The organism is Eubacteriaceae bacterium ES3 (genome assembly GCA_030586155.1).
In the GTDB taxonomy this organism is placed as follows: Bacteria; Bacillota; Clostridia; order Eubacteriales; family Eubacteriaceae; genus Acetobacterium.
This window is the reverse complement of record CP130741.1, coordinates 1,670,567-1,901,252: the sequence shown is the minus strand read 5'-3', so window position 1 is coordinate 1,901,252 and position 230,686 is coordinate 1,670,567. Positions and strand designations below refer to the sequence as shown.

General features: G+C 37.7%; 201 protein-coding genes, 3 tRNA genes, 2 pseudogenes and 5 riboswitches (2 of these 211 cut by a window edge). Of the genes and pseudogenes, 154 read left to right on the top strand and 52 right to left on the bottom strand.

Going from position 1 to position 230,686, the window contains the following annotated elements:
• The 6 genes from Q5O24_08630 to glf all read left to right on the top strand — a co-directional run.
• Nucleotides 1-936, top strand: partial view of a glycosyltransferase family 4 protein gene (locus tag Q5O24_08630; GenBank protein WKY46450.1) — the 3' portion only. Its footprint begins 183 nt before the window's first position; only the last 936 of its 1,119 coding nucleotides appear in the window; its start codon lies off the left edge, out of view; its stop codon occupies nucleotides 934-936.
• 15 nt (nucleotides 937-951) lie between these two features.
• A complete protein-coding gene (locus Q5O24_08625) occupies nucleotides 952-1,839 on the top strand; it encodes a glycosyltransferase (GenBank protein WKY46449.1) in 888 nt (295 codons plus the stop codon).
• 50 nt (nucleotides 1,840-1,889) lie between these two features.
• Nucleotides 1,890-3,215, top strand: a complete 1,326-nt coding sequence (locus Q5O24_08620; protein ID WKY46448.1) for an O-antigen polymerase — start codon at nucleotides 1,890-1,892, stop codon at nucleotides 3,213-3,215.
• 6 nt (nucleotides 3,216-3,221) lie between these two features.
• Entirely contained in the window at nucleotides 3,222-4,220 is a 999-nt protein-coding gene (locus tag Q5O24_08615) for a hypothetical protein (protein WKY46447.1), read from the top strand.
• A gap of 126 nt (nucleotides 4,221-4,346) precedes the next feature.
• Nucleotides 4,347-5,792 (top strand): flippase, encoded by a 1,446-nt coding sequence (locus tag Q5O24_08610; GenBank protein ID WKY46446.1) that lies wholly within the window; start codon nucleotides 4,347-4,349, stop codon nucleotides 5,790-5,792.
• A gap of 12 nt (nucleotides 5,793-5,804) precedes the next feature.
• Nucleotides 5,805-6,917, top strand: coding sequence for a UDP-galactopyranose mutase (gene glf / locus Q5O24_08605; GenBank protein WKY46445.1), 1,113 nt, complete (start codon nucleotides 5,805-5,807; stop codon nucleotides 6,915-6,917).
• Between the two features lie 409 nt (nucleotides 6,918-7,326).
• Here glf and Q5O24_08600 read toward each other — a convergent pair whose 3' ends face one another.
• The gene (locus Q5O24_08600) at nucleotides 7,327-8,073 is read right to left on the bottom strand and encodes an ATP-binding protein (GenBank protein ID WKY46444.1); all 747 of its coding nucleotides are present in this window, start codon (nucleotides 8,071-8,073) and stop codon (nucleotides 7,327-7,329) included.
• On the bottom strand, nucleotides 8,063-9,625 hold the full coding sequence (gene istA / locus Q5O24_08595) for an IS21 family transposase (protein WKY46443.1): 1,563 nt from the start codon (nucleotides 9,623-9,625) through the stop codon (nucleotides 8,063-8,065). The genes Q5O24_08600 and istA (Q5O24_08595) overlap by 11 nt, the downstream gene beginning before the upstream one ends.
• A gap of 371 nt (nucleotides 9,626-9,996) precedes the next feature.
• Between istA (Q5O24_08595) and Q5O24_08590 the strand changes: the two genes are divergently transcribed.
• Entirely contained in the window at nucleotides 9,997-10,317 is a 321-nt protein-coding gene (locus Q5O24_08590; GenBank protein ID WKY46442.1) for a hypothetical protein, read from the top strand.
• Between the two features lie 207 nt (nucleotides 10,318-10,524).
• On the opposite strand, the gene Q5O24_08585 is transcribed toward Q5O24_08590, so the two are convergent.
• Entirely contained in the window at nucleotides 10,525-11,406 is an 882-nt protein-coding gene (locus Q5O24_08585; protein WKY46441.1) for a hypothetical protein, read from the bottom strand.
• A 249-nt stretch (nucleotides 11,407-11,655) separates the two neighbouring features.
• On the opposite strand from Q5O24_08585, the pseudogene istA (Q5O24_08580) reads away from it, so the two are divergent.
• From istA (Q5O24_08580) to Q5O24_08505, 16 genes and pseudogenes are all read left to right on the top strand, one after another.
• A pseudogene (istA, locus tag Q5O24_08580) lies at nucleotides 11,656-13,178 on the top strand (IS21 family transposase).
• Nucleotides 13,171-13,932, top strand: a complete 762-nt coding sequence (gene istB / locus Q5O24_08575) for an IS21-like element helper ATPase IstB (protein WKY46440.1) — start codon at nucleotides 13,171-13,173, stop codon at nucleotides 13,930-13,932. The pseudogene istA (Q5O24_08580) and the gene istB (Q5O24_08575) overlap by 8 nt, the downstream one beginning before the upstream one ends.
• Nucleotides 13,933-14,422: 490 nt before the next feature.
• A complete protein-coding gene (locus Q5O24_08570) occupies nucleotides 14,423-17,113 on the top strand; it encodes an EAL domain-containing protein (GenBank protein WKY46439.1) in 2,691 nt (896 codons plus the stop codon).
• Nucleotides 17,110-17,322, top strand: a complete 213-nt coding sequence (locus Q5O24_08565) for a hypothetical protein (protein ID WKY46438.1) — start codon at nucleotides 17,110-17,112, stop codon at nucleotides 17,320-17,322. Before Q5O24_08570 ends, Q5O24_08565 begins: the two co-directional genes overlap by 4 nt.
• Before the next feature lie 377 nt (nucleotides 17,323-17,699).
• Nucleotides 17,700-19,196: pseudogene (glpK, locus tag Q5O24_08560) on the top strand (glycerol kinase GlpK).
• Nucleotides 19,197-19,284: 88 nt separating this feature from the next.
• The gene (locus Q5O24_08555; protein WKY46437.1) at nucleotides 19,285-19,680 is read left to right on the top strand and encodes a secondary thiamine-phosphate synthase enzyme YjbQ; all 396 of its coding nucleotides are present in this window, start codon (nucleotides 19,285-19,287) and stop codon (nucleotides 19,678-19,680) included.
• A 27-nt stretch (nucleotides 19,681-19,707) separates the two neighbouring features.
• Nucleotides 19,708-20,862: an iron-containing alcohol dehydrogenase gene (locus tag Q5O24_08550; GenBank protein ID WKY46436.1), complete on the top strand. Its 1,155-nt coding sequence runs from the start codon at nucleotides 19,708-19,710 to the stop codon at nucleotides 20,860-20,862.
• 241 nt (nucleotides 20,863-21,103) lie between these two features.
• Nucleotides 21,104-22,147 (top strand): GGDEF domain-containing protein, encoded by a 1,044-nt coding sequence (locus tag Q5O24_08545; protein WKY46435.1) that lies wholly within the window; start codon nucleotides 21,104-21,106, stop codon nucleotides 22,145-22,147.
• A gap of 25 nt (nucleotides 22,148-22,172) precedes the next feature.
• Nucleotides 22,173-22,904 (top strand): HD domain-containing protein, encoded by a 732-nt coding sequence (locus Q5O24_08540; protein ID WKY46434.1) that lies wholly within the window; start codon nucleotides 22,173-22,175, stop codon nucleotides 22,902-22,904.
• A 198-nt stretch (nucleotides 22,905-23,102) separates the two neighbouring features.
• Nucleotides 23,103-23,915, top strand: coding sequence for a transporter substrate-binding domain-containing protein (locus tag Q5O24_08535; protein WKY46433.1), 813 nt, complete (start codon nucleotides 23,103-23,105; stop codon nucleotides 23,913-23,915).
• A gap of 8 nt (nucleotides 23,916-23,923) precedes the next feature.
• Entirely contained in the window at nucleotides 23,924-24,709 is a 786-nt protein-coding gene (locus tag Q5O24_08530) for an amino acid ABC transporter permease (GenBank protein ID WKY46432.1), read from the top strand.
• Nucleotides 24,681-25,415, top strand: a complete 735-nt coding sequence (locus Q5O24_08525; GenBank protein ID WKY46431.1) for an amino acid ABC transporter ATP-binding protein — start codon at nucleotides 24,681-24,683, stop codon at nucleotides 25,413-25,415. The genes Q5O24_08530 and Q5O24_08525 overlap by 29 nt, the downstream gene beginning before the upstream one ends.
• Before the next feature lie 404 nt (nucleotides 25,416-25,819).
• On the top strand, nucleotides 25,820-26,917 hold the full coding sequence (locus Q5O24_08520; GenBank protein ID WKY46430.1) for an NAD(P)-dependent alcohol dehydrogenase: 1,098 nt from the start codon (nucleotides 25,820-25,822) through the stop codon (nucleotides 26,915-26,917).
• A gap of 258 nt (nucleotides 26,918-27,175) precedes the next feature.
• A complete protein-coding gene (locus Q5O24_08515; GenBank protein ID WKY49234.1) occupies nucleotides 27,176-27,391 on the top strand; it encodes a FeoA family protein in 216 nt (71 codons plus the stop codon).
• 104 nt (nucleotides 27,392-27,495) lie between these two features.
• The gene (locus Q5O24_08510; protein ID WKY46429.1) at nucleotides 27,496-29,487 is read left to right on the top strand and encodes a ferrous iron transporter B; all 1,992 of its coding nucleotides are present in this window, start codon (nucleotides 27,496-27,498) and stop codon (nucleotides 29,485-29,487) included.
• A gap of 42 nt (nucleotides 29,488-29,529) precedes the next feature.
• Nucleotides 29,530-29,667: a FeoB-associated Cys-rich membrane protein gene (locus tag Q5O24_08505; protein ID WKY46428.1), complete on the top strand. Its 138-nt coding sequence runs from the start codon at nucleotides 29,530-29,532 to the stop codon at nucleotides 29,665-29,667.
• Nucleotides 29,668-29,802: 135 nt separating this feature from the next.
• On the opposite strand, the gene Q5O24_08500 is transcribed toward Q5O24_08505, so the two are convergent.
• A complete protein-coding gene (locus Q5O24_08500; protein WKY46427.1) occupies nucleotides 29,803-30,873 on the bottom strand; it encodes a hypothetical protein in 1,071 nt (356 codons plus the stop codon).
• Nucleotides 30,874-31,308: 435 nt separating this feature from the next.
• On the opposite strand from Q5O24_08500, the gene Q5O24_08495 reads away from it, so the two are divergent.
• From Q5O24_08495 to Q5O24_08450, 10 genes are all read left to right on the top strand, one after another.
• A complete protein-coding gene (locus Q5O24_08495) occupies nucleotides 31,309-32,625 on the top strand; it encodes an IS1380 family transposase (GenBank protein WKY46426.1) in 1,317 nt (438 codons plus the stop codon).
• A 267-nt stretch (nucleotides 32,626-32,892) separates the two neighbouring features.
• Nucleotides 32,893-33,426, top strand: coding sequence for a flavodoxin domain-containing protein (locus Q5O24_08490; GenBank protein WKY46425.1), 534 nt, complete (start codon nucleotides 32,893-32,895; stop codon nucleotides 33,424-33,426).
• Nucleotides 33,427-33,429: 3 nt separating this feature from the next.
• Nucleotides 33,430-34,023: a hypothetical protein gene (locus tag Q5O24_08485; GenBank protein WKY46424.1), complete on the top strand. Its 594-nt coding sequence runs from the start codon at nucleotides 33,430-33,432 to the stop codon at nucleotides 34,021-34,023.
• Nucleotides 34,024-34,540: 517 nt separating this feature from the next.
• Entirely contained in the window at nucleotides 34,541-35,902 is a 1,362-nt protein-coding gene (locus Q5O24_08480) for a DUF4301 family protein (protein ID WKY46423.1), read from the top strand.
• Nucleotides 35,903-36,076: 174 nt separating this feature from the next.
• Nucleotides 36,077-37,957, top strand: a complete 1,881-nt coding sequence (locus Q5O24_08475; protein ID WKY46422.1) for a diguanylate cyclase — start codon at nucleotides 36,077-36,079, stop codon at nucleotides 37,955-37,957.
• A 41-nt stretch (nucleotides 37,958-37,998) separates the two neighbouring features.
• Nucleotides 37,999-39,888, top strand: coding sequence for a diguanylate cyclase (locus tag Q5O24_08470; GenBank protein ID WKY46421.1), 1,890 nt, complete (start codon nucleotides 37,999-38,001; stop codon nucleotides 39,886-39,888).
• Between the two features lie 92 nt (nucleotides 39,889-39,980).
• Complete coding sequence (locus tag Q5O24_08465) at nucleotides 39,981-40,601, top strand: YdcF family protein (protein WKY46420.1); 621 nt, start codon at nucleotides 39,981-39,983, stop codon at nucleotides 40,599-40,601.
• 168 nt (nucleotides 40,602-40,769) lie between these two features.
• Nucleotides 40,770-40,855: riboswitch (cyclic di-GMP riboswitch) on the top strand.
• 56 nt (nucleotides 40,856-40,911) lie between these two features.
• Nucleotides 40,912-40,997, top strand: a riboswitch (cyclic di-GMP riboswitch).
• A gap of 176 nt (nucleotides 40,998-41,173) precedes the next feature.
• Nucleotides 41,174-41,255, top strand: a riboswitch (cyclic di-GMP riboswitch).
• Nucleotides 41,256-41,328: 73 nt separating this feature from the next.
• Nucleotides 41,329-42,390 (top strand): S8 family serine peptidase, encoded by a 1,062-nt coding sequence (locus Q5O24_08460; GenBank protein ID WKY46419.1) that lies wholly within the window; start codon nucleotides 41,329-41,331, stop codon nucleotides 42,388-42,390.
• Nucleotides 42,391-42,775: 385 nt separating this feature from the next.
• Nucleotides 42,776-44,305 (top strand): helix-turn-helix transcriptional regulator, encoded by a 1,530-nt coding sequence (locus tag Q5O24_08455; GenBank protein WKY46418.1) that lies wholly within the window; start codon nucleotides 42,776-42,778, stop codon nucleotides 44,303-44,305.
• Between the two features lie 22 nt (nucleotides 44,306-44,327).
• Nucleotides 44,328-45,584: a helix-turn-helix transcriptional regulator gene (locus Q5O24_08450; protein WKY46417.1), complete on the top strand. Its 1,257-nt coding sequence runs from the start codon at nucleotides 44,328-44,330 to the stop codon at nucleotides 45,582-45,584.
• Nucleotides 45,585-45,607: 23 nt separating this feature from the next.
• Here the strand turns inward: Q5O24_08450 and Q5O24_08445 are convergent, their stop codons facing one another.
• Complete coding sequence (locus tag Q5O24_08445; protein WKY46416.1) at nucleotides 45,608-46,363, bottom strand: peptidylprolyl isomerase; 756 nt, start codon at nucleotides 46,361-46,363, stop codon at nucleotides 45,608-45,610.
• 336 nt (nucleotides 46,364-46,699) lie between these two features.
• Between Q5O24_08445 and Q5O24_08440 the strand changes: the two genes are divergently transcribed.
• The 46 genes from Q5O24_08440 (at nucleotide 46,700) to Q5O24_08215 (ending at nucleotide 96,065) form a co-directional block, all read left to right on the top strand.
• Entirely contained in the window at nucleotides 46,700-47,122 is a 423-nt protein-coding gene (locus Q5O24_08440; protein ID WKY46415.1) for a MarR family winged helix-turn-helix transcriptional regulator, read from the top strand.
• Nucleotides 47,123-47,144: 22 nt separating this feature from the next.
• The gene (gene lon, locus Q5O24_08435; protein ID WKY46414.1) at nucleotides 47,145-49,526 is read left to right on the top strand and encodes an endopeptidase La; all 2,382 of its coding nucleotides are present in this window, start codon (nucleotides 47,145-47,147) and stop codon (nucleotides 49,524-49,526) included.
• Between the two features lie 179 nt (nucleotides 49,527-49,705).
• Nucleotides 49,706-51,715 (top strand): DNA mismatch repair endonuclease MutL, encoded by a 2,010-nt coding sequence (mutL, locus tag Q5O24_08430; protein WKY46413.1) that lies wholly within the window; start codon nucleotides 49,706-49,708, stop codon nucleotides 51,713-51,715.
• Nucleotide 51,716: 1 nt separating this feature from the next.
• Nucleotides 51,717-52,676 (top strand): tRNA (adenosine(37)-N6)-dimethylallyltransferase MiaA, encoded by a 960-nt coding sequence (miaA, locus tag Q5O24_08425; GenBank protein ID WKY46412.1) that lies wholly within the window; start codon nucleotides 51,717-51,719, stop codon nucleotides 52,674-52,676.
• Between the two features lie 13 nt (nucleotides 52,677-52,689).
• Complete coding sequence (locus Q5O24_08420; GenBank protein ID WKY46411.1) at nucleotides 52,690-54,015, top strand: methionine gamma-lyase family protein; 1,326 nt, start codon at nucleotides 52,690-52,692, stop codon at nucleotides 54,013-54,015.
• Nucleotides 54,005-54,175 (top strand): DUF896 domain-containing protein, encoded by a 171-nt coding sequence (locus tag Q5O24_08415; GenBank protein WKY46410.1) that lies wholly within the window; start codon nucleotides 54,005-54,007, stop codon nucleotides 54,173-54,175. Before Q5O24_08420 ends, Q5O24_08415 begins: the two co-directional genes overlap by 11 nt.
• A gap of 13 nt (nucleotides 54,176-54,188) precedes the next feature.
• Nucleotides 54,189-55,619, top strand: coding sequence for an aminopeptidase (locus Q5O24_08410; protein ID WKY46409.1), 1,431 nt, complete (start codon nucleotides 54,189-54,191; stop codon nucleotides 55,617-55,619).
• Between the two features lie 411 nt (nucleotides 55,620-56,030).
• Complete coding sequence (rsxC, locus tag Q5O24_08405) at nucleotides 56,031-57,362, top strand: electron transport complex subunit RsxC (protein WKY46408.1); 1,332 nt, start codon at nucleotides 56,031-56,033, stop codon at nucleotides 57,360-57,362.
• 11 nt (nucleotides 57,363-57,373) lie between these two features.
• A complete protein-coding gene (locus Q5O24_08400; protein WKY46407.1) occupies nucleotides 57,374-58,330 on the top strand; it encodes an RnfABCDGE type electron transport complex subunit D in 957 nt (318 codons plus the stop codon).
• A complete protein-coding gene (locus tag Q5O24_08395; protein WKY46406.1) occupies nucleotides 58,330-58,953 on the top strand; it encodes an RnfABCDGE type electron transport complex subunit G in 624 nt (207 codons plus the stop codon). Before Q5O24_08400 ends, Q5O24_08395 begins: the two co-directional genes overlap by 1 nt.
• 10 nt (nucleotides 58,954-58,963) lie before the next feature.
• Entirely contained in the window at nucleotides 58,964-59,557 is a 594-nt protein-coding gene (locus Q5O24_08390) for an electron transport complex subunit E (protein ID WKY46405.1), read from the top strand.
• Between the two features lie 15 nt (nucleotides 59,558-59,572).
• The gene (rsxA, locus tag Q5O24_08385) at nucleotides 59,573-60,151 is read left to right on the top strand and encodes an electron transport complex subunit RsxA (GenBank protein ID WKY46404.1); all 579 of its coding nucleotides are present in this window, start codon (nucleotides 59,573-59,575) and stop codon (nucleotides 60,149-60,151) included.
• Nucleotides 60,152-60,163: 12 nt separating this feature from the next.
• Nucleotides 60,164-61,165, top strand: coding sequence for a 4Fe-4S binding protein (locus tag Q5O24_08380; protein WKY46403.1), 1,002 nt, complete (start codon nucleotides 60,164-60,166; stop codon nucleotides 61,163-61,165).
• 348 nt (nucleotides 61,166-61,513) lie between these two features.
• The gene (locus Q5O24_08375; protein ID WKY46402.1) at nucleotides 61,514-62,404 is read left to right on the top strand and encodes an RluA family pseudouridine synthase; all 891 of its coding nucleotides are present in this window, start codon (nucleotides 61,514-61,516) and stop codon (nucleotides 62,402-62,404) included.
• On the top strand, nucleotides 62,394-64,616 hold the full coding sequence (locus tag Q5O24_08370) for a transglycosylase domain-containing protein (protein WKY46401.1): 2,223 nt from the start codon (nucleotides 62,394-62,396) through the stop codon (nucleotides 64,614-64,616). Before Q5O24_08375 ends, Q5O24_08370 begins: the two co-directional genes overlap by 11 nt.
• Before the next feature lie 9 nt (nucleotides 64,617-64,625).
• Entirely contained in the window at nucleotides 64,626-64,985 is a 360-nt protein-coding gene (locus Q5O24_08365) for a cupin domain-containing protein (protein WKY46400.1), read from the top strand.
• Entirely contained in the window at nucleotides 64,975-65,610 is a 636-nt protein-coding gene (gene nth / locus Q5O24_08360; protein WKY46399.1) for an endonuclease III, read from the top strand. Before Q5O24_08365 ends, nth begins: the two co-directional genes overlap by 11 nt.
• Before the next feature lie 80 nt (nucleotides 65,611-65,690).
• Nucleotides 65,691-66,833, top strand: coding sequence for an ABC transporter substrate-binding protein (locus Q5O24_08355; protein ID WKY46398.1), 1,143 nt, complete (start codon nucleotides 65,691-65,693; stop codon nucleotides 66,831-66,833).
• A gap of 127 nt (nucleotides 66,834-66,960) precedes the next feature.
• Nucleotides 66,961-67,842, top strand: a complete 882-nt coding sequence (locus Q5O24_08350) for a branched-chain amino acid ABC transporter permease (GenBank protein WKY49233.1) — start codon at nucleotides 66,961-66,963, stop codon at nucleotides 67,840-67,842.
• A 2-nt stretch (nucleotides 67,843-67,844) separates the two neighbouring features.
• A complete protein-coding gene (locus Q5O24_08345) occupies nucleotides 67,845-68,849 on the top strand; it encodes a branched-chain amino acid ABC transporter permease (protein ID WKY46397.1) in 1,005 nt (334 codons plus the stop codon).
• Nucleotides 68,849-69,607 carry an ABC transporter ATP-binding protein gene (locus Q5O24_08340; protein WKY46396.1) on the top strand — a complete coding sequence of 253 codons (759 nt, stop codon included), beginning with the start codon at nucleotides 68,849-68,851 and terminating at the stop codon, nucleotides 69,605-69,607. Before Q5O24_08345 ends, Q5O24_08340 begins: the two co-directional genes overlap by 1 nt.
• A 9-nt stretch (nucleotides 69,608-69,616) precedes the next feature.
• Complete coding sequence (locus Q5O24_08335) at nucleotides 69,617-70,321, top strand: ABC transporter ATP-binding protein (protein ID WKY46395.1); 705 nt, start codon at nucleotides 69,617-69,619, stop codon at nucleotides 70,319-70,321.
• 255 nt (nucleotides 70,322-70,576) lie between these two features.
• Entirely contained in the window at nucleotides 70,577-71,872 is a 1,296-nt protein-coding gene (gene tig, locus Q5O24_08330) for a trigger factor (protein ID WKY46394.1), read from the top strand.
• 24 nt (nucleotides 71,873-71,896) lie between these two features.
• Complete coding sequence (clpP, locus tag Q5O24_08325) at nucleotides 71,897-72,514, top strand: ATP-dependent Clp endopeptidase proteolytic subunit ClpP (protein ID WKY46393.1); 618 nt, start codon at nucleotides 71,897-71,899, stop codon at nucleotides 72,512-72,514.
• Between the two features lie 11 nt (nucleotides 72,515-72,525).
• Complete coding sequence (gene clpX / locus Q5O24_08320; protein ID WKY46392.1) at nucleotides 72,526-73,797, top strand: ATP-dependent Clp protease ATP-binding subunit ClpX; 1,272 nt, start codon at nucleotides 72,526-72,528, stop codon at nucleotides 73,795-73,797.
• 99 nt (nucleotides 73,798-73,896) lie between these two features.
• Nucleotides 73,897-76,278 (top strand): endopeptidase La, encoded by a 2,382-nt coding sequence (gene lon, locus Q5O24_08315; protein WKY46391.1) that lies wholly within the window; start codon nucleotides 73,897-73,899, stop codon nucleotides 76,276-76,278.
• Nucleotides 76,279-76,289: 11 nt separating this feature from the next.
• A complete protein-coding gene (yihA, locus tag Q5O24_08310) occupies nucleotides 76,290-76,871 on the top strand; it encodes a ribosome biogenesis GTP-binding protein YihA/YsxC (GenBank protein WKY46390.1) in 582 nt (193 codons plus the stop codon).
• Nucleotides 76,872-76,902: 31 nt separating this feature from the next.
• A complete protein-coding gene (queG, locus tag Q5O24_08305) occupies nucleotides 76,903-77,844 on the top strand; it encodes a tRNA epoxyqueuosine(34) reductase QueG (protein ID WKY46389.1) in 942 nt (313 codons plus the stop codon).
• Nucleotides 77,845-77,878: 34 nt separating this feature from the next.
• Complete coding sequence (gene gltX, locus Q5O24_08300) at nucleotides 77,879-79,357, top strand: glutamate--tRNA ligase (GenBank protein WKY46388.1); 1,479 nt, start codon at nucleotides 77,879-77,881, stop codon at nucleotides 79,355-79,357.
• Nucleotides 79,358-79,379: 22 nt separating this feature from the next.
• Nucleotides 79,380-80,651, top strand: a complete 1,272-nt coding sequence (gene secD, locus Q5O24_08295) for a protein translocase subunit SecD (GenBank protein ID WKY46387.1) — start codon at nucleotides 79,380-79,382, stop codon at nucleotides 80,649-80,651.
• 12 nt (nucleotides 80,652-80,663) lie between these two features.
• A complete protein-coding gene (secF, locus tag Q5O24_08290) occupies nucleotides 80,664-81,566 on the top strand; it encodes a protein translocase subunit SecF (GenBank protein WKY46386.1) in 903 nt (300 codons plus the stop codon).
• Between the two features lie 72 nt (nucleotides 81,567-81,638).
• Entirely contained in the window at nucleotides 81,639-83,729 is a 2,091-nt protein-coding gene (gene recJ, locus Q5O24_08285) for a single-stranded-DNA-specific exonuclease RecJ (GenBank protein ID WKY46385.1), read from the top strand.
• A 1-nt stretch (nucleotide 83,730) separates the two neighbouring features.
• Entirely contained in the window at nucleotides 83,731-84,249 is a 519-nt protein-coding gene (locus Q5O24_08280; GenBank protein ID WKY46384.1) for an adenine phosphoribosyltransferase, read from the top strand.
• 22 nt (nucleotides 84,250-84,271) lie between these two features.
• Nucleotides 84,272-86,443: a bifunctional (p)ppGpp synthetase/guanosine-3',5'-bis(diphosphate) 3'-pyrophosphohydrolase gene (locus tag Q5O24_08275; GenBank protein ID WKY46383.1), complete on the top strand. Its 2,172-nt coding sequence runs from the start codon at nucleotides 84,272-84,274 to the stop codon at nucleotides 86,441-86,443.
• Between the two features lie 3 nt (nucleotides 86,444-86,446).
• Nucleotides 86,447-86,899 carry a D-aminoacyl-tRNA deacylase gene (gene dtd, locus Q5O24_08270; protein ID WKY46382.1) on the top strand — a complete coding sequence of 151 codons (453 nt, stop codon included), beginning with the start codon at nucleotides 86,447-86,449 and terminating at the stop codon, nucleotides 86,897-86,899.
• Nucleotides 86,900-86,907: 8 nt separating this feature from the next.
• Nucleotides 86,908-87,534, top strand: coding sequence for an MBL fold metallo-hydrolase (locus Q5O24_08265; protein ID WKY46381.1), 627 nt, complete (start codon nucleotides 86,908-86,910; stop codon nucleotides 87,532-87,534).
• A 10-nt stretch (nucleotides 87,535-87,544) separates the two neighbouring features.
• Nucleotides 87,545-88,990 carry a coproporphyrinogen dehydrogenase HemZ gene (gene hemZ / locus Q5O24_08260; protein ID WKY46380.1) on the top strand — a complete coding sequence of 482 codons (1,446 nt, stop codon included), beginning with the start codon at nucleotides 87,545-87,547 and terminating at the stop codon, nucleotides 88,988-88,990.
• A 187-nt stretch (nucleotides 88,991-89,177) separates the two neighbouring features.
• Nucleotides 89,178-90,947, top strand: a complete 1,770-nt coding sequence (gene aspS / locus Q5O24_08255; GenBank protein ID WKY46379.1) for an aspartate--tRNA ligase — start codon at nucleotides 89,178-89,180, stop codon at nucleotides 90,945-90,947.
• Nucleotides 90,947-91,417 carry a SoxR reducing system RseC family protein gene (locus Q5O24_08250; protein ID WKY46378.1) on the top strand — a complete coding sequence of 157 codons (471 nt, stop codon included), beginning with the start codon at nucleotides 90,947-90,949 and terminating at the stop codon, nucleotides 91,415-91,417. Before aspS ends, Q5O24_08250 begins: the two co-directional genes overlap by 1 nt.
• 189 nt (nucleotides 91,418-91,606) lie before the next feature.
• Nucleotides 91,607-91,683, top strand: a tRNA-Pro gene (locus Q5O24_08245).
• Between the two features lie 141 nt (nucleotides 91,684-91,824).
• Nucleotides 91,825-92,940: a hypothetical protein gene (locus tag Q5O24_08240; GenBank protein WKY46377.1), complete on the top strand. Its 1,116-nt coding sequence runs from the start codon at nucleotides 91,825-91,827 to the stop codon at nucleotides 92,938-92,940.
• Nucleotides 92,941-92,950: 10 nt separating this feature from the next.
• A complete protein-coding gene (locus Q5O24_08235) occupies nucleotides 92,951-93,607 on the top strand; it encodes a YggS family pyridoxal phosphate-dependent enzyme (GenBank protein ID WKY46376.1) in 657 nt (218 codons plus the stop codon).
• 1 nt (nucleotide 93,608) lies between these two features.
• Entirely contained in the window at nucleotides 93,609-94,106 is a 498-nt protein-coding gene (locus Q5O24_08230) for a cell division protein SepF (protein WKY46375.1), read from the top strand.
• Between the two features lie 2 nt (nucleotides 94,107-94,108).
• Nucleotides 94,109-94,378 (top strand): YggT family protein, encoded by a 270-nt coding sequence (locus Q5O24_08225; protein WKY46374.1) that lies wholly within the window; start codon nucleotides 94,109-94,111, stop codon nucleotides 94,376-94,378.
• A gap of 20 nt (nucleotides 94,379-94,398) precedes the next feature.
• Nucleotides 94,399-95,136: a YlmH/Sll1252 family protein gene (locus Q5O24_08220; GenBank protein WKY46373.1), complete on the top strand. Its 738-nt coding sequence runs from the start codon at nucleotides 94,399-94,401 to the stop codon at nucleotides 95,134-95,136.
• A gap of 14 nt (nucleotides 95,137-95,150) precedes the next feature.
• Complete coding sequence (locus Q5O24_08215; GenBank protein ID WKY46372.1) at nucleotides 95,151-96,065, top strand: RluA family pseudouridine synthase; 915 nt, start codon at nucleotides 95,151-95,153, stop codon at nucleotides 96,063-96,065.
• Here the strand turns inward: Q5O24_08215 and Q5O24_08210 are convergent, their stop codons facing one another.
• Nucleotides 96,066-97,835: an NFACT RNA binding domain-containing protein gene (locus Q5O24_08210; GenBank protein WKY46371.1), complete on the bottom strand. Its 1,770-nt coding sequence runs from the start codon at nucleotides 97,833-97,835 to the stop codon at nucleotides 96,066-96,068.
• 245 nt (nucleotides 97,836-98,080) lie between these two features.
• Here Q5O24_08210 and Q5O24_08205 point away from each other — a divergent pair, with 245 nt between their 5' ends.
• The 13 genes from Q5O24_08205 (at nucleotide 98,081) to Q5O24_08145 (ending at nucleotide 111,117) form a co-directional block, all read left to right on the top strand.
• Nucleotides 98,081-98,959, top strand: a complete 879-nt coding sequence (locus Q5O24_08205; protein WKY46370.1) for a YicC/YloC family endoribonuclease — start codon at nucleotides 98,081-98,083, stop codon at nucleotides 98,957-98,959.
• Between the two features lie 59 nt (nucleotides 98,960-99,018).
• Complete coding sequence (gene gmk, locus Q5O24_08200; GenBank protein ID WKY49232.1) at nucleotides 99,019-99,645, top strand: guanylate kinase; 627 nt, start codon at nucleotides 99,019-99,021, stop codon at nucleotides 99,643-99,645.
• 1 nt (nucleotide 99,646) lies between these two features.
• Nucleotides 99,647-99,898 carry a DNA-directed RNA polymerase subunit omega gene (rpoZ, locus tag Q5O24_08195; GenBank protein ID WKY46369.1) on the top strand — a complete coding sequence of 84 codons (252 nt, stop codon included), beginning with the start codon at nucleotides 99,647-99,649 and terminating at the stop codon, nucleotides 99,896-99,898.
• Nucleotides 99,899-99,921: 23 nt separating this feature from the next.
• On the top strand, nucleotides 99,922-102,267 hold the full coding sequence (priA, locus tag Q5O24_08190) for a primosomal protein N' (protein WKY46368.1): 2,346 nt from the start codon (nucleotides 99,922-99,924) through the stop codon (nucleotides 102,265-102,267).
• 11 nt (nucleotides 102,268-102,278) lie between these two features.
• Nucleotides 102,279-102,746: a peptide deformylase gene (def, locus tag Q5O24_08185; protein WKY46367.1), complete on the top strand. Its 468-nt coding sequence runs from the start codon at nucleotides 102,279-102,281 to the stop codon at nucleotides 102,744-102,746.
• Complete coding sequence (fmt, locus tag Q5O24_08180; protein WKY46366.1) at nucleotides 102,733-103,674, top strand: methionyl-tRNA formyltransferase; 942 nt, start codon at nucleotides 102,733-102,735, stop codon at nucleotides 103,672-103,674. Before def ends, fmt begins: the two co-directional genes overlap by 14 nt.
• Nucleotides 103,675-103,786: 112 nt before the next feature.
• Nucleotides 103,787-104,485 carry a zinc metallopeptidase gene (locus tag Q5O24_08175; GenBank protein ID WKY46365.1) on the top strand — a complete coding sequence of 233 codons (699 nt, stop codon included), beginning with the start codon at nucleotides 103,787-103,789 and terminating at the stop codon, nucleotides 104,483-104,485.
• On the top strand, nucleotides 104,485-105,810 hold the full coding sequence (gene rsmB / locus Q5O24_08170; GenBank protein ID WKY49231.1) for a 16S rRNA (cytosine(967)-C(5))-methyltransferase RsmB: 1,326 nt from the start codon (nucleotides 104,485-104,487) through the stop codon (nucleotides 105,808-105,810). Before Q5O24_08175 ends, rsmB begins: the two co-directional genes overlap by 1 nt.
• Nucleotides 105,811-105,923: 113 nt before the next feature.
• Nucleotides 105,924-106,955 carry a 23S rRNA (adenine(2503)-C(2))-methyltransferase RlmN gene (gene rlmN, locus Q5O24_08165; protein ID WKY46364.1) on the top strand — a complete coding sequence of 344 codons (1,032 nt, stop codon included), beginning with the start codon at nucleotides 105,924-105,926 and terminating at the stop codon, nucleotides 106,953-106,955.
• Nucleotides 106,952-107,698 (top strand): Stp1/IreP family PP2C-type Ser/Thr phosphatase, encoded by a 747-nt coding sequence (locus tag Q5O24_08160; GenBank protein ID WKY46363.1) that lies wholly within the window; start codon nucleotides 106,952-106,954, stop codon nucleotides 107,696-107,698. The genes rlmN and Q5O24_08160 overlap by 4 nt, the downstream gene beginning before the upstream one ends.
• Complete coding sequence (gene pknB, locus Q5O24_08155; GenBank protein ID WKY46362.1) at nucleotides 107,688-109,586, top strand: Stk1 family PASTA domain-containing Ser/Thr kinase; 1,899 nt, start codon at nucleotides 107,688-107,690, stop codon at nucleotides 109,584-109,586. Before Q5O24_08160 ends, pknB begins: the two co-directional genes overlap by 11 nt.
• Nucleotides 109,587-109,591: 5 nt before the next feature.
• Complete coding sequence (gene rsgA / locus Q5O24_08150) at nucleotides 109,592-110,482, top strand: ribosome small subunit-dependent GTPase A (GenBank protein ID WKY46361.1); 891 nt, start codon at nucleotides 109,592-109,594, stop codon at nucleotides 110,480-110,482.
• Nucleotides 110,479-111,117, top strand: coding sequence for a thiamine diphosphokinase (locus tag Q5O24_08145; protein WKY46360.1), 639 nt, complete (start codon nucleotides 110,479-110,481; stop codon nucleotides 111,115-111,117). The genes rsgA and Q5O24_08145 overlap by 4 nt, the downstream gene beginning before the upstream one ends.
• A 33-nt stretch (nucleotides 111,118-111,150) precedes the next feature.
• Here Q5O24_08145 and rpmB read toward each other — a convergent pair whose 3' ends face one another.
• Nucleotides 111,151-111,339, bottom strand: a complete 189-nt coding sequence (gene rpmB, locus Q5O24_08140; GenBank protein ID WKY46359.1) for a 50S ribosomal protein L28 — start codon at nucleotides 111,337-111,339, stop codon at nucleotides 111,151-111,153.
• A gap of 138 nt (nucleotides 111,340-111,477) precedes the next feature.
• Here rpmB and Q5O24_08135 point away from each other — a divergent pair, with 138 nt between their 5' ends.
• The 13 genes from Q5O24_08135 to Q5O24_08075 all read left to right on the top strand — a co-directional run bounded on the left by Q5O24_08135 (nucleotide 111,478) and on the right by Q5O24_08075 (nucleotide 127,437).
• On the top strand, nucleotides 111,478-111,822 hold the full coding sequence (locus Q5O24_08135) for an Asp23/Gls24 family envelope stress response protein (protein WKY46358.1): 345 nt from the start codon (nucleotides 111,478-111,480) through the stop codon (nucleotides 111,820-111,822).
• A gap of 13 nt (nucleotides 111,823-111,835) precedes the next feature.
• The gene (locus Q5O24_08130) at nucleotides 111,836-113,467 is read left to right on the top strand and encodes a DAK2 domain-containing protein (GenBank protein WKY46357.1); all 1,632 of its coding nucleotides are present in this window, start codon (nucleotides 111,836-111,838) and stop codon (nucleotides 113,465-113,467) included.
• 11 nt (nucleotides 113,468-113,478) lie between these two features.
• On the top strand, nucleotides 113,479-115,518 hold the full coding sequence (gene recG, locus Q5O24_08125) for an ATP-dependent DNA helicase RecG (GenBank protein ID WKY46356.1): 2,040 nt from the start codon (nucleotides 113,479-113,481) through the stop codon (nucleotides 115,516-115,518).
• A gap of 9 nt (nucleotides 115,519-115,527) precedes the next feature.
• Nucleotides 115,528-116,097 carry a 16S rRNA (guanine(966)-N(2))-methyltransferase RsmD gene (rsmD, locus tag Q5O24_08120; GenBank protein ID WKY46355.1) on the top strand — a complete coding sequence of 190 codons (570 nt, stop codon included), beginning with the start codon at nucleotides 115,528-115,530 and terminating at the stop codon, nucleotides 116,095-116,097.
• Nucleotides 116,087-116,581, top strand: a complete 495-nt coding sequence (coaD, locus tag Q5O24_08115) for a pantetheine-phosphate adenylyltransferase (protein WKY46354.1) — start codon at nucleotides 116,087-116,089, stop codon at nucleotides 116,579-116,581. The genes rsmD and coaD overlap by 11 nt, the downstream gene beginning before the upstream one ends.
• A 2-nt stretch (nucleotides 116,582-116,583) precedes the next feature.
• On the top strand, nucleotides 116,584-117,027 hold the full coding sequence (locus Q5O24_08110; protein ID WKY46353.1) for a hypothetical protein: 444 nt from the start codon (nucleotides 116,584-116,586) through the stop codon (nucleotides 117,025-117,027).
• 56 nt (nucleotides 117,028-117,083) lie between these two features.
• Nucleotides 117,084-117,923, top strand: coding sequence for a S1-like domain-containing RNA-binding protein (locus Q5O24_08105; protein ID WKY46352.1), 840 nt, complete (start codon nucleotides 117,084-117,086; stop codon nucleotides 117,921-117,923).
• Nucleotides 117,913-119,076, top strand: a complete 1,164-nt coding sequence (locus tag Q5O24_08100) for a DUF362 domain-containing protein (GenBank protein WKY46351.1) — start codon at nucleotides 117,913-117,915, stop codon at nucleotides 119,074-119,076. Before Q5O24_08105 ends, Q5O24_08100 begins: the two co-directional genes overlap by 11 nt.
• A 220-nt stretch (nucleotides 119,077-119,296) precedes the next feature.
• Nucleotides 119,297-120,919, top strand: a complete 1,623-nt coding sequence (gene ilvB / locus Q5O24_08095) for a biosynthetic-type acetolactate synthase large subunit (protein WKY46350.1) — start codon at nucleotides 119,297-119,299, stop codon at nucleotides 120,917-120,919.
• Between the two features lie 9 nt (nucleotides 120,920-120,928).
• Entirely contained in the window at nucleotides 120,929-121,426 is a 498-nt protein-coding gene (gene ilvN, locus Q5O24_08090) for an acetolactate synthase small subunit (protein ID WKY46349.1), read from the top strand.
• 237 nt (nucleotides 121,427-121,663) lie between these two features.
• Nucleotides 121,664-122,197, top strand: a complete 534-nt coding sequence (gene nuoE / locus Q5O24_08085; GenBank protein ID WKY46348.1) for an NADH-quinone oxidoreductase subunit NuoE — start codon at nucleotides 121,664-121,666, stop codon at nucleotides 122,195-122,197.
• On the top strand, nucleotides 122,197-123,948 hold the full coding sequence (locus tag Q5O24_08080) for an NADH-quinone oxidoreductase subunit NuoF (protein ID WKY46347.1): 1,752 nt from the start codon (nucleotides 122,197-122,199) through the stop codon (nucleotides 123,946-123,948). The genes nuoE and Q5O24_08080 overlap by 1 nt, the downstream gene beginning before the upstream one ends.
• Nucleotides 123,949-123,957: 9 nt before the next feature.
• Nucleotides 123,958-127,437, top strand: coding sequence for an FAD-dependent oxidoreductase (locus tag Q5O24_08075; protein ID WKY46346.1), 3,480 nt, complete (start codon nucleotides 123,958-123,960; stop codon nucleotides 127,435-127,437).
• A 97-nt stretch (nucleotides 127,438-127,534) separates the two neighbouring features.
• On the opposite strand, the gene Q5O24_08070 is transcribed toward Q5O24_08075, so the two are convergent.
• On the bottom strand, nucleotides 127,535-128,443 hold the full coding sequence (locus tag Q5O24_08070) for an exopolyphosphatase (protein ID WKY46345.1): 909 nt from the start codon (nucleotides 128,441-128,443) through the stop codon (nucleotides 127,535-127,537).
• 325 nt (nucleotides 128,444-128,768) lie between these two features.
• On the opposite strand from Q5O24_08070, the gene Q5O24_08065 reads away from it, so the two are divergent.
• A complete protein-coding gene (locus tag Q5O24_08065; GenBank protein WKY46344.1) occupies nucleotides 128,769-129,635 on the top strand; it encodes a response regulator in 867 nt (288 codons plus the stop codon).
• On the top strand, nucleotides 129,626-130,084 hold the full coding sequence (locus Q5O24_08060) for a chemotaxis protein CheX (GenBank protein WKY46343.1): 459 nt from the start codon (nucleotides 129,626-129,628) through the stop codon (nucleotides 130,082-130,084). Before Q5O24_08065 ends, Q5O24_08060 begins: the two co-directional genes overlap by 10 nt.
• A 42-nt stretch (nucleotides 130,085-130,126) precedes the next feature.
• On the opposite strand, the gene Q5O24_08055 is transcribed toward Q5O24_08060, so the two are convergent.
• Both Q5O24_08055 and Q5O24_08050 read right to left on the bottom strand, forming a co-directional pair.
• On the bottom strand, nucleotides 130,127-130,879 hold the full coding sequence (locus tag Q5O24_08055) for an NYN domain-containing protein (protein WKY46342.1): 753 nt from the start codon (nucleotides 130,877-130,879) through the stop codon (nucleotides 130,127-130,129).
• A gap of 241 nt (nucleotides 130,880-131,120) precedes the next feature.
• On the bottom strand, nucleotides 131,121-132,413 hold the full coding sequence (locus tag Q5O24_08050) for a hypothetical protein (protein WKY46341.1): 1,293 nt from the start codon (nucleotides 132,411-132,413) through the stop codon (nucleotides 131,121-131,123).
• Between the two features lie 474 nt (nucleotides 132,414-132,887).
• On the opposite strand from Q5O24_08050, the gene Q5O24_08045 reads away from it, so the two are divergent.
• Nucleotides 132,888-133,892, top strand: a complete 1,005-nt coding sequence (locus Q5O24_08045; GenBank protein WKY46340.1) for a DUF4349 domain-containing protein — start codon at nucleotides 132,888-132,890, stop codon at nucleotides 133,890-133,892.
• A gap of 117 nt (nucleotides 133,893-134,009) precedes the next feature.
• On the opposite strand, the gene Q5O24_08040 is transcribed toward Q5O24_08045, so the two are convergent.
• From Q5O24_08040 to hcp, 5 genes are all read right to left on the bottom strand, one after another.
• Nucleotides 134,010-134,411 (bottom strand): VOC family protein, encoded by a 402-nt coding sequence (locus Q5O24_08040; GenBank protein ID WKY46339.1) that lies wholly within the window; start codon nucleotides 134,409-134,411, stop codon nucleotides 134,010-134,012.
• Between the two features lie 739 nt (nucleotides 134,412-135,150).
• Nucleotides 135,151-136,116 carry a sulfite reductase subunit C gene (gene asrC, locus Q5O24_08035; protein WKY49230.1) on the bottom strand — a complete coding sequence of 322 codons (966 nt, stop codon included), beginning with the start codon at nucleotides 136,114-136,116 and terminating at the stop codon, nucleotides 135,151-135,153.
• Nucleotides 136,117-136,128: 12 nt separating this feature from the next.
• On the bottom strand, nucleotides 136,129-136,920 hold the full coding sequence (asrB, locus tag Q5O24_08030; GenBank protein ID WKY46338.1) for an anaerobic sulfite reductase subunit AsrB: 792 nt from the start codon (nucleotides 136,918-136,920) through the stop codon (nucleotides 136,129-136,131).
• Nucleotides 136,913-137,923 carry an anaerobic sulfite reductase subunit AsrA gene (gene asrA, locus Q5O24_08025; GenBank protein ID WKY46337.1) on the bottom strand — a complete coding sequence of 337 codons (1,011 nt, stop codon included), beginning with the start codon at nucleotides 137,921-137,923 and terminating at the stop codon, nucleotides 136,913-136,915. Before asrA ends, asrB begins: the two co-directional genes overlap by 8 nt.
• 108 nt (nucleotides 137,924-138,031) lie before the next feature.
• On the bottom strand, nucleotides 138,032-139,588 hold the full coding sequence (gene hcp / locus Q5O24_08020; protein ID WKY46336.1) for a hydroxylamine reductase: 1,557 nt from the start codon (nucleotides 139,586-139,588) through the stop codon (nucleotides 138,032-138,034).
• 303 nt (nucleotides 139,589-139,891) lie between these two features.
• Here hcp and Q5O24_08015 point away from each other — a divergent pair, with 303 nt between their 5' ends.
• The gene (locus Q5O24_08015) at nucleotides 139,892-140,377 is read left to right on the top strand and encodes a permease (protein ID WKY46335.1); all 486 of its coding nucleotides are present in this window, start codon (nucleotides 139,892-139,894) and stop codon (nucleotides 140,375-140,377) included.
• Nucleotides 140,374-141,096: a permease gene (locus tag Q5O24_08010; protein ID WKY46334.1), complete on the top strand. Its 723-nt coding sequence runs from the start codon at nucleotides 140,374-140,376 to the stop codon at nucleotides 141,094-141,096. The genes Q5O24_08015 and Q5O24_08010 overlap by 4 nt, the downstream gene beginning before the upstream one ends.
• Before the next feature lie 2 nt (nucleotides 141,097-141,098).
• Here the strand turns inward: Q5O24_08010 and Q5O24_08005 are convergent, their stop codons facing one another.
• Nucleotides 141,099-141,764 carry a Crp/Fnr family transcriptional regulator gene (locus Q5O24_08005; protein WKY46333.1) on the bottom strand — a complete coding sequence of 222 codons (666 nt, stop codon included), beginning with the start codon at nucleotides 141,762-141,764 and terminating at the stop codon, nucleotides 141,099-141,101.
• Nucleotides 141,765-141,902: 138 nt separating this feature from the next.
• Between Q5O24_08005 and Q5O24_08000 the strand changes: the two genes are divergently transcribed.
• A complete protein-coding gene (locus Q5O24_08000) occupies nucleotides 141,903-142,226 on the top strand; it encodes a cupin domain-containing protein (GenBank protein ID WKY46332.1) in 324 nt (107 codons plus the stop codon).
• Between the two features lie 326 nt (nucleotides 142,227-142,552).
• Here Q5O24_08000 and Q5O24_07995 read toward each other — a convergent pair.
• The 9 genes from Q5O24_07995 to Q5O24_07955 all read right to left on the bottom strand — a co-directional run bounded on the left by Q5O24_07995 (nucleotide 142,553) and on the right by Q5O24_07955 (nucleotide 151,592).
• A tRNA-Arg gene (locus Q5O24_07995) sits at nucleotides 142,553-142,629 on the bottom strand.
• Between the two features lie 83 nt (nucleotides 142,630-142,712).
• Nucleotides 142,713-143,864: a nickel pincer cofactor biosynthesis protein LarC gene (gene larC, locus Q5O24_07990; GenBank protein ID WKY46331.1), complete on the bottom strand. Its 1,152-nt coding sequence runs from the start codon at nucleotides 143,862-143,864 to the stop codon at nucleotides 142,713-142,715.
• A 29-nt stretch (nucleotides 143,865-143,893) separates the two neighbouring features.
• Entirely contained in the window at nucleotides 143,894-144,643 is a 750-nt protein-coding gene (larB, locus tag Q5O24_07985; protein ID WKY46330.1) for a nickel pincer cofactor biosynthesis protein LarB, read from the bottom strand.
• 19 nt (nucleotides 144,644-144,662) lie between these two features.
• Nucleotides 144,663-146,513, bottom strand: a complete 1,851-nt coding sequence (locus tag Q5O24_07980; GenBank protein WKY46329.1) for an AMP-binding protein — start codon at nucleotides 146,511-146,513, stop codon at nucleotides 144,663-144,665.
• Nucleotides 146,514-146,530: 17 nt separating this feature from the next.
• Nucleotides 146,531-147,274 carry an SDR family NAD(P)-dependent oxidoreductase gene (locus Q5O24_07975; protein WKY46328.1) on the bottom strand — a complete coding sequence of 248 codons (744 nt, stop codon included), beginning with the start codon at nucleotides 147,272-147,274 and terminating at the stop codon, nucleotides 146,531-146,533.
• A gap of 1 nt (nucleotide 147,275) precedes the next feature.
• Nucleotides 147,276-147,512 carry a lipoyl domain-containing protein gene (locus tag Q5O24_07970; GenBank protein ID WKY46327.1) on the bottom strand — a complete coding sequence of 79 codons (237 nt, stop codon included), beginning with the start codon at nucleotides 147,510-147,512 and terminating at the stop codon, nucleotides 147,276-147,278.
• Between the two features lie 10 nt (nucleotides 147,513-147,522).
• A complete protein-coding gene (gene lipB / locus Q5O24_07965) occupies nucleotides 147,523-148,218 on the bottom strand; it encodes a lipoyl(octanoyl) transferase LipB (protein WKY46326.1) in 696 nt (231 codons plus the stop codon).
• Nucleotides 148,215-150,182: a sigma 54-interacting transcriptional regulator gene (locus tag Q5O24_07960; GenBank protein ID WKY46325.1), complete on the bottom strand. Its 1,968-nt coding sequence runs from the start codon at nucleotides 150,180-150,182 to the stop codon at nucleotides 148,215-148,217. The genes lipB and Q5O24_07960 overlap by 4 nt, the downstream gene beginning before the upstream one ends.
• 108 nt (nucleotides 150,183-150,290) lie before the next feature.
• Nucleotides 150,291-151,592: a DUF362 domain-containing protein gene (locus Q5O24_07955; GenBank protein ID WKY46324.1), complete on the bottom strand. Its 1,302-nt coding sequence runs from the start codon at nucleotides 151,590-151,592 to the stop codon at nucleotides 150,291-150,293.
• Between the two features lie 294 nt (nucleotides 151,593-151,886).
• Here Q5O24_07955 and Q5O24_07950 point away from each other — a divergent pair, with 294 nt between their 5' ends.
• The 11 genes from Q5O24_07950 (at nucleotide 151,887) to Q5O24_07900 (ending at nucleotide 164,166) form a co-directional block, all read left to right on the top strand.
• Nucleotides 151,887-153,542: a flavodoxin family protein gene (locus Q5O24_07950; GenBank protein WKY46323.1), complete on the top strand. Its 1,656-nt coding sequence runs from the start codon at nucleotides 151,887-151,889 to the stop codon at nucleotides 153,540-153,542.
• 61 nt (nucleotides 153,543-153,603) lie between these two features.
• Entirely contained in the window at nucleotides 153,604-153,945 is a 342-nt protein-coding gene (locus Q5O24_07945) for a phasin family protein (protein ID WKY46322.1), read from the top strand.
• 14 nt (nucleotides 153,946-153,959) lie between these two features.
• Nucleotides 153,960-155,576: an AarF/UbiB family protein gene (locus Q5O24_07940; GenBank protein WKY46321.1), complete on the top strand. Its 1,617-nt coding sequence runs from the start codon at nucleotides 153,960-153,962 to the stop codon at nucleotides 155,574-155,576.
• A gap of 156 nt (nucleotides 155,577-155,732) precedes the next feature.
• A complete protein-coding gene (locus Q5O24_07935; GenBank protein WKY46320.1) occupies nucleotides 155,733-156,137 on the top strand; it encodes a GntR family transcriptional regulator in 405 nt (134 codons plus the stop codon).
• Entirely contained in the window at nucleotides 156,103-156,801 is a 699-nt protein-coding gene (locus tag Q5O24_07930; GenBank protein WKY46319.1) for an ABC transporter ATP-binding protein, read from the top strand. The genes Q5O24_07935 and Q5O24_07930 overlap by 35 nt, the downstream gene beginning before the upstream one ends.
• Nucleotides 156,795-157,619, top strand: coding sequence for an ABC transporter permease (locus tag Q5O24_07925; GenBank protein ID WKY46318.1), 825 nt, complete (start codon nucleotides 156,795-156,797; stop codon nucleotides 157,617-157,619). Before Q5O24_07930 ends, Q5O24_07925 begins: the two co-directional genes overlap by 7 nt.
• Nucleotides 157,620-157,677: 58 nt before the next feature.
• The gene (locus Q5O24_07920) at nucleotides 157,678-158,583 is read left to right on the top strand and encodes an ROK family glucokinase (protein WKY46317.1); all 906 of its coding nucleotides are present in this window, start codon (nucleotides 157,678-157,680) and stop codon (nucleotides 158,581-158,583) included.
• Nucleotides 158,584-158,650: 67 nt separating this feature from the next.
• A complete protein-coding gene (locus tag Q5O24_07915; protein WKY46316.1) occupies nucleotides 158,651-158,809 on the top strand; it encodes a rubredoxin in 159 nt (52 codons plus the stop codon).
• A gap of 167 nt (nucleotides 158,810-158,976) precedes the next feature.
• A complete protein-coding gene (locus Q5O24_07910; protein ID WKY46315.1) occupies nucleotides 158,977-160,527 on the top strand; it encodes an exopolyphosphatase in 1,551 nt (516 codons plus the stop codon).
• Nucleotides 160,524-162,611: an RNA degradosome polyphosphate kinase gene (locus tag Q5O24_07905; protein ID WKY46314.1), complete on the top strand. Its 2,088-nt coding sequence runs from the start codon at nucleotides 160,524-160,526 to the stop codon at nucleotides 162,609-162,611. The genes Q5O24_07910 and Q5O24_07905 overlap by 4 nt, the downstream gene beginning before the upstream one ends.
• A gap of 19 nt (nucleotides 162,612-162,630) precedes the next feature.
• Complete coding sequence (locus tag Q5O24_07900) at nucleotides 162,631-164,166, top strand: Ppx/GppA phosphatase family protein (GenBank protein ID WKY46313.1); 1,536 nt, start codon at nucleotides 162,631-162,633, stop codon at nucleotides 164,164-164,166.
• 100 nt (nucleotides 164,167-164,266) lie between these two features.
• Here Q5O24_07900 and Q5O24_07895 read toward each other — a convergent pair whose 3' ends face one another.
• The 7 genes from Q5O24_07895 to hslO form a co-directional block, all read right to left on the bottom strand.
• The gene (locus Q5O24_07895) at nucleotides 164,267-164,977 is read right to left on the bottom strand and encodes an ABC transporter ATP-binding protein (GenBank protein WKY46312.1); all 711 of its coding nucleotides are present in this window, start codon (nucleotides 164,975-164,977) and stop codon (nucleotides 164,267-164,269) included.
• Nucleotides 164,970-165,758 carry an ABC transporter ATP-binding protein gene (locus Q5O24_07890; GenBank protein ID WKY46311.1) on the bottom strand — a complete coding sequence of 263 codons (789 nt, stop codon included), beginning with the start codon at nucleotides 165,756-165,758 and terminating at the stop codon, nucleotides 164,970-164,972. The genes Q5O24_07895 and Q5O24_07890 overlap by 8 nt, the downstream gene beginning before the upstream one ends.
• Nucleotides 165,755-166,858, bottom strand: coding sequence for a branched-chain amino acid ABC transporter permease (locus Q5O24_07885; GenBank protein WKY46310.1), 1,104 nt, complete (start codon nucleotides 166,856-166,858; stop codon nucleotides 165,755-165,757). The genes Q5O24_07890 and Q5O24_07885 overlap by 4 nt, the downstream gene beginning before the upstream one ends.
• An 8-nt stretch (nucleotides 166,859-166,866) precedes the next feature.
• On the bottom strand, nucleotides 166,867-167,760 hold the full coding sequence (locus Q5O24_07880) for a branched-chain amino acid ABC transporter permease (protein ID WKY49229.1): 894 nt from the start codon (nucleotides 167,758-167,760) through the stop codon (nucleotides 166,867-166,869).
• A gap of 105 nt (nucleotides 167,761-167,865) precedes the next feature.
• Entirely contained in the window at nucleotides 167,866-169,032 is a 1,167-nt protein-coding gene (locus tag Q5O24_07875) for an ABC transporter substrate-binding protein (GenBank protein ID WKY46309.1), read from the bottom strand.
• Nucleotides 169,033-169,163: 131 nt separating this feature from the next.
• Nucleotides 169,164-170,693: a 4-alpha-glucanotransferase gene (malQ, locus tag Q5O24_07870; GenBank protein ID WKY46308.1), complete on the bottom strand. Its 1,530-nt coding sequence runs from the start codon at nucleotides 170,691-170,693 to the stop codon at nucleotides 169,164-169,166.
• 10 nt (nucleotides 170,694-170,703) lie between these two features.
• Complete coding sequence (gene hslO / locus Q5O24_07865) at nucleotides 170,704-171,582, bottom strand: Hsp33 family molecular chaperone HslO (GenBank protein ID WKY46307.1); 879 nt, start codon at nucleotides 171,580-171,582, stop codon at nucleotides 170,704-170,706.
• A 254-nt stretch (nucleotides 171,583-171,836) separates the two neighbouring features.
• Between hslO and Q5O24_07860 the strand changes: the two genes are divergently transcribed.
• Entirely contained in the window at nucleotides 171,837-173,012 is a 1,176-nt protein-coding gene (locus Q5O24_07860; GenBank protein ID WKY46306.1) for an IS110 family transposase, read from the top strand.
• A 181-nt stretch (nucleotides 173,013-173,193) separates the two neighbouring features.
• Here Q5O24_07860 and rlmH read toward each other — a convergent pair whose 3' ends face one another.
• Complete coding sequence (gene rlmH / locus Q5O24_07855) at nucleotides 173,194-173,673, bottom strand: 23S rRNA (pseudouridine(1915)-N(3))-methyltransferase RlmH (protein WKY46305.1); 480 nt, start codon at nucleotides 173,671-173,673, stop codon at nucleotides 173,194-173,196.
• Nucleotides 173,674-173,836: 163 nt separating this feature from the next.
• Here rlmH and Q5O24_07850 point away from each other — a divergent pair.
• The 4 genes from Q5O24_07850 to Q5O24_07835 all read left to right on the top strand — a co-directional run bounded on the left by Q5O24_07850 (nucleotide 173,837) and on the right by Q5O24_07835 (nucleotide 178,882).
• Nucleotides 173,837-173,913: transfer RNA gene (locus Q5O24_07850), tRNA-Pro, on the top strand.
• 318 nt (nucleotides 173,914-174,231) lie between these two features.
• Entirely contained in the window at nucleotides 174,232-176,538 is a 2,307-nt protein-coding gene (gshAB, locus tag Q5O24_07845; GenBank protein WKY46304.1) for a bifunctional glutamate--cysteine ligase GshA/glutathione synthetase GshB, read from the top strand.
• Between the two features lie 231 nt (nucleotides 176,539-176,769).
• Nucleotides 176,770-178,569 carry an aldehyde ferredoxin oxidoreductase family protein gene (locus tag Q5O24_07840; protein WKY46303.1) on the top strand — a complete coding sequence of 600 codons (1,800 nt, stop codon included), beginning with the start codon at nucleotides 176,770-176,772 and terminating at the stop codon, nucleotides 178,567-178,569.
• Nucleotides 178,570-178,645: 76 nt separating this feature from the next.
• Entirely contained in the window at nucleotides 178,646-178,882 is a 237-nt protein-coding gene (locus tag Q5O24_07835; protein WKY46302.1) for a MoaD/ThiS family protein, read from the top strand.
• A gap of 190 nt (nucleotides 178,883-179,072) precedes the next feature.
• Nucleotides 179,073-179,188: riboswitch (molybdenum cofactor riboswitch) on the bottom strand.
• Between the two features lie 176 nt (nucleotides 179,189-179,364).
• Here the strand turns inward: Q5O24_07835 and hisIE are convergent.
• The 9 genes from hisIE to Q5O24_07790 are packed head-to-tail and all read right to left on the bottom strand — an operon-like array spanning nucleotide 179,365 to nucleotide 186,886.
• Nucleotides 179,365-179,988: a bifunctional phosphoribosyl-AMP cyclohydrolase/phosphoribosyl-ATP diphosphatase HisIE gene (gene hisIE, locus Q5O24_07830; protein ID WKY46301.1), complete on the bottom strand. Its 624-nt coding sequence runs from the start codon at nucleotides 179,986-179,988 to the stop codon at nucleotides 179,365-179,367.
• Nucleotides 179,989-179,990: 2 nt separating this feature from the next.
• Nucleotides 179,991-180,749, bottom strand: coding sequence for an imidazole glycerol phosphate synthase subunit HisF (hisF, locus tag Q5O24_07825; protein ID WKY46300.1), 759 nt, complete (start codon nucleotides 180,747-180,749; stop codon nucleotides 179,991-179,993).
• Entirely contained in the window at nucleotides 180,739-181,464 is a 726-nt protein-coding gene (gene hisA / locus Q5O24_07820; GenBank protein WKY46299.1) for a 1-(5-phosphoribosyl)-5-[(5-phosphoribosylamino)methylideneamino]imidazole-4-carboxamide isomerase, read from the bottom strand. The genes hisF and hisA overlap by 11 nt, the downstream gene beginning before the upstream one ends.
• Nucleotides 181,461-182,069: an imidazole glycerol phosphate synthase subunit HisH gene (gene hisH / locus Q5O24_07815; protein WKY46298.1), complete on the bottom strand. Its 609-nt coding sequence runs from the start codon at nucleotides 182,067-182,069 to the stop codon at nucleotides 181,461-181,463. The genes hisA and hisH overlap by 4 nt, the downstream gene beginning before the upstream one ends.
• A gap of 11 nt (nucleotides 182,070-182,080) precedes the next feature.
• Nucleotides 182,081-182,668 (bottom strand): imidazoleglycerol-phosphate dehydratase HisB, encoded by a 588-nt coding sequence (hisB, locus tag Q5O24_07810; protein ID WKY49228.1) that lies wholly within the window; start codon nucleotides 182,666-182,668, stop codon nucleotides 182,081-182,083.
• Complete coding sequence (gene hisC, locus Q5O24_07805; GenBank protein ID WKY46297.1) at nucleotides 182,658-183,722, bottom strand: histidinol-phosphate transaminase; 1,065 nt, start codon at nucleotides 183,720-183,722, stop codon at nucleotides 182,658-182,660. Before hisC ends, hisB begins: the two co-directional genes overlap by 11 nt.
• The gene (gene hisD, locus Q5O24_07800; GenBank protein WKY46296.1) at nucleotides 183,722-185,002 is read right to left on the bottom strand and encodes a histidinol dehydrogenase; all 1,281 of its coding nucleotides are present in this window, start codon (nucleotides 185,000-185,002) and stop codon (nucleotides 183,722-183,724) included. The genes hisC and hisD overlap by 1 nt, the downstream gene beginning before the upstream one ends.
• Before the next feature lie 11 nt (nucleotides 185,003-185,013).
• Complete coding sequence (hisG, locus tag Q5O24_07795; GenBank protein ID WKY46295.1) at nucleotides 185,014-185,646, bottom strand: ATP phosphoribosyltransferase; 633 nt, start codon at nucleotides 185,644-185,646, stop codon at nucleotides 185,014-185,016.
• 4 nt (nucleotides 185,647-185,650) lie between these two features.
• On the bottom strand, nucleotides 185,651-186,886 hold the full coding sequence (locus Q5O24_07790) for an ATP phosphoribosyltransferase regulatory subunit (protein ID WKY46294.1): 1,236 nt from the start codon (nucleotides 186,884-186,886) through the stop codon (nucleotides 185,651-185,653).
• A gap of 236 nt (nucleotides 186,887-187,122) precedes the next feature.
• Here Q5O24_07790 and Q5O24_07785 point away from each other — a divergent pair, with 236 nt between their 5' ends.
• From Q5O24_07785 to Q5O24_07765, 5 genes are all read left to right on the top strand, one after another.
• Nucleotides 187,123-188,907 (top strand): PAS domain S-box protein, encoded by a 1,785-nt coding sequence (locus Q5O24_07785; GenBank protein ID WKY46293.1) that lies wholly within the window; start codon nucleotides 187,123-187,125, stop codon nucleotides 188,905-188,907.
• Nucleotides 188,908-188,929: 22 nt separating this feature from the next.
• Entirely contained in the window at nucleotides 188,930-189,637 is a 708-nt protein-coding gene (locus Q5O24_07780; GenBank protein WKY46292.1) for an HAD hydrolase-like protein, read from the top strand.
• A gap of 158 nt (nucleotides 189,638-189,795) precedes the next feature.
• Nucleotides 189,796-190,665 carry a 16S rRNA (adenine(1518)-N(6)/adenine(1519)-N(6))-dimethyltransferase RsmA gene (gene rsmA, locus Q5O24_07775; GenBank protein ID WKY46291.1) on the top strand — a complete coding sequence of 290 codons (870 nt, stop codon included), beginning with the start codon at nucleotides 189,796-189,798 and terminating at the stop codon, nucleotides 190,663-190,665.
• Nucleotides 190,666-190,667: 2 nt separating this feature from the next.
• The gene (locus tag Q5O24_07770; protein ID WKY46290.1) at nucleotides 190,668-191,567 is read left to right on the top strand and encodes an ABC transporter ATP-binding protein; all 900 of its coding nucleotides are present in this window, start codon (nucleotides 190,668-190,670) and stop codon (nucleotides 191,565-191,567) included.
• The gene (locus Q5O24_07765) at nucleotides 191,567-192,367 is read left to right on the top strand and encodes a hypothetical protein (protein ID WKY46289.1); all 801 of its coding nucleotides are present in this window, start codon (nucleotides 191,567-191,569) and stop codon (nucleotides 192,365-192,367) included. The genes Q5O24_07770 and Q5O24_07765 overlap by 1 nt, the downstream gene beginning before the upstream one ends.
• Before the next feature lies 1 nt (nucleotide 192,368).
• Here Q5O24_07765 and Q5O24_07760 read toward each other — a convergent pair whose 3' ends face one another.
• On the bottom strand, nucleotides 192,369-193,262 hold the full coding sequence (locus tag Q5O24_07760; GenBank protein WKY46288.1) for a fumarylacetoacetate hydrolase family protein: 894 nt from the start codon (nucleotides 193,260-193,262) through the stop codon (nucleotides 192,369-192,371).
• Between the two features lie 275 nt (nucleotides 193,263-193,537).
• Between Q5O24_07760 and pyrB the strand changes: the two genes are divergently transcribed.
• The 8 genes from pyrB to Q5O24_07720 all read left to right on the top strand — a co-directional run bounded on the left by pyrB (nucleotide 193,538) and on the right by Q5O24_07720 (nucleotide 199,726).
• The gene (pyrB, locus tag Q5O24_07755) at nucleotides 193,538-194,467 is read left to right on the top strand and encodes an aspartate carbamoyltransferase (GenBank protein ID WKY46287.1); all 930 of its coding nucleotides are present in this window, start codon (nucleotides 193,538-193,540) and stop codon (nucleotides 194,465-194,467) included.
• Nucleotides 194,460-194,894, top strand: coding sequence for an aspartate carbamoyltransferase regulatory subunit (locus Q5O24_07750; GenBank protein WKY46286.1), 435 nt, complete (start codon nucleotides 194,460-194,462; stop codon nucleotides 194,892-194,894). The genes pyrB and Q5O24_07750 overlap by 8 nt, the downstream gene beginning before the upstream one ends.
• Nucleotides 194,895-194,985: 91 nt before the next feature.
• On the top strand, nucleotides 194,986-196,092 hold the full coding sequence (locus Q5O24_07745; GenBank protein WKY46285.1) for a dihydroorotase: 1,107 nt from the start codon (nucleotides 194,986-194,988) through the stop codon (nucleotides 196,090-196,092).
• A complete protein-coding gene (pyrF, locus tag Q5O24_07740) occupies nucleotides 196,070-196,921 on the top strand; it encodes an orotidine-5'-phosphate decarboxylase (GenBank protein WKY46284.1) in 852 nt (283 codons plus the stop codon). Before Q5O24_07745 ends, pyrF begins: the two co-directional genes overlap by 23 nt.
• The gene (locus Q5O24_07735; protein ID WKY46283.1) at nucleotides 196,912-197,616 is read left to right on the top strand and encodes a dihydroorotate dehydrogenase electron transfer subunit; all 705 of its coding nucleotides are present in this window, start codon (nucleotides 196,912-196,914) and stop codon (nucleotides 197,614-197,616) included. The genes pyrF and Q5O24_07735 overlap by 10 nt, the downstream gene beginning before the upstream one ends.
• Nucleotides 197,609-198,514 (top strand): dihydroorotate dehydrogenase, encoded by a 906-nt coding sequence (locus tag Q5O24_07730; GenBank protein WKY46282.1) that lies wholly within the window; start codon nucleotides 197,609-197,611, stop codon nucleotides 198,512-198,514. Before Q5O24_07735 ends, Q5O24_07730 begins: the two co-directional genes overlap by 8 nt.
• Before the next feature lie 30 nt (nucleotides 198,515-198,544).
• Nucleotides 198,545-199,120 carry an orotate phosphoribosyltransferase gene (gene pyrE / locus Q5O24_07725; protein WKY46281.1) on the top strand — a complete coding sequence of 192 codons (576 nt, stop codon included), beginning with the start codon at nucleotides 198,545-198,547 and terminating at the stop codon, nucleotides 199,118-199,120.
• An 87-nt stretch (nucleotides 199,121-199,207) separates the two neighbouring features.
• Nucleotides 199,208-199,726, top strand: coding sequence for a type 1 glutamine amidotransferase domain-containing protein (locus tag Q5O24_07720; protein ID WKY46280.1), 519 nt, complete (start codon nucleotides 199,208-199,210; stop codon nucleotides 199,724-199,726).
• 39 nt (nucleotides 199,727-199,765) lie between these two features.
• On the opposite strand, the gene aguB is transcribed toward Q5O24_07720, so the two are convergent.
• From aguB to Q5O24_07700, 4 genes are all read right to left on the bottom strand, one after another.
• Nucleotides 199,766-200,635, bottom strand: a complete 870-nt coding sequence (gene aguB, locus Q5O24_07715; GenBank protein WKY46279.1) for an N-carbamoylputrescine amidase — start codon at nucleotides 200,633-200,635, stop codon at nucleotides 199,766-199,768.
• A gap of 12 nt (nucleotides 200,636-200,647) precedes the next feature.
• Nucleotides 200,648-201,670: an agmatine deiminase family protein gene (locus Q5O24_07710; protein ID WKY46278.1), complete on the bottom strand. Its 1,023-nt coding sequence runs from the start codon at nucleotides 201,668-201,670 to the stop codon at nucleotides 200,648-200,650.
• Nucleotides 201,671-201,752: 82 nt separating this feature from the next.
• Nucleotides 201,753-204,167 (bottom strand): diguanylate cyclase, encoded by a 2,415-nt coding sequence (locus Q5O24_07705; protein WKY46277.1) that lies wholly within the window; start codon nucleotides 204,165-204,167, stop codon nucleotides 201,753-201,755.
• 140 nt (nucleotides 204,168-204,307) lie between these two features.
• Nucleotides 204,308-205,873 carry a DUF2284 domain-containing protein gene (locus Q5O24_07700; GenBank protein WKY49185.1) on the bottom strand — a complete coding sequence of 522 codons (1,566 nt, stop codon included), beginning with the start codon at nucleotides 205,871-205,873 and terminating at the stop codon, nucleotides 204,308-204,310.
• Between the two features lie 91 nt (nucleotides 205,874-205,964).
• A riboswitch (cobalamin riboswitch) is annotated at nucleotides 205,965-206,136 on the top strand.
• 150 nt (nucleotides 206,137-206,286) lie between these two features.
• Here Q5O24_07700 and Q5O24_07695 point away from each other — a divergent pair.
• From Q5O24_07695 to Q5O24_07650, 10 genes are all read left to right on the top strand, one after another.
• Nucleotides 206,287-207,771: an ATP-binding cassette domain-containing protein gene (locus tag Q5O24_07695; GenBank protein ID WKY49184.1), complete on the top strand. Its 1,485-nt coding sequence runs from the start codon at nucleotides 206,287-206,289 to the stop codon at nucleotides 207,769-207,771.
• A gap of 2 nt (nucleotides 207,772-207,773) precedes the next feature.
• Complete coding sequence (locus Q5O24_07690; protein ID WKY49183.1) at nucleotides 207,774-208,460, top strand: energy-coupling factor transporter transmembrane component T; 687 nt, start codon at nucleotides 207,774-207,776, stop codon at nucleotides 208,458-208,460.
• Nucleotides 208,461-208,644: 184 nt separating this feature from the next.
• A complete protein-coding gene (locus Q5O24_07685; protein ID WKY49182.1) occupies nucleotides 208,645-209,202 on the top strand; it encodes a hypothetical protein in 558 nt (185 codons plus the stop codon).
• 101 nt (nucleotides 209,203-209,303) lie between these two features.
• The gene (locus Q5O24_07680) at nucleotides 209,304-210,665 is read left to right on the top strand and encodes a UbiD family decarboxylase (protein ID WKY49181.1); all 1,362 of its coding nucleotides are present in this window, start codon (nucleotides 209,304-209,306) and stop codon (nucleotides 210,663-210,665) included.
• A gap of 25 nt (nucleotides 210,666-210,690) precedes the next feature.
• Nucleotides 210,691-212,769 carry a hydantoinase/oxoprolinase family protein gene (locus Q5O24_07675; GenBank protein ID WKY49180.1) on the top strand — a complete coding sequence of 693 codons (2,079 nt, stop codon included), beginning with the start codon at nucleotides 210,691-210,693 and terminating at the stop codon, nucleotides 212,767-212,769.
• The gene (locus Q5O24_07670) at nucleotides 212,753-214,483 is read left to right on the top strand and encodes a hydantoinase B/oxoprolinase family protein (protein ID WKY49179.1); all 1,731 of its coding nucleotides are present in this window, start codon (nucleotides 212,753-212,755) and stop codon (nucleotides 214,481-214,483) included. Before Q5O24_07675 ends, Q5O24_07670 begins: the two co-directional genes overlap by 17 nt.
• The gene (locus Q5O24_07665) at nucleotides 214,480-215,040 is read left to right on the top strand and encodes a UbiX family flavin prenyltransferase (GenBank protein ID WKY49178.1); all 561 of its coding nucleotides are present in this window, start codon (nucleotides 214,480-214,482) and stop codon (nucleotides 215,038-215,040) included. Before Q5O24_07670 ends, Q5O24_07665 begins: the two co-directional genes overlap by 4 nt.
• Entirely contained in the window at nucleotides 215,037-215,393 is a 357-nt protein-coding gene (locus Q5O24_07660) for a hypothetical protein (GenBank protein ID WKY49177.1), read from the top strand. Before Q5O24_07665 ends, Q5O24_07660 begins: the two co-directional genes overlap by 4 nt.
• A 180-nt stretch (nucleotides 215,394-215,573) precedes the next feature.
• Nucleotides 215,574-217,529: a YhgE/Pip domain-containing protein gene (locus Q5O24_07655; GenBank protein ID WKY49176.1), complete on the top strand. Its 1,956-nt coding sequence runs from the start codon at nucleotides 215,574-215,576 to the stop codon at nucleotides 217,527-217,529.
• An 86-nt stretch (nucleotides 217,530-217,615) separates the two neighbouring features.
• Entirely contained in the window at nucleotides 217,616-218,209 is a 594-nt protein-coding gene (locus Q5O24_07650; GenBank protein WKY49175.1) for a TetR/AcrR family transcriptional regulator C-terminal domain-containing protein, read from the top strand.
• Nucleotides 218,210-218,352: 143 nt separating this feature from the next.
• Here Q5O24_07650 and Q5O24_07645 read toward each other — a convergent pair whose 3' ends face one another.
• Nucleotides 218,353-219,312, bottom strand: a complete 960-nt coding sequence (locus tag Q5O24_07645; GenBank protein ID WKY49174.1) for a GIY-YIG nuclease family protein — start codon at nucleotides 219,310-219,312, stop codon at nucleotides 218,353-218,355.
• Nucleotides 219,313-219,546: 234 nt separating this feature from the next.
• Here Q5O24_07645 and Q5O24_07640 point away from each other — a divergent pair, with 234 nt between their 5' ends.
• Genes Q5O24_07640 through Q5O24_07630 form a run of 3 tightly spaced genes read left to right on the top strand, consistent with a single transcriptional unit; the run spans nucleotide 219,547 to nucleotide 222,762 of the window.
• Nucleotides 219,547-220,242: a helix-turn-helix domain-containing protein gene (locus Q5O24_07640; protein WKY49173.1), complete on the top strand. Its 696-nt coding sequence runs from the start codon at nucleotides 219,547-219,549 to the stop codon at nucleotides 220,240-220,242.
• Nucleotide 220,243: 1 nt separating this feature from the next.
• Nucleotides 220,244-221,497 (top strand): diaminopimelate decarboxylase, encoded by a 1,254-nt coding sequence (locus Q5O24_07635; GenBank protein ID WKY49172.1) that lies wholly within the window; start codon nucleotides 220,244-220,246, stop codon nucleotides 221,495-221,497.
• Nucleotides 221,498-221,526: 29 nt separating this feature from the next.
• Complete coding sequence (locus tag Q5O24_07630; GenBank protein WKY49171.1) at nucleotides 221,527-222,762, top strand: LL-diaminopimelate aminotransferase; 1,236 nt, start codon at nucleotides 221,527-221,529, stop codon at nucleotides 222,760-222,762.
• A 72-nt stretch (nucleotides 222,763-222,834) separates the two neighbouring features.
• Here the strand turns inward: Q5O24_07630 and Q5O24_07625 are convergent, their stop codons facing one another.
• The 4 genes from Q5O24_07625 to Q5O24_07610 form a co-directional block, all read right to left on the bottom strand.
• Nucleotides 222,835-223,080, bottom strand: coding sequence for a hypothetical protein (locus tag Q5O24_07625; GenBank protein WKY49170.1), 246 nt, complete (start codon nucleotides 223,078-223,080; stop codon nucleotides 222,835-222,837).
• A 145-nt stretch (nucleotides 223,081-223,225) separates the two neighbouring features.
• Complete coding sequence (istB, locus tag Q5O24_07620) at nucleotides 223,226-223,987, bottom strand: IS21-like element helper ATPase IstB (protein ID WKY49169.1); 762 nt, start codon at nucleotides 223,985-223,987, stop codon at nucleotides 223,226-223,228.
• Nucleotides 223,980-225,503, bottom strand: a complete 1,524-nt coding sequence (gene istA / locus Q5O24_07615) for an IS21 family transposase (GenBank protein ID WKY49168.1) — start codon at nucleotides 225,501-225,503, stop codon at nucleotides 223,980-223,982. Before istA (Q5O24_07615) ends, istB (Q5O24_07620) begins: the two co-directional genes overlap by 8 nt.
• A gap of 484 nt (nucleotides 225,504-225,987) precedes the next feature.
• Nucleotides 225,988-227,163 carry an IS110 family transposase gene (locus Q5O24_07610; GenBank protein WKY49167.1) on the bottom strand — a complete coding sequence of 392 codons (1,176 nt, stop codon included), beginning with the start codon at nucleotides 227,161-227,163 and terminating at the stop codon, nucleotides 225,988-225,990.
• 256 nt (nucleotides 227,164-227,419) lie between these two features.
• On the opposite strand from Q5O24_07610, the gene Q5O24_07605 reads away from it, so the two are divergent.
• On the top strand, nucleotides 227,420-230,686 hold the 5' portion of the coding sequence (locus tag Q5O24_07605) for a PEP/pyruvate-binding domain-containing protein (protein ID WKY49166.1). The gene runs 813 nt beyond the window's last position; the window shows 3,267 of its 4,080 coding nt (coding positions 1-3,267); the start codon lies at nucleotides 227,420-227,422; its stop codon lies off the right edge, out of view.

Below are 230,686 nucleotides of genomic sequence, written 5' to 3'. Positions count from 1 at the left end.
GCTGTTCTCCGTAGAAATAATTTCTCTATTAAGGGTGGGGGGCGGTATTTTAAAGAGTTTATTAATTCATACAAATATCTTAAAAAGTTTATAAAGACTTATAAAATTGATATTGTTGACACAAATACGGGTGTAGTACTGCCTGGCGCAATTGTTGCAAAGCATAGCAAAATAAAAAGTGTTTGGCATATTAGAGAGATTATCAAGAATGACATGGAAAACAAGGTTATTTCAATGATAATGAATCGATATGCGAATCTTATCGTAGCTAATAGTAAATCTACAGGCATAGCACTTAAAGTAAATCAGAAATGTGTAAGAGTAGTTTATAATGCTGTTGAAGAGAAGAAAAACACAATCCAACAGCCACATGATTATTTGGTTGTTGGAATGGCGGGACGTATTAACCGTTGGAAAGGGCAGAAACTGCTTGTTGATGCAGCTGAAATTGTACATGAAAAAATGCCAGATGTGATTTTTAAGATTGCAGGGGAGGCTTACTCTGGTGAGGAGTATTTAAAAGTTGATCTACACAAATATATTGAAGAAAAAGAACTAACAGATACTGTGATTCTTCTAGGTCAAGTTAATGATATGTCAAGCTTTTATGGTTCATTAGATCTGTTTGTATTACCTTCTACACAGCCTGAACCGTTTGGTCTCGTTGTAATTGAGGCAATGGAATTTGGTTTGCCTGTAATTGCAACTAATCATGGTGGTCCAGTAGAAATCATCGATGAAGGTGTTGATGGTTATCTAGTAGATTACGAAAGTCCCAATCAGATGGCAACTCGTATAATTGATTTGATGTTAGATGAAAGAAAAAGGAAACAAATGGGAGTAAAAGGTCAAGAAAAGAAACGTAATAATTTCTCTGCTGAAGCTATGGTGAAGAATATAGAAAGTGTTTTTAACGAAGCAATTTCGATAAGATGACTAGGAGGTTAGACTATGAAATTAGCTTATGTTATCCTGCATTATTTAGCGGGTAAAGATACAATTGAATGTGCTAAATCTATCCTTAGTGCAACAATAGAATCAGAACATGAAACTATAATAATAATTGTTGATAATGGGAGTACAAATGAATCTTATTTCGAAATTCAAAAAGCTTTCACGTGTAATAAACAAGTCATACTATTGCACAGCGATGAAAATATCGGATTTGCGAGGGGGAATAATATTGGATTTTGCTATGCTAAACGTACTTACCAAGCGGATTTTATAGTTCAATTAAATAATGATACAATTGTGAGACAAAAGGACTTTAATGAGGTAATAATTAGAAAGTTTGATGAAAAACAGTATTCTGTATTAGGCCCTGATATAATGACTGCAGATGGTTTTCATCAAAATCCAGGTAGTAAACAAACATGGAACTATAAAGAATTAATGTTATATGTAATTAAAAAACGTGTAAGAATTGCTTTAAGTTATATACACATGGATTTTCTTTTGTCTAAGGCGATAGAGTCTGTAAAAGAAATATACCATGTCGAATCATGTACTGGTGATGTTTTAAATACTATTTTGCATGGTGCGTGCTTTGTTTTTTCACCTCTGTTTATTAGTCAATTTGATGGTTTATATGAAGAAACCTTTCTTTATTGGGAAGAGGATATTTTAAAGCTACAAGCGGATTTTTATGGCTTTGTAATGTTATATAGCAGCGAACTTTATATATATCATAAAGAAGATATTGCAACGAATATGGTAAAAGGCTCGACGGATATAAAAACACGAAGAAAGTATAAACGACTAATAGAGTCAGCAAAAGTTTATAGGAATTTAAAAAGAAATTTGATGTTGAAGAAAAAATTAAACAATGAAGTTGATTAGATATTGCAGAACATAGTAAGAGTTAAAAAAGAAAAAACAAGGGGAAATGAATGTACTCATTTATAACGATTTTAGTTTGTACGATAACAGTAACATATTTATTATTTGGGACTAAACATTTCTATCATCCTTTGCTTATATTTAATGTATGTTGGGCTTTTATCTTATTCTTGGAATCGTTTCATTTCTACGAACTTTATAAGTCTTCAGAAAGTATATATTGGTATATTCTTTGTGGTGTTTTGGCAATAAATATTGGTTTTTTTGTTTGGGATTATAGAAGAAAACGCAATAAGACGATATTTAAAATAGGTAGGCAGTACCTTAATACAGCTACATATTCAATTAATATACCTAGGTATAAAATGCTATATGTACTAGCTATTTTATGTATTATATATTATTTGGGTTCAGTAATATTGACTTTTTACTATTTGTATTCTGGGATAAGCTTAGCTGAAATACGTAGTATAGTGCAGGATAGTACAAGCGCGTATAATCTATTTAATCAAAATAAATTTCTAAATGCAATATCTATACTTTTTCTTGTGCCTGGAGCTGCAGTTGTTCAAGTAGTAGGGGCTATGGATTTTTGGTTTGGTAAACGCGAAAAGAAACTTTTTTTTCTAGCTGTAATACTGGCAGTAATGAGTTCGATTGGCGAGGGTGGAAGAACATCACTTGTAAACATGTGTATATATATGCTGTTAGGGTATTACCTCTCTGGTGTAAGTTTAAAAAATAAAGCCCAAATATCTGTAGCGAAAATGAAAAAAAGAAAACGTCTAATTCTTGGGGCAGTAACTATAGGTGTAATATTTCTTATATGGTTTTCGGTTTCAAGAGCTGGACAAACATTATATAAGGAGCTCTATTTGTATTTTTCGATGCAACCTTATATGTTTGATATTTGGGCAAAAAGAGCTGATTTAGAAGGGATTTTTGGATACGGTGAAACATCTTTAAATGGTTTTAGTTTTGCTGTTTTATATATATTCAAAAATTTGTTTGGCATTGATTTTCCAACACATTGGCAAAGTGTATATGATTTGATACGTGCAACTGATAGCGAATGGCAGATTATAACTGCAACGTTTTCAAAGGCAAACGCTTATGTTGGTATATTTTGGTTTTTTTATGTAGATGGAAGGTTGTTTGGGATTCTTATAGGAATGTTTCTTTATGGTGTTTATTTGGCACATTCATATAATGATGCAATAAAATATACAAATGTGAAGACTGCTGCTATATATAGTTTTATATTTCAAGGTCTAGTATGGTCGTTTATACGTTTTCCATTTTCAAATATATATTATGCAATTGCATTTTTAATGTTGATATTTTTAGCATTTAAGTCTGTAAAACGAGAGGTGTAGTGTTAAATGTTTAATAAAAAATATGATTCAGTGTACGTAGTTTGTCCGGCTAGTTCAAAAACTGGCGGTTTGGAGCTTTTACATCAATTAACTTTTATGTTAAATCAGCTTGGGTTAAATGCAAAGATTGCTTATACAAATATTAAGGATGATCACCCTACTAATCCTGACTATGAAAGATATGTAAGTGACTACGTTGAGTTCATAGAATTATTGGATAGAAAAAAAATATTGGTTGTTATATCCGAGCATCAGATTGAGCTAATGGACAAGCTTAAAAATGCTGAAGTTGCTATATGGTGGTTAAGTGTAGATAATTATCAGAAAGTTTATGAACCTAAGAAAGCATATTCACTCTTAGGTTGGAGAGGGGTTGCATGGTATATTAAGAATGGTCGTTGGAAATACCGTGTTTCTAAAATAAATAAAAAAATCAAATACAATTTTGCGCAAAGTCATTATGCAATTGATTTTTTACAAAAAAACGGTTTTTCAAATATTGAATATCTTTCCGATTATATCAATTCCGACTATTTGCAAATAGCGTTGGACAAATCAAAAGAAAGAAATAATGTGGTATTGTATAACCCTAAAAAGGGAAAGAAATACTCAGATTACTTAATGGGGCTTGATCGTAGTATTATTTGGGTTCCATTGATTAATTTAACCAATCATCAAGTCAGAGATTTATTGTTAACCAGTAAAGTATATATAGATTTTGGAAATCACCCAGGTAAGGATAGATTCCCCAGAGAAGCTGCAATGTGCGGTTGTTGCGTTATAACAGGTGAAAGAGGTGCAGCAAAGTTTTATAAAGATGTCCCTATCCCTGAAAAATATAAACTTCAAGATAAAAAACAAAATGGCATGAAAATTATTAATTGTATAAAAGATTGTTTTGATAAATATGAATATAATTTTGACGATTTTGATTATTATAGAAAAATGATTGCTTCAGAACAAGAATGTTTCATTGCTGATGTTGAAAAGATATTTCTGAGGTAAAGATGTAAGAAGTGTTTATAGTAGTTTTGACGGGTATGTTTGAGTTAATGTCTGATATTTGAATGATACTTTGAAAGTGAGCCACGTACTCCTATGAAAAATGAAATATTAGAAAGAATATAGTGTATGGATATAGAAAAATCATTGGCGAAAAATTCAATATATAATGTTGCATATAGAATGTTAAATGTGCTTTTTCCTTTAATAACAGCAACCTATATTTCACGTGTATTATTTGCCCAGGGTGTTGGCCAGGTTTCATATGCACAGAATATTGTATCCTATTTTACTACAATAGCGGCACTTGGTATTCCGAATTATGGTACTAGAGAGATTGCAAAATTAAAAGGCAAAAAAGAACTAACAAATTCACTATTCACAGAGTTATTTACAATAAATTTTATCTCAACAGCTTTATGCACAACTGCTTACTATTTAATGATAATGTCAATTGAATATTTTCAAAGAAATATCAATCTTTATATGATTATAGGAATGGCTATTATATTTAATTTTATTAATGTTGAATGGCTGTATCAAGGGGTTGAAGAATATGGTTATATAGCGAAGCGTAGTTTCGCAGTAAAAATTCTTACTTTAGTCTCTATTTTAGTATTTGTTAGAACTGAAAATGATATTTCGACTTACGCTGCTATTTATTGCATTGGAATAGGTGGGAATAATCTTTTTAATATTATTAACTTGAGAAAGTATGGAGTAAAAGTAACTGTACGGGAGGTACACCTAAAAAAGCACTTAAAACCAGTTCTAATTTTGTTGGCTTCGGCAATTGCAGTTGAACTTTATACAATGGTTGATACAACAATGATTGGTATTTTGTGTTCAGATGAAAATGTAGGCTATTACACAAATGCAATGAAATTAATAAAGATTTTAATTAGCGTTATTACTGCGATAGGTGGTGTATTACTTCCTAGATTAAGCTATTATAATATACAAGGGAATATTGATGGATGCTCAAAAATCGTCAATAAGGTTTTGTCAATATTGATATATTTTTTTGTCCCTTCAGAAATTGGTATATTATTAGTAGCTGGTCAAATCATGCCGTTGCTTTTTGGTAGTTCATTTGAACCAGGTGTTACTACACTTAGAATAGCTAGCTTACTCATATGCACATTAGGTTTTAGTAATTTGTTTGGAACACAAATTTTACTAACATTTGGTGCAGAGAAAAAATTGTTATTTTGTACGATTTTTGGGGCTATTGTTAATGTTATACTAAATGCTTTTTTAATTCAAAAGTTTGCACAAAATGGTGCGGCACTTGCTTCTGTTGTTAGTGAGTCGATTGTTACACTATTGGCAATTTTGTTTTCTTCTAGATATATTTCAATTGATTTAGATAAAAAGTTTCTATTATCAATTGCGTTCTCAACAGTAGGTATGGCGATAGTAGTCGGTAGTATTCAAATTACACAATTAAGTGATATTCTAAAATTATTTATATCGGTAGTATTAGGGGGATCGATATATTTTCTTCTAAGTATATTAACCAAGAATGCAGTTGTATTTGAATTGTTGAAATTAATCAAAAAAAAAATTAGATAAGGAAAAATGTTTATGTATGACTATTTAATTGTAGGTTCAGGCCTTTATGGTGCAATTTTTGCACACGAAGCAAAAGCTGTGGGTAAATCAGTTTTGGTTATAGACAAAAGACCAAACATTGCAGGTAATGTTTATACTGAAGAAATTGAAGGGATAAATGTGCACAAGTATGGGGCTCATATTTTTCACACAAACAATAAAATAGTTTGGAATTACATTACGCAGTTTGCGGAATTTAATCGGTTTACCAATTCACCGGTAGCAAATTATAAAGGTGAACTTTATTCGATGCCCTTTAATATGTACACGTTCAATAAAATGTGGGGCGTTGTGTCACCAGAGGAAGCAGAAACTAAAATAAATGAACAGCGTGCAGAGATTAGTGGAGAACCGAAGAATCTGGAAGAACAGGCAATTTCTTTAGTTGGTCGTGACATTTTCGAAAAACTGATAAAAGGATATACCGAAAAGCAATGGGGGCGGGATTGTAAAGAACTTCCGCCGTTTATTATTAAGCGGCTACCGGTTCGATTAACTTTTGATAATAACTACTTTAACGCACTTTATCAGGGTATACCAATGGGTGGTTATACCAAAATGGTTGAAAATCTGCTGGAAGGAATTGAGGTAAAGCTTAATACAGATTATTTGAAAAATAAGACTGAGTTAGAGCACATTGCCCAAAAAGTAGTTTATACTGGGCCAATTGATGGGTATTTCAACTATTCTTTAGGAAATCTTGAATATCGTTCTGTGTGTTTTGAAAACGAACTTTTGGATATACCAAATTTTCAAGGCAATGCTGCTGTAAATTATACCGATAGAGAAACACCTTGGACACGAATTATTGAACATAAATGGTTTGAGTTTGGTAAAGATTCGAAAGGAAATGATCTTCTAAAAACGGTAATTAGTAGAGAATACAGTTCAGAGTGGAAGCCTGGTGATGAGCCATATTATCCGGTAAATGACGAGAAAAACAGTAAGTTGTATGAAGCGTACAAAAAAATGGCAGAAGCAGAGCAAAATGTGATCTTTGGCGGTCGACTTGGTGAATATAAATATTATGATATGGATCAAGTGATTGCAGCTGTATTAGATTTATGTAAAAGGGAATTAATGTAACTAGTGCCTCGTCTCTAGGCGACGGTGCCAGGCCTAACTTAACTTGTAAGATATAGTTAGGGTAAAGGTTAAAAACCACACCCGAATGATCTTTCAAAATTCGTGAACACAAAGGGACGGTTCTTTTGTGTTAAAATGAGGATAAACTTAGGGTGACGTTGCTGTTGATTGTCAAGTAAAATTGACCCACTTTTTCATTTAAACCTGACCCACCTCAGTTTAATAACTGGTGGGTCAAATTTATATAAAAATCATGTTTTTTACACTGAAAATTGACCCGCCCTTTAATGAGTGTATATTATGAAGCGACAGAGCCAACCAATCTCCTGTGATAGAGCCAGGTAATCTTTTATCGAGAGCCAGTGCTCCGAAAGAGGGAGCCACTAGAGATAGCTCCCTGGTAGTTGAATTATTTAATGGTTCGTTTTCGCCAGCGCATTGAAACATCGCCATCAATAATCATTGAATAAGCAGATGGAACAATGCGGTCAAGAATTGAATCAGCCAGCGCACCACCACCTAAACGTTCATGCCAGCCTTCGGCAGTTAGCTGTGAACAGATAATAATGGATGCCTGATCACAACGACATTCCACAAGTTCCAGAAGATCCCGCTGCTCAGTATCTGTAGTTGGGACAAGCAGAAACTCATCCAGAATCATCAGAGAACATTTTTTATACTGATTGAGAAGATGATGATACTTCCCCTGAATACGGGCAGCTTCAAAGGCGCTAAAGAGATCCGGCAAACGAATATACCGGGTCTTGTAACCGGACTGACAGGCGTTTACCCCGAGGGCATTGGAAATATAGGTTTTTCCGCAACCGGTGGCTCCGACAAGAATGACGTTCAGCCCCTGACGGATGTATTCATTAGTGGCCAGACTTTCCAGCAATTCACGGTTTAAATGGCGATCCGGCAGATATTCGATATTACCAAGAAATGCTGCTGAGTTGTTGAATTTCGCCTCCTTGATAAGCCGTTTAATATTGTTATTATGTCGGGAATCAAACTCCGCATCAACCATCAGAGCCAGTCTTTCCTGAAAAGACATTGAAAGATAGGCCATTTCATCTTCAAGCTGGTCCTGGTAAATTTGCGCAAAAACCGGCAAACGCATATGTTTCAGCTTTCTTAGCGTATCGTTATTCATCATGGTCACCTCCATAATAAGCTGAGCCACGAACATAAGCATATTTGTTGATCGTTTCAGAAGATGATGGTTCAGATTTGGTTTGATTTTTAACGCTGGCTGAATCCTGCCCTGCTTCCAGAATCAGTCTAATATTCTTGTACCGTGGATTGGGAATATGTTCAAGTGCGACGCTGCAGGCATTTTCCAGACGAATGTTTGTATAATGATCAGCCAGTTTTAACAGAGACAGACACCCCTTGTAAGCCTGTTCTTCAACACGATAAGAAGCAAACAACTTTTGGACCACTTCTCTGGTTGACGGACCAATACCTTCGGCCCATTTTAAAAAACGGTCTGAATCCCATTCACTGTAAAGCTGGTGGTTGATCGGCATATGATCCACATTAGTTGAATACTGGCCTCGTCGTCCGTATAGCCGCTTGTGACTGCAAAGACGGGTTCCTTTGTAGAAAACTTCAATGATATTTTTGGTATAACGTAGATCCACTTTCTTTCGGACATATTCATACGGCGTCGAATAATACTGATGGTCAATTGAAACGTGGTAGTTCATCTGCACCGTTGCTGTTTTCCATTGGGCAAACTCATAGGGGAATCTGGGAAGCGACTGCATAAAGGGTAGTTCTTCTTCCTCGAAGACAGAGTAGCGGGAACCCTCCTTTTTTTGAAAATCAGAATGATTGAATTCTTCCAGTTCTTTATCAATCGCCTGATTCATCTCCTCCAGTTTGAAAAACTGACGGTTACGGAGTCTTCCAATTACATGACTGGTCAGCAGACCAACTGAGCCCTCCACAGCAGCTTTGTCTTTTGGCGATAAGATTCGAGCTGGCAGCAGAGCCGTATGATAATGATCCGCCAGTTCCTGATAAGCCCGGTTGATGACTGGATCTTCATGCTTTTTATGGCTCAGCACTCCAACTTTCAGATTGTCGGGGATGAGCAGCCGTGTTGACGCTCCAAAGTAGTCATACATACTGATGTGGGCATTAATCCAGTCTTCTTCCTTCATCGTCAGACAGGCTCTTGCAAAACAGTACATACTAAACGGCAGCGTTGCAACAAAGAGATATACCTTGCAGCTTGCACCCGTAACCTGATCATATAGCGGCATGGTCGAGCCTGCCCAGTCAACCATGATTTTGTCGCCTGGCTTATGGTGAATGTGCATCGTTAGACGGTTCTGACTGACATGATCCTGATATAGCTTGCAGAATTGAGAATACATATAAGGCGGCTTGCCTGTCTGCCGACAGGTATCAACGTATTCTTCCCACAGCAGTTTTAAGGTCACCCCATTTCTCAGCAATTCTTTGTGGATGTAATCATAGTCAGGAGGTACCATCACTGGAATTTTTTCTTCTTCCGGAAACAGATGGCTGTGTAACTTTGATTCATCAATTGCCTGGAACTCCGGATCATCAATTGGATGAGCTTCCCATGCTTTGACCACCTTGGATACCGTGTTTCGGGATACTTTTAAAGTATCCGCAATTCTTCGCTGGCTGAATCCTTTAAGGCGGAGCTGCAAAATTTGTTTTTCTTTGGACATAATTATGTCCTCCTTCCGTAAGTATAACGGTTATCCCGCATCTTCATTTTAATACTTACAAAAGTGGCTCTCTATAGCGGATTTGATTTTTTAAACAGGTGGCTCTCAGCTTCGGATTGCATGGTTTTGGGTATCGGATTGAGTGGCTCTACATCGGCAGAATACTCAATGAGTGATGAGCCGATAGCCGTCATTTTTTAATGAAGTCTGATCAATGATCATTGTCTTTGATGATACCTCCAGAGTAAAACACAAAGGGACGGTTCTTTTGTGTTCAAATGAGGACAAACTTTTTATGGTGACGGTGCCAGGCCAAACTTAACTTATTACTTAACTAATTTATGAATGAAATAAAATAATGGAGGTCTTAAATGAATGCATTAGAAAGCAAATTCCATGAAGAAATGAGCAGCATATATTTTACTGCGAAGAAAGAACTGAAATATAATGCTTCAAGATTTATACAAATTGTGTCAAGAGAAGGCGGATTAAAAGCGGCAAAACAACTAATCTCAAAAAGTGGAGGTACTTATGGATTTGAAGTTTTGTGGGTGAATAATCGACTTGACTTATCTGTAGAGGCATTAGTTTTAAAGCCTGAATACCATGAACTCTTTACAGATGAAGAAAGAGAAATTTGTAAAAATCGCTTAAAAGATTTTGGTTATGAACTTCAAATGCCCAGTGCCTGACACTAAAGAGGCTAATACCAAAAAAACAATTATCCTTATTAATACGCCTGAAATAAAAAAATCGGAGTAGAAAAACTACTCCGATTAAAGTTTAACATTGGGGGACACCTTTTCCAACTTTCAGCGATAATCTTTATTTTTGAATCATTTAGTGCTTTTATTAACAATTTTTCTAAAGAAAGATTTTCGTGTACCTAATGAATCAGATTAGGGAACAATATTAACTGTATCAATTCCTTCAAAAACAGAACCATCATAAAATGCACCGGAAATGGTTAAGCTGCTTGTGAATTCATTTAGATCACCGTTTAAGACAAGGTCAGGAATACTGACTTTAAATACGCCATCTAAATAACCGTCGGCATTTATGTCGTCAAGTGAAAATTGGAGTTTGTTGCCTTTTTCACTTATTCCGGTACTGCCAATTAGAATCGTTTCAGGAGCAATTTGGGAGACATCAAAATCTTCTGAACCAAGAATAGTAAGTGGCAGAACACCTTTTGAACCAATATTAATATCGGACGATACATTAAAGTCTACTGCTATTGTAGTGTCGGGAATCGTATAGGTGAAATCATCCATCGCGAATACATTATAAGAAGTTGGTGAAATCAGGCAATAAATAACAACTTTATCGACCGGCTCACCAAAATCTGCAGCCAGATATCTTGGAGTCCTGAAATTCGTCATATCAAATATCAGGTTTCCTGAGCTTGCCACCACTGCACCATCACGCCATCCTTCAAAATGGATAATACCCGTATTGGCAATACCGCTAAACCATGCTCCTTCAAAGGTGACATCCGTTCCTAGAGATGAAAAGTCAATACTGGTTGAGGATTGAGACGGAGAATAGAAATAGCCTGAATACGGAGCCGAATACGGACGCATATTTTCTCCAAAGTCTGGATAGACGGTCCATCCTGGTTCCCATATTAGTCCAGCATAGTCAGCGGGAACTGGATCGAGCCCAGTTAAATCATCAAAATTCACTACGACCTGAGTATCGGCAGCAAAGGTCGGACCTGCAAAGCTGAATGCCAGGATCAAGACAAGTACAAGCATTAATAAGATTTTTTTCTTTTTCAAATGAAACCACTCCTTTTAAAAAAAATCTAAAAATGTAGTCCCCTTTGTGTTAAATACGCTCATACGATTTATGTATTTTTGTAAAACTTGTTTAGTGTAAGCTATAAATACAGAAAGTTGCAAAAGCAAAATCCAGAGTATTGCAAGCTGCAAAATCCAGAATAATGCAAAAATCCATTGCGGGCAAAACTCAAATCAAATATCCTTGTATCTGACCAAAGAACAAGGAGGAAATGGAGAATGCTCACAATGGATCAAATACATGATATCAGATTTCGGTTTTATGAGAAAGGGGAAAATATTTCACAAATCGCTGAAGCACTGCACATGGACTGGCGGACTGTCCGCAAATATATTGATCAGACGGATTTCAACGAACCGGCACCCAGGCCGGCAGTTGAAAAAAATTCTGTCCCAAGTTAGAACCTTATAAAGCGATCATCGATGAATGGCTGCTCAATGACAAATCTGCTCCCAGAAAACAGCGTCATACCGCCAAACGGGTGTTTGAACGTCTGCAGAAAGAAACACCCGGTTTTGACTGTTCCTATCGGACCGTTGCCAGTTATTATGCAGAAAAACACAAAGAAATTTTTAAACAGAACCCAAAAGCATTTCTGCCACTGGTACATCAACCAGGCGAAGCGCAGGTCGATTTTGGCACTGCTGAATTTTATGAAAATGGCCGCAAGCTGACCGGAAAATACCTGGAGGTCTCTTTTCCGTACAGCAACAAAGGTTATCTTCAGCTGTTCTACGGCGAAAACATGGAATGCCTGCTGGAAGGACTTGATGCCATCTTTCGGCATATCGGGTGTGTTCCGGCTGAACTCTGGTTTGACAACACAAAAGTTATTGTTACGGACATTATCCGTGGCGGTGGGCGTAAACTCACCGAAAAATTCGAGCGTTTCCGGGAACATTACGGTTTCAAGGCAGTCTTCATGAATCCAAACGAAGGCCATGAAAAAGGCAATGTTGAGAACAAGGTCGGCTATCAGCGCCGTAACTTTCTGGTGCCGGTTCCGCACTTTCTGTCACTGCCGGATTATAATCGTGGTTTGTTTAATCAATGCGAGGAGGATGCACAGCGGGATCATTACCGGTACGATGAGACGATTGAATCGCGTTTTCAGGCTGATCTGAAGGCATCGCGCGAATTGCCGTCTGTTCCTTTTAATCTTAATGGGCATAAGACCCTGAAAGCCGACAAATGGGCAAAGGTTTATCTGAATAAAGGCAGGCATGCCTATTCAGTGGCCCCTAAATATGCCCAGTGTTCGGTTCATCTGGTACTGACGTCAGCTGCTGTTATCATTCAGGATGAAAACTTTAGAGAAATCGTCCGCCATCGACGATTATACGGTGACAGCAAACAGGAACAGATGGACTGGCTGCCCTATCTGAAGCAGTTATCTCAGCGACCACGAGCGGTCAAATATTCGGGAATTTATGAAATGATGCCCGAAACCATGCGGTCTTTTTTGGCCTCCTGCTCAGACAGTGAAACCGCTCAGGTCATCAGACTGCTTTCAGAACTGACCAATCGATCCGGTTTTGAGAGCGCTCTGAATACAGTCGATCATGCCATTGCCTGTCAGGTAAAGGATGCTGACAGTCTTGCAAGTCTCTACCGGAGGCTGTATGCCGATGTTCCTGAACTTCCGGCCATGAATCTGCAGCCCGGAATTCCTCAAATGCAGCCGCTGATGCCGAATCTGGATGCTTATGACCGGCTACTTAATCAGAAGGAGGTTAGCCCCCATGCTTGACAATGAAATCTCTGAATGCTGCCGGAAACTGCGTCTCAGCCGGAACCTGGCCGAATTGGCTCAGACTGCCGAAGGTGACAGTCATCAGGAATATCTGTACCGGATTCTCAGCGAGGAACTCCAGTATCGGGAGATCTCCCGGACTGAAAAGCTGGTCAACAGTGCCGGATTCTACAGCCGTCAGACTTTTGAAGGCTACCGCTTTGACGAAATCATGCTGCCTGCGGATCTGACCCCTGAAAGCCTGAAATCACTTGCTTTTATTAATGACCACAAAAATATCATCATGTACGGCGGTACCGGAACCGGTAAAACCATGTTGTCAACCGCCCTTGGTGTGGCAGCCTGCCTTCAGGGTATACCAGTTAAATTTTTTCGAACAGCGGCACTGGTCAATAAGCTTTCTGAAGCAAAAGCAGCCGGAACATTGACTGCTTTTCTTAAAAAACTGAATAAAGCTGAGTTGCTTATTCTCGATGAATATGGCTATGTGCCGCTGGATCGGACGGGCTCCCAGCTGCTGTTTGAGATTATCTCCGACTGTTATCAGAACAGAAGTATTATTCTTAATACCAATCTGGAATTTTCCCGATGGGTCAATGTCCTTTATGATGAACAGATGACGGCTGCCATGCTGGATCGGTTGCTGCATCACTGTCATCTGATTTTATTCCCGGGTCCCAGTAACCGGATGCGAGAATCCAGCATTAATGACTTATATCGATCGATTTCGGAGAATCAGCCGAAAAACTGACAAACATTGCCTGCAATGCGGTAATTTCTGCTGAAATTGCTTTGTATTTCAGTTTGCAAAACTATGGATTTTCCAGAATGCAACATTCTGTATTTTTCACTTGCAACTTTCTGCAAAAAGAACTTGCAAAAAACATAAAACTATATTTCGCCTCCCGGTAATAGTTAAAAAATACAAACTAGAAAAATTGACAAAGCAGCATTGAAGTAGTTTAGATTATCTAATATATATTTCTAATACCCTGTTTTTATTATGATAAACCTGAACTAAAAAATTATTAAAATAATTTTTCGGTACCTGGTGCTTTGCGCCCAGTAGCTGACACCAACATATATGGATATCATCAATGGTAAAAGACTTCTTGGTGCGCCAGATAAAATCTGTGAGTTTAAGAATGCTTTGCAAATTTTAATTATGATTGAGGATTACATTCTTCTTTGATATACTTATCGTAAATCATCAAAAATTTTGATTTGCTGGGGAAGCTGATATGGGATTTAAACTTAAACTTTGTATTTTCATGATTATTATTGTAAGCAGCTCAATCATATTAATGGGTGTCGTCAATACTTATAAATCTTCTGAGCTCACCAGAAACATTCTTGAGCAATCTGCCATTGATATATCCACATCAGAAAGCAGAACGATCAGTGGCCTGATCGATATGGAATTGAAGCTTCCAGAATACCTTACCAAAGATACAAACGTGATATCGCTTCTGGACAACCCTGATTCTGATGATCTTGAAGCGAATGTCGTTGCCTTATTTCAGGATTATTTTGATGAACGTGATAATCTGGATGGCATTTTTATTGCAGATGCAAATGGGATTATCCTGACAGGTCTCAATCCGCTGACCAAAGGCCTGGATTTGTCTTATCGCAGTTATGACCAGAAAGTTATGACAGAAAAGGTCAGTGTGATTAGTGAAACCCTGGTTTCGCAAAAAGATAACCGGATGATCGTTGTTGTTGCCCACCCGGTTTTCTCTCAATCCGACCAACAGATAAAAGGATTTATTGGGACTGTCATTTATGCTGACAGTCTTGCAAAATATCTATATGATATTTCCTTAACAGGGATTGAGACAAGTTTTGTCTATCTTGTTGATGAAAATGGAAATTATATATATTCTCCTGATGAAGATCATATCGGTCAGACTGTCGAAATACCTGAAATTCAGACATTGCTGTCAAATGAAACAGAAAAATCCTCTGCTACGATATGCGAATACGAGACAACGGACGGGAAAATGATTGCTGCCTGCAGTATCATTCCCGAAACGAACTGGTTACTGGTTGTCTCCGGGAATATGGATGAGCTGCAAGAGCCAATAAGAAAAACGAATTTCTTTATCGTAGGTGTCGGGATTATCATCGCTATCATTGCTGCACTTGTTATCTTATATGCGACACAGTATCTGACACAACCTGTCATTAAAGATCTGGAAGAAAAGAACACTAGTTTAGAACGTTTGAATGAAGAGCTTTTTGAAAGTAAGAGTTCTTTACATAAAAAGAATAAACTTTTTGAAATTATCATGGAAGCCAGCAATGATGGTATATGGTATATGGAACTATCCGAAGGAAAACCGGATTATACAAACGCCATGTCACACATGAAAAGTAAGAATTTAAAGACAATAACTGAAACTGAGTGGCATGAATATGTTCATCCGGATGATCGTATTCATACAATGGAAACCTTCGATTTGTTTATAAAAGGTTCTTTTGACCTGTACGAGGGAACATACCGATTACTCTCCGCAGATAATACTTACCAATGGATTCGCTCAAAAGGTAAAGCTTTTTATGACGAATCCGGGAAACGTTATATCCTGGCAGGCGTTCATACCGATATTGATAAATTAAAAAAACAGGAAGAACAATTAAATTTTCTTGCTCACCATGATACACTCACCCAACTGCCTAATCGAAGCCTTTTAATGGACAGACTATCCATGGCTATTGAGGAAGCGGCGCAGAATATGAGCCATATAGCCATTCTGTTTATAGATATAGATAATTTTAAACATATAAATGACAGTATGGGGCATGCAACAGGTGATCTGCTTTTAAAACAGACTGCAGATGTCATCAGAAAATGCATCAGGGCGACTGATATTGCTGCACGGTTCGGCGGTGATGAATTTGTTGTGATTTTTCAGAATATAAAAAACATTCACACTATTCACGTCCTTACAGAAAAATTAAAAAATGTGTTTCTGCTTCCATTTCACATAGATGACGCGGACATATTTATTAATATCAGCATTGGTGTCACTGTTTATCCTATGGATGGTTTATCTGCTGAAGAACTGCTTACCAATGCCGATATGGCCATGTACAAAGCAAAGCAAAATGGTAAAAATAGAATTGATTTTTTCAACAGTTCGATGAAAGAAGATATTATCCATCGCGTGGAACTGGAGCGGAGAATGCCCCTTGCCTTAACTAACAGTGAGTTTGTACTTTATTATCAGCCACAATTTAGAATCGCTAATGACGAAGTCCGTGGTTTTGAAGCACTGCTGCGCTGGAATGACCCTGTCAATGGCAAGGTTTCACCAAATGAGTTTATCCCGATTGCTGAAGATAACGGCTTTATCATCCCATTAGGACAATATGTATTAAGGGAGGCCTGTCGAACCATGAAGCGCTGGAAAGATACATTTGCTTTTACCGGTGTGATGTCTGTCAATGTTTCTTATATACAGCTTCGTATGAATGACTTTTCCGATTTTATTCATCGAACGGTTAAAGAATTTGAACTGCAGCCTGAAGACATTGAGCTGGAAATTACAGAAAGTGTGCTGATTGATTCATTTGATTTGGTCATTTCAAAACTCAATGATTTTAGAAATGCAGGCTTTAAAATTGCGTTGGATGATTTTGGGACCGGTTATTCATCGCTGTCTTATTTAAAGAGCCTGCCTTTGGATACCTTAAAAATTGATAAGTCTTTTATTCAGGAGATTACGGTCGATTCCAAAAGCGCAGATATTATCGAGTCCATTATCCAGTTAATACATAAACTGGATATAGAAACAATAGCCGAAGGTGTTGAAACCAAAGAACAGTATCAGTATCTGAAAAACGCAAACTGCAACCATGTTCAGGGATACATAAAAAGCAGGCCAATACCAGCCGATCAAATTGATACGCTGATATTTGGTTCTTGAATGAGCTTGGGACATTTCGTCCGTCATATTTTAAGCATGCCCAAGTATCCGGTCAGATCGGCAACTCAAGTGATCCCAGAGAACTATACCTGGCATGCGCCAACATGTCATTTGGTTACGGTGTTTTATGGTGCATCAATGATGGGGAAAATGATCTGATCAAGGATTTTATTCATGCCCTGGAAATTGTGTGTGAATTGAAAGAATAAACAGCAAATGGAGCCGCTAGATCATTTAACACAAAGGGACCAAAATAATTGTGAAACGATTTTTTCTAATATAACGGTTTTAAACGCCCGTTATCTTCTCCGGGTGACTGTCACTAACATATATATTAATCTTTATGACGAAACGCATGGCTCCTTAATCCACCAGGGGCTTTTTGTTGTTCGAAAGATTCAAGTCGCGGATGATTATTTTGGGGAATAACACTGAATATTCCACTAGCTCTCTTATATTTTCCACCCCCAATATGATATAATGAAAACAAGCATATAGGATGAGTTGAATAATTCAGCAATATGTAAACGATAACATTTGTTCGAGCCCCCGATACTCAAATCGAATAAAAAGTGGAGGAAAAAAAATGGCAAAGTACGTATTAGCAATGGATCAGGGAACAACGAGCTCGCGTTCAATCATCTTTGATAAGAATGGTACCCCAGTTGAATCCCTCAACAGAGAATTCGAACAGATCTATCCCAATCCCGGTTGGGTCGAACACAGGCCCTTGGACATTTGGAATACCCAAATCGAAACTGCTAAAGCAATCCTCAGAAGCGCCAGAATTGAGCCTTCAGATATTGTTGCCGTTGGGATAACAAACTAGCGTGAAACAACGATTATCTGGGATAAAGAGACGGGTGAACCGATTATGAATGCAATTGTCTGGCAATGTCGGCGGACAGCGAGTATTTGTGACGACATGAATGCCCGCGGATGGGGTCCAAAGGTTAGAGAAAAAACTGGAGTCGTTTGTGACGCCTATTTTTCCGGGACTAAAATCAAATGGATGCTCGATAACATCCCCGGGGCACGCGAACGGGCCGAAAAAGGCGACCTGCTTTTTGGTACCGTTGATACCTGGCTAATTTGGAAACTTTCCGGCGGAAGAGTGCATGCCACCGACTATTCAAATGCGTCACGAACGATGATATTTAATATTCATACCCTTGATTGGGATGATGAACTCCTTGAAGAGCTTAATATTCCCAGAATTATGCTACCGGCAGTCCATCCCTCCAGTTACGACTATGGCATGACCGATCCCAAAATATTTGGTGCCGAGGTCCCGATTGCCGGATGTATTGGCGATCAGCAGGCAGCACTGTTTGGCCAGACCTGTTTTGAGGAAGGTTCTTCAAAAGCCACATATGGCACCGGGGCATTCTTGATGATGACCACTGGTGAAAAAAGCGTTGAATCCAAAAATGGCCTGTTAACCACGATTGCCTGGGGGATCAACGGCAAGGTTACATATTGTCTGGAAGGGAATACCTTTGTTGCCGGAGCAACGGTTCAATGGCTGCGAGATGAACTGAAAATGATAGATAGTGCCGCTGAAACCGAAGAACTTTGTCTGAGCGTCCCTGACACCAATGGGGTTTATCTGGTGCCTGCTTTCGTCGGCCTGGCCGCTCCTTATTGGGACCCTTACGCCAGAGCCTCGATTCAGGGGATTACCCGTGGAGTCAACCGGGCTCATATCGTTCGCGCCGCCATTGAATCCATCTGTTATCAGATCAAAGAAATCCTTGATGCCATGGTTGCGGATTGCGGCATCGATCTGAAAGAAATGAAGTGCGACGGTGGTGCCATTAAAAATAATTTCTTACTGCAATTCCAGTCAGATATGCTAAATGTCCCGGTTGTCCGTCCTGTTGTCAACGAACTGACTGCTTTGGGAACAGCTTATCTCGCCGGCCTTGCCGTAGGTTATTGGAGCAGCATGGATGAGTTGTTGGATAAATGGGCCCTGGATCGCAAGTTTACGCCAGATATGTCTGAAGAAGTCCGCGCTGAAAACTTCAAGGGCTGGAAAAAAGCGGTTGAACGTTCATTGAATTGGGTTGATCACGAATAAGCATTCGTCGGATAAACGTAAAAAATGAGCAGAAAATATTTTGTTTTCTGCTCATTTTTTTAAATCACAGTAAATGGAGGTCAATAAAATGGAAATACTGAAGGTTACATCAGGTGGCAGAACTGATATGGTTGAGATAACGCAACAGGTTAAAGACTATGTTAGAAACAGCGGAATCATCTCAGGTATAGTGGTCTTATTTGTTCCTCACACAACGGCCGGAATCACGCTGACCGAATATGCCGATCCCAATGTCATGAAAGACATACTAAATTCCATCAATAAGCTTGTGCCGTTTGAAGATAATTATACCCATGAAGAAGGAAATGCTGCCGCTCACATTAAAGCCAGTCTCTTTAATTTTTCAAGCGAATTTATTATCGATGAGGGCGAATTGGTTATTGGAGGCTATCAGGGGATCTTTTTCTGCGAATTTGATGGTCCCAGGGAGCGAAAAGTTTTTGCGAAAATCATTGAAGGTTAAGGAATTAAGAAATAGATAGGAGTTATCATGAAATTTGAATTTATGACCGCCAATCGGATTATTTTTGAGGTCGGTGCCATCAAAAAAATCGGACACCTGACCAGCAGTTTCGGGAATAAAGCCCTGCTTGCTAGTGGCATGTCGGAAGATGAAACGTCAAAAATAGTCGGCTATTTAAATGAAGCCGGTATAACCACAATCGTCGTCGGGGTTCAGGGAGAGCCTTCTGTTGAAGGTTTAAAAGAAGCCCTTGCTTTGGCCAGAACAGAAGCGTGTAATGTCGTCATTGGTTTTGGTGGCGGATCCACCATGGATACCGCCAAGGTAATCGCCGCCATGCTTAACAATGATGGCGAGATCATTGACTACCTGGAAGTGATTGGTGGAGGTCAGCAATTAACCCAGCCATCTCTGCCCTGCATTGCCATCCCAACCACTTCAGGAACTGGGGCAGAGGTCACCAAAAATGCGGTTATAAGCTCAAAAAAACATAAGGTTAAAGTCAGTTTGCGCAGTCCCTATATGCTGCCGGAACTGGTAATCCTCGATCCGGCCTTGACCATCAGCGTTCCGCAAGCCGTGACAGCCAGCACTGGTCTTGACGCCTTAACCCAGGTTTTGGAACCCTTTGTCTCAAATCAGGCTAACCCAATCACTGATGCCTTCTGTCGCGAAGGTTTGGCGCGGGCGGCTAAATCCCTCAGACAAGCCTTTGATGATGGCACAGATCTTGAAGCTCGGGAAGACATGGCGATCACCAGTCTTTTCGGGGGATTGGCCCTGGCCAATGCAAAATTAGGGGTAGTTCACGGTTTTGCAGGCGTAATTGGGGGAATGTTTCCGATTCCACACGGGGTGGTCTGCGCTGCCTTGCTGCCATATGCCATTGAAATCAATGTCAAAGCTCTGCTCCGGGATGATTCAGGGAGTGTCTCCGTTAAAAGATTTGATGAAGTCGCTCAAATTTTAACTGGCAATCAGCAGTCAACCGCTGAAGACTGCGTTTTATGGATTCAAAACCTGTGTCAACACTTAAAGATTCCACGATTGTCGGCATTTTCTATTAAAGAAGACGACTTTAACGAGATTATCGAGAAATCTATGGTCGCCAGTAGTATGAAAGGTAATCCCATTAAATTAAACTATGAGGAGTTGGAAGAGATTCTTAAACGCGCCCTGTAATGGCCGTCAAAAAGAACACGGGCTCCCTATGCCTAAGTGTCTGACACAACCATATATAAGGCGGCCTGGGACCGCAGCAAAAGCATTATTTGGCCAGGGCTTTTTTTGGCTCCGGCCTTTTGCTTAAGAAAAAGCCATTCAAAACCTGGCACTTTTTACCCTTGACAAAATATCCAAAAGAAACTAGACTATTGTTAGAAATAGCTAACTATAGTCTAGTTTCTTTTAGGAGAAAGCTGAAATGAGAAGAACTAATCATCTGTTTATGGAAATTTATCTGGGATTTTTCCTCTGTATTTTTGAGTTCACATTTTTTTATGTCTATTACATTACGGGCACTGTGTCGACGGGAACCGCCTTCGTTTTGGTTCTTTACTTTATCTATCTGGTGGAACAGATTATTTTGTATGCCAGAAGGCAAAGTGGGGCCCAGCAAAAAATGGGATCAGGCTATCTGGGTTATTTCATTGATCTGTTTTTTATTTTTTATTGTGCTTATACCATAGATCTGTTTTACTATTTTCTGCTGCCGGTTCTGTGTCTGAATATCCTGATTTTCTGCCTGGGAGATCAGCCGGTCAGAGTGAAAAGCTATAGCCTGATTCTGGCAACATTTTACCTCCTGCTTTCACTCCTGCTTAAGCATCACTTACTAACAGCGATTGTTCAGACGGTCCTGCTGGTGGGCGTGGCTTTCTTTGTCGATGAGATCAGGCAGACAGTTCAGGAAGTTTACACACAGAATGAACGCATTATGGCGGAAATTGAACAGAAGAACCAGCTACTTGAACATCGGGCCAAAACGGATTTTTTGACAGACTTATCCAATCATCAGTCCTTTTATCAGGAACTGGATGGGATGGCATCTAAGATTGCGCCGATTATTCTGATTCTCTTTGACATTGATGATTTCAAGAAAATCAACGATGTCTACGGCCATCTCTGCGGTGATTATGTGATTCGTGAGGTAGCGCAGATCATCAGACAGCAGGTGCGTTCAACTGATATTGCAGCCCGGTATGGCGGTGAGGAATTTGCCATTCTGCTGCCGGAAACCGAAGAAAACACGGGACGAAAGATTGCCGATCGGATCCGCGAAGAAATTGAAAGCCATCCTTTTGTTTTTGAAGCTTATAATTTTCAGGTAACGGTTTCGGCCGGTATCTGCAGTTCATCGGTAACCTTGAAAAAATCAGAACAGGTGCTTCTGGTGGATCAGGCGGACTCACTGCTGTATGAGTCCAAACGCCAGGGGAAAAACCGGGTCACCGGGGCATGTTTGTAGAAATATTTAGGAGAAGATGTGAAGTATGTATAGAAAATGCTGTGAAATCTCACTGTTGTTTAATCGGATAGAAGGCTCACAAGAAGCTGTGTTTCCCGACTGTTTTCGGGAGACTATCGAAAGAATTGTGCTTGAACTATTGTTCGAACCCTTTTCCAACCTGATCAATTATCAGAAATTTTCAATGAATATCAATTGTCTGGCCGGGCATTCGCTTAGAACGGCATTGATTGCCGGCGGGATCGGGCAAAATTTGCAGCTGGATCTGCAGGACCGGATCGAACTGGGGATTGGCGCCATCCTTCACGATATCGGAAAAATCAGGATCGACGGGAAGATCCTCAATAAGCCGTCTAAATTATCGGATGAAGAATATGAAAAGGTTAAAGCCCACCCGCAAATCGGCTGTCAACTGCTGAAAAATCAGACATGGATTCCCGCAAACAGTCTAAACATGATCAGAAACCATCATGAACGGTTAGACGGCAGCGGTTATCCGGACCATAAAAGGGCTGCAGATCTCCTTCTCTTTGATCGGATTATCGCCGTTTCTGATGTCTTTGATGCCATGACCTGCAGACGCAATTATCGCCAGGCTTTTTCTCTGGAAGAGGCTTATCAGGTGCTGATGAGTGAAGTTTCCGAACATTTCGACGGAAGGATTGTCGAAACTCTAGGGGACATGATGGTTAATGAAGGCGTTCGGATTGATCCTGTAAGGAAAACCTATGTCCTGGCTAATGGGAAAGGGGCATAAAAACTCTGAGTGATTAGGTCGTTTGATTGTATCGCCCAGGTACCTGACACCAACATCTAAACATATATATACCTCGCGCCTGTCACCACATATCCGACTTCCCAAATCTTATCGACAAGTCAAATTATTTGGGCTAAAATAGGAGTAGCAATTAAATTATAATGTGCTTTATTAAGTGTTATGACAAGGAGTGAATTGATGAAGAAATTAGTGTTAATGTTAATGGTAGTGTCCATGGCTGGATTGCTGCTGATGGGATGCAGCAGTAATCAGGAGGAGACTGCCAGCCAGGATGAACCGCTGATTGTAGGAATGGAACTGGCTTATCCACCGTTTGAAACCAAGGATGATGCCGGCAATCCCAGCGGTGTCAGTGTTGATTTGGCCTATGCACTGGGTGAGTATCTGGGTCGGCCGGTAGAGATTGAAAATATCAACTGGGATGGGCTGATTCCATCACTTCAGACCGGCAAGGTGGATGTGGTGATTTCCTCGATGACAATCACCGATGAACGTGAAGAAGTTGTGGATTTTTCGGTACCCTACGCCCATTCCTATCTGGGATTGCTGGTTAATAGCAATGCCGATGTCAATCAGGTGGAGGATCTGAATCAGGCGGGTAAGGTTGTGGCTGTTAAAAAAGGCACCACCGGAAATATCTATGCCAGCAATAATTTAACCAATGCCACGATTAATGCTCTTTCCTCTGAAAATGCCTGCGTCACTGAGGTAATCCAGGGTAAGTCAGATGCCTTTATTTATGATCAGCTAACCATTTACCGACAAAACCAGGCCAATTTAGATACCACCAAAGCGCTTCTGATTCCTTTTCAGGACAGTGAAAGCTGGGGTATGGCCGTGAATGAGGGGAATGAAGAGCTATTAACCGAGATTGACGCTTTTATTGAAAGCTTCAAAGACCAGGGGGGCTTTAACGAATTGACCGAAAAATACCTGAAGGAAGAAAAAGAAACCTTTGATGCGCTTGGCTTCCCCTGGTTTTTTGACTAAGCGGATCGATGAAAGAGACACGCAGTAAAGGACCATCGCGGGCCAATAAGGTGATCAGTGCTATTTTTGTGGCCGTTATTTTAATTGGCCTGCTCTGGTTTTCGGTGACTTCCATTGGGCTCAAACTGGATTTTACAACCCTTTACCAATACCGGCAGCGTTTCTGGGACGGCTTTATGATGACGGTGATGATATCGCTGGCCAGTTTACTGGTCAGCCTTGTCATTGGTGCGCTGACGGCCCTTGGTCAAAATGCCAGGTTTTTGGTCATCAGTTATTTTTGCCGGGCCTATGTTCAGATTATCCGGGGAACACCGCTGCTGGTTCAGATTTATTTCTTCTATTATATAATTGGAACAGCCTGGGGGGTAGATAATCGCTATGTGGCTGGGGTCCTGATTTTATCTATTTTCGAAGGTGCCTATATTTCGGAAATCATCCGCGGGGGGTTGGCCAGTATTGACCGCCAGCAATACGAGGTGGCCAGATCGATCGGACTGACGCCAATTAAAACTCTGCAGCTGGTGACCCTGCCAATTTTATTAGCACGGATTCTGCCGGCTCTGGCAGGGCAGTTTGCCTCGATTATCAAAGATTCTTCACTGCTGTCGGTGATTGCGGTGATTGAACTGACCCAGACTGTCCAGGAAATTTCGGCGGATAATTTTAGAATGTTTGAAAATTATCTTTTTGTGGGCGTCTTATACTTTATTCTGACCTTTAGTGTTTCGATGCTATCAGGCTTTTTGGAAAGGCGGTTTAACCATGAATATCGAGTTAATCAATATTTGTAAAACCTTTCAGGATGAGCTGGTCTTAGATGATGTCTGCGGTTGTTTTGAAATTAATTCCATCGCAGTGATTGGTCCGTCAGGCGGTGGCAAGTCGACCTTACTCAGGATTATCGGTGGACTGTTGGCCCCTGATTCCGGCAGTTTGAAAATTGATGGTGAGACCGTCATCTTCAGTAAAAAATATCTCCAGACCTATCATCGGAATACCGGCTTTGTTTTTCAGTCGAAAGGGCTTTTTGAGCATCTCACCGCCATGGAGAATATGCTTTTGCCATTGCGACATACCTTTGGCATGGGAAAAAGCCAGGCCCTTGATATCAGCAATCGGCTTTTTGAGCGTTTTGGCCTGATCGATGAAAAAGACAAGTATCCCTTTCAGCTTTCCGGTGGTCAGCAACAGCGCATTGCCATTGCCAGAGCGGTGGCAGTAAAGCCCCGGCTGTTATTGCTGGATGAACCAACCTCAGCGCTGGACCCCGAATATACCGCCGAAGTGCTCCATATGTTGGGGGAGCTTCAAAATGATGGGATAAAAACCATTATTGTCACGCATGAAATGGGTTTTGCCAAGAACGCCTGTCAAAAGGTGGTTTTTTTGAGTAACAACAAAATCATTGAAAGCGGAGACAGCGCTCAGATCTTTAAGTCGCCGCAAAGTAGGGAGCTGCGGCAGTTTTTAAATAAAATCCTTGAATGGAAGGTTTAAAGTCTCTGACACCAATGAAAGGAAATTGTTTGAAATGCAGTTAAATCGCCAATCAATGAAGCACCAGGCGCCTGATACCTACATACAAACATATTGCCTCACTCTCATTGCCAGGCTACCTGGCATGAATTTTAAGTGGAACTAAATCTTATCATAATATGTTGTTGTGTTACGAAAAAATGATGCTATAATAGTCATAACGTTAAAATAAGGCGAGATACTAAAATATTCAGAGTAATAAATACTGCATCATCCCAGAATCAGGGGTTTAATTAGGCACACTTAATGGTTTGTAGACATGATTTAACCGATTGATTATGGGATGGTCTTGTTAGCTCTGAACAAAATTAGTTAATTTGTCAGACTGCATTTAGTTTCAAAAATATTAGACGAGGTGATTCTTGATGAAAACGATTGCGGCTGTTACCCACGAAAAGGGACAATTGTCACTTGAAGAAGTAGAGCTGGCCAACCCAAAGGTTTCCGAGGTACTGGTGAGAAATATCGCCTGTGGCGTCTGCCATACCGATGCAGCAGGTTTGCAGCAGTTTATACCGGTTTCGCTGCCCATCATTCTTGGACACGAAGGCGTTGGCATTGTAGAAAAAGTTGGCGAAGGGGTGGAGACGCTAAAACCCGGCGATCGCGTTATTTTATCTTATCCGTCCTGCGGAACCTGTTCTTACTGCATATCGGGCCATCCCTATGCCTGTGATCATTTAAATGAGCTTTTCTTTTCCGGGACTTTTAAAGATGGCACCAAACGTTTCTCGCAGAATGGTCAGGAAATCTCCTCCTTCTTTGGACAGGGAGCATTTTCCCAATATGTTGTTGTTGATGCCCGCAATGCCGTAAAAGTTGATATCGATTCTGATGATGAGCTGGCAAAACTCTGTTCTTTGGGTTGCGGTGTCCAGACTGGTGTAGGGGCCGTTCTATACGGATTAAAACCGGAAGCCGGTTCTTCATTAGTCGTCTTTGGCTGCGGCGGGGTAGGTATGAGCGCCATCATGGGGGCCGCGATTGTGGGATGCTCGACCATTATTGCCGTTGATGTAAATGATGAACGCCTGGAGCTTTCCAAAGAATTTGGTGCGACCCATACTTTAAATTCCAAAAGTGTAAACGTTGTCGAGGAAATCAAAAAAATCACCAATGGCGGTGCCAACTACAGTGTTGAATCATCGGGCATTTCTTCTGTTACCCTGACAGCTCTTGAATGCCTGGCGCGGCTGGGAAAAGCCTGCGTAGTCAGTGTTACCGGACCGGAAACCATTGATCTGCCCATCGAAATGGGATTGATGAATCCTTCTGTTACCCTGATGGGACTGACCGAGGGTGGTTCAAACCCACAGGTGCTGATTCCCAAACTGGTGGAATTCTATAAAGAAGGCAAGCTGCCGGTTGATAAACTGATTAAGTTTTATAAACTGGTGGAACTCGAAACCGCCTTTGCCGATTCTCACAGCGGTGTGACCATTAAGCCAATCATAAAATTTTAAAGTCTGAAACACGAGGCCCTTGCTGGTGCAGGGGTTTTTTTCGTGAGAAAAATATGCAGGTAGAAAAAAAGGGTTTTAAGTTTAAAAAATGTTTGACAAGTCTAAGACAATCGTGTTATAGTTAGCTTACACTAATTCTTTGGGTGTGAAAGTAATCTTTTAAAGCAGTAAATTAGGAGGTATGCGATGGTTCCAACAGTAAATGAATTCCTGCAATTCTTTTCTTTCAAACGAGATCGGGCCTGTGAAGTGAAAGTTATTTCCAATCTTTCCGAGGGGGAGGCCAATGTGCCTTATCGGATTAAAGAGATCAGAACTGAGGATCAGGAGATGATAGAATTTCTTTTTAGCCTGGGCTGCTACCAGGATGAGGAGGTTACCATCATATCAAGGCTGGCTGGAAACATTGTCATCTCGGTTAAGGATGCCAGGTACAGCATCAATACAGAGCTGGCCAAAGTGATTATTATTTAGGTTTATCAATTTGCTTGAGCCTTTTCTCAGGCGAATTTTTTTAAGAACAGAGTTAAACAAGGCTTACAAAGTAACGATAAAATTTGAGGAGAGCGGAGGAAGTTATGAAAGTAGCGTTAACGGGAAATCCGAACAGTGGCAAAACGACACTGTTTAATGCCATTACCGGAAAGATTGAAAAGGTGGGAAACTGGGCCGGGGTTACAGTTGATAAAAAAGAAGGGGCAATTAAGCCGGTCTACAACAAGACCGGCGAGCCTATCACGGCGGTTGACCTGCCGGGCGCCTATTCCATGTCACCTTACACGTCAGAGGAAAGTATCACCAGTGCCTTTGTCAAAGGTGAAAATCCCGATGTTATCATCAACATCGTTGATGCCACTAATCTGAGCCGAAGTTTGTTTTTCACGACTCAATTGCTGGAGCTGGGGATTCCTGTTGTGGTTGCCCTTAATAAGACAGACCTGAGCCGCCGGAAAAAGAATCTGATCGATGTTGGAAAGCTTTCAACGGCTCTCGGCTGCCAGGTCGTCGAAACTGTCTCCACCTCCGGTCAAGGTCTGGAAGAACTGATTAATGGGGTTAACAATGCAGTCGGCAAAGGCCAGACAGCTCCCTTTGATGGTGGCAGCCAGGAGTTGACCTCCAAAACGGCAGTTGAAGCAGCGGATGTTAAGCGTTATGACTTTGTAAAGGGGCTGGTTGCCAAAGTTGAAAAAAGAGAAATTGCCTCCAACGCCCAAACCAGGCAGGACGCGGCTGATCGTATTTTGGCCCATAAGTGGCTGGGTATTCCAATTTTTGCCCTGGTCATGTGGGGAGTTTTTGCGATTTCCCAAACCTATGTCGGTCCCTTCTTTGCTGATCTGCTGGTTGGCTGGCTGGAAGGCTTCCAGGGGGCTGTTGCGGCTTCAATGGACGGGGTATCGCCGTTTCTGAGTGCCCTTTTAGTGGATGGAATCATTGGCGGCTTTATTGCCATCGTTGGCTTCCTGCCGCTGATTATGGTCCTTTTCTTTCTCCTGGCTCTGCTGGAGGACAGCGGATATATGGCCCGTGTCGCAGTGGTGATGGATCGTTTTTTCCTGAAAGTGGGGCTTTCCGGTAAATCGATTATTCCGATGATTATTGGAACAGGCTGTGCAATTCCTGGGGTTATGGCCACCAGAACCATCAAGAATGAACGGCAAAGACGAACGACCGCCATGCTGACGCCCTTTATGCCCTGTGGTGCCAAACTTCCTGTAATTGCATTGTTTGCTGGCGTCTTCTTTAATGATGCCGGTTGGGTTGGGACCCTGATGTACTTTGCAGCTATTGCGATTATTGTTTTAAGTGCTTTGCTGGTTCAGCGAATCTCTGGAGAAAAAGATGCCAAGTCTTTCTTCATTATGGAACTTCCGGAATACCGTCTGCCCAGCATCAAGCGGGCAACGATTTCTATGTTATCACGGGCCAAGGGCTTTATCATCAAAGCCGGAACCATTATTGTGCTGTGTAACATGGCAGTCCAGATTATGCAGTCCTTCAACTGGTCGCTGCAGCTGATTGAAGAAGGGGCAGAATCCACCAGTATTCTGGCCGGGATTGCATCACCTTTTGCCCTTCTCTTTATTCCGTTGGGATTTGGTGTCTGGCAGCTGGCAGCAGCGGCCATTACCGGTTTTATTGCCAAGGAAAACATCGTTGGTACCCTGGCTGTTGTTTATGGGATTTCCAACTTCATTGATACCGAGGAACTGGCGTTGGTTTCCGGTGCTTCCAGTGTTGCCGAGATTATGGGCCTGACTTCAGTAACCGCCCTTGCTTACCTGATGTTTAACCTGTTTACACCGCCGTGTTTTGCTGCCATTGGCGCAATGAACTCCGAAATGGAAAACGCCAAGTGGCTCTGGGGTGGGATTGGCCTGCAGTTTGGTGTGGGCTATACGGTGGCCTTCCTGGTTAACCAGGTCGGTACCCTGATTACCCAGGGCAGACTGGCAGAAGGTTTCTTACCAGGACTGCTGATTGTAGCAGCGATTGCAGTGGCTGTTGGTTACCTGGTTAAAAAAGGCAATCAAAAAGCTGAACACCGCTTGTTGGCTGCAAAATAATGTCTGATTTGTCAGAGAAAGTTTAAAGAAAGGGGTGGTGAGATGGCGAATCTGATCGTCGGCTTAATCATCATCGGCGTTACTTCTGCCTCTATTTGGAAGTACCGAAGCGAGAAGAAAAAAGGCGCCAAGTGCGTGGGTTGCCCGCATAGCAGTGGCAGTAATTGCTCCTGTAAGTAGTTAATTTTCTCAACTGCTTAAACGGGAATTTCGAGTGACTCCTAATTGAATCAGGGACGATGGTCCTGTGTAAAACGAAAATCCCCCAAACAGGTTGGCATGCAATCTGTTTGGGGGATTTGTATTTATGTTGATTTAGAGCGGTTTAATATACTGAGGAAAATCAAAGTAGGCATAATCAGCCAGCTTGATCAATGAAGTGTCATCCGGATTACACACTATTGGATATATATATCGCTGTATTTTTTCAATCCCGTCTGTTTGTTCTTTAATGATCTGGCAGGCGATCTGAACTGCCTTATTATATAGTTGTGAGGACTGAAAAGTGCCTAATTCCACCAGTTTCTTTTCGTATTCAGAATGATTATAGTAACTCTGGTGGATCAGTTTGTTATTGACTCTCATTTTTGGTAAAAGATAAATTGAATGGGTTAGATAGCTATATTTTAATCGGTCTAATGATTTTTTTTCTTTTGTATTGGTAGAAAAAATTCTGAATGTCAGCGATAAATTTTCATGGGGGTACCATCCGTAAAAATGCGGCCAGCTGATCAGATTTATATGTCGTGATAAGGATAATTTTAAACTATTCAATTTCCTTCGCGTTTGACGATCGATTTTAAAGTTTTCCTGATTCTTTTTCTGATCAAAAAAATTAATATACTGACTCTTGATGTAGGGATCAGTCATAATTTTTTCGAGCAGATCGATAAATAAATTTCTGTTTAAAGTCAGATTGTTCTCCTGAAAATATAAGCAAATGACGGTTACCCACAATAAAGTGTCCTCGCGTTTAAGGGTATTTGCACAGTGGGTGACAAAGGCATAATAATTATCGATTTCCTTCGCATCCCCTGGATTGATAATTTTCTCGGATAATTCCTCATAAAATTTCCACTGGTAATCAGATGTAAGGATTTTTGTTATAAATAAATGGGATATGCCACTATAAATAAGAAATAACAGTGAAAATCCACCCATGTAAGTAACGGCATTAAGGACAGACTGGGAGATCTCAAAATAAAGTGTAAAGACGCTATCGATGATAAACGAAAAAATGGTCAGGCAGATTAAAAAAATCCAGGCAGGAAATATTACCGAACTGAAATTACGCATGTAAAAGTTCATTAATTTGACTTTTGTGAGGATTAATATTTCCCCGTAGCTTTTTTGTATTTGATAGTTTAACAGGCGCTTTAGATTCATTAGGGCCTCCTTGTATAATTGCGACAATTTTATCAAATTAAACAATTTTATACAAGCGTTTATGTAGATTTATTTTGTATAATTCATTTTTAAAGCTGTAATATTTCATTTTTTAAATATAATTAATATTTTGATGAAAATGATAAGATATGGTAACCATTTCAGCTTTATTTTTTCTCGTCTGATTGTAATTTAAAAGCAGTTGAGTTTCTAAAATATTAAATCAACAAGGGTAAAAGTGCTATAATAAACTTAAATAAGCCTGAATTATTCATCCAGATACAATTAACGGCACATTGTGCCGCATAGATACAGTGTTTTTGATTATTTTTGCTTTTCACTAAATAAGTGAAGCTAAGACAATAGAAAAAGAGCTCCAACTTTGTTAAAATTTAAGTGACCAAACCAAAACCAAACAAAGGAGAAACTCTTCATATGTCTAGTTTAGATGCACTTCAGTTAGAAAGCAATAAAAAAATCAAAATAAATTTCGATGGCGGTGATTTATCCTCTGATTCCGGACTGATTCTGATCAAAGAATTTGCTCATAAATTCAGTTTCCATAAACATGTCAGCAACTTCAAAACTGATGAGAAGACCAGTCGTCAGCATAAGGATGATCAAAACCTGTGCCAAATGGTATATCAGATCATTGCTGGTTACTTTGAAGATGACGATGCTGATGAATTGACAAATGAACCTGTCTTTACAAACATTCTGGGTAAAAAAGCACTGGCTTCTCAACCGACTCTGTCAAGATTCTGGAACCGGATGGATGATAAAACGCTGCCAAAATTTGATGCCATCATTAAAGCAATGCGGACATCTGCTTATAAAATAAAACGTCCAAAACAGGTATTGCTGGATTTGGACTCCACCCTATTGAATACCTATGGAAAACAGGAAGGTGAAGGTTTCAACTATCATTACAGGGTACATGGTTATCATCCATTACTTTGTTACGACGGATTAACCGGTGATCTGCTGAAAGCAGATCTCCGTGATGGAACGGACTACAGTTCCACTGGGGTTGTTGATTTTATGCAACCTCTACTTGATGAATATTTCACGGAGTATCCCGACATAGAGCTGTATTTACGTGGTGACAGCGGGTTTGCAACGCCTGATTTGTACAAGCAATGCGAAACCAATGGTGTGTCTTATGCGATCCGTTTAAAAGCGAACAGTGTTTTAAATGACAAAGCGAAACATCTTGATCATGAAATATTTGAAGCGATGAAAGAAGATATGTCCCAGTATATTGTCCGCTATGATGAGTTTTATTACAAAGCAGGCAAGTGGGAGTACCCGCGCAGGGTAGTTGTTAAAGTGGAGAAACCTTGCAATCAGTTCACCATTCAGCATTCCTTCATTGTAACCAATATGGACTTGAAACCTGAAGAAATCCTAAGATACTATCGTAACCGAGGCACTATGGAGAATTTCATCAAAGAAAGCAAGTCCGGATTTGGCTTCGCTTCTACCGGAAGTAAATCCAAAGTAGTCAATGCCAACCGACTGCAACTGCATGTGTTGGCTTATAATCTGTTTAATTGTTTCAGACGATTGGTTCTGCCGAAGAGCATGAAAAAGATGCAGATCGATACCATTCGTTTAAAGCTGCTAAAAATTGCTTCGAAAATCGTAAAAGCAGCAAGCTATATTTATTTCAAGCTATGTAGCAGTTGTCCCTACAAAGATGAATTTTATAAAACTTTAGAAAATATCAGACAACTTCCGCAGCTGGAATAACAGTAACTGATGATCTTTGGCAACTTAAAATCTTGAAAATAACATCTACGGGATTCGTCTACCCTTTTTGGGTTGAAATTCAACCGTCTGTGTATTTAATCCTTGAAAAAGATGTTGTTTCTCGATTTTAAGATTGCTCATTGCTGGATGAATAATTCAGGATAAGTAAAATAAAAGTCACCACTGGACCGATAATTTTGCCATTTTATTATGTTAAGAGAGTTGTTCAGAGCAGAAAGGATTCGTTTTTGCGATAAAGGAGTAATGATGAAAACACTTGTTATTTACAAATCTGATAGCGGCCATACCAAAGAATATGCCCAGGCGCTTGCAAATCATATGGATTGTCAGGCTATAGCCTTTAATCAAGTCTCAAAGGTTGAGTTGACTAAATACGACCAGCTGGTCTTTGGCGGTTGGGTAAGGGCGTCAGCAATTGTCGGCCTCAGTAAGTTCATCAAGCTGATTCCCGGGGGGAGCAATCAAAGGCTTGCAGTCTTTGCCGTTGGAGCCAATGGCGCATCGGAAGAAAATACCCGAAAACTGATGGAGAAGAATAGTTCGATTAGCGAATTAGGATGTCCGTTATTCTATTTACAAGGTGGTTTTGATCCGGAAAAACTTAAATTCCCATTGCGCATCATGCTGGAAAAAGTGGCCAAGTCGCTTAAGAAAAAACAGGACGCCGAGCCGGAGTCCTTATCAGCAGAGGACAGGGAATTTCTTGAGTTTTTTCAGTCGAAACACAATGACGTTGACAGTCGGAATTTAGCGGAGATTGAAGCCTTTTTAAAAGCGTAATAAATGAACGGAGCAGCAATGGCAGTTAAACAAACAATGCAAATTGAATATCAGGCGATTTTTCAAAAAGCCTATCAGCTAATGGATGAAGCGATGATTGATGGTAACTGCGGCGAATTATGCGGCTACCATTGCTGTCGCCGGATTGACGCCAATGGCAATCGGCTAGGTATGTATCTGTTACCGCTGGAATACGAATATATGCAAAGGGAGGTCGCCAACGATTATGAAGTACATAGTCATCGAAATTACGAACTCCCCCCAAAAATAAAGAAAGCCTACTATATATATTGTCATTTGCCAAAAGGCTGCCTGCGCGATTATCGACCCATCCAATGCCGGACCTACCCCTTTGAACCCCATCTGGAAAATGGGGACTTTTCGCTGGTGATTGAAAAAGACCAGATTCACGACTGTGTTCTGATTGAAAAAACGTCTAAGTGGCGCCAGGCCTTTATCGATGGTGTTTATACTGGCTGGCTGGAACTGATTAAGATTCCCATCATTAAGTATTATGTCGATTATTCCTCCAAAGAGCGCTTGGCAGCAGGGAATATATTGATGCGCTATTCTTCAAAGGGTTTTGAAGAATTTTAAGAGGTCTGAGGTTATCTTTGATTTAAACGCTTATTTTTCTACAAAAGGAGTGGATGTTGAACCATGAGCCCCGTGACCTTTGGGTTTGATCAGGATTCTGATAGCTTCCAGACAATTACCCTTTAATCACGGTCTTTTTTCCATCCCTTATTTCGATTGTTTCTTGGATTATTTTCCCCAATAATTTTGACAAATATAAACTGTATTTATATTTATCAATAAGATGTGACAGTTAGTGTGGCAAACATTTTCTTCTTGGTGACTATAAGCATTCCAAAAGAAGATAAAGTTCTTTTATTGTGATTAAAGTTAGAAGCTTTCGTACTCTCTCTATATATAAAGGTTTTATTTTATTAATTTTTGTTGGTATAAGTCCTAGATTGGCATATCAAATAATTGTGTTTTAAATATTCTTTCAATATTATTAAATAAACCCCTACCACTAATGCTATAATAGTACCTATATACATCAATATAAAAAGTTTATTTATTTTCGGATCACCAGAGGGAGGATTTAATGGAAACGATGATTGAGAAGTTTATTAAAGGCACTCAATATGTAAATATTTGGGCAGCGGTATCCACTAAAGAACTGACAACTGCTAATCAGATCAGTGATGATTATCTTAGTCAGGAATGTATCAAGTTTATTCCCGCCAGCGGAGCGGCTACCCGAATGTTTAAAGACTTATACCAATACCTGGAGGATCAGCAGGAGACCGAATTTATAAAAAAGTTTTTTGATAATATAGAAGAACTTGCCTTTTTTGATGACCTGAAAAAAGTTCTAAACGGACAAGAATGGGACACCGCAGAAGGTAAAAGCCAGCTAATTAGACTGCTCCTGACTGATGGTCTCAATTACGGCAATTTACCCAAAGCCCTCTTAAAGGTCCATACTTACGGGGACAGGTCGGTCACCCCGATTGATGAACATATCTACGAATGTGAGCAGTACGCTGGCAAAGACAGGGCCAGACTGCATTTTACCATTTCGGCGGAACATGAATTATTATTCGACCAGTATGTTGAAAAAGCTTTAGCAGGGAAGGACAAGTTCGAGATTACCCATTCCTTTCAGAAAAAATCTACAGATACCCTGGCCGTTGATATGGATAATCAGCCTTTTCTCGACGAAAATGGGGAAATCCTATACCGGGCCGGCGGCCACGGTGCCTTAATTGAAAACCTTAATGACTTGGACGGAGATATAATCTTCATTAAGAATATTGATAACGTCTGTCATCGGGACCGTGTTAAGACAACCATCGATTCCAAGAAAAAGCTGGCCTCCATTGGTTATCAGGTTAAGCAGCAGATAGATGGATATATTGAACAGCTGAATTCTGACTCGGCTGATTTAGAACTGGTATCAGACTTTATTGAAAACACCCTACATATCAAAAGCAAGAAAGCAGTCACCAAAGATACAGCGCTTGGCTTTTTAAACCGGCCACTGCGGGTTTGCGGAGTGGTGAAAAATCAGGGCGAGCCAGGGGGCGGACCTTTTGTGGTGGACAACGGCGATTATCTGGATCTGCAGATTTGTGAAATGTCAGAAATTGATTTAAACGATAAAGAGAAAAAAGACCTGGTCAGTCAGTCGCAGTTTTTCAATCCGGTAGATCTGGTTTGTTTTATAAAAGATTATCAAGGGCAAAAGTTTAATTTACTGGATTTCACTAATCCTGACCGCTACTTTATCAGTGAGAAGACCTACAGGGGTCGAAAGCTTAAAGCCCTGGAACATCCGGGTTTGTGGAACGGTGCCATGGATAACTGGAATACCTTATTTGTAGAGGTTCCGCTGTCTACCTTTAATCCAGTCAAAACGGTTAATGATTTATTGCGTGAGGGGCATAAGCCAATCAAGGGCTAAAATATTTGGGGACGATTTTTTGTTTAAACAAAGAGTCGTCCCCTTTAATTATTGCTGTCACACTTTTTGTCACACGTTGTAGTCAAAAAAGTTATTTGATATAATGACAGTATCTGTATGTATTTATATTGTTACGATAAAAATGATTTACATTTACTGTAAAAGGGGGATTTAATGAATAAGATAAAAAAGATAATTATCGTCTTAGTTCTGTTGATGCCTCTTCTAAGCGGATGCGTGAAGCAAGTTACACAAAGTAAAGCCGATGACGGGCATGTGGACTTAAGTGGTCTGGATCTGGAAAATGAGATCATAACACTTTCTGGGGAATGGGAATTCTACTGGAATCAGTTGCTTCTTCCGGAAAGCATTAATGAGGGAGAACTAAATGGCTATATTAAGCTTCCATCTTCATGGACTCAGTTTGAGATCGATGGTCAGACGATTCCAGGTCAGGGATATGGAACTTACCGTTTAACATTTAATTCTTCACAGAATGGTATTTATGGAATTAAACTACCAAAGATTAAAACTGCTTATGAGCTTTATATTAACAATAAGCTGGTGGCTTCAGCAGGGGTTGTAGGAACAAGTAAAGACGCGATGACGGCCCAGTATCTTTCACAGATTGCCTATTTTAATGCCCGGGAAGGTGAAAATGAACTGGTGATGCTGGTTTCAAATTACTATATGGCCAGCGGCGGACTGGTGGGCGATATCGAATTGGGCAGTGCGGCGAACATCCAGCTGATGCGGGAAAGAAGCCTTAATTACTCGCTGTTTCTATTTGGAGCCCTGTCTATTATTGGAATTTATCATCTGGCGATGTTTCTTTTTAGAAAAAAGGATCATGCTTCTTTATTCTTTGGCCTGTTTTGTATCCTGGTCGCCCTGAGAACGATGATGATAGGCGATTCCTATTATTACACCCTGTTTCAGAATGCTGATTTTACTTTAATGCGGAAGATTCAATCGATTCTATTTTACTTGATGCCGCCAATGCTCGTGCTGTTTTTCAAGGCAATTCTGCCGGATTTCTTCCACAAAAAAATAGCCGATTTATCACTTTTCGTAAGTCTTTTTTATGTCTTTGCCGTAATACTGATGCCGGCCTCTGTGTTTTCTGTTTTCAGCATGATTTATCTGCCCTGGTGCCTTTTTCTGATTTTATATATGGTGGTACAGTTTGTCAGGATTATTCTACGGCATGAAAAAGAAAGTCTAGTGATTGTTTTGGGGGGCATTCCTCTATTAATCGCCGTTTTAATGGATATCATACCTCAGACTGGAATTGTCAATGATCAGTGGCCGCTTTATCTGCAGATGCTTTTTAAAAATAATAACTATTTATCGACCGGGCAACTGATTTTTGTAATGGTCTATTCCTTGCATCTGGCTAAAAAGTACGCCGATAGCCTGGCATTTACAACTGCAACTAATCTGGAGCTGGATGATATAGTGGCTTTAAAAACGGATGCCCTAACGGTTTCCAACCAACAGATTGAGCAACAGAAAACCGCCCTTGAAAAAGCTAATGCCGAGCTGAAAAAAATCTCTTATCACGATCCCCTAACCGGTTTGTGGAATCGCCGGAAATATGACGAAGTCTTAGCTATTGAATGGAAGCGCTGCTTGCGCTACAAACATTCAATTGCAGTGATTTTTATTGATATTGATTACTTCAAGAATTTTAATGATACCTATGGACATCTGGCTGGCGATAAATGCCTGATCATTATTGCCGATATCCTCAATTCTTCCTTGTCCCGCGCAACTGATATGGCTGTGCGTTATGGTGGTGAAGAATTTGTGATATTGCAGCCGGAAACTGACCAGTCTGAAGCCATGAAGACCGCGCATATGCTGCTTGAAAAAATCGAAAATCAGGGAATTCCCCATTGCGATTCCCAGGTTAAAGACTGCGTAACCGTCAGTGTTGGGGTATCGGCTATGGTACCATCCATAAAAACAACACCGGAAATACTGGTGATGGAAGCGGATGAAGCCCTTTATCGGGCTAAAAACAATGGCCGAAATCAGGTGCAGGTCTATTGATTTCAAACGAAAAATTATTAGTGTCCAGAAAGGGGTAGTTAATGAAAAATAACAAAAAAACTTTACTTGTTCTGCTTTTGCTGACTCCCCTTTTAACCGGCTGTGTAAATAGAATCACCCCAACCAGTGCAAGTCAGGGCCGTTTGGATTTAACTGAAGTTGATCTTAATCAGCAACTCGTCAGTCTTTCCGGTGAATGGGAATTCTACTGGAACCAGCTCTTGTATCCATTTATGATCGACCAGGGTGAATTAAGTGCTATTGTTGATGTACCTTCCACCTGGAACAGATATGCCATTGACGGTGAAAAGTTGCCGGGCCAGGGGTATGCAACTTATCGCCTGACCTTTACATCAGATAAAACCGACATCCTGGGAATAAAGATACCGAAAGTGCAAACCGCTTACGAGATGTATATAAACGGGAAACTCATTGCCTCCGCTGGCTTAATTGGTCGGGACGAGGAGGATATGGTTGCCCAGTATCTGCCGCAAATTGCCTTTTTTAATGCGCGGGAAGGTGAAAATGAAATTATTTTGCTGGTTTCCAATTACTATATGCCAAACGGTGGTATGTTGAGCGAAATTGAAATGGGGAGCGCAGCAGGTATTCAGGCCTTGCGGGAAAGCAAATTAAATACTTCGCTGGCAATTTTTGGTGCCCTGGTTATTATGGGCTTTTATCATCTGGCCCTGTTTTTTTTCCGGAAAAAGGATTATTCATCGCTTTACTTTGGATTATTCTGTATGCTGGTTGCAGCCCGTACTTTAATGGCTGGCGAGGGATATTATTACACGCTTTTTCAAAACGGTGATTTTACCTACTTCAGGAAGATCCAAACCATGCTTTTCTATTTGAGTCCACCCATGATTATCCTGTTCTTTGGAGCGATTTTACCTGACTATTTTCATGCTAAAATGGTTGATCTCTCTTTGTATGTAGGTCTTATTTATGCATTAATTGTAATGTTTATACCACTTGGCTTCTTCCATGCCTTCAATACAAGCTATCAGATATGGTGCCTTTTTCTGATCGGCTACATGCTGACCCGATTTGTCAATATCTGGCGACACCGGGTTAAGGGGACTTTTCTGATCAGCCTGGGTGGCCTAATCCTGATTCTTACCATCTTCATCGATATTATTTCGCAAAGCTTTTTTATCAATAATCAATGTCCACCTCTGTTGCAGATGATTTTTAGAAATGATGACTACAGTTCGACAGGTCAATTAATTTTTGTGATTGCTTATTCATTTCATATGGCGAAAACATTTTCGGATTCGCTGGAGTTTAAAACCCAGATGAATGCTCACCTGGATGAAATCGTAACCCAGAGAACACAAGCCTTATCGGAGTCAAATCAGAAGGTTGAACAACAGAAACTGGAGCTTCAAAAAGCCAACGAAGAGCTGCAAAAACTATCCCTTCGGGATCCCCTGACGGGACTATGGAACCGCCGTAAATACGATGAGGTGATCGATATGGAGTGGAAACGCTGTTTGCGCTACAGTCATCCCATTTCCCTGATTTTTATTGACATCGATTATTTTAAATTTTTCAATGACACATATGGTCATCTGGCCGGCGACGACTGTCTTGCCCAAATTGCCAGTATCCTAAAAGCATCTTTGTCCCGGGCAACCGATATGGCAGTCAGATTTGGCGGTGAGGAATTTGTGATTCTTTTGCCGGAAGCAAATGAAATCGAGGCACTTAAAACCTCACAGATGTTGCGGCAAAAAATTGAGGAAAGCGGTATCCCCCACAGTGAGTCCCTTGTGAAAGATTGTGTCACGGTCAGTATTGGCGTTTCTTCGATAATTCCAACTGTTAAAGTCGGACCGGAAAAATTGGTTGAGCAGGCTGATACCGCCCTTTATCGGGCCAAAAATAATGGCCGAAACCAGGTCCAGGTTTTTAGCGGTCAGTAATGTTTTCCGGGGGACTATAAAATGTCTGCTTTGTTATATCTATGAATTTTTATTTAGATAAAATTCTGAAATAGAGTTATTGGAAGGAAGAGATGAAAAAAATCTTGAAAAATATTTTGATTGTCGCCAATGTTCTCCAGCTGATTCTGTTTTTCAGTTTGATTGGGCTGGCAGCCTATATCTTTTTTCACCCTGATGAGGTGGTTGACCAGCTGGCCCATTTTTTAGTCAAGGAAGATCCCATTCAGAATGCCGATGTGATTGTGGTGATCGGCGGGGCAGAGAATACTCTGCGGCTGGAATACGGGGTAGAACTATTAAAGGCTGGTTATGCACCAAGGATTGTTTTTTCTGGGGTGGGTAATGATAAATATGCCAGGCAGCTGCTTGCTGAAAATGGTTTTACTGAAGACCAGTATATTTTTGAACAAACAGCTACGACCACCTTTGAAAATGCCTATAACCTAGAGGCTTATGTGACTGATAAAGCGATTGAGTCGATGATTCTTGTTTCGTCTCCAGTTCAGTCCAGACGGGCACGGTTTATGTTTAAAAAGATTTTCCCGGAGGTCAATGTGATGGGGACTTTTTCTCCGGATTCGATCTATGAACCGGACCTGGTTTTTGAAGAAAAAGAGATCCGTCAGCAGATGTCTGCAGAGGCGACAAAATCTGTATATTATTACATGAAATATGCATTTTATAAGTCATAAAAAGCACTTGACAAGTTGATGGCGATGCCTTATATATAAAATATATTAAAATAAGGTTGTCACATGGAAAAAAAACAATTAAATTACATAAATTTGCCTACAAACTGTTGACAGGAAAATGAAATTGTTGTAGAATAAGGGCAAATAAATATTTGCTAACGCAAAACTGAATATTAAGGGCAAACTCACTGAAAAGTGAGGACGCAAAACTATAGGGTCTAAATAATTTTATTATAAGACAGCCAGTTGCAAAAAGGTTTAAAAGTAAACTCAGAGCAACGGTGACGTTGCTCTTTTTATTTTCACAAAATTAAATATTTGGCAAACTCATCGAAAGGTGAGGACGCAAAGCTATAGGGTCTAAATAATTTTATTATAAGACAGCCAGTTGCAAGGTTTTTAAAGAACTTAAGAGCAACGGCAACGTTGCTCTTTTTATTTTGAAAATATTGGTAAAATATAAAAAAAGTAAAAAGAATAAATATGGTGACAAAGTTACAGTAAACAGCATAAGCATAGGATATTATGATGGTGTAACAAGGCACTTACAAAAATTTAAATAACTATAAAAATTGAATATTTGGCAAACTCATCGAAAGGTGAGGGCGCAAAGCTATAGGGCCTAAGTAATTTATATGGCAGCCAGTTGCAAAGTATATCTTTCCTGAAAGATTAAAAAGAGCAAACTGGCAGAGCAAAGCTCTTTTATCCGGAAGGGGAGATAAAAATGAAAACTAAAATCAATGCAATCATCAATAACAGTAAAAAGAATATTAAAAAAGTGGTTACATCCTCAATCGCAGCAGTTTTGCTGATGAGTTCAGCTTCAACCGGTATTGCCTTTGCAGCCGAAAACGGAAGCACACCAAACGATCCATACTTGGGAAATGCCTGGCAGTTGGAAGAAATTGGCATCAACAATACCTGGAATGCAGTTGATACAGATAATGAAATAGTTGTTGCAGTTTTAGATACTGGCCTGGATTTAAGTGCAGAAGATTTAGCCGGACGCATTACTGATGGTTATGACTACATCAAGAATACTTCAGACATGACAGACACTGACGGACACGGCACAATGGTTGCAAGTGCAATCGCCGCTTTAGCAGATAACGGAATCGGAATTGCCGGCGCAGCAGGAACAGCAAATGTAAAAATCGCTCCTTACCGGGTTGGTGAAGCATCTTTAGATAACGATGCAGTTTATGAAGCAATCATGGATGCAGCAAATCGTGAAGAAGTTCGCATCATTAATTTAAGCTTCGGCTCAAATGTTTATAATGAACGTCAGGCACAGGCAATTGCCTTCGCAATTGAACAGGGCAAAATCATTATCGCCGGTGCTGGAAATCACGGTGAAGAAGTTGATGGCGTTGACCCTTACTACTACCCAGCTTCTTACCCCGGCGTTATCTCAGTTGGTTCAGTTGGAAAAGATGGCGAAATCGCAGCTTTCTCACAGACAAATGATGCAGTTGATGTTTATGTACCAGGCGAAAGCTTGACTTTATTATCAATCAATAACCGATATGTATGGGAAAGCGGAACATCATTCTCAACCGGTATCGTTTCTGGAATCGCAGCCAGCTTATTGGCTCAGAATCCTTCCCTGACTGCTGAAGATGTAGAATCAATCTTAAAAGACACAGCTAAAGACTTCACCGATTCTGAATTGGCATTTGGTGCTGGAGAAATTCAGGCCGCTCAGGCTTTGGAAGTTGTTAAAAATCGAATGACCTTTACATATGTAGCCTCACAGGCTAGCTTGGAAGCAGGTCAGTCCTTATAAGACATAAGAAGAAAAAGCGCTCCTGACAAGATAAAAGCAAGTATGAAAAGTCTTTAAGCGGTTCTGATATTATCTATCAGAATCGTTTTTATATTTAAAATTTGAGTGGAAAAAGTTCTAATAAGAAACTGAATGTTGCAAAAAAACGTTTATGTTTAAAAATAGAACATTTTTTTATAAAAATTTATGAATAATTCAGGAGATTTTGGGCAGTAAAAGTTACAAATCGTCGATTTTGTAATCTAAATTTGTTGCTTTAAGATTGAAATTAACTTAAATATTTGGTAAAATATCTCATATCTAATAGTGAATATGTATCAACAAAAAAGCACATTTGTTAAACATTTATTACTTTTGTTTTTCAGTTTCAGAGGAGGTGAGAAATTTGCTGCAGACACGGATAGAAGAATTGATTAATGAATACGGCGAGAGTGTCCAATCAATTGCTGAAATGGGACACTTGGATCGCACGACGATTCAAAAGATAAAATCTGGAAAGCGTCTGCCAACCCGTGAATTTCTCTGTCGATTCAGTCAGGTTTTGCAGCTGTCTAAGCCCGATGAAGACGAGCTGTTGGACCTGCTGGAAATGGAAAAGTGTGGAATGCAGATCTATCAGAACAGGCAAACGATTAAAGAACTGATCGAACTGATTTCTGAACTGACTGAATATGAGATCCCGATTAAAAAAAATATCGACACCAAATCCATCGATATTAACGATGTACAGATTTTAGAAGAGAACAAAAGCGTTTACGGTTTGGAGAATATCATTGCCCTCATGCATCAGGTCATTGATCGCGAAGTTTATTTCAGAGAAGAGCCAAGGATTAAGCTGGTATCCTCCAGCGATCAGAATTTCCTGTATCATTATTTATTCCATGAAATGATGGGAAACAGAAAACGATTAATAATACAGGATATAGTCTGTTTTACTGAAGAAGAAAATAGTCAGGGAGATCAGGCATTGAGTACGCTCAAATTTCTGCTTGGTATTTCTCTGCTTGAAAATGTGACATATGATGCAAATTATATGATGATTCAGGACCAGAATATTAAAAGCAATCAATCAGGTGTGGTCTTTTTTATACTGACAACGACAGAGGTGATGGTCATATCACCGGACTTTAAACTGGGGGTCAGGTATCGGACTCAGGACAAACTGGATTATTACAATTCTCGATTTAATGCTTTGTTTTCGCAAACTAAACAATTAATCATCGATAATAATAATCCACTGCAGATATACAGCGCTTTTGATCTGGAGTATGAACCTCGTGTAATTCTTGAGCCCATTCCCTGTTTCGCCCACTATTTTACGGACCTATTTATAGAAGATAAAGTACGTAAGGATTTTCCTTTTTACCAGGCACTATTACCGTTTGCAAAAAGCTTTTATTCAAATCTCAGGAAAAGTGGGAAGGCAATGAAGAATGTTTTTTCCTTTAAGTATCTTGAAATATTTATGGAAAATGGGGAGCTTTATCTGCCTGAATCAGTGTCTGAGACAGTTGATCCTCCGGAAAGGCTGGCCTTTTTAAAGCTGGTGCGTGATGACCTGGCAAGCGGGAAGAGAAAGTTTAATGTTGTCAATGAGACGTTGTTTTTTATCAATAATGCTGCTGAATATTCAGATGAAGTGAATTCTCTGCAGATAACATTTCATTATCGCATAAAGCAGAAACAAGTGTTTAAATCGATAAACATAAGGAAGGCATCAATCAGAGCAGCCTTTAAAGATTTTTTCAGCTATTTATCGGTTAGTGAATGGGTTAACAGTGAAAGAATTACATTAGAAAAGCTGAATGTCCTGATTGATAAATATGAAAAACGTCCGGAATTTCAAATGATTCATGACAGATATTTTCTCGGTGGTGAATTTAAAGTCGAGAATGTCAATTCGGCTACGAGCTGATTTAAATTGAAAGCAGGTCCAGATGAAAAATACCTTATCGAAATGTTTTAAAGAACTACTGGATGATAATGGCCAGACCATCTACGGATTGGCAGAAATATTAGAAATTGAACGAACACAGCTGCAAAAGTTTTTTTCTGGTTCCAGAAATTTATCCCGAGAAAATTTTAAAATTCTGGTGGACTATTTCAAACCGGACCAGGAAAAACTTTATGAGCTTCTTACCTTGTTTGAAATAGAGAGTCAGGGCCTTTATCGCTATAATGAACACTACAAATTTATGGACCTTTTGCAAACACTTAGCAGCTTTCAGGACAGCAAAAAAGACTTTTTAAAAAGCACGCGACTGCCCTTAAATTATGAAATAGAAAAACTTCCACTTCAGTTTGTTGAGGGCAATACACAGGTCATTTCAGTAATTGAAAATCTTTTGTTTAAGGAAATGCAACGTGAACAGGAGGCCCATGTGATCCTGTCGCTGAGAGAAAACTATGATCTTTTAAACGAGTTGCTGCTGCGGATGGACTATATGGACTTAACCGGGGGAGTCGTCCAAAATTTAATTCCGATAGTCAATAATAAAAAGTTGGAGAATAATCTTGAGGCGTTAGAGACAGCTTTTATGTTAGGTTGTCTTAAAAATATCAAATTTGAACCATATTATTATTATACGGCATCTAAAAAAGGAACAGATTTGAGTATTTTAATGCCAAACTATTTTATTACATCTTCGAATCTGCTCTTAATCGATGACGATTTAAAGTCGGCAGTTATTGTTGACCGCCCGGAAGTCATTGATTACTATAAAAATAAGGCAACTTCAATTATTCGCCAGTCCCAATCGCTTATTAACAGGGTAGAAACCCAGTGTCCGATCAATGCCAGAGCCTGCTTTATTCATGAAGATGAAAATAAAAAGCGAGAATATATGATCGCCCAGAAGGCAATCGATTTTCTTAAAGAAAAAGATCCTGAAAATAAGATGGCTAGAAGAAGTCTTTATGAACAGATATTGCCTGACGGTGAAAATGAACCTTCTGTTTTTTTACTGCGCGATCAATTTATCAGTGGTAAAAATTCGATTGTTTTTAAGTATAATGAAGAATCAATGGACTTTGAAATCATTTTTGAATGTCATCATGCAAAAAAAATAGCTGGTATCAGGATTAATGAATTCGGGATTAACAAGGCTTTCAATGAGTTTGTCAGGCACCTGCCCGAATCTGTTTACATTTATTCTCGAGAAGAAATTGAAAAATGGTTTAAAAAAGCCCCGTGATAATTATCACGGGGCTTTGGCATTTAAAAAGCAGATTTCATATCGACTTTATATTTTCCTTTTAATTCTTCAACTTTTCCGATAAAAGATCGGTTTTGTTTTTCGCGCAGCAGGAAATTGCGGGCATTTTCCTTAACAGCTTCAAAGGGGATGGTTTCAGAAATTTTTCGGTCCACAACCTTGATGATATGGAAACCAAATTGCGTCTGTACTGGTACTTCAGTCATTTCGTCAACTTCCAGAGCAAAAGCCGCAGTTTCGAATTCCGGTACCATTTTACCTTTTGAGAAGTAGCCTAAATCACCGCCCTGATCTTTTGAGGGGCAAACAGAGAATTCTTTGGCAGCATCTTCAAAAGTTTTGCCATCTTTAATTTCATCAATAATCTGTGCCGCCTGTTCTTCTGTTGGCACCAGTACATGAAGAGCGCGAATGCTGTCAGGTGCAATAAACTGATCTGGGTTTTCATCGTAGAATTTCTGTACTTCTTCATCAGGGACAGATATATTCATCATGAACTGGGCAATCATATGAGTTTTTAAAAGTTTTTCCTCAGCATCTTTAACCATAGCTTTAAATTCTTCGGTTTCATCTGCTTTGGCTGCTTTTCCTTCCAGATAGAATAGCTCCTGAGCCACTAATTCTTCCAGTAACTGACGTCGGCCTTCGCGGGTTTGAAACTGTTGTGCCTGCTCCTGGGGTAATTGTTTAATCAGGTTCTCGAGGTCTGTTGAATAAATTTCTTTACCTTCAACAGTAGCTAAAGGGGTTTTTTCCATTATATTCTCCTTAATATTCAAAATAATTTTGTTACTCTTAAAATCATAGCTTGCGAGCGGGTTTTTGTCAACACCAAAGACGATGGCCTAAGTTTTTATTCTATATATAGATAGGTGAGCCTAAGCTTTGAAAATTGCACTGTCTGGCAAAAATTGCAGTTTTTTTTTATAGGTAATGCGTTAGGAAAAGAGAAAGGGGTAGAAATAATATAGAATGATTATTAATAAAACCTTAAAAAATTTCACGAAATTTGAACAAACTTGACATTTACATAGTATTTCACTATAATTAAATCAATAGTTAGGTAAATGCTAACTAAATTAAAGGGTGAGATCATGATATGTAAGAAAAATGATTTGTATGAAGTTTATCAGCGACTACATGAACTGGAAGCAGAATTTCTCGATACAGAAAAGTCATTTTGTCAGGCGCAGGAGTTGACATCCAATCAGATTAAATATTTAAAGATCATTGATGCGAGATATCGGGTCACTTTCAGTCAACTGGCTGAGGAGACCAATAATTCCAAACCAACGATTACCGAAACGATTAGTCGATTCATCTCCCAGGGCTGCGTGTATCGTGAACGATCTGCAGAAGATCGCAGAGTTTTTTATATCTACCTCACACCAAAGGGCAAGTCCATAGCCCGAGCACAAGAAAAAACAAAATTGCGATTAATTGAACGTATTCAGGAAAATCTGACCGAAGATGAGATGAAGCAGTTTATTATCCTGCTTAACAAGGTTCTCAGTTAGGTCTTTAAGAGGAGGAAGAAAAATGAATACTTTTGAAGTAAAAAACGCACCACTTATTCCGATCACGGAAACAGTCATTTACCCGGGGATTTCTAATCGAATCTTTGTAAATGATGAAATTGGCAATAATATAAAAGAATTGATTATAAAAAACAACACCCTGGCAATCGGGTTGTCAACCACTGACTATAAAGGTCTGGTACAACTAACTGCTGATTCCTTTTATCGAATTGGTGTATTAATGAAATTTGACAATATTCAGAAATCAGATAATGGATACATTATCGATATTACCACAATTAACCGAGTTAAAACTCTGGATTTCAAATTTGAAGAAAAACAGATTACCGCTTCCTACGTTGAACAACCGGATATACTGGATGTTAACGAGGATGAAGAGCAGGAAATGATCATCTATATTAAAGGACTGATGAAAGAGCTGGGCCATAATTTTAAGGGCGCAGAATATTTCCTGAATATCATTGATGGCTTAGGCTCACTTGAAGAAATCATGGGATACACCGTTCCAATGATGGGAATTTCTTTGAAGAATAAACAGGATTTATTAGAAATTGACTCTTTAAAAGAAAGAACCTTAAGTTTCATTGATTATATCATTAGAGAGAAAGATTCCGTTCACCTGCAGCTGGAAATCAGCCGTAAATATTCGCAGCGACGAGATAAAACCTACCGTGAAGCAATGCTTCGTGAACAGCTGAAGAACATCAAAGCTGAACTGGGTGAAATGGATGCAGAACTTGAAGAAGAAATTGATTACCGTAAAAGGGTTGACGAAGCAGATTTTCCGGAAGAAATCAGAAAAGTTGCTTTAAAAGAAGTCCGTAAACTGGAAAATTCGCCACCAAACGGTGGTGAAAGCAATGTCATTATGAATTATCTGGATTTGCTGTTAGAACTTCCGTGGACCAGTGAGCATAAAGAAATTGACATTGACAATGCCAGAAAAGTATTAAATGAACATCACTATGGAATTGACGATGTTAAAAAACGAATCATCGAGCATCTGGCCGTGATGAAATTAAAAGAAGACAAACAGGGTTCAATCCTCTTGCTTGTGGGACCTCCGGGAACCGGGAAAACCAGCCTGGGTAAGAGTATTGCCGAAGCATTGGATCGTAAATATGTCAGAGCAAGTCTTGGCGGTGTTCGAGATGAAGCAGAAATTCGTGGTCATCGAAAAACTTATCTGGGTGCAATGCCAGGACGAATCATTAAAGGCATCAATAATGCTGAATCTAAAAATCCTGTCTTTATCCTGGATGAAATTGACAAAATGGGAATGTCACATCAAGGCGACCCGGGAGCTGCTTTACTGGAAGTTTTGGATCCCGAACAGAACTCAACTTTCTCAGATCATTATCTGGAAGTTCCCTACGACTTGTCAGAAGTATTCTTTATTGCGACAGCCAATGATTTAAGCACTATTCCTGGTCCGCTTTTAGACCGTGCAGAAGTCATCCAGTTGTCAAGCTACACTAATGGAGAAAAACGTCATATTGCAAGTGAGCATTTAATTCCTAAAGTATTGAAGGACCATGGTTTAACCGATGAAATGTTACAGTTTGATCCGGAAGCTATTGAGCTGATCATTGAAAATTATACCGCCGAAGCCGGCGTTCGAGGACTGACTAAACAGCTGGCAAAAATTGCCCGAGTCGTATCAGAAAAGATTGTTTCAAAAACTGTGGAACTGCCATTTGTGGTATCTGATAAAAACTTGGGTGATCTCTTAGGTAATAAAACCAGACGCCATGAAAAAGCCGGCGAAAATAATAAACCGGGTGTGGTTACTGGAATGGCTTGGACCGCAGTAGGTGGAGAGATTCTCTTTACGGAAGCCAGCTTAATGCCAGGTAACGGCAAATTGACCTTAACCGGACAGCTTGGTGACGTGATGAAAGAAAGTGCCACCATTGCCATGAGTTTAATTAGAGGACGCCTGGGTGATCTGGCTGATGGATTTGATTTCTTTAAAAATGATACCCACATCCATGTCCCATCAGGTTCGACTCCTAAAGACGGCCCATCTGCCGGTGTGACCTTAACGACCGCTCTGGCCTCACTGATTATTGGCAAGCCGGTGGACTCAAAACTGGCAATGACCGGAGAAATTACGCTTAGTGGTCAGGTATTACCAGTTGGAGGCATTAAAGAAAAAGTTATTGCAGCACATCGCAGCGGTATTAAAAAAGTACTGCTTCCTAAAGAAAATGAAAAAGATGTAGCTGATATTCCAGAAGAAGTTCGTAATGAGCTGGAAATTGTATACTGTGGCTCAATTGAAGAAGTTTTAAAACAGGCACTTGGCATAGAATTGCCGGAACCGAAACTGATTTTCAACCGTCCCGAAGACGAAACAAAAGCGACGCTAAACATTAACTAAACTTATAGATGAACTAACTGTAGTTGCTAAAACACGTATTACTCCTCCGAAATGAAGCCGGTTTTCCGGCTTCATTTTTTTATAGAAGCGATTAATAAATATTAGATGTAACTGAAAGGGCTTAAAAATGTTAGAGAAATCTCTGACTTCGTGTTATAATTTAGGACATGAGTATAAAAATGTTAAGTGCGGAGACCATTAACAAAATAGCAGCCGGGGAAGTAATTGTTCGTCCGGTTTCGGTTGTCAAGGAACTGGTTGAAAACTCAATTGATGCCGGGGCAAAAAAGATTGCTGTCACGCTGGAAGCTGGGGGAAAACAGTCCATAACAGTTAGAGATGATGGCTGCGGGATTGCTTATAAAGAAGTTCCGCTGGCCTTTAAACGCCATGCAACCAGCAAACTGTCACGGCTTGAAGACCTTGAAGTCTTAACATCACTGGGCTTTCGCGGTGAGGCGCTTTCTAGTGTTTCGGCCGTTTCCAAGGTGACCATTACAAGCAAAAGCCTTGATGAAGAGATGGGCAGTATCAGTGAGTTTGAAGAAGGACGGCTTATTGATCAGCGGGTTTGCGCTTATTCAGGTGGGACAGAAATCCGGATCGGCGACTTATTTTATAATACACCAGCCCGTAGAAAACATCTGGCCAGAGACCAGAAGGAAGAACTGCTGATTAAAGATTTACTGAACAAACTGGCCCTTTCACATCCTCAGATCGATTTTTCATTAATTTCCAGAGGTAAAACCATTATGGACACCACTGGTGCCGGCAGTCTATTGCAGGTAATCAGTTTACTGTACGGTGAAAACCTGTCACAAAATCTGATTGAGCTTGAATACGAAAATCAGCCTATGCTTTTAAAAGGCTTTATCGGTAATCTGCAAACGACTCGGGCAAGCCGGGAAGATCAGATCTTTTTTATCAATCAGCGTTTTATTAAAAGTCGGGCCCTGGCCGATGCCTTTGAGGAGGCTTATTCCGGTTATCTGATGAAAAACACCCATCCTTTGGGGATTATTTTTCTCGATTTGCCTAGTCGGATGCTGGATGTCAATATTCATCCGGCTAAAACTGAAATCAAAATCCTAAATCAGAGCTTGATTCAAATTCTATTTAGGCAGGGAATCAGAGAACACTTAAAAAAGGCAAATCTGGTGGTCGATATTGCTGAAGTTGTGAAAGCGGAACAAGAAGAAAAGCCGGATTTTCAGCCCCAGGTGATTCAGGATTCTTTTATTAAAAAGAAAGAAAAGCTGGCAGATGAAGATATCAGTCAAAGCGCTACAGATAAAAGATCGACTCAACCGACTTCATCAGCGAGCCTGACAATCCCGGGTGAAGAAACGCAGAACAGCCTTTACGCAAAGGCCTTAAAAGATAAGCATATAATAGAAGATAGTATAATAGCCAAAAAAGATCTTGTTCTACCGGAAATCAAAATCGAAGATAAAGCGATTCCTCAAGCTGGCTGTTCAAATCAGATAATGGAAGAAAGAATTAATTATCAGAAGTCAGGGCAGGTCCAGGATTCTAGTGACTTTATCGGCCAAAAGCCGGTGTCCAAGAATCGTTTGCCACGGCCTGACTTTTTAAAAATGAAATTAATCGGGCAGTTATTTGATATCTATATTTTACTGCAGTCACAGGATCAGGTCTATTTAATCGATCAGCATGCCGCGCATGAAGCCTTTCTGACGCAGGAGTTTGAGTCTATTTTTGCCGGAGACCATGCAATTCCGTCTCAGCAGCTGCTGTCACCCCTGACGTTAAAATTTCGGCCCAAAGATAAAAAAGCGGTTGTAGAGAACCTGGGACTTTTTAAACAGATGGGGTTTGAAACAGAAATATTTGGCGAAGCCTGTCTTTTAGTGCGCAGTGTCCCGATCATTTTAGGCGAAACGTTGGAACTGTCATTCCTAGAAGATTTTATAGCAGAATACAGCGGTACAGGCTTTGCTGCCTGGGAGGATAAAAACCCCCTTGCAGAGCCGATTAAAAACCGACTGATTACTATGGCCTGCAAGGCTGCAATTAAGGGCGGCCAGGCTTTATCGGAATCGGAAATAAAAGTCCTGCTGGAGCGGTTGATGGAGCTTGATAATCCTTTTACCTGTCCTCATGGCCGGCCGATTATCTTACGACTTAAAGAATACGAACTGATGAAACTCTTTAAACGGGTGGTGTAAAATGAAAAACAAACCGGACGTGATTGTGATTCTGGGACCAACAGCCAGTGGTAAAACTGGATTAGGTGTGGAAGTCGCGAAAAAAATCGGTGGGGAGATCATTTCTGCTGATTCCATGCAGATTTACAAATTTATGAATATCGGGACCGCCAAGGTGACAGAAGAAGAGATGGAGGGGATTCCCCATCATCTGATTGATTTTGTCATGCCTAACGAAGATTTCAGTGTTGCAGACTACAAGGACCTGGCAACGCAAAAGATATGGGAGATTGTTGAGCGGAATAAAATTCCGATGGTGGTTGGCGGAACCGGCCTTTATATCAATAGCCTGACCTTACCCTGGAATTTTGAAAAAAAAGCCGGAGATGAAGAGGTCCGCTGGCGGCTGACCGCTGAAGCTGAAGTTTTAGGCCGCGATTATCTTTATGAACGTCTCCAGGAAATTGATCCGGTCAGTGCCGAAAAAATCCATCCCAATAATATCAATCGGGTCATCCGGGCCCTGGAAATTTTTGAGGTAACGGGAAAGCCGAAATCACATTTAGACGAACAGAATAAAAATCAGGACTTGCCTTTTAATTACCACCTGATTGGTATTGACTGGCCACGAGAAATCCTCTATGACCGGATTAATTCCCGGGTCGATCAGATGATTGAAAATGGCCTTTTAGAAGAAGGTGAAATGTTACTGGAACGTGAATATGATTGGAATCTGGGAGCCATGAAAGCCATTGGCTACAAAGAGTTACGGCCCTATTATGAAAATCAGGCATTGCTTCAAGAAGTGGTGGAAATACTAAAGCGGGATACCAGACATTTTGCCAAACGCCAGATGACCTGGTTTAGAAAAGATGGTCGGATTAACTGGCTCAAGATGGATTTATCAAAAACCGTCGACCAACTGGTGACAGAATGCCTCGATATCATACATCGTGCAGGAATTAAAGAAAAAGGAATATAAGGAAAGAGCAAATTTGAAAGAAGACACAATCAATACGTTTTTAAAGAATCAGTTTCATATAGATGAAACAGTTTATCAGTATGTCGAAAAAATTGAGAAGCAGGTAGCAGGTAAAAACAAGGCTATCGATGAGTTGGGTGAACTGCATCAGTATCGTGTAATTGCTGCCATGCAAAAACATAAGCTTAGTGAACGGCATTTTGCCGTAGCGACAGGTTATGGCTATGATGATCTAGGACGAGAAGCGGTAGAAAGTATTTTTGCTGATGTTTTTGGCGCCGAGGATGCTTTGGTCAGGCCTCATATTTCATCGGGAACCCATGCCATCAGTTTAGGTCTGTATGGGGTGTTAAGACCGGGTGATGAACTCTTGGCCATTTCCGGACTTCCATACGATACCATCCAAACGGTAATCGGGCTTAATGACAAATCCCAGGGGCATGGAACCCTAAAAGAATTTGGGATTCAATATAATCAGATTGAATTGAAGGAATCAGGAGCGTTTGATGAAGCTGCTATTCTGGCAGCCATTAATGATCGGACAAAAATGATCTATATTCAGCGCTCAACCGGTTACGGCTGGCGCAAGGCTATTAGCCTTGATGAAATGGAAGCAGTGATCAGAAAAATCAGAGCTGTCAAAAAAGATCTGATAATTTTTGTTGATAATTGTTATGGCGAATTTTTGGATAGCAAAGAGCCGGTCGCAGTCGGTGCTGACCTGATGGCAGGCTCGCTGATAAAGAATCCCGGAGGCGGATTGGCTCCGACGGGCGGTTATCTGGCCGGACGAAAAGATCTGATTCACCTGGCGGCCTGTCGTCTGGCAGCTCCGGGAGTGGCCCGGGAAACTGGGGCGACGCTGGGGATTAACCGAACGATATTGCAGGGACTTTTCCTGGCTCCAACGGTTGTCGCTCAGGCATTAAAATCAGCGGTTTTAGTGGCGGCGGCCTACAGGACTCTGGGTTATCCGGTTTGTCCGGAAGTTGATTCCTATCGCAGTGATATCATACAGAGTGTTAAACTAGGTAGTCCTGAGGCAGTGAAAATTTTCTGTCGGGCCATCCAGGAAGCGGCACCGGTGGATAGTTTTTTAACACCTGAACCCTGGGATATGCCAGGCTATGCTGATCCGGTGATTATGGCAGCCGGTGCTTTTATACAAGGTTCCTCTATCGAACTATCTGCTGATGCACCGATGAGAGCACCCTATATTGTTTATTTCCAGGGGGGATTAACCTATGCCCACGGCAAAATGGGCCTGATGCTGAGTCTTTCCCGTCTACAGCAAGAAAAGTTAATAAAGATAGAAAAAGAGGTACAAAATGATAACTAAAGAAAATATTGATAGAATTAATGAACTGGCACGAAAGAAAAAATCTGTCGGTTTAACCGAAGATGAATTGGATGAACAGATGACGCTGCGGGCGGCCTATCTTGAAGCGGTCAGAAAAAATGTAAAAGAGCAGCTGAGTCAGGTAGAAATAGTCGATTGACAGGGAGGTAAAGATGAGTCAGAAAGAAAAATCAGAAGGAACATTGCTAAAAGAAAAACTGGAAAAGAACTGGGATTCTGCCTGGAAGGATTTTACCGAAGACAAAGAACTGAAAACCTTTGGAGATGATTACCTGGAGTTTCTGACGATCGGGAAGACAGAACGTCAGTGGGTTAAAATGAGCATTGCCCTGGCTGAGAAAAAAGGATATCGTCCGCTCGAAAAAGCGATTAAAAAGGGTAAGCTGGAAGCTGGCGATAAGGTCTATGCGGTTCATAAAAATAAGACTGTCATCCTCTTTAATATCGGGAAAAAACCGATTGCTGAAGGGATGGCAATTATCGGGGCTCACATCGATGCGCCAAGACTGGATTTAAAACCTTCTCCTTTATATGAATCAGATGATTTGGGCTTATTCAAAACCCATTATTACGGTGGCATTAAAAAATACCATTGGGTTACGATCCCTTTGGCACTTCACGGTACAGTTATGAAAAAGGACGGCGGCTCAGTTGATATTTCAATTGGCGAGCACGCGGCTGATCCGGTATTTTGTATCACCGACCTGCTGCCCCACCTGTCACAAGAGCAAAATGGCAAAAAACTCAGTGAGGCGATTACCGGTGAAGGTCTGAATCTTTTAATCGGCAGCCGGCCATACCCGGAAAAGGATTTAAAAGAAGGCGTAAAAGCCAATCTGTTAAAGATTTTAAACGATAAATACGGGATTATTGAGGAAGATTTTGCTACTGCCGAGCTGGAAGTTGTACCGGCAGGAGCAGCCAGAAACGTTGGCTTCGACGAAAGTCTAATCGGCGGTTACGGGCAGGATGATCGCGTTTGCGCTTATACAGCGCTTAGAGCGATTCTGGATCAGGAAGATAAGTCTAAGCGTACCCAATGTGTGATCCTGGCCGATAAAGAAGAAATCGGCAGTGTCGGAAATACCGGAATGCATTCGCGATTTTTTGAAAATTCAGTGGCAGAAATAATTGATCTGCTGGGTGAGAAAAAACCCGAACTGACTTTAAGACGATGCCTGATGTCGTCAGAAATGCTGTCTGCTGATGTAACAGCGGGATTTGATCCTAATTATAGCGGCACCCATGATAAACTCAACGCCCCTTATATTGGCAAAGGAATCGTATTATCAAAATACGGCGGCGCCCGCGGGAAATCCGGTTCGAATGATGCCCATGCTGAATTTGTGAGTAAAATGAGAAAGCTGATGGATGATGCCGGCGTTGTCTGGCAAATGGGTGAGCTGGGACGTATCGATCTCGGCGGCGGCGGAACTATCGCTTATATTTTAGCCGAATATGGAATGGATGTTCTGGATTGTGGTCCGGCTCTTTTAAGCATGCACGCCCCATTTGAGATATCGTCGAAAATCGACGTTTTTATGACTTACAAAGGCTATCGCGAATTTTTGAAAAACAGTTAATTTAATCAGGTTTGGTTAAAGTTTAAAAAAATACTGCCCTCTGGTTTATCGGTGACGAACTGGAGGGCAGTTTTTTACTTAAAAAAAATGACGCAAAGTGTTAGCATCTAATAACATTGATGATTATCCAAGCGATTTTCACGTCTATAATTTGCATATTTAATATAAAACAAATAATTTACGAGAATTTAAAGTTTTTTAGGACAAAATAATCCATGTTACACAAAAAAATGTATCCGAATGTTATAGCCCAAAACACACAGGGTAGAATTTTAAACAATTTTTTTAATAGATATAGAAAAGTTGATGAGAATATGATATGATACAACTCATATATACAAGTATATCTCTAGACTAATATTGGGAAAATTCTTGTATGGAAAAATAATTTTGAGGGGTGTTTGACGTAAGATGGATGTAAAACATGGAACCTTTAATGGAGGAATCCACCCGCCTTATGGGAAAGAGAGCACTGCTGGTGTTCCCCTGGGCTTTGGCGATGCGCCAAAAGTGGTGACGATTCCCATGTCCTTGCACATTGGTGCACCGTGTACACCAGTAGTGAAAAAGGGCGATCAAGTTTATCTTGGCCAAAAAATCGGGGAACCAAATGGTTTTGTTTCTGCGCCGATTCATGCCAGTGTTTCCGGTAAAGTCATTGCTGTAGAGGAAAAACCTCATCCAAATGGGGATTTGGTAAAAGCAGTTGTGATCGAGTCCGATGGACTGGATACAGTCGATCCGGAAATCAAACCGTATGGATCTTTGGCAGACATGGAACCAGATGCGATCAAGAAAATGATTCTTGAAGCCGGTATTGTTGGTCTTGGGGGAGCAACCTTTCCAACACATGTAAAGCTTGCCATACCACCAGATAAACATGTGGATTGTATTGTTTTGAATGGCGCGGAATGTGAACCCTATTTGACAGCGGATCATCACCTGATGTTATCTAAACCTGAAAAGGTTGTCATGGGTTTGAAAATTGCCATGAAGGCGGTGGGTGTAACTAAGGGCTACATTGGTGTTGAAGATAACAAAAATGACGCAATTGAAGCGCTGGTTAAAGCAGCTTCCTCGGAATCGGGTATTGAAGTCTATTCATTACATACCAAATATCCGCAAGGGGCAGAAAAACAGTTGATCACCGCTGTAACAGGGCGTGAAGTGCCGTCAGGCGGGCTACCAGCAGATGCAGGCGTTGTCGTATTAAACGTCGGTACAGCAGCGCAAATTGCAGAAACTATGGAAACCGGTTTACCTCTATTTAAAAGAAATCTGACCTGTACCGGTGATGCCATTAAAAATCCTCAAACGCTTGAAGTTCGTGTTGGTGTTGAACTTCAGTCTGTGATTGACCAGTGTGGCGGCTTTGTTTCAGATCCGGGTAAAGTGATTATGGGTGGTCCGATGATGGGTGTATCTCAGTTCCAGACCAATGTTCCAGTAATCAAAGGAACCTCCGGTATTTTATGTCTGACCAAAGAAAGTACAAAAATTCCTGAGCCTTCAAACTGTATACATTGTGGAAAATGCATGACTGTTTGTCCAATTCATTTGCAGCCATTATATCTGGCGGAATACTCGCAGAGAAACAATTGGGATAAATGTGAGCAGAACAATGTCATGGATTGTATCGAATGTGGTAGCTGTTCATATATTTGTCCGGCAAAAAGAACACTGATTTCATCTATTCGAGTTGCGAAACGTGAAATTATTGCTCAGAGAAGAAAAGGAAATTAGGAGGAGAATTGATGAACGAATTAAAATTTACAGTGTCCTCATCTCCACATATTCGGGCTAATCATTCAACCGCCAGTATTATGCAGAATGTCATTATTGCGCTCTTGCCGGCGCTTGCTGTGGCCGGTTATGTGTTTGGTGTCTGGGCCTTGGCATTAGTGGCTATTTGCGTGATTTCCTGTGTTATAACAGAAGCTATTATTCAAAAATTATTAAAAAAACCTGTTACAATCAATGACTGGAGTGCCGTTGTTACCGGTGTTCTTCTGGCTTTCAATTTACCAATTGGTGCGCCATGGTGGATTGCTGTTATTGGATCTGTTTTTGCTATCGCTATTGTTAAACAATGTTTTGGCGGTCTGGGACAGAACTTTATGAACCCGGCTCTTGCAGCTCGAGCATTTTTATTGGCATCCTGGCCAACCCGAATGACTTCAACAGCCTATATTCCAGTATCTGATACAGTGACTACGGCAACACCATTAGCACTTTTAAAATCTGGAGAGCTGGCCTCTATGCCAACTACACTGGACTTATTTACAGGATTAAACGGAGTTTACGGCTGTATCGGTGAAATTTCTGCGTTAGCTCTACTTTTAGGTGGTGTTTACCTGATTATTCGCGGTATTATCAGCTGGCGAATTCCTGTTGTTTATATTGCTACGGTAGCTATATTAGCCGTGTTTTTTGGTGACAATCCACTAGTTCATATCTCGGCAGGCGGTTTGATGTTAGGTGCTTTCTTTATGGCAACTGACTATGCATCTTCTCCTGTCACTGCTAAAGGCCAGATTATTTACGCAATTGGCTGTGGTCTGATTACCATGATTATCAGAAAAATTGGTGGTTATCCTGAAGGGGTTTCATACTCTATTCTGTTAATGAATCTGGCTGCACCTTTAATTGAACGATTTACAAAAGATAGGGTCTATGGCGTTACTAAAACCAAGAAGGAGGCCAAAGCATAATGGAAAATACTGAAGCTAAAGTAAAAATCGATTGGGGCGTGGTTTTCAAGCTTGGAATGATTCTTTTCATTATCTCAGCTGTTGCTGCCTGCTTTTTGGCCCTGACTAATTACATGACCGAAGGCACTATTGCTGAAATGAACGAGCAAGCTAATATTGAAGCCCGTCAGGAAGTTTTGCCTGAAGCAACATCGTTTGAAGCTGTGGATGCTGAAGAACTGGCAGCTTTTGGTTCGGCAGCTGGTATTGAAAAAGCGGAAGAACTGGTTGAAGCTTTTGTTGGAATGAATGGTTCGGAGGTTGTCGGTTATACTTATAAAACGGCACCAGGAAGTGGTTTTAGTGGTACGGTTGAAGTTCTGACTGGGATTAGTGCTGACGGTACACTTTCAGGTATTACGATTTTAAGTCATAATGAGACTCCGGGTTTGGGTGCTCTCGCAACAACAGAAGGATTTAGAGATCAGTACAAAGGTTTATCTGCAACTGAAGAAGTAGCCGTTTCCAAAACAGGCGTAAGTGGAAATGAAATTCAGGCAATCACTGGTGCAACAATAACATCCAGAGCGGTTACTGATGGTGTGAATATTTCCATTGCAACTTACCAGGAAATGACGAAATAGGAGGAAAACAATGAATTTTGGAAAGAATTTAACAAGAGGAATTATCAAAGAAAATCCTGTTTTTGTCCTTTTACTTGGTATGTGTCCTACACTTGCGGTCACTACGTCAGCAATGAATGGAATGGGAATGGGACTGGCAACAATGGTTGTTTTAATTTGTTCAAATGTGGTTATATCGGCAATGCGTAAGATCATTCCGGACAGTATCCGTATTCCGGCTTTTATTGTAATCATTGCTTCATTCGTAACGATTGTTGGAATGCTTTTAAAAGCCTATTTACCGGCACTGGATGCTTCACTCGGGTTGTTTATTCCCCTGATTGTTGTTAACTGTGTTATTTTAGGACGTGCTGAAGCATTTGCTTTTTCTAACGGCATTGCTGATTCATTTGCCGATGGCTTAGGTATGGGTCTGGGATTCACATTATCTTTAACTATATTGGGGTCCGTACGTGAAATTTTGGGCGCTGGCAGTATTTTTGGTATGTCGCTGTTTGGTGCATCTTACGAACCGGTTTTACTGATGATTCTTCCTCCAGGCGCTTTTTTAACACTGGGGTTATTGATTGGATTAATTAATTTCCTTTCAAAAAAGAAAGCATAAGGGGGATAAAACAGAATGAATTTAGTTTTTATCGTTATCGGTGCAATTTTTATTAATAACGTTATTTTTTCCCGATTTTTGGGAATCTGTCCGTTTTTGGGTGTTTCCAAACAGGTTGAAACAGCAGCTGGTATGGGTGCGGCGGTTACCTTTGTTTTGGCGATGGCTTCTGCTATTACCTATGTGGTTCAATATGCGATTCTCGACCCCTTAAATCTTGGCTATTTGCAGACAATCGCCTTTATTCTGGTTATTGCAACACTGGTTCAGCTGGTGGAAATGGTTATTAAAAAAGCCAGTCCTTCACTGTATCAGGCATTAGGGGTTTATCTTCCTCTGATTACCACTAACTGTGCGGTTTTAGGGATTGCGCTTTTAAATATTCAATATGAGTATAATTTTATTGAAACTGTATTCCATGGGATTGGTGCAGCGCTTGGTTTTACCTTGGCAATTGTTCTGTTTGCCGGTGTTCGTGAACGACTTGAAACATCAGCTGTTCCGAAATCACTGGAAGGATTTCCAATTGCTCTGATTACCGCCGGTTTAATGTCGATTGCTTTTCTGGGCTTTTCCGGAATGCAACTGGGTTAAGGGAGGTATTAAATGTTAAATGCGATTTTAGTTCCAGTCGGTGTGATTGGTGTTTTTGGACTTGTATTTGGAGTCGGTTTGGCGATTGCTTCAAAAGTGTTTGAAGTGTATGTAGACCCCAGAGTACCAGAAGTCAGGGCGGCTTTACCAGGTGCTAACTGTGGTGGTTGCGGACTACCTGGTTGTGACGCCTTAGCTACCAATATTGTTGAAGGTAAAGCTGGTATTAATGACTGTCCTGTTGGCGGTCCGGACTGTGCCGCAGCTATTGCTGCCATCATGGGAATGGAAGCTGGTTCTTCTGTCAAACAAGTTGCGACAGTGATTTGCCAGGGTTCATGTGAAAATGCTCCTAACCGTGCGGAATACTATGGCGAGATGGATTGTCGTGAAGCGATGGTTGCTTCCGGCGGAAATAAAGGCTGTCGTTATGGCTGTATGGGCTATGGCACCTGTAAAAGTGTCTGTCCCTTCGATGCAATTGTAATGGGCGAAGATGGTCTGCCAGCGGTTGATCCGGAAAAATGTACCTCATGCGGTAAGTGTATCGATGCTTGTCCTAAGAGTATTATGAAACTGGTTCCTGCTGCACAGGAAGTGAGAATCGAGTGTAATAATCACGATCGTGGTAAAAATGCAAGATTGGTTTGTAAAACAGCCTGTATCGGATGTGGTGCTTGTGTCAAAGCTTGTCGCTTTGATGCTGTTAAAGTAGAAAACAACTGCGCCATTATCGATTACGACAAGTGTCGTCAATGTTACGAATGTGTCGATAAGTGCCCAATGAACTGTATTTCAGGTGACCTGGAATATGGTAAAACTACGGCTTATATTATTGACGAAAACTGTATCGGTTGTGGCTTGTGTGCTAAAAACTGTCCAGTCGATGCAATCACTGGAGAGATTAAGAAGCCACCATATGTAATTGATCACGATATGTGTATTGGCTGCGGTATCTGTTTCGACAAGTGTCGTAAAAACGCAATTGAAATGAGACCAAATAAAGTTAAGTAGTTAAAAGTATTTTCTTTATTAATAGTCATAAAAACCTTATAAATTCAGCTATTGAATTTATAAGGTTTTTTCTTGTATTGGGCTTGAAAAAATTAAAATTTAATGTTTTTTTTAGGAAATCTGTATAAAATAACGTCTAAATCTGTTAAAATAAATTAAGTAAAAAAGTCTGCTCTAAATCGCTTTTCATCACAGCTGTGATGAATTCTTTTTTCTATTGATATTATGAAGCGTGAAGAGTCGGATTGGAAATTTTTACACTTATAAAAAAATTTACACTTAAGTACAGACAGGGGAGGCAGCATTATCGCAATAAAGTACAAATATACGGTTTCAAAATCCCATGAGATGATTTTAAAGGACGAACTGATCAATCGCTATGATTATTCCAGTCGACTGATTCGAGAAATTAAGAGAAATGGTCAGATGCAGGTTAACGGTGAAAACTGCTGGGTCAATCGACAATTAAAAAAAGGCGACCAGATCGAGATTACCATGCCGGAAGAAAAGCTGGACGGTATTCCAACAGCTTCTGAATTTGCTATTGTATATGAAGATGAAGAAATTCTTATCATTAATAAATCATCATATTGTATTACCCATCCCACGGGAAACCATCAGGATAATACCCTGGCAAACTACATCAGTTATCATTGGCAGGAAAATGATGTTCAGGCTAAAGTCCGTTTTATCAATCGCCTGGACCGTGATACAACAGGCTTAATTGCAGTGGCAAAAAATAAGTATGTGCATCATTATGTTCAAAAGCAAATGAGTGACAGAAGAACACTGAAGCGCTACCTGGCTTTTGTCTATGGAAAACCTCAAAAGAAACAGGGGGTGATCAGAGCGCCGATTGATTTGTTAAATGAAGATTCATTTATTCGGGTGGTTTCTGAAACCGGTCAGGAGGCCGAAACCCATTATCGGCTGGTAGCAGAATGTGAAAATGCCTGTTTAATGGAATTGGAATTAAAAACCGGTCGTACCCATCAGATTAGAGTGCATATGCATCATTTGGGAATACCAATCATTGGTGACCCCCTGTACTCGACAGAAGCATCAAAAGATTATAGTGATAAGCTTGGGATGTCCCATCAGGCCCTGCATGCTTCAGAATTAAAGATTAAACTCCCCTTGCGAGGAGATTTTCATTTTAAGGCAGAGATGCATCAGAATATGTTAGAATTACAGCGAAAGCTATTGAATAAGGATGAAGAGGTAAGGAATGAGCGTTAAGGAAAAAAAAGGAATTAAAAGAAAAAAGAAGAAAAGACATATTCTGGTCACCATATTGCTTGTCTTATTGGTACTGGCATTAGTCGGTGGCGGTTTCATGTATTCAATTTACGCAGCGAACCGGATGGATATTTCGGGATACGAATATACTGCAAAAGATAAGACTTATGTTTATAGTGCTGACAATGCAGTAATAGCGGAACTGTATATTAAAAACAGAACCAATGTTACCATTGATCAGATTCCGATTCAATTGCAGCAGGCGCTGGTCGCTGTCGAGGATTCGCGATTCTATTCCCATTCGGGAATTGACCCAATTGGGATAGTGCGTGCCTTTTTCTCGAATGTAGCCAGCAGTGGGATTAGTTCAGGAGCTAGTACTATCACTCAGCAGCTGGCAAGAACCCTGTTTTTACCAGACATAGCTTCCGAGCAGACATTTCAGGATTCGCTGATGAGAAAGTTAAAAGAGATTTCTATTGCCCTCCAATTGGAAGAGATGTATACAAAAGACCAGATTCTGGAGATGTTCTTTAACGAAACATATTTCGGATCGAGTGCCTATGGAATAGAAGAAGCAGCCAGAACATATTTTAATAAGAGTGTTTCGGAAGTTGATCTGGCAGAAGCAGCTATGCTGGCTGGCCTACCCCAGGCACCAAGTGCTTATGCACCTAACTCTGATTTTGAGGCTGCCAAAGCGCGACAGCTTCAGGTACTCGAACGGATGGTGGATCAGGGATATATTAGTCAGGAAGAGGCCGATGCGGCATACGCCGAGGAACTGGTCATCAGGGACCCGGAGACGATTAACAATGACGACCAGATTGTGGATGGCTATGAAGCTTTTGTAAATATGGCCCTGCAGGAATATGCAGAAAATCAGGCCCCATCTGTTATGCAGCAACGTGGTATTTCAGAAGATGATGCAATTTCATACATTCGTGAAACCATTGCCAGCGGCGGATATAATATCCACACAACAATTAATACCAATATGCAGGGGGATGCGATAAATTCACTGCAGGTTGGACTTGAAGATTACGGTTTAACAGATGATGAAACCGGAGCGGTGGTAACCATCGACCTTGATGGTGCAGTAAAGGCTTATTATGGCGGGAATACCCAGATTGATATGGCCAATACCCCCAGGCAGCCGGGATCAAATATCAAACCTTTATATTATGCAGCTGGTATCGATAAAGGGCTGATTGGCCCCAATACCTTAATCGCCGATACCAAAACGACTTTTTACGGTTCCTATACACCGAATAACTATGACCACGGTTATCACGGAAATGTGACAGTTCGGCAGGCGCTGATAAATTCTTACAATATTCCAGCGGTAAAAGTATTTGATAAAGTGGGTATAGATTCAGCAATTACTTTTATGGAGCAAATGGGAATATCAACTTTCGTTGATACAGATTATAACCTGGCAACCGCACTTGGAGGGATGACCTACGGAATTAAACCCTACGAAATGGCGGCAGCATTTAACTGTTTAAATAATGGTGGTGTTTACAATGAACCATATTTTACCTCGTCTATAGAGACCGTTGCCGGCGAGGTAATCTATTCTAAGGATACAGCTGGCCTGGTTACCCGAAAAGTTATGTCTGATACTACGGCAACAACGATGATGGATATCCTGGAAGATGTTGTTAATTACGGGACTGGATCAGCGGCAGCACAGATTTACACAACTGCCGGTAAGACTGGTACAACCCATGATAACAAGGATTTATGGTTTACCGGAGTGACGGGGAACCTTTCAACAACGATTTGGCTTGGCAGCCCGGCCAACACGGTATTATCAGGTGGAAGTTATATCGCAGCCGGGATCTATGGTAATTATATGGGTATGGTTATTGATCAGGACTTATTAACCACAACAGAAATGACCAGAACTTCTAACGAAGGTTCAGTCACAAATGTAACTTCAATCGGCAGTGGTGTGACGGTGACTGAAGATAAAGAAGAAGAAAAGACTGAAGAAACCCCGACTGATGAGAATACCGACACCGAAACTCCGACCGACACCGAAGAAGATGTGGATGTAACCCCTGTAGAACCGGAAGTTCCAACGGAGCCGGAAACGCCGGTGGAACCGGAAGAACCAGTGGAACCGGAAGAACCAACCGATACAGGTGATGCAACAACCGACACGGATACGCCGATAACAGAACCGGAAACACCTGTTTCAGAATAAGAGGATATTATGATTTTCAAAAAAGAGATGTTAAAGAAGGAAGTCAGAAGCAATATGCGGGGCGGCAGTGGTGAGGTCGCACTGACTCATCTTGCTGATGAAATGATACTGGGGAAGAACTGCAGATTGTTTTCAAAGACTTTGTTAAAGCCAGGTGATTCAATTGGAGACCATCCCCATCATGGCGAGAAAGAAATTTATGTTTTTCTAAAAGGTCAGGGTCTCGTGACTGATGATGACAAAGAAGTCGCTGTTTTTCCGGGTGATGTGATGGTAACACCGGACGGACATAGCCATAGTGTTTTAAACACTGGCGACGAGGATCTTGAGTTTATCGCCTTAATTCTTAAGGACAGCATTGACAACTAAAAGATTAAACGCAGTGATAGCCACATTGGAAAGTCTCTACGGGGATGCCGGATGTGGCTTGAACTTTACTAGCCCCTTTGAGTTGCTGGTAGCTACCATCCTGTCAGCACAATGTACAGATGTTCGGGTCAACATTGTCACGGAAGAACTCTATAAAAAATATAATACTCCCGAAAAAATACTTTCACTGGGAGAAGCAGAACTGCAAAAGAAAATTCGCACCTGTGGTCTGGCCAATACCAAAGCAAAAAATATTATTTTAACCTGTCAGAAACTACTTGAAGAGTTTGGCGGGGATGTGCCGCAGTCGATGAATGAATTAACTTCCCTTCCCGGTGTTGGTCGTAAAACGGCTAATGTTGTTATGAGCAATGCTTTCGGAATACCGGCAATCGCGGTTGATACCCATGTTTTTAGAGTAGCCAGGAGAATTGGTCTGGCTCAAGGGGAGAGTGTCTTAGCCGTTGAAAAGGAACTCAGAGCATTACTGCCCCAGGAAGTCTGGTCAAACGCCCATCATTGGCTGATCTGGCATGGCAGAATATGCTGTACAGCTAGAAAACCCAAATGTTCTGCTTGTGAATTAAACGAATTTTGCAGCTACGAGCAGAAAGAAATGATCTGAAGTCAGCTTAATTATTTCTTGTGTTTTTCTTAATAATAGTTTATGATTAACGATAGATATTTTATTAGGAGGAAAAAGGAATGAAAAAAAGAATTATCAGTATGCTTCTTGCTGCAATGTTGATCCTATCGGTATCAGTATTTGCAGGATGCTCTTCATCTACCTCAAGTGATGAAGTGATTAAAATTGGTTTCATCGGACCAATGTCCGGAGATGCTGCCATTTATGGAACATCTGCGTCAGAAGGTGCTCAACTGGCGATTAATGAAATTAATGAAGCGGGTGGAATTGATGGAAAAACTGTTGAACTGGTAGCTTATGATTCAAAAGCTGACCAAACAGAAGCGATCAATGCTTACAACCGTTTAAGAGATCAGGATGAAGTGGTTGCCGTTATCGGTGGAACACTTAGTGGCGAAACTCTGGCCATGAAAGATTTAATGGTTGCAGATAATATGCCAGTTTTATCACCAACTGCTACAGCTGTTGATGTTACTGTTGATGCTCCAAATATCTTTAGAGCTTGTTTCCTTGATGATTATCAGGGTAAAGCCGCAGCTAACTTCGCTTCTAATGATTTGGGTGCAACTACTGCAGCATTAATGGTAGGAACAGGAAACCCTTACTCAGAAGGCGTTAGCGCAGCTTTTGAAGAAGTCTTTACTGCTAATGGCGGTACAATTGTTGGGTCTGAATCTTATGGTACTACTGACAAAGATTTCAGTGCTCAGTTAACTAAGATTAAAGAGCTGAATCCAGAAATTGTATTTGTTCCTGATTATGTTCAGACTGTTGGTCCAATCCTTCAGAAAGCTTCAGAAATGGGTATTACTGCTACATTCATGGGAGCTGACGGATGGGATGGTATCCAGGAAGAATATGCTGACGCAGCACAGGATAACTTCTTTACCAATCACTACGCAGCTGATTCACCATCTGAACTGGTACAAAGCTTTATTACCGCATATCAGGATGAGTATGGTTCAGTACCAAATTCATTTGCTGCTTTAGGATATGATGCTGTCTATGTTATGACTCAGGCAATCAGCGCTGCTGGTTCAACTGAAGCAGATGCAATCATCACAGCATTGTCAGAAACTGAAAATGAAGGTGTAACAGGAACTCTTAAATTTGATGAAAACGGAGATCCATTAGACAAGGAAGTTACTATTATTCGCGTTGATCAGGGCGAACTGAAGTTTGAGACTCAGGTTGTCAATTAATTAGAATAAAATATTTCTTGGCATGATATCGGATATAGAAGAGGTCACTCTTCTATATCCATTTTATTGTTTTACAGAGCATAGCAAGTTATCTATCGTCTGCTCTAAATACAAATAAGGGGGAGTTATTGTGAGTTTATTTCTGCAACAGCTGATTAATGGGCTAAATGTAGGAAGTATTTATGCGCTGATTGCAATTGGCTATACGATGGTTTACGGGATTATCAAGCTGATTAATTTCGCTCACGGTGAAATTATGATGTTTGGTGCGTATTTTGCTTTTATTGCAGCAACCAGTTACAATATGCCCGTCTGGGCGATTTTTTTGACATCGATGGTTATTATGGCGGTTCTGGGTGTAGCGATTGAGTTTATTGCTTATCGACCACTGCGAAATGCGCCGCGTTTATCGGCCTTAATTACAGCAATTGGTGTAAGTATATTTTTACAAAATTTAGCACTTCTGATTTTCAAAGCTGATCCTAAAGTAATGCCTAAGCTATTTCCAGAAAAAATATTTTATCTGGGAACTATTGAGATCAGTTCAACAACTTTGATAACAGTCGGGTTGTCAATTGTATTTATGATTTTACTGGATTTATATATCCGCAAAACCAAACAGGGTCGTGCCATGCGTGCCGTCTCCGAAGACAAGGATGCTGCGATTCTTATGGGGATTAATGTTAATCGGACAATCTCTTTGACATTCGCCTTGGGTTCAGCTTTAGGTGCTCTTGGTGGTGTTTTGTACAGTGTTGCCTACATTCAGGTTTTTCCGACAATGGGTGTCATGCCTGGTCTAAAAGCATTTATTGCTGCGGTACTGGGCGGTATCGGAATTGTTCCGGGAGCAATGCTTGGAGGCTTTATTATCGGAATGGTCGAAACAATGACAAAAGCCTATATTTCCACAACTTGGGCTGATGCGATAGTATTTGCGATTCTCATCATCGTTCTGCTTTTCAAACCAACCGGAATTCTTGGCAAGAATACAAGAGAGAAGGTGTGAGAATGGATTCAAAAAAGAAAAAATCATATATTATTAATACTGGCGCCATTGCGCTTCTATATCTTGTGTTTTTTATTTTAATTCAGACGAAGACAATCAACAATTACTATATCGGGATTATGATCATGACTTGTATCATGATTATTATGGCCTTAAGTTTGAATATTGTCGCTGGATTTTTAGGACAAATGGCGCTGGGACATGCTGGTTTTATGGCAATTGGAGCCTATTCGTCGGCAATGGTAACAAAGTCAATCGTAGATGCGGGTGTAGAACTGCCAGGTATTCTACTTCTTTGCCTGGCGATGGCAGTCGGCGGTATCGTCGCCGGAATTTTTGGGGTTCTTATTGGAACACCGACACTGCGATTACGGGGTGACTACCTGGGAATCGTAACCATCGGTTTTGCCGAAATTATTAGAATCTTCTTTATCAATTTCGGACCAACTGGCGGTGCAGCGGGCTATAAGGGTATCAGTAAACTTGTTAATTTTAACAATGTGTTTTTTATCACCGTAATAGTGGCGATACTGATTTTCACATTTGCCCGTTCAAAGCACGGGCGAGCGATCATTTCAATTCGTGAAGATGAGATTGCCTCGGAGTCAGCCGGTGTACCGACAACTATTTACAAAGTCCTCGGCTTTACAATGGCAGCCTTTTTTGCTGGTGTGGGCGGAGCCTTATACGCTCATTATCAGGCATTTCTGGAGCCAAGTAAATTTGCCTTTATGTTTTCTATAGAAATGTTTGTTATCGTTGTTCTTGGTGGCTTGGGTAGTCTCACCGGCTCGATACTGTCGGCAATAGTACTAACTGTTTTGCCGGAAATGTTACGTGAGTTTTCAGAATACAGACTTCTGATTTATTCTCTTCTATTGATTATCATGATGATATTCAGACCTCAGGGTATGCTGGGAAGAGCAGAGTTTTCATTAACAGATTTTATTGATAAAATGACAATGAAAAAGAGCAGAAAATCGACAACGGACGGAGGTGACCAGTAATGCCGGTTATGGAGGCCAAAGATATAACCATGCAATTTGGTGGTCTTACTGCAGTTGATAAATTTAATTTAAAGCTTGAAGCGCATGAGCTGGTAGGCTTGATTGGACCAAACGGAGCTGGAAAAACGACAATTTTTAATATGCTGACGGGAGTTTATGTCCCGACAATGGGTACAATTAACATCGAAGGTCAGAGTATTATTGGAAAAAGTACTAATGAAATTGTCAAAATGGGTGCCAGTCGAACTTTTCAGAATATCAGATTATTCAAAGACTTAACTGCAATCGAAAATGTAAAAATTGCATATCATAATTTTATCGATTATAATTTGATACAAGGAATGTTTAGAACAAAGAAATTCTGGACGGAAGAAAAAAAAGCTCATGAAGAATGCTACAAACTACTTGAGATTTTTGATATGGGAGAATACGCTGATACACTTGCGAAAAATTTGCCTTACGGTCAGCAGCGAAAACTGGAAATTGCCAGAGCACTGGCAACAGATCCCAAAGTGTTAATGCTTGATGAACCGGCAGCCGGTATGAATCCAAATGAAACAGCTGAATTAATGAAGACTATTCATTTTATCCGGGACAAATTTGACATCACCGTACTGCTGATTGAACATGACATGAAACTGGTCATGGGAATTTGCGAACGGATCGTGGTCGTTGATTATGGCAAGACCATAGCCGAAGGAACTCCTGATGAAATTAAATCGAATCCAGATGTTATTCGAGCTTATCTGGGCGATTAGGAGGCGGGAATGCTTAAAGTAAAAGATTTAAACGTACATTATGGAAAGATTCACGCCATCAAAGGTATTAATTTTGAAGTCAATGAGGGCGAAATTGTTACTCTGATTGGTGCGAATGGAGCAGGAAAAACAACGATTCTTCAAACTGTCTCAGGTATTTTAAAACCGAGTGAGGGGATGATTACATTTGAAGGCGAAAATATCAATAAAGTTCCTTCATATCAGATCCCTGTTCTAGGAATTGCGCATGTTCCTGAAGGACGAAGAATTTTTGCTGAAATGACAGTATATGAAAATCTTCTGATGGGTGCCTATATCAGAAAAGATAAGGCAGCTATTCAGCAGGATATGGAAAAAATATTCAATAATTTCCCAAGACTAAAGGAACGTATCAAACAGATTGCCGGTACCTTAAGTGGTGGAGAACAACAGATGTTAGCCATGGGGAGAGCCTTAATGACCAGACCCAAGCTGATCTTACTGGATGAACCTTCGATGGGATTGGCGCCATTATTGGTCGACGAAATTTTTGATATGATTCAAACAATCAACAGTGAGGGCACGACGGTTCTTCTGGTTGAACAGAATGCTAACAAAGCTTTGCACATTGCTAACCGTGCATATGTCCTGGAAACTGGTGTCATAAAACTAGAAGGCAACGCCAGAGATCTGATGGCAAATCCGGAGGTTCAGGAAGCCTATCTGGGTGGTTAAGTCAAAAGTTTATTATTCAGAATAATATAGTGGAGCTCTGGCTTGTGTCAGGGCTTCCGTATTGAGAATGATTGGTAAATAATATTTAAAGTTCTTTAAATTTATCCAGAATATTTGTCGGATAGGTTTGAATATGTTAAAATGAATAAAGTTTTTAAAATCCTTGAATTTTCATGATTGATATGGAATATTTCCTATGATATACTGTTAAAATTCAATGAAAATAATATTTTTGTTAAGGACACGGAGGAAAGAATGAGTTCAACATTAGAAAGTATTGAAAAAAGCACAGCAACGATAAAAATCGAAATTAGTCCTGAGGAATATTCACAGGCGGTCAAAAAAGCCTATGATAAAAATAAAAAACGGTTTTCAGTACCAGGATTCAGAAAAGGTAAAGTACCTAAACAGGTTATTGAGTCCCATTATGGAAAAGGTATTTTTATGGAAGATGCCATTGATATTGTGTTTCCATCAGCTTACACAAAGGCGCTGGAAGAAATTGATATCAATCCTGTTACACGACCTGATCTGGAACAGATCGAAAAAATCAGTGAAGAAGAAGGCGCAACTTTTATTGTAAAAGTCGGTGTTAAACCAGAAATTGTTCTTGGTGATTATAAAGGCGCTGAAATTGATTCACTTGAACCAGTAATTTCTGAAGAAAAAATAGCAGCAGAATTAGAAAAAATGCAGGATCAGAACAGCCGATTAGTCACCCTTGAAGAAGGTGAAGTGAAAGACGGTTCAGTAGCAACAATTGACTATGAAGGATTCCTTGGAGATGAACCATTTGTCGGCGGAAAAGATTCTGATTATGATTTAAAAATCGGAAGCCAGACATTTATTCCCGGTTTTGAAGAGCAACTGATTGGTGGAAAAATCGGTGAGTCTCTTGATGTAAATGTTACTTTCCCGGAAGAATATCACGCAGAAAACCTTAAAGGTAAGGATGTTGTGTTTAAAGTTCAAATTAAGGGTATCAAAGAAAAAGAACTTCCTGTTCTTGATGATGAATTTGCTAAAGATGTTAGTGAATTCGACACTCTGGAGGAGTTAAAAGAAGATTTAACTAAAAAATTATTCGAAACTGAAAAAGAACAGCTAAAAGGTAAAGCACAATCAGATGTTGTGGAATTTGCCCTGGCGAGTGCAGAATTTGATGTTCCTGACCTAATGATCGAAGAAGAAGTAGATCAGAATATGCAAACATTTGAAAATCAGATGAGCCAGCAGGGTCTGACATTGGATGATTATTTCAAATACACCAATACAAGTCGTGTTGATTTCCGAAACAACTTAAAAGGCGATGCTGAAAAGAATATTAGAGTTGAACTTGTTCTGGCAACGATTGGTGAAGTTGAAAATGTTGAAGTAACTGAAGAAGAAGTCGATGCCGAAATTAAAGTCTTTGCAGAAGCTTATGGTAAAGATTTTGAAGAATATAAAGGCTCGCTGCAGGATCGTATGATTGAATACATCGAGGCAAATGTCAGAAGAAGAAAAACTATTGATATGCTTTTAGATGCTGCTGTTCAAAAAGCTGAGTAGTTTAAGAAAGTAGAGATGTTGCATATGTTAAGGAGTATAACAGATCAACCGCAAATAACCGGAAATCTCGTTCCAATGGTAATTGAACAGACCGGACGGGGAGAACGATCCTTTGATCTGTTTTCTCGTCTCTTAAAAGAACGAATTATATTTTTAAATGGCGAAGTCAACGATGCGATGGCATCATTAATCGTTGGTCAGCTAATTTTCCTGGAATCAGAAAATGCTGAAAAAGACATTCAGGTCTATATTAACAGTCCTGGGGGCTCAATAACAGCTGGAATGGCAATTTATGATACCATGAATTATATTAAATGTGATGTTTCAACAATTTGTATTGGGATGGCGGCATCAATGGGTGCGTTCTTACTAGCTGCGGGGGAAAAGGGAAAGCGTTTTTCTTTACCAAACAGTGAAGTAATGATTCATCAGCCTTTAGGTGGTGCCCAGGGACAAAGTACTGATGTGGAAATTCACGCTCGTCGTCTGATTCAGACACGAGAAAAACTAAATACAATTCTAAGCGAAAGAACCGGACAGCCAATTGAGACTATTGCTAAAGATACAGACCGCGATAATTTCATGACTGCAGAAGAAGCAAAAGCTTACGGTTTAATTGATGAGATTATTGTAAAAAGATAGGAGGCTTGAAGATGACTAATAAAGATGATGGATTTGACTCAGCAAGATGTTCTTTTTGCGGAAAAAGCCAGTCTCAAGTTAAGCGAATGGTAGCTGGTCCTGGTGTTTATATTTGCAATGAATGTATCGAACTATGTCAGGAAATTATTGACGTCGAGAGTATTGCTGCAGATATTTCCATGGAATCTGTACCCAAGCCAAGAGAAATTAAAGATAAATTGAGTGAATATGTTATTTCACAGAACAAAGCTAAGCGTGCGCTTTCAGTTGCAGTTTATAATCACTATAAACGAATATCTTCAATTGTTGAAAATGATCCCGAGGTGGAACTGCAAAAGAGTAATATTTTACTGATTGGACCGACTGGTTCTGGTAAAACACTGCTGGCTCAAACACTTGCCAGAGTACTCAATGTGCCTTTTGCGATTGCTGATGCCACATCATTAACTGAAGCGGGTTATGTCGGTGAAGATGTTGAAAACATTCTTTTAAAACTTTTGCAGGCTGCAAATTTTGACGTTGAACGCGCTGAAACCGGGATTATATACATCGACGAAATAGACAAAATTGCCCGTAAAGGGGATAACCCGTCTATTACCCGAGATGTTAGCGGAGAAGGAGTACAGCAGGCGCTTTTAAAAATACTCGAAGGAACGGTTGCTAATGTTCCGCCCCAGGGTGGACGTAAACATCCTCATCAAGATTTTATTCAAATCAATACTAACAATATTCTATTTATCTGCGGTGGTGCATTTGATGGAATGGATAAAGTTATTGAGAAAAGAATTGATAAAAGTTCGATGGGATTTGGCGCCGATATCAGAAATAGTGCTCAAAAACTTGAAGATGAGGATTATAAAGATGTACAACCTCAAGATCTGCTAAAATATGGATTAATACCTGAGTTCATCGGAAGAATACCTGTAATTGCTTCACTTGAACACCTCGATGAGGCTGCATTAATTGAGATCCTGACTGAACCGAAGAATGCATTGGTTAAACAATACATTAAAATGTTTAAAATAGAAGGTGTAGATCTTGAATTTCAGCAGGACGCTCTGGTAGCGATTGCCCAAAAGGCACTCGACAACAAAACAGGTGCCCGCGGTCTGAGAGGTATTATCGAGACAATTATGCTTGATATTATGTTTGACGTGCCATCTAATGAAAATATCGAAAGAGTCATTATCACTAAAGAAGTGGTTGACAATAAAGTTGAGCCAATTCTTATTCTTAGTAATAATACTGGGCTTGAAAAGGAAAAAAACGACGAAGTATCATAATTATAAGTTTGGCTGTTCGTGAGGCTGTTGAGAAATTCTTTCAAGGTGCGCGTACAGCCTTTTCCTGTCGATTGGCATGAACATGAAAGGGGAATGACTATGGAAGAAAGTTTAGATAATAATACTATTTCAGAAGATATTTCAGGTCAGGCTAACCTGTCCGATTCAGATCTGTTATTAATGGAAAAAGAAGTGTTACCGCTGATCCCACTGCGTGGTATGAGTGTATTTCCCGGTATGGTTATCCATTTTGATGTGGGACGCCCAAAATCGGTAAAGGCCCTGGAAGTTGCTATGGAGCGGAATCAGATGGCTTTTCTGGTAACCCAAAAAGAAATGAAAAAAGAAGAAATTACAATCGACGATTTTTTCCGCATCGGATGTAAAGTCAAAGTCAAGCAGTTGCTAAAAATGCCGGATGGTTTAGTTCGAGTTCTAGTTGAAGTTCGTGAGCGTCGGGAAATTATTGATTTTGAAAGTATTGATCCCTACTTTATGGTCAAAACTGAGATGATCAACTCCGTTTATCGCGATTCAAAGGAAAACAGAACACTTATCCGAATGATTCGTGAGACCTTCTCGAATTATATGAACATTACCAGAAAAGTGGCTGCTGATTTGATTACATCAGTTGAATCGATTGAGAATCCGGACCAGTTAATTGACACTATTGGGGCAAATTTATTTCTTGAGCTGCAGGAAAGTCAGAAACTGATTCAAGAAACGGATATTAATAAACGTCTGCGTCTGACTTACGAAATTTTAGTTGAAGAGCTGGAACTGATTAAAATAGAAAACAATATTGATGAAAAAGTTCGCAATGAAATGTATAAGCATCAGCGGGAATATTATTTACGTGAGCAGATCAAAATAATCCAGAATGAGCTGGGTGAAGGTGATGTGCAGACAGATGTTGAAAAATACAGACAACGACTTAGTGAACTCGATGTCGAAGATGAAGTCAGAGATAAAGTGACCAATGAGATTAATCGTCTGAACAAGGTCCCCCAGGGTTCCTCAGAAGCTGGTCTGATCCAAACTTATGTCGAATGGATTCTGGATCTGCCTTGGAATACCATGACCGAGGAAACGATTGATGTATCGATTGCCAGAAAGATTTTAGATGAAGATCATTATTCACTAAAAAATGTAAAAGAGCGTATTCTTGAATATATTTCTGTTTTACAGCTTTCTAGCGGATTGAAATCTCCGATTATCTGTTTGGTAGGACCGCCAGGTGTTGGAAAAACTTCGATTGCAAAATCGATCGCCAGAGCCCTTAATCGGAAGTATGTCCGCATGTCATTGGGTGGAGTTCGCGATGAAGCTGAAATTCGTGGTCATCGCCGAACCTATATTGGGGCAATACCTGGCCGGATTATCTATAATCTGAAAAAAGTTGGCAGTAGAAATCCACTATTTTTACTGGATGAAGTCGACAAACTGGGACAGGATTTTAATGGGGATCCGGCATCAGCTTTGCTTGAAGTCTTAGATCCAGAGCAAAATAATTCATTTACAGATCATTATCTGGAACTACCCTTTGATTTGTCTCAGGTTTTATTCCTGACAACTGCCAATTCATTAAACACTATTCCACGGCCACTACTCGATCGTATGGAAATAATCGATGTTAATGGTTATGTTGAAAGTGAAAAACTGGAAATTGCCAAAAGATATCTGATTCCTAAGCAGTTTGAGATTCATGGATTAAAAAAATCTACCTGTCGTATCAGTGAGAGTGTTATTAAGAATATTATTGAGTATTACACCCGTGAGTCTGGCGTTCGTGAGTTGGATCGAAAAATTGCTCAGCTTTGCCGGGTAGCAGCTAAAGATATCGTTGAAAATGATAAAAAATCTGTTAGTATTACTCAAAAGAATTTAAGTAAATTTTTGGGCAAACATCGATTCAGTTTTGATTTGGCTGAGGATACAAAAGAGGTTGGTTTGGTCAACGGTCTGGCCTGGACACCAGTTGGCGGTGATACTTTACAAATTGAAGTCATTGTCGTAGATGGAACTGGAAAAATCGAGATTACTGGTCAGCTGGGTGATGTTATGAAAGAGTCTGTTAAGGCAGGCATCAGTTTCATTAGATCCCAAGTTGAAGTTCTGGGTATTGCCAATGATTTTTATACAAAGAAAGATATACATATTCATGTGCCAGAGGGTGCAGTGCCCAAAGACGGTCCTTCGGCGGGTATTACAATAGCGACTGCACTAATATCTGCTTTAACTAATAAAGGTGTTCCTCAAAATTTGGCTATGACCGGTGAAATTACTTTGAGAGGCCGTGTTTTACCAATTGGCGGACTACGGGAAAAACTGACCGCAGCGCATCGGGCAGGAATTAAAGATATCATTCTCCCAAAAGAAAATGAAAAAGATCTTGAAGATGTGCCAGAAGTCGTCCTAGAAGCTTTAAACATTAATATGGTTTCAAAGATGAATGAAGTAATCAAGATTGTTTTTAAGTAAATGGAGAAAATATGAATGTTTCAAAAGCTGAGATAGTAATCAGTGCTGTATCAAAAGCTCAGTATCCTACTGAAATCTTACCGGAGGTTGTTCTTCTGGGGCGATCTAACGTCGGTAAATCGTCCTTTATCAATACTTTAATTAGGCGTAAGGCTTTGGCTCGAACCAGCTCACAACCGGGAAAGACCCAAACCATGAATTTCTACCGGATCAATGAGCAGTTTTATTTTGTAGATATGCCGGGTTATGGATATGCTAAGGTTTCAAAAAAGGAGCGGGAGAAGTGGGGCCTGATGATTGAGGAATATCTTAGAGAACGGAAAAATATTGTTCAGGTATTCCAGCTGATTGATTCTCGGCATAAACCATCCGAAGATGATCAGCTGATGTATGATTGGTTATGCTATTATGGCATTAATCCTGTAGTTATTGCTACTAAAGCAGATAAGCTATCTAAGAATGATGCAAAGAAATCAACAGCTCAAATTCGCAAAGCTTTATCAGCAGAACAGAATCAGAAGATTATTTTATTCTCGGCAGAATCGTTACTTGGTAAAGAAGAAGCATGGAAATGCATTGAAGGCAAGATTTAAAGGGCTATATGCCCTTTTTATTTGGAGAAAAATGTTAAACGAAATGGAAGTCAGAAAAGCTGCTGCTAAAGCTGGAATTGATCTGATTGGATTTTTTTCAGTGGAGCCATTGTATGAATGTCTGGAAATCATGCAAGACCGATATCGTAAAAACTATTTAACTGGATTTGAGGGGGATCTTCCGGAAAAACGGATTAAATTCAGTGAATATTATGAACAGGCTAAAATGGGAATCGCTTTTGGAGTCAACTATTTTCAGGGGTTTGAAGAACCACCGGACATCAATGAGCGTTGTCAACTGGCATCAGTTGCCTGGGGGCAGGATTATCATAACGTTCTACAAAAAAAAGCAGAAGCGCTTATGGCAGACTTAAATTCAAATCAATATGTTGGTAATAAAATAGATTACAAAATATTTATTGATAATAGCGGCCTGATCGATCGTGGGTCGGCATACCGGGCAGGTCTTGGCTTCTTTGGAAAAAATAATTGCCTGATTAACGAGAAAATGGGCTCCTTTTTTTTCATTGGCCAAATCCTGCTCAATCAGCAAATCCCCTTCAAAAAAAGTATTGCTGTTAAAAGTGGTTGCGGTGATTGTCGAAATTGTATTGATGCTTGTCCAACAGGTGCCTTGGGTGAGAACTTCCATTTTGATCCCCGTAAATGCATTTCTTATTTGACTCAAAAAAAAGAAATCATGGAATCAGAAGAAAAATATTTTACCCAATATATTTACGGTTGTGACAGATGCCAGATCACTTGTCCATATAATCAGGAACTGGATAAAACGGGTGACCCTTCTTTTATTACAGGTGTTGAAGATAAGTACCCCTTTCCCGAAGAAGTTATAAAAATGACGAATCGTGAATTCAAAAATTATTTTAAAAAAACCTCAGCTGGTTGGCGGGGAAAAAAAAATCTCATAAGAAACACAAAACTGATTATGAAAAACAGATCAAAAGTGATATAATACTAAAGTTAGAAATCAATATGTGGAGGAATCAATGGTTAGAGATCGTTTTGCGCCAAGTCCGACTGGAAATGTTCACGTTGGCAGTTTAAGAACGGCGTTGTATAATTATATCTATGCAAAAAAAATGAATGGAAAATTTTTGCTGCGTCTGGAAGATACAGACAGGACCAGGCTTGAAGAAGGTGCGACAGAAAATCTGTTAAATGCTTTAATGGTAACAGCAATCAATCCTGATGAAGGTCTGGTGCTAAAAGATAGTAAACCGGATCAAGTGGGCGAACTGGGACCTTATATTCAATCTGAGCGTTTAGATATTTATAGAAAGTATATTACGCAATTATTGGAAAAAGGAGTTGCCTACTATTGTTTTTGTTCTAAAGAGCGGCTGGATCAAGTGCGTGAAGAACAAAAGGAAAAGGGTGAAACTCCCCGATATGACGGACATTGTCGTACTTTATCGATAGATGAAGTCGATCAAAGGATAAAAAATGGAGAGTCTTATACCATCCGGCTAAAACTCCCTGAAAATCATATCATTGCTTTTGATGACCAGGTCCGGGGACATATTGAGATTAATACGGATGACCTTGATGATCAGGTGCTGATAAAAGCCGATGGTTTCCCAACCTATCATTTTGCCGTGGTAGTAGACGACCATTTAATGGAAATAACACATGTAATTAGAGGCGAGGAATGGCTGCCTTCTACACCAAAACACATCTATTTATATGAATGTTTTGAATGGGAAAAGCCGATTTTTGTTCATCTGCCTAACATTCTGAATAACGACAGAAAGAAACTCAGCAAACGTCAAGGCGATGTATCGGTAGAAGATTTTCTCAAGAAAGGCTACCTGCCGGAAGCTTTAATTAATTTTCTGGCTCTATTGGGATGGAGTCCTGACAGCGATCAGGAAATCTTTTCTTTGCCAGAACTGATTGAAGCCTTTGATTTTTCCAGAATCAATAAATCCGGAGCTGTTTTTGACAGAGCAAAATTAAACTGGATGAACGCCCAATACATCAGACTTTTACCAACAGAACAATTTATACAGAAGATGCTGCCATTTTTACTGGAAGCAGGAATGCTGACCGCTGATGAAGTGTCTCAAAAAGAAGCGTGGTTAGAAAAGGTCGCTGACCTACTAAAGGAACGAATCGAATATTTTGCCCAGGTACCCGATGAATTATCTCAGATACTTTCTGATGATATTCAAATTACTGATGAAGAAGCCTTGGGACTAATAGCTGAAGAATCGACAAAACGTCTATTTAATGCATTGGTGACAAAAGTTAATGAATCGGAAAACCTTGATTCTGAACGTGCAAAAGCTATAATAAAAGAAATTCAGAAAGAAGAAAAAATTAAAGGAAAAATGCTCTATATGCCGACTCGAATTATGATTACCGGGGAAATGCATGGACCAGATTTAACCCTGATCATGGATGTTTTAGGCAAAGAAGCAGTGCTGGCGAGACTTGAAGCCGTGAAGTCACTGATTGAAAATTGAGGAGCTTTGAGGAGGCATAAAAATGAGTAAAAGAACTAAAAAATCAAGTAAATCAAAGAGCTCAATACTTTTAATTGCTGTTATCATCTTAATCGGCTTGAGTTCATATGTTTTATTCAATGGCTTTAATGTTGGCATTTACAATATTGGTAATATTGGTTCTAAAATTAATTATGGTTTGGATTTAACTGGTGGAGTTAATGTTGTTTTGGAAGCAAGCTCTACTGATGATGATCCGGTTTCTGTCGAAGATATGGAATCGGCAATATTGACTATCAGTCAGCGTATTGATTCAATTGGTGTAACTGAGCCGACCATTACTAAACAGGGCGATGACCGAATTCGTGTTTCAATTCCTTCAGTCAGTGATCAGGAAGAGGCATTGGCACTAATAGGGGCTACAGCTCAGTTGGAATTTCTGGCACCGGACGGTTCTGTCATTTTAACCGGCGAAGATGTCATTGATTCTAAAGCTGTTATGCAGACGAATAGTGCTGGCGTAGAACAACCGGTTGTAACCCTAGAATTTAGTGATAATGGGACAGACTTATTTGCGGAAGCGACACAAACCTATATTGGCCAGACGATTACCATTAAACTTGACGACGAGGTCATTTCAGCACCTACAGTAAATGCAGCAATCACCTCGGGTGAAGCGGTAATTGAAGGAATGGAAAGCCTTGATGAAGCTGGAAATTTGGCGGCTCTGATTCGCGGTGGTGCTTTACCAGTTGAGTTAACACCTGTAGAGATCAGGACAATTGGACCAACACTAGGTCAGGATTCTCTGCAAAAAAGTATTTATGCTGGTGCGATTGGGATTGCTCTGGTATTAATCTTTATGCTGATTTTCTATCGTGGCTTGGGTATTATTGCTGATTTGGCCTTAATAATTTATATTCTGCTGTTTTTAACAGTTATGGTGGTCCTGAATGTAACGATCACATTACCGGGTATTGCAGGGCTGATATTATCGATTGGGATGGCGGTGGATGCCAATGTAATTATCTTTGAACGTATCAAAGAAGAATCAAGATTGGGAAAATCCCTTTTAACAGCCATTGATTCAGGATTTTCGCGAGCCTTTACCACTATTCTTGATTCAAACATCACCACTTTGATTGCCGGATTTGTTTTATTCTTTTTAGGCAGCGGCAGTGTACAGGGATTCTCGGTTACTTTAATTATCGGGATTTTACTGAGTATGTTTACAGCAGTGGTGATTACCAGACATCTGATTACCCTGATGGTTCGAACCGAACTGTTTAAAAATCAGAAATTTTATGGTATTTAGGAGGAAGAATAAATGAAAAAAATGCAAATCGTTGAAAAAAGTAAAATATGGTTTATTCTTTCAGCTATATTGATTGTCATCAGTTTGGGATCATTGATGATTCAAGGACTAAATTTTGGGATCGATTTTATCGGCGGTACGATTATTACCATTGATTTAAAGACGCCCTTTGAAACCAGTGATGTTCGAACCATTGTTGATGAATATGACGCGGATGCCGATATAACCAATGCAGGTGACGAAGGAACACAAGTCATCATCTCAACAAAAAAAGATTTATCAACAGAAGAGAGAACAGGCTTGTTTAGTGCATTTCAGGAACAATATAGCCTGGAAAGCACCGATCTTTTATCGATTGATACGGTAAGTCCTTCAATTGGAGCAGAAGTGACCTATAATGCCATTATTGCCTCTCTGGTGGCCGTTGTTCTAATGCTTGCCTATATAACATTCCGCTTCGAGTTTTTATTCGGTTTAACTGCGATTGTAGCCCTGGTTCATGATTTAATTATTGTTCTGGGTGTTTATTCGCTCTTTCAGATTCAGGTCAACTCACCATTTATTGCAGCTATCCTGACTATTTTAGGATACTCAATCAATGATACGATTGTTGTCTTTGACAGAATCCGCGAGAATAGAAATCGCTTCGGTAAATTTGAATATGAAATTCTGGTGGATACCAGTGTTTCTCAAACAATTCAGCGAAGTATCAATACTTCATTAACAACTTTATTAGCGATTGGTTCGATCTATGTATTAGGCGTTCAGTCGATTAGAGATTTTGCACTACCGTTAATCGTCGGAATTGTCAGTGGAACATACTCTTCAATCTTTATAGCCAGTACCCTCTGGTGCAAAATAAAGGAAAAACAATCCGATAAGGTTAAAACTAAAAAAAATATGGCAAATAGTTAAATTTAAGCAAAGACAGCCTCAATTAAGTTTCTTAATTGAGGCTGTCTTTAAAGATATAAAAGGGGGGCGTTGATGATTGCTACGAAATGGCATAATAGAAAAAAAAATAGTGACATTAACATAACTGAACGGAGAATAGAGTATTCAGAGCAGTTAGGCATTGATCCGATTATAGCCGATATCCTAATCGGTAGAGGTATAACTTCTCTTTCTGAGTGCGAACAGTATCTTTACCCGAAAATAAGCGATAGTAATGATCCTTTTTTACTGCCTGATATGCAATTAGCGGTGGACCGGATTCTAACTGCTAAAAATAAACAGGAGAAAATAATTCTATATGGCGATTATGATGTTGACGGCACAGTTGGCGTTTCCATCCTTTATATGTTTTTACGCAAGATATCCTGTAATGTAGAATATTATATTCCCAATCGTCTGAAAACCGGATATGGCTTACACATGGATCCGCTTAATGATCTGATTGAAGATGGAATGAATTTATTGGTGACTGTCGATAATGGGATATCTTCGATTCGAGAAATTGAATTTTTAAATCAATCCGCTGTCGATGTTATTATAACAGACCATCACGAATGTCATGGCGAACTACCTGGGGCATTGGCGATTATAAATCCTAAAAGACCTGACTCATTGTATCCTTTTAAGGGGTTGTGCGGAGCCGGCGTTTCATTTAAACTGATTCAGGCTTTAGTAAGTGCCTTGAATATTGATGTTGATTTACAGGAGTATATTGAATGTGTTTCTGTGGCAACAGTTTCTGATTTAGTTCCTTTAAAAGATGAAAATAGATTATTAGTCAAAGAAGGGCTTAAATTCTTAAATCAGGATCCGAAAAATATGGGACTTCGCAAGCTGATTGAAATCAGTGAATTGGAGGAGATCAAGGCCTGGCATTATGGATTTATTTTAGGACCCAAGATCAATGCTGCTGGCAGACTAGGAGAAGCACATAAAATCGTCAGTCTTCTGACGACTAATGACTCTGAAAAAGCATATTCTTTAGCGGCTTTTTTAAGTGATGAGAATAGAAAGAGACAGGAACTGGAAAAAGAAATTCTTGAAAAGGCAATGACCCAGATTGAAGAAAAAAAACTATATGAACGGGATCTGATTCTTGTTTACGGTGAGGGTTGGCACTCAGGCGTGATTGGAATTGTAGCCAGTCGTATTCAGGAAAAATATTATCGTCCAGTTATAGTGATTGGAATAGAAAATGATTTGGGTAAAGGTTCGTGCCGAAGTGTTGAGGGGTTTGATATTTTTAAGGCTTTGAGTGCTTGTGGTGATATCTATAAGAGTTTCGGTGGTCATGAACAGGCAGCGGGTCTAAGTATTAAGAAAGAGAATATTGCTCAACTTGAAAAACGTTTGGAAGATTACACAATACAGGTTGGCCTTAAAAATCTTTTAGTTGCTCCTGTATATTTTGATATCAGGATGAATAGTGATGCATTTAATATAGAATGGTATGGACAGCTGGATAAAATTGAACCTACAGGTATTGGAAATCCGGGCATCAATTTTTTAATTGATGGTTCAAATATCAAGAAATTTGGAAGAATGGGCAAGGAAAAGGACCACCTGTGGATTGATTTTAACGGAATCAGAGCTGTAGGGTTTTGGATGGCAGAATTTTATGAGTTGCTTTTAGGGGTAACAGATTATAAAGAAATTAATCTAATTGTTAAGCCATCAATTAACGAATTCAACGGAATTAAAAGCCTCCAGCTGCAGATTAAAGATATTAAAAGAAATCCCCTTGAAAATCATGAGCAAGCGAAAATCATTTTATCCAATATCATTAACCAGAAAGTTTTAAATAGATGGCAGATTACAACTTTAATAAATGGCATAGATCCGGAAGAAGTAGCCATTACTTTACCGGAATTACGTGCTATTTACAAGTATCTGAAGCAGTTTAATAATAAAGAACTGGATTTCTCATTTTTTGAAAATTGCGTTTATTCGCCATTTAAGATATTAAGTTCAATCGAAATTCTCAGGGAAAATGATTTGCTTACGATTAAAAGCCAAAATGAATTTGATATCCTGACTTTTATTCCGACAAATGAAAAAAAGGATATTCAAAATTCGAATCTAATGATAAAATTAAAAAAAATAAAAAATGAAGAGGGAGAATAAAATGGAATTGAAGAATTATATTGACATCTATGAGGGTTTTCCCAAAGATGGAATAAGCTTTAAGGATATTAATAGTTTAATTGTCGATCCCCAAGCTTACAAAATGGCAATTGATGAAATGACAAAAGTTGCCAGAGCACTGGACGCAACGCTGATTGCTATACCAGAATCAAGAGGTTACATATTTGGTGCGCCAATTGCCTATCAGTTAGGAGCAGGTCTTGTCCCTGTCAGAAAGCCCGGTAAACTTCCAGGAGAAGTTATAGCAGAAGAATATGACTTGGAATATGGGTCAAATATTGTGGAAATTCAAAAAAAACTGATTAAGCCAGGTGATCGCGTTGTTTTAGTTGATGATCTCTTAGCAACTGGTGGAACCATGAAGGCGGCGGTTCAACTGATTGAAAAAATGGGCGGTCAAATTGCCGGTTTGATTACTCTTATCGAATTAACTGAACTCGGCGGACGTGAACTATTAAAGGATTATTTTATTCATTCTCTTGTAACCTATAAGTATTAATTTCAAAGAAAGCAGATACAATATGGAAAATGATGCAGTTAAAGGAAAAATTGACAATGTAATAAACCTGGTAAAGGCTCATAATAAGGATGCAGATACTGATATGATTATGCGTGCCTACGAGTTGGCGCGGAGTGCGCATAAAGATCAGAAAAGACTTTCCGGGGAAGATTATGTAATCCATCCAGTTTCAGTTGCCTATATTCTAGCAGAAATGGATATGGATACTGAAACGATTGTAGCTGCTATTCTGCATGATGTCATCGAGGATACCGAATATTCCTATGATTATATTAAGGAAAACTTTAGTGAGTCGGTTGCCAATCTGGTTGAAGGCGTTACAAAAATAGGTCGGATTGGTTTTCAGTCAAAAGAAGAAAGTCAGGCTGAGAATTTAAGGAAAATGATTTTGGCTATGTCAAAAGACATTAGGGTAATTCTCATTAAGCTGGTGGACCGTCTTCATAATATGCGCACACTGGAGTACATGAGGGAGTCTAAACAGATTGAAAAAGCAAAGGAAACCCTGGATATTTATGCTCCTTTGGCCAATCGTCTTGGTATTTCCACAATAAAATGGGAACTCGAGGATCTGGCGCTAAAATATATTGACCCTACAGGTTATTATGATCTGGTTAATAAGATCAAGATGAAAAAAAATGCCAGAGAAGCCTATATTAATGATGTCATTGATATTCTAAAAAGAGAAATCAGTCAGGTTGGAACAAATGCTGAGATTTATGGTCGCTCCAAGCATTTTTACAGTATTTATCGAAAAATGAAATCCCAGAACAAATCTTTTGATGAGATATACGATCTGATTGCTGTTCGGGTAATCGTCGATTCCCTCAAGGACTGTTACGGGGTTCTGGGCGTTGTTCATTCTCAATGGACGCCGATTCCTGGACGATTTAAAGATTATATAGCCATGCCTAAGCCTAATCTCTACCAGTCTATTCATACGACTGTAATGGGTCCAAAGGGTGAACCTTTCGAGATACAGATCCGAACCAAAGAAATGCATGAGACAGCAGAATATGGGATCGCGGCCCATTGGAAATACAAGGAAGGAAATGCGGATTCAAAGGATAAGCGACAGGAAGTTCAAATGTCCTGGCTAAGACAGATGCTGGAACTGCAGCGGGAATCTGAAGATGCGGGAGAGCTTTTAGAGACCATAAAAGTTGACCTTCTAAATGAAGAAGTTTATGTGTTTTCTCCAAAAGGTACGGTCATTCCTTTGCCAGCTGGTTCATGTCCCCTTGATTTTGCCTATCGGATTCATAGCGATATTGGTAACAACTGTGTGGGTGCTCGCGTCAACAATAAGATTGTACCCCTTAATAGTACACTTAAAAGCGGTGATATTGTAGAGGTGATGACCTCCAAGAATTCCAATGGTCCAAGCCGGGATTGGCTTACTTTTGTTAAAAGTGCCCATGCCAGAAATAAGATTAAGCAGTATTTTAAAAAGGAAGAAAAAGATGAGAATATCCAGAAGGGAAAGCTGATTCTGGAAAAAGAAATTAAAAGAGAAGGTCTGCAGCAGACCGGACTTTTAAATCTTAATAATCTCGAAATACTGGCTGAAAACTGCAATTATAAAAATGTCAGTGATTTTTATGCGGCAATCGGATATAATGGCATCAAAATTGGGACAGTTTTTCAAAAGATGAAAATGCTTTTTCCAAAGGAATTTCCGGAAGAAGTGGAAGAACTGGTCATTAAAAAACCCCAAAAGGACGGGAAATCTTCGGGGAGTACAGTTATAGTGGCGGGCTATAATGAAATTGATGTTCATTTTGCCAAATGCTGTAATCCGGTACCGGGTGATAACATTGTCGGATATATTACAAAAGGTAGAGGAATCTCTGTTCACCGAGCAGACTGTTCAAATGTCTTAAATCTATCTGATCCGAATCGAATTGTGGAAGTGGAGTGGAATAAATACAGTTCCGGTTCATTTACGGCAGAAATTCATATTAAGGCTCTTGAAGCCCAGGGAACAGTTATAAAAATATCGAAAGTCTTTCTCGAAATGAACATACCGGTCACCGCTTTAAATGCTAAAAACGAAAAAAATGGCTATGATTTCTTCTCAGCTACCTGTGAGGTTAAGAGCCGAAGAGAACTTAATCTATTAATAAAAAATTTATATAAAATTAAGGAGGTTAACCAGATTTATCGGGTTTAAACTATGAGAGCGATAGTACAGCGTGTAAAGTCATCCAGTGTTACAATTGATAATAAATTGGTAGCTTCAATTAGTTGTGGACTAAATGTTTTGCTGGGGATCAAAGGAGACGATACTGAAAAAGATATGAATTATATTATTGGCAAAATCTTAAATCTGCGGATTTTTGATGATGCTGAAGGAAAAATGAATGAATCGGTCCAGGATGTTATGGGAGAAATTCTAATTGTTTCACAGTTTACTTTATATGGTGATTGTCGCAAAGGCCGGAGGCCCAGTTATATCCGCAGTGGACCTGTTGAGCAGGCTGAAGAGAAATATCATACTTTTGTCAGGAAATTTAAAGATCAAACAAATCTCAATGTTGAAACTGGCGTTTTTCAAGCCGATATGGAAGTCAGTATCGTCAATGATGGACCAGTAACCATTCTATTGGATAGTGAAAAGGTGTTTTAGGAGGAAAAATGGAAATAGAAAAATTAAGCCTTGGAAGTATGGGAACAAATTGTTATCTAATCTGGGATGACAATAAAAATGGTATCATTATCGATCCGGGGTTTATGGATAACCGTGTTGAAGAAATTATAAAAGATAAAGATTTAAAAATTAAATATATTGTATTAACTCATGGTCATTTCGACCATCTTGGCGGTGTTGAACACCTGCGAAAATTGACCCAGGCTCAGGTGTTGATCCATGCTGAAGACAGTGATTGTCTAACAAATCCCCAGAGAAATCTTTCCTATCTTGCGGGCATGAATCTTGAGTGTGGCAAGGCTGATGGATATTTAGTTGAAAGTGAAAATCTGAAAGTAGGGGATCTGGATTTTCGGATAATTCATACACCTGGTCACTCAAAAGGCGGTGTCAGCCTACTTATCAATAAGTACCTTTTTTCCGGAGATACATTGTTTAACACTTCGATAGGTCGGACAGATTTTATGGATGGAAATCTGGATGAACTGCTGACAAATATTCGCGAAAAACTGCTTATTCTACCCGATGACACAATTGTTTATCCAGGTCACGGAGAGAATACCACCATTGGGTATGAAAAATTGCATAATCCCTTTTTACAGGGCCGTTATTAGGAGATACTCGATGAGCATTCTCCTTTTTAATTTAGAAAACCCTGATCTGGAATATTATTTTCATGAAATGGTTCAGGCATTTGAACCGGGCATTAAAAATGTCTGGGAAGGGGACTGGGATGGAAAGCTTACTCAAAGTATTAAGGGGCTTGAAATTGAATACCAGCTTGAGTGGAAAGAAAAACAAAATTTTGCAAAAAAATATTCTGTTTCAAGTCAGCAGGATCTTGAGGACAAAGGTATCTACAAGGGATATCTATATGATTTTTTAAGTGAATATTATCAAAAGGAACTGATGTGGGGAAGTTTGACAGGAATTAAACCCGTAAAAATTGTTCAAAAGCTTCAAAGACAGGGATTGACAGAAACTTTGATAAAGAAAAAGCTGATGGATTATTATCGAGTCAGCGATGACCGTACCCAGCTTCTTTTAGAACTGGCGAAAAAACAGCGCGAAATTATTGAAGAAGGTAAGAAGAAAATCAGTATTTACATTGGTATTCCACTTTGTCCGTCAAAATGTTCCTACTGTTCGTTTGTCTCAACAATTGTTGATCGGAAACGGCAAAATCTGAATCAATACTTTGCTAATTTACTGATAGAAATTGAAGAAATTGGGAAGCTGATAAAAGAAAAAAACATTACAGTGGATTCTATCTATATAGGCGGTGGGACGCCAACAGTTTTAACGGCTAATCAACTAGATGAACTTTTCTTAATGCTTGATAAAACTTTTGCATTAAATCAGTTAAGAGAGTTTACACTTGAGGCAGGGAGAACGGATACTCTATCAGATGAAAAATTAATGATTGCAAAAAAATTTGGTGTTGATCGAATCTGTTTAAATCCCCAATCGATGAATCAGAAAACCTTGGATACAGTAAAACGTCCCTGTTCTGCTACGGACATTAGTCATTTTGCTGAAATGGTCAGGTTTTTAAAGTTTGAAAATTTAAATATGGATCTGATAATTGGTTTAGGCGAAGAAAAATCTGACGATTTTTTAAACAGCCTAAATCAAGTATTAGACTTTCAACCCGAGAATATTACAATTCACAACCTTTCAGTAAAAAAAGGATCAAAAATAAAAAATGATTTTGGAATTAAAGTGAATGAAGGTTACGGTGAGAGCTTTTACCAGCAAGTGAGAAAAATCCTTCTAAGTCATGGTTATAACCCATACTATTTGTACCGGCTTAAATATACTTGTGGCAATAGCGAAAATGTTGGCTATTCATTAAAAAATAAAGAAGGTATTTATAATATTATGATGATGTCAGAAACGCAGACAGTTATAGGTATTGGTGCTGGAGCAACAGGTAATATTTATGATGAGGAACGTGATGAGATCAAAAAAATATTTACCGTCAAAGATGTAAAAACTTATAACGACCGTTTTTACGATATTCTAGATAAAAAGAAGACAATAATTAAGGAACTGCTAAAAGTTAAGTAGGAAAAACTAAAAACTTAAAGAGATTTTGTTATAAATACTTTGATAATATTGAGAGATATTAGCTTGCATAAGATGATTTATAACGTTGTTTTGGCTAAAATTAAAACCGAATAAGGTTTTTTCTTGACATAATAAGTTCTTGATTATTATAATATATAGGTTAAGAATGATAATAGGTGGAGGTAGAATGAATACATATTATAGAAATTTTCTTTGTGGAGAATTAAATGCGACAAACGTTTCTGAGACAGTCAGAATTTGTGGATGGGCTGACAACAGGAGAAATCTTGGTGGTGTCTTATTTATTGATCTAAGAGATAGGTCTGGAAAAGTTCAGCTAGTCGTTAATGAAGAGAATAAGGAAGTCTTTGAAATAGCCGAACGAGTTCGAAATGAGTTTGTCCTTTCAGTTACAGGAAAAGTAAACCATCGAGATGCACAAAATGTAAATAAAAGTTTAAAAACGGGTGAGATTGAAATTGAGATCACTGAAATAAAAATACTTGATACTGCGGCAACACCACCAATTTACATTGAAGACAATGATCAAAGTAATGAGGCAGTTAGACTTAAATACCGTTATCTTGATTTACGAAAACCAAAATTTCAAAAGATTCTGATGACACGGCACAAAACCGCCAGTATTGTAAGAAATTATTTGGACGAAAAAGGATTTTTAGAAGTGGAAACACCTATACTTGCCCGTCCGACACCTGAAGGCGCCAGAGATTTTTTGGTTCCATCGCGTGTACAGAAAGGTAACTTCTTTGGTCTGCCCCAGTCTCCGCAATTGTACAAACAGATACTGATGATTTCTGGTGTAGATCGTTATTACCAGATTGCAAAATGTTTTAGAGATGAAGATTTAAGACAGGATCGTCAGCCGGAATTTACTCAAATTGATATGGAAATGTCTTTTGTTGATAAAGATGATATTATTGCCATCAGTGAAGAAATGATTGCTCGCGTGATGAAAGAAATCAAGGGTGTTGATATTTCATTACCGATGCCAAGAATGACATATCAGGAAGCCATGGATCAGTATGGTTCTGATAAACCGGACACTCGTTTTGATCTAAAACTGATTGATTTATCAGACTGTGTTAAAGATTCTGAGTTCAAAGTTTTTTCGGGAGCAATCAAAAAAGGTGGCAGCGTAAGAGCAATCAATGCAAAAGATGCCCAGGACAAACTGAGTAAAAAGACTATAAAAAATCTGGAAAAATATGCTCAGATCTATAAAGCAAAAGGATTGGCATGGATTGATGTTTCTGAAGGTGAAATGAAGTCGCCTATTCTTAAGTTTATTTCGGAAGAAGAAAAAGAAGCTATCTTTGAAAAAACAAATGCGGAACCAGGAGATTTAATTTTTATTATTGCCGATACCAACGAGATTGTATGCACGGCATTAGGGCAATTGAGACTTGAACTTTCAAGAAAGCTGGAACTTGATTTATCAGGTATGTATAATTTCTTATGGGTAACTGATTTCCCACTGCTGGAATATGACTCGGAAGCAGGTCGATATACAGCTAAGCATCACCCTTTCACTGCTCCGCTAACAGAAGATCTTGAATATCTGGAAACAGATATTGAAAAGGTTAGAGCTGATGCTTATGATATGGTTATAAACGGTGTTGAACTTGGAGGCGGAAGTCTTCGTATTCATAATCAGGATATTCAGGAACGAGTCTTTAAAGCATTAGGATTTAGTTTAGAATCAGCCTGGGAACAATTTGGGTTTTTACTTGAAGCATTAAAATACGGAACTCCACCTCATGGTGGACTGGCTTTTGGTTTAGATCGTCTGATTATGTTATTAACAGATCACGATAACATTCGTGACGTCATTGCTTTTCCAAAGACGCAAAATCACAGCTGTCTTATGATGAATGCACCAGCTGAAGCTAGCCTGGATCAACTTATTGATTTGGGGATCAGCTTGGATGAAATTTAATGAAAGAGATTGGAGTCATCAAAAAACAGCAGGGGAGTAGTGCTGTTGTTAGTATTAAACGACATGCTGCCTGTGGAGATTGTGGTGCTTGTCAAATTGGTAAAGATAAAGCCAGTGTTGAAACGGTCGCAAAAAATCCGATTCATGCAGCCGTTGGTGAAACAGTAGAAGTGGAAATGGAATTTGTCAGTGTTTTTCGAGCGGCGATGATCTGTTATGGGATTCCTCTTATCTTTTTTCTGCTCGGAAGCTTGCTTTCATATGTGCTTGTAGCTCAGCTGAATTTAGAGCTTGACATGGTACTGACACCATTTTTCACCGGGTTAATTTTTCTGATTATTGCATATTTGGGAATTCGTACTTTTGACAAAAAAGGACATTTTTCAAGCCGGTATACACCAGTGATTACTGGAACTACTGCGCCAATTGAAGAATCCTGTACTCCAGCTCAGCACAAGATGGGGCATTGATGTTTTGGGTGCATTAATTAAAATATAGATAAAATTTTAATTAATGCACCTCAATTTAAAATAATTAAAAAGCTGATTTTTTGCTTAACTGACAGTTGAGTTTTATTAGCCTTAAAGTTTAGCAGGTTCTTAACTAATGTAAAAAAGACTTGATTATTTTTTCAAATATTATTATAATATAAACACTGTCTGGGTGTGGCGCAGCTTGGTAGCGCGCTTGACTGGGGGTCAAGAGGCCGGAGGTTCAAGTCCTCTCACTCAGACCATTATTTTAAAGGTGATAAAATGAAACTATTTAAGAAAAGAAATTCGAAACGAGTCAAGTCTTTGCGTAATCTGATAATTGGCCTCGTTTTTTTTTTATTGTAGGGATTCTTGCCGTTTCAAGTTATTTAAGCAACATGAGTATGCTGCTTGACAAAGAACGTTATACGGAATCAGTTGAAACTGATTTGTATTTTTTCAAAAGCGTAGGTTATCGTGACATTGATAATTTTCAAACAAGTGATCTGACGCTGGGTGAGGGTGAAAAAGCTAATGGATATAAAAGCTTAACAAGTAGTCCTAAGGTGGTTAACATTGAATATGTTAATGAACAGATCAGTGTGATTGATCAATTAATAGAAGACGCCTACTATAACAATTGGAGCCGGGTAGTCGGAGAAATTGTTACTAATTATCAGGGAATGAACAGTATTACCAGTCAAATTGAAGAAGCTGAACGCGAAAAACAGGCATTTCTGGTTGAAAGTGTTCAATATATGGGTTATACCCTGGAAGAACTTCAGGCAGCTCGCCAGACATTTGTTGATTTATCTGGAGGAATCGCACGAGATATTACTTTAAATAATCTTCATATGCATTCCAGTGGATATATATTTACAGAAATTAAACCAGTTGAAAAAGTATTAAATCAGGAAATGCTCCCTTATGTGACCATAAATCTTCTAGATACTATTGGAAAAATTGATCAGGAATCCACCACCCAATTGAAAGTAGTTAATAACGATCATCTTTTTATTGCTTTTACTGTCGACAAGGATGTTGGAATCATGGGTGAAGAAGAAATGATGGAACTCAAAGAGGAGATGGTGGGTACAACTGACAAAGGCATTAATCAGGAATATTATGATTTTTTGGTCCGTCGGATTGATCAGCTGCTCTATTATCCTGAAATTCGCTTTAAATATGATGATAAAGAGTATTCCAGTTATTTGATAGACGAAGTTGAGGATAGTGACAAAAAGATTGTTATTCTGATGCTTAAGGATTATGTCAATGTCTTTTCTCAAATGGTAATGACTGAGGCAGAAGTTTATCTGCAGGATTATGATGCTTTTGTGATACCCGAAACTGCAGTTTATACAGATAATGATGAAAATTATGTACAAACAGTTTCGAAAGGATACTTTAATGATCCATTGCCAGTTGAAATTGAAAAAACAGTTGACGGTGATGTTGTGTTGAAAACTTCAGCAAATCCGTATTTGAGCAGTGGAACTAGAATCCGTATATATCCTTAAGGAGGAAATGATGATTGCAACAAATATTGAGCATTTAAAACAGGAAATCCCTGAAGATGTAACCCTGGTTGCCGTGACAAAATATCATGACCTTAATGAGACGCAGGCTGTAGTTGATGCTGGGGTTATCGATCTTGGTGAGAGCCGAGTTCAGGATTTTCTAAAAAAATATGTTGAAATCGACAATGTAAGGTGGCACTTTATTGGCCATCTTCAAAAGAATAAAGTTAAACAAATTATTGGGAAAGTATATTTAATTCACTCAATTGATTCAATCGAATTACTCGAAATTGTTAATCGTGAGAGTGAAAAAGCCGGAGTTGTAACAGATGTGTTACTGCAGCTTAACTTGGCAGAAGAAGAATCAAAGTATGGTTTTGCCATTACTGAATTAAACCAGGTACTTGAAAGTGTAACAGGCTTTGATGCAATACAGGTTAGAGGTTTGATGGCTATGGGACCACATACGGAAAATAATGAAGAAATTCAAAAGATTTTTGTAGAATTAAAGCAAATTTATGATAAAATAAAAGAGCATTCGCAGGAGAAAAACATAAAGATGGAAGTTTTATCTATGGGAATGACAGATGATTATAAAATTGCAATCAAAGAAGGCTCGACTCTAGTTAGAATTGGGCGAAAAATATTTAGTAGCGAGGAGATTTAGGATGGCAGCTGAAAAATTTAAGGATAAGATTATAAAAGTTTTTGGGATGGAAGTTGATAACGAGGACGATTACGATGAAGTATACGAAGAAGATGAGTTTGAAGAAAAAACCAATGAAATAGAAGACACTAGAAGTGCTTTTGTTCCACCAAAAACCAAAAAGACTACACCTGTGCGACACAATGACTTTGCAGTTGATGACGGTCCAGAAGTTTTAGTGCTCGAACCAGAAGTTTTTAAGGATGCGCCTGGAATTTGCAATAAAATTCGTTCAAACAAAACAGTTGTTCTTAACTTAAAGAACACTGATTATGAAAATGGAAGAAAAATCTTTGATTTTCTAAGTGGAGCTTTGTTTGCATTAGATGGTTCTATCAATAAGATTGCAGATAATGTTTTTATTTTGGCGCCAAAACAGGTAGCTGTGTTAACTAATCCACAGAATGAAGAGCTTGACTTCAACTCACCAATACTTGAATGGGATGAAGATCTGGAATAGGTATGATTCAAGGTATTTTATTAAGAGCAGGGTTTTATCTATTTGAATTTGTATCCTTTCTGATAATCGTCAATGTATTGTTAAGTTGGGTGCGACCAGATCCCAACAACGTTATTGTGAAATTCATTTATGGTTTGACTGAACCTATTCTGGCACCACTCAGAAGATTTGCTATTATTGGACCAGTTGATTTGTCGCCTTTTGCAGCACTATTAATTTTACAGTTTTTAGTCTATCCTCTCTATCAGTGGCTCATTACCAGTATATTTTAAGCTGATTATAAGGAGAAGAAATGACTGATAAAAAAGAAAGTTACCGTTTATCGCGAATTGAAGAGGCTTGTGAGAATTGTTCTTATCCTGTCTATTTTGATTTTTATGATGAGCGGCTTCAAAATAAGATTGAGGACATTGTGAAGCGTTATGATGTCCGATATCTTTTTTTTGGTGGAAACCAGAATGCCCAACGACAGATGCTTTGTATTTTTCCTGATTACTGTGATGAGTGTGATCTTGAATGGCCAATTCAATCACTGGTATTTGATGTTAAAGAAAAATTAGATCACAGAAATGTTCTAGGAGCATTGATGAGTTTAGGAATTTCCAGAGATCTGATAGGTGATATAGATGTATCTGAGCATCTGGGTCAAATTATTGTCAACGAGCGAATCACTGATTTTATTGAAAAAAATCTTGTGAAAATTAGTCATCAATCAATTAATTTAAAGGTAAAAAGACTTGATGAAATACTTACTTTTGAAAGGCAATTTGTTGAGAAATCAATTGTAGTTGCTTCTGATCGGCTCGATGGGATAATTGGAAAAATATTTGGTCACTCGCGGCAAATAAGCATTGAAATGATTCGTCAAAAAAAAGTACGCTTAAATTATGAAGATGTCAGCAAAAATGATTGTCGAATTTCTGAGGGTGATATTATTTCGTTAAGAGGCAAGGGTAAGGCGCGGGTTACCAGTATGGACGAAAAGACAAAAAAGGGCAATATCAGAATGATTGTTGAAATTTATCGATAGAAATAGAGGAAATAATGCAAACAGAAAAATGGCTAATTGATGAGCAGGCTAATATACGGCTTGATATGTTCTGTGCCAGTCAATATGAAGAATACTCAAGGGAATTTTTCAAGGGTCTTATTAAAGAGGGCAAAGTATTAGTTAACGGATTAGCATCGAAGGGGAGTTATCGTTTAAAAGAAGGAGACAGTATTTCGATAGAAATTCCGGAAGCAAAACCATGGGACATCCAAGCAGAAAAAATGGATTTGGATATAGTCTTTGAAGACGATGACGTTTTAGTTGTCAATAAACCTAAAGGGATGGTGGTTCATCCTGCTCCTGGTAATTATACAGGAACTCTGGTAAACGGATTGATGGCTCATACGGGGGTCTTGTCATCAATAAATGGTGTTTTACGCCCTGGCATTGTACATCGTATTGATAAGGATACATCCGGTTTACTAATGATTGCTAAGAACAATAAAGCACATCAGAGTCTAACCAATCAATTAAAAGAACATTCTGTCATTCGAATCTATTACGCTGTTGTTGCAGGTTGCCTTGATGTGAATGAGGGTAAGATTGACATGCCAATAGGCCGGCACCCTAAAAATCGTCTCAAAATGGCAGTGGTTTCTGAGAACTCTAAAGAAGCCATTACTCATTTTAAAGTCATTAAACGCTATGAAAAACTCACTTTCGTGCAGTTTCGACTGGAGACAGGAAGAACGCATCAGATTCGAGTTCACATGGCAGAGATCGGTTATCCAATCCTTGGTGACCCTGTTTACGGGAAGGATGATTTCAATAAGAAATTCAAATTAAAAGGCCAATGTCTACATGCGCAGACATTGGGATTTGTTCATCCGAAAACGAAACAGAATATGGTGTTTACTGCTAAAGTACCGGAAGATTTTCTTAATGTTTTAAAACGCCTTAACAGCTAATTAGTCTTCATCGTAGATTCGTTCGATATTATCGATTACCTCGCTTTTCGGCGTGATATACATGGTATTCTGATTCGTGAAAGTAACCATGCCAGGTTTTGATTTAGGCGGTTTTTTGAGGTATTTATACTCAACATAGTCAACTGGGACGTTATTTGAACCTTTTGATCTGCTATACCAGGCAGCTAAGGAACCAGCTTCTAATAGCGTTTTTTCAGTAATAAATTTACCTTTGGCGACAATTAGGACGTGGGAGCCAGGAGCATCTTTTACATGCAGCCAGCAATCCTCGTCTTTGCCGAGGCGAGTTGCGATTTCGTCGTTTTGATAATTATTTTTACCCACATAGATATGAAATCCTTCGGACGATAAAAAGTGCATGGGGCGTGAAACATTTTTCTTTTTTCGATCTTCTTTTGAAACAGATTTCTTATTGAATTCTGAATTAATATATTCATGACGAATTTCTTCCAGTTCTTCAATTTCAGTTGATTGCTCAAGGCTGTTTAGTAAAGATTCAAGATAGTATATCTGTTGTTCTGTTGTTTCAATGTAGGGAATAAGATATGCAATAGCTGATTTGCTTTTGTTATAACGCTTGTAATAGGATTGAGCATTTTGTGAGGGACTCAAATTTACCTTCATGGGAATTTCAATGCTCTTTTGTTCAGGATCGTAATAATCCATGAGAGTAACTGATTTTTGTCCGCTCGTAATCTGATAGATATTAGCTGTAATGAGATCTCCCCATAATCTGTATTTTTCGCCTTTTTGAGCTTTATTTAAATCATCGTAAAGATTCTTAAGCTTCTTTTGATGTTTTTTGAGAAGTGTATCAAGTTGCTGCATAAGGCTGGCACTGCGTGATCTGAAGCGCAGAATTTTATCTCGTTGAAAATAAAAATCCTCTAGCATATTACAGACCATTGAATAATTTTTTGCGGTGAAGTCCTGTTCCAAATAATGATTATTGACTGTTGAAAAATCTTCTGGCTTGCGATGGTTGAAATAGATAACCGGGTAGCTGCCAGAACGAATTCTTTCAACTAGATCAAAGAATTCCTGACAAAGGTATTGTTTTTGTTTTTTTGTCAAGGTATTGACGATTAGCGAATCATTAAGACCAGTTCTAAAAGCAATTTCCATTGAAATAGCAGGACTTATACCTAAAAACGACTGAATAAAAAAATCTCTAATTGAAACGGTTGACTTAGCTTCCAATAAAGCCGAAAATGACTCAGGGCTTGAACTAAAAAATCCAATCCGATGATTAAGTGGAGGATAGACATATGCTCGGCCGGGCAAAATCTGGCGGAAACGACTTGAGGAAACGCCAACTTTTTTTAGTGAATCAAGAATATCAAAGTGTTCATTGAGAAGAATGATATTGCTGTTACGTCCCATTATTTCAATAATCAGAGTTCGAATAACCGGCTCATTAAATTCATTCTTTTGTTGAATTTTCATTTGTATCAGTCGATCGGTCTGATATTGTTCAAATCCCAGGATAATACCATTTAATATGTATTTTCTTAATGACATACAAAAACTTGGTGGCGCAGAAGGGTTTTCTTTAATGTTTTGCGTTATATATAAGCGTGGATTAGAGCTGTTGGCTGATAACAGCAGATGTTGCTTCTCTTTGCCATGGTTTACCAACAACCTGATTTCATCTGTTTCTGGCTGGTAAATTTTCCTAATTCGTCCATCTTTTAAGCGATCATTCAGTTCCTTTGTTAAATGATAGGTGGTAATGCCATCAAAAGCCATGGTGTTTTCCTTTCTTCGAAGAGATTCTAGATTTTTAATTCTAACATTAAACCTAACCGAAATAAAGCAATACTTGATAGAAAATAAAAAAGTCATTGAGATTTATTGACTTTTTTAAAAGAATTCGTTATAGTGAAATGATGAAGTTTTCTTTGCTAAGAGTTAGCAAATAGAGTTAAAACATTGACAGCTCTTATTTGGAAAATTTAACTGGAACGTATAAAAGATTCAGGAAGGTGTGCATAATGAAGAGTATGACAGGTTTTGGACGTAGTGATTTTCGCGATGATCAATATGATCTTTCAATCGAAATCAAGACAATAAATCATCGTTATCGTGATTTTTTTCTAAAAACCCCTAAGATCTTAAATCCCATTGAAGAAAAAATTAAAAATGATATTTCAAAAAAAGTCGCCAGAGGGAGAATTGAAGTATTCATTAAATTTAATGAGATAGATGGGAAAAATCGAAAGATTTCTTTCGATGAAGAACTGGCAAATCAATATATTTCAGTTCTCAACAATATCAAACGATTGGATTCAATGATTTCTGATGAAATAGATTTGAGCTTAGTTGCTAAATTTCCAGATGTGATTGTCATTGAAGAAAATCAGGAAGATGAAGAACAGATTTATAATATTATCGAACCGGTTTTGAATGAAGCACTTAATAAACTGGATCACAGTCGGATCATTGAAGGCGAGAATTTAAAGAAGGATATAATTTTCAGAAATGATAGAATAAGAAAATATATAGAAGAAATTGAAACTAAAAGTCCTGAAATGCTGGAAAAGTATCGTCATGATTTAAAAGAGCGGGTTGCATCATACATTGAATCCCTTGAAATTGATGAAAAACGGTTGTTGACAGAAGTTGCAATCATGGCAGATAAGCTTAATGTCGATGAAGAACTGACGCGTTTAAAAAGTCATACCGGGAGACTAGCAGTTATTCTTCAAGAGAATGAGCCGGTTGGCCGTAAACTTGACTTTCTAATTCAGGAGATAAATCGCGAGATTAATACAATTGGTTCAAAAGCAAATGATCTTTCCATTACTAATCTGGTGGTGGATGTAAAAAGCGAAATTGAAAAAATTCGTGAACAAATTCAAAATATCGAGTAGAGGTGTAGTTTTATATGAATACTTGTCCTATCAGTCCCCCAGAATTAAATGAAGAAGAAATGAAGGAGCCCTTTTTTCAAAGGGAGAAGGGGATTTTAATCGTTATTTCAGGGCCTTCCTGTGCAGGTAAAGGTAGTGTGTGCAAAATTATTTGCAGAAACAATCCGGATCTTCGCTTATCAGTTTCGGAAACAACTCGACAACCGCGTAATGGAGAAATACCTGGTAAAGACTACTTTTATATTTCAAAACAGGAGTTTGAGGATAGAATCGAAAAGGGACAATATCTGGAATACGCTTCAGTTTATGAAAACTATTATGGTACACCAAAAGATTATGTTGAAAATCTTCTGGATTCAGGGTATGATGTAATACTGGAAATAGACATTCAGGGTGCGGCTAAAGTCAGAACTGGATATAAAGAGGGCATTTATATTTTCATTGTACCGCCGTCAATGAAGGAACTGAAGCGGCGAATTGAGGAGCGAGGAACCGAAAGTAAAGAACAGATGGAAATGCGCTTAAGTTGTGCGAGTGAAGAAATTAAAAATGCCGATGATTACAGTTATATTGTTATTAATGATGATTTAGATGTTGCAGCAAATAAGGTACAGTCAGTTATTACTGCTGAAAAATGTAGAACTGAACGTTTAAAAAATAGAATTGAAGAAATATTGGGGAGATAATATGAGAGAACCTGGATTAAATTTATTAATTAGTAAAGCTGGAAATAAATATTCGCTGGTTTTAGCGACAGCTAAAAGAGCAAGAGAAATAATTGATGGCGATGAGCCTCTGGTGAAAATTACAGTAGATAATCCAATCACAATTGCAACCAATGAAATTGCTCAAGATATGGTTCATTGTGTTTTAGAGAGTGACATTGACAGTTATGTTGAATATGAGTTTCAGCAGGAAGCTGAATCGGTTATCCAATAAATAGTGCTTTGAAGGCATGAAAATTGAAAGTTGTAGAAGTTTATTTAAAACAGAACAATAAAAGCATCGACCAACCCTTTTTTTATAAACCTGCTATAGACCAGAAGGTTGAGGCTGGGATGCGTGTTTTAGTCCCATTTGGAAGAGGAAATCGTGAGCTCGAAGGCTTTGTGACGAGGCTGGTGGAGATCGATAAATTATCATATGCTGTGAAATCTTTATTGATGGTTCTCGATCGTGAACCTGTGTTAAACCAGGCGCAGATTGAACTCTGTCTGTGGATGAAATTTTATTATTGTTCATTGTTTTATGATAACCTATCTTATTTTATTTCACCAGTAAGGGTTAAAAAAGAGGCATATATTAGACTCAATTTCTCTGAAGTGCAATTTGAATATCCGGAATTAAAATTTTTAGATAAGTATTTTAAGAATCATTCGAAGGAAGTACCTGAAAGAAATATAAAAAAGGAAGACCGGGAAGTTCTTAAAAAAATGATAGAAAAACGCTTCATCAGCCGAAAAGATGTTTTCTCTGTGTCACCGGTAGTTGAAGAAAAACATTATACACTAGTAAGAGCTGATGAAAATTTTAAGGCGGGAAAAAATCAAGAAGCCATCTTAAAACTACTTAATTATAAACCTCTAACTGATTCTGAATTAAAGCAATTGATTCCAAACTATCGGACAAGTCTGAGCGGTCTGATTAGGAAAGGACTTGTGAGAGAATTATCAGATCAGGAATATAAATTATCAAAAGTCAGAAATAATGCTTTAACAATTCAGAGTGTTTTTTTAAGTGAAAATGAAAAAGAGATTTATCACAAGTATAGAGAATTGGATAGTGATGGCAGTTTCTTTAAAGGCAGTGACTCTGCATCAAAGTATCGAATTTTGTTTAAAATCATTGAAGAAAAGCTTAGGCTAAATCAGACAGTTGTTTTTCTTATGCCAGAGATAAACTTAACATTTCATAAATTTGAATTGTTTTATAAATATTTTGGTGAACTGGTTGGCTTATACAATCATAGACTTACAGTTAAAGAACAACGAAAGTTCTGGCAGGGTGTTAAAAGCGGTGAAATCAGACTGATAATTGGCGTGCAGGGGGCTTTGTTTTTACCTTTTCAGCATTTGGGTCTGATAATAGTTGATAACGAAAGTGACCCATTATATTATTCAATGGGATCTCCTAAATTCCATTTACCAGTCTTAGTTAAAAAATATGCCCTTCTACATAAATGCCAGTATCTATTCCTGGATGAAATTCCCAGTATAAATACATATTACCACATCTTACAGAAAAAGATTGGCTACTTTGAAATTGATAAAGGTGCCAATAGCAGGATAATAAAAATCATTGATATGCAAAATGAGCTAAAAGACGGTAATCTAACACCTATCGGGAGAGAATTAAACTCGGAAATACTGCGGAATTTTAGCGATAAAAAACTAACGGTGATCCTTGCTAATAGAACTGGATATTCAAAAGCTGTGCTTTGCAGGAAATGCGGTCAAATACAGAAATGCCCTAATTGTAAGGTGGCATTAACATACAATGAAGGTAATTCAGTATTGGAATGTCAATATTGCGGATACCAGGAGAAGACGCTAAATCAATGCAGATATTGTGGCAATAATGAACTTAGACATTTAGGGATAGGCCTTGAAAAGCTAAAAGACTATCTGGTTAAAAGATATCCTAAGCTGAAAATTCTTGCAGTTCAAGGTGGAATGACTTTTAAGGATATTGAAAAAGTTAATGACTTAATCAAAAATCATGAGATCGATTTACTGATTGGCACTCAGATACTTAATAAGCATTTTAATTTTACAAATGTGGGTTTAGCTGTCTGTTTTTTAATTGATCGGGACTTAAATTTAGGTTCATATGATGCTGCAGAGGGGACGTATCAGGTTTATTCACGTTTTTTTAAAAAAGCTTTAAATTTTGATAGTTTAGGTTTTATTCAAACGAATGATTCTCAAAATGACTTAATTATGTCGATCGTTGAAGATAATTATAGAACATTCTATCAAGGTGAGTTGGAATTTAGAAAGACCATGAAGTTCCCGCCTTTTTATAATCTGGCAATATTAAGAATTAGTCATGGTAATCAGGAAATAGCAAAAAATGATGCCTTGCGTTTGTATTTTATTTTAAAAGAAGGCCTTGAACAGAAGAGTGTCGAGAATTACTCAATATATAAACCAGCAACTTTAGAATATAATTCAAATGAGCGCTTCGAAGAACAAATTATGGTAAAAATAATTAATATTCAGGATTTTCAGAATATATATCATGAGATAATTGAAAGAAAAGGCTTGGATACCCTTAAATCAAAAATTTCATTACAAATAAAAAATTAAAGGAGAATTATATGGCTATTAGACAAATAAGAATTGATGATGATCCGATCCTGCGAAAAAAATCGAGAGTTATTGAAGAGATTACAGATCGAGTCCGAGAATTAAATGAGGATATGATTGAGACTATGAATGCGGCTGATGGCGTTGGATTAGCTGCACCTCAAGTGGGAATACTTAAAAGAATAGCAATTGTAGACGTCGGTGATGGTCCAGTCACCCTGATCAATCCCAAAATTATTGAACAGGATGGTGAAGAGATCGACGAGGAAGCGTGTTTAAGTTTGCCTGAACAGTCAGGTCTCGTTAAACGTCCTAAACATCTGGTTGTGGAAGCAACAGATATTGAAGGGAATCGCTTTGAAATGGAGGCAGAAGACCTGTTGGCGAGAGCAGTATGTCATGAATTGGATCACTTGGATGGTATACTGTTTATTGATCGAGTTGAAGAACCGGAATTGATTGAAGATGAAGAAATTTAAGATCATTTTTATGGGGACTACAGATTTTGGAGCTCCTGCCCTGGAACAACTGATTGAAGATGGTCATACTATTTTATCAGTGTTCTGCCAACCGGACCGACCAAATCGCCGCGGCAAAAAAATTGAATTTTTGCCTATTAAAAAGTTGGCCATAGAAAAGGAACTCAAAATACTTCAACCTGAGAAAATAAATAATCCTGATATCATTGAGATGATAAAGGATGCCAAACCTGATTTTTTAGTAGTTGCAGCATATGGGCAAAAATTACCGGAAGAAATTTTAAGTATTCCTCTATATGGAGCTTTGAATATCCATGGATCATTATTGCCCAAATATAGAGGGGCTGCACCAATTCAAAGAGCGATTATCAACGGTGATAATATAACCGGCATTACGATAATGCAAATGGCAAAAGGTCTAGATACCGGAAATATGTATATTAAGTCTGAAACTGAGATAACTGCAAAAACAACCTTTGGAGAGCTGCATAAAATTTTAGCTGAATCAGGTGCTCGATTGTTATCAGAGAATCTTGAGAAGATTGCCAATAAAACGTTAATCGCTAAGGAACAAAATGAAAATGAGGCAACCTTTGCAGAGAAAATAGATAAAGAAATGGGGCATTTAGATTGGACCATGCCGGGGGAAAGGCTAGTTTCGCTGATTAACGGATTAGATCCCCATCCTGGAGCTTATTTTTATTTGGGGGATAAAAAAGTTAAATGTTTTTTACCGGTCTTTGAGAAAACGGAACTTAGCATTCAACCTGGACATGTTGTTGAAGCTGATGTTAAAAGTGGTCTTTCAGTTGCTGTTGGAAACGGCTTGATTAGAATAAAAGAAATACAATACCCCGGTAAAAAAAGGATGGCGGTCAAGGACTTTCTTAGAGGAAATCCAATCGAAATTGGAATGCTTTTTAAATAGACTAAGAAGATTTTTAGAAAGTTAGTTTATAATAATATTATGATTTTGTTGTTTAAAGTTTTGTGTGATTGCAACAAAATCAAATGTTCTAAATGTTTTTAGGAGGTGGAAAATGTATTTCTTACCATTTGATATGACCATTTTAATTTTGATCCCAGCAGTCTTATTTACAATATTTGCTCAGCATCAGGTTAGCAGTGCATATAAAGCATATAGTAAAGTTAGGACAAAGAACGGTTTAACTGGAACAGATGCTGCTAGAAAACTACTCAATTACAACCAGTTGGGAAATATTCAAATTGAAAATATATCCGGGAATTTAACGGATCATTACGATCCCCGAAGTAAAACAATGCGATTATCACAAGGGGTGGCTTCGACTGCCAGTGTAGCTGCAGTAGGTATTGCTGCACACGAAACCGGTCATGCTATTCAGGATAAAGTTGGGTATTGGCCATTAAAATTCAGAAATTTTATTGTTCCAGTATCTGGTTTTGCTTCAAATCTTGCCTGGCCACTTTTTTTTATTGGTTTTATTTTTGGAAACTCTACTTGGGGTTATGCACTAATGGACTTCGGAATCCTTTTATTTATGTTGGCATTGCTGTTTACGATCATTACATTACCAGTAGAATTTGATGCTAGTCGACGTGCAGTGAAAGGACTAGTTGAGAATAATCTGATTGATCAGTCGGAAGAAGCTGGTGTTAAACGTGTTTTAAGAGCTGCTGCCTTAACATATGTAGCTGCTGCTTTAACGGCTCTTTTAACTCTATTGCGATTAATTATTTTACGAGGTTCTAGAGATTGATGAATATTCGAGAAAAAGCATGTAAAACACTAATGAGGATTAATAACGAAGGCGCCTATTCAAATCTTGAGGTAAAAAGCATTTTAAAAGTTGCTGACATCAAAGATGAGGATCGACGCCTTTATCTTAGTATTGTTTATGGGACGCTTCAAAACCAGATCGGGCTTGATTATCTGATCCAAAAACAGATTAACAGGCCACTTGTAAAGATTCAAAAAGAAGTGTTGACAATTTTAAGGATAGCGTATTATCAACTGTATTTTCTTGATCGCATTCCAGATTATGCAATTGTAAATGAATCTGTTTTATTGGCGCAAAAGTTAAAACCCAAAGCGAAAGGTTTTGTTAACGGTGTTCTTCGCAATCAATTGCGAAAAATTGAAAAAGAAGGCCGTGACTGGAGTTTTGTAGAAATAGAAAATCGGATCGAAAGAATTTCAACAGAGCATTCTATGCCGCTTTGGATTTGTCAAAAATATATTGAGACTTTTGCTGCAGATGCGGAGAATATTATTAAAGAGATGAGTCAGCAGCCGCCATTTACAGTGAGATGTAACAATTTAAAAATAAAACCAGAACAGCTAAAACAGTTGTTTAATAAAGAAAATATTATTGTAAAATCTGGGTGCCTGAGCCATATGGCATTCCATTTAGAACAACTAGACGCTTTTCATCACCAGATTGAAAAGACGCCTCTTTATCAACAGGGTTTATTTTCGATTCAGGATCAGGGGGCAATGCTTACGGTAGAAGCATTAGGGGCTCAAGAAAATGAAATTGTTTTGGATATGTGCGCAGCACCAGGCGGAAAAACGACCTATTTAAGCCAAATTATGAATAATACCGGAAAAATTATTGCAAGAGATATTTATCCCAACAGACTCAAACTTATAAAAGCAGAATCCCAGCGCTTGGGATGTCAAAATATCGATATGGAACAAATAGACGGTACTCAGTATGAGGGGGCTGATTTTGAGAAATTTGATCGAATTTTGTTGGATGCTCCATGTTCTGGTCTAGGTGTAATTCGACGAAAGCCAGAAATACGTTATCAAATCACAAAAGAGACAATAAAAAATCTGATAAAAATTCAGGAATCCTTGCTAAAAAACGCTGGAAGGTATCTGAAAAAGGGGGGATTTTTATTGTATGCTACCTGCACAATTAACAGGGATGAAAATGAAAATCAGATTGAGACGTTTTTAAGACAATCAAATAATTTTGAACTGGTTCCAATCGACGGTGAGAAGTATCATCATACTCATCCGCTAACAGATGGCTGTGATGGTTTTTTTATGTGTCTGTTAAAAAAGAGTCGTTTTTAATAAATCAAATTAGTTACAATAAAAATACATAGTCAAAATTGTTTTCGCTTAAAATGTTTGATATAATTATAAAATCTGTGTGAGAAGTATTATGTTCAATCAGGGGTAAATTGATGAAGAAAAAAAACATCTTTGGAATGAATGAAAAATCTCTTTGCGAAATGATGACGAGTTTAGGTCAGAAAAGTTTCAGAGGAAAACAATTGTTCAATTGGTTGTATGAGAAACGGGTTGGCAGTTTTGAAGAAATGACAAACATCTCTAATGAATTGCAAAATCAATTGTTGGAGCATTTTTCGATTGAACATGGCACAGTTATAAAAATGCAGGAGGATTCTGAAGATTTCAGTAGAAAATATTTAATACAATTTTCTGATCAAGAAATGATAGAATCTGTTTTTATGCGTTATGAGCATGGCAATTCATTATGTGTTTCTTCCCAGGTAGGCTGTCGAATGGGCTGTAAATTCTGTGCTTCAACGACTGATGGCTGCGTCAGAAATCTTGAGCCGGGAGAAATGCTGGATCAGATATTTCTGGTTGAAGAAGAACTTAACGAACGAATTTCGAATATTGTCATAATGGGCATGGGTGAACCCCTTGACAATTATGAGAATGTTGTGAAATTCATCGAAGTTGTGAATAAGGGATTCGGAATCGGTCAACGAAAGATTACCCTGTCAACCTGTGGTCTGATCCCTCAAATCGAAGCTCTGGCAGCTGAGCATCTCGCGATTAACCTGGCGATTTCGCTGCATTCTGTCTTTCAGAAGAAACGGGAACAAATTATGCCAATCGCTAAGAAATACATCCTGCCAGATCTGCTCAAAAGCTGTGATGATTATTTTAATCTGACGGGAAGACGTATTACCTATGAATACGCTCTAATTGAAGGTTTTAACGATCAGGAAAGTGATCTGGAAGAAATTATTCGCATTTTCAAAGGAAGACCGCATCATCTGAATTTAATCGGCCTAAATGAGGTGGAAGGATTGCCTTACAAAAATAGCCTCTCTGGTAAACAGTTTTTTAAGCGTCTCCAATCAAGTGGTATAAACGTGACTATGCGACGAAAATTAGGAAGTGAGATCGATGCAGCATGCGGTCAACTACGAAAAAAAAATAGGGATAAGGTGATTATATGAAATGTGCCTACGGTTCCAATGTAGGAACACAAAGAAAAGTCAATCAGGATGCCTATTTAGCGGCAACGATCAAAAATATTGATCGAGTATCCTATGTATTTGCAGTAGCAGATGGTTTAGGAGGTCATCGCAGTGGAGAAGTTGCCAGTCAAACGGCAGTGGATTTCATAAAAAATAATTTATCGCGAATCAGAAATTATTTTGATTCTGAAGAAATGATGACCTTTGTTAACGATATTAATCAGGAGTTGAAAAAAGTCAGTGATGATGAGCCAGCGCGCTTAGGTATGGCAACAACATTGACTATGTGTATTGTTGACGGAAATGAAATGTGTATCTGTCATGTTGGTGACAGCCGTACTTATCTAATTTCAGACCAGGAAATTATTCGTTTAACGAAAGATCATTCACTAGTGCAAATTTTAGTTGATGAAGGAAAGATTACTCAGGAAGAAGCGGATATTCATCCACAGAAGAATGTTATTACTAGAGCTTTGGGGACCGATACTTCCGTTAACGTTGATATTTACAGGTATCCTGTTAAGGCCGGTGTAAAATATCTTGTTTGTTCAGACGGTCTTTTTAATATGGTTTCAGATGAAGCAATTAAGGATATAGTAAATCAGAACAGTTTAGAAGATGGCGCAAAATTATTAATAGACACAGCAAATATAAATGGAGGCAAGGATAACATCACTGTGGTGTTGTTCAAACCCCTGGAAGGAGTGACAGATGCTCAGTAGAACATTGGGGAAGCGGTACGAAATCGTCGAACTGATAGGGCGAGGTGGGATGGCTTACGTTTATAAAGCCAGAGATTTAAAACTCAATCGATATGTAGCGGTTAAAGTGCTGCGCGAAGAATATACAGAGAGTGAACAATTTATAAAAAAGTTTGATCGAGAATCACAGGCAGTAGCTTGTCTTTCTCACCCCAATATCGTTGGTGTTTATGATGTTGGCGTTCAGGATAATATATATTATATTATTATGGAGTATGTTGATGGGATAACATTAAAACAATATTTACTGCGAAAGGGTAAAATTGACTATGTTGAAGCGACGCGATTCTTAGTTGATATTTCCAATGCTCTGAGGTGTGCCCATGAAAATAAAATCATTCATCGTGATATTAAACCACACAATATTTTGTTGACTAGAGATCTGGTTCCTAAAGTAGCAGATTTTGGAATAGCTAGAGCAATAACAAGTTCTACTGTAACGATGACAAATCAGACGATGGGTTCTGTTCACTATATATCTCCTGAACAAGCTAGAGGAGGCTTTGTAGATGAGCGTTCTGACTTATATTCTTTGGGAATTCTGTATTATGAATTACTTACTGGTAAACTTCCTTTTGACGAGGAAAATACTGTGACAATCGCAATAAAGCATATACAGGAAGATCTGATACCACCAAAAAAAATAGAACCCAAAATCCCAGAAAAAGTAAACCGGATCGTAATGAAATTAACAGAAAAAAAACCTGATGATCGTTATCAGAATGTTGATGAACTGTTAGATGATCTGGATCAAATTCTTGAAGGAGTTGTGTCTTCGGGAAATGACGGATATGGAAGTAATCGCAATGATACCCATGTCTATCGGGAAGGGGTGTTTCATGTAGAAAATACTGGTGATTTCTCTGTTGATGAACTAGAAGAACAGGAAAACGAAACCCGTATTCAGAAAAATAAAGCAAAATCAAAAAAACCACTTTTTATTGCTTTGGCTCTAATTGCTGTAGCCGTTATAGGATTAATCGCCTTTGCTTTTATGCGTGGTAAAACTGTTACCGTACCTGATATTACAGGAATGACTGTTTCTGAAGCAACGACAGCTTTGCAGCAAGTTGATCTAAATATCCAGGTTGAAAAAGAAGTCTATAACTCAGAAGTTGAAGCTGGGAGAATAATATCACAATCACCTGAAAGTAAGCAGGAAATTGAATCGGGAAAAACTGTTAGTGTTACAGTCAGTCAGGGTATAAAATCTGCAGAAATACCAAATGTTGTTGGAAGCAGTGAAACTGATGCGGTAAAAGCTATTGAATCAGCGGGCTTTCTAGTTGGCGAGATTAAGCGGGAATTTAATGCCAGTTACGCCGCCGATATTGTTTTTCAAATGAATCCGGCTGGCAATACTTCAGCAAACGAAGGAACAAAAGTAACGATTTATGTCAGTAAAGGTCAAGATTTGGCGACCGTTCCGGATGTGGTTGGAACAGCTGAGGCGGATGCTCGCAACAGTTTAACTAATGCAGGTTTAACGGTGGGTACAATTACCTATGAACCCAGTGATTCTTTGGCAGAAGGCCTGGTCATAGAGCAAAGTTTGACTGCGGAACAATCTGTGGATAGAAATACTATTGTAAATTTGGTCGTGAGCAGCGGACTGATTTCTACTCAGAAACTAACTATTGATTTAACCGATTATTCTTCTTTATCACCAGCTGAATCAGTTGATGTTAAAGTTATCCTTTATGCAGCAGACAAAACAGAAACTGTAGTATATGAAGGTACGAATATGTCAGATGATAGTTTCACAGTAAAAGTTGAAGGCTATGGTCGACAAGTTTATGAAGTGTTTATTGACAATGTAAGTGCAGGAACTGGATATATTGACTTTTAACCGAGATGGAGGTCAAAACAATTAAAGGAAGAATTATTAAAGGAATCGGAGGTTTTTACTATGTAAAAACCTCCGATTCACATAATGCGATAGAATGTCGGGCAAAAGGTTTATTCAGGCATCAGAAAATTACTCCGACAGTCGGTGATTGGGTAACAATCGAACTTTCTGAAGTTGAGAACAGTTGGGTAATAGATACTGTTTTGCCAAGAAGAAATTTGTTAATAAGACCACCAGTAGCCAATGTTGACATTGGTTTGATTGTATTTGCTTTAAAAAACCCTCGTCCGGATTTGCTGCTGATTGATAAACTCTTATTACAGTCAGAAATCAGCCAGGTAGAACCCATTCTTTGCTTTACTAAAACAGACCTAGTAAATCCTAAAAAACTAGAAGAAATTAGTGATATTTACAGGAAGACACCCTATCAGATCTTATTTTTAGATCAGAAAAACGAGTCCTCAATGAAACCTGTATATGAGATTATTAAAGGCAAAACCGCCTTTTTAGCCGGCCCATCGGGTGTAGGTAAATCAACGCTGGCGAATTTTTTCTTTCAAGAAACAGTGATGGAAACCGGCGGGTTAAGTGACAAGTTAAAAAGAGGTAAGCACACAACACGTCATGTGGAACTGTTAAGTTTAGATTTAGACACTTATTTGGTAGACACGCCAGGATTTTCGTCATTTAAGGTTCCGGAAGGGATCGATCCCATCGATTTGCAGGAATATTTTCCTGATTTTGTAAAAGGAGAATGTCGTTTTTCCAGCTGTGTTCATGATAAAGAACCAGATTGCTCTGTGAAAGCAGCAGTGGAAAATAACGAAATCAGTAAGAGTCGATATGAGCATTATCTATTTTTCTTAAATGAACTGAAAAAGGGGTTGTTTATGTGAAAGCGATTATATTTTCAAATGGTGACTATAGAGATAAAGGATTTTACCAAAATTACCTTAGAAATTCCGCTGGATCTTTTATTATTGGTGCTGATGGAGGTGCAAATTTTTTAATGGAGATTGGGATTTGTCCTGACTTTCTGGTGGGAGATATGGATTCAATTTCAACAGCCACATATAACTATTTCAAAGAAAAGACTATAGTCGAAAAATATCCGGCAATGAAAGATCAGACTGATACTGAAATTGCAATTCAAAAAGCAATTGAATTAAAAGCTACAGAAGTTGTGATTTTTGGAGGAATGGGTGACCGTATTGATCATAGTTTGGGAAATATTTATTTGCTTTCACGTTTATTAAAAAAGGGAATTAGGGGGCAAATAAAAAATGAAAAACAGGAAATTATTTTAATCGATGACGAGATTACGCTTTCATATCCAGTAAAAACGGTTGTTTCAATTCTCCCTATCGATGGAGCCGCCAGTTCTATCTGGATTGAGGGATTTTTATATCCCGTCGAAAATGGAGATATGACTATAACCGAGCCATATGGCATCAGTAATGTTACAAATGAGGCTAGTCAGAAGATTCGGGTAGGACAAGGAAAACTGCTGATTATAGCAAACCGGGAATAAAAAAAAGAGCCCTAAGGCTCTTCGCTTGAATGATTATGCGCGTTCGACTTTTCCGGATCTTAAACAACGTGTGCAAACATTTACTCGTTGTGGTGTTCCATCAACAACAACTTTAACTCTCTGTAAATTTGGTTTCCAAATTCGTTTATTGTGTTTATTTGAATGACTAACCGAGTTTCCGGATACAACGGTCTTTTTACATACAAAACATTCTTTAGCCATGACATTCCCTCCCTTACGCTTACCTTTTATAAAACAAGGTGTATTATATCATGAAAAAACAAAATAATGCAATAGAAATTTTGACTTCCAAGAAAATATTATGTAAAATAAGATGAATAATTGATAAGGAGCAAAACAGTGAAGATAAATACTGAATCAGGATACATAGACATTACTAAAAAAGCAATTGCTGATATTGCCGGAAATGCGGCGATGGAGTGCTATGGCTTGGTTGGAATGGCCCATAAACGTGGGAAAGACGGTTTGATCGAAATACTTGGCGGTGACCAGGCCAATAAAGGCGTTGGGATTTTTATTGAAGATGAACAGCTGATCATTGATTTATATGTGATTGTAGAACAGGCTATAAAAATTTCAGTTGTTGCAGAAAATATTATATCCAATGTTAAGTACAATGTTGAAAAACAGACATCTTTAAAAGTAAAGCGGATAAATGTAAATGTGGTAAGTGTACGTGTTTAAATCGGAGGACAGCATGAATAATCAGAAAATAGATGGTACCGTATTAAAAACTATGTTTGAGTATGGCGCCCGGAATCTCGAGCTTAATAAAAAAATAGTTGATGAATTAAATGTTTTTCCGGTACCGGATGGTGATACAGGAACGAATATGTCACTTACGTTTAGTCATTCAGTTTCAGAATTTGAAAAGATTGAAAACCTTAATATCTACAATGTATCTAAAACTGCTTCTGCTGGGGCTCTGATTGGAGCTAGAGGTAATTCCGGAGTTATCCTTTCTCAGTTGCTCAGAGGCTTTTCTGAGGGCTGTAAAGGAATTGAGGACCTTGACATTGATAAACTCTCAAATGCTCTTAAATTGGCATCTGACGTAGCATATAAAGCTGTTATGAAACCAACAGAGGGTACTATTCTAACTGTCGCCAGGGAGATGGCAGAATTTGCCCTCGAAAACAAGAATCAGTTTACTAACCTCAAGCTGTTTATGGAAGCCGTCCTTGACCATGGAAAAGAAACACTTAAGCGAACCCCGGAACTACTTCCGGTGCTTAAAGAAGCAGGTGTTGTCGATGCAGGTGGTCAGGGCCTCTTGTTTATTCTGGAAGGGGCATATAAAGCTTACAATAATGAAGAACTTGAATTGGAGTCCTTGCCGGAAAATCCTGTTAACAGTAAAAGTTCATCGCTTGATAAATTTGTCGATGATTCTCATATGAGACCAGAAGATATCACTTTTGGTTATTGTACAGAGTTTATCATTCGGGATGCACATAATGTTGATGAGCTGGCATTAAGAGAGTATCTAAATACTCTTGGTGACAGTGTGGTTGTAGTAAAAGATGATGAAATTGTAAAAGTTCATTTACACACGGATCATCCCGGTTTGGCGCTTGAACGTGGCGGTTCACTGGGAAGTCTGACGCGGATGAAAATTGATAATATGCGTGAACAGTTTGCCGGAAAGGGAACTAAATCGGATGAAAAAATGGAAAATTATGGATTCATTGCAGTTTCTCCAGGTGATGGTCTAACTGATTTATTTAGTGATCTGGGAATTAAAAGAGTTATTTCCGGCGGACAGACGATGAATCCCAGTACGCAGGATTTCCTAAATGAAATTGATCAGATGAATGCAGAGACGATTTTTCTGTTTCCCAATAACAGCAATATAATGATGGCTGCCAAACAGGCGGCAGAAATATCCGATAAAAATGTATTTGTGATAAACAGTAAAACGATTCCTCAATGTGTTTCAGCAATGATCGCATATTCGCCTGAAGAAGGGCCTGATGATAATTTTGAGGCAATGAATGAAGCGCTGGAACACGTTTTAACCGGAGAAGTGACTTTTGCCGTTCGAGATACCAAGATTAACGGTCTGAAGATTAAAAAAGACAATGTAATTGGAATTTTTGACGGGGAAATAAAAGAAGCCGGGAAGGATATTGAGGAGGTCACACAAAAACTGCTTGATGCAATGGTTTCAGAGGACGCTGAACTTATAACGGTTTATTATGGTAAGGATGTTTCGGAAGAGCAGGCTGAAAATCTTGCTGAACTGCTCGAGGAACGCTTTGAAGAATGCGATATTGAGGTTCAATATGGTGGACAACCGCTTTACTTTTATATTCTTTCTGTCGAGTAAACAGGTGTAAAATGGATTATAATCAGTCTGTTAAGACCATAAAAGGTGTTGGCGGAAAACGTGAAAAGATTCTGAATGAGAATGGCATTTATATAGTTAAAGATTTGCTCAATCTCGTTCCACTGAAATATATTAATCGAAATTTTTTTCTGACTGCAGAAGGCTTAGCTGAAAATGACAAAGGGACGATTAAAGCAGCGATTGAAAAAATTTCTGCTAACCAGTTTATGAAAAACCACCGTAGCTTTTTTACTTTAAAAGTTTTATGGGAAGAGAAGACGGTTAATATTCGCATTTTTAATCAGCCCTATTTAAGAAATTCATTTATTTTGGGTGCAACGTATTATTTTTTTGGACACTTAAAGAGGGAGAATAATCAGTATCAAATGATTAATCCTCAATTTGTTCGCGTTAATAATCCTGGTTCGTTTTTTGAGTTTGAACCCGTTTATCCAACAATAAACGGGATATCATCAAAAAATATTAGAAAAATGATGAAAGAAATATTTAGTCATGAAATCTGGATCCCGGCTGATATACCCAAATCAATACGGTCTGAGTATCAGTTATGTAATAAGGCGGAAGCGTTTAGAAAACTGCATATTCCTGAAAAAATGGAAGATGTTGAAATTGGTATTCGGCGATTTAAATTTGATGAAGCATTAAAAATTAATATGGGAATTTTGCAGTCCAGAAATCAGGATAGTGTTTCTGATGTGGAGTTGTCATATTTTAAAGGATTAGAGATTTTCGTTGAGTCTTTACCCTTTGAATTGACGCATAGCCAGAAAGTCATTATTCAGGAAATAACCGATGAAATTGTCAAAAGAACATCAGTTAATCGCCTGATTCAAGGTGATGTGGGTTCAGGTAAAACAGTCATTGCCGTTGCGATTTCATGTCTTCTGGCCCAAAATGGCTATCAGATCGCTTATATGGCGCCGACAGAAATTTTAGCACGGCAGCATTATGAGACCTTTTCAAAGTTGTTAAAAAATTTTGACATTACGATTGACATTCTAACGGGGAGTCTAAAAGATAAGCAGAAAAAAACGATCTATGAAGGTCTTAAAAATGGAGAAATCTCGATTATTATAGGGACTCATGCTCTGATCCAGAATGAGGTTGAATACTATAACTTGGGGCTTATAATAACTGATGAACAACATCGTTTTGGCGTTCGACAAAAAGGACAGCTTTTTTTGAAAGGAAAGAATCCTCACACGCTTGTTATGAGTGCAACACCGATTCCCAGAACACTTTCGCTGATATTGTATGGGGATTTAATGGTTTCAGTGGTTAGCGAGCGTCCAAAAGGTAGAAAACCTGTAAAAACCCACTGTTACAATGAAAAGAAATTGCCTGATATTTATGAATTTGTTAAAAATGAAGTTAAAAAGGGCAATCAGGCTTATATTATATGCCCATTTGTTGAATTTTCAGAAAATATGGAAAATGTTAGAGATATTGGCAGTGTTTTTGATGAATTGAAGGTTGAATTTGAGCCTGAAATAATTTGTGCATACTTGCATGGAAAAATGACAGCAGATGAAAAGAATGATACAATAACACAATTCAGTAATGGTTCGATAAATGTATTAGTCGCAACGAGCATTATTGAAGTTGGGATTGATGTAATGAATGCAAATACGATTGTTATTCTCAATGCCGAACGTTTTGGATTAGCACAGTTACACCAGTTACGTGGTCGCGTGGGCCGTGGGTCAAATCAAGCATGGTGTTTTCTGGTGACAAATATTACAAACTCAGAAACGATCGAACGGATGAGAATTATTGTTAACAATCATGAGGGCATAGATATTGCTGAAGCAGACTTAAAGCTAAGAGGTCCTGGAGATTACTTTGGTTACAAACAGCATGGCTTACCGGAGATGCGTTTCTTAGATCCACTTGGAGATCTTTCAATCATTGAAAGCACGAGAGAAATTGCAAAACAAATGATAGATTCTAATGAAAAAGAGATGATGATATGTGCAGATTCTGTGCTGCATTCATTCTATGAATCGGTAAATGAAATTGCGTTAAATTAGGAGAATTCTATGAGAATAATTGGTGGCGATAAACGTGGAACAAAACTGGTGCCTGTATCAAGCCAAGGCATTAGGCCAACCTCTGACAAAATCAGGGGAGCCATCTTTAACAGTCTGCAGTTCGAAATTCACGAGCTGGAAATATTCGTTGATTTATTTGCCGGAACAGGTGCAATGGGGATAGAAGCATTAAGCAGAGGTGTTAAAAAGGCCTACTTTTTTGACATATCCGAAAAAAGTTTGCAAATCGTTAAAAAGAATGTTGATAAAGTTGGATATAATGAACGAAGTGAGCTTGTTCATATTTCCGCAGAAGACGGGATTAACTTACTGAAAGATAGTCAGATAGAAGTTGATTTAATGTTTCTTGATCCGCCATATGTTCAAGGCGATTCGATCGACAAGCTTCTTGATTTAATAGAATCTAAAGAAATTTTGAGTAAAGGTGGAAAAATAGTGATAGAAACAGAGAAATCTGTTATAATGCCATTAGAAAAAAATACACTATTTTGTTACAAAAAAAAGACATATGGAAATACTTTAGTATATTTTTATGTTAAGGAGACAAATGAATTCTAAAATAGCCATTTATCCGGGAAGTTTTGATCCCATTACTCATGGACATCTTGATATTATTGAAAGAGCATCAAAAATATTTGATAAAGTTATTGTCTGTGTTATGTATAATAACACAAAAAAATATCTGTTCTCACTTGAAGAACGGGCAAATTTAATTCGTGAATGCGTCAATTCTCTGGAAAATGTTGAAGTTGACTGTTTTGATGGTTTGCTGGTTGAGTATGCCCGACAAAAAGATACCAATATCATTGTCAAGGGGCTTCGCGCTTTTATTGATTTTGAATATGAGTTTCAGATGGCTTTGACCAATAAGCATCTTGATAATGATATTGAAACTTTTTTTATGGTAACAAATAATAAACATTCATACATCAGTTCAAGTCTTGTGAAAGAGTTGGTGAAACTGAATGGGGATGTGGAGGGTTTTATACCTGAAAATGTGAAAAACGCAATGCAAAAAAAGTTTGAGGAAGGATGTATTTGAGCATGATACAAGAATTACTGGCGGATCTGGAAACTTTAATAGAAAGTGGGAATACGCTCCCTTTTTCTTCTAAATCTTTGATTGATCCGGAAGAAGCCATTGATTTAATTGAAGAAATTAGGGAAAGGTTGCCAGATGAACTATCTGAGGCTAAAAAAATAGTTTCTGAACGGAAACGGATTTTACTGGCTGCACAAAATGAAGCTGATCGTATTAAAAAAGAGGCAGAGAAAAGATATCGTGAATTATTGGATAATAATGCTATGACAAAATCAGCAACAGGTTACGCCAATGAAATTATGCGTAATGCCAATAATAGTGCGAGAGCATTAAAAGTTGGAACGCAAAACTATGCGGATAAACTTTTGTATAATATCCAGCTTCAATTAAGAGAAATAAATGAAGAAATTGAACAGAACCGAAAAGAAATTAAGAATATGAAATAACTGAATGGGGGTATGTATTATGGCATACCCTTTTTTATTAAGAAAAAGGTGAAAAAATGATTGAATTAGGTAAAATTCAGGACTTGACAATTAATCGGTTAACACCACACGGTGCATATTTAACAGAAGCTAATGATGACAAAGATGCTATACTGCTGCCTGGAAAAGAATTATCGGAAAATGATCAGAAAAATGATCGATTGTCAGTCTTTGTCTATCGGGATTCAAAAGATCGATTAATTGCAACTAAACAAACTCCTAAAATAACTTTAGGTGGTTTTGCACCTTTAAAAGTTGTCGATATCACTAAAGTAGGGGCCTTTCTTGATTGGGGTTTAGAAAAAGATCTTTTATTACCATATAATGAACAGATCATCAAAGTCCACAAAGGACGTGAATATCTCGTTAATTTATATATAGACAAAAGTGATCGACTTTGTGCTACGATGAAGATTTATTCGCTACTTAAAACAAATTCGCAGCATAAGCCAGGCGATTGGGTAGAAGGTTACGTTTATCAGATTAATCCGGAGATAGGTGCTTTTGTAGCTATAGAAAATCTATATCATGGTTTAATACCAATTTCTTCAATGAATGAAGATACGCGGTGTGGGGAAAAAATTAATGCTCGCGTGACAGAAATCAGAAGTGACGGTAAACTTGTTCTTAGTCCAAATCGTAAAGCATATAAAGAAATTCCAGCCGATGCAAAAAAAATTATGGATAAATTGAATGAAAAAAACGGCGTTCTTCCATATAGTGATAAAAGTGATCCAAAACTTATAAAAAAAGAGTTTAATATGAGCAAGGCTTCATTTAAAAGAGCTGTTGGACTTTTGTTAAAAACCAAAAAAGTGCGTTTATCTGAAAAAGGAATAGAGCGAAATGGAAAGTAAAAAATCAAGAGTTGTCATCATTGGTTGCGAATCATATGATCGGGATTTGGTCTATCAACGTTTAAAAACAGGGATTGATCTTCTTGGAGGGATTGAGCAATTTGTTGCTGCTGATGAGAAAGTGTTGTTAAAACCTAATTTACTCAGAGGAAAAGACCCCGATGCAGCGCTCACAACCCATCCATCTGTGTTTGAAGCAGTAATAAGAATTTTACAAGATGCCGGAATTGATGATATTTCTTTTGGTGACTCGCCAGGCGTCGGTACACCAGCAGGAGCGGCTAAGACGAGCCGTTTAATGGAAGTTGCTAATGATTTTTCTATTCCATTAGCTGACTTTAAAGATGGCGAAACAGTTGATTTTTTTTCGGGGAAGGTCACAAAAAAATTCCAAATTGCAAATGGTGTTCTGGAAACGGATGCCATTATAAACCTGCCTAAAATGAAAACACATGGTCTTACACGTATTACTGGTGCCGTAAAAAACTCATTTGGCTGTGTATATGGTCTAAACAAGGGCCTGTCACATGGTCGTTACCAGGATGCTGGCAGTTTTTCTAAAATGCTGATTGATCTGAATCGCTACTTAAGCGGGAAAATGCGATTATCAATCATGGACGGGATTTTGATGATGGAGGGGAACGGACCGGCATCAGGAAATCCCAGAATTATGGAAGTTTTAATGATTTCAGATGATCCGGTCGCCCTGGATGCTACCTTTGCCCGAATGATTGATTTGGCTCCTGATTATGTGCCAACAATAAAATATGGTCACGAAATGGGGTTGGGTTCTAAAGATACAGAGGAAATTCTTTTACTAGGTGATGAGTTTGATCTGTTTTATGATCCAGATTTTGATGTGACCAGAAAACCTGTTGATTCCGAGGAACGTTCAATATTGGCTGGATTCAGTAAATTAAATGGCTTATTGCTGCAAAAACCTGTAGTTGATAAGGATAAGTGTATAGGCTGTGGCGTTTGTATGGAGGCCTGTCCGCTTGAAAAGAAAGCAATAAAAATGGTTAAAAGATCTAGAAGAACTTATCCCCTTTATTTATACCATAATTGTATTCGTTGTTACTGTTGTCAGGAGATGTGTCCGGAGGGAGCCATATCAGTAAAAACACCTTTATTGGGAAAATTGTTAGTGTGAAGCAAGTTTATTCAAGATCGTTAATTAGTTATCAAATTCAACGGGATAAACCTGAAAAAAATTTTAAAAATAAGAAAAAATACTTTAAACATCACAATATATAGTCTAAACGTTGTAATATTTACTGTGTTTAGAAGAAAAACATTGACAGACCTTTGCGATTTTTATATGATATAAGGAAATATTTAAAAAGGGAGTGATTCCACTGTTAGCATCAAAGTTGATTTTAAAATGTTTAGAAAATGAAAATGTTGAGTATGTGTTCGGTTATCCGGGTGGTGCTTTGCTGCCGATTTATGAGGCGTTCAGATCTTCAAACCTGAAACATATTCTGGTTAGAAACGAACAGACGGCGCCCCATTATGCCAGTGGATATGCACGAGAATCTGGAAAGGTTGGAGTATGTCTGGCTACATCGGGACCGGGAGCTACTAATCTTGTTACCGGAATTGCCACTGCCTATTTAGATTCAATACCGATTGTCGCCATTACTGGGCAAGTAGATAGAAATTTAATTGGTACAGATGCGTTTCAGGAAGCAGACATTACAGGAGCCACAGCGCCTTTTACCAAGCACAGTTATCTTGTTAAAGATGCAAAAGATCTTCCTAAAATCATCAAGGAAGCCTTTCATATTGCGTCGACCGGGAGACCGGGACCAGTTTTGATTGATATTCCGAAAGATGTTCAGCTTGAAAATGTAAAAAATGGTTCAGATTATGAAGACATTAATATTTTAGGCTACAATCCAACGACACAAGGACATGCAGGGCAAATAAAACGGGCTGTCAGAAAGATTAAAAGTGCTTCCCGTCCTGTGATTTACGCTGGTGGTGGTGTACTGCTTGGAAATGCTCGTTCAGAATTAATTGAATTTGCTGAGAAATTCAGTATACCTGTTATTACTTCGTTGATGGGAATTGGTGCTTTTCCTGAAGATAATCCCTTATATTCCGGAATCGTTGGAAGTCACGGCTATGAGTATTCCAATATTGTGATGAATCAGGCAGATTTAATTATCAATATTGGCGCACGGATGTCAAATCGAGCGACTTTTAAATTGAAAGATTTTGGTGAAGAGATAGATTTTATTCATATAGATATCGATCCGGCAGAAATTGGTAAAAATATTGATACTAATGTTCCGATCGTCGGTGATGCTAAAAATATCTTGTCAGATTTGTTGGAGCAGGACATGGCCATGAATCATGATGAATGGATTGAAAAAATATCAGAAATAAAAACAGAGAACCCATTGGTTTATGATGCAGATCCACCTTGTAGTGAACTTATTAATCCTAAAATCTTATTCAAGTCCTTATCAGAAATGACCTCAGATGATACAACTTTGGTTGCTGACGTTGGATTGAATCAGATATGGTCTGCACTTTATTATCGGGTCAATAAAAATCGCAAGTATTTTACTTCAGGTGGGCTGGGAACCATGGGGTACAGCATTCCTGCTGGTGCTGGAGCAAGATTTGCTTCAATCAACCAGGACCGTCAGACTTTTATTGTTTGCGGCGATGGAAGCTTTCAGATGAGTATGGGTGAGCTTGGTGTAATCGCTGAACATCAGCTAGATGTTAATATAATCCTGATTGTTAACCACAAGCTGGGGATGGTTCGTCAGTTACAGTGCGATACTTATGGTAAAGGTCATTATAGTGGAACCGATATTGCATTTGATATTGATTTTATTACTTTGGCGAAAGCCTATAATATTAAATCGTTTGCGGCGTCAACGAATGATGAGTTCAACCAAATTATTCCGGAAGCTCTTGCCCATAAGGGACCGACCCTGATAGTATGCCAGGTACATCCGGATTTCATTAGAATTTAGGGGGAAGAAATGGAGAAAAAAACCTGTTTATCATTACTCGTAGAAAATAATTTTGGTGTGCTCAGCCGGATTTCTGGCCTGTTTGCCAGAAGAGGTTATAATATTGACAGTTTAACGGTTGGAACAACAGAAAATGCCGAAGTATCAAGAATAACTATTACTGTAACCGGTGATGAGCAAATTCTGACGCAAATTAAAAAGCAGCTTAATAAATTGATTGATGTTATCACTGTAATTGAGCTTAAACCTGAAGACTCGATTACTAGAGAACTGGTATTTATTAAGGTCAAAGCCGATGATACCAATCGTACACAGATTGTTCAAATCTGCAATATGTTCCGAGCAAATGTTGTTGATGTTGCAAGAGAAAGTCTGATTCTTGAGATTACTGGAACCCGTGATAAAATTGATGCTTTCTTTAATATGATAGAACCCTATGGCATCCTGGAATTTATTCGGTCTGGAGATACAGGACTGCAACGGGGAGCTAACGTATTATCGTATTAAAATGAGGATGTAAATTGATTTAAAATGTTATAAAAATTAAAAGACATTTGTCAGTATTTTGCTGTTTTAGCTGCTGATGAATGTCTTTTTGATTACTGTAAATAAACAAATAATCCAAAACCGAAATTAAAGGACACAAAATTTGTAATAGATTGTCTGCTTTTTACTATTAATAAAAATAATTTGGTGTATAATTAAAGGCAGAAAAGTTTAGGTATTTTGAAAGGAGTTTCTATAATGAATAACGATACGAACGAGTCTAATTGTTCCTGTTGTCAGGGGAATGAAAAAATTCAGTTTGATGCGCTGGAACCAGTTTTGAAAAAATATCAGGAGATCCCTGGAAGCCTGATTTCAATCCTTCAGAAGGCTCAGGAATTATATGGATACTTATCTGTTGAGCTGATGCGCTATATTGCATCGAAAACACAGACGGGTATTGCCAAAGTTTACGGGGTAGCAACTTTCTATACTCAATTTCGTTTTGAGCCAGTGGGGAAATACCTGATTATGCTATGCCAGGGAACGGCCTGTCATGTCAACGGATCAAAAATGATTGAAGAAACCATTTCTGAGGTTCTTAACATAAATGAAGGCGAAACAACAGAAGACGGGCTGTTTACGCTTAATAATGTTGCCTGTCTGGGATGTTGCAGTCTATCACCTGTAATGATGATCAATGACGACACTTATGGTCAGCTGACTAGCGAAAAAGTTAAAAATATTCTGAGTGAAATTAAGCAAAATAATCTTACACAGGAGGAAAAATAATGAAAATCATCATAGGAGAGGGATCCTGCGGGATTGCAGCTGGTGCTCATAAAGTTGAAGAACGATTTGATTCTCTGATTCATGAGCATGGTGTTTCAGTTGAAATTGAAAAAACGGGTTGTATCGGAACCTGTTACCTGGAACCTATTGTGGACGTAGTCGATGATCAGGGAAAAAAGCTTACCTTTGTTAATGTTTCAGAAGATGATGTAGCTGCAATCGTTGCGGATTACATTATTAATGGAAATGAATTGAGTTCATTAGCGATCAGTGATGAAGATATTGAGATGATCGATTCGCAGAAAAGAATAGTATTAAAAAATTGTGGGCGAATTAATCCGGAAAGTATCGAAGCCTATATTGCTGTTGAAGGTTATGCAGGTGCCATGAAAGCTTTGACAAACATGACGCCTGAAGAAGTTATTGAAGAAATTAAAATTTCAGGGTTAAAAGGCCGAGGCGGTGCTGGTTTTCCAACCTGGTTCAAGTGGGATGCGGCCAGAAAGTCAGAAGAAACGCCGAAGTATCTGGTCTGTAATGCCGATGAAGGAGATCCGGGAGCTTTTATGGATCGAAGTGTGCTGGAAAGTGATCCCCATGCTCTAATAGAAGGGATGATCATTGGAGGCTATGCCATTGGCGCCAATGAAGGGATTATATATGTTCGGGCTGAATACCCGTTGGCTATCAAACGGCTAAATAATGCAATCGCTCAGGCAGAAGAAAAAGAAATGTTGGGGACTAATATTTTTGGTAGCGGATTTGATTTTAAGATGCGTATTAAAGCTGGGGCTGGAGCCTTTGTATGTGGAGAAGAAACAGCTTTGATTGCTTCTTTAGAAGGTGAGAGAGGAATGCCTCGTCTTAAACCGCCTTTTCCGGCGCAAAAAGGTTTTTTTGCCAAGCCAACAAATATCAATAATGTTGAAACATTTGCCAACGTTCCCTGGATTTTTAGAAACGGTGGAGCAGAATATGACAAATTAGGAACTGAAGGCAGTAAAGGTACCAAGGTTTTTGCACTAACTGGAAAAATCAAACGTGGTGGATTGGTGGAAATTCCCATGGGGCTTAGTTTGAGAGATGTCATCTTCAAAGTTGGTGGTGGGATTAAGGAAGACAAAGAATTTAAGGCAGTTCAGATGGGTGGACCATCAGGTGGCTGTATTCCAGCAAGTCTTTTGGATACGCAAATCGATTATGCAGAAATTACAAAAACAGGTGCGATCATGGGATCTGGCGGGATGGTTGTTATGGATGAAACCACCTGTATGGTAGATATGGCTAGATTTTTCCTCGAATTCACTTGTAAAGAATCGTGTGGTAAATGCACCTATTGTCGAATTGGCACAACTCGTATGCTGGAAATTCTCGAAAGAATTACCCATGGTGGGGGCCAAGATGGCGACATCGAATTGCTTGAAGAGCTTTGCTATAAAATTAAAGAAGGCTCATTGTGTGGCCTGGGCCAGACAGCTCCTAACCCGGTTTTAACCACATTAAAATATTTCCGTAATGAATATGAAGACCACATTTACAATAAAAAGTGTACTGCTAAAAGTTGTAAGCCTTTATTGACCTATTCTGTGATTACAGATAATTGTGTTGGCTGTGGAGCATGTCGTCGAAATTGTCCAGTAGAAGCAATTTCCGGTGAGAAAAAAATGCCACATGAAGTTAATCAGGAAGTCTGTATAAAATGCGGTAAATGCTTTACAGTCTGTAAATTTGATGCTATTAATGTTGAGTAGGAGGAAGTGATGAGTAAAATCGAATTAATAATAGATGGTCAATCCGTTTCTGGTTTACCTAAGCAGACCATTCTTCAGGTAGCCAGAGAAAATGGTATCGAAATACCGACCTTATGTTATGACGATCGAATGGACATATACGGTTCATGTGGTCTTTGTGTGGTTGAAATTGAAGGCAATCCCAAAATTTTCAAGTCCTGTGCTACTGAAATTTCTGAAGGGATGGTTGTTAAAACAAATACAGACCGCGTTAACGAATCCAGAAAAACAAATCTCGAGTTATTGATGTCAAAGCATATTGGCGACTGCGTTGCGCCATGTAAGCGTGCGTGTCCAGGGACTACTGACTGTCAGGGATATGTTGGCTTGATTGCCAATGGTGAGTTTGAAGCAGCCTTAGAGCTACTCAAGGAACAGCTTCCTTTTCCGGGAGCAATTGGCCGCGTTTGTCCTCATCCGTGTGAAACAGCCTGTCGACGTGGTGAAGTCGATGAACCCATCTCAATAATGGATTTAAAACGTTTTGCCGCTGATTATGATATGGTTGATGAAATGTTTATGCCAGAAATTAAGGCTCAAACCGGGAAATCTGTAGGGATTGTTGGTGGCGGACCGGCTGGGCTTAGTGCTGCATATTATCTGATTCAGTCAGGTCATTCGGTAACAGTTTATGACAAAATGCCTAAAATGGGTGGAATGCTACGTTATGGAATACCAGAATACCGTTTGCCTAAAGGTGTCGTTGATGAGGAAACAGATCTCATTGAGAGAATGGGCGTTGTTTTTAAAAACAATGTTCAAATCGGCAAAGAGCTTGAATTTAGGGCTTTGCGCAATAGTCACGATGCCCTATATATTGCCATTGGCGCATGGGTAAGTAGTGGACTGCGTTGTGACGGAGTTGACGCAGATGGAGTAATTGGTGGAATCGACTTACTCAGAAGTGTAACAAATAATGAACCCTTTAAAATTGGAGAAAAAGTTGCTATTGTTGGTGGTGGAAATACAGCAATGGATGCCTGTCGAACTGCTGTGCGTCTGGGTGCTAAAAAAGTATATAATATTTATCGACGAACCAAGGCAGAAATGCCAGCAGAGGAAATAGAGATCATTGAGGCCGAAGAAGAAGGCGTCATATTTAAGAATTTAACTAATCCATTGGAAATAGTTAAAGATGAGAGTGGCACTGTTTCAAAAATAAGACTTCAAAAAATGGAACTGGGAGAACCGGATGCCAGCGGCAGGAGACGACCGGTTGCGATCGAAGGACAGGAAGAAGTCCTGGATGTAGATACAGTTGTACTGGCTATTGGACAGGGAATTAATCCTGAAGGCCTTGCTGACTTAGAATTGACAAAATGGAATACGATTCTGGCAGATGAGACTAGCTATACAACCAGCTTAAAAGGTGTTTTTGCCGGTGGAGATTGTATTAATGATGGGGCTTCTATTGCTATAAAAGCAATAGGTGAGGCAAAAAAAGCAGTTGCTACGATCGAAGCTTATCTTGCTGGCGAAGAGATCGAATATCATGAGCCATACTATGTGACAAAAGAAGGCCTGGATCCGGATGATCTGGAAAAAATTAAAGAACATAAACGACCAGGTATGAGTCATCTTGCTGCAATAGAAAGAAAAAATAATTTTCTTGAAATTGTCAATGGATTTACGGAAGAACAGGCGATAGAAGAAGGTAGCAGATGTCTGGAATGCGGTTGTCAGGACTTTTTTGAATGCAAGCTTTTTGATTATGCAAATCAGTACCAGGTTGAACCAGAACGTTTTAAAGGCAAAAACCTTAAAGAGGAAATTCAGGATGATCACCCCTTTGTTATTCGCGACAATAATAAATGTGTTACTTGTGGTTTATGTGTGCGAGTTTGTGAAGATATTATTGGTGTTTCAGCGCTTGGATTGGTAGACCGTGGTTTTGATACTTTGGTTGAACCGGCATTAAAACAGCCTCTTAATCAGACAGGATGCATCAGTTGCGGCCAGTGTATTGCGGTTTGTCCCACAGGCGCGTTACAGGAAGCGCCGCAAGGTATCAAACCAGTTCCATATAATACAGACAAAACTGATACTACCTGCGCTTATTGCAGTATGGGCTGCCAGATGACAGTAGAAACTATGGGTAACACAATTGTTAAAACGGTTCCTCAGGATGACCATTTAAATGATAATAAAGGAATTATGTGTGGACGTGGTCGATTTGGTACAGGTCTTTCACAGCAGGGAGAGCGAATTACGCAACCATTAATAAGAAACCTGAAGGGGGACCTGGAAGAAGTCAGTTTCTATGATGCTTTTGTGTACACTGTTAAGAAAGTTCAGGGACTTACTGCTCGCTATGGAAAAAATGCAGTGAAGATGGCTATTTCACCTAAATATACAAATGAAGAGCTAGATGGATTTATTAAATTATCAGATATTTTACAGACTGAAATGTTTAGTTTTTCAAACGTTATTCGGGGAGAAGAAGCAGTATTAGGTAGCTCCATGTTTCCGACCGATGCAGATGCTTTAAATAAAGCAGATGCCATTGCGGTATTTGGTGTTCCAGCTAATCCGGTATTACACTATCAGCTTAAGAAAGCTCAGGAGAATGGCGCCGAAATATTCGCCTTTAACCCCTACCAGACCGGTCTTGACATATTTGCTGAAGAGCTGGTGATGGAAGCTGATGATTTACGGTTTATCGCTGAAATGTTAGTTTATATCTGCAATAATACTGAGAAACAAGGCTGCGACAACCTAAAAGACACGCTTAAAGGTATCGTACCAACTGCTCAGAGCGAAGTTTTTGCAGAATTTTTAATGGATAGAAATAATATCCTATTTATCATCGGTGATGCCTATATTAATACCAGCGAAGCAGGTGCGATGATTGGTAATCTCTTTGCCCTGGTAAATAACGATTTAGGTAATCCAGCTAGTGGGATAATCCGTATTCCGACAAAAAATAATTCGAATGGTTTGAATCTGCTTGGTGTTACTAAAACATCAGATTGCCTGGCTGGAGCAAAAGGTTTGCTTAATTTTGGTGAAGATACAACTGCAATAAGTGACGATCTTGAATTTTTGATGGTTCAGGATACGCATCTGACAAAAACTGCATTAAAAGCAGATGTTGTCATTCCGGCATCAGCGTCTACGGAAAGTTCAGGAAGTTATATAAACTATAATTATCAGCTAATGAAGTGTGTACAGCCTGTTGTTTCGACATTAGAGTGGTCAAATTTTGAAATGGTGGAAGCAATGGCAGAAATTATGGGATCTTCCTTGAAATTTGCTCAGACAGAAATATCTGAGCAGATTAAAGCTCAGTTTGGTGTAGAAAATTACAATCAGACTGTTAAAAGAAATAAAAATATTACTGACGGAGTTGATTTTAAACCGTATCAGGAAGGATTGCTATTTAACAAGGCTGAAAATACAGATTATTTAATGAAAGTAATTGAAGAACGCCTAGAAAAAGAAATCAATTAAAATAGAGTAAAAAAACAGCTGAATTATATTGATGATATATAATTCAGCTGTTTAAATATTGTATTATAAAATCTTAAAACGAGTTCAGTTGAATAATTTAACCTTTTAAGACATCAACAATTTCCTGAATAATAGTATTGGCATCATCATAAGGGACCTGACACGTTCCAACCATTTTATGTCCGCCGCCACCGTGTTTCAGCATAAGTTGACCAATATCAGCAGAACAGGAACGATTTAAGATACTGTATCCACAAGCAATGGAGACGTTCTGTTTCTGTTTTCCATCTACTATCCAGAGTGAGACATTTTGTTCTGGATAAAGACTGTAGACCATGAAGCGATTTCCTGTATAAATAGGACTTACATCTCGTAAGTCAGTCACAATTACATTATCATACACTTGGGTGTGGTTCTTTACCATGTCAGAAAACTGAAGTGACTGCTCATGATACACATCGACACGTTCTTTAATATCTGGAAGGGCGAGAATTTCTTCGATTGGAAGATTTCTAAAATGATTAATCAATTCTTCCATTAACTGATAATTACTGATTCTAAAATTTCTAAATCGACCTAATCCGGTTCGTGGATCAGAAATAAAACCTAGTAAAATCCAATCAGTAGGATTCAGGATCTCATCCTTTGTAAGATTTCCAGAATCGACTTTATCTACCGCTTCAATCATTTTCTGATAATTGGGAAACTGTTGAGCACCACCATAATATTCATAAATAATATGAGCGGCAGAAGGTGCCTGTCGGCTTTTACCTTTAACTCCAAGGTGCCAGCCAACACGTTCTTTCTCAGAAGTATGGTGATCAAACCACATACCGCATCCGGGAACATAAGGAACATTGGCCAAAACATCATTTTCTGTAGGTGTAAAAAGACCATCTTGCAAATCTTTTGGATGGACAAAAATCCAACTGTCAATTATATCAACTTCTTTTAGTAGCATACCACATATTAATCCATCAAAGTCTGAACGTGTAACTAAACGCATCTAACATCCTCCTGGTATAAAGAAAATTCCTATTGAAAATTTCTACAATTACATAATAGTATACCATATTATTTAGCTTTTAACCATGAACATTGAAAAAAATCATTTGAACATGGACTAGAATTGTAGTGAGAGGAATAATTGCCGGTAGCTTAATTAAAAATAAAGTTTAGTTACAAAATATTAGTTGGAATTTTGTGTAATTTACGCTATTATGGGTAAAAAGCTTATGCACATTTAATAAAAAGCAAACAAAAATGATTACTTTAATAAGTCTATTAATTCAATATTTATTACAAAACTCAAAGCAAAAAGGCGGTGTAATATGAAAAGTGTAAAGATAATGATCGTTGATGATTCTACATTTTCAATTGGGATGCTGAAAAAAATGCTTGAAAAAGGTGGTCACGAAATTATAGGAACCGCTTTAGACAAAAAAGAGGCTATTGAAAAAGCGAAACAGTTGCAACCAGAACTAATTACAATGGATATGACCCTTCCTGATGGGAATGGAATTGACTGTTCCAGAGAAATTTTAAAAGATAACAAAGATGCAAAAATTATTGCTATAAGCGCGATGATGGATGATGAAATTGTTGAACAATCAAAAGCTGCAGGTATTCTTGGTTATTTGCAAAAACCAGTTGATCAGGAATTGCTGGATGCCGAAATTAGCCGAATTTTTGCGGGTGATGAACTGTTTACACTGATAGAAAATAATTATCAGGCTGCTTTTAGTGAGTCTATTTTCAGTTTTTTGAAACACCAGATCGGTGGCGAAATTTCAATAAATACTAATCAGGTTGATGATTCTAAAATGAGAAAGTCTATGGGTGTTTCTGTCTCAGTTGGGATAATAGGGTGTCATGATGGACGTTTTATAATTGATATGAGTGAAACAACTGCAGTTTCAATGACAAAGCAAATTATGGAAGCGGAAGAAACGTCGATTGACGATGCAATTCAGTTTTTAAGTGAACTTGCAAATATCATATCAGGAAATTCCTGCTCACTATTAAATGGTTTAAATCGTTCATTGGGGTTACGCGTTTCACCGCCAACTATTATTCGTGGTAAGGATGTAAGATTTGCAATTGGAGATATGATGAATAGTTCTTTTCAAGTTGGTACAGATTTGGGTGAATTATTTATTAATATCGGCTTTCAAAAGGGGGATGGAGTATGGATGTAAATTTATTAAATCCATTTATTGAAGCAGTTAATTCAGTGCTTCCACAATTGGGCTTTCAGAATATAGAGAAAAAAGGAATCTCTGAAAAAAACGGTAAACTGTCTTTTAATGGGGTAGTTTTAACGTTGGGAATTGTAGGCGATAAAAAGGGGAATGTGGTTTACTCAATTGACTTGGAAGGTGCTAAAAATATTGCATCTATCATGATGATGGGGATGCCTGTGGAAGAATTTGATGAAATGGCTCAAAGTGCTCTTTCTGAACTATCAAATATGCTAACCGCCAATGCTACAATAAATTTTTCCAATGAAAATATAAATGTTGATATATCTGTCCCAACCATGATGAACGGTGAAAATATTGAATTAAGCATGAATAAAGCAGAAATCCTCGAAGTTGATTTTGAAATCGACGGGATTTCTCTTTCTGTGCATCTATCTCTAGACTAATAAAAACTAAAGCTGATACGGTCTATCTTAAAGAAATTCATATTATTTTATTTTTGCAACGTAATGGGTGTTTTGACCTTTACTGGTTTTTCTTGCTTCAACAGTAAAATGGTTGAGCGATAACAGTAGAGGTCTTAGTTTTTGGTGACCATAGTTTCTGGTGTCAAAGTCTGGATAGCGATTATTTAAACGAGAGCCAATTTCTCCCAGATTTGCCCATCCATCTTCGTCTGATATTTCATTAATGATCGTTTTAATCGATTGAATTAGTTCTTTTTTACTGGCCATACCATCCTTATGGTTGCCAGTTTTTTCTGCTGAATCACTATTTCCCGGATGCTCAGACTGATTTGCAAGGACTTCAAGATATTTAAACTTTTCACAGGCAGAAATGAAAGGTTTTGGTGTCTTCTTTTCGCCCATTCCAATAACAATCATTCCTGCTTCCCTAAGCCTTGTTGCAAGACGAGTAAAATCACTATCACTTGAAACGATACAAAATCCATCGATATTACCAGAGTAGAGAATGTCCATAGCATCAATAATTAATGCCGCATCTGTCGCATTTTTACCAGTTGTATAACTGTACTGCTGAATTGGTGTGATCGAATAATTTAAAAGAACTGTTTTCCATGAGGACAGTTGCGGTTTTGTCCAGTCGCCATAGATGCGTTTGAATGTCGGCATCCCTATATTTGATATTTCATCCAAAACACATTTTATGTATTTGTCAGAAACATTATCTGCATCAATCAGGACGGCAATTTTTATGTCGTTGCTGTTATTCTCACTCATAATACTCCTCTTTGTTTCAGTCTATTCTACTTAAGTATAAACCATGATGAATACAATTACAAGATAATCGGTTTATTCGAAAATTAAAATTGAGAGCTTCGATTTCGATAAGTTATTTATTGATAAAGCTTATATAATAAAAAATTGGGGGATAAATAATAGCTTATTAAACGTGAATAGACAACAATATAAAAGGAACCCGTATTAAACAGGTTCCTTAGTTTGTGAATCGAAATCACTATTATTTCTGATAAGCACTTTTTTTAATGACGATAGCTGATCCAATTAGAATCAACAGTCCCAGACTTGCAATCAGAGCCTGCGTCGTATAATCATCAACAACGCCTGTTTTTGGATTATCAGACATTACTTTTGTTGTACAACATAAGTGTAATTCTGAGGCAGTAGTATCCACATCACCATAACAAGGATTGGTATAAATACTGTCATTACTGCTGTAAAGGGCACGAGGATTTTCTCCACCAAGTGCTACCAGATCGAAGCAGCCGTAACGTAATCCTAACCAGTCACCAGCCCATAGACAAGTAGATGTACCATTTTCAGTTTCAGATAAGATATCAGAGTATCCTCCGTTAAAAATCAAATCTGAATTTGCATACATACCTGTACTTAATCCATCAACTGAATACGTGTAGATATCGAAAAATCCACCATTAACGATAATATCATCGCTTGACCAAATACCAGTGGCATCTCCACCATCTTCAGCTGTTGCAATAATATCAAACTTACCACCATTGATGACAATTTCACCAGGAGTTAGGACATTACCGTCCATATCCATAGTTCCGGCAGCAGTTCCAGCAGTATCATCACCGTCTTCAGCGGTTGCGATGATATTGTATTCACCACCAGCAATCGTAATATCACCAGTAGCAGCAATACCACCATCTCCAAAAGCATTTAACGTTCCGCTACCACCAAGCATCAGATCGCCATCGACATCAATTGCATTTCCAGTATCTGTTGCTAAAGTATTTGTTCCTTCAAGGATAACAGACAATGGTGTACCAAAGACCATTGCAATCAATTGCTCACCAGTAAAATCTGTGAGTGTTAACTCATTGTTTGCTACATCAAAGGTATATCCATCACCAACATTATCAGCTAAAACGTTAATTTCGATACCGCCTTTGAAAAGTGCAAGATAGGCAGTAGCAGCTACTTCTACAACAGAATCATCTTCTACTTCAACTTCTTCCGCAATATCTGCAGTTTCAACCACAGCTTGCTCTTCTTCAACCGGTACCTCACTTACCGGTTCTTCAGCGATTGGTTCTTCAACTACTGCTTCTGGTTCCTGTTCAGCCGGTTCTTCTACAACAGGTTCCATTGCATAAGGGTCTTCAGCCACCGGTGTTTCAAGTACCGGTACTGGTTCAACCTCCGCCAGACTTTCGTCAATCTGAATTTCACTTTCGCCAACAACTTCACTTTCCATAGCCATTGCTGAGATTGGAATCATTGAAAAAACCATGAGCACAACCAGCAAAATAGCTGCAAATTTGGACATCTTCCTCACTTTAAATATCTCCTTTCATAAAAATTTGATTGCACGGCACTAAAATGAACCGGCATTTGAAATGAGCGTGCCATGATCTAATTTGAAAGTAGCACATATTCGGAAAATTGTCCATAGATATAAAGGGTAATATTGAGGCGTATAAAGATATTATATAGCTCAATGTTGATTTATATAATATATTGCATGAATATCAATTTGATTTTTTTTGTTTAAATGATTACTACTACGTATTTATAGTCGATTGCATGGAATTCAACAACTCTTTTTTAATCTTAAATGGTTTAATAAAATTCCTGAAGCTAGGTAATAAATTTGAAGCAATAATGGTTATCAGGATAAATATATTTTAGAAAAATATTTACTAAGAAAGGGAAGATTGTTTTATTTCTAAAAATCAGGGTAAATAGGGTTTTGTAGAATTAATTAAACTCTTTGGATTTTAAGATAACGAGGTCAAAAGCAATGGCAAATGAAGCAAGTCCAAATAATTTTTTTAAACGAATAAAATCATGGAAATACTGGAAAATATCCTTAATTGTTCTGGCTTCGATTATAGCAGTTGTATTTCTTTTGTTTAGTGTTATCTTTGGTGTTTTTTTAATGACTGGTAACAGTTCAGGTGACGTCGCTTATGAAAGTGATCTAATTTACGAGAGTAATGAAGCATATGATAGTACCGATTCTTCTGGCATGAAAGAGACAGAAAGTAGTTCTACTTCGTTTGAAGATTATACTAGCAGCGTTATCTATGCAGGAAGTATGCGTTTGTATGTTGAAAATTTTCAAGAAACTGAAGAAATGATTATTGATTATACGAATTCTATTGATGGTTTTCTTGAATCTTCACAATCTTCTTATATTGATCAGGAACAAGGGATTGAAAACAATTCAGGCTCCTTAACTATTAGGGTGCCAGCAGATAAATTTGAACAGGTTATGATCGACTTGGAAGATTTTGGAGTTGTAGCATATTCGAATACATCAAGTGTAAATATAACCCGAGAGTATCAGGATATTGAGGCCCAGATCAACAACCTGAAAGTTTTTGAGAGCAGACTACTTGAGTATTCTGGAACTGCTGAAAATCTTACGGATCTTTTAGCTATTGAAACTGAATTAAATCGAATCCGGACAGAGATGGATTCTTTGCAATCTTTGATAAACAATTGGAATACAGAAATAGCTTATTCAAGAATTACTATTAGTTTGCAGGAACAAACCTTATCAACAACAGCATTAGAATCGCCATTTTCAGGACTACTGATTAAAATCCAATCCGGTTTTATTGGTTCGATAAACCTCCTTTTAGGGATTATTTCCGCTTTAATTGTTTTGCTCTCATGGATTTTGCCTTTTGTAATTATAATCGTGTTAGTCATTTTTCTTGTCCGAATGGTGAAAAAGAAAAATTTTAAAAATAGAAAAATGAAGAATGAAACTGTTAATGAAAAGAAAAATGATGTTTGATTTCTAAATGATATATTGAAATATGTGATTAATAATCAAATAAAAGAGGCTTGCGATTTTATCGACAAGCCTCTTTAGCATTTGTTATTTCTTTTTACGAGGTAGATGCCTGGTCAATTAGGCTTCCTGATAATTAAGCTGCCATTCAACTCCGAAACGGTCTACAATAACAGCATAGGCCTTAGACCAGTCCGTTTCCATAAATGATGTTTTTATACACCCTTGATCCTGGAGTTTCGTATATAAACAATGCAGTTCATTGATATTATCGCTCATGATCACTAAGGTCAAATTTTCGTTTTTAGGTTTGAGCTCTTTTGGCGGTAATTGTCCGTATGTGACCTTTGTAGGTGTTTGATTGACTGATAAATTTTGTTGGGATTGAATAGAGGAAAAAGCTTCTAAATCCATATCTCCAAATAATTCGAGCTCAGAAAGATCCGTTCCAAAAATATCCCTATAAAAACTTACAGCTTCTTGACAATTTCTGTTAAACGATACACAGGGTTGTAAAACCATCATAACACTCCTTTAAAATTTAAAATTTCAAGTAGTAAATTGATTCTGCACTTGTTATATAGCCCGAAAAAGACTATTAAAACAGTTTTTTGCAAGATATTTATATTTTAACGAAATGTTAAGATTTTGAACACTAGTTTATCAGAATATTGGCAATTTCTAAAAGTAGTTAATTAAAAAACAAACCCTCTGGTGGGGAACCAAAGGGTTTGTTTTATCGCTGCTTTCTGACAGCTTTATAAGAAATGATTTTAAGGGGGTCATCTCCTAATGTAATAATAGCCTTGAAAGCTTAAATACAACAAAAGTAAAGTTAAAAATATTTAATAATTGATGTTGGAAACGGTTCCAAATATTTTAAAAATAAAAAAACAGCCGTAATCGACTGCCTAATCGCATTTATGGCGTGCCCTGGGTGTATCCAACTGTATGTACGACACTTAGGAATCATATAAATTGATATCGTAAAGAGTTAAAAGATTGTCGACATATTGGTTATCTAAGCTAATAAATACTTTAACCTTAAAAAATGCATCGTTTTCTATATTATGAAGAACAACCAATATCCTGGATCAGCAAATATCGATAAAATAAGATTAACAAAGTGAGGCCAATTTTGGGTGGTGAATCGATAGCCTATCCTAATTTCTTTATGATTTAGAATACGCTTGATTCTGAATTGGAAAAAGCCCCACTAAAATAATTAGAGGGCTTTTTAAAATATTAACTAATCATTTTTTTAATCGTAGTGAATACCGTTCCAATATACGGTATTTTTAATAATGGTGTGCTCATCTAGTTCAACCCCATCGAGTGCCCATTTTTTAAACTCGGCAAAACCGGTTCGATCGATTATGTAGCCGATGTGTTCTTTTCCGCCGGGTGCTTCCCGGTCAATATAATTATTTACAAAGGCATAGGTGTTTTTAATGACTTTAATAATCGTAGCTGCGCTTGCCCAGACTAGGAAATCTTCGGCAAGACGAGGGTTTCGTTTTCCCGTCCGTCCCATAATGACCAGACGATAGTAAGTTTCAAGGCTTCTGGTCCATGCTCTGGTTGGACAGTTAATGACACATTCGCCACAGCCGACGCACTTCTCAGTATTTCGGACAATCCGATAGTTCTCAACAGATAAGGCATCAACCGATTTTTTCTTGCAGGCTTTAACACAGGCCTGACAATTAACACAGCGTTCCTTTTCGTATTGAGGTTCGGTCATTCCGATAATTCCAAAATCGTGCATTCGAGTCTTAATACAATCGTTGGCGCAGCCGGTAAAGGCCACTTTAAAATGCAGGTCGTTAGGGAAAATTTCCTTCTCCATTTTTCTGGCGAATTCAGTTGTATTATAGGTAGCAAAGGGACAGACATTACTGCCAATACAAGCCGAGATATTTCTTGTTCCGGCAGCGGTATATCCCTGTCCCGGGATTTCCTGATTAATTTCCAGTTTTTCAATAATTGGCTGGAGAAGTTCGTTGACAGCAGTAATGTCTTCGTAGCGAATTCCAGGGATTTCAAAACCCTGGCGCGTGGTCAGGTGAAGTTTGCCATTACCGTAAGTCTGCGCAATATTTTGGATTAACGGCAATAAATCCGCAGTTAACATACCACCGGGAACTCTTATGCGTGAAGCGGTTTCGCCGCGTACTTTAGTCACCCGATAAGCATTTTTCTTGATTTTTTTAGTATTTAAATCCAACATAAAAGCCTCCTAATCTTTCAAATATTTTCCCTTAGTATAATTAAATACCGGTCCATCGAGGCAAATATAAGTATCATCAATTTTGCAATGACCACACTTACCAATACCACAGCACATTTTTCTTTCCTGGGAAAGCCAAAGATTTTCTTCTTTAAATCCTTTAGATAAAAGATCATTAATGGTACACTGCATCATAAAGGGTGGTCCCACCACAATCCCAACGGCCTCATTAAGATTTTTTACGGGTAATTCGGGAATGAACTGGGTGACAAGACCGCAATGACCGTCGTAGGATTCATCCGGATAATCAACAGTTAAAACAACATTAATATTTTTTTCCCAGTTCTTAAAGTCTTGTTTAAATAGGACATCTTTAGGTGATTTAAAACCGGCCAGAAGTGTAAAACTTTGGCAATCCTGAGGATTTTTGGAAAAATAATCGATGATTCCTTTAACCGGAGAAAGTCCAGTCCCACCTGCAATCAGAAGAATTTCTTTGCCTTTATAATTTTCAATATCAAAGCCGTTACCATAGGGTCCACGTAAAAAAAGCGTATCGCCAACATAATTTTCAAAAATTTCATCAGTAACACGACCGACTTTGCGGATGGTCAAATCGATAGTTTTATCGCCAATACCACTGACAGAGATTGGAGCCTCGCCAAATTTGGGAAGAGATACCTCAAAAAACTGGCCGGGTTTGACGCTGCCTTCATAGCTCATCCGAAACGTGTATTCAATTTCAGTATGTTTAATGACTTCGTTGATAGTAGAAAGAAAGGGAACATAGGGATTAGTCATGTGATTGATCCTCCTTTACTAAAGCGTTAAGTTTGTTAATGCAGTTAGAAAAAGAAATGTATTCCGGACAGACGTCGTCACAGCGGCCGCAGCCGATACACATATGTTCCCCAAAGCGGCGTTTGTAATCATTAATTTTGTGGAGTACCTTAAAACGCATCCGTTGGCTTTTGTCTTTTCTAAAAGCGTGTCCACCAGCCATGTCGGTATAGCCATCAACGTGACAGGAGGCCCAAACACGGCGACGTTCACCAGCTTTGCCGTTATCGGTGTAGAAAAGATCCTGCATGGTAAAACAGGTACAGGTTGGACAAACAAAATTGCAGCGGCCACAGGCTATGCAGCGGTTCTGGTAATCATCCCAAAGCGGGGAGTCGAAAAGCGCTGGCGAAATAACTTCGGGAATTTCAACGACTGTCTGGTTTTCAGAAACAAAATCAGGTACTACTTCTGTTTGACTTTCATTAGCTAGAACGGTGTTGAGTCTGTCCCAATGGCTGTCGACAAAAACAGTTTGATCGATAATTTTAAGATAAGCGTCATAGTCGACTGATTCTTGCGTACCCATAGAAACACAGAAGCAGTTTTCAAAAGATGTCTCACATCCCATTAAGATAAACTTGACATTATCACGCAGTCGCTGGTAAAAAGAATCCACCGGACCGTTTTTCAGGTAGATTGTATCCAGTCGCTTGAGACCGTGAAGATCACAGCTGCGTAGAAAAACAAGGGCGCTTTTTTTAGGTGGATCAGATTCCTTGATTTCATTTTCGGTAAAATAAAAGAGCGTTTCAGAGATGGGAAGTAGGATTTCTTTAAACGAATAATCCGATTTCTGAGAAAATTCTATTTCTGAAAGATCAGTAATTTCGCCGTAGCGGATGGTGTCTATATCAACAAAAGTTCCGTCACCTTTAAAGCGCTTGGGTGCGTAGATGGTATAGTCTTTTGCAAGCGAATCAAAAATAGTATTCATTATTTTAAGACTGGTTTGATAACCCATTAACAAGTCCTCCTTGATTTTTTGCATGAAGAATGAAGTCTGTTAGCCATTACCGAATGAGTAATAGCTGACAGACTTCTTTAAAAAGTTAATTAAAAAAAGTTTTAATTAGGCCAGGCATTTTGCCATGTCAGCTTCAACAGTGGTGATTGGTCCAATGTTATAATTTTCAACCAGGACATTTAAGACATTTGGTGAGACAAAGGCCGGCAGTGATGGTCCTAAAAGAATATTTTTAATGCCTAAGTGCAGGAGGGTTAAGAGGATACAGACCGCTTTTTGTTCGTACCAGGATAAGACCATGCTCAGAGGCAGATCATTAACCCCGCAGTCAAAGGCTTCGGCCAGGGCGACAGCCACCTTGATAGCCGAATAGGCGTCATTACACTGGCCCATATCCATCAGACGGGGCAGGCCACCAATGGTGCCCAGATCGAGGTCGTTGAAACGGAATTTTCCGCAGGCAAGGGTTAAAACGACCGTGTCATCCGGCGTTTTTTCAACAAACTCGGTATAGTAGTTACGTCCGGTTTTAGCGCCGTCACAGCCGCCAACCAGGAAGAAGTGTTTAATCGCACCATCCTTAACCGCATCGATAACCTTATCGGCAACCCCTAAAACGGTTCCGTGTCCAAAACCGGTCAGAACCTTTTTACCGCCGTTAATGCCCGTCATTTCGTGGTCTTCCGGATAACCGCCCAGTTCAAGGGCTTTTTCAATGACTGGGGTGAAATCTTTTTCTTTGCCAACGTGAATCATATCCGGGTATTGAACCACATCAGTGGTAAAAATACGATCGGAATAACTGTCTTTTACAGGCATAATACAGTTGGTCGTGAAAAGTACTGGTGCGGGAACATCGGCAAATTCCTTTTGCTGGTTCTGCCAGGCGGTTCCAAAGTTCCCTTTTAGCTGGCTGTATTTTTTAAGTTCCGGATAAGCATGGGCAGGAAGCATTTCACCGTGGGTATAAATATTAATGCCTTTGCCCTGGGTTTGATCCAGAAGCAGTTTTAGGTCGTGCAGATCGTGACCGGTAATGATGATAAAGGGTCCTTTTTCAATGGTTAGAGGCACTTCAGTCGGTACCGGTGTTCCGTAGGTTTCGGTATTGGCCTGATCCAGCAGAGCCATGCATTTGAGATTAATCTCGCCGGTTTTTAAAACCAGTGGCAGCAGCGTATCCATGCCCAGATCGGAGCCTACAGCGGCAAGGGCTTCATAGAAGAAGGCATCGACTTCGGGATCTCGATAACCGAGAATTTCTGCATGGTGGGCATAAGCGGCCATTCCCTTAATCCCTAAAAGAATAAGCGTTTTCAAAGAACGGATATCTTCATTGTCATCCCACAGATCCGCCATGGTGTAGTCTTTAGCAGTCGGGTCCAGATCGGCTTTCATTTGATCGACGCAGTCAACCATAATTTTAAGGCTTTCGCTCTCAAAACTGACGTTGGTAACCGTTGTGAACAAAGCTTTCTTGATGCAGGCATCAGTGGCTTGGCTGGCGCCTTTTTTCTGAACAGCTTTGGCCAGGCCAATACAGGCTCCGACTAATTTATCCTGAAGACCAGCTACAGGAGCAGTCTTTCCACAAACCCCTTTAACCTCACAGCCGGTTCCTTTGGCTGTCTGCTCACATTGAAAACAAAACATATCTTTCATTCTAGTACCTCTTTTCTCTAAATTGTAATGGTTTATTTAAGGCGAATACATAAGTTTATTTACCCGAAACGTTTTTATTAAACCGTTAATGTAAGGAAAAATAAAATCAATCGGGTTTCTGTTTATAATAATACAACTTTATTATTATTTTTGCGGTTGCATTTGCAACAAAAATAAAAAAATTAATTTTTATTTGAAAATTAGGATGGTAAGAATAGCGATTATTATAAAGTGTTACATGAGTAACACCTTTTTTTGAAACTTTCCGGTATGATTGAGAAAAAGAATCGGAAAGGAGAAGAAATGGATATCTTTACCATTGGCTTCTGGATTGTCGGACTGATCGTTTTTATATTAGCTTTTGTCCGCAAGAGAGCAGAAACAAAAGAAGCCATGAAGAAAACACGCGGGATGATGAAAAACATGCTGGGTGATATTGTGGGAATTATCTTTATGATTGGTCTGATTTTAACCCTTATTCCGCCGGATACCATTAAAAATGTATTGGGTTCTGGCAATATTCTTTTAACAACGGTGGCGGCGGCGATTGTCGGAAGCCTTACTTTAATTCCGGCATTTGTCGCTTTTCCGCTGGTGGGATCACTCGTTGATTCCGGTGCGAGTATCGTACCGGGGGTCGCTTTTTTGACAACCCTTACCATGGTTGGCGTTGTGACTTTTCCACTGGAGAAAAAAGAATTTGGAACCCGTTTTGCTCTTTTACGGAATCTGCTCAGCTTTATTGGTGCTGTTTTAATTGCGATATTGATGGGGGTGATTTTAGCATGATTTCAGTTCTAAGAAAAAACAAATTGCTTTTGATTGTGGCAGGTATTTATTTGTTCTTGCTTGTCTTTAACAGGGATATTGCTAAATTAGCGTGGGAAAACACCACTTATTATTTGATTGAAATGGCTCAGATTCTGCCGGTGATTTTTTTACTCACCGTAGCAATTGAGGTATTGGTACCAAAAGAGTGGATTGTTAAACGAATGGGAAACCAGTCCGGTATCACCGGTATGATTCTGGCTCTGGCTTTTGGCAGTCTATCGGCAGGCCCTATCTATGCGGCTTTTCCGATTGCTAAAACCCTGCATCAGAAAGGGGCCAGTGTTGGCAATGTGGTTGTCATTTTAAGTGCCTGGGCAGTCATTAAAGTGCCCATGCTGGCAAATGAGGCTAAATTTCTGGGCCCGGAATTTATGCTGGTGCGCTGGATTTTAACGGTTATCTTTATCCTTGGGATGGGTATCATGATAAAAAACGTCGGGATTAAAATTCAGGGGGAAGATAGTCCTAATGAGCAGGCAATTGCAATACAAAAGGACTATTGTATTGGTTGCACTGCTTGTGTGCGGTCAATGCCTGATGTATTTGAGATGAAAGACGGGAAAGCGACGGTTATCTGCTCAGATAAGCAGGGTGTCGAAACCCTTGTTACAAAGCGGGAAGAGCTGGTGACAACCGCCCAAAAATGTCCGTCAAAAGCGATTATCCTCAAAGAGTAAGATTAATCCTGAATTAGCTCTTTAGCAAGCAGCGTGATCGATTTTGAATCAAAATCAATGAGTCCTTCGAGTCGCATTTTCTGTAATTCCCGAGAAAGCGAGGTGCGGCTGACACCAAACATTTCCGCCAGGGCTTTTTTAGATAAGGTCAAGCGGATGGTGGTGGTGTCCTGCAGCTTAGACTGACGGGCAAGGTAAGTGATAATGCTTTGGCGGATTGTTCGACTGACCCGGTTCTTCATTTTTAGTCCAATGAGGACCGATAAATCGGAAATGATTTTGATATAAGCCATCATAAAATCGGGATAGTCTTGGCAGAGTTTAAGCAGAAGACTTTTTCCAATGCTGAGCACCTTTGTTGGTTTTCGGGAAGTGATGGTCATGGGGTAGTGTTCAGTACTCGAAAAAATAAGATTGGCACCAATAATTTGGCCTTTATGAAAATAACTGACGGTCATCAGATCGCCGGAGATGCCGATGCGTTCGATGACGATTTCACCACTTAAAATGATTTCGATCTGCTCACAGGCTTCGCCTTCAAAATGGACAACTTCATTTTTATGAAAAGATTTTAGCACAAATGAGCCGTTTGAAAGACAATTGGCGATGAGCTGGGCTGGCAGCTTGTCTAGAATAGTAGACTGATAGGGATGGGTGTTTGCTGACATGGGATTTACCTCCGATAGTGAAATTATAGCGGATAGGGGTTAAAAGAAACAACGACGATTGAGAAGGTTTGAATAAAATAGTTTAAAAAATAAAAATAAAAAATAAAAAATTTAAAAATTGAAAGTGAGGAACAAACAATGATTGAAAAAGTACATCAGTACAGTACCACCGATGACAAAAAGGTTGAAAAACTGATTATGGATGAAAATATTAATTACATTCATATGGTTTTTGGCCAAGGCGAGGGCCTGCCGGAACATTATTCCAATTCCAACGTATATATGAATGTAATCAGAGGGGATCTGACCATCAGGCTTGATGAGCAGGAGGCACATGATTATCCGAAAGGGTCACTGTTGGAAATCCCCTACAATATAAAAATGAATGTCGGCAACAGTCACCAAGAGACGCTGGAACTCGTTGTGGTTAAGGCGCCGGCACCGAAACACTATAAAGAATAATAGAAAATGATTATCAAGTTTCTAAGTATATCGATAATTTTGATCACAAAATTGTTACATTGAATTTGTTAGGATTACCGCAGCGATATTGAATTAAATGCATTTTCTTTAACAGCTGATTAGTAATAATCAGTTGTTTTTTATATTCTGTCACACGTTGATATAAATCAAATCAAAGAATAAAACTTATTCAAAATAAGCTGCTAGCTTGCAGTACTATCAATTTGTTTGACTAGAACGTATATTAATAGTTATCAGTTGGTTATAAAAAAAGAACTTCATAAGAAGTTCTTAAGTTTATTAATAATCATATAAATTGAAATAAATGGCGTGCCCTGAGGGATTCGAACCCCCGACCTTCCGGTTCGTAGCCGAACGCTCTATCCAGCTGAGCCAAGGGCACGCGACGTGACCTAAGAAACTTTCTGTCGGCCACAAAAAATATTATAACACAATTTTAACATAATGCAAATGTTTTTTTTAATTTTATTTAAGTGCGTTAACAAGGTCAATGACTTCATAAAGTGATTTACCAGAATTAATTGCAACTTTTTTTAAATCTTCATACTCAGGACTTTCACGATGAATATTTCCGTGATCTACTACTTTTAAATTAACATCCCCATAAGGTGTATTTATAGTTCTAAAAGATCTGTCCATACAGGTTCTGGTAACTGGATATTTTCTAATTCCAATCGTAGAGGTTTCCTTTAGTATCAATTCTTCCAAGGTAGATAGCTTTTTTTCCTGACACAATACTGTTAGATGAATACCCGGTCTATTTTTTTTCATGTAAATAGGAGTATAAAATGCATCCAAAGCACCTGCCTGCATTAATTTTTCTAAAACATAGCCGGCCATTTCACCGGTCATATCGTCCATATTGGTTTCAATAACCATCGTTTCCATCGTATCGGCCTTTTCTCCCTGAATGATTCGTAAGGCATTTAATATCCCGAAATCCTTTGTACCAAAGCCATATCCTGTTTTAACCGGAGCAAAAGTTGGTGTAACAGGAGAATACGTACCAAGCTCGGATATGATAGCCACACCAGTAGGTGTAGCAGATTCACCGTCTATTGCCTTAGAATAGATTTCAAAACCCGAGTCACACAATATTTCAGCAGTAGCGGGAGCTGGAACAGGAAGTAAACCATGGGCACAGCGAACCCAACCACTTCCGACATTTATTTTTGATCCGTATACAATATCTGGATTTAAATGGTGAAAACAAATTGAAGCACCAACTATATCGATAATCGAATCAAGAGCTCCAACCTCATGAAAGTGTACTCTTTCCATTGGAACATTGTGAACTTTTCCTTCAGCAATAGCTACTCTTTTAAAAATTGCCAGAGCTGTATTCTTAACAGAATCAGTAAGTGTAGAGTTTAGTATAATGCGTTCAATATCTGAATAATGACGGTGATGGTGTGTATCATTGAGAATATGAACATGACAATGGGTGCCGCTAATTCCTTTTTTCATCGTTTTTTCTGCTAAAATTTCATAACCCGAAAGATTCAACTTTGCCAATTCATCGATAAGTAATTGTGGATCAATACCTAAATCGATAAATGCCCCCAAAACCATATCACCACTAATACCCGAAAAGCAGTCAAAATATAATAATTTCATTGTCATACTCCTTTGATGTACTCATAAAACTAAAGTTTGTTGATCTTAGAAGCCATACAAGCAGCACCAAAACCATTATCAATATTAACAACTCCTATTCCACTAGCGCAGGAAGTAAGCATTCCCAGTAAAGCTGAAACACCACCAAAATTAGCACCATAGCCAATGCTAGTCGGTACGGCAATGATCGGTTTATCAGTAAGTCCTCCTACAACCGAGGCTAGAGCTCCTTCCATACCGGCAACGACAATAACAGTTTTAGCTTCATTTATTATAGAAACGTTATTAAGAAGCCGGTGAATTCCTGCAACACCTACGTCATATAGACGTTTAACCTGATTACCCATGACTGTAGCAGTGATTGCGGCTTCTTCAGCAATAGGAATATCTGAAGTACCGGCTGAAACAACCAGAATATAGGACTCTGTGGTTTTATATTCCTGCCGTTTAACAACAACCGAACGCGCTTCCTCATAGTAAATGGCATCACTGGTTACAGATTTAATCGCTTCATAAACAGAAAAATCAGCTCGTGATGCAAGAATATTTCCGCTTGAACGCTTTAACATATTCTCAACGATACCTTTAATCTGCTCAAGTGATTTGCCTGGACTGTAGATTACTTCAGGGTACCCATTTCGTAGTTCACGATGATGATCGACCTTAGCGTATTCCAGGTCTTCATAGGGAAGGATTTTCAACTGATCCAATGCCGATTCAATATCACATTGATCATTTTTCACTTCTAATAGTAGCTTTTTGAGTTGTTCAATATTCATAAGTCACTCCAATTCTACTTTATCGTCTTTTTTGACTGATAAAGTCGCTCATTTCCTGCAAAGTCAGTGAATTTCTGAAAGATTCAAATTGATATTCTGTTTGATATTTTTTTTCCAACTGTTGAATTAAATCTGAAAAATACAAAGAATCTCCACCCAAATCATTTATAAAATGACTACTTTCACTTATTTGTGAAACTGGAATTTTTAATACTTGACTCCAAATCTGTGCAAGTTCAAGGTAGGAAGGATCTAATTGACTTTCAGTTTCTGAGATCAGTGAGATCACATTATTTTTATAAAATCCTTTTTCCCAATTAACTGAGAGAGAGAGTCTATCTGTTTTTCCCGAGGCATTCTTTGGAATCTCTGAATTTAGGACACCAAAATCAATTAGTAAATGCCAAACCTTTCTGATTCGTTGTGCCGCATCGTGCAGAACTTCAGGATTATTCGTGTCTGAAAACATGACGAGACTATTTCGCGAATTGATTTTATCTTTTACCTGAACAATAACCAGTTTACTTGTTTCATGGTTATCTTTAGCTGTTCGTTCAAGATCATTGATCAAATAGTTTTCACCATTGACGATAATAATATCTTTATATCGCCCGAAAACAGTTAGCCAGCCCTGGTGAAAAAAGCCAAGGTCGCCGGTATTGAAAAAGCCGTTAGCATCAATTGAAGAAATTTTTTCTTCGTGATAATAGCCTTTCATGACATTCGTCCCCTTGATGTGGATAATTCCCAGATGTTCAGGTGGAAGATCATTTCCTTCAAGATCTCGGATTATTACTTCATTACACTCATCTAAAATACCGACAGAAACACGGCTGATAGTATCTTCATCAGGAGCGCAAAAAAACAGCTTCTGACCAATTTTCTGATAGTCATTCAGGAAATGTTCTACCCGGAAGGGTTTTCCAATTGGAGTATAACTGACGCCCATAGTCGTTTCACTTAAGCCGTAAGCAGGTTTTAAGGTGTCTTTTTTCCAACCATACCTAGCTGCTTCTTTTTCAAAATCAACTAATGAATTAGGATTTACATCTTCACCGCCACAGAAACAAATGAATACTGAAGAAAGATCAATTGAAACCTTTGGATTAATACCAGTATGCAAAAGTAATTCCAGTCCAAAGAGGGCAGAACCGGTCATAGTAGCGCTAAACTCAGAAAGTTTCTCTAGCCATATAATCGGATTCTTTATAAAAAGAAGGGGGTGCATTAAATATTGTGGAAAATCGTTAACTAAAGGTACAAGATGATAACCAACAAAAGCAAAACAATGAGAAAGTGGAAGCCAGCACAAATAGCGTTCAGTCATATTTTTGCGGACAACGATACTGCTGGCGATTCCACCCTCGTAAAGATTATTCTGAGTAAGTACAGCTCCTTTAGGATTACTAGTGGTACCAGATGTGAACTGAATCATAGCTGGATCACTTTTTAAAACTGTCTCAATTAAACCAGGTTCAGAATTAAAAAGCACTGGATACATCAAGGCACTAAAGTTTATAAGCGTACTCAGACCGTCTAAATCAGTTAGAATAGTAGGACAGTCGAGAGTATTTAAAACAGATTGTAAGGTTGAACGGGATTTTTCATCCTGGGCAATGGGAAGGATAGAAAAAACAATTCCCCCCAGCAATGAGGCCCAAGTTGCAGTGATTTGTGATCTGACACTTCTAAGCTGAAAAACAATGAGATTGCCTTTTTTTAAACCCTGAAATTGCAGGCCACCCAGCAATTTCAGGGCATCTTCAAAAAGCTCTGCGTAGGTAAGTTGCGTTTCAACTCCATCGTATTCACAAAATGTAATCGTCGTTTGGCTGTCTTTGAGCGCAATTATAGAATCATTTATAGTCATGAAGTCTCCTGATCTCTTTAAATCATAGTGTATCCGCCATCAACTGCAATGGTCTGACCAATTATAAAGTCACTGCTTGCAGAAGACAGGAAAGAAATGACCCCAAAAAGGTCTTCTTCATGCCCCAATCGACCAGCAGGAGTATTTTTAATATGTTCAGTCAGAGCATATTTAGGAAAATTTGATTTGGCCATATCTGTTTCAATCACGCCTGGAGCAATAGCATTGACCTGAATATTGAGACGTGCAGCTTCTCTTGCAAGTGCTTTGGTAAAAGCAATTACACCGCCTTTTGCAGCGGAATAATGGGTAAAACCAAGTCCACCAACTCGACCGGCAATTGAGGCCACATTAATAATTTTACCCTGTTTTTGTTTTTCCATAACTTTATAGACCTCATGAGTAGCTAAAAAGGTCCCATTTAAATCAATATCGATAACAGATTTCCAGTCATCATAGGTCATGGCTGAAAATGTTTTTACTGGAAATACACCGGCATTATTAATCAACACATCGATTTTCCCATATTTTTCCATAACAACAGATACCATATTTGCAACAGCTTCTTCAGAAGAAATATCGCATTGAACAGCAATAGAATCTGTGGGAAGAGCATCAGCAGCCGCTTGAGCAGTCTCAATATTACGACCAATAATAACGATATTAGCGCCTTCTTCGGCTAGATATTTACCAATTGAAAAACCAATACCGCGTGAAGATCCGGTGATGATGATAACTTTATTATCGTGGATTTTTTCCATGTCAGTCCTCAATCTCGCCAATAATCTGACCAACTAAAACACGATCACCTTCTTGTGACAGGAGATTTGTTAATGTTCCATCTGCGGGTGCTTCAATATAAATAGAAATTTTATCGGTCGCTGCTTCAGCAATATTATCGCCTTTTGTGACAGTTGCTCCTTTTTCTACAAGCCATTGTCTTAAATTGATTTCTTCAGCGCCTTCGGCAAATTCTGGTACAACAATCTCATATTTCATTTCAGTCTCCTTAAAAATTATATAATTTTTTTAAATTAATTTCTACTGATTCAGTTGCAAACATCATATTAAATTCTTCAATGAAAGCAATTTTAAGTGTTTCGAGTGTAGGAACATAAACACCTGCTGCTTCAAAAGAAGTAACATCCTTGTCGGTTATGCCACAGGGTATTATGGTTCTAAAGTGTTCGAGATTAGGGCAAAGATTAATTGACACACCATGAAAGGTAATTCCGTGAGATATTGCTATTCCCAGGGCTGCTATTTTCCTTTCTGAATTGCTGATAGATTCATTGATCCATACTCCGCTTTTCCCTTTAATACGAAACCCTTCTAGTTGATAACTTGATAAAACATTAATGACAACCTGCTCAAGAAGCCTGACAAATTGGTGGGCCCCATTTATGTATTTTTCAAGATGAATAATCGGTGAAACAACTAATTGTCCAGGGCCATGATAAGAGATATCTCCTCCACGACTGACCTCAGTTATTTTAATACCCATTTGTTTTAGTTCGTTCTGAGTTTTTAAAAGGTTTTCTGGGTGTGTTCCTCTACCGAGTGTAATAATTGGAAAATTTTCCTGAAATAACAGAGTATCTTCCATTTTGTTTTCTTTGACTTTTTTAAAAATAGTTTCCTGAATTGCAAATGCTTCATGATAGTCAATAAGTCCCAAATCCAAACAGTTAAGTGTATTTTTCAAGAGTTTTCCTCCAGATGATAAAATTTCATTTTTCGATATAGAGTACTCCTTGAAATGCCAAGATATTCGGCAGCTTTAGTTTTTTGCGGATGTAATTCAAGGGCTTTCTTTATAGTTTTTAATTCCAGATCCCTTAGGTCAATAGATGACTCTGAAAGATTGCTTTTAATTTCTTTTGCTGGCGAACTATGATTGGGGTCTGTAAAAAAATCTGTGATGAAGAATTCATCTATCCGGTTGTTTTCAGTAAAATTGACTGCTCTTTCAATTGCATTTTTAAATTGTCGAACATTTCCTGGCCAGTCATAGTTTTCAAGTAATGTCAAAGTTGAAGGGTGGAGGGGAACAATTTGCTTTTGATATTCGTCATTAATTTCATTCAAAATGTAATTTGCCAAAACTTGTATGTCATTTTTTCGATTGCGCAGTGGAGGAATATTAATCTGCAGGACATTCAGACGATAATACAAATCTTGTCTAAAACGCCCGTTTTGAGCTTCATAAGCCAGGTTTTTATTCGTCGCTGCAATGACTCTAACATCGATTGGAATGTCTTTAGACCCTCCAATTCTTTGGATTATTCGTTCCTGCAAAACGCGTAGCAGTACAGTTTGGACATGGAGGGGCATCTCACCGATTTCATCAAGAAAAATAGTACCACCCTTGGCTAATTCAAATTTACCGATTTTTCCGTGCTTGCTGGCACCGGTAAAAGCACCTTCTTCATAGCCAAATAAAACACTTTCGATAAGACTCTCAGGAGTACCTGCACAATTAACTGCGATAAATGGTTTATCAGATTGATGGGCATTATGGATAGCCTGTGCAAACATTTCCTTGCCAGTTCCACTTTCACCTTGCAGCAAAACTGTTGTATTACCTTTAGCTGCGATCTGTGCTAAATGAACAGAACGCATTAACTCCGAGCTGACACCAATAATATCGTTAAAAGTAAAACGCGTACCTTTTCGGCAATGTTTTTCCTTTTTTGAATGATGCAGATCTTTTAAAGTAGCAACGGCACCTGCCACCTGACCATTTTCATGAAGAATCAATTTTCGATTGACTAAACAATTAATCTTATTACTTTTGGTAATAATATGCTTTTCACTCTCCATGGGTAAGGGTTTGCCTTTGCCATCAAGAATCGTTTCACCTTCCATAATGTCAAGTATGTTCTTACCAAAAGAGTCAAAGGTTGTAGTTTTAAGTATTTTTGCACCATTAGAATTGATACCGATGATTTTTCCATTTACATCGACAGCAACAACTCCGTCAGAAATTGAATCAATGAGGGTGCTTAAATAATGATTTGTCAGCTCAATTTGACGATTGGAAGCAGCGATGCAGAGTTCTCTGCTAATTGCTTTTGTAACAGCAACGACCATGCCTAAGGTATGGGGATAAGTTAATTCCTTTGGACCAGTCATGTCCAAAACACCAATAAGTATATCATTTTCGTCAAAAATTGGCGATGCAGAGCAAGTTAAATCATGATAACACTGGTAATAATGTTCAGCACCGATGACCTGAATCGGTTGTTTTAAATCGATGGCTAACCCTGTAGCGTTTGTCCCAGCCTGGTCTTCATTCCAGATACTGCCACGAACCAAATTCTTGTTAAAGGCTTCATCAAGTATGCTTTCGTCACAAATCATTTCCAAAATGACTCCTTCTGGATCCGTCAGGGTTGTTGAAAAGCCCGATTTGTTTACAAATTCCTGTAACTCGACCATAAAAGGTGTGCTGGTCTGTAAAAGCGTTTGATTTTTTTTCAGTCTTTTTTTAAAATTCTCCTCACTGACAGAGGGTGTACGATTGAGTGTTCGGGGATTCAATCTTTTATTATGACATCTAATCCAGGAATCAAGAATAGGTTTTCGCAAGTTTGAACCAATCACTCCATTTTCAACAAAGTTCAACCAATCTTTTTCAATTTCGTCAAAGTCTGAATGAATTTTCAAAGCGTTCACGCTCCTTTTATTGTAGTGTTCATCCAGACAAAATAATCGCTAGTATTTGATACGTGCCGAATATTACGACACGTATCAAATATATATTGGGTTTTAGGATTATTTACTGGCAGCCAGTTTTTGAAGATCCCCATTAAGCTGAGCAAAGATATAAACTGGCGCACAACCTGGATAATATGTTACTGATTTTGCCATGGCAGCGCCTTCACGCACCTTATCTGCTGACGGGAAAAGTTCCCAGCAGTCGCCACAAATAAAAATATGTTTATCCTGACAGATAGAAGGATCTAAATCAGGCACACCGCCAGCGATAACAACGATTTCACCATTCTTATCAAGGAATGTTTTCATATCGATTCCGCTGATAGCGAACGAATCCAAGGCTCCACGGACATTGACAAAACAACCTGGACAAGTCTGTTGCATCACACAGGTTAACCCGGCGTACATTCCAATCGGATCACCACCTGGTCGTTTGAAATGTTTCATAACAGATTCAATAGAATTACCAACTACTTCAATTTTATCCAGATCAAGTTCGCCCTGACCTTCAGTTCCGGCACAGCGCACAGCTGGTATTTCCATAGGTTCAAAGCCCATAATTGAACAAGCAACCGAGTCGACAGCAACGGTGTCAGTTCCGGCAACAATCAAGTTCATTTCGATTGGAGTTCCCGCATGAGGTCCCTGACCTTCCATACCGATTACGGAATCTACTATGGTTAAGTCCGCTTTTCGAATGCGGTAAAGGTCAGCCATTTTTTGTCCAAGATCGATTCGATGAGCTCCCTGTTGTTGATCATTAGGATGACAGTTAGGAATAATACCATTCCAGTTTTTAAGTCCTAATGTAACCGTACCGGCTAAATGCACTTTCATTTTTGGAAGGTTAATAACAACATCTGCATCCATAAATGGTTTAAAAACAGTTGCGTGTTTAAAGAGCTTCGCACCTTCAATATCTACAGGAACAACATCATGTTCGTCGAAGTATACTACTTCATCAGCACCGCCAAGATAAGCAGCTTCTTCCATTTTTGATTCTTTAAAAGCAGGTTTTGCACGCCCAACATGCATTCCAAGGGAAGGGTTATCACCGACTAATACTTTTGCTGCTTTAGAATTTTCTTTGACATAAGAAACAACAGCTTCAATGGTTCTTGGATCTACTACTGCATGGCTTTCTGCAGGGGCTTGAAAAGCAAGATTAGGTTTAATAAGAACCGTCTGACCTTCTTTAATAATTGTGTCGAGAGAGCCAATGGATAATTCGACGGCTTGAGCAACAGCAGCTTTGATTTTCTTTACATCTTCTTCAATACGAACAAACTTTCCTCCCATAAATGAGGCATTGCCTTCCGGCTGTTCCACTTTTGCAATCGCAACTTTTGGTTTACTCATGATATTCTCCTTCTAAACATTTAATTTGTTCAAATGCTGAACATAAAAATATTTATCGCAAGAATGATGCCAAGTAATTTATTTGTTTAAAGTGGAAAAAAGGTGGTATTATGTTTATGAAATCTGTCCCATGTCTCATTTAGAGACACTATAAGTGTGTCTAAATGAGACAGATGTGAAACATATCATTTATATTCATACCCAGATTTATCCTATTAATTTATTTTTTCTATCTGTTAAATAAAATTAATGTTTGATATAATCTGGGCATAAAGACTTGGAAGGGAGAATACTATGCAAAAGGTTTTAGTTTTAAATGGAAGCCACAAGCAATATAAAAGTTACACAATGAAAGTAACTGAGGCGTTCATTTCAGGGCTGACACATAACAATGAAGAATTTGAAACGGACATTATCAATTTGCGTGAGCATAAGATCTTACCCTGTATCAGCTGTTTTCATTGTTGGACTAACACACCTGGTGAATGTGTTCAAGAAGATGATATGAAAGAGTTGCTTGAAAAATATCTGGAAGCGGATCTGATTATTTGGTCAACTCCACTTTATCATTATGGTATTTCAAGTATCATGAAAAACTTTTTAGAACGAACTTTACCACTGCTGCTGCCATTTATTGACCCTGAGGGGGGGGATGTTTATGGGCATCCTTATCGCGATCAGGAGAAAATGAAGTCAAAAAGACATATGCTTATCAGCACTTGTGGCTTACCAACGCAAAATAATAATTATGAAGGTGTTTTTGCCCAATTTGATAATCTTTTCGGTAAAGATAAATGGGAAAAAATTATCTGTGTTGAAGGTGAATTGTTTGGAGTTTCACAGCTCGATGTTCACACGGCACCTTATCTTGAGCTGGTCAGGTTAGCTGGTGAAAAATATCGTGAATTGAATACAATTCCAGATGAACTGAAAAAAGGACTTGAAAAACCATTTGTTGAAATACCTACTTATCTAAAAACTGCGAATTTAAAGTGGGGAATAGATGACACCCGTTTCAAGGAATCAGATGGTGGATTATTAGGATGGGAAGTTTTTAAGCGAATCGAAGGCGCTTTTAATCCCAGGGTTCGACCAGGCTTAAAAGCAGTTTTGGAAATTGAATTGACTGATGTGAAAGAGTGTTATCAGCTTATAATAAAGAACAACCATTGCAGCTTAGTTGTTAATGATTTACAAAAGGCAACGACAATGGTAAAAACGCAACTAACAACACTTGAACGTATAGTAGACGGAAGTTTTGATTTAGGACAGGCAATCATTGATAAGCGATTTCTAGTTAATGGAAATTTTTCAATTATTAATGCTATGATGGATGGGTTATTTGGGAATCTTGTCTTTCACGTTGAAAAAAGTAAAAAAATGATTCCAATCTCTTTTAAGAATACGCCATACTGGTTTATTCTAACCCTGATTCCCTGGCTTTTCTGTCAAATGATTGTAGATACAAATCCAATTGTAGCAGTCGTTCTTGCTTTGATGATGAGCGGTTTTTTATGCGCAATAAAAAAAGGCCAGGAACTAGTGTTCTTTGATAAAATCACGCTTCTATATTTCTCGTTGCTGGCAATAGTAACAATTCCTGAACAGTTAATGATCAATCAATCGATTATTGGAGCTTTAACTTATTTTGTGCTGATGGTAATTTTTCTGGTATCAATATTTAAAACTGTTCCTCTCACAGCTGACTACACACATTTTCTAGTTGGTAGAAATGCACTTAAAGACGTACTTTTCATTCGAACTAATCGATTGATTAGTTTTGTCTGGGCAATTGTGTGTTTGGTTCAGGGAATAGCAGCTGCATTAATGTCAAATATGTTTTTATCTAATTTTGCAACAATGATACCATTAGTTCTCTGGATTCCGGCAGTTTTATTTTCACTCTGGTTTGTGAAATGGTATCCTGCTAATCTGGCTAAAGCCAGTTAATTTCAGAAAGAAAAAATTAAAGGACTCTGCTTTATAATAAATAAAAACAAGGAGGAAGATTATGTTAACTAGTATTGGCGAAGATTTAAAAAAAATATTTTTGGCAGGTGTAGGAGCAGTTGCAGCTACGGCGGAAAAATCACAAGAACTCATTGATGAGCTAGTGGAAAAGGGCGAGTTAACGGTGGAGCAGGGCAAAGTTTTAAATGAAGAATTAAAGCATAATATCAAAGAAACAATTAAGAAAAATGTAACTGTCAAAGTGGAAAAAGATGGTGAACCCCTTTCAGCCCAGGATATTATGGATGACATAGAAAACATGAGTCCTGAAGATTTAGAGGCGATTAAAGAAAAAATTGAAACAGTAAAAATGAAAGCAGAAGAAGAAAACACAGACGAATAAAGAAAAGGTGATTGATGAGTACTGCAAACTATTCTGATCTATCAACAGAAAAATCAAATACTAATTCGAAAAGACTAAGAAAGATTATTTCTATTCTTGTCAATCATGAAATCACACAAGGGTTGACCCCAGAAAAACTTAGAGCTATTATCGAGGATCTGGGGCCAACCTTTATTAAAGTTGGCCAGATGATGTCCATGCGCAGGGATATTCTTTCTAATGACTACTGCGAAGAACTCCAGAAACTTCGTTCGCAAGTAAAACCAATGGAATATGAAGTGGTCATCGCCACCATTGAAGAAGAGTATAAGGCACTAATTGAAACCGTTTTTAGAAAAATTAATCCTGAACCTTTGGGGTCAGCTTCAATAGCTCAGGTTCACGAAGCTGAACTGCTTGATGGCTCAAAGGTAGTTGTAAAGGTTCAACGTCCTGGAATCTACAGGATGATGGAACAGGATGTTGCCCTGCTGCATCGTGCAACAAAAATATTAAACTTTGCGAGCATTAGTAATGTGGTAGATTTTAAAGTAATTGTCGACGAAATGTGGAATACAGCCCAACAGGAAATGGATTTTCTGATTGAAGCTAAAAACGCCCATGAATTTAGGGATTTACAGGAAGAAATTAAGTATATTGATTGCCCTATAGTTTATGACCAGTACACAACATCAAAGGTTTTGGTAATGGAATCAATTGAAGGAATCGAAATTGATGACCACCTGGCCTTAATTGAGGCGGGTTATGATTTAGAAGAAATTGGTCTGAAGTTAGCTGATAATTACATCAAACAGGTCATTGATGATGGCTTTTTTCACGCCGATCCTCATCCTGGAAATATTTTTATTCGAAATGGACAAATTGTATGGATCGATTTGGGGATGATGGGTCGACTCACTAAACGTGAGATGAATTTATTTAAAAGAAGTGTGAAGTCAGTTGCCTCTGGTGATGTGGAAGCCCTGGAAAATGTAATTTTATCATTAGGTATCCATAAAGGACGACAGATTAATCACTCTCGGCTGTATGAAGGAATTGACCGAATGCTGGAAGATTATGGAACTGATGACATTAGTAATATCAATATGGGTAAATTTCTTGAAGAGATTCTAAAAATTGCCGGTGAAAACCATATCGGGATGCCACGCGGTATTAGTATGCTCAGTCGTGGAATTATGACACTTGAAGGACTTATTGCTGATTTGTCACCCCAGAAAAATATTGTCAGTATCATGAGTGGACATATGGCCGGACTGACAATGGCTGAGTTTGATTTGCAACAGTTTCTAATGAGAAACGGTAAAAAAATATTAACTTCTGGTGGAAAGGCCATTAACGTTCCTGGACAGATTTCTGATCTGCTAAAATTATTCAATAAGGGTCAGGTAAAAATTAATTTGGAATTAATGGGATCTGAAGAACCACTTCACGAAATTGACCGAATGGTTAATAAGATTGTTATCTGCATAATTAGTGCTGCGCTCTTAATCGGTTCAAGTTTTATTGCCACAACAGATATGAATCCAAAATTTTTGGGAATTCCAGTGTTGGGTACTATTGGATATTTAAGTGCAATTCTATTAAGTAGCTGGTTAATGATTTCGATACTAAGGAAGTGGCGGCATCGTTAGAAGTCCGACAAATTTTTTATGTTTAAAGACGTATCCGATAAAATGGATGGGTCTTTTTTTTTTGAGAAGAATTTTTTTAAGATGTACTTGACAGAGACAATAAAAAGTATTATTGTATTAGATATGTAATACAATAATACAACTATGGAGGCAAAGATGAAATGGAACATCGATTCTGATCGTCCAATTTACAAACAATTGATTGAACAAATCGAATTTAGGATTGTGTCAGGCCTTTACAAGCCCGGAGATAAATTACTGTCTGTTCGGGAATTGGCAATGGAAGCGGGAGTAAATCCTAATACCATGCAAAAAGCATTGGCAGAGCTTGAGAGAGCTGGACTTGTATACAGCAAGCGAACAAGTGGACGATTTATTACGGAGGAAGTAGAAGTGATTGAAGAAATCAAGATATCAATGGCGAAAGAAGAAATTGAAAGATTTTTTTCTAAAATGAAGTTACTTGGCTACGCCAAAGAAGAGATTATTTCTCTGATCGATTCGGATGAAGAAAGAGGCAGACAGAATGAAGACCATACTCAAAGCAACAGAACTCTCTAAAAATTTCGGTAAAAAAGAAGCGCTTAAAAGCATCAATCTGGAAATCCCAATGGGTAAAATCGTCGGGCTACTCGGTCCAAATGGGAGCGGTAAAACAACCTTCATTAAACTGGCAACCGGGCTGCTGGTACCAAATTCAGGTGAATTAACAGTTGATGGAGAACTTCCAGGCGTTGAAACCAAGAAAAAAGTGTCCTACCTTCCAGAAAGAACCTATTTAAACAGCTGGATGAAAATCAGCGATATTTTAAATTTTTTCGAAGACTTCTATTCGGATTTCAATCGAATAAAAGCGCAAAATATGATGATGGATCTTGGAATAAATAGCAATGAGCGCTTAAAAACATTATCCAAAGGTAATAAAGAAAAAGTTCAACTGATTCTTGTTATGAGTCGAGACGCTGAACTTTATCTACTTGACGAACCAATAGGTGGAGTAGATCCTGCTGCCAGAGATTATATTCTTAATACCATTATTACAAATTACCAGGAAAATGCTTCCGTGATTATTTCTACTCATCTGATTGCCGACATTGAGAGAGTGCTTGATGAGATCATATTCATATCTAATGGTGAATTAGCCTTGTCGGCGACGGTTGATGAAATCCGTGAAGAACATCATCAATCGGTTGATGAATTATTTAGAGAGGTGTTTAAATGCTAGGTAAATTACTAAAACATGAACTTAAAGCAACAGGACGAACATTTTTGCCTATCTATGCTGCATTAATTATATTAACGATATTAAATAAGCTGGTTATAACTTTAGGTATACCAAATTTTTATGAAGAAACAACGGTTAGTAATCCGTTTTTAGAAATGATTTTTGTAATTACTATGTTTTTATATGTCTCAATCGTAGTGGCTCTAAGTGTAATGACACTGGTGGTCATTGTTCAAAGATTTTATAAAAATCTTTTTTCTGATGAAGGCTATCTGATGTTTACACTTCCTGTTAAAGTAAACGAGCATATCCTGTCAAAGTTACTTATTGCATTGTTATGGACATTCATCTCAACAATTGCTATTATCATTACAATTCTGATTCTTTCCTGGGGATCATTCAGCTGGTTAGATGTTACACAATCTTTCTCATTACTATCAACAGAGATAGAGACACAACTGCACCTAAGTATTGGATTAGTAATCTTTGAGGCAGTATTACTTGTCATTGCTGAAATAGTATCCTCCATTTTAATGATATATGTTTCAATTACAATAGGTCAATTATTCAATCAGCATCGGGTGATTGCTGCCTTTGGTGCCTATATTGTAATTTCAGTAGTTTTACAGATCATCTTTTCCCTAGTAATACTTCTAATACCAATTTTTAATCTAGATTATACATTTATGAGTCTAATTGACCCGACAGAATTAGTTCAATGGGTTTTAAATGGAACAACAGCAGTAAATATTATTCTATCAGCGATTTTTTATTTTGCTACTCAATATATTATCAAAAATAAATTAAATCTCGAATAGCTTGAGCACCTGTGATATGATTTGCTTATCAAAATGCATTTAAAATGAGGAGGCTTTTATGGGGATTGGCATTGATGTAGGAGGAACGGCTATCAAAGCAGGTGTAGTTGATGAAAGAGGATACGTAAAACACAGAATGCATATCGCGACAAATTTAGAAAGCGATTATGAACAGATTTTATCAAACCTCGAAGAGATTATTGTCCAATTATGTAAAAATAGCGCGGAATCCTCAGTTGGGATTGGTGTTCCCGGAATTGTATCGGCTAATGGAGAAATGGTTTTATCTTGCCCTAACCTCGGATGGAAAAATAAAGCACTAAAAAAGGATCTGGAAACTCGGTTGGATTTAAAAGTAAATTTAGTCAATGATGCAAACGCTGCAGCAATGGGAGAATCCTTATATGGTAGTGGCAAAGGAAAAACATCATCAATTTTGTTAACACTTGGTACTGGTATTGGCGGTGGCCTGATTATTAATAATGGGTTAATCGCTGGTAGTCATGGGGTAGGCAGTGAAATAGGACACATTATTGTAGGTGAAAATTTTTATCAATGCGGTTGTGGTAAAAACGGTTGTCTGGAAACATTTTCTTCAGCAACCGCACTGACTAAATATGTAAATATGCGTATTAAAGAAGGTGCAACTTCAGAACTTAAAGAATGTCAAGAACTTGATGCCGAAGTTATTTTTGATGCAGCTAAGAAAAATGATATCCTTGCCTGTGAGGCAACTGAAAGAATGTTTTATTATCTAGGGTTAGTCATTTCAAATTTGATTGATATTATAGATCCGGAAATTTTTATTATTGGTGGAGGACTTTCTGCTGCAGGTGACTTTCTTTTAAAAGGAATCCGTGAAGCGACTTATAAATTTTTAACTTATAAGGAATTAGTCAGGCCTGAAATAGTACTGGCATCGCTAGGAAACGATGCAGGTCTAATTGGAGCCGCCAGTTTATAAAATAGTCGTTGATTTTTTATTTAGACCAGTTATAATTAATAGTGAATATATTTTGAGGAGGTATACTATGGAAAAATTTGAATGTGATGTATGTGGATATGTGTATGATCCTGAATTAGGAGATCCAGATAACGGGATTGCACCAGGTACGGCATTTGCTGATATTCCAGACAGTTGGGAATGTCCGACTTGTGGAGTGGATAAAGACTCGTTCAGTAGTTTATAGTCCTTACTAATAAAACCTTATAAAAAAGGCATCCAATATTAATGCAGACTTATCTGTAATTAATAAGGGTGTCTTTTTTTGTTATACAAAGTTTAATGAATTTTTAACAGTTTTCATTTTAAAATGTGTTAGAATAAAAGATATGTTCTAAGAGTCGAGGTGTATGTATGATAAAACGATTTTCAGTTATTTATATTGGTTCAAACAAGTGCGAGCTAATTATAGGTCAACGGGGAAAAGGATGTATTAATATCCTGGATCGAGCCAGTTATCCCATTCGCTTTGGAAGTCAAAGCTTCTCACAGGGATTTATCGATTTTAAATTAGTTTATGCCCTCTGTCAAACGATTAACGATTATATTGGGATGTCAAAAGCTTTTGATGTAGATAGTATTAAAATTCTTGGTACAACAGCGCTCCGTGAAGCTAAAAATCAGATCTATATACTCGAACAAATTCGGATTAACACTGGCGGTTACGAGGTCGAAATTCTCGATCAGGAAGAAGAAATTCATTTAATATATCGTCATATGATTTTAAAATGTGAAAGCAGCTATAATATAATTGAGCAGAAAAATGGTGATCAGATGATAGCAGCGATCTCTAGTGGAAACTTATCAGTGGCATTATTGAAAAAGGGTGTTATCGACTATCATCAGACGGCTGAGTTGGGTTATCTGAAAATGAAACATTTTCTCCGTTCAATCGAAGAAAACACAGAACGTTTTGAAACATTGTTAAATGAGTTTATTGGGATTAATACCAGGGAAATAACTGAAAATATTGACCAACGCAATATTCAGAAATTATTTGTTTCTTCTCACGAAGTAGAAATGATAGCCAGATTGTATGGTTGTAATGATCAAAAACAATTTTACGATCTGGAGGTGGAAGGTTTTGAAGCACTTTATAATGAGTGTATTAATTTGACAATGAATCAACTGATGAGAAAATACGAATTTTTGACAGCAAATGAGGCTGAAACTTTAAATCATACATTGATCCTTTATTTAAAACTGATCAAAGAAACAGGCGTTAAAAAGCTGACATTAATTCCTATGAGTATAGGCGATGCTATCATGGATAATCATTTTCAGGTAATGAAAACGCAACGTCTTATGGAATGGATTGAAGAAGGGTCGTATCAGTCAGCAATTAAAATAGGTGAAAAATATCATATTTCGATAAAACACGCTAAACAGATCGAAATGCTAAGCTTAAAAATCTTCGATGCATTAAAAAAACACCATGAGATGGGAAGACGAGAAAGAATGCTTTTATCGATGCTTGCCTATCTTCAAGGGGTAGGCATGATGATCAATTCAAAAGACTATTGGATTCAAAGCCGTCATATCATTGAAAATACTGATATGATTGGAATAACAACTTATGAAAGACAATTAATGGGTCTTATTTGTGAATTAGTTAAATCACAGGTTGTGGAGCCTGAAATGTACATGAAAAATGTCGATACGATAGCGTTTCTAAAAGTTGCTAAACTAACCGCAATTCTAAAATTAGCTCTTGCACTCGATCAAAGCGACCAACAAAAAGTTAAAAAAATTGCTTGCCGGGTAAAGGAAGAACAGTTGCAGATTGAAGTGTCTACAGGAATAAATTTTCAATTGGAAGAATATTTTTTTAAATATAGTTCATATACGATGGAAAAAATTTATGGTATAAAGCCAGTATTAAAGATAAAGAGAGTGGAGTTATGAGTGAGAAACATTTAATCAACAGAGAAGTCAGTTGGTTGGATTTCAATTATCGAGTATTAGAAGAAGCTTACGATAAAAGCAATCTGGTAATGGACCGGTTGAAATTCCTGGCAATTACGGCTTCGAATCTTGATGAGTTTTTTATGGTTCGCGTTGCCGGGATAATGGATCAGATTAATGTAGGTTATGAAAAACGCAGTGCTGATGGATTAACACCCATCGAGCAATTAGAGATAATTAATGGCATGACACATGAATTTATGTCTCGACAGTATACTTGTTTATCTAAGTCAATTATTCCAGAATTGAATCAGCATGGCATCTATTTTAAAAATTATAAAGAGCTTTCTGAAGCTGAAAAAGAATTTGTTAAACAGTATTTTCTACAGGAATGCTATCCTGTTCTGACACCTCAGGCAATTGATAACAGCCGACCGTTTCCACTAGTTAAAAATAATCAGGTTTACATTTTAATGATGCTTCACGATAAAGAAGCAAAGAATCGTGAACAGAAAGAATTTATGGCTATTCTGGAAATTCCCAAGGTTTTAGGTCGCATCATCCACCTTCCAAAATCCGATTCTTTGCAAGAAGATCATTATATGTTTATCGAGGATATCATCATTCCCTTTGTGCATGAGTTGTTTACAGGTTATGACGTGAAACATGCCAGTGAATTCAGAATAACCAGAAATGGGGACCTCGCAATTGATGAAGATGAGGCTGAAGACCTGTTGATAGAGATTGAAAAATCAATTCAACAACGTAAATGGGGTGCTTGTATTAAACTTGAAGTGACCCGTGATACCAGTAAAAAAATGAAAAAATGGCTGATGAAAGAGCTCAAAATAAATGAAGATGAAGTCTATGAGCTTAACGGAAAACTTGATCTAACCACTTTTATGAAATTCCAGGGACGAACGGAATTTAGTGATTTGCGTGAAGAAAAGTACAGACCAGTTCTTTCAGCAGATTTTTATGAAAAAGATGACATATTTAAAGTAATTCGTGAAAAAGATCGGCTGCTTCATCATCCTTATCACTCTTTTGATACAGTTATCGATTTTGTCAGACAGGCCGCAGATGACCCAGATGTTTTAGCAATTAAACAGACTTTATATCGGGTGAGCGGAGATTCTCCAATTATCGATGCTTTGATAAATGCAGCTCAAAATGGAAAACAGGTCACAGTTTTAGTTGAATTAAAAGCTCGATTTGATGAGGAAAACAACATTATTTGGGCGAAAAAACTTGAAAAGGCCGGTTGTCATGTCATCTATGGATTAGTTGGCTTAAAAATTCACTGTAAAATGATTTTAATTGTTCGAAAAGAATCTGATGGAATAAGACGTTATGTACATCTTGGAACAGGAAACTATAACGATGTTACCGCCGCTCTATATACTGATATCGGTATGTTTACTGTTAATGAAGGGATTGCTTCTGATGTAACAACATTGTTTAACGTCCTTTCTGGTTATAGTCACTATACTTTATGGAAAAAAATTGATGTAGCCCCGAAAACAATGCGGGATGCTTTTTCTAAAAAAATTGCAAGAGAAATTGAAAATGTAAGAATGGGAGATCGTGGAAAAATTATCGCTAAAATGAATTCTCTAATCGATGGCGATATTATCGAAAAACTGTATGAAGCATCTCAGGCAGGGGTAGAAATAATTCTGATTGTAAGAGGAATGTGTTCCTTGATCCCCGGTATACCAGATTTGAGCGAGAATATAACAGTTCATAGTATTGTCGGAACATTTTTGGAACATAGTCGAATCTATTATTTTTATAATCAGGGACTGGAAGAATATTATCTCTCAAGTGCAGATTGGATGGAACGTAATTTAAATCGTCGTATTGAAACTTTATTCCCCGTTGAGGAACTGGACTTAAAATTAAAACTTGAAAAAATTCTTGATATTACACTTCGAGACACGATTAAAACCAGGATTATGCTTAAAGACGGCCATTATATAAGGGTTGATAAAAGAGGAAAAGAACTACTTTCTTGTCAGCAATATTTTTGTCAAGAAGCTGAAAAGGAATTTGCGCAGGCTAAAAATAGACCAATGAATTGAGAATACGGAGGTAATTTTAATGGAACGACGAAATATTGGAGTCATCGACATTGGATCAAATAGTGTGCATCTAGTCATTGGGGAATACTACAATAATGAGTATTTTCAGATTATAGATGATGTCAAAGTTAATGTAAGACTAAGCGAAGGACTTTCGGAAACCGGCTGTCTGCAAGAAGATAGAATGGAATATGGTCTTGAAACACTGATGATGTTTAAAAGTATGTGTGAAGCCTACTCGATTGAAAAAATAATTGCAGTCGCGACTGCTGCAGTTAGAAAAGCCGATAATGGTAAGGATTTTGTCAAAATGATAAAAGAGAAAACCGGAATTAGTGTGGAAATTATTTCCGGAGAACGTGAAGCTGCACTGGATTATTTGGGAGCCATTAATACTTTGGATATACAGGATGCGTTACTAATGGATATTGGTGGCGGTAGTATGGAATTTGTTTTAATTAGAGATCGAAAAAAAATTAAAGTAGTAAGTATGCCAGTTGGTTCTTTTGATTTAACTGATAAATTTGATTTATCAGATCAGGTTTCCAGTAAAAAATTAAAAGAAGTCGCTGCTTTTGTAGAAGATATATTGAGATCAGATTCGATTTTTGAAGAGGCAAAAGGACTACCTTTGATTGGTGTCGGTGGAACAATCAGAAATGTTGGTCGAATTCATCGAAATATTATTGACTATCCACTTGAGATCGCTCATAATTACCGGATGAGTCAAAAAGATGTCAATCGTGTGTGTACGCTTGCTTCTAGTATGAATTATGAAGAGCGTATGGATATAAAAGGGCTATCAAAGGGCCGCAGCGATATTTTTGTTGGTTCTAGCTATGCTCTGGAACTAGTGATGGATTATATTAATTCGCCAGAACTGGTAATCAGTGATGCCGGAATCCGTGACGGGATTATTTTTGAGTATTTTGGATATAATGAAAATAATTTGGTGTATGATATTTTTGAGATGTCCCTTGTTGACATCTTACTAAACTATAATGTAAATATTCCTCATGCATATCATGTCTTAAAACTGACACAAACTATTTTCGAACAATTAAAACCACTACATGGTATTGTTGATGATGTTAGTAAAATCCTAAAGGCCAGTGCTATGCTGCATGATTCAGGCATAAAAATCCAATTTTCAAATCATCACGAACATAGCTTTTACATCATTTTAAACGCAGGACTTCGAGGAATCAATCAGAAGGACTTATTATTAAGTGCCTTTATCGCACTTAATCACCGGACCAATAAAAAAATTCGTATCTCAGAAGAATATGTTGGGTTACTGCAGGGAGATGAAAAGAAATTTATTGATAAGATGAGTCTATTTCTTCAGATTGCTGAATATCTTGATCGAAGTATGGATGGTGTAGTCAAAGATCTGCACTGTGTAATTGGTGACAAGACGGTCGAACTAAATGTATTAACAACTGCACATTCAGTATTTGATGATATGATTGTGTCAGAATGCGGTAAAAAATTCAAACGCGTTTTTGATAAGGAATTAATTGTAAAAAACAAGGTAATTCTTTCTGAACGTTAGACATTAAAGGTGCCTTTTTTCAAACTGCTTTACTCTCCGAAATTAGTGCTTTTTGATTTAAAAACCGCTGTAAAAACAGATTGTTTTTACAGCGGTTTTATTAATTCTTCTGACTTTTCCCTAGATAGGCTTCCTTAATGGATTCATCAGCTAGGAGCTCTGCGCCAGTCCCTTGTCGGGTGATATTGCCAGTTTCCAGAACATAAGCATAATCGGCAATTTTCAGTGCCATATTCGCATTTTGCTCAATTAGGAGAATGGTCATCCCTTCGCTATTCAAGGTTTTAATAATATCAAAGATACCCTGCACAATTAATGGAGCCAGACCTAAAGACGGTTCGTCCATCATTAATAATTTGGGTTTACTCATCATTGCGCGTCCAACAGCCAACATCTGCTGCTCTCCACCAGAAAGCGTACCAGCAGCCTGCCAAGAACGTTCCTCCAGTCGGGGAAATAAAGAATAAATGTGCTTTATATCCTCATCCAGATTGTCTTTTCTCATATAGGCACCAATTTTTAAGTTTTCAAGAACCGTTAAATCAGGAAAAACATGACGGCCTTCCGGTACTAAAGTTATACCCTTATCGACAATTTGAGTAGTATCAAGGCCCAGTAGTTCATCACCGTTGTAAGTAATGCTTCCGGATTTGGCCTTTACAAGATTGACGATACTTCGTAGTGTTGTGCTTTTTCCAGCACCATTGGCACCAATAAGCGTAACAATTTTGCCATCAGGGACTTCCAAATCAATGCCTTTTACTGCTTCAATACCGCCATAGGCGACTTCAAGATTGTTGATTTTAAGCATCAGTATCCACCCCCAGGTAAGCTTCAATAACTTTTGGATCGTTTTGTATTTGCTCTGGTGTTCCTTTAGCAATGGTACAGCCAAAATCCAAAACGTAAATATGATCAGAGATTTGCATGACCAGGTCCATATGATGTTCGATCATAAAAATAGTCAAATCGAAGTCGGTTCTGATTTGATAAATTAAGTCTGTTAATTCATCGGTTTCCTGAGGATTCATTCCAGCTGCCGGTTCATCCAGTAGAAGAAGTTCAGGTGAGGTAGCTAAAGCTCTGGCAATTTCCAGATGCCTTTGTTGGCCATAGGGGAGAGCAGAGGATTTTTCATTTTTCAGATCAATGAGTCCCAGTTTTTCCAGTAAAAATTCACATTTTTCGATGGCTTCTTTTTCACCTTTTCTTGCTTTGGGAGTTCGAAAAATGGCAGACAGGAAATTGTAATCAATATGATGGTGAGTAGCAATGAGAACATTTTCCATGACAGATAATTCTTTAAATAATCGAATATTTTGAAAAGTCCTGGAGATTCCCAATCCAGTTATAAGATCAGGTCGTTTACCAGTAATATCAACTGCGTTCTTTTCGTTAGATGGTGAAAGTAATACAGAACCTGAAGTAGGCGTATAAACCCCGGTAATAACATTAAAAGCTGTCGTTTTACCAGCTCCGTTCGGGCCAATGAGCGCCGCAAGTTCACCTTTTTTAATTTCAATATTTAGCTCATTGACCGCAACAACGCCGCCAAATTGCATAATTACATTATCGGTTTTTAAAAGACTCACTTCTTACCACCCCCTTCAATAGAAGTCTTGCTTCGGAAACGGGATTTTATGGATTGAATTTTTTGCCTGATGAAATTCCAGGTCAATTCGTTTGTTCCCATTAAACCTTTTCTGTAGAAAAGAACAATGATCATAAGCAGAAGTGAAAACACAACCATTCTAAATCCTGGTCTGAAAATAGGAAGATCAAGACCAAAGGCCATAGGTTCATCAAGGAATCGCAGCCACTCCAGTCCAATCGTAACGATAAAACTGGAAATAATTGTTCCTGAAATACTTCCCATTCCACCTAAAACAATAATTAATAAAAAGTTATAGGTTAAAGTGAAATAAAACTGTTTTGGATCAACAGTTCCAAGAAGTGCTGCAAAAAGACCCCCACCAATACCAGTAAAAAATGCACCAACCATAAATGAGGTCATTTTTGTTTTGAAAAGTCCAATCCCCATTGCTTCTGCCGCTATTTCATCTTCGCGGATTGATTTAAAAGCTCGACCATAGGAAGAATTCACTAAGAGAATGGTTGCAATAATAATAGCCAATGCAATTCCGTAAGTCCACCATAAATTGCTGATTGTCGGAATTCCCTTAATTCCCAAAGCACCATTGGTAATAGTCTGTGTGTTGGTAAATATAATTCGAATTATTTCTGAAAAACCAAGTGTTGCAATAGCTAGATAATCCCCGCGTAATCTTAAACATGGATAACCAATAAAAAAGGCTGCTATAGCAGAGAAAATGCCACCTAAAATCAAAGCTCCGATAAAGGGAAGTTCGATATTAGCCAGAAATGGAGCCATCGGTTCTAAATAAAATACACTGGCTCGCATTTCAACAGGGACGGTAAAAATTGCCACCGTATAGGCACCAATCGCCATAAATCCAGCTTGTCCCAGCGAAAACTGGCCAGTAAAACCGTTAACCAAATTCATTCCCAAACTAACAATGGTATAAATAGCACAAAGATTGAGAATACGTCGCAGGTAAGAATCAACAAATTCATTAGCCAGCGTAATCGCAACCAACAAAACACCGAGAAATACAATAGTTTTCCAGTTTTGCTTAATAAAGGAGGTGAAAGTTGTTTTTTTTGTAGTCATATGTCCTCCTATACTTTTTCAACTTGTTTTTGTCCCAACAAACCGTTTGGTAAAAACAAGAGGATTACAATTAAAATAACAAAAGCGATGGCATCTCGATAACCTGTCAGAGCAGGGAAGAAAGCAACCATTAAGACTTCTGAAAAACCAAGAATCAGACCGCCTAAGAGGGCGCCTTTAACATTTCCTATTCCACCAATAACCGCAGCAATAAAACATTTAAGTCCTGGAACAACACCCATTAGAGGAAGTACAGATGGATATTTCATACACCATAATATTGCACCAACCGCAGCCAGTCCAGAACCGATTCCAAAAGTGGAGGAAATTACATTATTAATTTTTATTCCCATCAGCTTTGCGGTATCATAATCTTTGGCGACGGCTCGCATAGCCATACCTACTTTAGTTTTATTGATAACAAACATAAGAACTATCATTAATACAAATGCAATGATCGGAATAAGAATTGATACTGGTTGGATACTTAAGGCACCTATATAGATAGGTGTTGTCATCGCTGGAAACTCTGGAAAAGCTTGCGGTTTGCCAGAAAAAAGATATGTTGCCAGATTTTCCAGAAAAAATGAAACACCGATCGCAGAGATCAGTAAAGATGTTTTTGGAGCCTCACGCAAAGGCCGATAGGCAACTCGTTCAATTAAAATACCAAGTAGCATTGTTAGTGCAATTGTAACAATGAATGTGACATACCAGGGTAATAGAAATACAGCAATACCAAAATATGCAAAATAGGCAGCCATCATGAAGATATCTCCATGTGCAAAATTGATTAGTCTTAAAATCCCATAGACCATAGTATATCCAATGGCGATTAGGGCATATAGACTTCCTAAGGATAGCCCATTAATGAGCTGTTGTAAAAAAGTGTCTAGTGTCATTCCGACAACCATAATTTAACCTCATTATCTTTTGAATTGAATTGAGGGTATTTGAAAACAAATACCCTCATCGATAAAATTAAGCTAAAGCAATAAAATATTTTCTTATTCGACAGAAACGGAATCCAGATAAGTGAACTTTCCGTCTTTAACAATTTTGATAATAGCTTCAGTCTTTGTTGCATCTCCATTTTCATCAATGGTAATCGCTCCAGTAGCACCCTGGAAATCAACTGTTTCGGCTAAAGCATCGCGGATAGCTTGTGGATCTGCAGATCCTGCACGTTCAATTGCTTCCAGAAGCAGATTGTACGCATCATATCCTAATGCAGAAACAGCTGCAACATTTTCTCGTTCAGGATAAGCATTCTTATACTCTTGAACAAATGTTACACCTTCTTCAGTTAAAGGATTAGTGTCATCAAAGAAAGTTGACATAACTGCACCTTCAACATCAGCACCACCAACAGTGATAAATTCATTTGTTTCCCAGGTATCTCCACCGATAATTGGAACTGTGATTCCAAGAGCACGCGCCTGTTTAATAATTAAAGCTGATTCAGTATAGTTACCAGGTGCAAAAATCACGTCTGGATTGGCAGCTTTGATATTTGTTAAGATACCATTGAAATCCTGATCCCCTGTATTATAGTTACCAGTTTCAACAATGGCATTTTCATCCCCGGTCAATTCTATGAAGGAATCAGAGAAGAATTTAGCCAAACCGACAGAATAATCGTTGGAAACTTCCTGGATGATTGCCACTTTTTTAGCGTCTAGATTTTTATAAGCATAGTTAGCCATTACAACACCCTGGAAAGGATCAAGGAAACAAACCCTGAAATAGTAATCGTTTCCAAGGGTTACCTGTGGGTTAGTACAAGAAACACCTACAGCAGGAACTTCATTGCTTTTCACAACATCACCAGCTGCAATTGACAAAGAAGATCCCCATGAACCAAGAAGGGAAACAACGTTATCTTTTTCAATCAATCTCGCAGCTGCAGTTGTTGCTTCAGCTTTATCTGATTTATTATCAGCCACAACAAGTTCAACTTTTTTACCCAGGACTTCTGGTCGAAGCTGGTTTGCCAGCTCAATACCCTCAACTTCTAATTCACCACCAGCTGCATTAGCACCAGTTAATGGTTCAAAAACACCGATTTTAATTACATCACTATCTTCACTTGAAGAAGTTGTTGATCCACCACAACCTGAGAGCATTGTAATTGTCAAGGTTAGGCAGAGCAATAAAGCAAATACTTTTTTCATAAATCCTCCTTTTTCTTTTATTCCTAATTTTATCTGCAGATATTATATCAATATGCAGACTAATACGCAAGATTAAGTTATTCACAATCTAGCTATAAGCGAATATAGTGATTCAGAAGAAAATAGTAGTATTAAAGCCTAAGACGGTGATAAAGTTTATTTAAATAATAAAACCATTGATGGTCAATGTTCGATAATGCTTCTGCAGTTATTCTAAATCGCCAGTTGGTAGTCGTAGTTCCTGGTTGATTAAAGACTGTATCCTTACCAAAGCCGCACATATCCTGAATTGGTAAAATAGCAACATTAGCCGCACTTTTCCAAAGTGTTTCGATAAATGAACGACATGAACGACTTTTAAATCCTCCATTTTTCCAGGAATCTTGAGTTTCATCTTGGTACTGACAATAGGAGAGACCATATTCCCTTTGGACTTCATTGTATTCAAATAAACTACCGAGTATAGTATTATTATCGTGAGTTCCTGTGTATGCAATCATATTTTTTTCATAATTGTGGGGTAGATGAATATTGTTTTCTTGATCCAAAAAGGCAAAAGTCATTATCCGCATACCTGGAAATCCAGTTTGCGAAAGTAATGTTGTAAGGTTTTCATCCTGTACCCCTAAATCTTCTGCAATTATTCTCGAAGTATCAAATTTTTGATTATAGGTATCGAAGAAAACTTTTCCTGGCCCATCAACCCATTCACCACTAATAGCCGATTTAGAATTAGCAGGAACAGACCAATAAGCAGAAAAGCCGCGAAAATGATCGATTCTGACCAGATCATAGATTTCCAACTCTTTGTTGAGACGATTAAACCACCATGAATAATTATCGACTTTAAGCTTATCCCAATTATACAGAGGATTTCCCCATAACTGTCCGGTTTCAGAAAAGTAATCAGGAGGAACTCCGGCAACATTTAGTGGTTGATATTTTTTATCAAGTTGAAAATATTCTGGATTTGCCCAGACATCAGCGCTTTCAAAAGAAACATAAATTGGTAAATCACCAATAATTTCAATGCCTGCATTATTAGCGTAGGCTTTCAAGTCTTTCCATTGCTTGTAAAAACAAAATTGCAAAAACGAAAGAAAACTAATTTCTTCGCTAAATCTGATTTTTAAATTTTTAAGCATATTAGAGTTACGGCTTTTAACTTTGTGATCTGGCCATTGGGACCAGTCAGGATTATTGTAAAACTCAGTAAGGACTATATATAAGCAATAGTCCTCAAGCCAAAAAGATTCTTTCATAATGAAAGTGTTTAATTCTTTTTCGATTTGAGGACTAATCCTTCGATAGGCTTTTTCAAAAAGAGACTGACGGTGCTTTTGAACTGCAAGATAATTGACTTGATAAGGGTCGGCAAATTCTTTTATTTCAACAAGATCATCTACATCCAGAAGCCCCCAATCTTTAAGAATTTCAAGATCAATGAAAAGTGGGTTTCCAGCGAATGCCGACGTACTTTTATATGGCGAATAAAACTCATCTACTGGACATAATGGAAGCATCTGCCAATAAGAAAAGCCCATTTTTACTAACAAATCAAGAAACTGTCTGGCCTCGCGACCAAATGTACCAATCCCGTACTGTCCCGGAAGAGAGAATACAGGCAGCAAGACACCACTACAACGCATAGAAAGAGCCATTTTTCACCTCTTAATTTTCTATTTCCTGTAAAATTGTTTTAAGTTGGTTTGTTGTAAAAGGATAATTTGTTTCACAAAAATCACAGTGCATCTCGATCGGTTTATCCTCTAAAATCATTTTTTCAATTTCTTCAGACCCTAAAGAAATAAGTGCTTTCGTCACTTTATCAAGCGAGCAATTGCAATGATAGGCAATTTCCTGAGTTTCATTTACTTTAAAACCAAGATTAGCAAAGAGGTCAGTGAAAATCTCTTCGGGCGTTTGACCAGCCTCTAATAGTTTAGTCATAGAAGGCATTTGTGATAATGCTTTTTCCAACTCAGAAATAACGTCATCATTAGTATCTGGCATTAATTGGATAATAAAGCCACCAGCCTGTTTTACAGTTGTTTGAGAATCCATCAGTACTCCCAGTGAAACTGAGGTCGGTATTTGCTCCGATTTAGCATAATAATAGGTTAAGTCTTCAGCTATTTCACCCGTTACTAAAGGGGAATATCCGATATAGGGCTCTTTTAAACCTATATCTTTAATTACAGTCAAAGATCCATTTCCAATTGCGGAAGAAACGCTGATAGCTTCCAAAGGATCCGGTTTTAGGATCTTAACATATGGGTAACCCTTAACAAAACCTTTTGAGTCAGCAGTAACAAGCATTCCCTGAAGTTCGCCTTCACCAAGAACTTTCAATGTCAATAATTCATCTTCACTCTTCATCATTGCTCCCATTAAAGTGCCTGCAGTCAGCAATCGTCCCATTGCAACTGATACTGTAGGGGATGTTTGATGAAGAACGATGGATTTTTGAACAAGGTTTGTTGTTACGGCACCCAAAATTCGTATCTGATTTTGGGCGGCAGTACCTTTAATTAAATAATCTCTAGTCATTCATTTCCTCGTATTATATAGTAGTAGTGTTTATAGTCCCTCTCCAAGGACTGTATGCTATACTTTTTGGAGATACTGTGGATTGGTTCTCATCTCCTACCACTAGATGGTTTTCGAAAGGCTCCAACCACAGGCTCTTTGTATATTTGTTAATCAGTTAGATACCGCATGACGGTTTATTTAGAACGAGGTTACAATCGCAGGGAGTACCCGTGGGTTCCAAACAGTATTAAATTTATTCAAGGAGAACTGTTATGATTTATGCAGGAATTGATGTTGCTAAAGATAAGCATGATTGCTTTATTACTAACTCAGATGGAGAGATACTCTTTAAAGCCTTTACCATTATGAACAACCGTGATGGTTTTGATGATTTTTTTCAGAAGATTTCCTCTGTTGCAGAAGATTTAACTAAAGTAAAAGTAGGGCTGGAAGCCACAGGACATTACAGTTACAATCTTCTCGGTTATCTCGTTGATAAAGGTCTCGCCACCTATGTTATCAATCCGTTACATACCAATCTGTACAGAAAAAGTCTAAGCCTTAGACAGACGAAAACGGATAAGGTAGATGCCCGAACAATTGCTTCTATGATTATGTCTGATGTGAACTTAAAGTCCTACTCAGACACATCTTACCACAATGAAGAATTGAAGTCATTAACCCGCTATCGTTTTGATAAAGTAAAGCAACGTTCGAAACTTAAACAATCTATTTCCAGACTTGTTACAATTCTTTTCCCTGAATTGGAAAAACTTGTTCCTACTCTTCATTTAACTTCTGTTTATGCATTGCTTTCTGAATTCCCGGGTGCTAGTGCTGTTGCGTCTGCTCACCTTACGCGGCTTTCCAAACTCATTGAAACAGCCTCTAAAGGTCGATATTCCAAAGATACCGCTGTTCGTTTCAGAGAAGCCGCTAGAACTTCTATTGGCTCAAATATGCCGGCTAAATCACTGGAACTAAAACACACCATTAAGCTTATTCAGGAACTTGATTGTGAAATTGATGAAATAGAATCTGAAATCAAAATCATAATTGATGAAATAAATTCTCCCATTCTTAGCATTCCTGGAATCAGTTATCGTATGGGGGCTATGATTATTGCTGAAATCGGTGATTTTAAACGCTTTGATACTCCTGACAAAATACTTGCTTATGCTGGTCTGTCGCCATCAACTTACCAATCAGGACAACTTGATGGTGCCTATTCCCATATGGAGAAACGAGGCTCCAGATATCTTCGCTATGCATTATTTAATGCAACTAAATTTGTTTGTAACTGGGATCCAATATTTGCAGCTTATCTTGCAAAGAAACGTTCTGAAGGAAAACACTACAATGTCGCAATATCTCACGCGGCCAAAAAGCTTGTAAGAGTCATTTACCAGTTGGAAAGATCTGGGCAAACATACATTAAATCAGCTTAGATTTTTTTAATAAATATCTCTTTTTTGAGCACCTGCAAAGATGCTCTTTTTGTCATGCAGTTTTCAATGTTCAGTTAACTCATTTTCAGTTCTTAACTTATCTGAACTGCATTTCTGCAATTCATTCAAATAATGTCAATTTAGACTTGACTTTTAATAGTTAGTCTTTCAAACCTAAATGTTATTTATGATATGTTTCATTATGGATAATTTTAAAACTGCGATAAATCTGTTCAAGTAGCATTACCCGAAAAAGTTGATGCGGAAAAGTCATTTTTGAAAACGAAAGCTTCAAATCAGCTCTGTTTTTTATTGATTCCGACAAGCCTAATGAACCGCCAATTATAAAGATTATATGACTTTTTCCTTGAATTCCGAGGTTTTCGATCTTTCGTGAAAATTCCTGTGAATCTAATTGTTGACCAGAAAGATCCAGACAAATAACGTAGGCACCGTTTTTTATCTTTCCTAAAATTCGTTCACCTTCTTTATTAATTAGTTGAAGGTAATCTGCGTCACTTGCTTTTTCCGGAATTATTTCGTCTTTTAATTCAATAATTTCCAGACGACAATATGATGAAAGCCGTTTTGAATATTCATCGATAGCCTGTTTCATGAATTTTTCTTTAATTTTTCCAAGACAGATTATTTGAACATACATTAAAATCCGCCGTATACAACGATCATGCTCAAAGCAAGAGCAGCTACTAGTACCAGCGCACCAATGCGATGAGCTTTATTTTTTCTATGCATTTTTTCCTCCAAGTATTGATATTTTTATGATTATAGTTTACAATAGGTAAGTCAGAAATGCAAACATATTTCGGGGTGTGGCTCAGCTTGGTAGAGCGCTTGGTTCGGGACCATGAGGCCGGAGGTTCAAATCCTCTCACTCCGACCATTGATGTAATAAACCTGTTTCAGGTTTTTTATTTTGTCCAAAAGTCTTTTATGACAACTTAAAGGGCAGCAAAAGAAATTATTTCTTTTGCTGCCCTTTAAGTTGTCATAAACCCAGGCGAAATGTAGATATTATCGATTCGACAAATATATAATAATAAATATCTGATTCACTTTGTAATTCCAGGTACCTGAAGAAAATTTAATATCCTTTTTTTCCTGATGATTATTAGGTATTTGAAAAGATTTGTTTACACATTAAAAATCTGTGTATGGTATAATGATTCTAATTGAATAAAACGTTTAGAAAGGCACAAGCATGATCGATTTATTAAAAAAACTTCAGCCGGAAACAATTTTAAAATCAGGAATAGGTTTGGAACGCGAAAGTTTAAGAGTTACCCATGAAGGAAAACTTTCATTAACGGCACATCCGGAAATTTTTGGTGATAAACTCACTAACCCATATATTACAACTGATTTCTCAGAAAGCCAGGTCGAAATGATCACGCCAGTATTTGATTCTTGTGCGGAAGCCTGTGATTTTTTGGAAGCCTTAACAGATATTGTTCTCTATGAAATATCTAATCAGGATGAGTGGCTATGGCCTCAATCCATGCCTTGCGCAATTGATGATGAAGAAAAAATACCCATAGCTGTGTATCAAGGTATCAGTGGAGAAAAAGCGTATCAATATCGAAAAGAACTGAAAGAGAAATATGGCGGAAAACGACAATTAATATCGGGATTACATTATAATTTTTCTTTTAATGAGGAAATGCTTAAGTTTTTATGGGTAAAACTTTCACCTGATGAATCATATCAATCTTTTTTAGATCGAATTTATTTGAAAACTGTTAGGAATTATCTGAAATATCGCTGGTTAGTAATCTATCTTACTGGTGCATCACCTGCTATACATAAGTCTTATGATACAGAACAAATTTCTTCAATGTCAGATATCGGAAGTGAAGGATACAGCTTTAAAAATGGTATTTCGATGAGAAATGGCAGTACGACAGGATATAAAAATCGCATTGATTTATATCCTGATTACTCCACTCTTGATTCTTATATTAAAAGTGTGCAAAAATTCATTGGAAATGGTGAGATATCTGAAGCAAAGGAATTATATAGTCAAATTCGGCTCAAAGCCAGTGACCCCCAAAACCCTCTTGATTCACTTCAAAAGGATGGAATCAAGTATCTGGAGATCAGAACGCTTGATCTTAATCCTTTTGAAAAACGTGGCATTTCAAAAACAGATTGTGAATTTCTGAATCTCTTAATGCTTTTCTGTTTATTGGAAGGAGAAACTCTTTATCCGACCTGGCAACAGGAAGCAATGCTCAATGAAGTTAATGTTGCAGAGCATGGATTAGATGAAAGTTTAGAACTTTTAGACCATCAGAAATGGACATCCAGGCAGGGATGGTCAGAAGATATTCTAGAAAAGATGATGGAAATAAATGATTACCTTAATCTAGGAAAAGATGTTGTAATTAAAGAGATGTTAACTCGAACAAATAATATTAACAAGACTCATGCATATCAATTTAAGAAGCATTTGCGAAATGGATTTACTGAAGCACATCTTGTTCTGGCATCAAGACATTCAAAAAAAGCTATTGAAATGAATCACTCTTTAAAAGGTTTTGAAAACTGGGAACTTTCTACACAAATTTTGATTAAAGAAGCAATAACAAGAGGAATACGTGTTTTACCACTAGATATGTCAGATAACATCATTTGTCTGCAGAAAAATTCACATCAGGAGATTATAAAGCAAGCAACTAAAACTAGTGCAGACTCCTATATAACCCCACTTGTTATGGAAAATAAACTTGTCACAAAGTGGGTTCTAAAAGAAAAGGGCTTACCGGTTCCAGATGATGTAACAGTTACATCTTTAGAAGAAGCGAAAATAATTTTGTTAAAATACGTTAACAAACCACTTGTCATCAAGCCAAAGTCGACTAATTATGGGATTGGTATTTCGGTTTTTGAAAATGGCGCTAGCATTGATTCGCTTATCCATGCTGTTACTTTAGCTTTAAAACACGACTCTGTTGCGATGATAGAAAATTTTGTTAAAGGCATGGAATTTCGATTTCTGATTATTGGTGACGAAATGGTTGCTGTTTTGCATCGACGACCGTCTAATGTGTTAGGTGATGGGATAAACACGATAAAGGATTTAATCTCTATAAAAAATGAACACCCATACCGTGGTGACGGTAAAACTACTCCTCTAAAAATTATCGAACTTGATGAACTGTCATGTGCTTATCTAGAAAGACAGAATTTGGATGAAAACTATATTCCATCGCTAGGCGAAAGAATCTATTTACGAGGTAATTCGAACATCAGTACCGGTGGAGATAGTATTGATTACACAGATTTGATCTGTGAAAACTTTAAACAGGTATCCCTTCGAGCAGCAAAAGCGATGAATGCTGTTTTTTGTGGGGTTGATATGATTATTGAAGACTATAAAGACGAGAATTCGGCATTCTCGATTATTGAAATGAACTTTAATCCCATGATTTCTATGCAGGCTTTCCCATATGAGGGAAAGCAAAGGCGTCTTGGATTCAATATTTTGAAAACACTAAATTTGATTTAGTGTTGGGAGAGCGAAAAACTAACAGATTAATCTTGTTTAGTATGATTTTAATTATCTGGTTAGTATTTTATCATCATTTAGCGGTTTGGGGTTGTTGCGTGTATAATTATTGAGCATATCATGAAAAATATTTGTTTTTTTTGTACTTCTTTTATTAAATCAATTGAATTATTTAGGAAGAATGCATATAATGATATTGGTTACAAATAAATAGATTTAGGAGGAAATCAAATGTTTGGTTACATGGGAAAAATTCTGCGTGTGAATTTAACGACAGGCAGTATTACAACTGAAGATCTTGATTTTGAACTGGCTAAAAAGTATATTGGTGGACGTGGTTTAGGAACTAAACTTTATATGGATGAGGTTGATCCACAGGTTGATCCTTACGCTGCTGAAAATAAGATCGTTTTTATTAATGGTCCTTTGTCAGGAACAGCGACACCAACAGGTGGTCGCTATATGGTTGTGACAAAATCTCCATTAACTGGGACGATTGCATCATCAAACTCAGGTGGTGAATGGGGGGCATTCTTAAAATATGCCGGCTATGATGCTGTTATTGTTGAAGGAAAGGCAAGTCTACCTGTCTATATTAACATTGAAGAAGATAAGGTTGAAATTTTACCAGCATTGGATCTTTGGGGTAAATACACGATAGAAGCAAGTAATATGCTTCGTGAAAAACATCCAGACGCTAAAGTTATGACAATTGGACCTGCCGGTGAAAAGTTATCGCAGATGGCAGCAATCATGAATGAAGATGATCGTGCAGCTGGCCGTTCCGGAGTCGGTGCTGTTATGGGGTCAAAAAACCTGAAAGCTATTACAGTTTATGGAAAACAGAAACCGGTTATTGCTAATCCCGACGGTTTGAAAGCAGTGACAAAAGAATGTCGTGGTTTGATTAAAGAGAACGGTGTTACTGGTGGCGGCCTACCTACATATGGAACAGCTGTTCTGGTAAACATTATTAATGAACATGGGATTTATCCGACTAACAATTTCCAGGGAGGGTATGATCCTGGCGCGGAAGCTGTTAGTGGTGAAACCCTTACTGAAGAATATTTGATCAAAAGAAATCCTTGCCATCACTGTCCGATCGGTTGCGGACGTTTCGTTAAAAGTAAGAAACATCCAGATGGAATTGGTGGTCCTGAATACGAAACTCTTTGGGTATTTGCCGGAGACTTAGGAATTAATAACATGGAAATAGTTATTGATGCCAATTACTGGTGTAATGAACTAGGTCTTGATACAATTTCTGCCGGGGCTACATTAGCTGCTGCTATGGAATTATATCAACGCGGATATATTACCGATGAGGATCTTGATGATGATATCAAACTTGAGTTTGGTAATGAAGAATCTGTTGTTCATTGGCTTAAAAAAATGGGGAATCGAGAAGGCTTTGGCGATATGCTTGCTAGAGGATCTTACAGATTGGCAGATTATTATGGTGCACCTGAATTATCTATGTCAGTTAAAAAGCAGGATTTACCAGCTTATGATCCGCGTGGTGTGCAAGGCCAGGCTTTGCAGTATGCAACTTCAAATCGCGGCGGGTGCCATGTCCGTGGATACCTGATTTCTCCTGAAATCCTAGCTTTACCGGAAAAACTGGAGCGATTCGATTTAGCTGGCAAACCAACTTGGGTAAAAATATTCCAGGATTTAACAGCAGTCATTGATTCTTTAGGATTATGTTTGTTTACATCATTTGCGCTGGGTGCTCAGCAGTACGCAGATATGGTCAATGAAGTATTAGGAACTGAATGGTCAGCCGATGATATCTTATTAGCTGGAGATAGAATCTGGAATCTGGAAAAACTCTTTAATCTTGAGGCCGGTGTTATGCCAGAGGAAGACACTTTACCACCGCGATTCCTCGAGGAAGAAATGCCTGATGGTCCTACAAAAGGTTGGGTGGCCAAGCTTGATGAGCTGCTGCCATTATATTATAAAGAACGTGGCTGGGATGAAGACGGAATTCCAACAGAAGAAAAACTTGAACAGTTGGGATTATTATAAGAATTTTAAGGGGCGAGTTTTCGTCCCTTTTTTTCGGGTATAAATAATTCTAAATATCGATGTTGAAGGAGGAATTATGGCGATCACTGTTAAACTATTTGCTACATTCAGAGTGGGAAGAGGTAAGGTTGTGGAAATGGAATACAAACCTGGAATGACTGCTCAAAATGTTATAGATTCACTGGGAATTACTGCACCTGAGATTGCTGCACTGATCGTCGATGGAGTCGATGGAAAAGTTGAGAATATGCTTAAAGTGCCAATCAAAGAGGATGGCTACCTGGCAATCTTCCCACCTGTAGCTGGCGGTTAATTAGATAAATCTAATTTAAGGTACAAAAAAACAGAGCTGGTTGGTTAGTCCAACTCTGACCTAAAAGGGATGTCCTTTATCATTATTGTGGTTACAAATAAATAGATTCAAGGACGGGAAAAATAAAAAGACCACTCCTGGGAAGAATGGTCTTTTTAATCTGCATTTTTCTAAATGCACGAAAAATAAGGTTATTAACCTTTTGACCCTTTCCACAATGGGAGATATAATCGTTTCCGATTACACCCTAACGGTTTTACTTTCATAGCAAGCCTTAGAAAGATAAACTTCAGGTTAGTTAATTATACAATAAATGATAAAATAATGCAATAAAAAACAACGAATATTCTTCGTTGCTTTTTTATATTAGGAATGAAAAGAAAAAGGAGAGATATTTAAATCTCACCTATATAATAAAATTCTAACCTTTAGAATTACTTTGAACGGAGCTCAATGACTCCTATTTAAGAATTAATTCAGAATTATTTTTGATGACGTTTCGTTAACTCTTCAAAAATAGAATCAAGAGCGACATCCTGATTATTCATAAGAACAAGTAGATGATAAATTAAATCTGATGCCTCATAAGTCAGTTCAATAGGATCGTTATTTTTGGCAGCAATAATTGTTTCAGCAGCTTCTTCACCAATTTTTTTACATATCTTATCGACACCCTTTTCAAAAAGGTAGTTAGTATAAGAGCCTTCCTTAGGATTTTCACGACGATCTTCGAGTAATCTTACTAAATTGAATAAAATGTCCACATTTCCTTTATTGAGATCCGTGTTATTTTTTAAAGTCCTATAGAAACATGAAATACTTCCTGTGTGGCAAGCTGGTCCATCAGGGACGACTTGGAGTAAGAGTGTGTCTCCATCACAGTCATATTCAATACTAATAATATGCTGTTTATTTCCTGAAGTTTCACCTTTTATCCAAACTTCTTGACGGCTGCGACTATAGAAAGTAGCTATTCCAGAATCGACACTCATTTTAAGGGTTTCTTCATTCATCCAGGCCATCATCAGAACTTCGCGAGTGTGATAATCTTGTACAATCGCCGGTATAAGACCGGCTTCATTAAATTTAATATTGTTAAAATCCATTTTTAAACCTTTCTCATAAAAATACCTTCGGCCGAAAGAAATTTCTTCAAATCAGGGATAGGAATTTCTTTATAATGAAAAACTGAAGCTGCTAATGCCGCATCTGCTCCAGCCTTTAAGACTTCAGAAAAATCTTCCATTTTCCCAGCCCCACCTGAAGCTATAACAGGAATAGTTAAAAGGCTGGATAGTTTTTGATTGAGTTCAATATCATATCCTTTTTTTATACCGTCTGCATCAATCGAATTGATACAAATTTCACCTGCACCCAAATCCTGCCCTTGTTTAGCCCATTCTATTGCATCAATCCCAGTATTTTCACGTCCACCTTTAACATAAACATCCCAGGAACCTGTCTGATTACGTTTGGCATCAATCGATAAAACCACACACTGAGCACCAAATTTTAGTGCCGCTTCTTTTATTAACTGAGGATTTTTAACAGCAGCTGAGTTAACTGATACTTTATCAGCACCTGCCATCAGTACTTTCCTAAAATCCTCAACGCGACTTATTCCTCCACCTATAGTGAATGGAATACGGATAGCTTCAGCAACTTTTTCAACTATGTGAATAAAAATATCACGTTCTTCACTAGAAGCAGTTATGTCATAAAAAACAAGTTCATCAGCTCCTTGATCGGAATAATATTTACCAAGTTCGACCGGATCCGCTACATCCTGAATATCTTTAAATTTTTTCCCTTTAACAACCCGTCCATGATCGACATCAAGACAGGGAATAATTCGTTTAGTTAGCATTTTTTAAATCCTCTTTTAACAATTTTTCCAAATCAATCGTTTCTTCATAAAGTGCTTTGCCAATAATCGCACCATATAGATTCATTTCTTTAGCTTTTAACACATCAGAAGTCGATGAAATACCACCAGAGGCTATAATATCGATATTTAAATGATTATTTAGAACCTCAAGCATTTCAAAATTCGGTCCAGACATCATTCCATCTTTTGAGATATCAGTATAAACTAAGGTTGACAAACCGAGTCTTTCAAGGCTTGCAGCTAACTCCAGAGCTTCCAGATTACTACTTTCAACCCAACCTTCAGTACAGACTAAACCGTTTTTAGCATCAATGGAAACACATACCTTTTCATCGTAGAGTGATAAAAGAGCTTCAATAAAAGATAAGTCTTTTACTGCTTGTGTTCCAATAATGATCCGGCTTACTCCAGCGTCAATATAGTCTTTAGCAATATCCAAAGTTCTTATCCCGCCACCTAGTTCTACAGGTATATCAAGAGCATCAACAATGTTTTTGATAAGCGTTTTGTTTTTAGGTGCGCCATCAAATGCTCCATCAAGGTCTACCAGATGAAGATATTCCGCACCTTTCGACTGCCATTTAAGGGCTACTTCAATGGGGTCATTAAAGTATACTGTTTCTGCATCCTTTTGACCTTGAAGTAGTCTAACGCATTTTCCGTTTTTTAAATCAATTGCTGGAAATATGATCATTTTATCATCTCCTTTAAATTAGTCAGTAATTGTTTTCCAACTCTGGCACTTTTTTCTGGATGAAATTGCATCCCAATTACATTGTTTTTTTGTACAATGCCAGGAACTTTGACTCCATATTCAGCATAAGCGATCACATCATTAAAATCAAGTGGATCCGCATAATAAGAGTGAACAAAATAGACATAGTCGTCAGTTCCAATCTGATTAAGTAAGGGAGAATCAACGTTTTTGATTAAATTGTTCCATCCCATATGCGGTATCTTTAGTTCTGATTGGGGAAATCTAACAATTTCACCGGGAATATAGGATAATCCTGAAAACTCACCATCTTCATAACTTTTATCAAAAAGAAGCTGCATTCCGAGACAGATTCCCAACAGTAATTTTCCTTTTTTTACATTTTGATTTAAGCTTTCAACTAAATCAAATTCTTTTAGTTTTTCCATAGCATCAGAAAATGCACCTACACCTGGAAGAATAATTGCATCTGCATCATTTAAAATATTTTTATCCCGTGTAATGATGCCATCAAGTTCGACATCTTTTAGGGCAGTATAGACATTTTTTAAATTTCCTACATCATAATCTACAATAGCTATCATTATTAACTCCTTTATTCAATAATCCCTTTAGTCGAAGGTATTTCATTTGTGAATTCACCAATAGCACAAGCCTGATTTAACGTTCGACCAAAACCTTTAAAGATTCCCTCAACAATATGATGATTGTTTTTACCATACAAAGACTGTATATGAAGTGTAATTTTACTATTAGAGGTAAAAGCGACAAAAAATTCTTCCAGCATTTCAGTCTCAAAGTCACCAATGAATTCGCGTTCAAGATTAACATCGAAAACTAGATAGCTTCGGCCGCTGATGTCTATACAGATTCGACATAAAGCTTCATCCATAGGAGTAAAAGAAAAAGCATATCGGTTAATACCTTTTTTTTCACCAAGCGCTTCATAAAAGGCTTTACCTAATAAAATGCCAATATCTTCTATAACGTGATGGTTGTCAACATTATCTCCCTGAGCATTGATAGTCAGATCAAAACGCCCATGCTTAGAGAAAAGAATCAGCATGTGATCAAAAAAACCACTTCCAGTAGATATATTACTTATTCCTGTACCATCAAGATTTAATGTCAAACTTATTTGAGTTTCTGCCGTTTCTCTTTGCAAACTTATTTTACGCATTATTTTCCACAACCTTTTTAATAATTGAAAGGATTTGTTTATTTTCCTGCGGTTTTCCTATTGAAAACCGGATACTTCCAGGATGTCTGCTGGTGTCTTTAAACCACTTGATTAGTATATTGTTTTCTAAAAGTTCCTGGTATATTTTTTCAGCCAATGGTGTCTCAAAGAAAATAAAATTAGAGCCAGATGGGTATATTTTAAAGGAATTGAGTGCTTCCAACTCCGCTTTAATAAAGTCTCGTTCAGAACGAATTTCATCAAGGTGTGATAAAATTTTTCCGCGATTTTTTAAAGCGATGACAGCAATTTTTTGAGTCATGACATTAAGGTTATATGGGCCTTTAACCTTATAAAGAACATCAATAATTTCTCTGCTTCCGAGGGCATAACCGCATCGAATTCCTGCTAGTCCGAAAGCTTTTGAAAAGGTTCTTAAAATCATCAGATTAGGATAACTATCTAATAAGTCAACTGACGATTCACCGAAAAACTCAATATAGGCTTCATCAAGAATAACCAGTGATGATACCGAATCTAATACTTTAATAATCTGCTTACGTGAGAATACATATCCAGTTGGATTATTGGGATTACATAAATATATTATTTTAGCATCCATTTCATTAGCTTTTTCAATAATACCTTTAAGATCCGGGATATGTCCGTCCAAGTCAGGAACGGGAACATAATTTGCATTGGCAATCGAGGACCAGATTTCATACATACTAAAAGAAGGTGAATGTGAAACAATTACATCTCCAGGATCGATAAAGGCCTGATTAATTTGAGCAATCACTTCATCGGACCCTGACCCACATATAATCCCATCAGTAGGGACGCCTGTATATTCCGACAGTGCTTCAAGCAACTCGGGAAAACAGGCTTCCGGATAGCGATTTAAATCGGTATTGCAGATTTCATCGCAAAATTGTCGTTTCAAAATCATCGGAAAATCATAAGCGCTTTCATTTGCATTAACAATTATTTCATATTGTGGAGCATCAACTTTATATGCAACCAGCTTTTTAATATTTTCGCGTGTAAAATTTTTCATTAGTTTTCAAACCGCCTTTCAACAGCTTTAGCATGAGCATCCAGGCCTTCAGAGCGGGCAAATGCAGCGATTCTTTGCGATATTTCTTGAAGAGATTCAGCATCATAGGAAAGGATACTGGATTTCTTTAAGAAATCATAGACGCCAAGTGGAGAAGAGAATTTTGCTGTCCCTGAAGTTGGTAGTGTATGATTAGGACCAGCAAAGTAATCACCCAAGGGTTCAGGACTATAAGCCCCCATAAAAATGGCGCCGGCATTGCGTACCTTTTCCAACGTGTCCATAGGATTATTGATCATCAGTTCAAGATGTTCCGGAGCAATTTCATTTGATAATTCAAATGCTTCATCCATATCGTTAACTACAAATACAAAGCCAAATTCATCTACTGATTGCTTCGCAATTTCTTTTCTATTAAGGTCTTCGCTGATTTGTCGATATACTTCTTCTATTACTGCCCGACCTAATTTTTCTGAAGGCGTAACAAGGACAGACATAGCCATTTCATCGTGCTCAGCTTGTGATAACATGTCGGCAGCAATAAAAACCGGATTAGCATTTTCATCAGCAATAATCAACACTTCACTGGGGCCTGCTATCATATCGATATCAACTGTCCCAAATACTTCTTTTTTTGCAGTTGCAACATAAATATTACCAGGACCAACAATTTTATTTACCGGTTTTATCGTTTCCGTTCCATATGCTAGTGCAGCTACAGCCTGAGCACCGCCAATCTTGTAGATTTCTGTCACGCCAGCTATTTTAGCCGCAGCTAAAATGTTTGGATTTATTAGCCCGTTTTTATCTGGTGGTGTTACCATAGCAAGCGATTCAACACCAGCAACCAGAGCTGGAATAGCATCCATCAAAACAGTCGAGGGATAAGTAGCCTTGCCACCCGGAACATATAAACCGACTCTTTCAAGGGGAGTAATATGCTGACCAAGTGTTACACCTGCCTGAGGAGAGTAAGTCCATGTTTTTTCCAATTGTTTTTCATGAAAACTTCTGATATTTAAAGCTGCTTCTTCCATAATTTTTATTAGGTCTGGGGAAACAGAAGCATAAGCTTCTTCAATTTCTTCAGATGTGACTTTTAAACTTGTAAGTTCGCATTTATCAAGCGCTTTCGTATAATACAAGAGTGCAGCATTTCCGTCTCTTTTCACACCTTTAAGAATTTCCAGAACCGCGTTTCTGATGTCTTCTTTATCTTCGTCATCACGTTTTAAGATGGTATTAACATTTAGATTATTTTTATAATTAATGAGTTTCATAACAGTCCTTTCTAGACTTCAGTCGTTAACTGTGTTTCAAACGCTTTGATGATTGGATCGATAGATTCTCTTTTTGTTTTTAAGCTAACCTGATTAACAATCAGTCGGGAACTAATCTCACAAATTTCCTCAAGAACAGCAAGGCCATTTTCTTTTAATGTACTGCCACTTTCAACAATATCGACAATACAATCAGAGAGCCCAATAATTGGTGCAAGCTCCACAGATCCATTTAATTTAATTATATCAACTAATTGTTTTTTTGACTGAAAATAATTTTTGGCAATCACCGGATATTTTGTTCCAACTACCAGTTTTTTGCCATAAGCTAATGGACGATTCTGATAACCAGCGACACACATTCGACATTTCCCAATATTTAAATTTAGCATCTCATATACTTTTGCGGGATGTTCAAGTAGGACATCTTTTCCAACAATTCCAATATCAGCAGCGCCCTTTTCAACATAAGTTGCTACATCAGGAGATTTTACCAGAAAAAATGCAATTTCACCAGTAGTGTCTTCAAAAATCAGTTTTCGGCTTTTTTCAGAATAGTCACTGAATTTATAGCCCAGATCAATCAGTAATTCAATTGCCTTTTTAGCAACCCGTCCCTTAGCAAGCGCAAATTTAATTGCCATTTTTTTACCTTCTTTCAAGTTTTTTAAATTGTTGACCATCAAGCTCAAAAAGTTCATTGTTTTTTAGATAAAAAACCTCTATATTCTGATAAAGTGGATTTGATTTTAAAAACTCTATCTGCCCCAATACATTTTTCTGCGCAATGAAAAGCTCTGCAACTTTTCCATCATTTCTAAGTTTGCATCCCATTTTGTAAGCTTGGCTTTTTTGCTCGGGTTCATAAACAATGATAGTTCTAAGGAAGTTACTCTGTGGCAACATATTATTTTGGTCCATATAATTTAAAACTTTCATTACATCAAGAGCAAAGCCGCAGGCTGGTCTTGATATACCAAATTTTTCTGAAAGATTATTGTATCTTCCTCCACTGATAACTGGTTCACCCCAATTGTTGATATAAACCTTGAAAATAGTATCAGAATAGTAATTCATCTGATTGGTAAATCCAAGATCAAAATTGATATATTGATCAAAACCCATGGTTTGCAAATGATTATAGACTTCAGAAATTTTCAAAACTACTTCTTCCATTTTTTTGTTGATACATATTGCTTTCATGTCTTTAATAACATCACTCGGTTTTCCATAAAGTACGGGGAGCTTAGTGATAACTTCACGGAGTTCAGAGCCAATTTTCATTTCTTTCAGAAAAGCAGTAATGTCACCAATGTTTTTATTTTCAATATATTCAAAAAGTGTATTTTGTTGTTCTGGTGAAAAATCCAATTCCTCAAAAAGACAGTTTATAAAACCAACATGTCCTAAGTCAATATGAATGTCTTTTATTCCGGCAGTAAGTAAAGATAAAATTGAGAGACCAATTATTTCACCATCACATTCAGGACTATCATTTCCAAAGTATTCAATACCGATTTGATTAATTTCTTTTTTAATGCTGTCTGAAGCAGAGAAATTTCGATAAATACTCGTTTGATATGAGAACTTTATAATTTCCCTGGGATTAGGATGATTAATAGCAGCCATTCGCGTAATAGGTAACGTAGCATCAGGTTTAAGTGCTAATACCTTACCATGGTGGCTAATCATTTTAAATAAATCATCACTGGGAATGGAATCTTCATCTACATATAAGTCATAGGCTTCGAATGTTGGTATAAAAACTTGCTGATAACCATATAAATTATATAAGTCTGTCAAATCAGAAACAATTTTTGAAAAAGCAAAGCTATTTTGTGGTTGAATTGTCTCAAAGCCTTCAATAGTATAATTAAAAAGCATACTTCCTCCTTATACTTTATCACGTTAGCACGATAAAGTAATGACTATATTTTAGCATAAAAATCGAGAATGTCAAAGACTATTTCTTAATGAAGTTGTAAATATTTTTTACATCTACAAAATATTCTTTACGAAAAATTAACTCCTTAAAATTTCCTTAATCATGATGAATCGGTTATAATGTTTAAAACAGAAGGGTTCTGGATAAAAATATTATATGTACAAAGGGGACCAAAATGGGTACTTTAAGTGTAAATTCCTGGTTCATAGTTGTGACTATTGGATTATTATTAGGTAGTGCAATTGCATTTATTATAACATACTCTCGCATTTCAGCGCTTGAGAAAAAAAACAGTCAACTTAAAATTTGGGGTGACCTGATCAATCAGACTAATGAATATGTCTTGCTTACCAATGATGAAGGAATTATTTTAAAAGTTAATTCTGCATTTTTAGAGCTGCTAAGTAAGCCTATGGAGCGAGTTGTTGGTAAAAGTGTTCTTCATTTTCAGATTGACTTCGAATTTCATGAACATCGACAACAAATGTTACGAAGTTTTGCAGAAAATGGATTTTACGAGTTTTCACTCAATCTTTTCTTAAAAAATGAAGTGATGGTTCCTCTGCTGGTAAAAATCACAATTTATCGAGATCAAGATAAGACGTATTATGGAATTTCCGCTGTCAGTACAAAAACTATCTCGGAAAAAGAAGCAATTATTTGCGAAAAAAATGATGAACTTTTTGAAATTCAGCATTTGGCGAATATCGGTTATTGGGAAATGCACTACCATACAAAAAAAATCTATTGGTCAAAGGAACTCTATAGTTTGCTGGGTTATGACGAAAAAGAAGTAGAACCCAATCTGGACTTCATTCATTTTATGGCTCATCAAGATGATCAAAGCCGCGTTTGGAAAGCCTTTCTAAATGCTTTTCAGGCACAGGAAAAGGTTGATATTCACTATCGGTTAAAAAACCACCGTGGCGTGACAATGGAGATCTTTTTAAGAATACGACATTTCTTTTCAGAGACTAATGAACATATACGGACAATTGGGATGATTCAGGATATTAGTGAACAAATTGAGTTAAAAGAAGAACTTGATTTACAACAAGTTTATACTGAAGCAATACTAAGTAACAGTCATTTACTTTTTATATCTTTCACGAATCGTTTTGTAATAGTTTCTGTTAACAAATTAATTTCTGAATTAAGTGGTATAAGTGAAGAAGAACTTGTTGGAGATTCATTGATGAGTGCTTTTGGTAATTTAAGTCGAAGTCATCGAAAACAGATAAATGAGAACCTTGACTTTAAAGGTCCATTGCCATTAAAGGACAAAAACGGAAAAATTCATTATATTCAATGGGATCATTCTACAATTAATCTAAAAGATGGACAAATCCTAAATCTTCTACTTGGACTTGATGTTACCGAAACTATCGATCAGCGAAAAGCTTTGGAGGAAGCGCTTCTTAATGATAATATTACAGGATTACCAAATCGCCGAAAATTAAACGGACTGCTAACTAATTACTTTAAAAAAAATGGATGTCGAAATGATAAACCACTGACATTAATTACATTTGTTGTGTCAGGAATCGAAGAAATTGCAGATGCAGGTGGTCAATTACTGGTTGATAAAATAATGAAAGAATCCATGAAGGAATTAAATAAAAAAATTGGGAAGTATGGATTATTAGCAAAACAAACTTCAACCCAGTTTGCTTTCTTTTTCCCTGATGATAACAAGGAGAAAATCTCAGAAATTTGCCAGGCAATAAAGGTTGGTTTTAATACTCAATTTTATATTAAGCGTTATGATGTAAAATTAAGTCCTTTTGTGGGGATTGCTCAGTTTCCCACTCACACCTCTAATCCTGAAGATCTGGTGCGCTATGCCGGGATTGCAATGCATAAAGCGCAAAGAGAGAATATAAGTATATTGTATTTTTCGGATATAATGTTGGGAGATTTTGCAACTGAGGATAAAGGGGTCGCTAAACTGTTAACTTAGTTTTATTATAAAGGAGGCTTATATGCCGTATAAATGTGTTATTTTTGATTTTGACGGGACTCTAGCTGATACTGAAGAGAAAGCATTCGAAATATATAATCGTTTGGCTCGTAAATACAACTACAGTCAAGTTACAATGGAAGAATTGCAACATATCAAAAATTTGCATATTAAAGAAATTTTGGAAATTGTAGATATACCATTGCATCATTTTCCAAAAGTAATTAAAGAAGGTCAAAAAATGCTTAGACTGGAATCTTCTGAAATTCATGCTTTCAATACAGATATTCATGATTTTTTCATTGAGTTGAATAAACAGGTTGAATTTTGCGGAATTTTAACATCAAACATAAAAAAAACCGTCAATCACTTTTTGAAAAAATATTACCTGGAAGATGAAATAAAATTTGTTAAATGTTCTGCCTTAATGTCTAAAGCTGAAAAAATTCGAAAAGTTATGAGATGGTCGCGAATAAAACCGGAAGAAATGTTATATGTCGGCGACGAAACACGTGATATTGAAGCCTGTCAGAAGGTTGGCGTAGATGTTGCTGCTGTAGAATGGGGATATAATAGTCCCAGTGCTCTAAAACAATGCAATCCTACCTATATGATAGATGATTTGTGGAATTTAATAGAAATTGTCAAAAAAAAGCAGTCAAGTTACGAAACTGTTAAGTTTGCTAATCCTGGAACGAATATATTTGAGGAAAAATTATCAGAAATATAAAAATTGTAGTTAAGAATGGGTTGTGTAGCGAATAGACTTAATACTTACTTGTAAAAAAATTGTATTGATTTGATTAAAGGCTTCAATAAAAAGCTTATAAAAGGTATAATAGACAGCAATTGATTTGAAATTTAACAGTAACTATTGAAAGGAAATTAATGGAGAAATTGACATCACCAAAGGTGATTAAATCAGTCTTAAATAAATATGATCTGCATTTCAATAAACGCTATGGTCAAAATTTTTTAATTGATGATAACATTGTTAAAAAAATTGCTGACACTGGTGATATAGGACCGGATGATCTTATAATTGAAATAGGACCTGGGATTGGAACTTTAACAGCAGTATTATGCGAAAAGGCAAATAAAGTCTATAGTGTAGAGATCGATAAGAAGTTAATCCCGGTTCTTTCCGAAACGCTAAATGAATATAATAATGTTGAAATTATTCAAAACGATATCCTGAAAACCGATATCAAGTCATTAATAGAAAAAGATACTTACAACAATTTAAAAGTTGTAGCAAATTTACCCTATTATATTACAACACCAATTATTATGGGATTTCTGGAAATGGATCTAGCAATTGAAAAAATGGTGTTTCTCATACAAAAAGAAGTAGGAGAAAGGCTATGTGCAGTGCCTGGCACTAAAGCCTATGGATCTTTGAGTATTGCCGCTCAATTTTACGCGGATGTCAAAATTGAATTTTTAGTACCGGCAAATGTTTTTATGCCTAAACCAAAGGTTGATTCCATTGTTGTTTCAATGAAAAAGAAAAAATCACCTGATCTAATAGTCGATAATAAGGAAACATTTTTCAAAATAGTAAAGGCTGGTTTTATTAATCGCAGAAAGACACTGATAAACAGCTTAACGACTAATACTTCTTTTTCTAAAGAACAGGTAGTTGAAGCACTTGAACATTGTGGGATTGCTTTAAATGTCCGTGGTGAAGCTTTAACAGGTCAGGAATTTGCATTATTGTCAAATTATTTTAATATTCTGGACGGTTTGAGGAGATAGAAATGATTGAAGTACAAGATTTAACTTTGAAATATTTAAATGGTAATGGTGTATTCGACCTAAATTTTTTAGTAAAAAAAGGTGAAGTTGTTGGCTTAATCGGCCCCGAAACTGCTGGTAAAACAACAATAATCAGACTTCTTATGGGATTTCACAGAAGCAGTAGGGGGCAAGCATTAATCAATGGAATGAACACATTTTTAAAAGCCTCTGCTATCAAAAAAAATCTTGGTTACATACCTGAAGATCCCGCTTTTTTCGAAGGTATGAGAGTTAAATCATACCTTGATTTCATGAGCAGGCTCCGGCGAACAAATTCAGCTGAAGTTAAACAAAGCCGCAATGAATTATCAGAAATTTTCAATTTGGATCAATCTGCCAGGATTGACAGAATGGGAAGTGAAGACAAGCAAAAGCTATCGATTGTTGCAGCCTTTATGCATGATCCTGAAATCTATATTTTTGACGAACCATTTAAACATTTAAATCCAGCCCTTGAAAGCAAACTGGCAAATCTAATTATAGAGGAAAAGAAAAAGGGAAAAACCTTTTTCTTAACATCTCAAATGTTTTCAGAAGTTGAACGAGTTGCTGATCGGGTAGCGCTGCTGCGGTCGGGCCGTCTTCTGGAACTTGATGATGTAATTACATTAAAAGCTAAAGAGATTAAATCTTATCGGGTGAAATTTTCTAAATCGCCGAATCTTGATCAGTTTAAAAAATTTGGGTTTGGATACAAGCGTATCGATGCAAAAGATTTTGAAATCTTCGCCCCAGGAAATAGAATTGATGCTTTGATTAAAGTTTTATCCCATGAAAATGTATTGATTTTTAATTCAAATGAGCAAACCCTGGAAGAATCATTCCAGAATTTTTATTCGCGGAAAGTTGAGGAAATTTAATGAGTTTACCGCTTTTTATCAAAAATTTTAAAGATCATTTTCTTTTTTTATTACTTTTTGCATTCCTGATGAATATCTACTTAGCTGTTCTGATTTATATGTACGATCCAGCAGGAATGGGCGCCTTTAATGATATGGTTTCGTTATTGCCAAATCGATTAGTAACTCTATTTGCGTTGTCTACAATTGACAGCAGTATGACCGGATTTTTGGGAGGTCTTTTTTATGGTTTACCCATTTATGTCTTTCCAATGATTTATTGTATAGTGATGGGAAATCGTTTAGTTACGAAGTATGTATATGATGGTTCTTTTGCCTGTTTCTTATCAACTCCTAACAGTCGTATAAAAATTATTACTACGCAGGCTATTTATCTTTTACTATCGATTGGTTTGCTGTTCTTAAGTATCCATATTACAGGAATTCAATTAAGTGAGCAGATGTATTCTGGTGTGCTGAATACAGATATTTTTGCCCAAATGAATATTGGGGCATTTTTTATGACCGCGGCAATTGCGATGATTAATTTCTTTTTTGGAAGTATTTTTAGTGATACCAGGATGACGATGATTTTTTCGGCAGGATTTCCGGTTATATTTTTTATGCTGACTTTTTTAAGCGGCCTTTCAGAACGCTTTGTCTCACTAAAAAACTTTTCGATTTATAGTATTTACAATGGACCTGCCATCGGTGTGGGTCAAGCTGATATATCGGCAATGATTACTTTTTTTGCTGGTGCCATTGTTTTGTCGCTAGCACTTAGCCTGGGTGTTTTTTTCATGAAACGACTACCAATTTAGTTTATTCAATAGTGTTATGAAGAATGCCTATTGATTCAATTTCAGCTTCAATCTGATCTCCGCGCTTTAAAAATTGTGGAGGATTCATAGCAAATCCGACTCCAGCAGGTGTTCCTGTTAAAATAATGTCCCCCGGTAAAAGCGTGACACCTTGGGATAAATTATTAATAATTGTCGGAATATCAAATATCATCTGACTGGTGTTGGAAAATTGTCGGCATTCTCCATTTACCCGACTGGTAATATCAAGTTTAATAGGAAATGGAAGAGCTGACTTATGGATAATAGCTGGTCCCAGAGGACAAAATGTATCAAGACTTTTTCCTTTATACCATTGAGAATGTTTTTTTTGTAAATCTCTTGCAGTTATATCATTAGCAATTGTGTAGCCAAAAATATATTCTTCAGCAAGTGAGATTGGAATATTAGAACCTTCTTTTCCGATTATGACAGCTAGCTCAACTTCGTAATCAATTTGTTTAGTTACATTGGGATGTGATAAAACTACAGTATCTGGACCTGTTACAGTTGTTGGCAATTTAGAAAAGTAAATAGGGTTTTCAGGAAGATCGACTAAAGTGGGTATATTTTTAATTTCTCTGGCATGTTCGGCGTAGTTTTTTCCAAGACAAAATATGTTTCTCGAAGGTCTAGGAATAGGTGCTAACAACCGAATCTGACTGATTGAAATGCCAGGAACTGACGGATCATCCTTAATACTTTTTAACCTGGTTATCAATTCATCGCTAGCAATAGATATAAAATCAGACATTTTCTCTGGCATATTGATATTTAAATATTTTCCTATTGTTTTAAAGGGAATTACCTTCGAATCATCAGAATTTAAAATACCACCTTCATTAAATTGTTTAAATTGATAAGTTATAAATTTCATTTTTCTGAAACTCCTTTTTGATAATCATATCATGATTATCTTTCTTTTCCAACACATGTCTTTACAAAATAATATCTGATATTAACTGTATCTTACAATGAAAGATTGTTGACAAAACAGCAGTTTTAAATTATTATTACAATAATATTATATGCATGCTTGAGGGTGTGGCGTATGGGTATGAATTAAACATGATGAGGAAATGACCTTAAACTATGTATGCCGCTAACTAAGCGGCTAGTTTTTTGCCCGATAATGAAAATAGGAGGAAGTCCATGTTAAAAGGTAGACATTTGATTGAACCTGGGGATTTTGAAATAAATGAAATTGAATCAATTATGCAGCTGGCTGATAAAATAATTGCAAATCCAGAAAATTATTCTATGATTTGTAAAGGGAAATTATTGGCCAGCCTTTTTTATGAGCCATCTACACGTACCCGTTTCAGTTTTGAAGCGGCAATGCTTAGACTTGGTGGTCAGCTGATTGGATTTGACGATCCTAATAATTCTTCTGTTTCAAAGGGAGAAAGTCTGGGGGATACAATCAGAACAATTGAATGCTATGCAGATATTGCTGTGATTAGACATCCTCGCGAAGGAACTGCAAAACTTGTATCAAAATATGCAAATGAAATGCCAATTATTAATGCCGGTGATGGTGGCCATGAGCACCCAACTCAAACACTAACAGATATTTTAACTATCAGAAACTTCAAAGGATCTTGTAACAATCATGTAGTTGGTGTTTGTGGTGACCTTTTGTTTGGCAGAACAATCCATTCTTTAGTAAAAACTCTAAATCGATATGAAAATATTCATTTTGTCTTTATTTCACCTAAAGAACTAAAAATGCCTGAACATATTCTAAACCATTTAAATCCAGATTGTTATGAAGAAACTGATAATCTGGATGAAGTGATTGGAGAACTGGATATTTTATATATGTCTCGCGTACAGCGAGAACGGTTTGTCAATGAAGAAGAATACCTGCGCCTGAAAAATTATTATATTTTAGATAATAAAAAAATGAAAAAAGCAAAAGATGATATGATTGTCATGCATCCCTTACCAAGAGTTAATGAAATAGCCCAGGAAGTTGATGAAGATAAACGATCAGTTTATTTTAAACAGGCAAAGATGGGAATGTATGTGCGTATGGCACTGATCGCAAAACTACTTGGAATGGAGGAAGAAAATGATTAATGTATCAAAACTAAAAAAAGGTATAATTATTGATCATATTGAGGCAGGTCACGGTTTTGAGATCTTCAAAGCACTTTATTTAAATGATATTGATGATGTCGTTGTCTTACTAAAAAAAATACCCAGCAAAAAGATGGGTCAAAAAGATCTGATTAAAATTGAAACTGATATGGAAATCAATATGAATGTTTTGGGTCTTATTGATCCAAATGTAACTATCAATTTTGTCAAAGATGGTGAAATGGTCAAAAAAATCAAACTTTCTTTACCAAAAGTTGTAAAAGGAATCATGACTTGCAAAAATCCCCGTTGCATTACCCAATATGAGGAGATTAAAGATATCAGATTTTATCTGGTTAATGATGAAAAAAGACAGTATCGTTGTGAATATTGCGATGCATATACGACTTTCATTGAAACAGACTGATATCAGCTTATGAGAAAAGGAGAAATTGATGAGAACTTTAATCACAAATATTGAGATAATTGATGCTGATGGCAGCAGGCCAGGAAAAGTATTGATTGAAGATCAGCGTATTAAAAAAGTTTATAAAGAAAAGGGTATGGTAAAATCAAAATACGATTGTGAGATCGATGGTTGCGGCTATGCCTTAATGCCTGGATTTATTGATATGCATTGTCATTTGAGAGAGCCTGGTTATGAGTATAAAGAGACTCTGGAAACTGGTATGAAAGCAGCATTAAAAGGTGGGTTCACTTCTCTAGTTGCAATGGCAAACACTAAACCGATTATGGATAATGCTGAAGCTATCAAAAACAACCTGAATAAAGCTGAAACATTAAATCTCTGCCAACTGATACAGGTATCTGCACTGACAAAATCTTTTGGTGACAACGAACTTGTTGACATTGAAAATATTCGCCCTTTAACCCCAGTATTCTCAAATGATGGTGTCTCTGTTTTCTCAAAGGAGCGTATGGTTGAAGGGTTAAAAGCATCGCTGGATAACAACTTTATTTTACTTACTCATTGCCAGCCAGAAACTGAATTGGTAGCCCGTGACCTAAAGTTGCTGGAAGAATATGGCGGTCGTTTACATGTCTGTCATATTAGTAAAAAGGATACCCTCAATCTTATTCGTACAGGAAAAGAGAAAGGTCTGAATATCAGCTGTGAGGTAACGCCCCATCACCTATTTGCTTCAGGAATGGATTATAAAGTGAACCCTTCATTTAGAACTTATCCCGATCGCCGAGCTTTAATAGAAGGAATTAAAGAGGGGATTGTTGATATGTGTGGAACTGATCATGCGCCTCATTCAGCAGAAGATAAATTAAAGGGAGCTCCGGGAATTGACAACTTTGAAATTGCATTTTCCATGTACTATACAGTTTTTAAACAAAACAATATTTCGATCGAAAAACTAAGTGAAATGCTTAGCCTTGCACCTGCAAAAAGACTTGGACTAAAAGCTGGACTCATTAAAGACAATTATCCTGCTGACCTGGTTTTAGTTGATTTAAATTGGAGTGGTAAGATAGATCCTAAAGAGTTTGTTTCAAAAAGTCATAATAATCCATTCGGAAATGAAACGCTTAACGGAATAATTAAAATGACAATCGCGAAGGGGGAAATAAAATATGATAATGGATCGTTTGTATAATGAAGCTATAAAAAGAGGACCTATCTGCGTAGGCCTAGATTCCACTGTAAAATTTCTACCAAAATATTTAGTGGAACAGGACCTTACTGATGGCGAAAAGATCTTATTATTCAATAAAAACATTATTGATGCAACATCTGATCTTGCTGCCTGTTACAAGGTGCAAATCGCCTGCTATGAAGCTCTTGGCCTTGATGGACTTAAAGCATACAGTGAGACTGTAAAATATGCTAGAAACAAAGGTAACATTGTTATTGGCGATGTTAAACGAGGTGATATTTCTTCTACAGGGGAACAATACGCTAAGGGACATTTTACCGGTGATTTTGAAGTAGATATCATGACTATTAACGCCTATATGGGAGAAGACGCTGTTTCACCATATTACCCATATCTAAAAGAAAAGGGTCTTTTCGTTTTGCAGAGAACCTCTAATCCGTCTGCTGCCGACTTGCAAAATAGAGATTCTGAAGGCAAAACGATATACGAAGTAATTGGTGAAAAAATCGAAAAATGGGGGGAATCTTTTAGAGGTGAATCTGGATTTTCTTCAATCGGTGCAGTTGTGGGTTTAACGTGTCCTGAAGAATTTGAACAAATTCAAAAGCTTTCACCACATACCTATTTTCTAGTGCCTGGTTATGGTGCACAAGGTGGAACCGGTGAAGATATTGCAAAAATTCTGAAAAAATCATCCTGTGCAGTTGTTAATTCTTCGCGTGGTTTAATTACTGCCCACCAAAAGGTTGGTTGTGAAGGGGAACTTTTTGCTGATCATGTTCGGAATGCGACCCTTGCCATGAAGGAGGACATCCTTAAATGGCTATAATACTTGAAAATGTAATGATGCAACCCGGTATCATGAAAATGACCCTTGAGTATCAGGAAAATAACGTCTTGCCTGGGCAATTTTTTATGTTAAGAGCTTGGGATAAAGACCCTTTATTATCAAGACCAATTAGTGTTTTTGATTTTGAACCGGGGAAATTGGTATTTCTATATCAGGTTGTCGGTAAAGGAACTCAGATATTTCAAAAATTAAATGTTGGGGATTCTGTAGAAATTCAGGGACCTTATGGAAATGGATTTCCGGAAATTGACAATAATTTGGTAATTGTTGGTGGTGGAATTGGTGTAGCACCCTTATTTTATCTGGCTAAAAATTTTAAAATTAAAAACCCGACTAAACAATGTCGTGCATATTTGGGTTTTCGCGACATTCCTTATACTGTTAATCTGTTTGAATCAATTTGTGATGAGATAACCGTAAATGTTGGTGGAATTATTACTGATGATGTAAAAATTTCTGAAAGTGATACTGTCATGACATGTGGCCCAGAAATTATGATGAAAGCCCTTTCAAATATCATACCTGCCACAACTCCGGTTTATGTCTCATTAGAAGCTCACATGGCTTGTGGTATCGGTGCGTGTCTTGGTTGTACTTGTCAGACGAAAAGCGGGAATAAAAAAGTGTGTAAAGACGGTCCTGTTTTTTTACGAGAGGAGGTTTTTGATGTCTAATCCTTTGGTGACGAAATTTAATGAAATTGAATTTAAAAATCCGGTTGTTCCAGCATCTGGAACTTTTGGTTTTGGCAGAGAATACGAAACCTTTTATGATTTGGACAAACTCGGTGGCTTATGCACAAAAGGGCTTACGCTTGAGCCCCGACCAGGCAATAAAGGTATGCGTTTATGGGAAACCCCGGCAGGACTGATGAATAGTATTGGTCTGGAAAATCCAGGAATTGATTCTTTTATCAGCAATGAATGGCCTCATTTAAAAGCTCTTGATACTGTAACAATTGTTAATGTAGGGGGAAAAGATGAAACCAGCTATCTTGACGCGGTCGAAAAACTTAATGATTTAGATGTACAACTGATCGAGCTCAATATTTCCTGCCCAAATGTCAAAGCTGGTGGCATGGCCTATGGTATTAAAGCATCAATGGCTGAAGACATTACAAAAAAGGTTGTTTCAATTTCTAAACATCCGATCATGGTTAAACTTTCACCTAATGGAGAATCTATAACAGAAATTGCCAAAGCCTGTGAAGCTGCTGGTGCTTCTGGACTGTCCTTAATTAATACAGTTCAGGGTATGGCCATTGATTATCAAAAGAAACAACCTGTGTTCGATAATTTATATGCCGGTTTGTCAGGACCGGCAGTTAAACCTATAGCCTTAAGAATGACTCACCAGGTTTGTCAGGCTGTAAATATACCGATCATGGCTATGGGGGGAATATCTGACTGGCGAGACGCCTTAGAGTTTATAATGGTTGGTGCAACCTGTATACAAATTGGAACAATTAATTTTAACAATCCCAATGTGGCTATTTCAATTATTGATGGTCTAGAAAAATATTGTAAAGACGAAAAACTGGATAATATATCTAGCATTCGTGGCATTATATAATTTATAAAAATTACAGAAAAGAGGATTATAATGAGTCAAGATATTTTAGAAATTTTAAAAGAAACCGATGCTTTTTTAGAAGGACACTTTCTTTTGTCATCCGGAAAGCACAGTGATCAGTATGTACAATGTGCAAAAGTATTGAGATTTCCTAATCAGGCAGAAAAAGTTTTAAAACCAGTTGTTGAACAACTTAAAGATCTCCAGATTGATAAAGTGGTAGGTCCGGCTATGGGCGGTGTTGTTGTATCCTATGAGATTGGACGACAACTTGGTAAAGAGTCTATTTTTACTGAACGAAAAGATGGAAAAATGGAGCTTAGACGCGGTTTTGAAATTAAACCAGGTGAAAAGGTAATTATTACTGAAGATGTAGTTACTACCGGAAAATCTACCATTGAAACAAAAAAGGTTCTGGAATCTTTAGGAGCTGAGGTTTTGGGCGTTGCTTGCATCGCTGATCGGCGAGCCCAGGGAGTCGAGATCGATATGCCAATCTATTCTGCGATCAAACTGGAAATAACTGCCTGGGAACCAGATGAATGCCCGGTTTGTAAAGAAAATAAAATACCTGTTGTAAAACCAGGTTCAAGGGGTAATGCCTAAAAAATAATACGCATTTCTACAAATACAAATAAATGCGTTTATTTGTTCGATAATTTCGAACACTTTAATAAAATTCAGGAGGTAAAAATGAAAACAAAAAAAATTATTGCTTTAATCAGCAAGGATTTTGAAGATCTGGAATTATGGTATCCTGTTCTTCGCCTGCGTGAAGAAGGGGCAGTGGTTCATGTGGTCGGTGATGAAGCCGGAAAAACATATATTGGAAAATATGGCGTACCATGTGTATCTGATTATTCATTTACAGATATAAATCCTGAAGATTATGATGGTATATTGGTTCCAGGAGGATGGGCTCCTGATGCACTACGTCGTTTGCCTGAAGTCATTAATTTAGTTAAAAATATGAATGAAAGGAAACGGGCTATTGGTCAAATTTGCCATGCAGGTTGGGTTCTAATCTCTGCTGATATCCTTAATGGTAAAAATGTTACCAGCACTCCGGGTATTAAAGATGATATGACAAATGCCGGAGCAACCTGGCATGATGTTCCTTCAATTATTGATGGTCACATTGTTTCTAGTCGTCGGCCACCAGATTTACCAGAATATATGAGAGATTATATTAAGGTATTGAGCGAACAATAAGAATTCCCCCTGAAACATTAAGTGTTTCAGGGGGGGTTTTTAAATTGTTCCATCAAGACTTGACAAAATTTCATATAATTCTGGTCTTCGATCTCTAAAAAGTCCCCATTCAAGACGCTGTTCTACCAACTTGTCCAGATCAAAATCAACAGTAATAACGGTTTGAGTACTTCGATCGGCTTCCTTAATTATTTCGCCTGTCGTTCCGGCAATAAAAGAAGATCCATAGAATGTAATTGTTGAATTTTCAATTGTTTCTTCACCGATCCGATTAGAAGCAATAACAGGAACCAGATTACATGCAGCATGTCCAATCATGCATCGTTGCCAGTGATCTTTTGAATCGATTTCTGGACTTTCCGGTTCCGAACCAATCGCCGTCGGATAGAATAAAAGTTCTGCACCCATTAAAACCATTGCTCTGGCTGCTTCTGGAAACCACTGATCCCAGCAGATTCCAACGCCAATTTTCGCATATTTTGTCTCAAATACTTTAAAACCTGTATCTCCAGGCGAAAAATAGTATTTTTCTTCATAGCCAGGTCCGTCGGGAATATGACTTTTACGGTAGGTGTCGGAAATGCTCCCATCAGCATCTATTACAACGATTGAATTAAATAAGGCATTATTTTTTCGTTCATAAAAACTGATTGGCAAAACAACTGAAAGCTCTCTGGCAATTGTTTTAAAATGATTGATTGCGATGTTACTTTCAACTGTTGAAGCAATCTGATAATAATTCGGGTTTTCTTTTTGACAGAAATAAAGAGTCTCAAATAATTCCTGTAATAAAATTATTTGAGCACCTTGAGCTGCAGCCTCTCTAACTATTGATTCTGCTGTTTTTATATTTGTGTGTAAGTCACTTGTGCAACGCATTTGAGTTGCAGCAATTTTTACATGCCTCATAGTTTTCCTTTCTTATTTTCCGGAAGGAATCTGTTGAGTTATACAATGTACGTTTCCGCCTTCTTTAATAAGCGGCATACCATCTACTGAAACAACTTGATATCCAGGAAAAGCTTCTTTTAGAATTGAAATTGCATTTTCATCCGATTTTCTTGCATCATCACCAAAAACAGGTAAAATAATCCCATAATTAACGATATAAAAATTCAGATAACTAAGTGGTAGAAGTGTCTTTTTATAAACACGGGCTGGTGGTTGTTCGATGTGAATTACTTCAGGTGAACGTCCTGAGGCATCACGAGTATTTTCTAAAATATCCAGATTTTCCATCGTACGACCATGATTGATATCCCCTGAATTTGAGCATGTTTGGGTCAGAATTGTCCCTGGTTTTGAGAAACAGGCTACATTATCGATATGTCCATCCGTCTCATCACCATATAGACCACGTTTTAACCAGATAATTTGTGATACACCCAGCTGATTTTTTAGTTCTCGTTCAATTAAGCTCTTGGAAAAAAGAGGATTACGGTTTTTATTTAATAAACATTCTTCAGTAGTCAGAAGCGTACCTTCTCCATCAACATGAATTGATCCTCCTTCGAGAACTAATGGAGAGTCAATGCAGGGAATATCATAGCTTTTTAAAATTTTAGGTGCAACTTCATTATCCAAATCAAATGGTTTATATTTTTCGCCCCAAGCATTAAACTTCCAATTGATTCCCTTGCGCTCACCATTTTTATTGATTACTATAGTTGGACCATTATCTCGGCACCAGCCGTCATTATGAGAAATAATAACATAGTCAATATGGCTGCCACATCGGGATTTTGCATCTTTGAAAGCATCGTGATTTACAATGAGCGTAACTGGTTCAAATTCTGAAATTGCTAAAATTGTTTGAGTATAACCATCCAGTACTTCTTCAAAATTCGCAGGGAATACTAATGACTCTTTCACCGGCCATTCGATAAGTGTGCGTTCATGATGAGCCCATTCCGGTGGCATATAATACGAAGCATTCTGTTTCATATTGTTTCCTTTACAGTGTTTTTATATAAAAATTATAGCATAAAAAGAAATCTAGTGGGGAAAAATAGTTAAACAAGTTTTCTTATTTTTTAAGGCTTAAAAACAATTCAACTAACCGGCCGTCTAATTCTTTTCCTGCATATTTTTGAAAATTCGCGGCTACTTTTCGTGAGTCCATATTAAATACATTCATTTCAGTACAATACATTAAAACGATTAATAAAATCCGAGATAACAGGGGAATTTCATCGCCTTCAAGATTATTGGGATATCCAGAACCATCTATATGTTCATGTATGCAAAGTATTTCATCAGCAATTGATGACAGTTTGGGTAATTGTCGTGCGATTCGATAGCCCGCCTCTGGATGTGTTCGAAAGACTTTCCAGTCCTCATCAGTAATTGTATCTGTTGTTTTGTTAATGAGCTCATCTGGTAATGTAATTTTTCCAATATTATAATAGGTTGCCAGTAATGACAGCTTCTTCAATTGGTGTTGCGATAATCCCGCTGCTGTACCCAATAGATTTAGATTTTTAAGTAGATAAGGAAACTTTTCAAAATCCGAGGGAATCTTCTTTTTTAAACGAACAGAAAGCTCTTCTAATATTTCTTCTTTTATTCTGCTGCTTTCAGAAATTTTTTCATGATACATTCTATCTTCAGCTCGTTTAATTACATTGTCAATACTCTTATCTGTTTCCCGATAACAGGCCAGACCGATTGATACACTGACATTTATGAGGAAATCGACGTACCGATCCAAATCTGCCTTAATGCCTTTAATTAGTTCTCTGGCATAATTTGCATTATTGCGGACTAATATTAAAAACTCATCACCACCCCAGCGAACTGGATAATCTGTGTCACTACAATGATGTTTAAGCGTATCACCTACAATTCTTAAAAGTTGGTCGCCTTCCTTATGACCAAATGCATCATTAGTCAATTTAAGGGCATTAACGTCGATCATAATAATGCAATAATATTCTTTCGATGATTGTTCTAAATCAACAAGTATACCTTCAAGATAGTTTCTATTTTGTAGCTGTGTGACAGGATCTGTTTGTAGCAGATAAATAATTTCTTCGCTCTTTTTTTTATCTTCTGTTATATCTAAAAGACTGGCTATCCAGCGAGAGGGGATATCAGCAGCATCAAACTCTACTGTTTTTCCACGAACCAAAATCCAGGCAAACTGTCCGTCTGCTTTTTTCACACGCACTTCAGCATTAAAGCCTGAGCTATTATCTTTAAGATAAGTATCTATTTTTGCTCTAAAGTCAACCATGTCAGCTTTATTTATAAAGCTGCAAGCCTGATCATATGTAAGCTGATTGGATTCAAAGTGATAACCCATATGAACTAGAAAATTATTGCTAACAATAACAGTACCAGTTTTTCTGAAATAATCCAAGTAACCATCACTAGTCGCATCCAATAACAAATGCAGTCGTTCATCATTTTCGATTAATTTATCAAAATCCTGGTTTAACATTTCCAACATTCTATTTAGACCTCTTGTTAAAAAGGTAATTTCATCATTGCCAGTTGGATTGATCCGTAAAGTCAAATTATTCTCACTTATTACCTTATCTAGAAATTTTGCAAGTTTCAAAATTCTAGAAATCACAATTCGGTTTAAAGAATAATATGAAGCAAATATGATAATAATAAAAATTAAAGTGATAGATAAAGAAACCATTAATAATGTTTGTATCGCATTTATATAAGAGATTCGAGTGTTTGTAGCTATAAAATAAATGGTTTCACCTGTCAATACATCTTCTAAGTAAGTAGTCGTAATCAGTTGCCTATTTTCCCGAATACTTGATTCATACTGAAGCTCACTAATGGAATTGTCTGTTATAACGTCCGTTGAATAAAAGTAATCCATATCGATTTCAAGAAGTTCTTCGATATTTGATAAAAATTCATTTCCTAGCTGCTGGACCAAAATCAGATACCCATTAGCTGGTTCATTGCCGGTCGAATCAGTAATCCCGCTGGCAGAAATCAAATATAGATCACCATCAACAACTGTGATTCCAGTATGAAGATCAACATTATCAACATCAGTTAAATATGCTTTCATTAAGGCTTCATTATTAATTAAGGGGGTAATTAAATCTAATTGACTCTCACTTGAATAGTCCACATGTTTTACTGTATAGTTCTTTGTAAGAAAAACCATAGAAGATAAATTATAATTTTCGAGAGTTCCAGACCCTAAGTTAATATCAATATAAGACTCATATTCACCGTTCATAAACTGATACGAGTCATCCCAGTTTGTCCAGTCTACTAGAATAGCTTCTATCATAGCCATTCTGGATGACAGAATTGAATTGGCATTTTTAATATTTTTAGTGATGTCAATTTCTTCTTCCTGATGGATATATGAGATTGATATCATTGAAACAGCAAATGTAGCTACAATCGTTCCAATAATGAGACTGATAAAAAGATATATTAAAATTCTTGCTCTTATTTTCAATCGAAGACCCCATTTTTATAATTTATAAGCCTTAGCAGTAATTCAAAAAAAGTCCTTTATTAATTCATACCCAGAAATTAATAAAAACTTCAAATAATCCATTTATATTCATATAAATTACTAATTATATTGATCATCAACTACTTAAGCAAAAGCAAGGCATAGTATTTAACAAATTCTCCGCGCTCAGATAAAGTTTTTAAATTCTCACCATTGTTTCTGACAGTTTCAAAAACATCGATTCCTGAACCTTCCATAGAAGGTCGTCTATTTTTAGTATTTGAACAAGGTTTAAACAAATCGCATTCTGGACAAATTGAACATGGACCAGCCCAAAAGGAAAATGCCTTATGATAGCCTTTTTTAAATGCTAAAGCCTCAGCTTTTAGAACTTTCCTCTGAAATTCACCGGTACCTGGCGCACCTTTTAAAAGAAAGGCAATGGAATACGAATCAAGTAAATTTCTTGTTTCTTCAAGAGGCATATGGTTTCTTTCACAATGTTTGAGTTCAGCTGATGAACATCCAAAAGTACATTTGTTTTTAGCAAACTCTGTTGTTACAACTGTATCAGGATTAATTTTAATTACGTCTTCAAAGCCAATTTCTAGAAGCGGATACTTTAATTGCTGAATAATTGAAAGCTTGAGTTTAGATAATGGCTCCATGTTTTTAGCTGCAAAATATATTGCTGTATCTGATTCCAACGGAACAAGTTTAAGTGATGTCATTTGATAATTTGAAAGTATTCCATTTAGTCTAGCTGCGGATCTAACCGGCAAAGCTTCCTGCAAGAGCTGATTTATCGAATTTAAAGCTGATTTTAAAGGTTTATGCTCTCTAAAGTAATCATGAACCATTAGAATTCCATCCTGTGTTAAACTTTTGCAATAATCACTTATACTTTCAGGGGATAAATCAGTAAGCGTTATAAAAATAAGTTTAAATTTATTGTTCTGTTTTGTTAGAGAATTTAATGAGACGACTTTTCCAGACACAGTACTGTCAATCATAGTTGGATCATAACAAGGATCTTTAACTGTTACTTTTGATTGTGGAAATTTTTGAAGGAAAGCAGAAATTATGGGAGCAGTATGATTTCCAATAATCAGGATAGCCCCTTCAAAATCCTCAAAGAATTCTGTACAGCTATTGGAAATATGCTGATTGATTATCTTACAATGTTGATTTTGAATATTTGATTCAACGATGCTTTCTTTCTGATTAGACAAGAGTCTGTTCTTAAACTTCTTCCAATTATTTAGGTTCGTTCTTTGAATGGCCTCTAAACCTCCGACAAAATCGATACTTTCTGGCAGTAAATATTGTTTAGATAATAAAGAATTTGAATAATTACCTTGCCACTCGAAAAGAAAACCCATTTGCTTTAATACAATTAAGAATTCAGCAAGAATTTCACTTTTAATATTTACTTTATAACTAAGCATTTCTAGTTCTACACCATCATCCCCAAATTGATCAATTATTTCAAAAATATTAAGGGCAATCGAGGTATTCAAAATTTCTGAAAGCATAGAGGCATTTGCTATATCGCTTAAATAATTAAAACCGTCAGTATGAGGATCATAGTCGCTTAAATTATAGTCTGTTGGGATCATTGTTTTTCCTCTTTTTCTTAGATTAATGGCTATATTATAACCATCAATTGAAAAGAAATCAAAGAAAATGATAGTTTTGAGGTTCAAAACAAAGATGAAATTTGTATCTTACTAATTTTTTTACTAATGTTAAATATTTATTGACAGCAGTCGAAATAAACGTTAATATAGTATCAATAAATATTTAAAGGATATTGGTGCCTTTTAAAGGAGAATAGGGAATCAGGTGTAAATCCTGAACGAACCCATCACTGTAATTTGCTTTGTCTTTATAAATGTCACTGGCAACGGGAAGACTTAAGGACAGATAAGCATCAGTCAGGAGACCTGCCAATATTTTAATAATTCGAAATGACGGTAAAGTTTCGGCTATCTTTTGTGATAGCCGAAACTTTTTTTATTTCTGCAAAATCACTTAGACAGATGTTTATCTTTATAACAATTGAATGTTTTTATGTAGAAAAATAGATTTGTCACAAACTCACGAAAGAAGATAATCAATGATACAAACAGATATACAAGTTCGGATTAATGAATTAGTCTTTCCGGATGAAAACAAACCAGCACTGAAAAATATTAAATTGGACATTAGTCAGGGTGAAATGATTGCAATTACAGGAAGTGCAGCATCGGGGAAAACGCTGCTATTACATACAATTACTTCAGCTGCACCAAAATTCTTTCCATGTAAAATCGACGGTTGGGTGAAAATTAAAGGTCAGGATATTAATGAATTGGAATTAAATGAAATGTCAGATTTTGTAGGCTATATGATGCAGGAACCGCAACATCAAATGCTTAATCGACATATTGAAGACGAGCTTTCATTTGGAGTTTCAAATATGAACCTGGATCCATATGAAATTAAAAATCGGATTGCAGCGATTGTTGATTTTTTAAATATGCAAAATTTTACCCATCGTACAACTGATTCACTTTCTGGAGGACAGGCCCAAAAAGTTGTACTTGGTAGTGTTTTGGCGATGAGAACTCCCATCTTATTACTGGATCAACCAACTGCTGAGCTTGATCCAAAAACCAGCAGTGAACTATACAGCTATTTAAGAAAGCTAAATCAGGAAAATAATTTAACGATTATTATCGTTATGGATCGTTCAGATGAAATACTTCATGGTGTTGATAGAGTAATAGTGATGGAAGAAGGCACAATTATTGATGATTTGTCTCCAGGACAATATAAGAATAAATATACTATAAAAAAAACAAACAACAAAAAACCCTTAGCTATAGACACCGGTACAGAATTAATCTCCTTAAAACAAGTATCACATATTTATAAAAGTGGTATTGTTGGCTGTGATTCTATCGATTTTTCTTTGAAAAAAGGCGAATTTACAGCAATAATTGGCCAAAATGGATCTGGTAAATCTACAATGCTAAAGTTAATTGAAGGATTATTAAAACCAAGCAATGGTCAAGTTGAATTATTCGGACAGAAAATTACTAAAAAAAATATTGGGCCACTAAGAAGGCGAATAGGTTTTTTGTTTCAGAATCCAGACGATCAGATTTTTTTAAGTTCTGTTAGAGATGAAATTGGATATATTCTTAAATCCAGTACACTTAGTGATGCAGAAAGACAATTGAAAATTAATGACATCATAGAATTTATCGGTTTAAAGGGATTAGAAGATGTTCACCCACAAAGACTTAGTCGTGGACAGAGACAGCTATTGGCATTGGGATCTGTGATAGTAGGAGATCCTGAGTTAATTATTGCAGATGAACCCACTTCAGGTTTAAGTGAAGCTCAAGGTCAAGTTATTATGGATAAACTTTCAGAACTTTCCAGTAAACAAATTTCAATTCTCCTTGTTACGCATAATCTGGTAGAGGCTCAAAATTATTCCAATCGGATTGTGATGATGCATAATCATCGATTAGTTTTCGATTGTGAAGCAGAAAATTTAATGAATTATGAAAAAGAATTGATTGAGTATGAAATTTTAAGAGGAGTTCTATAAAAATGATGGATTTAAAAAACTGGGATTCAGGTTTGAAATTTGTCCTTTGCTTGCTGACAATCTTAATTGGTCTTATATCCCAAAATATATATTTAAATACACTACTTATAATAGTCATCCTATTTATGGAACTTGTTTCTGAACGTTCCTTGAAAGCATTTAAAACGCTGGCCATTCTGATATTAATTGTTGCTAGTCAGGTATTAGTTATAAATATTTTCTTTGGTCGATCTGGTCAGATTATTTATACATTTGGGATATTAAGAATTTACAGTGGCTTTTTAATGACTACGTTACAGGGAACACTAAAAATATCAATCATTTCCTTATCAGCTTTTCAATTTGCTATACACACAGAGTCAATGGATATGGCACAAACCCTTATTCAATGGAAAATACCATATCGATATGCAATGCTGGTACCAATGATTGACCGCTTCTTACCAGTAATGATTAACGAATATAAATCAATCAGTAATAGCCAATCCGCGAGGGGAGTACCAAATGATATAGTGTTAGAAAAAATAAAAAATTTACCATCTTCGATTTTACCACTCATCTACAGGGCACTGCGTATTTCATCTGATGCGGCTCTATCAGCAGAACTTCGTGGATATGGACGTTACCAAACTCGAAGTTGCACTCAAGAAAGAGTACTCGATATTTCAGTTGATTACGGTGATAAATAAAATGATTGGTATTTAGGTTTTGTTTGTCAAAATCTTAATATAAATAATGGTAATTGTTACTTCATTGCACTTATCTTCAAAAATGATACATTTTAAATACCTGCGATGATAATTTATACTAAATATTATTTTTTATTTAAATGTTTATGATAGCAATTACTCAATTAAACAAAGGGAGATAAAAATGGAAAAAGAACAAGTTTTGGGAAGAAATCAGATTTTTAAAACCGATACAAAGTCATTAATCGGTTCAGTAGTTATGGGCATTGTTTTTGTACTGGCTTGTCAGATTACAGGCCAGATTGACAATCTTTTGCCTTGGGGAAAAATGGGAATGTACCTGATCAACGGAACAGTATGGGCCTTTTTCACCGGTCTGTTGACTTTATTGTATAAGCAGCCAGGTGGCTTAATTGCAGCAGAGGTAGAGGCAGTTATTTCTGTACTTTATTCACCGCTATGGATTGCATTTGTTTTCGCCAACGGAGTAGCTTCCATATGGGTATCCTTGATTGCCTCAAAGTATGATATGACAAAATGGTCTCATCATATTATGGCTCAAGGTGGGGTATGCATTCTTGGAAATTTGATCGTTGCAGTTGGTCTTGTTCTTATTCTTGGCGTACCTGTTAATGTAGCAATTATTGAAACTCTAATTTTAATAGCTGTAAACTGGGTGTTTTCAACCCTTGCAACGAAAGTTGCATATGAAGCTATTATGAAGTCTGGTCTAATTAAATAATTCAAATATTATTAATACGAAAAAACTTAGCTTTGGTATTAGATTCAATAATCTAGTGCCAAAGCATTTCGATTTTAAAAGACAAAGTAAGGAGAACAATAGTGAGTCAGGATTTACGAGACTTTTTAAAAGATTTAGAAAATGACGGTGAAATCATTCACGTCACTGAAGAAGTTAAAAGAAACTATGAAATTAGTACTTTTATGATGGAATTGGAAAAAAAACATCAGTTTCCGGTGATGTGGTTCGACAATGTGGAAGAAAGCGATTTTCCAGTGGTTACGAATATTCTTGGTACAAAAGAACGTTTCGCAAGAGGTATGAAGGTAAAAGCTTCTGAAGTTTCAGAAGCTTTTGGAGAAAAAATCAAAGATCGGTTTGATGATCTGAAAATCATCGATAATCCTCCATGTAATGCGAATATTATTGAAGGAGATGATGTAGATCTTACTAAACTGCCAATTCTTAAACATTTTCCGATCGATGCTGCCCCATACATCACATCGGGACTATGTGTGGCTAAAGATCCAGAATCTGGGGCAGAAACATTAGGATACCATCGTCTTCAATTAAAAGGCAAAAACAAATTGGGGATTTCATTCCATTCACGTCAAAGAATGTGGGAATACTTTAGACGTAGTGAAGAACGCGGTGAAAATATGAAAGCAGCTATTTGCATCGGTGTTCATCCTAATATTTCATTAGGTTCACAAGCTTCTGTTCCTTATCATTTAGGAAAATTTGGTGCGATTGGCGGATTATTTGGTGAACCGCTTGAAGTTTCACCCTGTCATACCATCGATTTAAATATTCCGACATACGCTGAATTTGTACTGGAAGGGGAAGTATTGGCCAATGTTAGAGAGCCAGAAGGTCCATTTGCCGAGTATACAAATTATGCCTGTTTTAGAAGTACCGAGAATGTTTTTCAGGTTAATGCAATTAGATACAGGGAAAACGCGATTTTTCACGATATAACCCCTGCGATGAGCAGTGAACATATCACGATTGTCTCAATTCAACGAGAAGGCGATATTGAGAAATTTTTAAAACAGAATTTGCCTAATATTAAAGCAGTTCATTCACCGCTTTCATCCTGCGGTATATTTCACTGTTATGTATCGATGAAAAAAACAGCTGAAGGTCAGGCGCAACAAGTAATTCTGACAACATTAGGAATGGATCATCATATAAAAATGGTTGTCGTTGTCGATGAAGATGTAGATGTCTTTAATGAACAGGAAGTCCTATGGGCCATGGCAACTCGACTCCAGGCAGATCGGGGCGTTATGGTGTTCCCAAATATGATGGGTGAAACCCTCGATCCATCCACTGATGAGCTAAGTCGAACGGCCAAATTAGGAATCGATGCTACCAAGCCCTTGAGCGGTTTCTCTCCTAAAATCGATATTGATGAAAATGTCATATCTGATGTACAGCGTTTATTCAAATACGTAAAATAAACATAAATAAAAAGAAGGTTTAGAAATGATAAAAATTGCAATTGATACAGGTGGTACTTTTACTGATTTTACTTCTGTTGGTAGCTTGAAAAACGGAGACGAAAAAAAAATTGCCGTTAAGAACCCAACTAATCATACTTTTCCGGCCAAGGGAATTCTCGAGGGACTCTATGAACTGGCTGATTCATGGGGGACTACTCTCAGTGAGCTATTAGAAAAGACTGAAAAGATTTCTCTCGGAACTACATTGGCATTAAATGCTTTACTGGAAAAGAAAGGTGTCAAAACCGCTTTATTTACCACTGCCGGTTTTCGTGATGCACTGGAAATTAGACGTTCTCAATTGTCTAATCAATGGGATCTGGCAATTAAAACACCTGAAGTTCTTGTTCCCCGCCGGCTAAGATTTGGCATTGAAGAGCGTTTGGATTACAAAGGTGATGTCATAAAATGTTTAAATCGCGAAGCCGTTATTTCTGCCTGTCATTCGTGTCAGGATGCTGGCGTAAAAGCAATTGCAGTTTCATATCTTTTTTCATTTCTAAACCCTGAGCATGAAAAGCAAACTGCTGAAATTATCAGAACAGAATGTCCTGAAATTTTTGTATCTCTTTCATCAGATGTTTCACCGCGAATCAGAGAATACGAACGTACCACAACAACCGTTATTAATGCCTATTGCACTCCAGTGTTATCCGATTATCTCTCGGAAATAAAAAGAGAATTAAACACTCTGGGTTGGAATCGGCCACTCTATATTATGAAAAACAGTGGTGGTCTTAGTGATACAATCGACACAAAAGAATTTGGCGTAAAGACACTTTTATCAGGTCCGGCCGGTGGTGCAGTAGGTAACGAAAGCCTTTCAAAACTGCTTAAAAGAACACATTGCGTTTTAGCGGATATGGGAGGAACGAGTTTTGATCTTCATGTTGTTAGTGATGAAAAAACTCAACTTGCTTCTCAAACTGAACTGGAAGGATATCCTTTAACAATACCGATGATTGATATTCATTCAATTGGTGCCGGTGGGGGAAGTATTGTTCAAGTTGCAGATGGCGGACAGGTTAATGTAGGTCCTGATTCTGCAGGTTCTGTCCCTGGTCCGGCATGCTACAATCTAGGTGGTGAAGCTCCAACAGTTACTGATGCACTTCTGGTTCTCGGACTGATTAATGCTGAACGTTTTCTCGGAGGGAAAATGCGTTTATCGGCTGAATTGGCAGAATCAGCAATAAAAAAGAAAATTGCTGAACCTCTTGGAATTTCTGTTAGTGAAGCAGCCAGAATGATCTATACTATTGCAGCCGAAATGATGGCTGATGCCATGCGGCTTGTAACTACACAAAAGGGAAATGATCCTCGTAAATACAGTCTAATCAGTGCAGGTGGAGCATTTGGATTATTTGCAGCACGTGTAATGGAATCACTTAATATGCAAGAAATTATAATCCCAGTGCAAGGTCCTGTCTTTTGCTCATGGGGAATGCTTGGTGCATCATGCCGAACAGATCTTACTGCTAGTGTCATTATGGAAAAAAAGAATTTTGATGCAAAGAAACTTAATATCAAATTACAGGAAATGCAAGCTGATGGGAAACAGCATTTATCTAGACTAGGGGTTGATTATGATCGGCAGGAATTTGATTTAACCCTGGAAATGCGCTATGTCAGCCAGCATCATGAAATTAGTGTCCCTTGGACAAAAGCTCATTTTGAACAGACAGACATTCTTGAGGTTGAAATGGCTTTTTATGATGCACACCAGGCGATATATGAATATGCTGAAAGAGATAAAGAATGGGAAATTATTGATCTTCATTTGGCCTGTTCTGAGGCTAAAAACGATAATACACTTTTCCCTTTAAACAACTCCACAAATAAGCAAAACAAGCATTTGGTATCAGGAGAGATTTTTGGATTAAAAGACGATATCGAAGTTGCTTCGATCAATGAAGCGTGTCTGCAGAATGGATTTACAGGTCCAGCGCTGATCGACTTAACCTACACAACTATCGTTGTTCCTGCAGGCTTCTTTTGTCAACAGGAGGAGGACGGTGTTATTATTATGCGAAAGGAGCAAACGAATGGATTTACGAACTGAAACGATTATTAACAGAACCGTGATTTTGAATCGTCTTGATAGTATCACCAAAGAAATGGGGATTGCACTTGAGCGTTCTGCTCACTCTCCAATTTTTGCAGAAGCCTGTGACTTTGCCTGCTGCATATGTGATGCAAATGGCGAACTTGTCTCTCAGCTTAATGGTATTCCAATTTTAGCAACTGCAGGTTCTTTTAGTGTTAAAGCAGTTATTCGCAAATTTGGACACAAAATTCATGATGGTGATGTGTTTATTATCAATGATCCATATAATGGTGGAAATCATTTGCCTGATATTGGTATTATTACGCCTGTTTTTTCGCATGATGAACTACTATTCTTCTGTGTAAGTCGAGCGCATCATGGCGACATTGGCGGCTCAACAGCAGGTAGTTACAACCCTAAAGCGACGGAAATTTATCAGGAAGGAATTAGAATTCCACCAACTCGCCTGATGAAAAACAATGAAATGCTAGAGGATATTCTTGACCTGATTCGTATCAACACCCGTAATCCAGAGATGCTCACCAGCGATTTTTTAGCACAAATAGGCTCAAATCGCCTAGCTGCGAAGAGAATTCAAGAGATGCTTTTATCCTTTTCTCCTGAAATTGTTAAAAATGCTGTTCATGATTCTTTAAAAATGGCTGCTGATTTAACTAAAAAAAGAATCAGTCAAGTTCCCGATGGAATTTACCGAGCCTACGATTTTATAGATGATGATGGTTTTCAGAAGGAACCGATACGAATAGAAGTGGCTGTCAAAATCACCGGTGATCAGATGCTAATAGATTTTCAGGGGACTGATAATCAGGTAACAGGTTTTATTAATACCTCAGTTGTAACCGCAACTTGTGCCTCTGGGATAGCCGCCCTTTGGTTTTTAGGGAAAGATATTCCTCGGAATGGCGGTGCATTTGGTTGTATTAACGTTAATCTACCCAAAGGTTCTTTGGTTAACCCTAACCTTCCGGCACCTATGACACTTTGCACATTAACACCTGCCAGTGAAATAATTGGAACTATCTTTAAAGCCCTGGATCAGGCCGAAACAGGAAGAGTTTCAGCAGGTTACCATCGTTATCTGGGTCCGTCCTTCTATGGTGTTGATCCGAGAAACGATCGGTATTTTGTTGGCTTTTCCTTTTGTTCATTAGGTAGTGGTGGAGCAATGGAAGGACATGACGGAAAGCCTTATATGGCGACTTTGTCGAATTTTGGCGGCGTCAAAGCACCTAATATTGAATCGAATGAGGTTCAATACCCCCATTTAACACTTTACCATGAAATGGACCCTGATACTGCAGGAGCTGGAGAATATCGCGGAGGTTGCGGTATGAAATATGCTTTCCAGGTAACTGCTGACCGAACTGATATTGTGAATTTTGGGGATGGCATTAAACACGCTCCTTATGGATTAAGAGGTGGAAAATCAGGGAGTTTAAATCGCAGTGTTTTTGTCAGTCAGGGAAAAGAAGTTATTATGGAAAGCAAAGAAGCTCCAAGAAAAGCAGTTAAAGGCGATCAGATTTATTTGAATACCAGCGGTGGAGGTGGTTGGGGAGACCCTCTAAAACGTTCCCCAGAAAAGGTTTATAATGATGTACTTGATGGTATTATCTCGAATGAGTCTGCTGAAAAAATATATGGTGTCATTATCGATGAGTCAGGTATCAATATGAAAAAAACTTTAGAACGGAGAAAATCCTCATGAAAATTGCGTTGGGCATTACTGGCGCTTCTGGTGTGATCTATGGAATTCGCCTTCTTGAGTCATTAGCTAAAACTGACCATCATGTATCCTTAGTGATTAGTGAATGGGGAGCAAAAACCATTGAACTGGAAACTCAATATTCTATAGAATCTGTTACTGATTTAGCAGATGCCGTTTATGAAAGTACAGACATGGCTGCCGCTGTTTCAAGTGGTTCATACGGCATTGATAAGACAATCGTCTCTCCTTGCAGCATGAAGACTCTTGCTGGAATTGCAAATGGATTTAGCGATAATTTAATTGTACGAATGAGCGACGTCGCATTAAAAGAAAGAAAGCCACTCATTCTAATGACCAGGGAAACACCTTTGACAATTATACATTTGCGTAATATGACAACAGTCACAGAAGCCGGCGGAATTATTCTTCCTCCTATGCCAGCCTTTTATCATCATCCTCAAACCATAGATGAACTGATCAATCAGAGTGTTGGAAAAGTTTTTGACTTACTTGGCATTTCCCACTCCTTATTCGAAAGATGGGGACATGAGTCGTGAATTTATCTGTAGGCATAGGTGAAACAACCCTATATTATAAAGTCACACAAATAGGTTCTGATTATTTGGTGATCCTAACTGGCGGTGAATCACACATCGGCTGCACTGCTATTGGAGATAGTGGTCGAGTCGTGAGTTATACACCATTACATCATCGTGATGATACACTTGCTATTCCATTAGCTAAAGCAATTTCTGAAAGACATCAATGCATTTGCACAGTAGTGGCCGGTTTTCATCTGGATAACATCACAAGAGATCAAATTAAAGAAATTGTAAAAAATTCTGAAATAGGGGTTGAAAATTTACTTGATTTGATTGAAAAAGAGTCTTTTTTTGATGAGGCCCAATAAGTTAGACACTATTGCGTAGTAGTTATCAACTGCTGCGCAATTTTTTATTATGCCAATCTTCAAAAAATCTATTAAACAAATCGCATAATTTGTATAAATAACAGACAAAATTAGTTATTTGTATAAATACAGATACACCATTAAATGCTATACTCCTTTAGATAATTGAAAGGAGTTCAAATGAAAAAAATAAGCAAAAAAAAGATTCTGCCATTGATTGTTATTATTGGCGTAATTATTATTCCACTAATGTATAGTTTTTTTTATCTTTGTGCTTTCTGGGATCCATATTCCAGACTAGATACCCTACCAATAGCAGTTGTTAATTTAGATCAAGGCGCTATTATAAATGGAACGCAAAGAAATTTGGGGGAAGAATTCATCGATGAATTATCTGAAGACAACTCATTTGATTATGTGATAACTAATGAAAAAGATGGACGATTTGGAACAGAAAATTCTGAATATTATGCTTTGATTTTAGTACCACAAGAGTTTACAGCAGACATCGCTTCAGCAGGAGATATTAATAAGCAGACAGCAAATATCATATTTTCGTCAAATGAAAAGAAAAATTATCTTGCAAGTCAGATTCTAAGTCGAGCAGAGCTGGAAATGGAATCAAGTCTAAGAGAAAGCATTTCAGCAGAGATAGTTGACAACCTAACCGCAGAAATTGAAGAAGTTCCAGACCAGTTAAATACACTCGATGATGGTCTACAAGATCTTTCAGATGGTTCCAGTCAACTTGTCACTGGTACTGAGAGCATAGCATCCGGAAGCCAGTCGCTAGAATCGGGGGCTTATAAACTGGCAACAGGAACAAATGAATTAGAAGCCGGAACTGAAGAATTCAGCACCCAATTTGCGCTTTTTAATGATGGTTTATCAACTCTTGAAAATGGTTCAAGCCAAATTAATAATGGTGCTCAAAACTTGTCTGACGGTAGTTTGCAATTAAACTCAGCGATTGAAACGTATAGTGCAGGTGTAGAACAGCTAATAACTAATGTAGGTTCAACCTCATCATTTATAGAATCGTTTGTATATAGTCACCCTGAGTTAATGAATGATCCGCAATTTGCAGCGTTTATCGCAAATCTTTCTTCTGAAGATAATATTTCTAGTCTTGCACAGCTAGAAACCGCAGGTCAACAGCTAACACAGGTTTCACAAGCTATAGCAGAAGGTGCATCATTACTTGCGGCAGGAACAGAAAATTTAAATAGTGGCATGATTGAAGTAAAATCAGCATCTGAACAATTGGCTACTGCGGCAGGTGATATTTCTAATGGTGCTTCCCAACTATCTAAAGGTGCTGATACACTAGCTACAGGAGCTAGTACATTATCTGCAGGTGTGGATGAGCTTACAGACGGACAAACACAACTGAATGCTGGTATAACCGAAGCTCAAAATGGAGTGCAAACTGCTATAAACAATGCGAATGCAGAATTGCCGAAACTGGAAGGTATCAATGAATTTGTAAGCGAACCAGTGAGTATTGAAGATGACATTATCGAACCAATAGATAATTACGGAACCTATTTTTCCCCGTATTTTATGTCTTTATCATTGTGGGTAGGCGCACTGATTATTTTCTTTGGAATCTATTTTGACGCTGATCAAAAATTTAGAATATTGTCCAGAGAGTCTTCTCAAAAGACACTCCGTAGCTTTATCTATTTATTTCTTGGTTTCTGTCAGGCCATTCTTTTAGGTTTAATTATAAAATACGCCTTGGGTCTTGAAATTGAACATAACGGCTTATATTTTATTTCAATCTGTCTGGTATCAATGGTGTTCCTATCCATTGTTCAGTTTTGTATAGTCCATATGGGTGATATTGGCAAATTTGTGTCTCTGGCATTATTGATTCTTCAGCTCACCTCATGCGGAGGAACCTTTCCGATTGAAACGGTACCAAAATTTTTCCAGATATTATATCCTTATATGCCAATGACCTATTCCGTTATCGTCTTTAAAGACACAATTACTGGTCAGATTAGTAATGATTTTTGGCGTTCTTTTGGAATTTTGCTAATATTTTTGTTAGTATTTTTTACCGCCACCCTAATACTGTCATTTCTAAAGAAACGATTAAAAGAAAAAAGAGCGTATTCTATCAATGTCTAATTAACTAACTATAACTAGAATCCGTTTACAGGTTTTACTTTGATATGATAAATGATATAATATTTGTATTATATCCGAGGTGCATCATGTCAGATTCTTCAATAACCAAAATTGCAATTGCTGAAGCTTTTAAATTTTTACTTAAAAGCAAAACCCCTGAGAAGATTACTATTTCAGAAATTACAGCTCATTGCGGTTTAAATCGTCAAACTTTTTATTATCATTTTCAGGATAAATATGACTTAATTAACTGGATCGTATATCATGAAGGAATTCTTGTTATAAAAGAAGGTTTAACCATTGAAAACTGGGATCATAAAGTATTTGATTTATTATCAATTATGAAAAACGATCATTTGTTTTACCAAAAGACTTTAAAAAATACTGAAGGTTCTGAGTTTCAAAATTATTTATTCTCTGTAACTACTGAAATTTTTGTTGCGATGATTGATTCTATTGGCCAAATTTCAACTACTGTTGATAAAAATCAGTTAAAAATAGATGATCAAAAGAAGCAGTTCATTGCTGAATTTCTTTCTTACGGAGTGGTTGGAATGATAGTTTCCTGGGCTAAAAATGGTATGCGCCAAAGTCCTGCAGAAATTACAGAGAGTATTAGGGAAATTATCAGTGGTTCTAAATTATATGCTGCTTCGAGCTTTTTTCAACTAGATAGATAGTTGGTAATTACGACAGATTAGACGTTAAAGTTCAAATTGCTAAACTAATTAATTTTTTAGAGCAGGCCTTCCTGCTCTTTTTTTAATCTAAAAATCAAAGTTCATGTTATAAAATTGCGTTATGAATTTGTGTCGTTTTTAAATCATGAGAAAAGTTTGCTTCTAGAATAAATCCATTCTTCTGGATAAGTTTGTATTTCGCTAAGTAGAATCTCTAAAAAGTCTAGGTTTGCCTTATCACTCCATTGGTTTGTAAATTCTTTAGATGTGTTTTGCTCAAAAAATTCACAAACATCCTGTTTTGATTTTACAAGCAGCTTAGATTTACTTATTATAATTCCATCCCGAATAAAAAAAAGCTTGGAACCGCCGTTAACAGGTATGCACAGAATAAATTCTTCTGCTAAAAGCTTGGGTATCTTAAAAAGAATTCTACTGATTGTTTCTAGTCTTTTAAAAATATCACGATAAACTGCCGCCTGTTCAAACTGGTGTTTTTCAGCTGTTAGCATCATTTTTTCTTTAATAATTGATATCAATTGATTCATTTCAAAAGAAGAAGAAAATATCGAAATCAGATTATCACGATTCTCGAAAAACTCTGAAACGTTTAATCCTTTTGGTAATATCTGATAATCTAATTCAAACTGACCAGATTTATATATAATGGGGAATAAGTGTGAAAAATTTGTTATGAAATTATTTACCTGGTTTCGGCTTCGAAATGGTCCATAGGTATTTTCACTATATTCATCCATAATAGTCAGAGGTTGTTGTCTTGGGTTATCAGTTATTTTTAAATATGTATAACGGCTATCATTCTTCATTTGAGTATTGAAGTGTGGTTTAAGTGATTTGATCATTTCGCATTCCAGCAAACGTGCTTCAAGATGGGTATCTGTCATTGTAAAAGAAAAGTCTGTTACCAATCCCATCATTTGTTCAATCTTATATGATTTCTTGGATTTATTAAAATAAGTCCTGACTCGTTTATTCAAATCCATGCTCTTACCGACATATAAAATCTGACCACTCTTATTATACATCTGATAAATACCAGCTCGATGTGGTACTGTTTTTAATTTGTTATTAAGTTCAGACATATTAATCTCCTAAAACTGATTATGATAATGTTTAATAAAAGTATTGATAACTAATGTATACTCAATTTAACCATCAAATTCTGAAACATTTCTTGAGGCCTAGAATAATTCTTAGTTATTAATGAAAATAAAAAATATGTTTGATATACTTGACAAACTATCTTAAATCAGCTATAGTAGTTCTGAAGAGAAATACTACTTGATTGTCTGTTTAATATAGAGAGGACTGATAAAATGGATATTATTGAACAATTGATGCAGTTTGGCTTAACCCGTCATGAAGCATCCATATATCTGGCTTTATTAACAAATGGTCCCCTCAATGGATATGAGACAGCTAAGATTACAGGGATTGCCCGTTCAAACACTTATTCTTCACTTGCATCACTAGTTGAAAAAGGTGGCGCATATACAATTGAAGAAACAGCAATCAGGTATTGTCCTGTTGCGGTTAAAGATTTTTGTGAAAATAAGATTAAGCGGCTTCAAAAAATTGAAGATGATTTGATCAGTAATGCTCCAGATAAAATTGATACTACAGATGGTTATATAACCATAAAAGGGGAAAATAATATTCTGGATAAGCTTCGAAACATGATATTGAATGCTAAGGAACGAGTATATCTATCAGTGTCTGATTCGATCCTTGAAATCTTACTTCCTGAGCTTGAAACATCGATAGTTCGAAAAATCAAAGTCGTATTGATTACCAGCAAAAACATAAAAATAGAGGGCGCCATAATTTATCATGCTGAAGAGCCCTTAAATCAAATCAGGTTAATTGTTGATTCAACCAATGTTTTAACAGGTGATCTTAATTATGGAGATCAGTCTACCTGTCTCTACTCAAGAAAGAAAAACCTTATAGATTTATTTAAAGATTCAATGAAAAATGAAATAAAATTAATTGAGATAATGAAAGGGAATTAATATGAAAAAACCGTTTGTGACAAAAGAACAACTTGAAACTATCGTTAGTGAATATCCAACCCCTTTTCATCTATATGATGAAAAAGGTATTCGGGAGAATGTAAGAAATCTTCAAAAAGCGTTTTCTTGGAATCCTGGTTATAAAGAGTATTTCGCTGTTAAAGCGACTCCAAACCCTACAATACTTGATATATTAAAAGAAGAGGGATGCGGAGTTGACTGCTCATCATTAACGGAGTTGATGCTATCGGATACTGTCGGTTTTACAGGTGAGGATATTATGTTTACCTCCAATGTAACACCGCGTGAAGATTTTGCTTTAGCACGAAAATTAAATGCACTCATTACTCTTGATGATATTACCCATATTGATTATCTGGAAGAAATTGCGGGACTACCTGAAACAATTAGTTTGCGATTTAATCCTGGTGGTAACTTCGTTATTGATAATGCGATTATGGATACCCCTCAAGATGCAAAATATGGTCTGACTCGAGAACAGATGTCTGAAGCTGTAAAAATTCTGATGGGGAAAGGCGTTAAACATTTTGGAATCCACGCTTTTTTAGCTAGTAACACAATTGCTAATGAATATTATCCTGCACTTGCTAGAATTCTTTTTGAAACTGCCGTAGAGTTAAAAAAAGAAACAGATGCACACTTCTCATTCATTAATTTATCTGGCGGGGTTGGAATTCCATATCGACCAGAACAGGAAGCCACCAATATTTTCGAAGTTGGCGAAGGTGTGAAAAAAGCATTTGAAGATGTTTTAGTTCCAGAAGGAATGGATGATATTAACATCTATACTGAGTTGGGCCGTTACGTGTTAGCACCGTTTGGACATCTTGTAGCCAGAGTACTTCATGAAAAACATATACACAAAGAATATATTGGTTTAGATGCCTGTGCTGCCAACTTGATGCGTCCCGCAATGTATGGCGCATACCATCACATAACAGTAATGGGTAAAGAGGGTGCTCCTTTAGATCACATTTATGATGTAACGGGTGGCTTATGTGAAAATAATGATAAATTTGCTATCGATCGAGAACTTCCAGAAATAGAAATTGGCGATTTAGTCGTTCTTCATGATACAGGCGCTCATGGTTTTGCAATGGGCTATAATTACAATGGTAAACTGCGCTCTGCTGAAGTACTGTTAAAAGAAGATGGAAGTACAGAATTAATCAGACGGGCAGAAACACCAGCCGATTATTTTGGTACCCTTGATTTTTCCAAATGGGAAAAATAGCAATTATTTAAATTTGAAAGGAAAGAAAAATGGCACATATTAATGAAAATTATTTAAAATTACCCGGCAGTTATTTATTCTCTGAAATTGCCAGACGAGTCAATGTTTTTAAAGATGAAAATCCAGATGCGAATATTATTCGCTTGGGTATAGGTGATGTCACAAAGCCTCTACCGGAAGCAGTTATCAAAGAACTTCATGCGGCAGTTGACGAAATGGCTGATGCAAGTACCTTTAGAGGGTATGGACCAGAACAGGGATATGATTTTTTAATCGAAAAAATCATTGAATTCGATTTTGCACCTTTTGGGGTTAATCTATCTGTTGACGAAGTCTTTGTCAGTGATGGATCAAAAAGCGATACTGCTAATATACAAGAGATTTTTGGTATTGATAATACGATTGCCATTACCGATCCAGTCTATCCAGTTTATGTTGATAGTAATGTTATGGCAGGGCGAAGTGGTAATTTAGGAACTGATGGTATGTGGTCAGACATGGTATATATTCCCTGTACCGCTGAAAATGGATTTATTCCTGAATTGCCAACTGAAAAGGTTGATCTGATTTATCTTTGTTTCCCAAACAATCCTACAGGGACAACAATTTCTAAGGAAGAACTAAAGAAATGGGTTGATTATGCAAAAGAAAATCAGGCAATCATCCTCTACGACGCTGCGTATGAAGCGTACATAACTGAAGCCGAAGTTCCACACTCAATTTACGAAATAGAAGGTGCAAAGGAAGTAGCCATCGAATTTAGAAGTTTTTCTAAAAACGCCGGTTTTACAGGAACTCGATGCTCATATACAGTTGTTCCTAAAGAATGTATGGGCTTTACAGCTGCAGGTGAAGCCATTTCTCTAAATGGTTTATGGAACAGAAGACAATGTACAAAATTCAACGGGACGCCGTATATTATTCAAAAGGGAGCTGAAGCAGTATATACACCAGCAGGTCAGTCACAAATTAAAACACTTGTAGACTATTATATGTCTAATGCCAAACTCATACGTGAAGGGGTTGCAAGTACAGGTATTGAGGTGTTTGGTGGAATCAATGCTCCTTATATCTGGCTTAAGACACCAGAAGGTCTGGATTCTTGGGCATTCTTCGATAAGTTACTAAATGAAGTTAACATTGTCGGAACTCCGGGTGCTGGTTTTGGTCCAAGTGGCGAGGGCTACTTTAGACTCACAGCATTTGGTACAAAAGAAAATACTGAAGAAGCAATCGAAAGATTCGCAAAAAAGTTTAAAATATAGGGATAATAAAGGCTTCAGCTTGAAAACAGCTGAAGCCTTTTATTATAATATACTGGGATTAAAGCGACTCTCTTAATCGCTTATATTTTCGTTATCTTCCTTATCATCAACCAAAAGTTCAAAAAGAATATCAAACATAAATCCTTTTGCGGACGAAAGTGCTTCGTTATGGGCAAACATGGCCAGTTTGTGATAATCAATATAGCCTTCTTCATTCGCATAGGGTTCTAAACGCTCCAGGTAATAATTTTCACTGAGTACTTCTTCATGTCTTTCCTGAACTTCATTAAAAATTTTAATTAATTCTTCACTTTTCATATGTCTCGTCTGTTTTTTGCAAGTTCTTTTTGCAGAAAGTTGCAAGTGAAAAATACAGAATGTTGCATTCTGGAAAATCCATAGTTTTGCAAACTGAAATACAAAGCAATTTCAGCAGAAATTACCGCATTGCAGGCAATGTTTGTCAGTTTTTCGGCTGATTCTCCGAAATCGATCGATATAAGTCATTAATGCTGGATTCTCGCATCCGGTTACTGGGACCCGGGAATAAAATCAGATGACAGTGATGCAGCAACCGATCCAGCATGGCAGCCGTCATCTGTTCATCATAAAGGACATTGACCCATCGGGAAAATTCCAGATTGGTATTAAGAATAATACTTCTGTTCTGATAACAGTCGGAGATAATCTCAAACAGCAGCTGGGAGCCCGTCCGATCCAGCGGCACATAGCCATATTCATCGAGAATAAGCAACTCAGCTTTATTCAGTTTTTTAAGAAAAGCAGTCAATGTTCCGGCTGCTTTTGCTTCAGAAAGCTTATTGACCAGTGCCGCTGTTCGAAAAAATTTAACTGGTATACCCTGAAGGCAGGCTGCCACACCAAGGGCGGTTGACAACATGGTTTTACCGGTTCCGGTACCGCCGTACATGATGATATTTTTGTGGTCATTAATAAAAGCAAGTGATTTCAGGCTTTCAGGGGTCAGATCCGCAGGCAGCGTGATTTCGTCAAAGCGGTAGCCTTCAAAAGTCTGACGGCTGTAGAATCCGGCACTGTTGACCAGCTTTTCAGTCCGGGAGATCTCCCGATACTGGAGTTCCTCGCTGAGAATCCGGTACAGATATTCCTGATGACTGTCACCTTCGGCAGTCTGAGCCAATTCGGCCAGGTTCCGGCTGAGACGCAGTTTCCGGCAGCATTCAGAGATTTCATTGTCAAGCATGGGGGCTAACCTCCTTCTGATTAAGTAGCCGGTCATAAGCATCCAGATTCGGCATCAGCGGCTGCATTTGAGGAATTCCGGGCTGCAGATTCATGGCCGGAAGTTCAGGAACATCGGCATACAGCCTCCGGTAGAGACTTGCAAGACTGTCAGCATCCTTTACCTGACAGGCAATGGCATGATCGACTGTATTCAGAGCGCTCTCAAAACCGGATCGATTGGTCAGTTCTGAAAGCAGTCTGATGACCTGAGCGGTTTCACTGTCTGAGCAGGAGGCCAAAAAAGACCGCATGGTTTCGGGCATCATTTCATAAATTCCCGAATATTTGACCGCTCGTGGTCGCTGAGATAACTGCTTCAGATAGGGCAGCCAGTCCATCTGTTCCTGTTTGCTGTCACCGTATAATCGTCGATGGCGGACGATTTCTCTAAAGTTTTCATCCTGAATGATAACAGCAGCTGACGTCAGTACCAGATGAACCGAACACTGGGCATATTTAGGGGCCACTGAATAGGCATGCCTGCCTTTATTCAGATAAACCTTTGCCCATTTGTCGGCTTTCAGGGTCTTATGCCCATTAAGATTAAAAGGAACAGACGGCAATTCGCGCGATGCCTTCAGATCAGCCTGAAAACGCGATTCAATCGTCTCATCGTACCGGTAATGATCCCGCTGTGCATCCTCCTCGCATTGATTAAACAAACCACGATTATAATCCGGCAGTGACAGAAAGTGCGGAACCGGCACCAGAAAGTTACGGCGCTGATAGCCGACCTTGTTCTCAACATTGCCTTTTTCATGGCCTTCGTTTGGATTCATGAAGACTGCCTTGAAACCGTAATGTTCCCGGAAACGCTCGAATTTTTCGGTGAGTTTACGCCCACCGCCACGGATAATGTCCGTAACAATAACTTTTGTGTTGTCAAACCAGAGTTCAGCCGGAACACACCCGATATGCCGAAAGATGGCATCAAGTCCTTCCAGCAGGCATTCCATGTTTTCGCCGTAGAACAGCTGAAGATAACCTTTGTTGCTGTACGGAAAAGAGACCTCCAGGTATTTTCCGGTCAGCTTGCGGCCATTTTCATAAAATTCAGCAGTGCCAAAATCGACCTGCGCTTCGCCTGGTTGATGTACCAGTGGCAGAAATGCTTTTGGGTTCTGTTTAAAAATTTCTTTGTGTTTTTCTGCATAATAACTGGCAACGGTCCGATAGGAACAGTCAAAACCGGGTGTTTCTTTCTGCAGACGTTCAAACACCCGTTTGGCGGTATGACGCTGTTTTCTGGGAGCAGATTTGTCATTGAGCAGCCATTCATCGATGATCGCTTTATAAGGTTCTAACTTGGGACAGAATTTTTTTTCAACTGCCGGCCTGGGTGCCGGTTCGTTGAAATCCGTCTGATCAATATATTTGCGGACAGTCCGCCAGTCCATGTGCAGTGCTTCAGCGATTTGTGAAATATTTTCCCCTTTCTCATAAAACCGAAATCTGATATCATGTATTTGATCCATTGTGAGCATTCTCCATTTCCTCCTTGTTCTTTGGTCAGATACAAGGATATTTGATTTGAGTTTTGCCCGCAATGGATTTTTGCATTATTCTGGATTTTGCAGCTTGCAATACTCTGGATTTTGCTTTTGCAACTTTCTGTATTTATAGCTTACACTAAACAGTCTCGTCCTTTTCAAAATTTCAGTTATACTGATAATCTCATTATAACGAGTTTATTTGTAGTATTCAAATATTTTATCATATTTTTTATGTTAATACTCTTTCTGGGTATATAAGTCATAAATGGAAATATTTTTCACAGAAAATTCTATATGAAAGACTAACTATTAAAAGTCAAGTCTAAATTGACATTATTTGAATGAATTGCAGAAATGCAGTTCAGATAAGTTAAGAACTGAAAATGAGTTAACTGAACATTGAAAACTGCATGACAAAAAGAGCATCTTTGCAGGTGCTCAAAAAAGAGATATTTATTAAAAAAATCTAAGCTGATTTAATGTATGTTTGCCCAGATCTTTCCAACTGGTAAATGACTCTTACAAGCTTTTTGGCCGCGTGAGATATTGCGACATTGTAGTGTTTTCCTTCAGAACGTTTCTTTGCAAGATAAGCTGCAAATATTGGATCCCAGTTACAAACAAATTTAGTTGCATTAAATAATGCATAGCGAAGATATCTGGAGCCTCGTTTCTCCATATGGGAATAGGCACCATCAAGTTGTCCTGATTGGTAAGTTGATGGCGACAGACCAGCATAAGCAAGTATTTTGTCAGGAGTATCAAAGCGTTTAAAATCACCGATTTCAGCAATAATCATAGCCCCCATACGATAACTGATTCCAGGAATGCTAAGAATGGGAGAATTTATTTCATCAATTATGATTTTGATTTCAGATTCTATTTCATCAATTTCACAATCAAGTTCCTGAATAAGCTTAATGGTGTGTTTTAGTTCCAGTGATTTAGCCGGCATATTTGAGCCAATAGAAGTTCTAGCGGCTTCTCTGAAACGAACAGCGGTATCTTTGGAATATCGACCTTTAGAGGCTGTTTCAATGAGTTTGGAAAGCCGCGTAAGGTGAGCAGACGCAACAGCACTAGCACCCGGGAATTCAGAAAGCAATGCATAAACAGAAGTTAAATGAAGAGTAGGAACAAGTTTTTCCAATTCAGGGAAAAGAATTGTAACAAGTCTGGAAATAGATTGTTTAAGTTTCGAACGTTGCTTTACTTTATCAAAACGATAGCGGGTTAATGACTTCAATTCTTCATTGTGGTAAGATGTGTCTGAGTAGGACTTTAAGTTCACATCAGACATAATCATAGAAGCAATTGTTCGGGCATCTACCTTATCCGTTTTCGTCTGTCTAAGGCTTAGACTTTTTCTGTACAGATTGGTATGTAACGGATTGATAACATAGGTGGCGAGACCTTTATCAACGAGATAACCGAGAAGATTGTAACTGTAATGTCCTGTGGCTTCCAGCCCTACTTTTACTTTAGTTAAATCTTCTGCAACAGAGGAAATCTTCTGAAAAAAATCATCAAAACCATCACGGTTGTTCATAATGGTAAAGGCTTTAAAGAGTATCTCTCCATCTGAGTTAGTAATAAAGCAATCATGCTTATCTTTAGCAACATCAATTCCTGCATAAATCATAACAGTTCTCCTTGAATAAATTTAATACTGTTTGGAACCCACGGGTACTCCCTGCGATTGTAACCTCGTTCTAAATAAACCGTCATGCGGTATCTAACTGATTAACAAATATACAAAGAGCCTGTGGTTGGAGCCTTTCGAAAACCATCTAGTGGTAGGAGATGAGAACCAATCCACAGTATCTCCAAAAAGTATAGCATACAGTCCTTGGAGAGGGACTATAAACACTACTACTATATAATACGAGGAGATTTCTATGGACAAAAAATTTTCATCTAAAGCATTAAGCGCTAACCTGTCCCAAACTAGAGATACAAATATTATTATTCCCGAAAGGCAACAATGGTTTGGAGAATTATCAAAAGAATATATTGGAATTTACAATCGTATCCATGAATTTCTCATTGAATTGAACCACAGTTATTGTGATAAAAATTATGTTATTAATACATTACAAATTATTTGTTTAGATGATAGCTGGATATATGAAAAAATGGAAGAATCTGAACAAGCCTACACATTTATGGTTAAAATAATAAACCAGGTTTACAGTTTAAAACTTAATGACCAGCAACTTGAGCATTTGATACAAATCCATATTCGATTTATTGATCGTCTTGCGGGCTTTAAGAAAGTTCCGCTAGCAGCGATTAATGAACTAATTATTCTTTTCGAAAATAATCTAAGTGATTATCAAATCATATATCTTAAAAACTCTGGTTTATTAAGCATAAGTTTCGAAAAAGTTAGTAGCTTTCAAGAATTCTCAAACCAAATCGTTCAGATTATGAAAGATATCCTATTGCGTTGTATAAATTTCTGGGAAGAATCAACCAAAGCCGAACAATGGTTTGAAACAAAAAAGGACTTATTTATCCATGTCGATAAGAATAAAATTAGGGAAATTGGAAAGCCTTTTTTTAATCATCTTAAACAAAAATGTCGTGATGCAAACACCTTTTCCAAGCTCAAGTCTCAGTGGTACTACAATGATATAGCAAACCATTTCAGAGGATTTAGCAATAAATTTGAATCTCATCATGAAAGCATTTATTATTTAATATATCTATTGCACTTGCCCGGAATGATTCCCTTTAAGGATCACCTAATCTATGATATGAATCGCAATCTACGAAATATATTTGACGAACCTGAAACGATTGATGAATTTTCATTTTTGGATACCCTATTTTGTGAATTTAACGCACTCATCGAAATGCATGGTGATATGGTTCTCGACTGTATTAAGACCCTTGGGACCGAAATTATTAAAACAAAAGATTCCCTGAGTATCAATTATTTTGTGGAATCATTAATTAAACTAGGCTTCGTATACCCTGGAAGGCTTGTTCTAAATGAAGATTGGCAAATTTTAGGACATTTTAACCATGTTAAAAATATTCGTATATGGATGGAACTGATTGAACAAGACCCAAAAGTTATGCGAGAACTGCTAGCTGCATTGATCGTTAATTTAAAATTAGGAGGAATATTTATATCCGATACTGACCTCTTTCAAAGAGATGTTACAAAGCTCTTAAATGTCAATATTGAACCAGTTTATCGAGATATTAAACAGTTGGCAAGAATATTCCCAGTTTATTTTCGTGAAATCGGAGCCGAAGGTGAATTAAGAGATGCAACAACAGAAATCGATGAGTTATCACGACGAAAGGACCGGCTAATACATTTTTTAAGAAAACAAATTCATATTGAAAGTAATAATACGCATATAGAATTGACGAAAAGAATAATTAATTACTGGTATGATGGTAATAGAGAACCACTAAAAAGTATAATACCAAAGGACATTTATAAAAACCTTGATAATGATGGAGTATGGTATAAAGGCGTCCATGATGCAATAAAAAAAATATGTTTAAGATTATCCTTAAATCCCAATCAAGTATTGACTAAAAATATTGAGTATTTGATTGCTAACTCAGACAAGTTTGAAGCAGATCAAAATATGGATTATCGCCGAGTTTTTCTGATATTTAATGTGTATTTTTATTTACTCGAAAAATATTCTTTAGAAGCTGATGATGTCTTCAAAATACTTCATCCATATAACTTAAATCTCGTAAAAGAACGCGACCTGTTAAAAAAATGTTTTAATGATAATGACAATTATGGCTCTATAAAAGCTATTTATCAAATTATGCATCGTTTAAAAACTGTCATAACCGAGAAAAAAGCTAGTGAAGCGAATGAAAATATCTACTACAAACGTCATATAGCCGCAGATATCCCTTCAATGTATGGTGAGTACGTCGAAGCAAAGTTTGACGCATTAGGACTAACATATCGTCTAGAAAAATTTGTATCTAAACTTATGCGAAAAATTACCCAACCATTTAAAGCTGAATATGTTACTGTGAAAACATTCCGTAATATACATCAGATTTTGCTTCTTTTTCAGGAGGGGCTTGAACTTGATGGGATTGTCAATCAAGGATTTAATTCACATTTAGATATGTTAAAATACGGACTTGTTTCACCAAGTTTTTCGATTGAACAGTATATTAACTTATTTTCGTTCATGGCGAATGATATTCGTCAAATTATTCAAGAATACTTTTATGATTTATTCAAAAAACCGCTTAATGTGATAATACCTCAAATTAGTGAAAACTTAGATGCGGAAACAAAGGGATTCAAGCATATGCAATCGGAGAGATTTTTAAGGGATAACCTGGCAACTGCCTTCTTGATTCAGGACCTGGATAATTTTATAACTGATATTATTAGTAGTTTAAGACATTTAGTATTAAATTATTCTGAACAAAGCCTGAAAAGTATGTTGACATATGATCCTGATATCTCTTTCGATTTATTAACTGAGAAAACAGATAACATTGATAATCCTGTTTTCCTTGGCGCAAAAGCTTTTTTTCTTAAAAAACTGATTTCATATAAATTTAATGTGCCTGCTGGTTTTGTTTTGACAACAGAAGTTTTCAGACACAAAGATATTATCAATAAACATCCTATCATTCAGGAGGATTTTAATGCACAACTATCATATTATTTAACTAGAATTGAAAACTTTACTGGTAAGAAATTTGGCTGTTCAAATAATCCGATTTTCTACTCAATTCGCTCTGGTTCTTCAATTTCATTACCAGGTGCCATGAAAACATTTTTAAATGTTGGGATGAATGATGAAATAGCTTTAGCTTTTAGTCAAAAGTCTGGGTTTGAATGGACTGCCTGGGATTGTTATCGACGTTTCCTTCAAAGTTGGGGCATGGCCTTTGGTTTAAATCGTGATATTTTTGATGATATTATTTCAGAAAATAAAACTAAAAATGGTATCCAATTGAAAATTGATTTTACACCACTACAAATGAAAAATATTGCATTCGAGTATAAACAGGTATTATCCGATTATCATATTGAATTTGAAAATGACCCATTTATTCAACTCAAACAAGCAATTTCTGCCGTTCTTGAATCCTGGTCTTCAGAAAGTGCTAAATCCTATCGCAATCACCTGCAAATTGCAGATGACTGGGGAACT

What these genes read in the sequence shown, in the direction of transcription:
- Q5O24_08625 (WKY46449.1), top strand. Translation starts at nt 952, where the DNA reads ATGAAATTAGCTTATGTTATCCTGCATTATTTAGCGGGTAAAGATACA.
- Q5O24_08620 (WKY46448.1), top strand. Translation starts at nt 1,890, where the DNA reads ATGTACTCATTTATAACGATTTTAGTTTGTACGATAACAGTAACATAT.
- Q5O24_08615 (WKY46447.1), top strand. Translation starts at nt 3,222, where the DNA reads ATGTTTAATAAAAAATATGATTCAGTGTACGTAGTTTGTCCGGCTAGT.
- Q5O24_08610 (WKY46446.1), top strand. Translation starts at nt 4,347, where the DNA reads ATGGATATAGAAAAATCATTGGCGAAAAATTCAATATATAATGTTGCA.
- glf (WKY46445.1), top strand. Translation starts at nt 5,805, where the DNA reads ATGTATGACTATTTAATTGTAGGTTCAGGCCTTTATGGTGCAATTTTT.
- Q5O24_08600 (WKY46444.1), bottom strand. Translation starts at nt 8,073, where the DNA reads ATGATGAATAACGATACGCTAAGAAAGCTGAAACATATGCGTTTGCCG.
- istA (WKY46443.1), bottom strand. Translation starts at nt 9,625, where the DNA reads ATGTCCAAAGAAAAACAAATTTTGCAGCTCCGCCTTAAAGGATTCAGC.
- Q5O24_08590 (WKY46442.1), top strand. Translation starts at nt 9,997, where the DNA reads ATGAATGCATTAGAAAGCAAATTCCATGAAGAAATGAGCAGCATATAT.
- istB (WKY46440.1), top strand. Translation starts at nt 13,171, where the DNA reads ATGCTTGACAATGAAATCTCTGAATGCTGCCGGAAACTGCGTCTCAGC.
- Q5O24_08570 (WKY46439.1), top strand. Translation starts at nt 14,423, where the DNA reads ATGGGATTTAAACTTAAACTTTGTATTTTCATGATTATTATTGTAAGC.
- Q5O24_08555 (WKY46437.1), top strand. Translation starts at nt 19,285, where the DNA reads ATGGAAATACTGAAGGTTACATCAGGTGGCAGAACTGATATGGTTGAG.
- Q5O24_08550 (WKY46436.1), top strand. Translation starts at nt 19,708, where the DNA reads ATGAAATTTGAATTTATGACCGCCAATCGGATTATTTTTGAGGTCGGT.
- Q5O24_08545 (WKY46435.1), top strand. Translation starts at nt 21,104, where the DNA reads ATGAGAAGAACTAATCATCTGTTTATGGAAATTTATCTGGGATTTTTC.
- Q5O24_08540 (WKY46434.1), top strand. Translation starts at nt 22,173, where the DNA reads ATGTATAGAAAATGCTGTGAAATCTCACTGTTGTTTAATCGGATAGAA.
- Q5O24_08535 (WKY46433.1), top strand. Translation starts at nt 23,103, where the DNA reads ATGAAGAAATTAGTGTTAATGTTAATGGTAGTGTCCATGGCTGGATTG.
- Q5O24_08530 (WKY46432.1), top strand. Translation starts at nt 23,924, where the DNA reads ATGAAAGAGACACGCAGTAAAGGACCATCGCGGGCCAATAAGGTGATC.
- Q5O24_08525 (WKY46431.1), top strand. Translation starts at nt 24,681, where the DNA reads ATGAATATCGAGTTAATCAATATTTGTAAAACCTTTCAGGATGAGCTG.
- Q5O24_08520 (WKY46430.1), top strand. Translation starts at nt 25,820, where the DNA reads ATGAAAACGATTGCGGCTGTTACCCACGAAAAGGGACAATTGTCACTT.
- Q5O24_08510 (WKY46429.1), top strand. Translation starts at nt 27,496, where the DNA reads ATGAAAGTAGCGTTAACGGGAAATCCGAACAGTGGCAAAACGACACTG.
- Q5O24_08505 (WKY46428.1), top strand. Translation starts at nt 29,530, where the DNA reads ATGGCGAATCTGATCGTCGGCTTAATCATCATCGGCGTTACTTCTGCC.
- Q5O24_08500 (WKY46427.1), bottom strand. Translation starts at nt 30,873, where the DNA reads ATGAATCTAAAGCGCCTGTTAAACTATCAAATACAAAAAAGCTACGGG.
- Q5O24_08495 (WKY46426.1), top strand. Translation starts at nt 31,309, where the DNA reads ATGTCTAGTTTAGATGCACTTCAGTTAGAAAGCAATAAAAAAATCAAA.
- Q5O24_08490 (WKY46425.1), top strand. Translation starts at nt 32,893, where the DNA reads ATGAAAACACTTGTTATTTACAAATCTGATAGCGGCCATACCAAAGAA.
- Q5O24_08485 (WKY46424.1), top strand. Translation starts at nt 33,430, where the DNA reads ATGAACGGAGCAGCAATGGCAGTTAAACAAACAATGCAAATTGAATAT.
- Q5O24_08480 (WKY46423.1), top strand. Translation starts at nt 34,541, where the DNA reads ATGGAAACGATGATTGAGAAGTTTATTAAAGGCACTCAATATGTAAAT.
- Q5O24_08475 (WKY46422.1), top strand. Translation starts at nt 36,077, where the DNA reads ATGAATAAGATAAAAAAGATAATTATCGTCTTAGTTCTGTTGATGCCT.
- Q5O24_08470 (WKY46421.1), top strand. Translation starts at nt 37,999, where the DNA reads ATGAAAAATAACAAAAAAACTTTACTTGTTCTGCTTTTGCTGACTCCC.
- Q5O24_08465 (WKY46420.1), top strand. Translation starts at nt 39,981, where the DNA reads ATGAAAAAAATCTTGAAAAATATTTTGATTGTCGCCAATGTTCTCCAG.
- Q5O24_08460 (WKY46419.1), top strand. Translation starts at nt 41,329, where the DNA reads ATGAAAACTAAAATCAATGCAATCATCAATAACAGTAAAAAGAATATT.
- Q5O24_08450 (WKY46417.1), top strand. Translation starts at nt 44,328, where the DNA reads ATGAAAAATACCTTATCGAAATGTTTTAAAGAACTACTGGATGATAAT.
- Q5O24_08445 (WKY46416.1), bottom strand. Translation starts at nt 46,363, where the DNA reads ATGGAAAAAACCCCTTTAGCTACTGTTGAAGGTAAAGAAATTTATTCA.
- Q5O24_08440 (WKY46415.1), top strand. Translation starts at nt 46,700, where the DNA reads ATGATATGTAAGAAAAATGATTTGTATGAAGTTTATCAGCGACTACAT.
- lon (WKY46414.1), top strand. Translation starts at nt 47,145, where the DNA reads ATGAATACTTTTGAAGTAAAAAACGCACCACTTATTCCGATCACGGAA.
- mutL (WKY46413.1), top strand. Translation starts at nt 49,706, where the DNA reads ATGTTAAGTGCGGAGACCATTAACAAAATAGCAGCCGGGGAAGTAATT.
- miaA (WKY46412.1), top strand. Translation starts at nt 51,717, where the DNA reads ATGAAAAACAAACCGGACGTGATTGTGATTCTGGGACCAACAGCCAGT.
- Q5O24_08415 (WKY46410.1), top strand. Translation starts at nt 54,005, where the DNA reads ATGATAACTAAAGAAAATATTGATAGAATTAATGAACTGGCACGAAAG.
- Q5O24_08410 (WKY46409.1), top strand. Translation starts at nt 54,189, where the DNA reads ATGAGTCAGAAAGAAAAATCAGAAGGAACATTGCTAAAAGAAAAACTG.
- rsxC (WKY46408.1), top strand. Translation starts at nt 56,031, where the DNA reads ATGGATGTAAAACATGGAACCTTTAATGGAGGAATCCACCCGCCTTAT.
- Q5O24_08400 (WKY46407.1), top strand. Translation starts at nt 57,374, where the DNA reads ATGAACGAATTAAAATTTACAGTGTCCTCATCTCCACATATTCGGGCT.
- Q5O24_08395 (WKY46406.1), top strand. Translation starts at nt 58,330, where the DNA reads ATGGAAAATACTGAAGCTAAAGTAAAAATCGATTGGGGCGTGGTTTTC.
- Q5O24_08390 (WKY46405.1), top strand. Translation starts at nt 58,964, where the DNA reads ATGAATTTTGGAAAGAATTTAACAAGAGGAATTATCAAAGAAAATCCT.
- rsxA (WKY46404.1), top strand. Translation starts at nt 59,573, where the DNA reads ATGAATTTAGTTTTTATCGTTATCGGTGCAATTTTTATTAATAACGTT.
- Q5O24_08380 (WKY46403.1), top strand. Translation starts at nt 60,164, where the DNA reads ATGTTAAATGCGATTTTAGTTCCAGTCGGTGTGATTGGTGTTTTTGGA.
- Q5O24_08375 (WKY46402.1), top strand. Translation starts at nt 61,514, where the DNA reads ATGATTTTAAAGGACGAACTGATCAATCGCTATGATTATTCCAGTCGA.
- Q5O24_08370 (WKY46401.1), top strand. Translation starts at nt 62,394, where the DNA reads ATGAGCGTTAAGGAAAAAAAAGGAATTAAAAGAAAAAAGAAGAAAAGA.
- Q5O24_08365 (WKY46400.1), top strand. Translation starts at nt 64,626, where the DNA reads ATGATTTTCAAAAAAGAGATGTTAAAGAAGGAAGTCAGAAGCAATATG.
- Q5O24_08355 (WKY46398.1), top strand. Translation starts at nt 65,691, where the DNA reads ATGAAAAAAAGAATTATCAGTATGCTTCTTGCTGCAATGTTGATCCTA.
- Q5O24_08345 (WKY46397.1), top strand. Translation starts at nt 67,845, where the DNA reads ATGGATTCAAAAAAGAAAAAATCATATATTATTAATACTGGCGCCATT.
- Q5O24_08340 (WKY46396.1), top strand. Translation starts at nt 68,849, where the DNA reads ATGCCGGTTATGGAGGCCAAAGATATAACCATGCAATTTGGTGGTCTT.
- Q5O24_08335 (WKY46395.1), top strand. Translation starts at nt 69,617, where the DNA reads ATGCTTAAAGTAAAAGATTTAAACGTACATTATGGAAAGATTCACGCC.
- tig (WKY46394.1), top strand. Translation starts at nt 70,577, where the DNA reads ATGAGTTCAACATTAGAAAGTATTGAAAAAAGCACAGCAACGATAAAA.
- clpP (WKY46393.1), top strand. Translation starts at nt 71,897, where the DNA reads ATGTTAAGGAGTATAACAGATCAACCGCAAATAACCGGAAATCTCGTT.
- clpX (WKY46392.1), top strand. Translation starts at nt 72,526, where the DNA reads ATGACTAATAAAGATGATGGATTTGACTCAGCAAGATGTTCTTTTTGC.
- lon (WKY46391.1), top strand. Translation starts at nt 73,897, where the DNA reads ATGGAAGAAAGTTTAGATAATAATACTATTTCAGAAGATATTTCAGGT.
- yihA (WKY46390.1), top strand. Translation starts at nt 76,290, where the DNA reads ATGAATGTTTCAAAAGCTGAGATAGTAATCAGTGCTGTATCAAAAGCT.
- queG (WKY46389.1), top strand. Translation starts at nt 76,903, where the DNA reads ATGTTAAACGAAATGGAAGTCAGAAAAGCTGCTGCTAAAGCTGGAATT.
- gltX (WKY46388.1), top strand. Translation starts at nt 77,879, where the DNA reads ATGGTTAGAGATCGTTTTGCGCCAAGTCCGACTGGAAATGTTCACGTT.
- secD (WKY46387.1), top strand. Translation starts at nt 79,380, where the DNA reads ATGAGTAAAAGAACTAAAAAATCAAGTAAATCAAAGAGCTCAATACTT.
- secF (WKY46386.1), top strand. Translation starts at nt 80,664, where the DNA reads ATGAAAAAAATGCAAATCGTTGAAAAAAGTAAAATATGGTTTATTCTT.
- recJ (WKY46385.1), top strand. Translation starts at nt 81,639, where the DNA reads ATGATTGCTACGAAATGGCATAATAGAAAAAAAAATAGTGACATTAAC.
- Q5O24_08280 (WKY46384.1), top strand. Translation starts at nt 83,731, where the DNA reads ATGGAATTGAAGAATTATATTGACATCTATGAGGGTTTTCCCAAAGAT.
- Q5O24_08275 (WKY46383.1), top strand. Translation starts at nt 84,272, where the DNA reads ATGGAAAATGATGCAGTTAAAGGAAAAATTGACAATGTAATAAACCTG.
- dtd (WKY46382.1), top strand. Translation starts at nt 86,447, where the DNA reads ATGAGAGCGATAGTACAGCGTGTAAAGTCATCCAGTGTTACAATTGAT.
- Q5O24_08265 (WKY46381.1), top strand. Translation starts at nt 86,908, where the DNA reads ATGGAAATAGAAAAATTAAGCCTTGGAAGTATGGGAACAAATTGTTAT.
- hemZ (WKY46380.1), top strand. Translation starts at nt 87,545, where the DNA reads ATGAGCATTCTCCTTTTTAATTTAGAAAACCCTGATCTGGAATATTAT.
- aspS (WKY46379.1), top strand. Translation starts at nt 89,178, where the DNA reads ATGAATACATATTATAGAAATTTTCTTTGTGGAGAATTAAATGCGACA.
- Q5O24_08250 (WKY46378.1), top strand. Translation starts at nt 90,947, where the DNA reads ATGAAAGAGATTGGAGTCATCAAAAAACAGCAGGGGAGTAGTGCTGTT.
- Q5O24_08240 (WKY46377.1), top strand. Translation starts at nt 91,825, where the DNA reads ATGCTGCTTGACAAAGAACGTTATACGGAATCAGTTGAAACTGATTTG.
- Q5O24_08235 (WKY46376.1), top strand. Translation starts at nt 92,951, where the DNA reads ATGATTGCAACAAATATTGAGCATTTAAAACAGGAAATCCCTGAAGAT.
- Q5O24_08230 (WKY46375.1), top strand. Translation starts at nt 93,609, where the DNA reads ATGGCAGCTGAAAAATTTAAGGATAAGATTATAAAAGTTTTTGGGATG.
- Q5O24_08225 (WKY46374.1), top strand. Translation starts at nt 94,109, where the DNA reads ATGATTCAAGGTATTTTATTAAGAGCAGGGTTTTATCTATTTGAATTT.
- Q5O24_08220 (WKY46373.1), top strand. Translation starts at nt 94,399, where the DNA reads ATGACTGATAAAAAAGAAAGTTACCGTTTATCGCGAATTGAAGAGGCT.
- Q5O24_08215 (WKY46372.1), top strand. Translation starts at nt 95,151, where the DNA reads ATGCAAACAGAAAAATGGCTAATTGATGAGCAGGCTAATATACGGCTT.
- Q5O24_08210 (WKY46371.1), bottom strand. Translation starts at nt 97,835, where the DNA reads ATGGCTTTTGATGGCATTACCACCTATCATTTAACAAAGGAACTGAAT.
- Q5O24_08205 (WKY46370.1), top strand. Translation starts at nt 98,081, where the DNA reads ATGAAGAGTATGACAGGTTTTGGACGTAGTGATTTTCGCGATGATCAA.
- gmk (WKY49232.1), top strand. Translation starts at nt 99,019, where the DNA reads ATGAAGGAGCCCTTTTTTCAAAGGGAGAAGGGGATTTTAATCGTTATT.
- rpoZ (WKY46369.1), top strand. Translation starts at nt 99,647, where the DNA reads ATGAGAGAACCTGGATTAAATTTATTAATTAGTAAAGCTGGAAATAAA.
- def (WKY46367.1), top strand. Translation starts at nt 102,279, where the DNA reads ATGGCTATTAGACAAATAAGAATTGATGATGATCCGATCCTGCGAAAA.
- fmt (WKY46366.1), top strand. Translation starts at nt 102,733, where the DNA reads ATGAAGAAATTTAAGATCATTTTTATGGGGACTACAGATTTTGGAGCT.
- Q5O24_08175 (WKY46365.1), top strand. Translation starts at nt 103,787, where the DNA reads ATGTATTTCTTACCATTTGATATGACCATTTTAATTTTGATCCCAGCA.
- rsmB (WKY49231.1), top strand. Translation starts at nt 104,485, where the DNA reads ATGAATATTCGAGAAAAAGCATGTAAAACACTAATGAGGATTAATAAC.
- rlmN (WKY46364.1), top strand. Translation starts at nt 105,924, where the DNA reads ATGAAGAAAAAAAACATCTTTGGAATGAATGAAAAATCTCTTTGCGAA.
- Q5O24_08160 (WKY46363.1), top strand. Translation starts at nt 106,952, where the DNA reads ATGAAATGTGCCTACGGTTCCAATGTAGGAACACAAAGAAAAGTCAAT.
- pknB (WKY46362.1), top strand. Translation starts at nt 107,688, where the DNA reads ATGCTCAGTAGAACATTGGGGAAGCGGTACGAAATCGTCGAACTGATA.
- rsgA (WKY46361.1), top strand. Translation starts at nt 109,592, where the DNA reads ATGGAGGTCAAAACAATTAAAGGAAGAATTATTAAAGGAATCGGAGGT.
- rpmB (WKY46359.1), bottom strand. Translation starts at nt 111,339, where the DNA reads ATGGCTAAAGAATGTTTTGTATGTAAAAAGACCGTTGTATCCGGAAAC.
- Q5O24_08130 (WKY46357.1), top strand. Translation starts at nt 111,836, where the DNA reads ATGAATAATCAGAAAATAGATGGTACCGTATTAAAAACTATGTTTGAG.
- recG (WKY46356.1), top strand. Translation starts at nt 113,479, where the DNA reads ATGGATTATAATCAGTCTGTTAAGACCATAAAAGGTGTTGGCGGAAAA.
- rsmD (WKY46355.1), top strand. Translation starts at nt 115,528, where the DNA reads ATGAGAATAATTGGTGGCGATAAACGTGGAACAAAACTGGTGCCTGTA.
- coaD (WKY46354.1), top strand. Translation starts at nt 116,087, where the DNA reads ATGAATTCTAAAATAGCCATTTATCCGGGAAGTTTTGATCCCATTACT.
- Q5O24_08110 (WKY46353.1), top strand. Translation starts at nt 116,584, where the DNA reads ATGATACAAGAATTACTGGCGGATCTGGAAACTTTAATAGAAAGTGGG.
- Q5O24_08105 (WKY46352.1), top strand. Translation starts at nt 117,084, where the DNA reads ATGATTGAATTAGGTAAAATTCAGGACTTGACAATTAATCGGTTAACA.
- Q5O24_08100 (WKY46351.1), top strand. Translation starts at nt 117,913, where the DNA reads ATGGAAAGTAAAAAATCAAGAGTTGTCATCATTGGTTGCGAATCATAT.
- ilvN (WKY46349.1), top strand. Translation starts at nt 120,929, where the DNA reads ATGGAGAAAAAAACCTGTTTATCATTACTCGTAGAAAATAATTTTGGT.
- nuoE (WKY46348.1), top strand. Translation starts at nt 121,664, where the DNA reads ATGAATAACGATACGAACGAGTCTAATTGTTCCTGTTGTCAGGGGAAT.
- Q5O24_08080 (WKY46347.1), top strand. Translation starts at nt 122,197, where the DNA reads ATGAAAATCATCATAGGAGAGGGATCCTGCGGGATTGCAGCTGGTGCT.
- Q5O24_08075 (WKY46346.1), top strand. Translation starts at nt 123,958, where the DNA reads ATGAGTAAAATCGAATTAATAATAGATGGTCAATCCGTTTCTGGTTTA.
- Q5O24_08070 (WKY46345.1), bottom strand. Translation starts at nt 128,443, where the DNA reads ATGCGTTTAGTTACACGTTCAGACTTTGATGGATTAATATGTGGTATG.
- Q5O24_08065 (WKY46344.1), top strand. Translation starts at nt 128,769, where the DNA reads ATGAAAAGTGTAAAGATAATGATCGTTGATGATTCTACATTTTCAATT.
- Q5O24_08060 (WKY46343.1), top strand. Translation starts at nt 129,626, where the DNA reads ATGGATGTAAATTTATTAAATCCATTTATTGAAGCAGTTAATTCAGTG.
- Q5O24_08055 (WKY46342.1), bottom strand. Translation starts at nt 130,879, where the DNA reads ATGAGTGAGAATAACAGCAACGACATAAAAATTGCCGTCCTGATTGAT.
- Q5O24_08050 (WKY46341.1), bottom strand. Translation starts at nt 132,413, where the DNA reads ATGTCCAAATTTGCAGCTATTTTGCTGGTTGTGCTCATGGTTTTTTCA.
- Q5O24_08045 (WKY46340.1), top strand. Translation starts at nt 132,888, where the DNA reads ATGGCAAATGAAGCAAGTCCAAATAATTTTTTTAAACGAATAAAATCA.
- Q5O24_08040 (WKY46339.1), bottom strand. Translation starts at nt 134,411, where the DNA reads ATGGTTTTACAACCCTGTGTATCGTTTAACAGAAATTGTCAAGAAGCT.
- asrB (WKY46338.1), bottom strand. Translation starts at nt 136,920, where the DNA reads ATGACTAATCCCTATGTTCCCTTTCTTTCTACTATCAACGAAGTCATT.
- asrA (WKY46337.1), bottom strand. Translation starts at nt 137,923, where the DNA reads ATGGGTTATCAAACCAGTCTTAAAATAATGAATACTATTTTTGATTCG.
- hcp (WKY46336.1), bottom strand. Translation starts at nt 139,588, where the DNA reads ATGAAAGATATGTTTTGTTTTCAATGTGAGCAGACAGCCAAAGGAACC.
- Q5O24_08015 (WKY46335.1), top strand. Translation starts at nt 139,892, where the DNA reads ATGGATATCTTTACCATTGGCTTCTGGATTGTCGGACTGATCGTTTTT.
- Q5O24_08010 (WKY46334.1), top strand. Translation starts at nt 140,374, where the DNA reads ATGATTTCAGTTCTAAGAAAAAACAAATTGCTTTTGATTGTGGCAGGT.
- Q5O24_08005 (WKY46333.1), bottom strand. Translation starts at nt 141,764, where the DNA reads ATGTCAGCAAACACCCATCCCTATCAGTCTACTATTCTAGACAAGCTG.
- Q5O24_08000 (WKY46332.1), top strand. Translation starts at nt 141,903, where the DNA reads ATGATTGAAAAAGTACATCAGTACAGTACCACCGATGACAAAAAGGTT.
- larC (WKY46331.1), bottom strand. Translation starts at nt 143,864, where the DNA reads ATGAAATTATTATATTTTGACTGCTTTTCGGGTATTAGTGGTGATATG.
- larB (WKY46330.1), bottom strand. Translation starts at nt 144,643, where the DNA reads ATGAATATTGAACAACTCAAAAAGCTACTATTAGAAGTGAAAAATGAT.
- Q5O24_07980 (WKY46329.1), bottom strand. Translation starts at nt 146,513, where the DNA reads ATGACTATAAATGATTCTATAATTGCGCTCAAAGACAGCCAAACGACG.
- Q5O24_07975 (WKY46328.1), bottom strand. Translation starts at nt 147,274, where the DNA reads ATGGAAAAAATCCACGATAATAAAGTTATCATCATCACCGGATCTTCA.
- Q5O24_07970 (WKY46327.1), bottom strand. Translation starts at nt 147,512, where the DNA reads ATGAAATATGAGATTGTTGTACCAGAATTTGCCGAAGGCGCTGAAGAA.
- Q5O24_07955 (WKY46324.1), bottom strand. Translation starts at nt 151,592, where the DNA reads ATGAGTAAACCAAAAGTTGCGATTGCAAAAGTGGAACAGCCGGAAGGC.
- Q5O24_07950 (WKY46323.1), top strand. Translation starts at nt 151,887, where the DNA reads ATGCAAAAGGTTTTAGTTTTAAATGGAAGCCACAAGCAATATAAAAGT.
- Q5O24_07945 (WKY46322.1), top strand. Translation starts at nt 153,604, where the DNA reads ATGTTAACTAGTATTGGCGAAGATTTAAAAAAAATATTTTTGGCAGGT.
- Q5O24_07940 (WKY46321.1), top strand. Translation starts at nt 153,960, where the DNA reads ATGAGTACTGCAAACTATTCTGATCTATCAACAGAAAAATCAAATACT.
- Q5O24_07935 (WKY46320.1), top strand. Translation starts at nt 155,733, where the DNA reads ATGAAATGGAACATCGATTCTGATCGTCCAATTTACAAACAATTGATT.
- Q5O24_07930 (WKY46319.1), top strand. Translation starts at nt 156,103, where the DNA reads ATGAAGACCATACTCAAAGCAACAGAACTCTCTAAAAATTTCGGTAAA.
- Q5O24_07925 (WKY46318.1), top strand. Translation starts at nt 156,795, where the DNA reads ATGCTAGGTAAATTACTAAAACATGAACTTAAAGCAACAGGACGAACA.
- Q5O24_07920 (WKY46317.1), top strand. Translation starts at nt 157,678, where the DNA reads ATGGGGATTGGCATTGATGTAGGAGGAACGGCTATCAAAGCAGGTGTA.
- Q5O24_07915 (WKY46316.1), top strand. Translation starts at nt 158,651, where the DNA reads ATGGAAAAATTTGAATGTGATGTATGTGGATATGTGTATGATCCTGAA.
- Q5O24_07910 (WKY46315.1), top strand. Translation starts at nt 158,977, where the DNA reads ATGATAAAACGATTTTCAGTTATTTATATTGGTTCAAACAAGTGCGAG.
- Q5O24_07905 (WKY46314.1), top strand. Translation starts at nt 160,524, where the DNA reads ATGAGTGAGAAACATTTAATCAACAGAGAAGTCAGTTGGTTGGATTTC.
- Q5O24_07900 (WKY46313.1), top strand. Translation starts at nt 162,631, where the DNA reads ATGGAACGACGAAATATTGGAGTCATCGACATTGGATCAAATAGTGTG.
- Q5O24_07895 (WKY46312.1), bottom strand. Translation starts at nt 164,977, where the DNA reads ATGCTTAAAATCAACAATCTTGAAGTCGCCTATGGCGGTATTGAAGCA.
- Q5O24_07885 (WKY46310.1), bottom strand. Translation starts at nt 166,858, where the DNA reads ATGACTACAAAAAAAACAACTTTCACCTCCTTTATTAAGCAAAACTGG.
- Q5O24_07880 (WKY49229.1), bottom strand. Translation starts at nt 167,760, where the DNA reads ATGACACTAGACACTTTTTTACAACAGCTCATTAATGGGCTATCCTTA.
- Q5O24_07875 (WKY46309.1), bottom strand. Translation starts at nt 169,032, where the DNA reads ATGAAAAAAGTATTTGCTTTATTGCTCTGCCTAACCTTGACAATTACA.
- malQ (WKY46308.1), bottom strand. Translation starts at nt 170,693, where the DNA reads ATGGCTCTTTCTATGCGTTGTAGTGGTGTCTTGCTGCCTGTATTCTCT.
- hslO (WKY46307.1), bottom strand. Translation starts at nt 171,582, where the DNA reads ATGACTAGAGATTATTTAATTAAAGGTACTGCCGCCCAAAATCAGATA.
- Q5O24_07860 (WKY46306.1), top strand. Translation starts at nt 171,837, where the DNA reads ATGATTTATGCAGGAATTGATGTTGCTAAAGATAAGCATGATTGCTTT.
- rlmH (WKY46305.1), bottom strand. Translation starts at nt 173,673, where the DNA reads ATGTATGTTCAAATAATCTGTCTTGGAAAAATTAAAGAAAAATTCATG.
- gshAB (WKY46304.1), top strand. Translation starts at nt 174,232, where the DNA reads ATGATCGATTTATTAAAAAAACTTCAGCCGGAAACAATTTTAAAATCA.
- Q5O24_07840 (WKY46303.1), top strand. Translation starts at nt 176,770, where the DNA reads ATGTTTGGTTACATGGGAAAAATTCTGCGTGTGAATTTAACGACAGGC.
- Q5O24_07835 (WKY46302.1), top strand. Translation starts at nt 178,646, where the DNA reads ATGGCGATCACTGTTAAACTATTTGCTACATTCAGAGTGGGAAGAGGT.
- hisIE (WKY46301.1), bottom strand. Translation starts at nt 179,988, where the DNA reads ATGGATTTTAACAATATTAAATTTAATGAAGCCGGTCTTATACCGGCG.
- hisF (WKY46300.1), bottom strand. Translation starts at nt 180,749, where the DNA reads ATGCTAACTAAACGAATTATTCCCTGTCTTGATGTCGATCATGGACGG.
- hisA (WKY46299.1), bottom strand. Translation starts at nt 181,464, where the DNA reads ATGATCATATTTCCAGCAATTGATTTAAAAAACGGAAAATGCGTTAGA.
- hisH (WKY46298.1), bottom strand. Translation starts at nt 182,069, where the DNA reads ATGATAGCTATTGTAGATTATGATGTAGGAAATTTAAAAAATGTCTAT.
- hisC (WKY46297.1), bottom strand. Translation starts at nt 183,722, where the DNA reads ATGAAAAATTTTACACGCGAAAATATTAAAAAGCTGGTTGCATATAAA.
- hisD (WKY46296.1), bottom strand. Translation starts at nt 185,002, where the DNA reads ATGAAACTCATTAATTATAAAAATAATCTAAATGTTAATACCATCTTA.
- hisG (WKY46295.1), bottom strand. Translation starts at nt 185,646, where the DNA reads ATGGCAATTAAATTTGCGCTTGCTAAGGGACGGGTTGCTAAAAAGGCA.
- Q5O24_07790 (WKY46294.1), bottom strand. Translation starts at nt 186,886, where the DNA reads ATGCTTTTTAATTATACTATTGAAGGCTTTGAGACAATTCAACCACAA.
- Q5O24_07785 (WKY46293.1), top strand. Translation starts at nt 187,123, where the DNA reads ATGGGTACTTTAAGTGTAAATTCCTGGTTCATAGTTGTGACTATTGGA.
- Q5O24_07780 (WKY46292.1), top strand. Translation starts at nt 188,930, where the DNA reads ATGCCGTATAAATGTGTTATTTTTGATTTTGACGGGACTCTAGCTGAT.
- rsmA (WKY46291.1), top strand. Translation starts at nt 189,796, where the DNA reads ATGGAGAAATTGACATCACCAAAGGTGATTAAATCAGTCTTAAATAAA.
- Q5O24_07770 (WKY46290.1), top strand. Translation starts at nt 190,668, where the DNA reads ATGATTGAAGTACAAGATTTAACTTTGAAATATTTAAATGGTAATGGT.
- Q5O24_07765 (WKY46289.1), top strand. Translation starts at nt 191,567, where the DNA reads ATGAGTTTACCGCTTTTTATCAAAAATTTTAAAGATCATTTTCTTTTT.
- Q5O24_07760 (WKY46288.1), bottom strand. Translation starts at nt 193,262, where the DNA reads ATGAAATTTATAACTTATCAATTTAAACAATTTAATGAAGGTGGTATT.
- pyrB (WKY46287.1), top strand. Translation starts at nt 193,538, where the DNA reads ATGTTAAAAGGTAGACATTTGATTGAACCTGGGGATTTTGAAATAAAT.
- Q5O24_07750 (WKY46286.1), top strand. Translation starts at nt 194,460, where the DNA reads ATGATTAATGTATCAAAACTAAAAAAAGGTATAATTATTGATCATATT.
- pyrF (WKY46284.1), top strand. Translation starts at nt 196,070, where the DNA reads ATGATAATGGATCGTTTGTATAATGAAGCTATAAAAAGAGGACCTATC.
- Q5O24_07735 (WKY46283.1), top strand. Translation starts at nt 196,912, where the DNA reads ATGGCTATAATACTTGAAAATGTAATGATGCAACCCGGTATCATGAAA.
- Q5O24_07730 (WKY46282.1), top strand. Translation starts at nt 197,609, where the DNA reads ATGTCTAATCCTTTGGTGACGAAATTTAATGAAATTGAATTTAAAAAT.
- pyrE (WKY46281.1), top strand. Translation starts at nt 198,545, where the DNA reads ATGAGTCAAGATATTTTAGAAATTTTAAAAGAAACCGATGCTTTTTTA.
- Q5O24_07720 (WKY46280.1), top strand. Translation starts at nt 199,208, where the DNA reads ATGAAAACAAAAAAAATTATTGCTTTAATCAGCAAGGATTTTGAAGAT.
- aguB (WKY46279.1), bottom strand. Translation starts at nt 200,635, where the DNA reads ATGAGGCATGTAAAAATTGCTGCAACTCAAATGCGTTGCACAAGTGAC.
- Q5O24_07710 (WKY46278.1), bottom strand. Translation starts at nt 201,670, where the DNA reads ATGAAACAGAATGCTTCGTATTATATGCCACCGGAATGGGCTCATCAT.
- Q5O24_07695 (WKY49184.1), top strand. Translation starts at nt 206,287, where the DNA reads ATGATACAAACAGATATACAAGTTCGGATTAATGAATTAGTCTTTCCG.
- Q5O24_07690 (WKY49183.1), top strand. Translation starts at nt 207,774, where the DNA reads ATGATGGATTTAAAAAACTGGGATTCAGGTTTGAAATTTGTCCTTTGC.
- Q5O24_07685 (WKY49182.1), top strand. Translation starts at nt 208,645, where the DNA reads ATGGAAAAAGAACAAGTTTTGGGAAGAAATCAGATTTTTAAAACCGAT.
- Q5O24_07675 (WKY49180.1), top strand. Translation starts at nt 210,691, where the DNA reads ATGATAAAAATTGCAATTGATACAGGTGGTACTTTTACTGATTTTACT.
- Q5O24_07670 (WKY49179.1), top strand. Translation starts at nt 212,753, where the DNA reads ATGGATTTACGAACTGAAACGATTATTAACAGAACCGTGATTTTGAAT.
- Q5O24_07665 (WKY49178.1), top strand. Translation starts at nt 214,480, where the DNA reads ATGAAAATTGCGTTGGGCATTACTGGCGCTTCTGGTGTGATCTATGGA.
- Q5O24_07655 (WKY49176.1), top strand. Translation starts at nt 215,574, where the DNA reads ATGAAAAAAATAAGCAAAAAAAAGATTCTGCCATTGATTGTTATTATT.
- Q5O24_07650 (WKY49175.1), top strand. Translation starts at nt 217,616, where the DNA reads ATGTCAGATTCTTCAATAACCAAAATTGCAATTGCTGAAGCTTTTAAA.
- Q5O24_07645 (WKY49174.1), bottom strand. Translation starts at nt 219,312, where the DNA reads ATGTCTGAACTTAATAACAAATTAAAAACAGTACCACATCGAGCTGGT.
- Q5O24_07640 (WKY49173.1), top strand. Translation starts at nt 219,547, where the DNA reads ATGGATATTATTGAACAATTGATGCAGTTTGGCTTAACCCGTCATGAA.
- Q5O24_07635 (WKY49172.1), top strand. Translation starts at nt 220,244, where the DNA reads ATGAAAAAACCGTTTGTGACAAAAGAACAACTTGAAACTATCGTTAGT.
- Q5O24_07630 (WKY49171.1), top strand. Translation starts at nt 221,527, where the DNA reads ATGGCACATATTAATGAAAATTATTTAAAATTACCCGGCAGTTATTTA.
- Q5O24_07625 (WKY49170.1), bottom strand. Translation starts at nt 223,080, where the DNA reads ATGAAAAGTGAAGAATTAATTAAAATTTTTAATGAAGTTCAGGAAAGA.
- istB (WKY49169.1), bottom strand. Translation starts at nt 223,987, where the DNA reads ATGCTTGACAATGAAATCTCTGAATGCTGCCGGAAACTGCGTCTCAGC.
- istA (WKY49168.1), bottom strand. Translation starts at nt 225,503, where the DNA reads ATGGATCAAATACATGATATCAGATTTCGGTTTTATGAGAAAGGGGAA.
- Q5O24_07610 (WKY49167.1), bottom strand. Translation starts at nt 227,163, where the DNA reads ATGATTTATGCAGGAATTGATGTTGCTAAAGATAAGCATGATTGCTTT.